This window comes from Sulfurimonas sp., from assembly GCF_041563035.1.
Classification (GTDB): Bacteria; Campylobacterota; Campylobacteria; order Campylobacterales; family Sulfurimonadaceae; genus Sulfurimonas.
The window spans coordinates 1-230,686 of the sequence record NZ_JBFFNS010000001.1 but is presented as its reverse complement, the minus strand read 5'-3'; the positions used below and the strand labels follow the sequence as shown (position 1 = coordinate 230,686).

Here is a 230,686-nt window from a genome sequence, read left to right as displayed (position 1 = left end):
TTTCCATATATTCAATCTTAAATACCATTGTCCTATTTTGAACTTCCGTGAACATTTTGTTTCAAAATATTCCATACGTTCAAGACAATGGCAAAATTTAAAGAGTGATGTAGTTACAAGGCGTGTTTGAGGAAGCGTACTAAAAGTACGTGACGAAAACAACAACGCAGTAAATGCGCTGCTATTTAAATTTTGTGAAGAAAAAAGCTTATTCTATACAGAACAAGCAGATACACCTGGAGGTGTTGTTGGCTGTACTGATTCGTTTGACGCACCACCAGCTGCATTAACAGACTCAATAGTAGCCCAAATAGACTCAGCAGCTGCCATATATCTTTTAGCACTTTCAGAAGTTGGATTAACAAAAGTAATTGGCTTACCTTCATCTCCACCAGTTCTGATACTTGGCTCGATTGGAATCTCAGCAATAATCTCAGTATCAAACTCTTTAGCCATTGGACCAGAAGTTCCTTTACCAAAGATATCATACTCAACACCAGTATCCGGTGCAATAAATCCACTCATATTTTCAACAATACCAGCGATTGGAATATTTAGTTTTCTAAACATATCTAATGAACGACGAGAATCATCGAGAGAAACTGACTGAGGAGTTGTTACAGTAAGACCTGCAGTAACCGGAACACTTTGAGCTAAAGTAAGCTGAGCATCACCTGTTCCCGGAGGCATATCGATAACTAAAACATCTAATTCAGACCATAAGATATCTCTTAAGAACTGCTCGATTGCTTTCATAATCATAGCGCCACGCCACATAAGTGATTGACCTTCTTCCATAAGTGAACCCATAGACATCATCTCAATACCATAAGCTTTAATAGGAAGGACTTTATTTCCGTTAACTTCTGGCTTAACATCTGATACACCCATCATACGAGGGATATTTGGACCATAGATATCAGCATCCAGAAGACCTACTTTCTTACCTTGAGCAGCAAGAGCAATAGCAATATTTACAGATGTAGTTGATTTACCAACCCCACCTTTACCAGAACTTACCATTAAAAAGTTTTTAACTTGTGGAGCAATATTTTTGCTTTTTGGTTGAGGAGCTTCCGGCATTTTTGGAGCGTTGATATTACACTTAACATTTGAAGCACCGACAGCTTTAAGCTCTGTTGTTGCGTCATCAATGATTTGTTGTGCTACTTCAGGAGCGCTTGAAGTAATCTCTACATTAAAACTTACATCATTTCCACTTATTTCTATGCTATTAACAAAACCAAAAGTTACAATATCCTTAGTAAAACCAGGATACATAACTTTTGATAGTGCTGAATTTACAATCTCATTAGTCATTAATTTATTCCTTTTTATTTATTATTTTGACACTCTACCATAAACAAGACAATTTTTGTCTTGTTTATGTCAATTTATATTTTAAGCTGTAGCTTTTGCTGCTTCAGCCGCTTCTCTCTCTTTGTTTTCTCTTGATATTTGTTCTATTGCTTCTGGATTATCCATAATATTTTGAGTTATTTTATAAGAACAAAACTTCGGTCCACACATAGAACAAAATTCTGCTTCTTTAAATACATCTTGAGGAAGAGTCTCATCGTGATACTCACGAGCTCTCTCACCATCAAGTGCTAATTCAAATTGTTTTTCCCAGTCAAAGCTATATCTAGCATCACTCATTGCGTCATCGATATCTCTTGCACCTTTACGCCCACGAGCTATATCAGCGGCATGAGCAGCAATTTTGTATGCAATTATACCTTCACGTACATCATCCGCGTTTGGAAGCCCTAGGTGTTCTTTAGGTGTTACATAACACAGCATACTAGCTCCATGCCATCCACCGACAGCTGCCCCTATAGCTGAAGAGATATGATCATATCCTGCAGCGATATCAGTAACTAATGGACCAAGTATATAAAAAGGTGCTTCATGACAAAGTTCACGTTGAAGTTTCATATTACGCTCAACTTGATTTAAAGGAACATGACCTGGTCCTTCGATCATTACTTGAACATTTTTCTCCCAAGCTCTTAGAGTTAATTCACCAAGAACCTTAAGCTCACCCAACTGTGCATCATCAGAAGCATCTGCTAAACAACCAGGGCGAAGTGAATCACCAAGACTAAGTGAAACATCATATTTTGCACAGATATCTAAGATATCATCAAACGCAGTATAAAATGGATTTTCTCTATGATAATGCATCATCCATGCAGCCATAAGTGAACCACCGCGGCTAACGATACCCATTTTTCTTTTTGCTATTTTAGGCATAGTCTCAAGTAAAAAACCAGCATGAATAGTAAAGTATGAAACACCTTGTTGCGCTTGACGCTCTAATACTTCCAGCATTACTTCTATACTAAGGTCTTCAATTTTATTACCGACATCATGAAGGATTTGATAAATTGGAACAGTTCCTATAGGAATCTTAGAAGCTCCAATAACAGCTCTACGAATCTCATCCAGATCTCCACCAGTTGATAAGTCCATTGCAGTATCAGCTTTGTAGTGCTGAGACACTTGCATCTTTTCTACTTCACCTTGAACATCAGAAGCTATTGCAGATGAACCGATATTAGCATTGATTTTACATTTAGATGCAATTCCAATAGCCATTGGCTCTAATGATGTGTGATTTACATTTGCAGGTATGATTAGTCTACCTCTTGCAATTTCACTTCTTACAAGTTCAGGAGATAAATCTTCTACTTTTGCAACGTACTCCATCTCTTCAGTTATTATGCCTTGTTTTGCATAATACATTTGAGTTCTAACAGTATCATTTTCACGTTTATTTACCCATGAAGTTCTCATATTTTCTCCTCTTATAGTGGAAACTGTTAATTAAGGAGCAAGCTTTCATTAATGAAAATTTAGCCCGATTAACAATAAGTTTCCTCTGCTTACTTATTTTATAGTATGTGGAAATATAATCAAATAAAGTTAAAGTAGCATTAAGTAGTTCAATAAAAAAGAATTTCAAAGATAATAAAGTACTATATTGACATAAACAAGAGAAAAAAAAGCTTTCTGAGTGTATAATTTCGTAACACTTTTCAAACACAGGAGTATATTTGGCTGACATAACACTTATATTACTTGCGGCTGGTAGTTCTAGTCGCTTTCTTTGCGATGTAAAGAAGCAGTGGTTAAGGATTGGACATGAGCCTTTATGGCAATATGTCGCCCGTAAGTGTGTAGAAACTAAACTCTTCAACAAAATCATTATCACTTCTTCAGGTGATGATATTGAGTTTATGAAGAGCTATGATTCTTTTACATTTGTAGAAGGTTCTACCACTAGACAAAGTTCTTTGAATAATGCTTTAAAAGAGGTTGATAGTGAGTATGTTCTTGTTAGTGATATAGCAAGATCTTGCATCAGCGAAGAGTTTTTGAAAAAAATTATCTCTAAAAAAGGTGAAGCTGATTGTATAGTTCCTTACTTAAAAGTTAGTGACACTGTTGTATATGAGAATGAAACTATAGATAGAGATAAAGTAAAGAGGGTTCAGACTCCTCAACTTTCTCGAACCTCCGTATTAAAAGATTCTTTAAATACAGACATAGAGTTTACCGATGAAAGTAGCGCCATTGTAGCAAATGGAGGTTCAAGAGAATTTATACTTGGTGAGAGTGAAGCAAATAAAATCACTTTTATACGAGATTTAAACACTCTTTCATGTTTATCTCAGCCATCAAGTGACATACTTAGTGGTACAGGCTTCGATGTTCATGCTTTTGATGACAATGAAGATATGTATTTAGGCGGCGTAAAAATAGATTCTAGCTTTGGCTTTAAAGCTCATAGCGATGGGGATGTTGCCATTCATGCTCTTATAGATGCTCTTTTAGGAGCTGCCGGCATGGGTGACATAGGGGAAATGTTTCCAGATAGTAGTGATGAGTTTAAAAATATAGACTCAAAAATTCTACTTCAAAGAGTTGTTAAAAAGATATACAACTTTGGTTTTGTTATTGTAAATGTTGATTTAACTATAGCAGCTCAAACGCCAAGGATTGGCAAGTACAAATTGCAAATGAGACAGACTATCGCAGAGGTTCTAAACTGTGAAAGTTCTCGAGTAAATATAAAAGCTACAACAACTGAAAAACTTGGCTTTATAGGTCGTAGTGAAGGTGTTGGAGTTATTGCGAATGCAAATTTAAAATATTTTGATTGGACAAAGATTTGAAAATACTAATTATAGAAAACGAAGTTTATTTAGCACAGAGTATAGCCACAAAGTTAGGTGAATTAGGTCATGTATGCGAAATGTGTACATCTACAAGAGATGCTATAAAAAGTAACAATTATGATGTTGTTTTACTTTCTACAAATATCAATGGTCAAGACTTTAATCCGGTTATAGAAACATTTAAAAGTGCTATCATTATCTTAATGGTTTCATATATCTCAAATGATACTGTTTCAAAACCACTTAGTGCAGGGGCAAAAGACTACATCCTAAAACCATTTATGATTGAAGAGCTTATTAGAAAGATAGACCACTATCAAGACTATGAGAAACTAAAAAAGAGAGATGCAGCTTATAAAAAATACTTGACTCACTCTTTTTCAACAGTAACACATGAGTATGAACATGATACAATAGAACTTCCAATTTTTATTTCATCTTCATTTCAGAAGTATTCAGACGCTTTTGCATTTGAACATGCATATGAAAAAGATCTACCAATACACTTTATAACACTTAGCGATCCTAAGGCTATGAGTGAGATAGAATCACTAAATCAAGACTCAATTCTATATATAATAGATTATCAAACTCTTAAAAAAGGTGATAGAAAAACTTTTTGTTCTCTTATAAGTAACAAAAAAGTAATTGTATCAAGTACAGATAAGATTGAAGATGTTGAGCACAGAGTTTTAGAGATAAAAAGTGAAAACAATATTTTCGATCAAGGTGACATACTACCGATAGAGGATTATGTTAAGTATATTGTACTTAACTATCAATATAAGTTTCCAGATATAGAACTATCTAAGAAACTAGGCATAAGCCGTAAAAGTTTATGGGAAAAACGAAAAAAATATGACATCATCAAGAAAAAATAAAACTCTTTTAATTGACAAAGAAGCAGCTTCTGCCTTAGAGTTACTAAAAGATGGTCTACTAGCACCAGCTACTTCTTTGATGAACTCTAAAGAGAGTCAGAGCGTTTTAAAAACAGGACTTATAAATGGAAAAACTTTTCCATTTCCTTTTATCCTAGCACCTTCTGGTAAAACTAATGCAGAAGTTCTAAAGAACCTAGAAGTTGGTGAAGAACTTACTATACTTTTTGATAAAAAGCCTTTTGCTACTCTCATAGTTGAAGAAATTTTTCATATTGAACCTAGTGATAGAATCAAACATATTTATGGAACGGATGACACAAGTCATCCTGGTGTTTTAGCTACAATGAATAGACTTGGTCCATTAGCAGTTTCTGGCGAATATAGACTTGTAAACAAGTCCAGTAACCAGAACAAAGAGCTAATTGAAGAAGCTAAAAAACGTGTAGATGCCAAACATACTACATCTCTTGTTATGGCTGCTAATCCTCTACACCGCGCTCATGAAAGACTTATCCGTCAAGCACTTGAAAACACTGATTTACTTGTAATATTTTTACTAAAATTCACCAATGAATCAAATCTAAACTATGAAACAAGAAAAGAATCTTTAGACTTTTTCATAAATAACTTTTTAACGAAGAATCATGTAGTTGTTATTCCTTTAGAAAATAGTTATATATTTGCAGGCTACAATGAAATAATTATTGATGCGATTGTTGCTAAAAACTACGGAACTGACAGATTAACAATTGGACGTAACCATGCCGGTCTTGGTATGTTTTATGATTGTAACTCAAATAAGTCTATTATAGATAGAGTTATAGGAATAGATATAGAGATAAAAGTAGCTAGTGAATATGTTTACTGTGATAAATGTACTACTCTTGTAAGTAAAAACACTTGCCCTCACGGTCAACATCATCAGATATCTTATCATGCAGACTCTATCTTGGAACTTTTAGAGCTTGGTCTACTGCCTCCGACTATGCTTATCAGAAAAGAGATCTCTGCACATATACTCTCAAAACTATTTCCAAACAGATTTAAAAACTTGGAAAAACTATACTACGATATCTTACCGGTTGAAGGTCTGCTAGAAGAACACACCGAAAAAGATTTCTATCTAGAGTTAATGAAACTCTATCAAACTACATCACTTACTTAGGAACACAATGAACTGGTTTTTTATAACGTTAGGCTACAGTGGCCTATTTCCTAAAGCTCCTGGTACTGCAGGAAGCTTTGTGGCACTTATACTAGGTATTTTAATACTTAGTTTTTTTCAAGTTGAGACACTTTTCTTAGCGACTATATTAATAACAATAATAGCAATTCGTGAGATTAACAAGTACGAAGAGAGAACAGGCATACATGATGACAAGCGCATAGTTATAGATGAACTTGCTGGAATGTGGTTTGCACTAAGCGTTGCACCTGCTATAAGCATTTCTATGGGTGATATGACAAACTTTGAGAATGGATTTTTAATCCAAGCTATTTTATCTTTTGCACTTTTTAGATACTTTGACATCAAAAAACCTTCGGTTATAGGAAGAATCGACAGAGAGGCTAAAGGTGGTATAGGTGTTATGGGTGATGATATAGTTGCTGGTTTTGCAGCCGGAATATCAAGTTCACTTATTTGGCAGGGCTGGTTACAGCTTCAAGGGATTCTTTAATATATGTTTGTATAAAACTAAAGTTTTATACAAACATTGGATCGCTAGTCGGTTCGATCTCTTCAAAGTCTTCAATAATCGTACTAAACATTCTCATAGTCTTCTCAGCTTTAGCGATATGTCCATCAAAAACACTCTTAGATGCTGGGAAAGCTTCACTTAGTTCTTTATATATTAATATACGTCCGTGGATATGTTTATCTATCTCAGCGAATGCATCTCTTAAATAATCCTTCTTAGTCGTGTGTCTAAATAGTGATTTCACCATTTTTACACGCTCTTTAATAGGGATAGACTCATCAATGGCTTCAGCAATTCTTTTGATGTCTAAACGAGAAAGATATACGCCACTATGTGCAGGCGCTAAAAGTCTAGAAGTCAAAGCATCTACAAACTGTGGTACAGGCTCTTCATCTTCTTTATCACCAACATCTCTATCTTGTTGCATACCCTCTTCTGGGTTTAGTGAACATTTATCACTAACAAATTTATCGAATTCTGCTCTTAAATCACTTAAATCATGTTCATTCATATTATTATCCTTTAGTTATTAATCTATATGCTTGTGCAGTTAGTTTATCGATCATATCATCATAACTGACATACTTCGTATTTAACTCTTGCGCTCTTTTTCTCAAGCATGAGAACTCTTTTGTATTTTTCATATCTATACTGTGAAGAGGTAGCTTTTCTATCATTTCTAAAGAGTCAAAATCTGAAAAATCAAGTACTACATCAAAGTTTGACATATCAAGGCTCATTCCAGTAGCTATACGATTTAGGTCAGCATCTCTTACTTCAACTTCTTGAGTAAAATTCATAAGCTCTTCAAGATTTTCATTAAAATAACTCACATTAAATCCGCAAGCTAAAAAAGAGAAAGCTTTGGCATGTGGGTTTACACCAATTATAGCTACCTTAGAAGCCCTTATATCTTTTAAATACTCAGTAAGCACTCTTGTAGTAAAGATATCGCCTCTAAGCTTCTCACCCTCTTTAAAGACTATGTCACACATCCCAGTTCGCTTAACCATACTACTTGCTTCATCAAGTATCTCTATAATATCATTTACATACTCGTTAGATATTACAGCACCGTTAACGTGTGATTTTTTCATGTTTGCTACTGTAAAGTAAAGATCATCTTCTCTGATGTTCATGGGAATCATCATCACGTCATCACTATTAGCTTTAAACATCTTGTTTATCACAGCACTAAATCTACTTACACCGGCCTCTGCACCTATATAGCCAAAGAGTTTTGTCTGGTGTGAGATTTCATTTGCATTATTCATCATAATTGCATCTTCCTATTTTACATATCATCTGTTATACCCCAAAGTTCACGTGCTTCTTCATCTTCTGCTTTACATCTGTAACACATTCTATCATCTGCATTTGTGCTGAAAATCACATTACACTCATCGCATCTTCTTACATTAAAAGAGATCAGGTTTTGAACTGTAGGCTCAAAAAACTCTTTTACATTGTATGAAGGTGAAAGTGTTATAGCATCTGGTTCACATACATCATGACAGATACTACACTTTATGCAAAGAAATGGATCAAAGTCTATCTTAGAGTTTTTAACATCTGATGTTAGGGCACCTGTAGGACAGATTCTGTAACACATTTGACAAGCTGTACAACTCTCTTCGTTTAGAAGTTTAGCAGATGTAAAAGTAACCTCATTAGCATCTACTACATGATAGGTAGAAGGCTTGGATACTCTTTTAATAGCTGTGAAAAAAAGCTTTCTTTTCTCTGGAACTCTTTTTTTCTTCAAAAGTGCAATATCTTCTTTTTTAAGAGTATGTTCAACCAGCTCATCTGTAGCTTTTTTAACTTCTGCTTCAAAAGCATGTTTACCTTTTGCAACATTTCCCAGAGTTATAGAGTTGAAAAAATCTCTTCTATTACTCTCTTTATTTTCTTGTGATTCTTCACTAACAAAGCAAACATTTTCAACTCTTATCTCAGCCTCATTCTCCATAGCATTTAGAAGGTAAGTTGCCTCTTCATAGTTTTTAAGAATTTGAGGTTTACATGTGTGAGCAATTGAACAACCCTCACAATGTCCCATATCAAGAACCATCTCTTTTTTCAAAATAGCTAAAGAGATAATATGCTCAACACTTAGAGCTGCTATACAAGGAACATTTTTGCGACAAGAGATAAGATTCTCTTTATCTTCTACAAACTCGAAGAAAAACTCTGTAGGTTTGAATGAATCAAGAGAGAGCGCCTCATTAGGGCATATTGCGTCACATGCACCACAACCAACACAAGATGAGAAGTTTATTGCCGGTAGAGGATTCTCTCCTACTACAATAGCATCTGTAGGACAGATAATTTCACACTTATTACATTCGCTCTCACGTGCAAGTGAGCGAACACATCTGCTGGCATTTAGTGATATTAATGACATTTAACTATTTTGATTCTTGTGAAAGATATTCGTTATCACTAAGTAAGAACTCTAAAGCCATTTCTGCTGCATCGTAATAAAGAGGTGTTCTTGCTTCAAACTTCATGTTGATAAGATATAAAGGAGCCCAGTTGATTAAGTGTTTATTTAAAAACTCACGTTGCACTTCTCTTATCTCTTTAACAGACTCTAAATCTTCATCTTCCATTGCTTTTAATTCAGCTTGACACAGGTGATGCATAAACTCAAACTCAACACCGATATGATCTGATGAAACAGTTCTAGATGCTTCATAGTCAACCATAAAGTTGTAAGCGCTGTACATATCAGTTACAGGGTTTGCTCCACCAGTCTCTACCATTTGATCTTCTCTAACATAAAAAGACTCATAAGGGATAAGATGAAGTATAGACAGGTTTACAAAATCAGGGTTGAAATACTCTTCTAAAAGTTTAGTATTATCAATCTCGTTTAACTGCTTCCACTCTTTTAAGGTTGGAAAAAAATCTAGAATGTTTTCATCTTCTTTTATCATCTTAAGTGTCTTAGCATCTAACTCTTGAAGTAAGATTCGAGACATAAGTGCGTAAATATTCACTCTTGCTTGTGTTTGTTGCATAGGTCATATACCTTTTTTTATTTGTTAAAATTATATAATTCTTATTTTTAAAGTGATGATTTTATCACAAAAGACTGAAAATATGATTAGCTTATCTGACTAGGCTCATTTTCCTTATAAATACTCACAGAAGGGAACGCAAACTCTAAAGAGTTTTTCTCTAAAATCTCCATTATCTTATACAAAATATCTTCTTTTGTATCTAACCATTCACTCCAATTTACACTTTTAGAAAAACAGTAGACAAGAATATTAATACTTGAACTCGAAAACTCATCCAAATATACAAGAAGAGTTCTTTTTACACCAAGTTCATCATCTTTTGAGACAAGTTTAGAGCGTTTTGAGTGTGAGTAATCATACTCTGTATTTTGGGTGGCAATTTTTGGATGCTTTTCTAGCATCTTATAAATCTCTTTTACGGCATTTTTAATGTCACTCGGTTTTGAATCGTATTTAACACCAATATTCATCTTTATTCTTCGTCCAAGTGAACGTTTGTTCCAGTTTTTAACACCCTTATTAGCCAAAATAGAGTTTGGAATAGCAATAATCGCATTATCAAAAGTTCTGAGTGTCGTGACTCTTAATCCTATCTCTACTACTGTGCCTTCTTCTCCATCTATAACTATCCAATCACCTTGGGAAAAGACATCACTTATCAAAATAGACAGTGTTCCAAAAAAATTGGCCAAAGAGTCTTTTGCAGCAAGAGCTACAGCAAAACCACCTATTCCTAAACCGGACAATACAGTAGTAAGATTTGCCCCTGCAAAATGTAAAACTACTAATAATCCAATAATCATAATAATAAAGTTAACTATCTTTATACCGACATTTATAACTTCACTTTTAACCTTTTTATCAACCGTATCAATCTCATGAATTTTTATACTTGATATTACATTTACAATTTTATAGATTATATATGTAAGTAATATAACATAACTTATAGTAAAAAACTTATCAAAAGTACCGACTCCTGCAAAATCATTATAAATATAAATAGTCACTTCAATATTGATTAAGATAATCATAAGTTCTATAGGCTTTCGAGCACTATTTAAGATATCTTTTGAATATTTTTTTAGAGATTTTATATCAAAAATATATGCTTCAAGTTCTTTATAAAGGTATTTACGGATTAAATATATAATTACATATACAAGTAATATAAAAATAATTTTTACTACATCAAAGCCATATGGACGAATAACAGAGTTTATCTGTTGTGCTATAGCAGTATTGTTTATGAAGATAACAGGATTTATCAGATTATAATTTGAGTACTTATTTAGCCTGTACATCTTCTTTTCAAACAAAGATAGATATTTAATGGTATCTCCATTTAATTCCAGTAATGCGTAGTAATCTTTAATATTTTCCTTAGCCTGATTTAGAGTTCTTGATGGTTCATCAATCTGTAAAACAGCTTCATAATCAACACTGGTTATCTTAGCGTTATCTTCTTGGTTTTTAACAAACATATCACTCATGTATAACTGAAACTCTTCAAAGCTCATGTTATTTAATGCTATAAGGATATTTTTAATCATTTTGTTTTGTGCATTTAAAAGTTTGTATGATTTTACTAAGACCTCATCTCTAATAGTTGCATATTTATTACCAAGACGTTTGTTTAGTTTTATGATTTTTTCTAGTGCAAAGATCTCAGAATCATAGATTCTGGATTTATCTATAAATCTGTTTTTGTTTTTTAGAATGTCATCTAATGCTTTAGAGTACAGAGCTTCTTGCTTTGTGGCTATCTGCATTATCTTCTCTTGCGTTACATTGTCATCATTCATCTGCTTTATCATTTCAAGCTGTTGAGTGATAAAAGGTGAATAGTCCGGACCAGACTTAGCCAGTAGTGGCAGAACTAATATTAAAATTATAAGTAACTTTTTGATGACAGACTCCTTCTTAATCTCTTAGATGCCTTCAGCAATCATAGCATCTGCAACTTTTTTAAACCCTGCTATGTTTGCTCCATCTACATAATTTCCTTCAACTCCATAATCTTTAGCAGTTAAAGCAACTCTTTTACAAATCTGTTGCATTACATTTTTTAATTTTTCATCTACTTCTTCAAAACTCCACTTGCTCATAGAAGCATTCTGAGCCATCTCAAACTCACTAACAGCAACACCCCCTGCATTTGCAGCTTTTGCAGGTCCAAAACATATTTTGTGAGACAGAAAATCATTTACAGCTTTTGGTGTTGAAGGCATATTCGCACCCTCACTTACACTGACACATCCATTTACAATCAAGTTTTGGGCATCTGTTCCATTTAGCTCATTTTGAGTTGCACATGGAAATGCTGCATAACATGGAATATCCCAAACAGCATGCCCATCCTCTGGATACTCTGAAACTGGAATATATTTAGCTTCAGGGTGGACTAGAATATATGCTTCTAAAGATTCTCTTTTTTCTAACTTCAACTCTTTAAGAAGTGCTAGGTCTACACCCCTTGGATCGTGAATAGTTCCTCTTGAATCACTGCATGTAATAGGGATAGCTCCTATATGGTAAAGCTTTTCTATTGCATGAAGCGCAACATTTCCTGCTCCACTTACAGTACATATCTTACCTTTTAGTGGCTCTTTTCCTTCTATCTCTAACATAGTCTCTGTAAAATAAACAGTACCGTATCCAGTAGCTTCCGGTCGCATGAGCGAACCGCCAAACATAAAAGGCTTACCTGTTAAAACACCCTCATATGATGAAGTTATCTTTTTATATTCACCAAAAAGATAACCTATTTCTCTGGCCCCTACACCGATATCTCCTGCAGGAATATCTATACGAGGTCCGATGTATTTATGAAGTTCAGTCATAAAAGCTGAACAAAACTTCATAACTTCAAAGTCACTTTTACCCTTAGGGTCAAAATCGCTTCCTCCTTTACCTCCACCGATTGGTAGACCGGTAAGTGCATTTTTAAGAATCTGCTCGAAACCTAAAAATTTAAGTATTCCCTCATTTACAGACGGGTGGAAACGAAGTCCGCCCTTGTATGGTCCAAGGGCATTGTTAAACTGAACTCTATAGCCTGTATTTACTTGAATATTCTGATTATCATCCATCCAAGTCACTTTAAATTTAAAAATCCTGTCTGGCACGACAAGTCTCTCTAAAATAGCATGTTTTTTATATCTGTCATCTGATTCCAATAGTGGTGCTATTGAATAAATTACCTCTTCCATTGCTTGATAAAAAACTTTATCCTGTTCACAATTCCCACTCTCAAATTTTTTAATTTTACTCTCTGCTGTCGTCATTAAAACTCCTATAGTTTTGTCTGTTTATATTTTATTTTATAACTTATGTTCTTAATTTTTCATTGATGTCTTAATCATCATTCTTCTTAAATATGCTATCTTACTTTGAAGTGGCAAGTCTTTTGGACAAACATCTTCGCAGCCAAGAAGAGTCATACATCCAAAAATACCGTCTTCATCACCTATAAGCTCATAATACTCTTCATCACTACGTTTATCCCTTGGATCTAAATGATAACGAGCTATCTTGTTAAGTCCTACAGCACCAGTAAATGAGGGTCGCATCTGAATAGTTCCACATCCGGCCACACAGCATCCACACTCAACACAACGGTCAAGTTCATAGATCTCATCTGCCAATGCCGGTTCCATTCTCTCTTCTAATTTATCAAATTTTATCTCTTTTTCTTTATCGTGTATCCAAGTCTCAAGATGCTCATTAAGATAACGCATCCATTTCCCTGTGTATATAGATAAGTCTCCTATTAACTCAAAAAGAGGAAGAGGTGCAAGAGTGATATGTTCACCAAGTTTAGAAGTAAGTGTTCTACATGCAAGCTTTGGTCTTCCATTTACAAGCATTGAACAGCTTCCACAGATACCTGCACGACAAACAAAGTCAAACTTCAAGGAATTATCATGGTGCTCTCTTATCTCATTTAAAACTATATATAGAGTCATGCCATCAGATTCTTCAACTTTAAATGTTTCCATATGTGGCACATCCTCTGGATCATGTGGATCAAACCTTAAAATACTTATTTTTAAAAGCCTCGGTTTTTTCTCATCTCTCATACATTTTCTCCTAGTCTTTCATTAATACCCTGATATTTTTTAGGTAGTTTATCCATAAACGGCATAAGAATATTTTGGATTTCAAATCTGTTTAAGCCATCTTCTTCTAGCTTTTTTCTTGTTGCATCTATACTATCTTGTTTCACTTTAGTCATAGGATGGTGATGAGTCATATCTTTTCCATAACCACGAAATCCTGGTGGCATCTCCATGCTTAAAACATTTATCTCTTCATAACTAACACTAGGCATTGTCTGCTCAGGATCTGGCCATGAAGTAATCGTCCTTTTTAACCAGTTTTCATCATCCCTTTGAGGGAAGTCTTCTCTTGAATGAGCACCTCTACTCTCTTGTCGTAGGTATGCTCCAAGTGCACATGTTAATGCTACTTTTATCATTCTTTGAGTTCTATATGCATTTACAAGCGCAGGATTCGCCGCACGAGATTTTGAACGAAAAACTTCTATATTTTTACTTCTTCTTAGTAACTCTTGTAATTCATCAACAGCTTCTTTTAGATCATCACCATTTCTAAAGATACCGACCTTATCCATCATAATCTCTTCCATTCGACGGCGAAGCACATAAGCATCTTCTCCATTTTCTTTTGTAAGAAGCGCTTCAAGTTTATCGTACTCTTGTTTTAAAAAGCACTCCACCTTAGCACTGTGAATCTGCATATCACTCTCTTTAGAATCTAAAAAGTCACTTATGTACTCAGCCACCAGCATCCCTGCCACAACTGTCTCACTTACAGAGTTTCCGCCAAGTCTGTTAAATCCATGCATATCCCAACAAGCCGCTTCACCACAAGAGTAAAGTCCTTTCATAGTCTGAGATTCGCCTGTATACTTAGTACGTATTCCACCCATTGAGTAGTGTTGAGTCGGTCTTACAGGTATCCAGTCAACTGCGGGGTCTATCCCCAAAAAGTTCTCACAGATCTCTTTTACTTCACGAAGATTTTTTTCAATATGCTCACGACCTAGAATAGTAATGTCAAGCCATAGGTGATCTCCATACTTAGACTTAACACCCTTGCCTTTTCTCATATGTTCAGTCATTCTACGGCTCACAACATCTCTAGATGCAAGCTCCTTTTTATCTGGCTCGTAGTCTGGCATAAATCTGTAACCATCTTTATCCAAAAGAAGTCCGCCATCACCGCGACAACCTTCAGTCGTAAGTATCCCAACAGGAACGATTGCAGTAGGATGGAACTGTATGGCTTCCATATTTCCTAATGTTGCTACACCACTTTCTAGCGCAATAGCCTGACCCATTCCTTGACATATAATGGCATTTGTAGAAACACTGTAGATACGTCCATATCCACCGGTTGCTATTGTAGTAGCCTTTGAAACATATGCTACCAACTCTCCACTCATAAGGTTTCTTGCAACTGCTCCGTAGCATCTGCCATCTTCATGGATAAGTGAAATTGCTTCGAGTCTCTCATGAATCTCAACTTTTTCTTCATGAGCCTTGTTGTCCATCGCGTAAAGCATAGAGTGTCCAGTTCCATCAGATGTATAACAAGTCCTCCATTTTTTAGTACCGCCAAAATCTCTGGCAGTTATAAGACCGTGAGCCTCATCTTTTTCAGTAATAGTTACTTTCTGGGCATTTATAATAGCTTCTCTATCACCCTTTTGCACTCTACTCCAAGGAACTCCCCAGTGAGCAAGTTCTCTAATCGCCTTTGGTGCACAGTGGGTAAACATACGGGCTACTTCTTGATCAGCTCCCCAGTCACTACCTTTGATAGTATCAGAGAAGTGTATATCTTCGTTATCTCCATCACCCATAGTTGAATTTGCAAGGCTGGCTTGCATCCCGCCTTGAGCAGCTGATGAGTGAGAACGTTTTGGAGGGACAAGACTAAGTACAACAGCATTGTGTCCTCTCTCTTTTATACCTGTTGCTACTCTTAGACCAGCTAGACCACCACCAATAATTAGAACATCTGTATAAATAACTTTCATTAGTGAGCCTTTAGATTTATAGTTGTTGATTTGTATCTTTCACCTGATTCACAATCAGTTGTGTATCCAATGTAGATATATTTCATAAGGCTTAGTGAACCGACTACGATATAGATTACTATCAAAGATTTCATCAATAATTTAAATCTTTTTCTAGACTCTTTTGTATTTTTTCCCTGCATAAAACCCCACTTCATAGCAAGACGATATAAACCTATAAAAGCGTGTGAAACTACAGATAAAAGCAGCAAAAAATAAAGAGGCCACATATGTTCATGCAGAACTCTGTGTGAAGATGCATATGGTCCGATATTTGACGGTTCAGCCATCATAGTGTATAGATGAACAGAACCGATAAAAAGCATGATAAAGCCTGTCATAATCTGAACAACCCACAAAGTAGTATCTTCATGTTTCATACCAAGAACATGGTTACGCATAACCTTGTGTTGTCTATAGTTATTTGGAAACTTTTTAAGTGCAACGCCGGCATGAAGAATAAATATAAGAGAAATAGCACCTGCTAAAAATGAAATAATTCCAGGATAAGTCTCACCAAAAAAATAATAACCTTCAAACATTATTGTTACTCTGTACATCATTTCATTACTAATTAAAATAGAAGACTCAAAAAGGATATGTCCCATTATGAACACTCCTAAAATAAGTCCTGTACTACTCTGAATAAAGTCTAATCTTGCTGGTGTTTTATCTATTTTTTTATTCTTCATCTACTCTCCGAAAATGTGATTAAATTTATCACGCAATTCTACTATAATTATCAATGGTTTGGCTTCCAACTTTTAAAGCTTATGTATTGAGGGAACGCTTCAGGTTTAAATATAGACTTACCAAGCAAAGTTCTTATACATTCTTGAATCCCTTCTGTCATACTTGGGTGAGGATGTACAGTTTTCATTATATCTCCAAGACGAACATTATGATCCATAAGAGTTGCTATATACATGATAGATGCTGCAGATTGTGGTCCAGCTGCTCTCATACCTAAAACTTTAGGATTCTCTTCATCAGTCACTATCATCTTAAAAAAGCCATCTGTGTCTCTCATTGCAATCGCACGGGAGACTAGTGCATGTTTGTAAAAAACCACCTTGTATGGAATCTCTGCTTTTTGACACTCTTTTTCATTTAGACCTACTGCTGATATCTCAGGATTAAAAAACATAATTGTTGACATATTTCTATAGCGCAGAGGAAATTTTATCTTAGACTCTATAGCTTTTGCAGCAAATCTTCCTTCCATCTCAGCAACATTTACAAGAGCATTATGTCCAGAGATATCACCTGCTGCATAGATATTATTATTAACCATACACTGCTCATTTGTACATATAAGCCCACGGTCAGTTAGTTCAATACCAACATTCTCCAATCCAAGCTTTTTAAAACTGGGAACACGCCCTATTGAGACCAAAATAGTTTCTACACTAATAACCTCAGTATGTCCATCTTTATAATCGAGGGTAACATCTATGTGAGTATCATGCTTTTTAATAGCTCTAAGAGATGCTGTATGGTAGATAGATACACCTATCTTCTCCAGCATCTGTGCAGCATAATCACTTACATCATCATCTTCAAAAGGTATTACTCTCTCTTGAGAATCAAGCAGATGTACCTTGGTTTGAGCAAATTCTGCAAATATAGTTGCAAACTCACATCCTACTACACCGGCACCAACAATTAATATCTCTCTTGGAAACTTTTTTAGTTTTAATATATGATCAGAAGTAATAATTCTTTTCCCATCTACTTCAAGAAGAGGATGCTTTCTTGGATGAGAACCACTTGCAATAATAAAATCATCTGCAATAATCTCTATAATTTCGCCGTCATGTTTAGTAACTATAATGCTTTTATCACTTGAAAAACTTCCCCAGCCTTCAATAAGTGTCAGACTCTTTGAACTATCCTCAGTTTTAGAAAATGTCTCAATTTGCGACCTGATCTGATACTCTTTTTCTCGAACAGCAGCGAAAACATTATCAAGGACTTTTTCATACTCTATACTAATATTTGAAGCGCGATAACCGCGATCTATTTTATTTGCAATAGAAAAATCTTTTGATAGTTCCCACATTGTTTTAGAACTTAAAGCACCATCTGCAATACCTGCTCCACCTATGTTGTTCCCCTCTATGATACAGACATGATTTCCAAAATCATATGATCTCATAGCAGCGGCAAATCCCGCTGGTCCACAACCTATAACACAAACATTATAATTTAATTTTTTCATAAGGTATTTTACAACAATTGATATAAAACAACCATTTCCTATTTATAATTATGTTAAAATCCAGTTATCTAAAGGAGATACTATCACTTATACAATCATTCATACTATTCATATTTTTTCAGTCTTTATTTACGGTGGTTTTTTATTCGTGGACGTGCTGTTTTTATCTAAAATGCCTAAGACTCTAGATGTTGAGGAGCATAAAAAAGCCAGAGAAGCTATTATGATGCATGTAAGAAAAGTAGTTCCAAAAGCTCTTATCGTAGCCGTAATTACAGGTATGTATCTTTTTTATCAAGTCTTTGGAGAGATTACTGAGAGTGGATTTACACATTTTCAGATGCTACTTAGTATAAAAGCTTTTCTAGGACTTTGGCTTGGTCTTAGAGGCATCAATCAAGTCTTCTTTGGTATTCAACCATGGGTTTTCAAAAGTCATTACTTTCCTTTTTCACTAGTTGTAATCATCATATTATTATCACAGCTAATGTATCTATAAAGTGGTAAAATAATCACATTTAATTGATATATCTATAAGTTATACCCTTTTTTTATAATTATTTCTTATTTCATGTGATAGAATGCAAGCACATTATTAAACAAAGGTAATTAAATGTTTGCAAATACCAGTATCCAAAAAAAGATGAACTTATTCATTTTAATGGTTACCATGTCAGTCCTCTCAGCGACTATATTCGTTTTTTGGGCTATGAGCCATATAGAGTCTAAGTACGACCACCTTCATAAAAATTCTATGCTAGGTGCACTTCAAACACTAGAGATAGAAAAAAATCTAAACTATGTAAGTAGAACAACAAGAGACATTATGCTTGGTGGAGACTACAGTAAAGATATGTCGAAGCTAAATGAGTCTATTGAGAGAATTGGAACTCTTTTTTCATCTTTAGAAAAGATGATGGCACATGACACTTCACTTGTTATGGTACAAGAAGCAAAAACATCAACAATGCTCTTTTTGAACAACTCATATAAAATGATGGAATCTTTAAGCAGTGATGATATTCTAAACGATAAAACAAAGGTCTACAAAAAGTATAAGAACGATCTGACACCATTTGCAAACAGTTCTAGGACTGCTTTTAAAAAACTTGTAAAACATAAGGGTGAAGAGCTAACAAACAATTCCCTATCTTTAGCTGATGATTTAAACTTTTACAAAATATTAGTCCTTGTTGCCGGATCTTTTGTTGCTATTGTAGTATTTATTTTAGCAAATGTTATTAGAAAATCTATTACAGGTGGTATAGGTTCATTCATTACACTTATCGGTCATGCGGCAAAAGGTGATTTTACACATAGAGAAGAGTGTCAGCACAATACAAAAACTGAGCTTGGAATACTTGGATGTGAACTATCAACGTTATTAGGGCATATAGAAAATCTTATCAATGAGATAAACACGACAATTACAGATGCTTCCAAGGGTGTATTCAGTCATCAAATCTCATCTGCAGGTATGGATGGTGAGTTTGTTGAAGCAATTAAAAGCGTTGATAAAAGTATCACGTTTATGAAAGAACAGCATCAAAAAGCTGCCAGAGATACTTTCAATTCTCAACTTAGTACAAAAAGTATCAACGTATCTGAATCACTTTCACTTATCATTGATAACCTGAGAGAGAATATCGGGAATCTAAAAGAAGTTACAAAAGCTACAAAATCTGCTTCTGACTTAGCGTCTGACTCTCGTAAAAATGTTAATGAAATCGTTAATGAACTAGGTAACTTAAGTGAGCAAGTAAGTACAAACAACCATAGTATCAGTGAACTTGCAAATCAGACTAATGATATCACTTCTGTTATAGAACTTATTACAGATATAGCAGATCAGACAAACCTACTAGCACTAAATGCAGCTATTGAAGCTGCGCGTGCAGGTGAACATGGTAGAGGTTTTGCTGTTGTTGCAGATGAAGTTAGAAAACTTGCAGAGAGAACTCATAAAGCTACTGGAGAGATCTCTGTATCTATAAAATCTCTACAACAAGATATGAATGAGATTCAAGAGAGTTCAACTACTATGAAAACTACTGTTGAGGGTTCAGCTAGCAAGATCAATGAGTTTGAAGGGACTCTGATTGAACTTAGTGACAACTCAAGTGAAATCGTAAACTATTCTTATGAGATGGAAAATTCTATATTTGTTGTTCTTGCCAAACTAGATCATATTCTTTACAAGTCTCGTGCATATAATTCAGTTATGTCTTTAGAAAAACTTCTAACTAACCAAACACCACATGAGTGTAGTTTAGGTACGTGGTATGATAATGAAGGTAAAAACAGATTTTCTGCTACTTCATCTTTTTCTAAAATCACAACTCCACATGCTATTGTTCACGATAGCGCTAATATTAACTTAACATATATTGACAACACTGCAATTACATCTACCCTTGATAATGCTGATGAGATTGTACGTAATTTTGATAAGATGGAAGATGCTTCAAACGAACTATTTGCACTACTAGATGCTATGCTAGTAGAATCTAAACAAAACTAAGAGAATTTCTTTCTCTTAGTTATTCCCACTCATCATATTTAGCATTTGTGTGTTTATCTTTTTTATATCTTCTTGCATTTTTACTCTTGTCTAACTGATTTGAGCTATACAAAATATCTTCTTTAATATCTTCAATACTTTTATCACTATCTTTAAATGCGATTATCTTCTTTACAAGCTTTTGCAAATCTTGTAATTCACCTTTATAAAGATCTATCTCTTCAATCCTATTTAGAACTTTAAGAGCATTATCAATTTTTTTACTATATCGATCCATTGAAAGTTCAGGAGTATTCATAAGATAAGATATTATACTTTTGTGAAATCGCTCCAGTGCTCTTATGTAACGGAGTCTATTTGAGTTTTCTATAGCTTTATTAGATGCTGACATGCTGTACCTATTGTTTAGTTATCGTTGCTATAATTATACACTTTAATTACTATATGGAGAGAACAACTTGATAAAAATATTACTATCATTTATGATTTTAAGCGCTACACTACTCGCATCTATGACAAATGAATATCCATCACAAAAAATTTTAGACTCTAAAATTCCTATTGTTGACATCAGAACACCCGGAGAATGGGTAGAGACCGGTATTGTTGAAAATTCTATTACCATTATGTTTTGGGATGAAAGAGGAGGCTATGACGTTAATGCTTTTTTAACTGAGCTAAATAAAAAAGTAGATACTAAAAAACCATTTGCCCTGATCTGCAGAACAGGAAGCAGAACAAGCATAGTTGCAGATTTTTTAGCTAAAAAACTACACTATGATGTTATCAATATTTTAGGCGGTATCGTCTATCTAAAAGCTGCGAAACTAAAAACAGTTCCATACGAAAAATAATGGGCTTTTTTAAATTTCTTTTTCATTTTACTATAAGAGTTACAGTTCTTTTTGGACTGATTGCTCTTATAGTTTTTCTGCTATGGGGTGCTCTGTATCTTGCTTTTTTGAAAGAGGCTTAATATCGTTTACCAAAGCATAGAGTGTCGGTAGATAAAGAAGATTTAAAAATGTCCCCCACACTAGACCAAAACTTAAAGATACTGCGATAGGCTGTAAAATAACAGCTTGCCCAGTAGCGTAAAATACAAGTGTAAAAAGTCCTAAAAATGTAGTTAGAGAAGTAATTACAATTGGACGAAGTCTAAGTTTAGCACGTTTGAAAAAATCCTCTGACTTATGAGTTCCATGTAAGAAATCAAGCATAATAATACCATCATTAATTACAACTCCGGCAAGCCCCAATATACCTATTACAGATGGCATACTTAGATTTATGCCCAAAAGTTTATGTCCTACCAACGCTCCTAAAACAGAAAGAGGGATTACACTCATTACCATCAAAACATATTTTATTTTAGAAAAAATAAGCAGTAATGTTAAAAAGATTAAAAAGATTGCCAACACTAAAGCATTTTTCATGTCATCTTTTAGTTGCTGTTTCTTCTCTTTCTCTCCAAGCAGATTTACTTCGATTCCGGAATTTGCGATATCTCCAAGAGTTGTTTGCAAACTATCCAATACTTCAGTAGGTGTGATAATACGCTTGTCAACACTTGCATACACAGTCTTAACGATGCTTCCGTTTAGTTTATCTATCTTCTCATAATCTTGCATCTGAGTAATTACTGCTACATCCGTCAGTTTTACATACCTGCCATCTTCAAGGGCTATGCTGAAGTCTAAAAGAGTAGTTGTATTATCTTTTGCACTGTCTCTTGTCTTGATCTCCATTACGCCGCGCTCATTAAAAGTTGTTGATTGCTTTTTCTCTAAAAAGTACGAGCTAAGAACTCTGGCTACAGATGCTTCACTAAGACCTAAACTCTCACCATAAGAGTTTATCTTTATCTTGTATTCCATCTTTCCATATCTGATATTATCACTAAAATTTTTTATACCTTTTAGTTTTGATATCTCTGATTCTAATCTTTTTACAGCTTCTTGAAGCTGAGCGTCATTACTACCGGAGAGGTTTATTTGAATATCACTTCTTATAAGTCCAGGCTTATCTTCCATAACTCCAAGCTCTACCATCTTGTACTTCTCTTTAAAAGGCATTACAAGTTCTCTTGCTCTAGGAGATAGCTCAAACGTTTGCTTTTGTCTGATCTTTTCAGGATTATTAAAATCAAAACTGAAGTTCAGCACGGGACTTACATATTTGTTTATCCAGCTTGTCTCTTCCCTGTCATAAAGCTCCATTGTTATAAAGAAAACACTGTTATTTCTCTGAGTATCACCGGAGAGGCTTCTCCTGTATCCACTAGTTGCAGAGATAGACTTCAGTGAAAACTCTTCTGAGTACTTCATCATCTCCGTCTGTATCTCGCCTGCTATTTTGAAAGTATCTTCCAAAGGAGTATTTATATCCATTTTTCCGGATATATAAAGATTATTACCATCAAAATTAGGAAAGAATTGAAACCTCATAGACTTAGCAGTCATAACTGTTGCAATAGGAATAATAATAAGAAATAGCATCAGAAACGTCTTTTTATACTCTATGAAGAAGGAGAGTGTCCTTCCGTATAGTTCTTGAAACGGTTTCCAGTCAACCATATTGTTACTTTTTTTAAGAAACTCAGATGCATGTAGCGGTAAAAATACAAAACTCTCCAGGAGCGAACCTAAAAGAATCATAACAACAACAATAGGAATAAGTATTAAAAATAGAGCTATCTCTCCACTTAACATAAACATAGGTAAAAAAGCAGCGACAGTAGACACTGTAGCAAGGGTAACAGGGAGCATCATCTCTTTTACACCAAGCAAAGCGGCTTCCGTATTTTCCATACCATCATCTATATGACGCTGTATATTTTCACTTACAACGATGGCATCATCAACAACTATACCAATAACTATGAGCGCTCCAAGCAAGGAAACAATGTTTATAGAATAGCCCATATAGTATATAAATAATAAGCCTATAATAAATGAGAACGGAATGCCTAAAGCAACTATAAGCGCTATTCTTAGATTAATCAGAACGTACATGGACAAAAACACCAGAATCAATCCAAACATTAGATTTGAGATAACAGTGTTTAATCTGTCTTCAACCGGTTTTGAGGTGTCTTGATAAAAGTCAAAAGTGACTTTCGGATAACTTTTTTGCAGTTTTTTTGCATATTTTTTAAGCTCAGCAGAGAGTGCAATAGAATCACCAAGTTCACCTTTTGATATGACAAGAGTAAGAGTCTGTTTATTGTTAAAAGATGCTAACGTGTCTGTTTGTGGATATTCTATTTTAACCTCGGCGATATCACCTAATTTGATATACTTACCATCTATATTAAGTATGCTTTCTTCCCACTCATGGACATCTTCCTTGCCGTTTGCAGTAGATAGATATATAAAACTACCTCTTTCTTCTATATCTCCAATCGGAAATATATATGAAAGATCTGATATAGCTTTTAAAACACTAGAATGCTTTAGCTCATACGCAAGAACTGCTTGTGAATCTACTCTAATAGACACTTCTTCTTTTGAGTCTCCACGTATTAGTATCTCACTAATATTTTTTATCCTAGAAATTTTTGTTTTAATCTCTTTGGCTATAGCAGTTAGTTCACCCTTTGTCATCTCATCTGAAGAGAGGGATAGTTTAATAAGCGACCTACTCTTATCTAAAATTCTTGCTACTGGTTCATTCATATCAGATGGAAGATATTGTCTAGTTAGTGCTATTGAGTCTTTTACACGAGATAGTAAGTTTACCTTATCTACACTTTCATTTAGCGTCAGAATTATAGCAAAAGCACCTGGGGTAATAGTTGTCTCAGTCTTATCTATACCGTTAATATTACTAAGTTCTTCTTCAATATCACGGACAGCCATCTTATCCATAACTGTTGCACTTGCACCACTGTAGGCACCGAGAACACTTATCTTGTCAAGTTCAACATCTGGGAAGATCTCTTTGGGAATATTTACGTAAGCATTAAAACCCATATATGCTAAAAAGACTAATAGCATATAGTTTAGGCGTTTGTTATTTAAAAAATACTTTATAAACCCTGTCATGTTTTATAGTAGTGACTTAATCACGTTACTTACACCTTGGTGCAGATTGTAGTGTGAGATAGGAAAGTCTAGTAGTTCATCTTCTAAATTTACATTATAATGGCTAAGATAATCGCCTAATATTTTTAAATCGATATCTGTTTTAGACTCATCTTCAAGTCTATTCGATCTTTGGATAGTAAAAGCCAATGATTTCAGACTTACAAAATCACTCCAGTTAAAAAATAGTTCTGGAGTTAGTTCATCTACTCTAACACCTTCTGGCGTAAATAAGCTATTTGAATCTCTTAGTGGAATCAATACACTTAAAATAGCTTCTGTAAAAGGAATAACTTTATCACCCCAAAAAGCCTGCTCATTTCTTAAGTTTAACTCTTTTGCTAAAACCTCAGTTATCTCATCTATGCCCGAACTTTTAAAAAGTTCATAACTCTCTTGTTTCATAGTTATCCTATATTTGCTATATTTGATATTTTAAGTATAATCTCGCTTTTAAACCAGGAGATTATATTGAAATTAAATAAAAGTTTTATTACCCATTTTATTGCCGTTATTTTAACAGCTTTATCATTTGTTATACCTAATGAACAGAGTTCTTTACTTCTTTTTGCAGGTCTATTCGCACTATCAGGTGCCCTTACTAATCATCTTGCAATTCATATGCTTTTTGAAAAGGTTCCTTTTCTTTATGGTTCAGGTGTTATTCCTTTAAGATTTGAAGCTTTTAAAGAGTCTATTAAAAATCTTATGATGAATGAGTTTTTCACAAAAGAACAACTAGATGATTTTTTCAAAAATGAAGAGAAAAAGATTAACTTAGAGCCTATCATCCAAGAAACAGACTTCACTCCTGCATTTGACGCACTAAGTAAAACAGTTATGGAGTCTTCATTTGGCGGGATGCTTGGTATGTTTGGTGGGGAGAGTGCTTTAGATGGACTTCGTGAACCATTTTCACTAAAAATGAAAGCGGCTGTAGTAAAAATAGTATCTTCAGATGCATTCAACCAAACACTTGAAAATCATATGCAAAACTCACCACTTAGTAATGATATGTTAGTTTCGATAGAGAGTGTGATAGATGCAAGACTAAATGAACTGACTCCACAAATCGTAAAAGAGATAGTTCAAAAATTAATTAAAGAGCACCTTGACTGGCTTGTCGTTTGGGGTGGAGTTTTTGGTGGGCTTATAGGCCTCGTTAGCTCTTCTGTGCTCTAACTCAATCTCTACCATTTTTAGTTTATCATCAAGCGGAAACGCACGTCTTGCTTGTTTGATAGCTTCTATTGCTCTGTTTAAATCCAAATCTATAGACTTAATATCTATCTTCAAAAACATATCTTGAAGAATCTTCAGCGGATTACCTAAAACAGCAACATACCATTTATTTTTGTAAAAAAGCTGTAGCATAACTCCATCATCACGAGTAAAATTATGAAAATCTATATAGTATGAGCTACTACTGTCTTTAGCTTTATCACTATACTCAGTCATAGTATAATTCGACTGAACTAAGCCAATAGTTGAAAGTCTGAAGTTTAGATGCCTATGGTTAAAAGCAACTTCTTCACCTTGTGCATGAAGTTCATCATTTCCACGATTTATATGAGCAATAGTCTTAAAAGTAGAAAAATCTATCTTTCCAGTCTCAAGAGAACTCATCTTAACTTTTTTATCTCCACTGACTATAAAAAAGTCACCAAAAAGGGTGCTCAATACTAGTAGTAAAAATAAAAGAACTTTCACTATTTCACTTCTATAGTAACTTCAGCAATTTCAATAATATCACCGGAAACAATTTTAGCTCTTTTGCGAAGCTCAACTTCCCCATTTCTTTTAGCATAACCATCAGCAATCAGTAGCTTAGCATGCGCTCCACTGTCCACTAGATCTAAAACCTTTAACAGTTTAAAAAGCTCTATATAATCATCTTGTAATTCAAATTTCATAATTTACCTATCTTTATTTAGTTATGGAATCATAGCCAAATTTAATTTATACAGATGTATAATTTGTATTATGGATATTGGATTAAGCACTTTATACGACATCGGTTCTAACTATTCTATAAAACTCAATGATAAAGAACGTCTTGTTTACGAAGATGATCCCCTTAGAAAACAGAAGACTCCTCAAGAAAAAAAGCTGGCAAAAGAAGAAGAAAAAAAAGCAGTAGAAAAATCAAAAGATACTAAAGAACTGAGCCAAGATGAAAAACGTTTGGTTTTGGATCTTCAATCCAGAGATGCAGAGGTTCGTGCTCACGAATCAGCACACCAGAGCGGTGGAGCTTCTACAGGTGCAGCAACTTATACATATCAGCAAGGTCCAGATGGTAAGATGTATGCTATAGGCGGGGAAGTTTCAGTCTCATTCCAATCTGGTTCAACACCACAAGAAACTATTGCGAATGCACAAGCAGTTATAGCTTCTGCTCTGGCACCGGCAGACCCTAGCGGACAAGATTTAGCTGTAGCATCAAGCGCTATGGTTATGATGATGAAAGCACAGCAACAAGTTGCTCGTGAAGCACAAGAAGCCGTAATGGGAAAAGAGACTTATAAAAACGAAGCAGACAACAACTCATCCATTTCTTCAACTGATCTGGATATTCCTGCCTAAACTATCAGCTAATATACGGACTTATAAAATACCCACCCACTAAAATAACAACAGATGCGTAAAAAAGTTGTATCTCCACTATTTCTATTAATATTTTTAACATATTTAACTCCTAAGCTTCTTTATTTATGATAGAAAAACCTAAATCGTGCATAGCTTTATCGACCATTTCTATCGCTTTTTTCATAGTGGTTTGAGATATTTCAGGAAGTTCTCCTCCCCAGATTGTTTCGGCTTCTTTAAAACCTTGTAACATACCCTCTCTACCTGCGCGAAGTCTATCTTCATCACCACCGGCACCATTGATAACAAAATTCGCTATACGCTCCGATGTCTGTGCAATTCCAAAAAAACCATCTTCACTTACAAGTTCAGTAGCTTCTTCTTTAGATAGCTCAGCTATTGGTTTACCCTCATATCCAATATCACTCAAGAAATCTTGAAAATCCTGATACTGAAGTGCAAACCTATCCTCACTACTCGTAAAGGTAGTCTGAACAGATGCTGAATTAAAAGCCATCGCATTAGCATTTTTTGACAACTGCTCTCTAATATCTTTCACTTCATCTTTTGAAATCTTTTCAGTATAAAGAGGTTTGATTACAGATGAGTTTTTTATAGAACCCATCACACTCATGTTAGATGATATTTGCATAGTAAATCCTCCATCTCTTGTTATACTATACATATCGACAAAATCACAAAAATGTGAAAGTTTTATATTTTTTGCATAATTTCAAAAAATATAAGATATAATACTTTTGATGAAAAGATGAGGCTCGAGTTCATCTTTAGTGTGTAATTTTGTACTATGCTCAATTGTGACCCTAAAGACTCTCCAATTTTTGACTCCACTTCTCTCACGAAGTGATATTTTAATACAGAGGTATTGCAATGGCAGAATTACTAGACGGTTCAGTTAAATGGTTTAATGAAGAAAAAGGTTATGGATTTATCCAACAAGACAATGGCGGAAAAGATGTATTTGTACACTTTCGTCAAGTAAACCACACAGGTGGTGGACGTGTTTCTCTTGCTGAAGGGCAAAAAGTTACATTTGAAGTAGGCGAAGGTCAAAAAGGCCCTCAAGCTGAAAACGTTACTCCTCTTTAGTAACATTTTTGCGGGCTTTTAGCCTGCAGTTCTACAACATCTTTTCAACTTTCACTTTTACACTTTTTTAACACTTTATTTTTGAATAATCACTTTATCAATTTAAAGGGTTACAAAATGAAAAAAAATCAAAATATTTTATCTTCAGTTTTACTAGCTTCTTCTTTAACACTTGCTCCGGTAATCACAACATCTTTAACTGCTAGCACGCAATTCAAAGTAAACTCTATTTCAAACTCAATTGCTAAAAATCTACACAGAAGAGGAATTGACGAAGATGCTTCTAAAAATATAGCTAATAATATATTTATGATTGATGAAGAACTGTTTGCTTTAATGCTTCAAAATCTTCAACATAGTTGTGATAAACTAAGCAGAAGTGAAATTATGGACTTTTTATCTACTCAAGCACTTATGAATAAAAGTGTAAATCTTGACTCATATTCATACTTAGTAAATATGGTTTATCAGATTAAACATCAAGCATTAACTCAAAAAGATTTAAAAAACTTAAATACTATCTCTACAAAAAATTCATTTTATGCACAAGGCTGGTTTTAAAAACTTAAACACTGCCTTGCAATCTCAAGCTCTTCATCTGTTTTTATTACAAAGACAGGTGTTTCCCCACCCAAGTCATTGTTCATTATTTTCTCTCTTATATATACGGAATTTTCACCTATTCCACCACTAAATACAATAGCATCTACTCTGCCTAGAAGTGCCATATATGAGCCTATATATTTTTTAACGCGTCTAACCATCATATCAATAGCCAACTTTGACTTGTCATCATCACGTTGAAGGATATCTCTTATATCACTACTATTACAGATTCCAAGCAGTCCGGACTTTTTATTTAGTACTTCATCTATTTTTTTAACACTAAAACCTAAATCTCTCTGCATATATAATACAATAGCGGGATCTATATCCCCACATCTTGAACCCATAACTAAACCTTCTAACGGTGTAAAGCCCATAGAAGTATCTATACTTACACCATTTTCTATAGCGCATGCACTTGCTCCATTACCTAGATGCAAAGTTATTATATTTAACTCTTTAGTCTCTTTTTTTAGAAGCAATGCACACTCTTTTAAAAGATATGAGTGCGATGTACCATGAAAGCCATAACGTCTTATCTTATGTTTTTCATACATCTCATATGGAAGAGCATAAAGATATGCAACTTGAGGCATCTTAGAGTGAAATGCTGTATCAAACACTGCAATTTGTGTCGTATTTGGAGCTTTTTGTTTTGAGACCAATATTCCTTCAAGGTTTGCAGGATTGTGTAGTGGCGCAAGATGAGTCAACTCTTCAATTTTGCGAATCACCTCATCATCTACTATCGTTGGTTCATTGAACTCTTCTCCACCATGAACTACTCTATGTCCTATAACATCTATAGAACTAAGATCTACATCTATACTCTCAAGTGCATCGTGATGTGTTTTCATAGGCGAATTTTTCTCACCTATATGTTCAACTAATACAGCATATAAAACTTCTCCGCTAGACATATCAAAGAGTTTAAACTTTAATGATGAACTCCCAGAGTTTATAACAGCGACTTTCATTAATCCTGCCCTGCCTGAATCGCTGTAATGGCAATAGTGTTTACGATATCTGTTACCAAGCATCCACGACTTAAATCATTTATAGGTTTATTGAGCCCTTGAAGCACCGGACCGATTGCTACTGCACCACTAGAACGCTGAACAGCTTTGTATGTGTTATTACCAGTATTTAAGTCTGGGAATATAAGTACATTTGCTTCTCCGGCTACTTTTGAATCAGGTAGTTTTTTACGAGCTACATTTTTATTAACAGCTGCATCGTACTGAATAGGTCCATCTATGAGAAGGTCACCATTTTTACTCTTTACTATTTTAGTAGCTTCTCTAACCTTATCAACATCAATACCACTGCCACTCTCGCCAGTTGAATATGAGAGCATTGCAATCTTTGCATCTATACCAAATGCCTCTGCTGTTTTTGCTGATGAGATAGCAATCTGTGCTAGAGTATCTGCATCCGGGTCTTGATTTACAGCACAATCCCCATATACTAGAACTTCTGACTTTAAACACATAAAAAATACACTAGATACTATAGAAGTATCAGCTTTTGTCTTGATTATTTGAAGTGCTGGTCTTATCGTCTCACCAGTAGAACTTATAGCCCCGCTAACCATTCCATCAACATATCCAAGGTACACCATCATAGTTGCAAAATAGTTTCCATGAGTCATTGCATCTTCAGCAGCTTGAAATGTTAATCCCTTCTCTTTTCTCATCTCATAAAAAGTCTTTGCAAACTCTTTTACAAGATTAGAACTGTGATGATCTATAATAGTCGCTTTGCTTAGATCCAGACCTAGACGCAAGTAATGTTCAGTAATGTCTTCACTATTACCAAGAAGAGTTATCTCAGCAACACCACGGCGTAAAATAATCTCTGCTGCTCTTAAAATTCGCTCATCACTACTCTCCGGTAAAACAATTCTTTTTTTGTTCAATCTTGCTATTTCAAATAATTTATACTCAAACATCATTGGAGTTAAAACTTTACTTTCTACTGTAGATATCTTCTTCTCAATAGCTTCAATATCCACACTTGAATTAAAAAGACCAAGTGCAAGTGCTATCTTTCTCTCACTGGTAACCCTCAACCTTGCTTGTGTAGTAGATAATTTTTTAGCTGTCGTATATGTATCATCATCTACAGATAAGACCGGAATACCAAAACTATCTAATCCATCGATAAGTTTTTTTATATTTGGATGTGCATTCATACCAAATGGAAAAATTATACCACTTATATTTGGATAGTTCTTTGAGTAAAGTGCTCCCATCAAACCTAAAATAATATCAGATCTGTCTGCTGGAACAACCACTAAATCATCTTCTTCAATATGATCCAAAAAATTGTTTAGTGTCAGACCTGCGACTTTTATACCTCTAACTATTCTTGTTGTATCTTTTGGTTCTAAAAGGATTGGTGTTACATCCAAAGAGTCTACTACATCTGCGATACTAAGCATACCAAGTTCTTTGATCTCTTTTAAGAAGTATGACTTTAATGGGTACTCTTTGAGTATTTTCTTCAAATCTTTTTCTTGCTTCTCATCGAGTCTATTTATAAAAGTAGCAAAATGAGTACACCCTTGAAATGTAGAGTTTTCATTTTCTATCAAGATATCGTCATGAATATCTGCAACCGCTTTGTTTTTTGCATTAACAATATTTATGGTTGGAGAACCAAAATTTTGGGCTATTTTTATATTTAAATCAAAATTAATTGTAGATGTTAAAAAGGAGTGTCTAATACCTTCTACAAGCACAAAATCATACTTATCTTCCAGTTTTTTAAACTTTGTTATCAATTCATTCATAAGCTGATTTGTTTTATTATTGGCAATCATATTCTCAACATACTCTATGTCAAAACCATAACAATCCTTATAATCCATCTCTAGATTATATCTATTAAGCATAAAGCTTATATCTCCATCTTCAGCATATCTAGAGTAGATAACTGGTCTAAAAAAAGCAACGTTTGGTATATTTCTTTTTAAAATTTCCATCATCCCCATAGAGATAAACAGGGTTCCGGCATTCTTTTCTTTGGCTGATATATATAATGATTTTATTTTCATATTTTATTATACCAAATAAAAATGCTACAATATTATTAACTAAATATAACAAGCAAGAGGAGCTTTACCATGGAAACTAAACTTTTTTATCCAAATAAAGAACTTTTCAGAGATGCTGCTATTAACAGCATGGATGAGTATAGTAGGTTACAAGACTTTGCAAAAAATAATTATGAAGACTTTTGGGATAGTTATGCAAAAGAAAAAATAGCTTGGCATAAACCATATACAAAAGTACTCGATGATTCCAATATGCCTTTTGTACGTTGGTTTGAAGATGGTGAACTCAATGTATCTCAACAGTGTATAGACCGTCACTTAAAAGATAAAGCTGATAAAACAGCTATTATTTTTCAAGGAGAACAAGGGGATATACAAAATATAACTTATAAGCAACTATCTCTAAATGTAAATAAGACTGCTAATCTTCTAAGGAATCATTTTGGCATTACAAAAGGTGACCGCGTCGTTATGTATATGCCGATGATTCCAGAAGCTGCATATATGATGCTTGCGTGTGTGCGAATAGGAGCTATTCATTCTATCGTATTTGGAGGTTTTTCTGCAGATGCCATTCATAGTCGTGTCTTAGATGCAAAAGCAAAACTCATTATTACAGCAGATGGAGCTTTTCGTCGCGGTAAAGCATACCTTCTAAAACCCACAGTAGATGCTGCACTGGCTAAAGGTGAATGTGATTTTGTCGAAAAAGTTTTAGTAGTTAAGAGAAACTACGAAGATATAAATATTGTAAAAGGTCGTGATGAAATTTATAATGACTTGATTGACACAATGAGTGATGAATGTGAAGCAGAAGTAATGCAGAGCGAAGATCCTCTTTTCTTACTATATACTTCAGGAAGTACAGGCAAACCAAAAGGTGTCCTACACTCTCAAGCAGGTTATATACTTTGGGCTCAGATGACTATGGAGTGGGTATTTGACATAAAAGATAGCGATATTTACTGGTGTACAGCTGACATAGGATGGATAACAGGACATACATATATAGTCTATGGACCATTAGCAGCAGGTGCTACAACGGTAATGTTTGAAGGCGTTCCTACTTATCCAGATGCAGGCCGTTGGTGGAAAACAGTACAAGACCTAAAAATCACTCAGTTTTATACATCTCCTACTGCTATTCGCATGCTTCATAAAGTCGGTGATAATGAACCTGCTAAATATGATTTGAGCTCACTCAGAATACTTGGTACGGTAGGTGAACCTATCAATCCTGAAGCATGGGAATGGTACTACACTAAAGTCGGTAGAGAAAATTGTCCTATTGTAGATACGTGGTGGCAGACGGAAACAGGAGGACATATGATATCCCCTCTCCCTGGAGCTACACCGATTAAAAAAAGCTGTGCAACACTGCCTATTCCTGGGATAATGGCAGAAGTTATAGATAAAGATGGAAATCCTACCCCTATAGGTGAAAAAGGACTTCTGTGCATCACACGTCCTTGGCCTTCAATGATTCGAGGGGTATGGGGAGATGATGACAGATTTAAAAAAGCATATTTTGGTGATTGTAAAAAGGATGGAAAACCTGTTTACTTCTCAGGTGATGGTGCTATGATAGATGAGAATGGCTATATAACGATAACCGGTCGTACAGATGATGTTATAAATGTATCTGGTCATCGTATAGGATCGGCTGAAATTGAAGCCAGTATCGGGAATGCCCCTATGGTAGCAGAGTCTGCTGTAGTTGGAGAGCCACACTCTATTAAAGGAGAGTCACTTTGTGCATTTATTATACTAAACCTCAAAGAGCATGAAAAGTATGAAGATATGGCTCAGGAGATTAACAATATAATCAAAAAAGAGATCGGAGCATTTGCTAAGTGTGATCGTTTTATCTTTGTACCTGGACTGCCAAAAACTCGCTCTGGAAAAATAATGCGTCGTATTCTAAGAAGTATATCAGTAGGCGAAAAGATTACACAAGATATTTCAACATTAGAAGACCCGTCTATAGTTGAAGAGATTATAAAAGCGACTAAGGAGCAAGAAGGAAAATGATGAACTGCGAAGAACTAATGAGAAGCAGATATGAAGCTTTTGTAAAAAAAGACTGGAATTACTTGACAGAGACATCTGTACATCAAACTGTAGAAGAGCTAAGTCATCCGACTTCTATAGAGTGGCTAAAACTAGATGTATTAAATGCCGATGAAGATACGGTTGAGTTTAAGGCTTACTACAGAGAAAACAATCAAGTAAATGTTCTGCACGAAAAAAGTAATTTTGTAATGCTAGATGGAGCATGGAAATATCTTGATGGAGAACTTTTCAACTCTAAGGTTGAGAGGAATGAGAGTTGCCCATGTGGAAGTGGTAAAAAATTTAAAAAATGTTGTGGAAAATAAATTTATACAGTATTAATACTCTTTAGCCTAAAATAAACAAAAAGAGGAGTTTCCTGTGTTATCTAAAAAAATACAAAAGGGTTTATCAGCTCAACTTAACCACGAGTTTTACTCAGCATATCTTTATCTTGCTATGTCAGCTTATTGTAATCATTCAGACTTTAACGGTGCTGCTAACTGGCTTAAGATGCAGTACGAAGAAGAGCATATGCACGCAACTAAAATATATAACTATTTAGTTGAACAAGGTGTACACATATCTCTAAAAGAAATCGCTAAACCACCTAAAAACTTTGGAACTCTTTTAAATGTTTTTCAGATGAGTTTAGAACACGAACAGATGATGACAGCTAGGTTAAATGATTTAAGTGATTTAGCACTCAAAGAGAAAGACCATGCTACATATAACCTCCTTCAGTGGTTCGTAAATGAACAAGTTGAAGAAGAATCTTCTGTAAATGAGATTATCTCTAAGATAAAACTTGTAAAAGGTGATGGGTACGGTCTACTAATGATAGACAACGAGCTCCACCAAAGAGCAACTCCGGCACCTATAAACTAAGAAGAAGCCTTATCGGCTTCTAGGTTTTTATATTAACTATGAAACCTTCTTTATAAAAATATAACTTTTCTTGTCAAAGCCACTCTTTTCATAAAACCTATGTGCATTTTCTCTCTCAAAGTTAGAAGATAAAACTATATTTTCACACATGCATGTCTTTGCATAATCTTCTAGATACTCAAGCATCACAGCTCCATATCCACCGCTTCTATATTTTTCATCACTTACAAGGTCAAAAACATAGAGATGCCTTTTATGGTAAAGGTTAGTCTGAACAGCTACTCCGGCATAGGTAATAAGCTCTTCACCGTCCATGATACCAAACATCTTATACTCCATATGTCTCATATCATATATCAAGTCTTCAAACTCTTTATAACTAAGTGCTGGTCTGAGCTGTTTTAACACATCGTAAGCTGTATATAATTCTTTTAAATCTAATTCTCTTATTTGCATGATGTATTTTACAGTTTATTTGTTACATTAGTACATAACTATGTAATTCGCTTTAGTCCAATGAAGGTACTTTTTCTAAAACTAGAACGTTACCATCATGCCCATTTTTTATATTTTATATAAACTATTGATTTGTCTCCTAAAGTTCTAGAAGTGTTTTATGTTCTAATGCATGATAGTAATATTTTAGATGATGTTATTAAGAATTTCTTATATAAGCTCCTGATATAAGAACTAAACTTTTTGCAAAAAAAGTTACATACTGTTAAAAATATTTCAAAGAAGCTGTGATAACTCTTTATTTACTATAAATAAAGAGTTATCACAGTATTATCACTAATGATGAAAAACAAAGGATACTATAATGAATATGAAAAGTATTAAATTTAAAGTTCTCGCATTAATGGCAGTTTCACTGCTTGTAATGACTGTAAGTATTATGTCAATATCTATTAGTAGAGCTTCAGACTCACTAGTAAAAAGCAATATGGCCCTACTAGATGCAGTAAAGGAATCTAAAAAAGAACATATTATGGACTTTTTTAGCTCAATCGAAAACCTATTGCTTTCTAGAACCGCCGACTCAGTTACAGTTCAAGCTATGTGGTCACTGGATGAGAGTTTTCAAGAGCTTGAAGAGATGGCGGATGTATCACAAGATGATATTAAAGCTGCACTTATCAAACACTACAATAATGAATACATCAATAAAATCAACTTTAATATAAAAGGTGCTAATCCTAAAAAGTCTACAGAGGACTATTTACCAAAAAGCTTCAGCGCTCAAATAGCTCAATACTTATATATTGTAGAAAATGAGAATAAGATTGGTGAAAAAGACAAACTTATAATGAGTAAAAAATTTAAAGAAGAATACTCTGCAAACCATGTTCAGATTCATCCAGTATATAAGCAGATATTAGATAACTACGGTCTATATGATATATTTATAATTAATGCAAGTGGTGATGTTGTTTACTCTGTTTATAAAGAGAAAGATTTTGGTACTAACTTACTTAAAGGTGTTTACTCTGACTCAGGACTTGCAGAAGCATTTAAAAAGGCTTCAAAAACTCCAAAAGGAAAAGTTGCATTTGCTGACTTTAGACCTTATGAACCAAGCTATAATCAGCCCTCTATATTTTTAGCATCTCCTCTTTACTTTGGAAAAGATTTTGAGGGAGCTGTGATTTTTCAACTTCCAAAAGACAAGCTCAACAGTGTAATGAACTTCAAAGGAGACTTTGAAAAAGCAGGTCTTGGAAAAACAGGTAAAGCCAATCTAATCTCTCTTGATGGAAATATGAAAAATGACAGTCGTTTTATAAAAGACATGGAAGACCCTGCAGTTAAAGTAGCAGGGACAACAGTATCTATTGTAAAGATTAACTCGAAGTCTGTTGACGCTATAAAGAAAGGAGAAAATGGTTCTTGGATTATTGAAGATCATAGAGGGATAAAAGTTCTAAGCTCATTTGCTCCTATAAAAATATTTGGAGAATCATGGGGTATTATAGTTGATATTGATGAATCGGAAGTACTTGAAAATGTAGAAGAGACAAGAAATGTAATCGTTGGAATCTCTCTTGCCATACTTGTTGTCTTACTACTTATTAGTATATTTTTAACTCAAAAAGCACTCATATCAAAACTAGACACACTTCAAGTTGCTTCATATAACCTAGCTAAAGGAGAAGGTGATTTAACAAGTCAAATTACTGTTCCAAAAGGTGATGAAGTCTCTGAAATAGCTCAAAATATCAATGCTTTTATAGACAAAGTTCGAGTTACAGTATCTGAAGCAAAAACTTCATCATCACAAAACACAGATATTTCCCAAACACTTTCGGACACTTCATCAAGCATGAAAGCAAAAGCACAAGAAGAAAGTGAACTTGTAAACAAGGTTTCTATTCAAGGAAAAGATCTTCAAAATATTCTTACTGCTTCAATTGAGCAAGCAAAAATAACTAAAGAAGATATCAATTCAGCCGGTAACATTCTAAAAGGTGCAAACCAACAGATAGTTCACTTAGCAACTGAGATTCAACAACGGGCTGAGGATGAGCTTGAACTATCTCATAAACTAGAACAACTAAGCGCAGATGCTACTCAAGTTAAAGATGTACTTGTGGTTATATCAGATATTGCAGATCAGACTAATCTTCTTGCTCTTAATGCCGCTATTGAAGCTGCTCGTGCCGGCGAGCATGGACGTGGTTTTGCTGTTGTTGCTGATGAAGTCCGTAAACTTGCAGAGAGAACTCAAAAATCATTATCTGAGATAAATGCAACTATTAGTGTAATTGTTCAATCAGTTATAGACGCCAGTGATAACATCTCTAGAAATGCTAAAGCGATAGAGAAACTTTCAGGAGATGCAAGTAATACCGAGAATGAGATCAATACAAGTATGGAATCAATTGAGCGTTCTATAGTTCAAGTTGATGAGACTGTAACAGGTTATATAAATAACTCTAAAACAGTTGAATCTATGATTATTAAAGTATCTGAGATTGAAGAAATATCAACTCAAAACAAAAAAAGCATGGATGACATTTCGAATGCTTCTTCAAAACTGACACAAATGACTATCAATCTAAACAATATGCTAAAAGGTTATAAAACTTAAAATAATCAACTTTTAAACAACTCTTAGATATAATCGCGAAAATTTATCTAAGAGAAATAATTATGGTAACAGTACAGAACTTAATAATGCGCTTTGGAAATAGAGTTCTATTTCAAGACATTAACCTCAAACTAGACCGTCACAAGAGATACGGTCTTATCGGTGCAAACGGCGCTGGTAAAACAACCTTCCTAAAAATTCTGAGTGGTCAGATTAATGAATATGAAGGTGAAATAATTATCCCTAAAGCTAACAAAGTTGGTGTTCTTGGGCAAAATCAATTTGCTTATGAAGACTATACAATCATGGATGCAGTTTTATGCGGAAATAAAAGACTCTACGACGCTATTAAAGAAAAAGAAGAGCTTTACATGACTGGAGACTTCGAAGATGACGCAGTAAATAATCGTCTTGCAGATTTAGAAGTTATCTGTGTGGAAGAAGATCCTACTTATGAGTACGATGTAAATATTGCTAAAATACTTGAAAATGTCGGTTTACCTGCAGAGTTGCATCAAAATCTTATGAGTACTCTTGACAGTGCTGATAAATTCAAAGTTCTTTTAGCACAAGTTTTATACCCTAAACCAGATGTATTATTTCTTGATGAGCCTACGAACAACCTTGACATTGAAACTATTAGCTGGTTAGAAAATGAGCTTAAACGTCATGAAGGTACTATGGTTGTTATCTCTCATGATAGACACTTCCTGAATGCTGTTGTTACAAACATACTTGATGTTGACTACCAAAAAATCCGTGAATTCACTGGTAACTTTGATGATTGGTATATCGCTGCAAACGTAATAGCAAAACAAAATGAACTTGATAATGCTAAAAAAGAGAAAGAGAAAGAACAACTAGAAGCTTTCGTTCGCCGTTTCTCTGCAAATGCTTCTAAAGCAAAACAAGCAACTTCCCGTCAAAAGCAACTAGACAAACTTGTTATTGAAGATATAAAACCATCTTCAAGAAGAGACCCAAGTATAGTTTTTAAAGCAAAAAGAGTTATGGGTGATGAAGCACTTAATATTATTGATGTTAACCACACTTATCCTGATGGCAATGAAGTTCTAAAAGATGTAAATCTTAAATTTGAACCAGATGAAAAAGTAGCTTTAATCGGGCCAAATGGTGCAGGTAAGACAACTCTATTAAAAATTATGATGGAAGAGATGAAACCAAGCTCTGGAGAAATCCATTGGGGTGCTACAATCGAAAACTCATACTTTCCACAAGACACTGCCGATACGATTAGTGGAGACGGAACTCTATATGACTGGTTAAGAGCATTTGATCCTAAGCGTGATATCGCTGAGATCAGAAACTGTCTTGGTCGTATGCTATTTAATGGTGAGCAACAAGAAAAATCTGTAGTTAGCATCTCTGGTGGGGAAAAACATAGAATGATGCTTTCTAAAATGATGTTAGAGGGTGGAAACTTTTTAGTTTTAGATGAGCCTTCAAATCACCTTGACCTTGAAGCGATTGTTGCACTTGGAGAAGCTCTTTTACAGTTTAAAGGAAATGTTATCTGTGTATCTCATGACCGTGAGCTTTTAGATGCTTTTGCTAGCCGTATTATAGAAATTCATGCTGATGGAAGTATAACTGACTTCAAAGGTAGCTACGAAGAATACGCTGAGGCTAAAGAAAATGGCAAAGTATAAAAAATTTATTGGTCTAGGAATAGCCGGTAACTTTGCACTTCACTTAGCGCAAGCTGGTGAACTTGAAGAGTTTAAAGATATCATCACTGCAGAAGAAGCCGCTCCCAAAGGGATGTTTCCTTTTTATCTTCCTCGTCCTACTGATTTGGACAGCGGATTAGTTTTACACGCAAAAGATACTTTACGTACTTACCCACTGTCAACTTCACACATCAGACTTCCAAAAGAAGATATGAATGTTCAAGCTGAACCTGAAGTAGGATTAATCTGTGATTTAGAGTACACAGCTGGAAGACTGAGTAAAATCATTCCTACTTACTTTGGTGCTTATAATGACTGTTCTATAAGAGTTGCAGGAGCTAGTAAAATAAGTGATAAGAAGAACTGGGGAGAAGACTCGAAGGGACTTAGTAACACTCTTATAAAGATAGATAAGTTTAAAGAAGGTGGTATTATGGATTCTTACTCTATATGCAGTTTCCTTCGTCGCGGCGGTGAACTACATGCCTATGGCGAAGATGTAGCATTAAATGGGTATAGCTATTTTTATGACAAACTTGTAGATTGGATGACTAACCAGATAAACACCCAAGAAAACTTCGGACCATTAGAACCCTTAAGCGAATATGTTGCTGCATGTTCTAACCCTAAAGAAGCGATCATTAGTATTGGTGCTACAAGATATACTGAATACGGTGAAAATACATTTTTAAAAAATGGCGATGAAGTAGTTATCGCACTATATAACAGAAATGACTTTTCAAAAGAAGAAGTCGTTCAAAATATTAAAAACAGTTCATATGACAATATGAGTGTACTGGCTCAAAAAGTAATATAACTACATGAGTAGAGGCAAAAAACTAGATATTTTCATTGGTGCAGATATTGATGATGGATGGGCAGAAATTCAATCTCCTCGCAAGGCTAAAGTATCAAATGAAATTCTAGAGCCTTCTAAACATTTTCTAATTTTCAAAAAAGAAAAAAGACGTGGTAAAACAGTAACTTTAGTCGGTGAGTTTCAGATGCCAAAAGAAGACACTACACTCACACTAAAACTACTAAAAAAGAAGCTTGGCTGTGGCGGAGCTTTTAAAGATGGTTGGATGGAGTTTCAAGGCGAACTAAAAGATAAACTCAGAGAATTTTTACTCAGTGAAGGCTTTAGATTTAAGCACGGTCACTAAGCACCTATTTTTCTGTACTCTGTGCTGTTGCATCGCTTACATTAGTAGTAATAATATAACCATTTCTACCACTCTCTTTAGCTTTATATAGCATCTCATCAGCACGACTTATGAGTATCTCTTCATTAAGAGCTTCATCAGCTACACAGCATACAACTCCTATAGAGATAGTAAGGAATTTATTGACTTTACTAGCTTCATGTTTAATCTCTCTTTCTCTCACTGCATCACAGATTTCACGTGCTAGTCTTGCACTATTTGACTCATCCGTATCTATAAGGATAACACCAAACTCTTCTCCACCTAATCTAAATACATAGTCGCTAGGTCTCTTAAGAAAGTCTTTTAAGACTTTGGCAACACTTTTTAGGGCAAAGTCACCTTCTATATGCCCATAAGTATCATTGTACTGTTTGAAGAAGTCTATGTCTAACATCATAAATGTAATATATGATTTAGTTCTTTTTGCACGTTTTAGTTCTCGGTCGTATACAAAGTTAAAATATCTTCTGTTGTGTAGGGATGTCAAAGCATCTGTATATGAAACATTTTCAAGCTTTTTGTTTGCACTTTTTAACTTTCTAGTAGTTATTTCTAGTCTTGTATGGTCATTTTGAATGCTTTTAAAAACGTAATATGAAATAATCAATACGCCCAAAATAATTAGTGTCAGAATCAATCCAACATTTTGAATTATGTCATCGTAAAGTTTTAAAAACTTTTTCCTCTCATATTTAGCCATCTCTACTTCATAATTTATCAATTTCTTTACTGTTGTATGAATATGCTCTACTCTTTTTTCAAAAATATCCATTGATATATTTTCTATTGTATGTCCTGATAAAGCACCATTAAGTATTTTTTTAAAGTAGTCATTTGTTGCCTTGATCTCCAAAGCAGTATATTGAACATATTGTAGTTCTTCATACCTTTTAAAGTGAGACTCATAATTTCGCCACTGCATCTCTATCTTTAGAAGAGCATTTTCCATTTCTGATGTAGTTTGTGATGAGCTTATTTCAGAATTTTTTGCTTTGTATATTGTGTTTGCTATTGAGCCGTGATATATCTGCAGTATTTCATTTAGTTCAGTTACCGGGACTAGTGAACCAAAGTAGAGTGAGTCTAGGTTTTTCTTCATAGAGTTAATATTTAAATAACCCATTACTCCAACCAAGATAAGCCCTATTGTAATTAGCATAAAAAGAAAAAATAGTTTGCTTCTTAACTTTAGTGCTTCAATAAACTGCATGTATCTCCTATCACAGACTTGTTATTGGTATAGACAGCAATTCTTATACCATTAATTTTATGATAGAATACAGATAATATTTTAAACTGGGTAATTTTTTAATGGCAAAAAGAGAATTTAAAAACAAACGAATTAAAGAAATAATTAAAAATATTGCTGATGATTTTAGATATTCCCAAGAAATGGACGAGTATGCACTTCTTTTCTATAAAGCAGATGGTGACGGCATGATCAGCGGTGGACAAATTGACAAAATGCTTGAGTATGTAACTACAGGTCTTGAAGAACTCTCCAAGAACATTGAGTGGCGTAAAGAATTTTTAAAAGATAATTCCGCCATTGATGAGATGAAAATGTTAGATAATATGAAAACGATAGAAGAAGAGTATACAGAGTTAAAAGAATTTCTGAAAAAGTAGAATATATATGATAGAAGAGAAACTGGGTTTAATAAAAAAGTTAAATTTCTTTAAATCTTTAGATAATGATCAATTACAAGAGATAAAAGATATTTCAAATATAGTTGAGTACCCAAAAGGTTCTATACTATATTATGAGAATGACACATACAACAAAATATTTTTTCTAGTCTCCGGTGTACTAAAAGTCTACAAAATAGATAAATTTGAAAATGAGATTTTTCTATATCACATTCACAAGAACTCTCTTATCTCAGAACTAACAAGTTTGGACAATGACTCTATTTACTGCTATTCAAATTCAGAATTTATTGAAGACAGTGTAATCCTCGAAGTCAATTTTATTGAATTCAAAAAAAGATTTTTAGCTAAAAATATACTTAACAATGAGTTCATCAATGAAATTCTACTAAAAACACATCAGCTTCACTGTGTTGTAAACAGAGAACTGGTTTTTGATGCTACAGCTAAAGTGGCTTTTATGCTTAGTGATGATTTAGAGATGTTTAATTCTTTAAAAAGACAAGATGTCTCTTTTATGCTACACATTCAACCTGAAACACTCTCTAGAGTTTTAAAGAAACTAAAAAGAAGTCATATAATAGAGGTTGAAAACTCAAATGTATCTATCTTAGACAAAGAAAGATTAAACACTATATTTAGAGGAGAGCAATTATGAAAAAAGCAACAAGCATAAGTACAAAAATTAAAATACTAGGTGCTCTTTTAATCGCTTTAATGCTTAGTGTTATTAGTACAACTATATATTTAAACCAGCAAAATGAAAAAGATGCTCTGGTAATAAATATCTCAGGTAAGCAAAGAATGCTAACTCAAAAGATGTCTAAAAATGTTTTTTACATACACTATAGTTCTAATAAAGATTTTTATGAATTAAATGCTGCCGTTGATGAATTTATAAAGGGACTAAATACACTAAGACATGGTGATTCAGATAAAAATATATCTCCAGTTCCTACATATCAGATATCACTTCAACAGATAGAAGTAAGTAAACTTTGGGAAAGTTTTTATGAAAACATTCAAAACTTCAAACTCTTTACAAACTCTGATATAGATAGAAAGGCAGAACTTGAAGAAATTGTCACTGCAATATATAGAGAGAACACTATACTGCTAGATAATGTGGACAAATTGGTTACAATGTATACTGACTATAGTGAAAACAAGACTGGTTTTATCAAAACATTTCAGTACACTTCCGGAATCATATTACTCATACTGTTTGTATACTCTCTTTTGCAACTGCGTTCTATTGAGTCACATGTAGACTCATTTATGCAATATTCCAGAATGCTTGTAAATAATGAAGATATTACAAATCTAAAACCACTAAAACTAGAAGCTGAAAGTGAGACTGAAATTGTCGAAGTAAGTGATACCATAAACTGTTTTATACAAAAGGTAAATACAGCGATGGAGTATTCTAATGAGGCATTACTACAGTCTGAGAGAGCTTCTTCAAAACTAGGTGAACTTACGGATGAATTTGATTCTATCATCGATGAGCTAAAAGACAAATCACTAGTTCACAAGCATCTAAATAACAGTGAGGACATTGTTATAGAGTCAACAGAAGAATTAATCAATTCTACAAAAAAATTATCTAACCTTAAGCTCGAATTAGAGAAGCTCACGAAAAGCTGCCAAGATACAAGAATATAATAGTTTTTCTAAGTGCTACTTATATTCCCTCTTTTCATTAATAAAACAAAACTTAATATATTTTTCTAACTTTTTGACATAAGTCAAAGATTTTTTTACCATCAAAGTGATAGTATTAAATCGTTAATGGACACCTTAACAAAAATTGGAATAAAGCAATTTTTGAATTTGCTTCGTTTCGGAAATTATCAAACAGGAGAAAATATGTCACTTTCAAGAAGAGAATTTCTTAAAAGTTCAGCGGCAGCATCTGCAGCAGCAGCAATTGGTATGAGTGTACCAGCAGAGCTACAAGCAGCGGCGAACAAAGCTGAAGGCGGCTGGAGATGGGACAAGGCAGCTTGTCGTTTCTGTGGTACTGGTTGTGGTATCATGATGGCTACTAAGAATGGTAAAATTGTTGCTGTTAAAGGGGACCCTGCGGCTCCAGTTAACAGAGGGCTGAACTGTATTAAAGGTTACTTTAATGCTAAAATTATGTATGGTGCGGACAGACTTACTCAACCATTATTAAGAATGGATGCTAACGGTAAATTTGACAAAAAAGGTAAATTTGCTCCAGTATCTTGGAAAGTAGCTTTCGATATAATGGAAGAAAAAGCTAAAGCAGCTTTCAATGAAAAAGGTCCTGAGGGTGTAGCAGTTTTCGCATCTGGTCAGTACACTGTAATGGAAGGTTATGCAGCTCAAAAAATGATGAAAGCTGGATTCCGTTCTAATGCAATTGATCCTAATGCTCGTCACTGTATGGCATCTGCGGTTGTTGGTTTCTACCAAACATTTGGTATTGATGAGCCATCAGGTTGTTATGATGACATCGAGCTTACTGATACAATCGTATCTTGGGGTTCAAACATGGCAGAAATGCACCCGATCTTATGGTCTCGTGTAACTGACAGAAAACTTTCAGACCCTGAAAGAGTAAAAGTTATCTCTATTCAAACTTATACTCACAGAACTTCAGATTTAGCTGATACAGAAATCATTTTCTCACCAAATACAGATACAGCTCTATGGAACTATATCGCTAGAGAAATCGTATTTAACCGTCCTGAATCAATAGACTGGGATTTCGTAAACAAACATATGGTATTTGCAGCAGCAAATCCAAATATTGGTTACGGTATGAGAAAATCTAATGAAAAATCAATCAAAGAGGGCAAATATACTGCGCTTGAGATGGAAACTATTTCTAAAGAGATGAAAACTATCGTTTCTGAAAAAGAAGCTCCAGCATTAGCACCATATGGTTATAAAGCCGGAGATGAGATGGTTCATAACAAACCTGGTCTTCCACATTGGTTGATTGAGTTTGAAGAATATAAAAGATCTTTAGAACCTTATACACTAGACTATACAGCTAAAATCGTAAAAGGTGATCCGGATGAAGATATTGAAGCTTTCAAAGCAAAACTTCAAGAACTAGCAGATCTATATATTGAAAAAGGTAGAAAAGTAGTATCTTTCTGGACTATGGGTATGAATCAACATACACGTGGTACTTGGACAAATACTCTTTCTTACAATGTTCACTTTTTACTAAACAAACAAGCTAAACCAGGTGATGGTGCGTTCAGTTTAACTGGTCAACCTTCTGCTTGTGGTACTGCTCGTGAAGTTGGTACATTTACACACAGACTACCTGCTGATATGATGGTTAAAAATCCTAAGCACCGTGCAATAGCTGAAAAAGCATGGCATGTACCTGCTGGAACTATCAATGGTCAAATGGGACAACATATTATGCGTATCCACCGTGACATCGAAGATGGTCATGTTAAATTTGCATGGGTAAATGTTTGTAATCCTTACCAAGATTCAGCTTCTGCTTCTCACTGGATTAAAGCGGCTCGTGAAATGGATAACTTCATCGTAACTTCTGACGGATACCCTGGTATTTCTGCAAAAGTTTCTGACCTTATCTTACCTTCTGCTATGATTTATGAAAAATGGGGTGCTTACGGTAATGCTGAGCGTCGTACACAACACTGGAGACAACAAGTTCTTCCTGTGGGTGATTCTATGTCTGACACATGGCAATGGGTTGAGTTCTCAAAGCGTTTTACAGTTAAAGATTTATGGATGAAAGACGTAAAAGTTGCTTGGGGCAAAAAAGATATGAAAGCTATTCCTTTAGATAAAATCAAAGCTATGGGATACAACGAAAATACAACTATGTATGAAATTTTATTTGCAAATGATAGAGCTAAATCATATAAAATTGATATGAACGATCCTATCCAAGCTGGATATGACAACTCTGAGTGTAGTGGCGATAGCCGTGGAGTTATTGGTTCAGATGGTAAAGAGTTCAAAGGTTACGGTTTCTTTATCCATAAATATCTTTTCGAAGAGTATGCATCATTTACTCGTGGTCACGGTCATGACCTTGCACCATTTGATGTTTATCATAAAGTTCGTGGTCTTAAATGGCCTGTTGTTGATGGTAAAGAGACTCAGTGGAGATTTAACGCTAAATACGATCCGTATGCAGCAAAAGAAACAAAAGAAACAGGTAATTCACATGCATTCTATGGCGGATTCTTAAAAACAATCCCTCAAGGTACACTGAATGGAGTTCAAAAAGATTTAAAACTTAGCTATGCTGATAAACCAGGTAAACATCACCTGAAAAACAAAGCTAAAATATTTGCTCGTCCGTACATGGATCCACCAGAAATGCCAGATGCTAACTATGATACATGGTTATGTACAGGTCGTGTACTTGAACACTGGCACTCAGGAACTATGACTATGCGTGTACCTGAACTATATCGTGCAGTTCCAGAAGCGTTATGTTATATGCACCCACAAGATGCCAAAGATAAAGACCTTAAACAAGGTGGTTTATGTTGGGTAGAATCTCGTCGTGGTAGAGTAAAAGCTAGAGTTGAAACTCGTGGTAGAAATAGACCAGCTCGTGGTCTTGTATTCGTGCCATGGTTTGATGAAAAAGTATTTATCAATAAAGTTTGTCTGGATGCGACTTGTCCATTATCAAAACAGACAGATTATAAAAAATGTGCTGTAAAAATTTACAAAGCATAGATAAATAAGATTAGATTTAGAGTAAGGAAAGATTCGTTTTGAGCGAAAACAGACCTAAAATAGAAAGAAAAGAACCATTGAGTGATAGAAGAAGATTTATCCTCACTATGGCACGCGGTGTTGGAGTTACAGCACTGGGTGGATTTGTTTGGAGTGCATTTATTGATGAAGTTACGGCTTCACAATTAATCCTTCGTCCACCGGGAGCTATAAAAGAGGATGATTTTTTGAAAACGTGTATTAAGTGTGGATTGTGTGTTGAAGCATGTCCATACGATACGCTGTTGCTCGCTAAACCAGGTGATAATAAGCCTCTAGGAACTCCATATTTTATTCCTAGGGATATTCCCTGTTATATGTGTCCAGATATTCCTTGTGTACCTGTTTGTCCGACAGGTGCGCTTGATGAGTCTAGCGTTACGACTAATGATAAACTTGATATAAATGTAGCCGACATGGGTCTTGCAGTTATTGATGATCAAAGTTGTATTGCTTTTTGGGGAATACAATGTGATGCATGTTATAGAGCTTGCCCATTATTAGGTGAAGCTATAACGGTAGTGTATGAAAAAAATGATAGGACTGGTAAACATGCCTTTATGAAACCGGTTGTTCACGCTGATGTCTGTACAGGATGTGGTCTGTGTGAAAAAGCTTGTGTTACAGAAAAAGCAGCTATATTTGTACTTCCTAGAGAAGTTGCAACGGGTAAAGCAGGAGACCACTATATCAAAGGTTGGGATAAAGAGGACGAAAAGCGTTTAGAAAATGCTAAAGAAATCCATACTCAAACTGAAATTAGTAAAGAAAGTGCTATAGACTCTTTAAATGATTCGGGGGATTTATACTAATGGCTACGCTATGGAATAATTACCGATATCTTTTTTTGAGAAGATTTGTCCAAATAGGTTTACTATTGTTGTATTTTGGAGCGAATCATTGGGGATGGACTATCCTTATGGGGAACCTTAGTTCATCTAGTTTTTTAGGTCTTGTACCTTTAAGTGATCCATATGCCGCATTACAAATGCTGGCTGCAGGTGCTGTTTTAGCAACTGATTTACTTATTGGTGTTGCAATAATCAGTGTATTTTATCTACTAATAGGCGGTCGCGTCTTTTGTAGTTGGGTTTGTCCCATAAATATGATAACAGATGCAGCAGGGTACTTAAGAGATGTATTAGATATTGATCGGAATCAAAAGAGACAACCAGCAACTCGATATATGAGATACTGGGTTTTAGTTTTAAGTTTAATTATCTCAGCAGTGATGGGCATCACAGCTTTTGAATTTATTAGTCCAATCTCTATGGTTCATAGAGGGATTATATTTGGTTTAGGATTTGGATGGGCAGCAATGCTCATTATTTTTCTTTTTGACCTATTTGTGCTTAAAAATGGCTGGTGTGGGCATCTATGTCCTCTAGGTGGTTTTTACTCACTACTGGGTAAATTTAGTCTGATTAGAGTAAAACATACTGTAGAAAATTGTACTGCATGTATGAAATGTAAAACAGTTTGTCCTGAGCGCCAAGTTTTACATATGATAGATAAAGAAAGCCTACCTGTACTTTCAGGTGAATGTACAAATTGTGCTAGATGTATTGAAGTGTGTGACGATAATGCACTTGGTTTCTCAATCAGGGAACTAGCAAAAAACAAAAAAACGGGAGAGTAACAATGAAAACAATGAGTAAGATAACGATTGGTTTAGTTGCTGCGGCACTTCTAATTGTAGGTTGTGGTGATAGCGGGAAAGCTTCTCCATCTGCAAACGCAAAAGTGGCACCAACTATTACTGAAGCATCTTTAGGTCTTAGAAAAACTGACCTATATAGTGAAGACAGTACTACAGCTTCAAAAACTGAGTACAGAACAGGTTCAGCTGGTTCAAATGTAAAAATCAAAAGAGCATTCCAAGATGCTCCACCGATGATTCCACATGATACAGATGGAATGTTACCAATCAAAATTGGTGATAACCAATGTGCTGGCTGTCATATGCCAGAAGTTGCAAGTTCAATGGGTGCTACACCGATTCCGGTTTCTCACTTTACAAACTTTAGACCAACACATAAATATGATGGCAAAGAATTTACTAAGAGTATTGATAATATGAAAAATGCAGTTGCTATTAAAGAGACAACTCATCTTCAAGGTGCAAGATTTAACTGTTCACAGTGTCACGCTCCACAATCTCAAGGTAACTTAGCTGTTGAAAATACTTTTGAAGCTACTTATACACGTGCTGATGGTGCTGATAAATCAGGTTGGAGCGGTAGTGCTTTAACTGATCAATTAGATACTGTCAAAGGTGATGCAGGCAAAGTAACAGCTGCAGATATTGCAAACGCAAACTCTGTTTCTGGTAGTTTAGGTCACTAATGGAAAGAAGAGAGCTTTTTAGCTCTCTGGCTTCCAAACTAAAAGGTGAAGACCTTAAAAAAGATAGTCCAGAGAGACACATAAGACCACCATACTATAGTGATGAATCTCTTTTTCTCAATGAGTGTAGTAAATGTGAAGCGAAATGCGCCACTGTTTGTGAAGAAGAAATTATAAAAATTGCAGATGACCAAACTCCATATTTGGATTTTTCTCATAGCGGTTGTACATTCTGTGATGAGTGTGCAAAAGCTTGCGAATTTGGAGTTCTTAGCGTTGAAGATAAAAAAAATATAAACGCTAAAGTAACTATTTCAAAAAATGAATGTCTAAGCTGGAATGCTGTTATGTGTTTTTCATGTAAAGATCCTTGTTTAGATAATGCAATTGATTTTCAGGCTATGTTTATGCCTGTGATAAATGACAAATGTACTTCATGTGGCTTTTGTCTAAGTAGATGTCCAGCTGCATCTATACACTACGAGGTAATATAAATGATTAGAATTCTACTTTTAACAGTTTTTATAACTTCTATAATATTTGCAGATATAAAAATGCCACTAAAACAATACACATCAACTGGACCAGTTACAGATATGGTAATAAGAGGCTCTAAACTCTACAGTGCAACTAATGCTAGTTGCGTGGATATTTTCGATCTTAAAAGTCAAAAAATAGTCCAAAAAATTGAAATTAGTAAGATTAAAGATTTTATGGGTGATGAAGTTGATTCAAAGATTTACTCTGTGGATGTTTTAGATAATCAGGTACTCATTCTATCTCAAGCTAAGAATGGATTTAGAAGAGTTCATATTTATAAAGATAATAAGCTTGAACTGATTATTCCATATACTAAAAGTCTAACAATAGCAAAGGCTAAGTTTTTAAACAAAGATACAATTCTACTGGGAATGTTAAGTAATGAACTTATATCTTTTAACTTAAAGACAAAAGCTTATAACTGGAGTATACAAGTTTCAGGAGCAAAATTTTCAGACTTTGCATTAAATGAAAATAAAGACGAAGCAATTGTTGCAGATGAGAGTGGAAGTCTAAAGATTCATAATATGAAAGATGGAAAACTGATTAATATTCTTGAAGGGCAAAACTTAGATAATGTCTTTCAAGTGGCTTATAAAAATGGAATCATAGCGACAGCAGGTCAAGACAGAAGAGTAGTAATCTACGCCTATAAATTTGACTCAGCCTACTATAAGTCATCGAGTTTTTTGATTTATAGTGTTGGTTTATCTCCAAGTGGTAAAAAAGTAGCTTATTCAAGTGATGAGAATAATAACATCACTGTATTTAATACTATTACAAAATCGACTTTGGGTAAATTTGGAGGCAACAAAATGACTCTTACAAATATACTCTTTTTAAATGAAAATGAGTTTTTAGTCGCAAGTGATGATAAAACTATTAATTTTTACAGTGTAAAATAACAAAAAGGATAATAATATGAATGTTTCAAGTATAGTAGTTCAAACAGTACCAAAGTTTTTAGAAGAGGTAGTTCAAAGTCTAAAAGACTGCGAAGTATGTGATTATCACATGCATGATGAAAAAGGCCGTGTAATTATTACTATCGAAGGCGACGGGGTTGAAGAAGAGCTTAAAAAACTAAGAGTTGTTGAAGCCATTCCTCATGTTATTACAGCTGATATGCAAATGGCATATAGTGAAGACGAACTAAATGAGCATATGGAAGTATTAGCGAATGCTGATCTTGTTCCTAAAATGTTAAATGATGAAGATCTAGACCCAAGAGACATAGTTTACAATGGTGACCTAAAGAAAAAAGACCTTGAGGGCTTTGCAAGACGTTTTGATGAAACAGGAAAAGATAAATAATGAGTTTAGTTTTTGAATCAGTAATAAAAGTAGATGAAAATAATGGGTGGTTTATTGAACTTACAGATACTTCTGATGGTAGAGTAGAAATTTGTAAGAACATGGACGAGTACAAAGAGAAGTTCGAAAAAATGGGCGAGGACTATGGTGGGAATGTAGATGAAGTAAGATGGAGCCAAGATGACAATGTTCCACCATATCATTTAGATGAAATTAGACAGGCTATGGCTGACTTGCAGGCTGAAGTTGAAGAAAAAATCGGTAGACCTCTAATAGAAGAGACTAAATAGTGGAAGCAAAAGCGATAGTTACGGATACATACTTAGACTCTACAGAGATAGATAAACATCTTGAAAATGTAGAGTACATAATTATGGCTTCAGATGCTCCAAAACACTTTAAAGACACTCCTATTCATTTTACAATCTTTTTAAATACAAGAGATAATCTTCCCAAAGATATTCAAGAAGCAGTTTTAGATAAATTTTTAGATGATAACGGCATTAGTAAACCTGCTGAACTGATGAGTCAAATAATGCCTGTAGGTTTTGGAATAAGCAAGCAAGACACACCAATGCCCCTGCTTCTTGTAAAACCGGAGGATCAAAGAACAATTGCTCATGCTGTTATGTTCGTTATGGATTTCTTAGCTGATTCTGAGAACTTTAATGAAGCAAAATATGACGCACTAACTGGTTGGTCTTATTCTTATAGTCGCGAATAAGCACCAAGAGTAAAACTATTTAAAAGAGATATTTTCTATCTCTTTAATAGTCTTAGCAATCTCACTTGATAGATTCTTATAAGATTTTTTAGTAACTAAAATATCATCTTCGATTCTTATTCCTATACCTCTAAATCTCTTTGGTACGTTCATATCATCTTTAGATATATAAATTCCGGGTTCTATGGTTAAGACCATACCTTTTTTTAGAACTATCTCTTTTTTATCTGCATCTAGGTAGGGAGCTTCATCATGAACGTCAAGACCCATCCAATGTCCTATGCCATGAGGATAGTACTTTTTGTGTTCTTGCCTCTTTATAAGCTTCTTGTAGGTACCTTTTAAAATACCAAGTCTTATCATACCTTTTGTAAGAAGTATCTCAGCCTCTTTTTGTAAGTCAGTTCTTAAAACTCCAGGCTTTATCATTTTAATGATTTTATATTGAGTATCTATGATCATATTGTATAGATCTTTTTGAGCCTTTGAGAACTTACCGTTTACAGGGATGGTTCTTGTTATATCACTTGCATAGTATTCATACTCGCATCCGGCATCTATTAAAATAAGCTCACCATCTACTAGAGGCTTGTCATTAGATATATAGTGTAGTGTATTAGCACTATCTCCACACGCGACGATGGAAGTATATGCATCGCTATATGCACCATACTTTTTAAAGTTATATTCTATAGATGCAAGGAGTTCATACTCATTCTTATGTTTTTTATTAAGAGAGATAGCTTCATGATGTGCTTCTTTTGTAATATTGATAGCTTTTTTAATTAGCTTTATTTCTGATTTTGATTTTACAAGTCTCATCTCGCCTATCAAAGAAGCAATATTTCTATGAGCTTTAAAACTTTTTTTTAGAAGTTTTTTAGCTTTTGAGAGTTTCTCACCAAAGTCATAATAGAGGTATTTCTTATCTTTACTAAGCTCTTTTATACTCTTTTTAAAATCTTTACTCACAACAACAGAGTCAACTGAAAATATCTTTTTTGCCTCAATCTCACCTAATCTTTTTCCATTCCATAGTTCGTAAACTTCATCTTTGTGTTGAACAAAAAGTATACTCTTTGTATCTTTTTTATTTTTTACAATAACCAAGCAGGAGTTATCTTCTTTAAAGCCTGTAAGATAATAGAAATTGCTATTTTGTCTATATGGATAATTAGTATCATTAGAACGAGTTTTATTATCTGTACTAAAGAGAACTGCTAATGAGTTCTTAGCCAACTTTTTTGCTAATAATTCTCTTCTCTTTTGATATTCGCTCTCTTTTATCACTTACAAACCTTATTTAAAAAATCCAATCCTTGCTCAAGTACATTAGTAAGTGCAGCGTCTAAGCCTTTCACTCCTCCTGATGCGTCTGGAGAACTAGTCTCTTTTTTTGCACTAAAAGTTTTTGTCGCTATCACTTCGCTGCTTATTGAATCAATCAATGTAAAGCTAATCTCTACACTTGCATCTGACTTATCTAGATCTTTACTATAGTACTGCATAAAGTCTTCTATATTTATCTCAAGAATCAAGTCACCCCTACTTCTTGACTTTGAGTTTTGAACGTTTTTAAATAGTTTAGAGTCTCTTAGTGCTTTAACCACTTGAGATGACACCTCTTGATTTGGAGAGTTATTCCATTGTGCTTGAGAAAAAGCATATATTTTATGACCATCTAATACATACTTCATCTGTAAAGACATTAGCGAGCTTGAACTGAATGCTTGTGAAACTTTTAGTGATTTATCTATACACCCTTTTGAATCAGTACTGTGTTTTAGTGTCTTTAGAGATAATTTATATTCTGTAACTGCAGGTTTTGTTGTTGAACAACCTGATAACAAGAACACAAGTACTACTGCAAAATAAACTCTTATCATTATTTCTCTCCTGGACCTTTTTTAATCTCTTCTTGTTTAAATAAAATATCACCAGGACTTCTTTCATACTGGTTTAATGCACCTTCTATTCTTATCATTAAATGTTGTAATTCAATAAGTGTATTATTCATTGTAGGAACGATGTCAGTAGATATCTCTTTTAAATTGAAATCTCCACTATCCACGGCTAATTTAAACCTGTCCATAGAAGCTTTAATCCCAAGATAACTGTTCATTATTGACGAGAATGTTTTTGCTATTTTATTTTCCCAAGCGACACTGTTATCTACAAAGTGTTCAATGCGAGGCATCATTATATCTATCTTTTTTGTAGCATTGTCAAAGTTTTTTATTGACGAGTGGAAGTTAGCTATTGCTTCATCACTCAGTAGCTTATCCATCTGAGTCATAAAAGATGCAGTTGATTTTAATAGTAGTGTTATATTTTCTTGATTATTTTCAGCTAGAAGCTTTTGTGTACCGCTTAGTGTTTTAGATAATTTAGTAGAAACATTTTCAAGTGATTTTTCAAATTGTTCAAAAAAAGAATCTTCCGTTTTTATAACAGGATATTCCTCACCCTCTTTAGCCACTAAGTTAGCAGCACCATTATCTCCCAAACTTAAGTTAATGTAACTAAGTCCTGTAATACCCTGAGCAGTCAGTTTTGCGACTGTAGTCTCTTTTATAGGTGTAGTTTTTAATATTGTAACTTGAACTTCTACCTGTTCTGAATTTTTTGGGTTAATTCTTAGTCTACTTACTTTACCTACGCTAATCCCTCTATACTTAACAGCTGCGTCAAGATTAAGACCAAGAACAGACTCGTCAAAAAGTATATTATACTTTTTAGTCTCTGTTTCTTCTGCTGGTTTCAATAGCCAATAAGTAAATGCCAACATTAAAGTAAGACCTAACAGGACCATAAACCCCACTACTGTATAGTTAACTTTATTATTCAAAATTACCCCTAAAAAATGTTTGTATGAATTCACTTTTAGTATTTTTAATATTACTCAAATCACCCTCATAAACTATTCTTTTATTGTCTATAATTGCAACTTTGTCAAGTGTATCATAAATTGATTGTAAATCGTGTGAAACCATTACTATAGTTAGTCCTAAAAGCTTTCTGAGCTTAAGTATCAATGCATCAAACTCTCTCGCTGAAATGGGGTCTAAGCCACTTGTAGGTTCATCTAAAAACAGAAGCTTTGGATCCATTGCAAGCGCACGAGCAAGAGCTGATTTTTTCTTCATTCCGCCACTTATTTGAGAAGGATAAAGAAGAGCATCTGCGGACTTTAATCCAACCAGATTTATTTTAAATTCAACTATTTCGTTTATCATTTTTTGAGATAGATCTGTATACTCTTTTAGCGGTAATGATATATTTTCTTTAATATTTAAAGAAGAAAAAAGTGCACCTGCCTGAAATAAAACACCCCACTCTCTTCTTAACTTTTGCGCTTCATCATGTTTAATATTACCAAGATCATGTCCTAAAACTTCTATAGACCCGCTAGAATAGTTTTGCAACATTACCATCTCTCGAAGAAGGGTTGTTTTTCCACATCCTGATGGGCCTATCAGTCCGTAGATTTCACCTTCATTTATACTAAGGTTAAGTCCATCATGGACTATTCTATCTTCAAAAATGGTCTTAACATTTTTAACTTCAATCATACTAGCCATTATATCCCCAGGTTTGTAAAAAGAATTGAAAATATTGCGTCACATATGATAACTGCAAATATAGATTCAACAACACTTTTTGTCGTGTTGAATCCTATACTTTGAGTATCATCCTTGACTTCTAAACCACGATATACCCCGATAGAAGCAATAATAAATGCAAAGAATGGACCTTTTCCAATCCCTATAAAGAAATGCTTAGCAGCTACAACATCATTAAACCTATCTATAAAAAGCTGAGGACTGATATCTAAATCTATAACTGCTACTAGTAATCCTCCAAAAACACTCATTATATCTGCAACAAAAATAAGAATTGGCATAGCGATCATTAGTGCTATGATTCTTGGAAGAACCAAGAATATATATGGATCAAAACCCATAGTCCGCATAGCGTCCAACTCTTCTGTTATCTTCATAGCACCTATTTGCGCTGTAAATGCGGAACCACTTCGTCCAGCTATTACAATAGCAGTCATCAATGGTGCCAGTTCTCTAAGCATAGAGATTCCCAGCATATCCACTATAAATATATTTGCTCCATATATCTTTAGTTGATATGCTGATTGATAAGCTACCACAAGACCTATTAAAAAACTAGTTAGTGAGATAATTCCCAAGGCTTTAATTGCACTCTCGTTTATCTCAAATGCTATCTCTTTAAATCTTATATTTTTAATGTTTCTTAGAGTGTTGATTTTTGTAGCGAAAAGCTTACCGATAAACGATATAAACGCTATAAAACCACTGTAATATAGATAGGTATTTTCACCTATTATATTTAGAAGATTCGGTGTAGTTTCTTCCGGTATCGCTTGTGAAGTTTTTTTTGATTTTGAAACTAATTCCAAAGTATCTAATATGTCTTTATTAGTAGTAACTATATTTGATGTTATATTTTTTTGAGCAAGCTTATGTATTAATGAGTTTATAAAGATAGATGCTGAAGTATCAAAATATACTACATCTTCTAAATCAAAATCAACTTTTCCAACTTTTAAAAAATCAATTTGGTCTATCTTCTTTTGGTAAGAGGTCACGGTATAAAGTGTAAACTCTCCTGAAAATTTCAAGGAGAGTTTATCATCTGATAATGAATAGTTAATTAAAAATCTCTCTCTAATAGCTTATTGACTTTTAGTATAGTTATAATTCTATCTTCTTGTTTACCAACACCGTCTATCATAGTGTCATCACCATTGATAGTATCTGGAGCAGGCCCAATATCAGTCTTTTTAATTCTAATTGCCATTGTTAATCTATCAATAACAAATCCGGCAACATCATCACCATCTTTCATAACAATAAATCGAGTCTCATCACTATGTTTTTTCTCAGAGATTCCAAACTTCAAACGAAGATCAATAAGAGGAATAACCGCACCACGAAGATTAAAAACACCCATCACATATTTTGGAACTTGAGGAACTCTAGTCCATGTAAACGGCTTTATAATCTCCTGAATAGATAATATAGGAATTGCATACTCTTCTTCACCAATAATAAATCCAACTAATTGAACTATATCATCTGTTTTATCCAGAGACTCACCTTGTTGCTCACCCTGTTTATTAATTATTTGTTTTAATTTATCACTCATGATAAGAACTCCGATTTAAAGTTGACATTTCTTTGAACTACACTAGATAGATAATCAGCAGAGTATGGTTTAGTAATATATTCAACCATTCCAGACTCTACACCTCTCATACGATCAGACTTACCTGTACGCGATGTAACAGCAATTAGAGGCATATTTTTATATCTGTTGTATTTCTTAATCTCAGTTGCTAATGTGTAACCATCCATTCTTGGCATCTCTATATCAATAAGCATAGCGTCAAAATTATGATCGCCCTGCTTTAAAATATTCAAGGCTTCTTGACCATCACCAGCTTCTACTAAAGTCATTCCAGTTGCCTCAAGTGACTTTCTCATAATCATTCTATCTGTTTTTGAATCATCTACAATCATAATAGTATAGTCACTAGCTTTTGCTTTCTCATGACTTACTGCGCCAGCCCCGCCTTGATCTGCGATCATTGCTGTTGCCTTTACACTTTTCGCCATATCCATGATTGCTACTACATCAACAATAAGTGTTACTCCACCATCTCCACGGATAGTCGCACCAGCAATACCTTCAATACCTTTTAAATACTCTCCAAGAGACTTAATAACGATTTCTTCTTGACCTACAAGTGTGTCAACTATCAGTCCAAGTTTTTGAGCACCTAATCCTAGAACAACAACATATGCATGTTCACTTGAGTCGAGGATTCTCTCAACTTCAAAGATGTCTCCAATATGAACTAAAGATAAAACTTCATCTCTTAGTCTCATAACTGAACGACCTTCAACCGTATATATCTCATCTTTTGATATTCTAACGGTCTCCAGTACTGACGATAATGGAATTGCATAATGTTCTTCTTGCACACCAACTAAAAGAGCTTGGATAATTGCAAGAGTTAAAGGAATCTTCAATCTTATAGAACTACCTTGACCCTTCTCACTTTCAATATCAATAATACCATTGACTTTCTCTATATTAGTCTTTACAACATCCATACCAACACCACGACCTGAAACATTTGTTACAGCTGCAGCAGTTGAGAAGCCTGGTTTCATAATAAGACCAAATGCTTCTTTATCACCCATATTATCAGCTTCTTTTTCACTGATAAGACCTTTTTCCAATGCTTTGTTTTTCAACATATCTGCATCTAGACCTTTACCGTCATCATCGATTTGAATAACGATTTGGTTACCTTCATTATATGCTGTTAAAGAGATAGTACCTGTTTCGTCTTTACCAGCTGCCAAACGAATATCCGGAGTCTCAATACCATGGTCACAAGAATTTCTAATAATGTGAACTAACGGATCACCAATCTCTTCAACGATTGATTTATCAAGCTCAGTCTCTTCACCATCTATTTCAAGTTCAATTTTCTTGTTTAGCTCTCTAGTTAAATCACGAATCATCCGAGGGAACTTATTAAACACTTTTCCAATAGGAAGCATTCTTGTCTTCATTACGGCAATTTGAAGGTCAGTAGTTACCAGAGAAACAATAGATACAACTTGATTTAACTCTTCTAAGAACTCTTCACCCTCATAACGCTCTTCAACATCATCATTGATCTTGATCAGTCTATTTTTAGCAAGTACAAGCTCACCAATAAGGTTCATAAGATGATCTAGTCTTTTTACATCAACACGAATAGTCTGCTCTACTGTAGCAGCTGCTCTTTTAGCAGGTGCTGCTGCTTTTGCTTCATCTTCCCTTGAAGCTTTTGCTTCTGGTGCAGCTGGTGCAGGTGCTGGAGTAACAGGCACTGGAGTGGCAGCAGGAGCTTCTGGTTCGCTAGCTTCTTCCTTAGCAACATCTTCAGGTGAAGGAGGAGGAGCTGGAACATCTTCCCCTGCTGCTATTTTTGCTTCTCTTTTAGCTTTATCCTCAGCTTGTCTTTCATTAAGAAGTCTCTGAATCTCAGCTTCAACATCATCATCAGACATATTTTCATAATCCGGTTCATCTGCCGCTGCTTCAACAGGTGCAACTTCCTCAAACTGGGCAGCTTCTTCAATAATCGGAGCAGACGCTTGAGGTGCTGGAACATCACCGTCCCCACCACTAACCTTATCAAGTCTTGCTACACATTCAGAAACATCGATACCAGCATCTGAGCTTGTATCTCGGATTATATATAAAAGTTGTTTCATTAAATCTATAGATTCAAGGACAACATCCATAATATTGGGAGTAATAATAAGCTCACCATGTCTTGCTTTATTTAAAACATCTTCCATATGGTGTGTCAAGTGAGTCAAAACATCAAAGTTAAGGAATGACGATGCACCTTTAACGGTATGTGCAACACGAAAAATTCCGTTTAAGAGCTCTAGATCTTCCGGTGTAGCTTCTAACTCAACTAAATCTTCATCTAATTTTTCAACAAGTTCAAAAGACTCAACTAAAAAATCCTGTAATATTTCCTGAAATTCATCCATTCTTATACTCCTACTTCATATGTGCACGAACAACTCGTGCGACTTCATCATAAAATGAGCTTGCTTCAAACTTAACTAAATAAGCTTCAGCACCTGCTTCTTTACCTCTAATTTCACTAAAATGATCACTAATCGATGAGTTAAATACAATAGGAATATTATTAAATCTCCCATCCTCTTTAACATTTGCAGCAAAATGAAAACCATCCATCTTTGGCATCTCAACATCAGAAATGATTATTTTTAGATGTTTAGCAATATCATCACCATACATTTTATGTAAATCATCTAGCTTATCTAATCCTTCTTGACCATCACCTGCCTCGATAACGTTAAATCCCATTTTCTGAACAGCTTCTTTAACTATTTTTCTGGCAGTTGAACTATCGTCTAAAACAAGAGCTAAACCTGTGAATGATTCCATATCATCTGGAACATGATCAATATCTGGCTCATAGAGACCCAGTTCTTGTATAACACTCTCTAAGTCAAGTATAAGAAGTACATTGTCACCTTCTATCTTAGTTACACCTGTGATTTTACTTCCATCAAGACTACCTGAACCACTTGCAAAGGAAGCCGGTTCTATATCGCCCCAGTTTATTCTTCTTATTCTTTTTGCTTCATGAACAACAAATCCTATAAGAACATTATTGAATTCGGTAATAATAACTCTTGAACTTGCTTCTACTGATTCAGGGGCTGTAATACCCATCCATTTAGCTAAGTTAACGACTGGGATTACGACACTCCTAAGATCAAAAATACCTTCTATATATCCAGGTGTTCCAGGTAATTCTGTAAGTTTTGGCATCTTAATGATTTCACGAACTTTTGAAACATTTATACCGTATATCCCCTCATAAACTTCGCCATCTTCTTCTTTTAAAATACGAAAGTCAACAAGCTCCATTTCATTAGAACCTACTTTCAGCGAATTCTCTACATGCATATTTTATATCTCCTGACTTTATAGTCTCATTTAGAAAAAATATTTTCTTCTAAGAATTCAACATCTTGTGAAGATTTTACAATAAAATATCTTTGATTGCAAGCAAAAGCCGCCAAATTAATATATGTATAATCTTCAAACTTTAGTGTTTTATTTTGATGAAAATGTCCTTCTACAAAATAGTTACATTCGTATTTATTTCCAAGCCTTTTCTCTATAAACCCTCTAAATCCAGTGAACTCTTTACAATCATCTTTTTTGCTCAAATACTCATCCAGTCTGTTTATAATAAAATGGTCTGAGATTGAATCTAAAATATTTAAAACACTAATTACAAATGGATTTCTAACAATTGAAGTATAGATGTTATAAAGTAGAGGACTCTCGATGTCACCATGGGCAAGCAATATATCTATATCACCATATGTAATTTTTACAGGCTGTTGTTTTATGCCAAACACTTTTGCATCAGGAAATACTTTTTTGAGATTGAAGTCATGATTACCTTCTAGATATACCACTTCTATCTCTTTAGATATTTCGTTTAGTATTTCTACAGCTAAAGAGTTTACTTCTTGAGTATAAGGAACATTTCCAAAAAGAGTATCAAAGATATCACCCATAAGTATGAGTTGCGTTGGTTGAAGTTGTTTTGTATTGATAGATTTTAGAAAGTCTAAAAGCTCTGGACGAATGTGTGAGTAGTGTGCATCTGATATAACAAATGCACCCTCTTTTAGCACAATGTTGCTATGGTACATAAGCTATAGTCGGTATTCCGGTTTTTTGACACAAGCCCATCATAATGTTTGCATTTACAACAGCTTGAGATGAAGCCCCTCTCATGAGGTTGTCTATTGCACTGGATATAAAAAGCATATTGCCTTTTTGTTTTACATAAATATCACAGAAGTTAGTCCCTGCTACATTTTTCATATCTACAGGGTTCTCGCTAATACGAACAAACGGTTCATCTTTATAAAACTCTTTTAACATGATAAAAGCGTCCATATCTTTTTGGACTTGAATATATATAGAAGATATCATTCCACGAGTTAAAGGGATGAGATGAGGAACAAAGTTCACTTCATCAAACGAAATACCAAGTTTCTGTGCAATCTCTGGAGCATGTCTGTGCATTAAAGGGTTGTAAGCAAACAAGTTGTCATTTACATTTACAAAGTGTGTTACATCACTAAGCTTTTTTCCTGCTCCGCTTACACCAGTTTTGGCATCTACGATAATAGGCGTATTTGGAACTCTTTTATCCATAAATGGAAGCAGACCTAAAATAGCAGATGTCGGAAAACAGCCAGGATTTGCCACAAGTTTGGCAGACTCCAACTCTTTTCTATACATCTCAGGTAGACCATAAACTACATGTTCTAGATTATCAGGATCAGTATGAGGTGTATAAAACTCTTCATAAATATCTATAGGCAGTCTGTAATCAGCTGAAAGATCAACTACTTTTACACCCTTGGCTATAAGCGGTTTCACGTAAGCCATAGCTGTTTTATGAGGAAGTGCTAAAAAAACAAGCTCACAACTAGAAGCTACTGCTTCTATGTCAGCTTTTTGAACTTCTAGTTCACATACACCTGCTAGTGACGGATGCAGCTTATCTATAGTCGTAGCACCCTCAGAATTTGCAACATATGCTAGAGTAAACTCAGGGTGATTTATAAGGATTTTTACAAGTTCTAAGCCCGTGTAGCCACTAGCTCCAATAACTCCTACATTAATGACACTCAAAAACAATCTCCTGATATCTTACTTCTTCTATCTCGTACTCTTTTACACCGTTTGGAAGATTGACTTTCACCTCATCACCCTCTTCACGTCCTAGAAGCTGTTTTGCTAGAGGTGAGCCAAAAGAGATAAGACCCATGTCAGGGTTACTTTCACAACCACCGACTATGGTATAAGTAAGCTCTTCGTCAGTTTCCATATCTGTCATAACAACTGTTGAACCAAAACTCACCTTTGCATGTTCAAGTTCAGACGGGTCTACTATGCGAGAATTACCTAAAATTTCTGCCAATTCTGCTAAACGATTATCTATGTTTTTTTGACCCTCTTTTGCTGCATGGTACTCAGCATTTTCTTTTAAATCACCATGCTCTAACGCATCTTCGATTGCTTTTACGATTTCAGGTCTTTTAACTTCTTTTAAATCTTTTACTTCAGCTTGTAGTTTTTCATAACCGAAAAGTGTCATTGGTTCAATTTTTTCCATAGTTGTTCTCTTTATATAATTTTTTATTTTAATAATTATAGCAAAGTTTAGTAGATTCTTGGCTTTGTAACCACTTTGATTGTAGCATATTCTTCAGTATCTATAAACTCTATAAGCTCATCAAAGTTTTTATACTTCTCTTCTTCTATCAACTCTTCATCAGCCTGAGCAAAACTGTCTAAGTGAATTTTTTTACTACTAAGAAGCAGTACATAAAGATCATAAGTCTCTATCCCTCTTTGCATAAGTCCAGCTTCTGGAATAGTCTCAAAATCTTTGTCTGGAATATTTTCTAACTTACCTTTTCTTAGAGGCACGTTTCTTACAAGTATAGATACAGTACCATTTTCATACACAGTAAGGATAGATGCATAAGCCTCTTTAGCAGACTTGACTTTGAAGAAAAATTTATCCTCGTTATACAAAATATTTTTGCGCTTGTTTGTGTTTATACTCATAAGTTTATTATCAACTGTACTAAAGAACTTAGCAAAGTCTTTCTTATCAAGGATTTGAAGTATATTTTTGTACTTAACAAACCAGTTTGCGTCTTTTCTGACTAAGCTAAAAGCTATATCTTTACTCAAAGCTTTTCTGAGTTTTTTTGCCATCGGAGTATTCTTTAAGTAACTATTTTGTTTTTCGTTTTTTAACTTGATGTTACTCTTTTTTATTTTGTTTATAAACTTATCTACTGATGGGATATTTTCATATTGCAGAGCTACAAAGTACTTGCCATCATAAAATTCAGACTTTAAAAGCTTGTAGTCATAAAGTGTTGCATTTGACTTTTGAGAAGAGCTGAACTCTTCAATACTTTTAAACTTACCATCTTTCATCTTCTGTTTTTGAGAAAATGATGTATTTACATTTACAGATATTTGAGATGTTATATCATTGAAAGCTTCTTGTTTAGCTTTTGCTTCGTCTGCTCCACTTCCATAACCGACATAAGAGTTTGCTTTTGTTTTTTGTACATTGTGGTACCACATAGGGTTTGCATATCCAGATGCAACAAATAAAAAAAGTAAAAGCAAATATCTCATTTATACTTTCCTCATCTCAGATAGATCAAATTCGACTCTTTCACTTTCACAGATTATAGTCACTATACAAGCCTTTTTAGAGATGCTAATAGGCTTCTCTATATCTTCTAGCAATACTCTACTGTTTTTTGTCATAGGATCATATGCTTTTAAAGTATTCTCTTTAACCATAAAGAGTCTTCCTCCTCCGCATCCGTCACCAATGATACCTTCACATATCAACGGGTCATTCAAATCAAAACCATGACTCATCTTGGCATCCTTCTTTAGTCTCTTTTAAAAACTCTTTGTACTCACTAGAGTTTTTATCTAGAGCTTTATAGTCATCATAGACATACTCTTTAAATATTGCTTCATCCACACACTTGCAAAGCTCACTATTGTTAGCATCTACACATGTAGATATCATCTCTTGCTTTTGTGCTTCATCCCAACCATAGTAACTTTTGTAGTATGGGTATAGTACCCAGATTGCAAAACCTATTGTTAGTACTATATTTACTATGTACTCTCTTTTTTTTGTCTCAAAATATTTCTTAATATCGTAAGATATAAGAATCAAAAAAACTATCTCTAAACCTATATTGAACCAGTCACTATCTAAAAAATCGAACAAATAAAACCTTTATATTTACCATTTAAAATTTGGACGCAAGATGAGTTGATGGTTATCTATACCCTCATCTTTCAGTGCTCCACTATATTTCTCTCCACTGTTATAGAGATAACCTATGCCAAGACCAAAACTAACCTTTTTACTCCAGCTTAGCGGCCACTTTTTTTCTAAGACTATTTCCGCTTCTGAGAGTTCAAAAGTTTTCGCACTCACCGCAAGCATTGTTGAAAATGCACTGTTATTTACAATAGACCAAACACTCTTTTTATAGTCTATACTGCTTCGTCTTGCACCTATATATATGTTGTTAACAAAGTCCGTGTTTTGATGTATTCTTGTCCCTACCCTAAAACTCCAGTCTAAGTCTCTATCCTCTTTATCTCGTGTACCTTTTAGCTTAAACTCCAGGTTGTACCACTTGTCATAATGAGCCAAGTTATCTTTGATAGAGTAATCACCGATTGTAAAAAGATAACCAATATAAGCTCTGTTATTTCCTATATGATCATCTTTTTGATTTTTAAAGACCATCATTCTTCCCACAAAAAATGATAAAGAGTACGGTTCTTCAAAACCTGCTGTTAAAGCTTTTACAAGATTGAAGTTTTGTATCTTAGACCTTTCATACATATCTTCATGATTTTGTCTAAAATAAAGCCCAGCTATACCCATAGGATGTACAGAAGCCTCTAGCAAAAATATATTTGGATTGAAAGTATTTCGGATAAGATTAGTATATATTTGTGTTTCTGTGTAGTGCGTGGCATCTGTTATGTTATTATCTTTATCTAAATCTATAAAAGCAGATACATTTGAGTAATAGGCATCAAGTTCGTAGTCATATTCTATAGGGTTATCAGCAAGGAGATTACTCCAGATGCCAACAAATAAAAATAGAGCTATAAAACTTTTCATACTACTTCTTTATAATTGTTCTTACTGCTTCTGAGCACATTGCAAGTCCAAAAGATGCAGTAACACCCATAAAGCTTCCCTTTGCTTTTACCCTCGCCTCTTCAGATGAAAAAACAACTCTATATTTTTTCTTAAAACCTCGTTTTTTAAGTTCATAACGAATTTTAGAACCGAACTTATCTCCATAAGTTTTCCAGATATCAGCTACTTCTATTTTTGTAGGATCAAGGCGTTTTGCACTTCCAAATGAAGAGATAAGTTTTTTGTAACACTTCTGTGCAAGTGCAAGTTTTGCTTTTGTGTCATCTATGGCATCTAAAACCAAGTCATACTCATCGAAGTCAAAATCCCAAACCCACTGCTCATCTATACGAACATTTATGATTTTTATATCCGGATAATGTTTCTTTAGAGCCTCTACTTTTGCTTCGCCTTCATGCATCTCTGACCACATTTGACGGTTTTGGTTTGTCTCATCATAAGTGTCAAAATCAACTATCGTTATATCTTCTATACCACTTCTTATCATACAATCAAGACAAAAACTACCGACTCCGCCAACACCTAAAAGTAATATTTTAGCGTTTTGTAGTTTTACAAAATCATCTTCAAGTAAAAGTTTTATGCGATTATGTTTCACCCTAATCTATCCACTCTTGAAGTTTACTCATACTTTTGTATGCACTAAGATCAAGTTGTATAGGTGTTATAGATATATTACCGGCTTGGATAGCTTCATAATCACTAATTCCACTAGCTCCCTCTCTTGGAGAGAAGTTTAACGGATGAAGACCTAACCAATAGTGTTCTTCTCCACGTGGGTTTCTATGAACATGTGAGTCATTTGCGTAAAATCTATAACCTGCATATGTTACTTGCATCTTAGCCTCAGTAACATCAGCTGGGATATTTACATTTAAAAACTCTCTGTGAGGTAGAGGAAAAGTTCCGTTTATTATCTTTAGAACAAGCTCTTTTATAGTCTTTTGTGCAAGAGTAAAGTCACCCTCAGGATTTGTAAAGTCCATCACCTGACTTATAGCAATAGAAGGAACATCATGTAAAACTCCCTCCATTGCACCAGCAGCTGTTCCACTATATGTTATATCTTCACCCATGTTTGAACCACGGTTTATCCCGCTTATAAGAAGATCCGGTTTTCTCTCTTCAAAGATAGTGCTTAAAGAGAGGTATACACAATCACTTGGAGTACCATCATCTAATTTGTAAAAATCATCATCAACACTTACAAAACGCAATGGTCTTACAAGTGTAAGAGAATGTCCACAAGCAGACTTCTCGTTTGCCGGCGCAACAACCGTCACTTTTACATCATCTAACTCTCTTAAAGCTTCTATTAAACAGAGTAAACCCTTTGCCTCGTAACCATCATCGTTTGTAACTAAAATTCTATATTTATTTTTCATAAAGACATTTTATACAAATGCAAATTAAACCTTTATGATTTACTTTTTTTTCCGATATATCTAGATACGGATACAAAGGAAAAATTATGACTTCTTACGGGCTTGACGCATACCGCGCACATGACTTAAACATACAGATGAAAACTTCTAGCGGAGATGTTATAAAGATGGATTTTGCAAATCATCAGTCGGCGTCTTTTAGCCACGAACAAAATGCAAACGGTTCTAAGACTTCAATGAGTTTCGCTTCGATGCAGTCGTTTCAGTTTTCAGTTCAAAGCAACGGAATAGATGCACAAGATCAAAAAGAGATAGATGCATTTATGAAAATAGCTCAACCATTTATTGACTCATTTTTAAAAGAACTTCAAGATGCAGCTCCAAAATCTCCAGTGACTCAACTTGCACACAAAATAGCAAGTATTTTTGAGCCAAGCAAAGAAAGAGATGAGAATGCCAAAAACAATGTTAAAACTAATATAGTAAAAATGTTTGATGATTCTATTAGTAAACTACAAGCTCCTGATAAAACAGAAAAACTAGATGCAGTAGACTCACTTGAAAAAATATTTGAAGATGCTAAGAAACTACTAGAGAAAACTCTTAAAGAGTTTGATGAGTTTAACAAAAATTTATATGCATAAAGAGTGCTAAACTCTTTGGCATGGAACATGCTTAAAACGAGCATGAAAAAACTTCTTTTAATACTTACTTTCACACTATCAGTTTTTGCTTCTTCCATAGAGCTAAACTACCAAGAACTAAACAACGAGATAGACAAAATCTCACTAGACCTTACTCCTGAAGAAAAAGTATCTCTTTACTTTCTTGTTCTCTCAACTCATGAAAATATCACAACTGCACTCTCACTGGATAAGACAAAAGTATCTTCACTTGAAACTTTGGAGAGTCGTACACTAAAAACTTTATCAGCTCTACATGAGAACAACTCAAACATAGATGCCAGCCGAATAAAAAAAATTAAAGAGTTATATACAAAGATTACTAAAGAGGGTCAAGAGCTTATAAAAAAGCATGCTGAAGAATCTAGCGAAAAAGTTATATATAAGGATAAAATAGTCTATCAAGACAAATTAGTTTACAAAGATAAAATTGTATATCAAGATAAAATAGTTGAAAAGTCATCTGCTGTGCTAAGTCTTGTACTAGGACTAGTTGGAACTATTTTAGGTCTTGCAATCGGCTTTTTTACTTTTAGAAAAACTGTTGTTAAAGAAATAGCACATACTCAAATCGTACGAGAAGAAAAGAGTGAAGATAGAGAACTTATAGAAAATCTGAAAGATATAAACAGTTCACTTGAAGCTGAAATAAAATCACTCAAATCTGACTCAACTGTAGTTACAAAAATACAAAGCGAAAATACTGCTCTTATAGAGAGACAAGCAGAACTGCAAAGATCACACGATACTCTACTTCAAGAGCTCAATATAAAAATTGAAATAATGAGTAAAGAAAAAGAAGTTCTACTAGAAAAAGCCATGATTCTAGAAGAGTGTCAAGATGCAAAAAATGAAAAAGAGCATGAGTTTAACGACAGATTAGACTCGCTACAACATCAATCACAAGATATCTTCAATGTACTAAATACTATCGCTGACATTGCAGACCAAACAAACTTACTAGCACTAAATGCAGCCATAGAAGCAGCTCGTGCTGGAGAGCATGGTCGAGGTTTCGCCGTTGTAGCAGATGAAGTAAGAAAACTAGCAGAGAGAACACAAAAAGCACTTAACGAAGCTAAGGTCAATATTTCCTCTGTCGTGGATGCTGTTTCAAGCTTAAAAAGCTAAGTAGATGAAACCAGTTTAAGACCTACTCCCAAACTATTCTTTGTAGAGTTTTATACGCTACAAAAAGATCATAATATGCATCGTTATTTGCATTTACAGCTTGTGTCAGATTTGACTGAGAAACTAACAGAGTAAGTGTATCTACATCACCTTGGCTATATCTATCAGCTGTTATACGGTAGTTCTCTTTTGCACTCTCTTTAGCACGAGATGCAACATATTTTGCACTCTTTGCAACTTTAAAACCTTCGTATGCTTGTCTTAGTTGATTTTTTAAATCCAGCTTTAGTTGATTTAGTTGAAAATTTTGTTGATTATTTTTCTCCAATAAAGCTTTTTTCATAGCTAAGTTTCTCATCCCTGAGTATAAACTCCAAGTAACATTTACTCCATAAGTTGTCTGGTCTTTTGGTTGGAATATAGATGTACCTGAGAGTCTCTCTTGATCATTTATCTGATGTGAAGCTTCCAGATTTACCTTTGGAAGGTAGTTTCCTGTTACTGCGTCTCTTTGGCTCTCAAGTGACTTGCTTTTAAAGATCATAGCTTTTATCTCACTACGGTTTTGCATCATCTGAAGCTCTAAAGAGAATACCTCTTCTATTTTGCTTACACTGGCGTCAAAGTCATCTATAGGTTCACTCTGCTCTAGAGTAACGGCTATAATATTTTCCAGATTGCTCTTAGCAACTATAAGGTCACTCTTGGCTTTTATAAGTGCCTGTTCAGCTTTTAGTTTTTCAACATCGATTAAAAGCAAATCATTTTTAGCAACTATCCCCTGCTCATATCTTACATTTGTATCATCATACTGTTTTGTAAGAGATGCCAACTGCTCCTCTTGAGATTTAATCAGCTTTCTTGCTTTTAAATAGTTAGTATATGCTACTACAACTGCCAACTTCAAGTCTGATACTACAGCCTTACGCTCAAGCTTTGCAGATTCAATTTCAGACTCTTTGGAGCTTACAGTAGAGTAATCAGAAAAACCGTTAAACAGGTTGTACTTTAAACTCAGATTATAGTTATGACTTGGACTAAATGCAAAGGCTGTAGGATTTTCCAGCTCTTGCCAAGCGAATCCAGCTTGTATTGTTGGATGGTAAGCGCCAGTAGCTTCATCTTTTATATGTTGAGTATACTTTACATTGCTATTTGATATTAAAACTTTAGGAGAATTACTTAGAGCTAAGTCAATTGATTCTGATAGTGTTAATCCAAATAGTGCCATATATGATGACACAAAAACTAAAATTATTCTCATTATATCTCCTTGTCTTTTTTACCGCTAAGACTTAGCATTAAGTACATAAGTGCCGGTGTTACTAAAATTGTGAACAACATTGAGAGAGCAAGTCCACCTGTAATAACAGAACCTAAACCTCTGTAAAACTCAGATCCTGGACCTGGAACTAATACCAAAGGCAGCATCCCAAACACAGAAGTCAAAGAACTCATAAAGATAGGTCTAAGACGTGAACGAGTAGCTTCAATAATCGCTTCTTTTGACTTCATAGCGTTATGGCGTATGTTATTTAAAGATTGATGAACTATCAAAATAGCATTGTTTACAACGATACCGATAAGGATTATGAATCCTAACATTGTAAGTACATCCAATGGTTGTGGTGCTACAAACATGTTTGTTAGTTTGAGACCGACAAAACCACCTGCTGTTGCCATCGGAACTGTAAATAAAATTACTAACGGATAGATAAAGTTTCCAAACAGAGCACTCATAAGTAGATATATAATTGCCAGTGCAAAAACTAAGTTCCACTTCATAGACTCAATAGTCTGAGCAAGCTTATCCGCTTTACCTGCCAGTTTTACCTCAGTTGAATCTTGTAACATAGCTGGAGGCACACTGTTTTTCACAATTACTTCTAATTTCTCAACACTCTCTTGGAGAGTCATTGTACTTGGCGGTGTAACTTGAAGTGTAATAGTTCTTTTGCCATCTACGTGACGGATTTTTGTGATGCTTGTAGTATGTTTCATTTGTGCAAGTTCAGACATAGGAACAAGACCAGCTTTTGGCGTTGTAACCTGAGTCAAATAAAGAGCTTCAGGCGAGTTAATCATACTGTCATGTGATTTTAATATCATATCTATAGATTTCTCCCCACCTTGAGTATACTCACTTATCTTACGACCATCCAGAAGTACATCTGCTGCAAATCCAAAACTTCTACTGCTCATACCGACATTTGCTAAAGAGTTACGATCAGGTATGATGAGAGCTTCAGGAAATAGAAGCTCAATAGAAGGAACAGGACGAACCTGAGCACCCTGTATTCCTCCAGAGATTGCGCCAAACAGCATCCCACCTATTTGAGTAAGTTTAGACATATCTTGACCACTGATATCAATGTCAATATTACGTCCTTCACCTATTCCCTGCTCAAATACACCACTCTGAAGTGAAATACCAAATACACCAGGAAAGCTGTTTACAACAGGCATCATAAATGGAATATACTCAGCTGCTCGACTCTCTTCTTTTGAAATCATCCCTTGAATAATTAGATCACCATATGAGACATAAAAACTATTTACGATAGGTGGTATACCATCAACTTCATCTTTGTAGTGAGGTTTCATGTGTTCATATATCTTGTGTCCAATATCTTTTTTCTCATTTTCAGATAGTCCAGGAGGTGGAATCAAGATGTTCATAATAAGGTTTTGATTTCCCTGAGGAAGGTACTCCATCTTCGGAAAGAGCATAACTATAGTAGCAACAGAGATGCTAGCCATAAGAACAATTGTTATAAACTGATTTAGTCTTCTTTTTAGACTCCACACAACTCCAGACATAAACAGTGCACCAATTTTTTTAGCCATACTAAATAAAAATGAGTCTGGTTTCTCTGCAACCTCATGCTCTTTATCATGATCTGTAGAGCTCATCTTTATAAGCTGTGTCCAAAACATCGGGATAACTGACACAGATACAAATAGAGAAAATGTAATAGCCGCTGTTACCGCAATAGCAATATCTTTAAAGAGCTGTCCTGCTTCTGATTCTAAGAATATTACAGGCAAGAAAACTGCTATTGTTGTCAGTGCAGATGCAACAAGTGCACCCCAAACCTCAACTGTACCATCATGTGCTGCGTCAAAGGGTTTTTTACCCATCTTTAGGTGTCTGTCGATATTTTCCAAAACGACAATGGCACTATCAAGTAGCATACCAACTGCAAATGAGATACCTGCAAGTGAGATAGTATTAAGACTTCTATCCATTATATTTAAAACAATAAATGTTGCGACAATACTAATAGGAATAGCCGCTGATACAACCGCAGTCGGTAAGAATGAGCGTAAGAAAAGCAAAAGAATAATAATCGCTAAAACTGCACCAACAGCAATATTTTGCTGAACTAAGTCAATCGCACCCTGAATATATCCTCTTTGATCATAGAACCACTCTAAGTGAATATTATGAGCTGGAAGTACATTTGCATTTAGATGCTCCATTACTTTTTCAACTCTGTTTGTAGTATCTACTACATTAGCTGATGGTTCCATTCTAACGCCATATATAAGTGCTTTATTTAGCTTGTCACCACTAGATTGTAAAATATTTGCTACAACTTTTTCATAACCTTTTGATATCTCAGCTACATCACCAAGACGGATGCTTTGTTGTCCGTCATTAAAGAGTACCATCTGCTCGAGATCTTCTATAGATGTAAATCTCGCAGATGTTCTTACACGGTAAGTACGTCTATCAATATCAACAGTCCCTGCTGCAGTATCTACATTTTCATTTTGGATTGCTGTTGCCACGTAGTCAATTGTAAGTCCGTGAGCCGCAAGTCTTTGTGGAAATAGTTTTATATGAAGCTGATCTTTTGTACCACCTGGGACAAAGATGCTTGCCACTCCTGATACACGTTCAAACTGCTCTTTTACTTCATTGTCCAAGTATGACAGATATGTATCAACATCTCTGTCATTACCCTCATTTACAACAAAACCCATCCAAATAGTAGGAGATGCATTTGATCCTGCAGATTGAATAATAGGTTTTTCAACATTCTCAGGATAACTATCAACCTGATTTAGTTTATTTGATACTTCAAGAAGCGCTTTGTTCATGTCAGTGCCGACTTCAAAAGTCAGAGTAATTTCTGAAAGATTATCAGATGCAGTCGCTTCATAGTTTACAAGTCCAGGAGTAGACTTTAACTGCTCCTCTTGTTTTTCAACTATGTCACGTTCTACTTCACTGGGAGTAGCCCCTGGCCATAGAGTCACTACCCCTATTTCAGGCTCGATTACATTTGGAGTTAGTTTATATGGTAACTGAGTCAGAGCTACCATACCAAACATCAGAATTAAGACTATACCAACAAAAACACTAACCGGTTTTTTTATAGATATATCAATGAGGTTCATTAATCTGCCTTCTCAACTACTGGCATATTTGGAAAGATTCTCTCATTCCCTTTTGTAACTACACTCATTCCTACTTTTAGTCCCTGCGCTAAAATAGCTGCTTGGCTTTGAGTATAGTTAATAACACTTACAGGAATCATCATAGCTTTGCCATCAGCAACGCTAAATACTACAAAACTTCCAAAGCGCTTGATAACAGCATCACGAGGAACAAGAAGAACTTTTTCTTTTTTAAGTGTAGGCACTTTCACATCTATTCTCATTCCTTGGATAAGGTTTTTATCAGACTTAAATGAAAGTTTTACAGGGAAGGTACGACTTGCTTTGTCAGCTAAAGGAACGATAGTCTTAACGATTACTTCCATATCTTTTTTCTCTATCATAGCTTGTAGTTTTTGCCCATTGTAAAGCGTATCTAAAAGCTTACTGGGAACATTTACTCTTGCCTCTATACTCTTTGGGTCTACTAAGTTAAAGACACTGCTGCCTACTGCAACCCACTCACCTATATCTACATCTCTTTTTACAACTACACCGTCAAAAGGTGCTCTAATACTCTTTTTTTGAAGTTCTATCTTCATAGAAAGAAGTTCAGCTTTATGTGAATCTATCTCTGAATTTAATGCTTCTAATGTGTAGTAAGTATTATCATAACTGCTCTGTGCAATACTTTTTTTGTTTATAAGAGCTTCTGCACGTTTAAGATCTTTTTGTTGTTTAGTCTGCTGTGCTAGAAAAGAGTCTAAAGTTGCTTGTTTTGCTTTTAATTTAGCTTCTAAGATAGAACTTTCTAACTTTAAAAGAATATCTCCTTGTTTTACTATTTGTCCCTCTTTTACATACAATTTACTCACAACACCTGAGCTATCAGAAGCAAGCTTTGAATTTCTATCGTAGTAAAGAGTACCTACATAATTTTGAAGAGAGTTTGCATAACCCTCTTTAACTTTTAGCGTTTTGACTAAAGATGGTGGTGGCTGAGCACCCTTAGTTTCATTTGCTTGTATATTTAAAAACAGTGCTATGCACAATAGTATAAATTTCATAATTTTTACACTTCCTTATTTATCTTGCTGGAAAGATAACATACTTTCTCTTAAATATATCTTTCCAGTAAGACATATTTACTTATGCAGATTATTTGACTATAATTCGTTTTATGAATGCTAACGAATTAAAATTACACCTTGACAACAAGGGTGAAGACCATATATGTAGTAATAGCGATATTGGTTATGTAACTCTACCTCTGCTAATGCTATCTCAAAAGCTTTTGACCAGGATAGGTGATCTTTTAGACAGAAAGTATAATATGTCAAACAGTGAGCTAGATGTACTTGCATCTCTTCACTCAGCTCATGATGAAAACCATACTCTAACACCTACAAAACTATATGAAAGACTATTTTTCTCCTCTGGTGGAATGACTAAAGTTTTAAAAAGATTAGAGCAAAAAGAGTTTATAAAAAGACTCAATAATGAAGAAGACAAAAGAAGTAAGCTTGTTCAGTTAACTCCAAGCGGTAAAGATATTTTAGAGAGATCTTTAGCTGATGTAATAGAAGTTGAAGAAGCAATCTTCGCTCACGTAAAGAGCGATGAGAGAAAAAGCTTGTCCGATTTACTCTTTAAAGCTCTTGATGGCGTTGAATAATAAGCATAAACTTGACTTTACATACCCTATTATTGTAAAATTACATCATTAAAACTTACAACCCTTCTTAATAAAAAAAATCCCAATGAAACTAAGGTACTAACTATATGAGTGAAAACACTTCACAAACACCTCGCAAAACCAATACAAGAAACAACTCAAAATCAAGAACACACAAGCCTGTAAAAGGCGCTAGCGTTGAAGATCTTCGTACAAAAACGACAGAAGAGTTAGTAATAATTGCCAACGAGTTAAATGTTGAACATCCAAATGAATTAAAAAGACAAGATATTATCTTTGAAATTCTAAAGGCTCAAACTGAGCAAGGTGGTTTCATACTATTTAGTGGTATTTTAGAGATTATGCAAGACGGTTATGGGTTTATCCGTTCTATAGATAAAAGTTTTAATGAAAGTATCAACGATGCTTACGTGTCAAATACACAAATAAAAAGATTTGCACTCAGAAACGGTGATGTTGTAACAGGTCAAGTTAGACCTCCAAAAGACCAAGAACGTTACTATGCACTTATCAAGATAGAAGCAGTAAACAGCTTGCCTCCTGAAGAGAGTAAAAAAAGACCACTGTTTGAAAATCTTACTCCACTATATCCACTAGATCAAATCAATCTAGAATATAGAGAGAAAGGTCTGACTGGTCGTATGATGGACCTTTTTTGTCCTATAGGTAAAGGTCAGCGTGGTCTAATCGTTGCACCTCCAAGAAGTGGTAAAACTGAACTTTTAAAAGAGATTGCTCATGGTATATCTACTAATCATGCAGAAATTGACCTAATTGTTTTACTTGTTGATGAGAGACCTGAGGAAGTAACAGATATGGAGAGAAGCGTTAAGGGTGAAGTTTATAGCTCTACTTTTGATATGCCTGCAAAAAACCATGTTAAAGTTGCTGAGATGGTAATTGAGAAAGCTAAACGTCGTGTTGAGTTAGGCAAAGATGTTGTAATCCTTCTTGACTCTATCACTCGTCTTGCTCGTGCTTACAATACCGTAACACCTTCAAGCGGTAAAGTACTATCCGGTGGTGTAGACGCAAATGCTCTACATAAACCAAAACGTTTCTTCGGTGCTGCTCGTAACATTGAAAACGGGGGAAGTCTTACTATCATCGCTACTGCACTGGTAGATACTGGTAGTAGAATGGATGAAGTTATCTTTGAAGAGTTTAAAGGTACTGGTAATATGGAAGTTGTTCTTGATAGAAAAATTGCTGATAGAAGAATATACCCTGCTATGGATATTCTTAAGTCTGGTACTCGTAAAGATGAACTTCTTATCGGTCCTGAAACTCTTCAAAAAGTATTTATTCTTCGCCAGATGCTACACAAACAAGATAATGAAGTTGAAGCTCTTAAATTTATCTACACAACTATGGGTAAAAAAGAGACTAATGCTGAATTCTTAGAAAGTATGAATACAGACAAATAATGAAAATAGGTGTATTTGATAGCGGAATTGGTGGGCTGACTGTAGTTAAATCTATGTTAGAACACGCTCTGTTTGAAGAGATCATCTACTTTGGCGATACTGCTCGCGTTCCTTACGGAGTCAAAGACAAAAACACAATCATCCGCTACGCAATAGAAGCCGTAGAATTTTTCAAAAACTTCGAAATAGACCTTATCATCGTGGCTTGTAATACAGTTAGTGCTTATGCACTTGATGAAATGCGTGAGAGTTCAACTTGCCCTGTAATCGGAGTTGTTGAAGCCGGTGTATTAGCCACTGCAAATGCACTTACAAACAAAAACTCAAACATTCTTATCCTTGGTACAAAAGCTACTGTAAACTCAAAAGCTTATGAAATTGGACTCAAAGAGAGAGGATATAACAACCTTCAAGCAAAAGCTACAGGCTTGTTTGTTCCACTGGTTGAAGAAGAAATATTTAGTGGTAAAATCTTAGATGCAACTCTCGAACACTACTTCAAAGATGTACAAAAGCCGGATGCAATTATTTTAGGCTGTACACACTTTCCACTTATCTCAGAGAGAATAGAAAATTACTTTTCAAAAGAGAGTATTATTATTCACTCTGGGGATGCTATTGTAGAGTATCTTGAAAATAAGTTTGAGTTTACTCATAAATATGATAAACCGACTCTGAAGTTTTTTGCATCTGAGAACCCGGATGCACTTAAGGCTGTTGCAGCAAAGTGGTTATCTCTTTAAACCTACTTTGTTATAAACATGTAAAACGGCTTACCCGCTAACTGCATATCTATCCAAACTCCATTATTCTCGCCAATGTAGCTTTGAGTCGCTTTTAAAGAGTTGTATGTCTTGGGCAAGTCAAATATTATCTTTATACCTTTATTGGCAAAGGATGTTTTCGTACTTCCGGTAATAATATTGCAAAACTCACCGACACCATCTTTTAAAGTCTCAACATCGCTCAATAATACTGTCTCGCCAAGAAGTGATTCAAGAGCTATTATTGCTATGTCCTCTGGGAAAACCAGAGTAAAAAACCCCTCTAAATCACCCTTAAAATGCATAACTGCACAGATATTATCTACATCCAGACTTGTATCAAAACCTTTGATGCTGTGTGCAGATTTCTCTGCTTTGAGTCCGGTGAAAGAGACTAAGGTCTCCACCGCCGTATCCATAAAAACTGGAAGATTACTTATAAGCATTTTTGATAGTCTAAGAGCATTTTTGGATGATTTTGAACTATTTAGTTTTTCATTAAGAGCACTCTGCGTGATAATAATATCATGAGCTTCTTCATGCATACGCTCTTGAAACTCTTTTGAATCTTTCGCCCTTATTACGGTATAGCCATACTTAGAGAGTTCAGAAGATAAATTTTTACTGTTTTGTTCATCATCGTCATATACCAAAACACACATACCTTCTTTGAATGCTTTAGGATCAAGAAAGAGGTTTGCAACATTAATATTTTTGAACAACCTTATTTTGGTGTTTTTAATCTCTTTTTTGAAAAGTCGATATAACTCCATACTATAGTCAATAAGGCTTATTGAAATCCCCATATTTTGGCTTAGGATATTTAACCGTTTGACCAGCATTTTTAGGATAACAGAATCACCTTCATATACTACGCCCTTTAAAGACACTAAGATACCTTTTATCTTCTTATCTTTAATCATATCTTTTTTTGAGATAATCGAGCTTTCTAATAATCTATTGCTGCGGTCTTGAATTACACCATTGTAACTAACCATTATCAAATCACTGTTTTTAGTATGCATCTGCTCTTTCTTTGATTTTCTTGTTAATAAAATATTAACATCGTATCAATTAAATTCTCCTATAACTATACTAATTGTTCACGTAAAATACCTTAGTAACCATTTCGAAATATTCAAAGACTAGAATTGTGACATGGAAAATCAATTACCCAAAGAGTGGTATGAAAACTTAAGCGTTTTAGATATTGCTTTTCAGCCAATACTCAACATTCATACAGGAAAAATATTTGCAGTAGAAGCGCTTCTTAGAAATCATAAAGAAGCAGGTTTTGAATCAATATTTGATATTTTTGATGAAGTATATAAAAAAAATATACTCTACTCATTTGACCTAGAACTTAGAAAAAAAACTATTAAAAAATTTACAGAAATAGCTATATATCAAGACCTAAAGCTATTTTACAATCTTGATAACCGTCTCTTTGAGATGCCAAACTTTGCTCAGGGAAATACCAAGAAAATTCTACTAGAACATAAGATAAAAAAAGACACTATCTGTTTTGAGATATCTGAGAGACATCAGATAGACGGCATACACGATATGCAAACAATCATGCAGCACTACAAAGACGACAACTACTGTATAGCAATTGATGACTTTGGTGTTGGTTACTCAGGATATAAACTTCTTCATGATGTGAAACCTGATATATTAAAGATAGACAGATTCTTCTTGCAAGACGTTCACAAGCATCCAAAGAAAAAAGTAATGCTCAAAAGTATTACTCATTTAGCTGTTCAACTTGGCATCCAAGTTGTCGCAGAAGGAGTAGAGACAATAGAAGAACTTCTAGTATGTAGAGATGTCGGATGCCACTTAGTTCAAGGATATTTTATTCAAAGACCAACTACTGATGTAACTCAAATAAAATCAAACTACACAGAAATATCTGATATTATAAATAAAGATCAGCGTTTTATGGATAAGGGATATGAAATACGCACTTATATCAAGAAGATTCCGACTCTATATATAAAAACAAAAATGGCTACAGTTATTGAGTACTTCAAAAAGCATCAAGAATCTACTATCATACCAATTGTAAATTCTCACTATGAACCGGTTGGTATTCTACAAGACGACCAGATCAAAGACTTCCTATACTCTCCCTATGGAAGGTCTCTACTGCTAAATGATGACTCAAAGAAATCAAAACTGAAAAATCTGATAAACCCTTGTGCCATAGCAGATATAAACAGTGAAATATCAACCATTATTGAGCTATTTTCTAATAACCCTGAGTCTATAGGAATTATTATCACCAAAGATTCTGAATACTATGGCTTTTTATCCGCAAGAGCCATTATAACTATCATGAACGAGCAAAACTTACTTTTTGCAAGAGAACAGAATCCACTCACAAAACTACCTGGAAACACTATGATAGAAAAGTATGTTTGGGATGCTTCAAAATCGAAAGAGACATATCTTCTTTGCTACTTTGATCTGGATAATTTTAAAGCTTTTAACGATGTTTACGGCTTTAGAAATGGTGATAGAGTAATACAACTCTTTGCTGACATACTTAGAAAAAACCTGCCTCAGGAGTTTTTCAAAGCTCACATAGGAGGAGATGATTTTTTTGTCGGAATAAAAAGTACACATGATGATAATGAAATATATATTACTGATGTAAAAAATATAGTTAAAAAGTTTACAGATGATGTTATAGAATTCTATTCTCAAGATGATAAAGCAAGAGGATATATACTTTCAAAAGATAGAGAAGGAAACAAAAAAGAATTCCCACTTTTAACGGTCAGTGCCTCAGTTTTACTTATTCATAAACGATCTGAAAAAAGATGCGTTACTAAGATAAACAACATCTTATCTGTGCAGAAAAAAGTTGCTAAACATGAACTCTCACACGTCTCACTAAGTTGTATGATATAAGTACAAACATATAAATAATATTTTAATTTTTAAATCATAGTTTAACTCTATAGATGCTAAAATCTTTACAATTTAATTTGGAGTTGCATGTGAAAGAGTCTTCTGAAGTATTAGCAAGAAAATATCGTCCCTCAAACTTTGATGAGCTTATCGGTCAAGAGACTATTGCTCAGACTTTATCACTTGCACTTGACTCAAACAGACTCTCTCACGCATACCTTTTTTCAGGTCTTAGAGGAAGTGGAAAAACTTCAACAGCTCGTATATTTGCTAAAGCTCTTATCTGTGAACAAGGTATGTCACACCAACCTTGCGGGATTTGTCAAAACTGTACTCTAGCAGTAGAAAACCGTCACATGGACATAGTAGAGATGGATGCTGCTTCTTCAAGAAAGATAGATGATATCAGAGATCTTATAGAGCAGACGAAGTATAAACCTGCATCTGCAAGATATAAGATATTTATAATCGATGAAGTTCACATGCTTACAAAAGAGGCTTTTAACGCTTTGCTTAAGACTCTTGAAGAGCCACCTTCGTATGTAAAGTTTATCTTGGCTACTACTGACCCTCTAAAACTTCCTGCAACGATTTTAAGCCGTACGCAGCACTTTAGATTTAAGTCTATTGCAACTAAAAAAGTCATAGACCATCTAGCTCATATCCTAAACCTTGAAGAGATACAGTATGAGGCAGATGCTTTAGAAATATTAGCAAGAAGTGGAAACGGAAGTTTAAGAGACACTCTTACTCTGCTTGATCAAGCCATTATTTACTCTAAAAATCATGTAGATGTCAATACGGTTACAGATATGTTGGGGCTTGTTGATCCTAAGTTCATCATGGATCTCTTTAGTGCAGTATTTGCAAAAGACTATGCCCGTCTTGTACAGTACACACAAATACTAGAAGACTATGAAGCTGAGATGGTTGTAGACGAACTTATAGCCTATCTTAAAGAGCGTATGTACAACCAAGATGCACTTTTCTCAACTCTTGTTTTAGATAGATTTTTTAGAATTTTAAGTGATTCTAAGTCACTCTTTAGCATCAATGCAGACGGCTCTTTTGTACTATCTCTTATCTTTTTCAAAATGGTTGAAGCTCTTCGTATAAAAGAAGTTGATCAAATGATCGAGTCTCTTCAAAAAGAGATAAAGAGACCTCAGATATCTAGTATAAACATAGAACCTGTACAATCTACTCCGGTTGAAGTTCAAGACCGTGTTCAAGAAAAGATTCCTCAGCAAGATTTTTTTCAAGATGAGATGCCACCTCTTGAAACACATATTCCAGAACCGGATACCGTACAACAAGTAGAAGCACCAGTAGAGATGCCAAATCTATCTCTAAAGATGTTCAATGAACTAGTTCATAGCATCAAAGACAGAAATACTGAACTAGGCAGATGTTTTGAGGAGTCTATCTCTTATATATCTTATGAAGATGAAATTCTCACTTGGGAAAGTTGTGCTAATGAAGAGTGTAAAAAGACTCTGACTCACGGTTACTCCGCTATAAAACAACTTGTACGAGAGACTTTTGGTTTTGAGACAAAAATCAAACATCAAGCATGCACAAAAGAAGTAGAAGAAAAAAAAAATGACATCCCTCTAGCTACTCCCTCGTCTCCAAAAATAGAACAACCTCAGATGCAACATGAACAGAGTATGTCTATGATTGAAGATGCTGAAATGGGTGGAAGTGCTAGTTGTGTAACTAACTGCTCCCCTGCCCAAAACGAAATAAAAGAAGTAAGTGGAACAAACATCAAGGATGAGCCTATGGTTCAAAAAGCCATAGAACTATTTGAAGCTACGAAGATAACGATACAGTCTAAGATTTAAATTCTACAAACTATTCGAAAAAGACATCACTACAGCAAAGATCTTCTTCTTTACAAAACTCTAAAACATTTTTATATGGAGTTGAGTTTCTTCGCTTAATGGTTGCAAAATTTGCCTGAGACATATTAAGCGCAACAGCTACATCTTTATCTAAAACTTTTTTATTTTTACCTACTGCCAGATAGAGTTTCAACTCTTCAATAACACCATGAAAATCTCTCATATATATTCCTACTAAATCAATAGTAGAAATATAGCGCAAGAAAAATGAAACCTACAGATATATGGCAATTTGCTATTTTTTTAGCATCTCTTTAATAGAAAAGCTAAAAACTGAACCCTCTGCGAACTTCGATTTTATCTCTAAGTTTGAATTATGCATTTTTAATATGTAACTAACCATAGCCAGCCCTATGCCCATAGAGTTGTCCCAAGTGTTTTTCTTTACTCTATAAAACTTAGCAGTGACCTTATCCAAATGCTCTTCTTGAATACCGATACCTTTATCAATAACTGAAAGTACATCATCTTTTAAAATTACTTTTACATCCATTTCAGAGTATTTAAGCGCATTATCTACTAGATTGATAAGAACTAGCTCTATCATAGTTTTATCAGCTTCTAGCATAGTATTTGACGCTTCTAAGATTATCTCTCTGTTTCTGTACTTTAAAGATAAGTTTGAAACTACTTCTTCACAAAGTGTTTTCATATTAAAACGTTTTGTTTCAAGTTTCAAGTCTTCATTTTCCAGTTTTACAGAAAGAGCTAAACGATCTAGCATCTGGGATATTTTATCTCCGTTTGAGCTTATTTTACTTAAGAACTTTTCACGTATCTTCGGACTTATATCAGGATCTTCTTGAAGTGTTTGTGCGTAACCGATTATAGATGCTACAGGATTTTTAAACTCATGAGAGATAGCGGATAATATATCATTTCTCTGTTTATTCATAAGCCTAAGTTTTGCAGTATATTTTCTCTTTTGCTTATCTCTAGAGCTCAGTTTTTTTACAAGATTTTTTAGCATCAAAGATATCTGCAGGAACTCGTAAAAATATTTTGTCTTTATTATCGCATTGTAATTTTTGTTTGATATTTCATCAAGAAAGACAGTTATCTGCTCAATATCATAGACTATTCTCGCACTCATCCTTTTAGAAATATAAAATGCTAAAACAACAACTATCAAGAAAACAAGAAATAGTTTTGACCATAAAGAGTAGAAGTCACTCATTACCTGAGCAAGACTCATAGAGAGTCTGATATAGATCTTTTTATCTTTATAAGAAAACTTCTTTGCTACATATAAAAAGTCTACTTTTAATGTTTTAGAGTATCTTGTTATATGAGAAAATTTATCTTTATTTGCCTGCATGATCTCATATCTTGAACCATGATTGTCCATTGTAGACTTTTCTGCACTTGACTCAGCGATGACAACACCATCATCATCTATAATAGTAACACGAAGCTCAGTACTTTTATTTACATTAGAAGCATAAGCGTCTAGGTCATCTACTTTTTCAAGATCAAGTTCCATCAGGATTATTGCATTTTCCAAGTGATTTTCATTGTGGTCTATGATGATTGATTTTAGTGCTATATAGCTAATAAGTGAAGTAACAAAAAGAGTTCCTACAAAAAGAACTAGAAACTTTATAATAAATATTTGATGTATTTTTAACACAGTTTGTATCCAACTCCCCGTACTGTTTGAATATAGTCTTTACTCTTATGAGGATCTATCTTCTCTTTTAGACGATTAATAGCAACATTTACAGTTTTATACTGATAAGCTTCACCGTCGCCCCATACATTTGTAAGAAGATAGTCACGATCTAAGACGCTGTTTTTGTTGATGATAAACTCATATAGAAGATCAAACTCTAACTTAGTTATTTCTACACCTTCTCCATCAACCGTTAACTCTCTTGTACTTTTATCTAGAAGCAGATCTCTATGAGATATTTGACCTTCATTGTACTTTTTGGTAGTTCGTCTTAGAATAGCTTTGACACGAAGTATAAGCTCTTTCATATTAAAAGGCTTTGTGATGTAATCATCTCCACCCCTTAAAAAACCCTCTTCTATATCTGAGTCTCTATTTTTAGCACTTAGATAAATAACCGGAGTTAAAACACCTTCATCACGAAGACTAGCTACAAACTCACTGCCCTCAACACCAGGAAGATTTCTATCCATGATAAGAAGATCTATATCTTCTTCTTCAAGTATTTGAGAGACTGTTTTTGTGTTTAAAAATCCTATGACTTCAAAACCCTCTTTCTCTAGACTATACTCAAGAAGTTCCAGTAAATCTTCTTCATCTTCAACTATAACAATTTTAGCGCTCATAAATTACCTTAGAGATTATCTTTTTATTATTGTAGCCAAATGTTGTTTTAGTTTGATTACAGTTTGATTACACTAAGTGTTATTATCAAATTTCTATTTTGTAGCCTGTTCCAAATACGTTTTTAATAGTGTCTTTTGGCAGTTTTTTTCTTAGATTTTTGATGATTGTCTTTAGAGCATCGAGTTTATCTCTATCGTAATCATCCTCATACCAAACATTAATGATAATATCATCATAAGAGAATGTTCTATTTACAGAAGAAAACAAAAATGCTAAAATAGATCTTTCTTTATTTGTAAGAACGGCGGACGAATTATTGTTTAAAAGTTCTTCTCTTTGTATATCCCAGTAAAAGCCTTCTTTTAAAACAATTGTTTTTTTAGATGTTGTTTCAAAATTAGAAAGCTCATCTATTACAAGGGTTAAAGCGTCTTTTAGCTCACTTCTACTAACAGGTTTTACAAGATACTTTGTAAGTTTAAGTTCTGTAGCTTCAAGCAGATACTTCGTCTCGGAATGAGCCGTTAGCATAATAACTTTTGTAGAGTGATTATTTTCTCTTATTCTTCTAACTAAATCAAGTCCATTTAGTTTTGGAAGGTTGATATCTACAATCATAATATCAGGTCTGTTTTTCTTATACTTCTCATAACCTTCTTCACCATCAGCAGCTTCATAAACTTTTTCAAAATGCCTAGTTAAATAGTTTACATAATTAGTTCTGATATCTTTTTCATCCTCTATATACAAAACAGTGTATGATTCTTGTATATTACTCATCAACTACCTTTAATTTGATCTCAAAACAGACACCCTTATTCTGGTTATTAACATTTAGTTCTCCATCCATACTCTCTTCAATGATTTTTTTAGACATATATAGTCCTAATCCGGTTCCTTTAGATTTATGTTTTGTTGTAAAATATGGCTCAAAAATTTTCTCTCTTATATTCTTTGTGATTCCCCCGGCATTATCACAGATTTTTATTATATAAAACTCATCTTCAAGCTCAATATAAATATTTATTATTGGGGTTTTTATACTTCTATTTACAAGTGCTTCTTTGGCATTGTTTAGTAATACCAATACAACTTGCTGTAGTTCACTCTCATACCCATAATATCTATAATCTTGTTCTATCTCAACGCTCACTTCTATGTTGTTTTCTTTAAGACTACCCTTTACTATATAAATAGATTTTTCTATCATCTCTCTTAGTAGAAAGTTATTTCTTTTCTTATTATGAGCAAAAAAATCCTTAAAATCATTGATAGTATTTGAAAGGTATTTAGTTAAAGACTCTATCTCTAAAAGTCTCTCTTCTACATCTATATTTCTAAAATTCTTTTCATGAAGTATGTCATCTATAAGAAGTACAGACGAGTTTATTTGAGAAAGTGGTTGTCTCCACTGATGAGCGATATTTTCGAGCATTTCACCCATAGCAGAAAGTTTATTTTGATGAAAGAGCATCTTATCTTTATCACTAGATTTTTTCAGTTCTGCTTCCATTTTTTCTTGAAGCGCTTCATTTAATTTTTTAATTTTTCTACTTCTGTAAAAGAATATTATGGCGATTATAAACATAGTTGCAAAGAGCTGATAAAAAAGAAAATAGTCAAACTTTTGTTCGTACTTGATTGTAAAATATTTTTTTAGAATATCGTGTTTGTCTTCTTCTGAAAGTTTTTGAACTAGTTTTTGTAAAATGTTATATAGATAAATATCATCTTCCCTGACACCAAAACCAAAAGAGAGCTTCTCATCAAAGTGAGCACTAATTTTAAAACTTGAATATTCTCCATGCTGAAAATTATATTCAATCGCCACAGAACTACCTGCAAAGCCAAAAACCTCTCCATCTTCAACTTTTCTCAATCCATCTTGTGTATTTTTAACCTCTACTACCTCTAAGTTTTTATACTTTTTCTTAATAATATCAACAAGTGCATAATCTTTAACTACTGCTATTTTTTCTTTTCCGATAGTGTGTATATCAATGACGCTAGCTTTATCAGTTTTTGTAACAATAACTGGTGGTACATCTAAATATGGGGTTGGAAAATTAAAATATTTTTCTCTTTCCTTAGTCTGCATAAATAAAGAAAGAACATCACATTTTTTCTCTTTTGCCAGTTTTATAGACTCACTCCAGCTATCTGTTTTTATAACTTTAATTGGGATTGGAAGTTCTTTTTGAAAGAGTTTTAAAAACTCTGAGTTTAATCCTTTATACTCTCCATTTACAAGTGCTTCAAATGGCATCCAATTCGGATCTACACACATTGTAATTTCTTTTTTCTTTTCTAAATACTCTTTTTCTTTTTGAGAAAAGCTTATGCTAAAAGCTGAACTGTCAAATATAAATGCTTCTATATCTCTATTTTTTATTTTCTTAACAAAGCCGGCTTGCATAAAGCTATCAGCTATAATCTTAACTCTATCCTTATCTATACTACCTACTTTATAGATATTTGAAAGCATCAACTGCTCTATCTGTTTTGCTTCAAATAATAGCGCTTCTTTTGATTTATTTTGCGTATTGTATTTTTGTAAAATAATCTCAACGATTTCTTCTTTATGCTTTAGTGCATACTCCCAACCTCTAATAGATGCTTCTTTAAACCTTTGTACTCTTTGTGGGTTTTGCAATATCTCTATTTTTGACGTAAATAAGTTTACATCATAGTATTTTGCACCATATACTACTGGATCAAAAATTGTATATTTAATACCTTTTTTGTTTAAATAATAAAGTTCATTTGTTGTGAATGCGCTCATAGCATCTATCTTTTTATTGATAAACTCATCAATCTTAAAACTTGCAGGAATATTTATAATATCTTTAGTTTTAAGACCAAACTTATCAAGCATAAGTAAAAGAGTAATATTATCTATAGAGTCAGAGACTCCCATGATTTTTTTGCCCTTTAGCTCCTTTGGCGATTCAATATTATCCTGTGCTATTAAGACTAATGGCGACTGCTTAAAGAAGTTTGCGACTAAGACAAGTGGCTTACCTTCTAAATACTCGGCTACAATCGATGAATAAGATAGACCGTATTCGGCTCTCCCTTCTAAGACTTCTTGTGAAATACTTTTTGCACTGTCGTATTCTAAAAACTCTACATCAAGTCCGACATTTTTGAAAAAACCCTTCTCTTTTGCCGCATAAAAACCTGCAAATTCAAATTGATGTTTCCATTGAAGTTGTAGAGACACTTTGTCTAATTTGTGTGCATATAGATTAGTTATAGATAATAGAAGTAGTATTTTTATAAAGTTATTGAAAAATTTCATCGCAGTATTTTAACTAAATTAATATTTAGTATGATATAAAGTTAATATAAAAGAAAGTAATAAGCTAAATTGCCTTATAATATTGGCAGATAGATATATAGGAGAATGTTATGTTTGTATCATCATATAATACTTACGTCAGTACAAACAACTCCGATAGAACTGCTAACCAACGTGTAGACAAATCAAAATCTTCGAACGGTTCATTTGAATCTAAGCTAGAACAGAGCAGTGTTTTAGAATCCAAGAACACTCAAAACTTACCAATTACTTACATCTCTAACTATAAAGCCTTTAGTAATAAACAAAAGTTAGAAGAACAATCTCAAAATAAAGATGAGATAAAGTACAATAAAATCAACGCTATGAAAAATGCACAAACAGCATACGAAGACAACTCAATAATGTTTTCACTATTTTTAGAACCACAAGCAACTCAAAGTCAAACACCTCAGATTGATCAAAAACTACCTTCTGAGCTTCAAAAAGCACAAGAACAAAATATGCGTCATACAATGGTAAATACTTATCTAGCAAATGATAAATACTACCAAATCACAGCCTAATCTTTTTCTATCCAAGCCTCAGTTTTTAATATACGTCCATCGCAAAAATATTTTAGTTTAAAAGCATTCGAGCATTTACCCTCACTAAAATCCATAATAGCTAGTTGAAGAATCTTTTTACACTTTTTTGGTATGTCAAAGTGTCCTTTCATTCCTGTCAAGAACTGCTTTAGAGGAATTTTTGAGTCCATCCCTATAACATTATCCCTACATCCAGTTAGACCTATGTCAGTTAGATATGCTGTACCGTTTGCTATTTGAAAGTCATCGGTAGAAACATGAGTATGTGTTCCGATGATTCCACAAACTTGACCTTGAAGTAGCATCATCATACCGCGCTTTTCACTTGTAGCTTCTGCATGAAAATCTATAAAAATATTTTCCACACCCTGCTCTTTTAACTCGGTCACTGTTTGTTTTGCTTTTCTAAAACCATTATCGGACATTGGCATTGAATAGTGCCCCATCAGATTTAAAACTCCAAGTTTCTCACCTGCGACTTCATAAACCTTGCATCCTGTTCCTTTGACTTCATCGGGATAGTTATGCGGACGAAGTATCTCATGAGTATCAAAGAGGGCTTCAACATCTTTTTTGTCCCAAGTATGGTTTCCACCTGTCATACAGTCAATTCCGTAAGAAACCAGCTCATTGGCATTTTTAATTGTCACACCAAAGCCATGAGAAGCATTTTCATAGTTTGCTATTACAAAATCTACTTTATGTTCTTCTCTTATTTTTTGAAGATGAGCTTTTAACATCTCTCTTCCCGGACGTCCTACTATATCACCTATAAACGCTACACGCATTACAATACCTTTGGTTTATTATTTCTAAGATAAAAAAGTACTGCTTTGATAATGTCATCATCATCTTTTGAAGCAGACTTAATAGTCTCTTTAGAGTCGTTAAAATATGAAACAGTAATATTTTGTCCATAGTTCATAATACTTCTTATTTTTTTCTCTAAGCTTAGAAGTTTGATTACCATCAGTTCAAAGAACTGTTTTGTAGGATTGTCCAACTCTCCAAACCTATCGATAATCTCTTCTTCTATCTCATATATCTCTATAGGCTCCTCGCATTGAGAAAGTCTTCTGTAGATATCTAAACGGAGTCTGTCTTCTTTTACAACCTCATCAGATATAAAGGCTGATATAGTTAGTTTTATATCAACTTTGGCTCTCTCGCTCTCCATAGTATTACTTAGCAGTTTTATGGCGTCCTCGAGCATTCTAAGGTACAGTGAATAACCTATATTTTTTATATGCCCACTCTGAGCATCTCCAACAAGATTTCCACCACCGCGTATCTCTAAGTCATGGTAAGCCAAAACTGAACCGCTTCCTAAGAATGAGTTAGACTCTAGAGCTAAAAGACGTTTCTTTGCCTCATCTGTAAGATTCTCTTTGTTTTGTACTATAAAGTAAGCGAAACCTTCAGTATGACCACGTCCAACACGACCTCGAAGCTGATGCAAGTCTGCTATACCAAACCTGTCTGCACCATCAACTATCATAGTATTTACATTTGGCATATGTATACCTGACTCGATAATAGAAGTAGCAATCATAAGATCATACTCTCCTGCCTCAAACTTCAATAACTCTTTTTCAGTCTGAACCGCTGATATCTTTGAGTGAAGCATTACAACACGAAGGTCTGGAAGTATTGCTTTTAACTCACCTAATTTTATAGGCATATGGTCTATAGAGTTATGTACGTAAAAGACTTGTCCACCACGACGAAGCTCACGTAAGATTACTTCTTTTATTAACTTCTCACTATACTCTTTTACAAATGTTCTCACACCTTGTCTCTCACTAGGTGGAGTTAAAAGTTGCGACATAGTTTTTATAGAACTAAGTGCTTGATTTAGTGAACGAGGAATCGGAGTAGCACTCATAGATAACAGATGCACGTTATGATAAAGCTCTTTTATCTTCTCTTTTTGCTTCACTCCAAACTTATGCTCTTCATCTATAATAACAACACCCAAGTTTTTAAATAATAATCCAAAGAGAGCATGAGTACCAACTACAACATCTATCTCTCCAGAAGCAAGTCCCTTAATGATATTGGTTTTGTCTTTTGTACTTACAAATCTATCTAGTTTTGCATACTTTATACCTAACTCTTCAAACCTCTCATCTAAAGAGCGAAAATGTTGAGCGGATAAAAGAGTAGTTGGAACAATAAGAGCAGACTGAAAACCTGACTTGTATGCTGCAAAAATAGTATTCATTGCAACTTCCGTTTTTCCAAAACCAACATCACCGCTAAGAAGTCTATCCATAATATGACCAGAACTCATCTGAGTAATTATCTCATCAACTGATTGGCTTTGATCATCAGTATAGTCAAACCCTGAAAGCTTTTGAAAATCCTGAAGTTCTTTTTTTGCAACACTCATTTTTGGAGCTTTTATTAGTTCGCGAGCAGCTGCAGTATTTACAATCTGACCTGCTATCTCCATAAGACGCTTTTTAACTTTCTCTTTTAACTTACCAAAGCTTCCCTTACCAAGTCTGTCAAGAACAGGCATAGAACCGCCAGATGCTATGTAACGGTCTATAAAATCAAGGTTTTCAACAGGTAGAAGAATTTTATCATCGCCAACGTACTTAATAACGATAAAGTCTTTAATCCCGCCAAGAATCTCAGTCTGCTCGATCTTCTCAAATATACCAACACCATAGTCCTCATGAACAACATAATCACCAGCTTTTAAGTCATCAAGCAAAATAGAGCTCTTTCTTCTACGTCTAATCTTATCCGGCTTATTTAGCGAGATAACAAGTTCATCTTTTGATACTACATTTAATATGTATGGAGCATAAACTTCTTTTATATTTGTAAGATTAAAAAGACCCGCTTGTTTCATCAGAGCTTCATTCGCAGCAATGATAGTTATTTTTTTATCTTTATGAACCTTTAGCAAGACATGTAAATCAGTAACTACTACTTCTTTGAAATCATCACTGTTTGGTAAAATCTCTAAGTTGAAATCTTCTCTGGATACTACGGGGTTATTAAGTGCATAAGCATCTACTAAAAGCGTATCTAAAGAAGTTGACAGTATTGTTTTTTTTTCATTTAAAAAGTTGGAAGCTTTATCTTCTAGGTACCAAAAACCAAGAGACGCTACATCTTTTACTAAAGAGTCAAATTCACTACTTTGCACTCTTTCATTAAGAATATCAAAACTATCTTCATCAAGAGAGTAAAATGCCGGCGTTACTTCTATGCTGTCAAGCTCTTCACCCTGCGTTCTTTGAGACTCTAATTCAAAGTATTTTATCTGCTCTATTGTCTCATCAAAAAGAGATATACGTACCGGCATCTTAGAAGCAGGTGCATATATATCTATGATATCTCCTCGAAAAGATATCTCACCCTCTACTTGAACCATATCTACAAAGTTATATCCCCAAAAGAGCATCTGTTCTTTAAATGCACTTAGATTAATACTTGAGCCGAACTCTATTGTATTAGATTCTAATAGTGAAGCTTGTGGCAAGTGAAATAAAAGAGTTTTTAGGGGAGATATAACTAAAGGCTTCTTTTTCTGAGAGTAGTATGTTTTTAACGCCCAAAAAAGTTGATGAAGCTCTTCTTTATAAACACGCAGATCATCTCCAAAACTAGCTCTAAAGTCTGGAAAAACCACTACTTCACGATTGAAAAACTTTGCAACACTCTCTAGAGATTTTGCTTCTTTAGAGTCTTCACATATCAACACTTCCAGGTCTTGATTTGGCTCGGTTTTAAAATATTGATATAGTGAACTTTGTGACATATTTTTCCTAATGAAGTTATATTATTGGAATTTTATCTAAGAGAGGCTAAAAAGGATTATAAAGTAAAAGAGAGACTCTTTTACTTTATGCTGTTTTTATCTGGAGTTTTTCAAGTGTTTCAGGAATTGGAACAGGTGATACATCTTTTACAACGCTATTACCTTCAAAGATACCTTTAGCTTCAATAATAAGTTCACTTGATTCTATTGTCCCATTAACTCGGCCTGCAGCTTTTATCTCGACCCTTTGAGCACTTACTGTACCTTCAATATAGCCTTGTACTACAAGTCTTTGAGTTGTAACATCACCTTTGATATGACCATTCTTACCAATGTTCACCTCTTTTTTAGAGTGGATTACGCCTTCAAATTCACCATCTACATATAAATTACATGAGAGATTCATCTCACCTTTGATCGTAGAGCCAGTTGTGATGATGGTAGTGTTTGTGTCGGGTTTGGTACCTTGATGTGTGCTGTCGCTGTTATTAAAGATTGCCATGGTATTTTTTTCTCCTTTTCAAATATGTCTTTATAGTTTTGTACATTCCATTTCACAAAATAAAAAGGATTAACTGCACGTTGAATAAATCTAAGTTCGTAGTGTAAATGCGGACCGCTACTCATTCCAGAGTTCCCTGTATAAGCGATTAAATCACCCTTCTTTACAAACCGGCCAGATTTTATCACAATCTTGTTTAAATGACCAAAATATGTTCTAAAACCATAGTTATGTTGCAAAATAACAAGTCTTCCGAATCCGCTTCTTTTATGAAACCCTGCATACTCAACAATACCGTCTGCTGTAGCATAAACAGGTGTTTTCATCGGAGCTTTCATATCAAGACCGCGATGAAACTCTTTTCTGTCAAGAGTCGGATGAATTCTATATCCAAATTTACTAGTAACACCCATATACTCAATAGGAGAGCCACTTGGGATAAACTGAAGAAGTGTAGCCATATGTTCGGAGTTTAATTTAGTTGCACTAACTCTCTCCTGCAAAGACATATCTTCAACAGGAGCCATACCAATCAGTGTTTCTATTTCTGAAAGAGAGTCTGAGACTTCATTTAGCTCTTTTTTCTTAGCCAATAGAGCCATCTGAGTGTCTCTCATGCTTTGGTCAAGTTCTGCATTCTTTTTTTTGATTGAATCGTAAGCTAGTTGCGTATTACCACGTTTTATCTCTATCTGATCAACTGAGTAGTTAAGGTAAAGAATTGTACCAACTGCAATCAAAGCTACAAAGCCTATAAACAGTACTATATACCAAATACCTTTTTTAACGATTTGGTGAAGATTAAATTGCTTTACGCCATGATCATCATTAATAGTAATAGTAAAATGATCATTCATATTCTAAAATTCCACTCTTATTATGCCTTTTTATAAAAGCTTCTACAACACTAAAAGATCCAAAGACAAGATACTTAATGTTTGGAGTAATACTTTTAAACGTGCTGTATTTTATCTCTAAATCATTTAAAGTTCTTTTAAGCCGATCCTCTGTCTCTGCTCTTTTATCGTTTATTGCTATTATTTCAACACTGTTTACTATAGGTTTTAGGATTTCAAGAATCTTTTTATAGTCTTTATCTTTATAACTGTTATATACAAGAACATATTTTTCATGCCTTAATGCTTCTCTTATAGCTTCGGCAGCAAGGGGGTTATGACCAACATCAACTATAATATTATCATTGATTGAAGTTAGCCTTCCAAAAAGTCTAGCATCTGTGAAATTATTATCACTATACTCTATATTTAAAAACTTCAAAGCTGAGATACTAAGTGAAAGATTTTGCACTAAATAACTCTCAAGTTTTAACTTTTTTGCTATTTTTATCATCTTTTGTTCATCATCTCTATCTAAAAAGTGAGATACTCTTTGTATATTTATAGAGTTTTTTTGAGCCATCGCTTTTGCAATATCATAAACTTCTGTCTCTTTTTGAGTTCCTAATATAGCAAACTTTTGAATTGCATTTAGTTTTGTAGTAGCTATACTTTCTATAGTATTTCCTAAAAAAGCCTCATGATCATATGCGATTGGAGTTACAAGAGTCAAAACTTTCTCAAAGACTGCAGTAGCATCATATTCTCCACCCAAACCAGCTTCCATAACTACATAGTCACACCCTTTATATATCAGTAAAGATAGCAGTGTTGTATATTCAAAGTAACTAAGTGCATCTGAGTCATCTTGGGATAAAATAGTCTGTAACTCAATATGAGCAACTTCTAGAGTCTCATTGTCTGCATCTTTGCCATTTATCCATACTCTTTCATTAAACTCAACAATGTGAGGGGATGTGTAGTGTCCTGTATTAAAGCCTAAAGAGTGTAGAGCAGTTGCTAAGAAACGGCCTGTTGTACCTTTTCCATTTGTGCCGACAAGATGAATAATCTTTGGAGTAGGGAGATAAGATTTTATACTCTCATAAATACGAGGCATACGAGTGTAGTCTATTTCGTCATAGTAGAGTGGTTTTGCGTTTAAAAAGTCTTGTAACACTATTTTTTCTTATACGCTACTTGATTACGACCATCTTTTTTAGCTTTATACAAGTACTCATCTGCAGAGTTTACAACACTTGACAAAGATGAGTGTAATTTTCTCTCACTAACACCACAACTCACCGTTACTTCGATTCTCTCGCCTTTGTACATAAAACGAGCCTTCTCAACATGTTTTCTTACTTTTTCTGCAAATATAGCTCCACCTTTTGAGTCTGTCTCACTTAAAAGTGCCATAAATTCTTCACCACCAAATCTACCAACTACATCAACACTTCTTGCTTCTTTTTTAAGTATTTTTGCAAAAGCACCAAGAACAGCATCTCCGGCTTCATGCCCATAATTATCATTCACTTCTTTAAAGTGGTCAAGGTCAAACATCACAACACTAAAATTATGACCATATCTTTCATACTCAGCCTCTTTTACACCCATGAAATCATCTAATGCACGTCTATTATAAAGTTTAGTTAAAAAGTCTTCTTTTGAAGCATTTTTAGCGTCTTCCAACTCTTTTTCAAGTTTGCGAACTTTTTTACTAAGAGCTGTAACTTCTGTACTATGATTTTTCAAGTCTCTACTTAAAAGTTGAGTATTTTCCTCTAGTGCTGTTGCTATTATAAATAATTTTTTATGTGCTATTTTAAAGTTAGTGCTTGTGTGTTCATTATAAGACTCTAGCTCAGACTTTATTTGTTGGATTTCTACAGTAGAGTCATCAGAACGTTCAATCATCTCTATTAGTCTTAAAGATAATTTATCCAGAACTCCATCAAGAGACTCAACCATCTCTTTTACACTCTCTTTATCAAGAGCAATTCTTAGTAAAATAATAGATCTGATTTCACTCTCAATACTAACACTATCTAAAAGTGAAGGGTTGTTTTTTATTTTTTCACTAAGACTAGCTATTTTATCATTTACACTAGATGCTATTGAAGGAACAAAAGATGAAACTAATAATGAAGCTATTCTAGATAATTCTGCAGTTGCACTTTTTGAATCCGTAGATGCTAGTGAAGTGTTTAATCCGTCAATTGTTTTTCTTAGATTGTTGCTGTCTACTGTTCCAAAAGGTCTTAATTTATTTAAAAACGTGTCATCATATGTTGTTATGAAATTTATCCAGTACTGTCTGAACTGTTCTAACTCACTTGTATTTGGGTTTGAACTTAAAAGTTTTATACTCTGCTTTGCAAGTTCGCTAGCTTCAGCATTATGAAGAACTTCTATAACTTGTAATATTCTTTTTGTTAAAGTACTTTGTGATTCAAGCAGTTCTGAGCATATAGTTGAGTTTGTTCTATTTAGTTTTGAGATTAAGAAGCGGGCTAATTCACCCATAGTTTTTATTCTATATTGAGATAATTCTTTTTGAATATCTTTGTTAAGTGTTTTTGAAAATTTATCTACTTGAGTACAATCTTCTGATTGCATCCCTGCTTTTTGAGCCTCTTTACAAAAGGCCTCTGCATAAAAATCAGGTGTTAAAAGTTTTCCTTCTAACTCAAGTCTTTTGACAGCTTTTTTAATAATACTTTGTATAGTCATAATTATTCCTTCTTCTTAGCTCTTGCACCCTCTGCTGAAACTTTCGCTACAAAGGAACGAATAGCCTTTGACGCACTAAATCTAATAGCTTCAAATCTCTCTTGATCAGTTACAACAGCATTTGGAGCTACTGTAAAGTCATGTGTTCCCGTAACTGAGTAACTTTTAGAAACTCCACTGTGAAGTCTAATTATACTCAAACTAACACTCATTCTATAACCGACAACAAAACCGTCACTGTCATATACAATAGGTGAATAAGAGGGGTTTGCAATACTCAGAGTAAGATGTGTATCAGAACTGGCTCTATCACGTAGAGATGCATGAAAGACTTCTATTATAGCTTCATCAACCGCATCTTTTATGATAACTGTATTTTCAGGATCTTGTGCAGATATAATAATACTTGTGCTAATCTTATCACCCATAACTTCACGAGAGAATTTTGAACTTGGTTTATACCCACAAGATGCAAAACCTAAAAGTATAAGAAGTGATAAAATAACTTTCACAATTAGCCTTTAATTACTATATTAACTAGTTTTTTAGGAACAACGATCTCTTTAACTATTGTCTTTCCTTCTAACCACTTAGCAGCAGCCTCTTTTGCCATATCTATAATATCTTCTTTTTTAGTCTCAACTGCTACTTCTATCTCAGTTCTTCTCTTACCGTTGATAGATACACCTAGTGTAACTGAGTCTTCTACAAAGACTTCATCTAAAACTACTTGCGGATTTAAGTTATTAAGTGAAAAATACTCACTGCTTATATCCCAGCAAACATGAGGAATTACAGGCTCCATAATAGAGCTTAATATCCAATAACCTTCACTCCATACATCAGAGTTGCTTTGTGCATTTAAAGCATTCATAGCTTCCATTGTACCAGCGATTAGAGTGTTAAATGTGTACTTTTCATTGTATACATCATTTGCACGAACTAAGGCTTCATAAACTTTCTTTCTTGCATACTTTTCATCTTTAGATAAGCTTGCATGATTAATAGTAGGCTTAGTGTCAGTTTTTACAATATTTGAACTTCTCTCATAAAATCTTTTTATAAACTTGTAAGCGCCCTCAACTGCATTATCGTTCCACTCTAACTCTTGAGTCGGAGGAGCAGCAAAAAGGATAAATAGTCTAGCTGTATCTGCCCCATACTTTTCAATAATAGCATCTGGGTCAACAGTATTGCCTTTAGACTTTGACATCTTAGCACCATCTTTAAGAACCATTCCCTGCGTTAGCAGATTGTCAAACGGCTCATCAAAGTCTAAGTAACCTAAATCACGGAAAACTTTTGTAAAAAATCTTGCATATAGAAGGTGTAAAATAGCGTGCTCAATCCCACCTATATATTGGTCAACACCCATCCAGTAACCAAGCTGCTCTTTTGAGAAAGCTTCATTTTCCCAGTTAGCGCCAGATGCACAAAAACGTAAAAAGTACCAAGAAGACTCTACAAAAGTATCCATAGTATCTGTTTCACGAACTGCATCTTTACCACAACTTGGACAAGAACAGTGCTTCCAAGTAGGATGATTATCAAGTGGGTTACCCTCACCTGTTATCTCTACATCTGCTGGAAGTGCGATAGGAAGATTCTCTTTTTTCTCCATAACAATACCACACGAGTCACAATGAACAAAAGGAATAGGAGCACCCCAATATCTTTGACGTGAAACACCCCAGTCTTTTAGTTTATAGTTTGTGGTCTTTTTACCAATCTTATTTTCTTCAAAGTGCTTGATGATGTTATACTGAGATTTTTTAGAGTTTAGTCCGTCAAATTCCCCAGAGTTAAACAGTTCACCAACTTCAGTAAAAGCACAATCTGAACTAAGTTCACCCTCGTAAGGTTTTATAACTGCATTTATAGGAAGATCATACTTTTGTGCAAAATCAAAGTCTCTGTCATCATGAGCAGGTACAGCCATAACTGCACCACTACCATAATCCATAAGAACGAAGTTAGCTATCCATACAGGTACTGTTTTACCAGTTAGTGGATGTATAACATCAAGACCAAGAGAGATACCAGCTTTTTCTTTTTGTCTATCAATAGATGAAGTGTTTTTCATATCTTTTATTTGATCAATAACTTCATCACTTAAAAGATTGTTATCAATCATGTAAGTAACTATTTTGTGCTCAGGGGCAAGTGCTGTATAACTTACACCGTAAATAGTATCAGGACGAGTTGTAAATACATCGAAAGACTCAAATGTATTGTTTAGTTTCTCTTTAGATGCTGAGTCAAAGAAAAGATCAAACTCTAAACCGTTTGACTTACCTATCCAGTTTTCCTGCATAGTAAGAACTTGCTTTGGCCAGCCACCCTCAAGTTTTTTTAATGAGTCTAAAAGTTCGTCAGCATACTGAGTGATTTTAAAATAGTACTGATTCATATCTTTTTTAACAATAGGAGTATCACATCTCCAACAACATCCATCAACAACCTGTTCATTTGCTAAAACAGTCTGATCATGTGGACACCAGTTAAGCAATCCTTTTTCACGGTAAAGAAGACCTTTTTCAAACATATCTATGATGAAGCCCTGCTCAAACTTTGTGTAAAGCTCATCCGATGTTGCAAGCTCTCTCTCTTTTGAGAAAGAAAAACCTAAAGACGCAAACTCACCTTTCATGTAGTCTATATTTTCATAAGTCCATTTTTTAGGGTCTGCTCCATTTTTTATAGCAGCATTCTCTGCAGGCATACCAAAACTGTCAAAACCTATAGGATGAAGTACATTAAAGTTTTGTTGTCTGTAATAACGTGCGAAAGCGTCACTAATAGAGTAGTTTCTAACATGACCCATATGGAGTCTTCCACTTGGGAATGGAAACATACTTAAAATATATTTTTTTTCTTTGTTAAAGTCTTCAGTAGGCTCAAAACTTCCATTTTCAGCCCAATATTCTTGCCATTTTCTTTCTATAATATTCGAGATGTATTCCAATGATATTCCTAATAGTCGTCGTGTGTTTTTGAACTTTCAATGTAGACAAGTCCTACAGAGAAAAGATTAGCGATAAGTGCACCAATAGTTAATGCAATTGCCCACTCTAAATTTCCAACAACTTCCAAATAGATAAATGCTGGAATTAGATGCAAGTCAGCAACTAAAGAAGATGCTAAAAGCTCAGCAGAAAGCAGGTTTCTAACACCAATTTTTAAAACTGTAGAAACTAAGTTTAAACTTGCCGCAACAAAAAGTGCAACTGCACTATGCTCGTACAAAAATCCCGCTATTGATGTTAGACTCATCAACGAGAAAAATACATATATTACCTTACCCCAATCCATAGCACTACCTTATTAATTAATTGTAGAGATTATACAAAAAATATCTTAATGAGCGACTGAATAGTAGTTTATACAGACATATTATGAAATAAAGCTAATTCTCTTCTAACTTTTTATAAGTAGATTTTTTCTCATAAAAATGTAAAATATAGCCAATACAGGTACAAATATAACACCTATAGTCCAAAAAACTTTCGCTTTTTTATCATTAAACTCATTACTTAGTATAGAACCGATAGCGTAAATCCAGATTCCCAAAAGTAGGAAAAGGACCGCAATTGTAATGTTGCTCATAACATCCTCCTTATATTCCATATTATAAGATTAGTTATGTTAAAAAGATAAAAAGAAATAAGATTAATATAAGTAGCATTTATCCATGCATAAGCATGGATAAAATTATAAGTAGTAAAGAGTTTTACATAACTCCAGATTCGTACTGGTCGCGCATTCTCTGTTTTTCAGCCTCTCTTTTTGCCTTGGCAGCAAGTTTAACATGGTAGCCTTTAACATCAAAGCCGAACCATAGAAGAATCGGTGAAGCAACAAAGATAGATGAGTATGTACCTACTACAACACCAACAAGAAGTGTAAATGCAAAGGCATGGATAATCTCACCACCGAACATAAACAGCGTAAATACAACAAAGAAAGTCGTAAGAGACGTCAGTGTTGTTCTCGCTAATGTTCTTGTAACAGACTCATTGATGATATCAGTCAAGTCAGTGTTTTTAGAATCAGTAACACCTTCACGAATACGGTCAAATACAATTATAGTATCATTGAGTGAGTAACCAAGTATCGTAAGAAGTGCGGCTAAAACATCTAAGTTTACATCTAGTCCTATAAGTGTTATAGCCCCAAGAGCGATAGAAACATCATGGATAAGTGCAACAATAGATGCTACAGCAAAACGCCACTCAAATCTAAATGCTACATATATTAAAATACCTATAATTGCTAAAACAAGGGACATAATCCCTTTCTCTTTTAGCTCGCTACCAACTTTAGGTCCTACGATATCAACACGACGAATCTCAAAATTACCTGTGCTTTTTAATGCCTCGCGGGTAATATCACCGATATCTACAGTAACACTGCCTGTAGTACTCTTCATACGAATAACTACTTCATCCACCGCACCAAACTCTGTAATAGAAGCACCGTCAAAAAGTTTATTACTTTTTAACTTCTCTCTCATATCATCAATCGGAGCTGGAGTATCATACTTAACTTGGACTATAGTACCACCGGCAAAATCAACACCGTAGTTTAGACCTTTTGTCATTAGCAGTGCATAAGATGCTAAAACAATTATGATTGAGAAAATCATAGCAGCCTTAGACTTGCCCATAAAATTAAAGGTTCTTGTATATCTGAAAAATTCCATAATTAACCCTTAATCCCAAACCAGAAACGGTTGTTTTTACTTTTTTGTATTCTACTCTCTAGCATCTCATATATTCCATGAGTACCAAGTATTGCTGTAAGCATAGATGCTAAAATACCAATACTGATAGTAATAGCAAAACCTTTAATGGCACCTGTTCCGTAAGCATAAAGGACAACTGCTGCAATAAGAGTCGTAATATTTGCATCTAAGATGGCACGCATTGCATTTGCGTAACCCTCTTCAATCGCCTTATGGATTGATTTACCTTGGTAGATAAGCTCTCTGATTCTCTCAGAGATAATTACATTGGCATCTACTGCCATACCGACTGTCAGGACTATACCTGCCATACCTGGAAGGGTCAAAGTAGCACCAAAGAGAGACATAACTGCCAGTATTATAAACAGGTTAGCTACAAGAGCGATATTAGCGATAACGCCGGCCGCTCTGTAATAAACCATCATAAAGATGATTACCAGTACAAAACCACCAATGAGTGCGATCATGCTTGCTTTAATACTGTCAGCACCAAGACTTGGTCCAACTGAACGTTTCTCCATCAAATAAATAGGAGCTAAAAGTGCACCTGAACGAAGAGCAATAGCTAAATCTTTTGCTTCTTCAACAGTGTAGTTACCAGAGATCTGTCCGGCACCGCCACCGATACGCTCGTTAATGTTTGGAGCAGAATAAACCTTTCCATCTAAAACAACTGCAAGTCTTTTACCAACACTTTTACCGGTGAAGTCACCAAATATTTCAGCACCCTCTGCATTTAACTTAAAGTTAATAAGAGGTCTGTTGTTTTGGTCAAATCCCATAGAAGCGTCTGTCAGCATTCCGCCATCAAGGATAGGAATCTCGCGAACAAGATATTTCATCTGAGGGTTTTTAACATCAGCTAAGATTACATCACCATAAGCTGCTGCATCTGATTCACTCATGCTGTTAACACGGGCATTTCTCTCTTCATCAACTGCCATAAGCTCAAGTTTAGCAGCACGAGAGATAAGCTCTCTTGCTCTTTGCTCATCTTCTTGAGTTTTGATTCCTGCTAATTGAACAAGAATTTTTTCCTCACCCTGACGAGCAACTACAGGTTCAGCTAAACCGAACTGATCAAGTCTATTTCTAATAGTCTCAATCGCTTGGTCAATAGCTTGCTTCTCTGTTTTTACAATCTCTTCAGGTGTTAGGCCAAGAGAAAAACTCTCACCATTAACAGATATATTTGCACCATCTATCTCGTCTAAAAACTCTTTTACTGCTTTAACATCATCTGTATCAAGTAGTGAAAAAGATATAGAAGATTCATCAAACTTTAACTCGTCAACTAAGATATCTCTTTTATCACTAAAGTGTTTAATACTAGCAGCAATTGATTTTATACGAGACTTTGTAGCTTCTTCAGTTTTTACACCAAGAAGCATATGCAAACCACCCTGAAGGTCAAGTCCTAGAGTAACCTTTTTACCGTCTTGCATCTGCAGTAGTGATGGTGCTGAGAAAAACAGACCAAAAACTATTGCAATAGCAAAAACGACTATGCGATAATTAAGCTTCATCCTCATACTTTCTTGCAATAGCGTCTTTTGCAATTTTAACAATTACATCATCATTCATTTTTACACTTAAAAACTTCTCTTCAACTTTGTGAATAACTACGATAAAGCCACCGTTTGTAACAACTTTGTCACCTTTTGCAAGAGCTTCTATCATCTCTTTTCTCGCTTTTGCCTCTTTTTGTTGAGGACGAATAATCACGAAATACATGATTGCTATTAAAAATATAAACGGTAGTAATTGACTGATAATTTCCATAGGTATGGGTTTCCTTTAATTAAATTGTGGCGATTATACAAAAAGAATATTAATAAGTGACTGAATATGTGTATAATTCTACATGCTAAAAAATATTGAAACGTTTAAAAACAATAAACCATTATTATTTGATTTACTCATTGGTCTCGTAACAGCACTTCTATTTAGTGCTTTTATATATTTGGAGCACTGGGGAATTACCATAAAACTTCTAAATACAATCTTTGGTGTTGCAGCTTTAGGACTCTTTCTATATATCCCTAAAAGAGCCATTTTAGTTGCTGGGTTTATCATCGGACTTTTATGGTTTTATTGGATAGGTTATAGTTTTAAATACAATGGTGTTGGATATTTAGCTCCTATTGTCACTCTCTCTTTTGCTGTTATCTATATGCTGTTTTTTGGTGTTTTAGCACTAACTGACAAAGTATATGTCAGAGCTGTTTTGCTCTTTGGTCTCAGTTTTTTTGAACCCTTTGACTGGAACTGGATGCAGATAGAGTTACTTTTTGTTGATAGTTACATTGGTGTATTTAAGTATCAACTATTTTTTGTTTTAGCTGCCCTTTCACTTCCAAACTATCTCAAGATTAGATACAAAGATGCTTCTATATTTTTACTTGTTCTTGCACTAAACTTTAACCCTAGTGTAGAAAAAGAGTCTCCACTAAAGATAAAACTTGTATCCACTAATATCCCTCAAGATAAAAAATGGTTAAAAGCTAGTTTAAACCCAACCGTTTATATGACTTATAAAGAGATTGAGAGTGCCATAAAAAAAGAGTATGAAGTAATAGTATTTCCAGAATCTGTCTTTCCGCTATTTATGAATAAAAACCAAAAGCTCATAGATGAGTTACTAGAGTATTCCCAAGATATAACTATTGTTGCGGGTTCTCTCTACAGAGATAAAGGTAATAATTACAACGTTACATATATATTTCAAGATGGCAAATATGAGATGGCAAAAAAATTGGTTTTAGTTCCATTTGGAGAGTATATCCCTCTTCCAAAATTTGCACAGAAAATTATAAATGATATGTTCTTTGCAGGGCAAGCAGATTTTGTAACAGCAGACAGACCAACTGACTTTATGATTAAAGGTGTAAAGTTTAGAAATGCTATCTGCTATGAGGCAACGTGCCAAGAGATTTATGAGGGTGATGTCAGCTTTGTAATTGCTATAAGTAACAACGCTTGGTTCGCTCCTTCAATAGAGCCTACTATTCAAAAACTACTTATGAGATATTATGCGCGTAAAAACGCTACAACTATATATCATTCAGCCAATTACAAGGGGACTGGCATAATAAAATAATAACATTTAGCTATAATAGGAAAAAATATTTTTCAGGCTACTATATGTTAAATCTTAAAAATCCAGACCTTTATAATAACCGTGAGATTTCATGGTTACAATTCAATACAAGAGTTTTAAAGCAGGCGCAAGATGAATCACTTCCACTACTAGAACGTCTTAAATTTTTAGCAATTTATGGAACAAACCTAGATGAATTTTATATGATCAGGGTTGCAGGGCTTAAAAAGCTTTTTGCAGCTGGGATCATTGTCTCTGGTGCAGACAAGCTAACACCAATGCAACAACTTCGTGAGATTAGAAAATATCTTCACCAAGAGCAACAAGTTATAGAACACTGTATGGGCGGTATCTTTAAAAAACTTGAGCCAGAAGGAATCTTTGTAAAGTCATACGATGAAGTAAACCAGCATGAGAAGCACACTCTAAACAGGTTTTTTAAAGAAAATATATATCCTGTTATCATTCCTATTGCCGTAGATGCGACTCACCCGTTTCCACACTTGAACAACCTTAGTTTTGGGCTGATTGTAAAACTGTCTGATTCAGATGATGAAACTATTGAGAGATTTGGAATCATTAGAGTTCCAAGAGTTTTAAGTAGATTTATTGAACTGAACAATGGAATATATGTTCCTATAGAATCATTAGTTGCTCAGCATATCGAAGATTTATTCCCTGGTTATACGCTTATAAAATATGCATCATTCAGAGTTACAAGAAATGCCGATATGGAAATCGAAGAAGAAGAAGCTGATGACTTTATGGAAATTCTTGAAGAAGGTTTAAAACTTCGCCGTAAAGGTGAGATGGTTAGACTCGAAGTTGGTAGTGATTCTGATGAGGAAATTATTAATTTCTTCAACCGTCATACAAATGTTTACAAAGATGATATCTATAAGTTTCATACGTTTTTAAATCAATCAAGTTTATGGCAGATTGTAGGAAATAAAAACTTTGCTCATCTTTTAGCAGAACCATTTAAGCCAAGGACTCTACCCCCATTTGACAGCAGTGAAAATATTTTTGCAACTTTAGAAAAAGAAGATATAATTATGTATCATCCTTATGCCAGCTTTGAACCTGTAATAAAACTAATTCAAAATGCTTCAAAAGATCCTGATACTGTATCAATAAAAATGACACTATATCGCTCCGGTACAAATTCCCCTATCGTTCAAGCACTTATGGCTGCTGCAGAGAGTGGTAAACAAGTAACAGTTATGGTTGAGTTAAAAGCAAGATTTGATGAAGAAAACAACCTTATCTGGGCAAAAGCACTTGAAAAGGCCGGAGCACATGTTATCTATGGTATTAGGGGTTTCAAGGTACATGCTAAAGCAGCTCTTGTTACTAGAAGAAAAAATGGAAAGCTAAAACAGTACGCACATATAGGTACAGGAAACTATAACCCTGCAACTGCAAAAATATATACTGATATAAGTTATATGACTTCTAAAGATGAAGTTACAAATGACCTTACAAGATTTTTCCACTTCCTGACAGGCTTTAGTAAAAAAGGTAAACTGGATGAGCTATATATGTCACCTGCCCAAATCAAACCAAAAATTCTTTCTCTAATTCACAATGAGACAAGAAAAGGTAAAGATGGACAGATCATTGCAAAAGTAAACTCGCTAGTTGATGAAGATGTAATCCGTGCACTATATAAAGCCAGCCAAGCCGGTGTAAAAGTAGACCTAATTGTTCGTGGAATCTGCTGTCTTAAAACTGGTATAGAAGGTGTTAGTGAGAACATTAGAGTTATCTCAATTTTAGGCAAGTATTTAGAACATCCAAGGGTATTTTACTTCAAAAACGATGCTGCCCAGGTTTATATATCTTCTGCTGACTGGATGCCAAGAAATCTTGTTAGAAGAATCGAGCTCTTAACGGCTATAAAAGATGAAGAAGCACAAACTCAGATTATCCAAATTTTAAAACTTCAATGTTCTGATAATGTTCTTGCACATGAACTTCAAAGTGATGGTTCATATATAAAAGTCAAAGCAGTTGAAGATGAGAAAAGTATAAATAACCATAAACTCCTAGAGGAATATGTAAATAAAATCTCAAAAGCAAGTAAAAAAGAGACTCAAAGAAGCGTAGCCCAAATAACTTCTCGTCTTTTTATGGAAAGTTAATATGACTTATCCTTTTAAAGGTGTAGAGCCTACGCTTGGAGAAAACACTTGGATTGCACCATCAGCAGATGTAGTTGGTGATGTAACTTGTGGAAGCGACTGTTCTATCTGGTTTGGTAGTGTAGTAAGAGGCGATGTACACTACATCAAAATTGGAGACAGAGTTAGCATCCAGGACCTTAGTATGGTTCATGTTACTCACTACAAAAAAGCTGATAAGAGCGATGGTAATCCAACTATAATCGGTGATGATGTAACAATCGGACATAGGGTTATGCTTCATGGATGCACGATAGAAGATGCTTGTCTAATCGGGATGAGTGCTACTATACTTGACGGTGCAGTAATCGGTAAAGAGAGTATCGTTGGAGCTAGTGCATTAGTTACAAAAAACAAAGTATTTCCTCCACGCTCACTAATCATGGGGAGTCCTGCTAAAGTCGTTAGAGAGTTAAACGATGCAGAGGTCAAAGAACTTTATGCATCTGCTTCAAGATATGTAGAGTTTAAAAACGAGTATCAAGAATAGGTCAAACAGATGCCAGAATTTTTTATAGTTGCGGACATCATAGGAATAATCGCTTTTAGCATCAGTGGTTTTCTTATTGCCATAAAAAATGACTTAGACATACTTGGTATTCTTATAGCTTCTGCACTTACTGCTCTTGGTGGTGGAATTATTAGAGATGCGATTCTTAGTTCAGCTCCTTTTGCGTTTACTTCACTCTACCCGGCAATGACGCTCATAACAACAATTTTAATTGCCTACATTTTTAAACTATATAAAAAAACATCAATTGAGAGAAAGTGGGTGTTTGTTGTAAGCGATACAATCGGTCTTGTTGCTTTTAGCATTACAGGTGCTCTTCTTGCCATAAATTCAGAGTTTAATTTTTTTGGTATTGTGATACTTAGCTTCATTACAGCAGTTGGTGGAGGTGTTACAAGAGATGTCATGATAAATCAAGTACCAACTGTTCTTATAAGTGATTTTTACGGTTCCATTGCGGTTATAGTTGCCCTACTTCTAGCAGGTTTAGAACTCATTGATAGTTTAAATGAAGTAACAATTGTGTCAGTAGCTGTTTTATCTATAATACTTAGACTTATTGCGTTTAAAAGAGAGTGGCATCTACCGAAGTTAAGTTAGTAACTAAATGAGAATAACTCATTTAGTCTTTTAAGTTCTATAATCCGCATTAATATTTACATACTCATGACCTAAATCACAGCCGTATGCTTTGAAGCTTCCTTCACCGACACCTAGGTCACAAGAGATAGTAAACTTTTTATGTCCCATAACAATGGCACATTTTTTCTCCATCTCTGCATCGAAGTTTAATGCTCCTCTGTCATAAACACATAGATTATCAAATGAAATTCTCAGCTTTTCTTCATAAGCTTCGACTCCGCTTGCTCCAACTGTAGAAGCTATTCTTCCCCAATTTGGATCTTCACCAAATAGTGCAGTTTTAACAAGAAGTGAGTCTGATAATGTTTTAGCAACAATTTCAGCTTCTCTATCACTTTTTGCACCAGTGATTTTATATGTTACAAGTTTAGTAGCACCTTCACCGTCTCTTACCATCTCAAGAGCTAAAAAGTGCATAACTTTAAATAGTGCTTCTTTAAATGCTTGAGCTTCATAAGCTCCACTTTTAGCATTGCTAAGAAGTAAAACAGTATCGTTTGTAGAAGTGTCACCGTCAACACTTATTGCATTAAATGTTGTTTTGGTTACTTCGTTTAAAATACCCTGCATCTCTTGCTTTGAAACGTCAGCATCTGTAGTTATAAAACATAGCATTGTTGCCATAGCCGGATTTATCATTCCGGCACCTTTAGCCATTGCTCCAATATTAAAGCTGCTGCCATCATCAAGTGTAACATTCAGGGCTATCTCTTTTGAGAATGCATCTGTTGTCATGATTGCTTTTGAAGCGTTAGCAGCTTCTCTTTTTGAAGTATCAAACTGCTTAAGACCATTAATCAGTTTTTCTTTTGGAAGTCTAACACCAATAACACCGGTTGAACTCATGATAGGATTTGTTACATTTTCTAAATTGCTTAAAATCTCATCTATATCATCCATTCCAGCTTGACCAGTCATAGCATTTGCATTTTTTGAGTTTATTAAAACAAAGTTTGTCTTAAACTCACCCTTTGCCCTAAAGTGTTTAATAGGAGCAGCAAACATCTTGTTAGTAGTAAAGACCGAAGCTATCTCGCACTCATTTTCACTGTAAATAAATGCCATGTCTAAAGCACCGTCTTTTTTAAGTCCTGCACTTATTCCATCAGCATAAAAACCCTCAGGTGCACATACTCCACCTGTAGTTTGAACTATTTTATACAAATCTTAGCTCCTTAGGCTTAGTTCTTTTTCTCAAAAGTTCTTTTGTAGTTTTAATATCTGTCTGTAAACCGATAATAAGAAGTTTACACTCACTTGTGATAAGTACATCACCCTTGGGCATAGATATAAATTTACCATCTTTTTTTGTTATACCAATAACTGAAGTATTAGTTATTTGACGCATATGTGTCTCTTTTAACTTTTTCAACACAGCCCAGCTATACTTTGGAACTTCTACTTCTTCCATATCTAGAGGATTATCACTTTTATAAAGAAACTCTTCTAAAAGATTTTCCATATCCGGTCTTGCAGCCATAGCACTAACTCTTTGAGCTGTTAGTTTTGTTGGAGATACAACTGTATCAGCACCAAGTTTTTTCAGCTTTTCAACATCACTCATAGATTCAGCTGCTGAGATTACATAGTACGGTCTTGGTAAAAAATGTTCCTTCTCAAACAATCTAACAGAAGCAATAAGAGCAATATTATCTGCAATAGAATCAGATAGTGTTATAAGACCCTTTGCAGATGCAAGATGGGCTTTTAACATAGAGAGTTCAGCGTGTGGTTCTGCTTTTAAATATGTTTGGTAGTTGTGTTCTATTGCCCATTCATGAATCTCTTCTCTTGGATCAACTACAACAAAAGGAATATGATTTTTTCTCAGCTGTTTTGTTACTTCAAGAGTATAGTCATTATGGTAACAGACCACAAAATGTTTTTTTAACCTTGCTATCTTATACAACATTCTTCGCTCCTTTAAAATCGTGATAATAGTACCTCTATTTAACTCTGCGATTAAAATACCGATTGCACTTGTAAAAGTTGCAAATCCGGCAATAATAAGAGTAATGGTAAATATTCTTCCTCCATCAGAAACTGGAGCTATTTCTCCAAATCCAACTGTAGTAAAGGTAATACCAGTTTGGTATACAGCGTCCATTAGCGTAAAATTGTCGATAAGTACATATCCGACAGTTCCTACTAACATAGTCATAACTGTTAAAATTAGGGGTAAACGAAATGCTTTGAGGTGAGGGTAAACTTCAGGAAGAAGTTTTACGTCAGGTTTGGGAGCAGACTCCCAGTGCAGGAATTTGCGAATCCTTTGTAAAAGATTCAACATATTTTCCTGTTCTCTTTACGAGTTTTTCTTAAGTGTGCGTAATTCTCTTGCAGAGATTTTTATCTTCTTCGTAGTACCATCTTCTAATGTGATACGCACTGTTCTTAGGTTTAATAAAAAACGACGCTTAGTTCTGTTTTTAGCATGAGAAACATTGTTCCCGCTCATAGGGCCTTTGCCACTAATAGCACATCTTCTTGCCATATTAGCTTCCTTGTTTAGGTTTTTAAAGTTGCGAATTGTACCAAGACGAAGCAAAACTTCAGCTTAAAGGTATATTTGCCTAGCTATAAATGCTTGATACAACAATTTTAATATTTGTTTTATTATTATACAGCTAAAATATAGACAAATCAACAACAAATGAAGCGCGGATGATAACAAAAGATAAAATTGATGAATATATTAACAAAATCCCACCTGCGCCTCAAGCGCTAAAAGAAACATTGACACTTCTTAATGCAGGTGAACTTATAAAGGCGTCCAAAGCTGCACAGACTGACTTGGCACTTTCAGCATATCTAAAAGAGTTGGTTAATAAACCTATATATGGCTTTGCAAATGAAGTCACTGATGTATCTCAAATCTTTGGGATATTGGGTGTATCTGGTTCACAGCAGACAGTTTACAACTACATGACAACTCTACTCAGTCCTGGTAAATGGGTTCTATTTAAATTAAACTCAAGATCATTCCATGAACTTCAGGCAAAACTATCAAAAAGATGGGAACAAATTTTACAACATCTGTCTATAGATGATAAAAATATTTCCAGTTCAATTGCTCTTCTTCCTGCTAGCATCATTGTATCTGAAGCACTATTTAACGAAAAAATAGATGATGTAAATCTTTTGAGAAGTGCTAAAAACCTTGATTACAATACTATACTAACTCGTCTTTGCGGAGTCGGTATTTTCGATATTTGTGAACAAATATCAGTTAAATGGGAAATGCCATCAGAAATTGCTCAAATCATTCAAGCTTCTTCTGGATTGAAACCATCTGAAGATGAAAAAATCAACACTCTTGGAAAATGGATGCACCTACTTCTTTTTTATGAGCTATCTCAGCCCATGTTCATAGAAGCCGGTTTAAATGATTTCATAGACTTTCAAGTAGACTATGTTGGTGATATTTATGAAGATTTTGCAACACTAATGGATATAGCATGAGACCGGTAGTTAAAAATGGAATAGGCATTTTTTCTCCTCAAGGCTTTTTAGACGGCAACAGTTGTAACTCATTTTTAAGCATGGATGATTTGGCTGCAACTTCTGCATTGAAAGTAGATATGATTTTAGTATCTCTAAAAAGAGTAGTGTTTTTCAACAAAAACGGTCTGGACGCTTTTATAAAACTTTTCGTAAAAGTTCGTCAAAGCAATCAAGCAACAGTCGGTTTTTGTGATTATGATACTAAAAAATATAATGCTATAAAAATATTTTACAAAGACGATATTCATTTTTCACTTTTTAAGACAATAGATATTGCATATCTTTTTTCATCAAGCTTTAAAAACCAAAATAAAAATGTTCTGCTCTACAGCGATGATAAATCTCAGCGTACTGCTATGGCGATTGAGTTACATGATAACGGTCATAATCCTGTTATAGCACAAACAGAAGAGGATTTTAAAGAAAAGGCTTCAAAGAAAGAGGCTTATGACTATGTAATTGATTCTACATTTTTGGGACAGATGGGACAGTCCATCGCTACTCGTGTAGCAGGGAATGCAATCATCTATTCTATTACATCTTTCTTAGATGCTGAGATAGGAAACAAGTTTAATATACAGTATCATAATAACTCTCTAAATGTTGGGTTTAGACTATTTATCTTTGATGCATATAAAGTTATAAGTATGAATATTCACGCTCTAAACTTTTTTTCAAAACTTGCAAGTTCAGCAGCAGAGTACAATGCGACTATCTGTTTTGTTGGAATGACTTTTGAGAAGACTCCGGAAGTTTTCAAAGAAAATCTTGAAGATTCTGGTATTATGTTTTTCGAACAAATGGATGACATACTTCAAAACAAAGATCTTTTAAAAGAGTTAGGTGCTAGTAGTGCGGCTAATGTTAAAAGTAAAAGAATGCTTAACAAACAAACTGTTACCGAGCTTCCAAGATTTATAGACGCAACTGTAGCGACTATAGAGATGATGACAAATTCTGAAGCTGTAAAACAGTCTGCCCAAGTTCAAAAAATTGCTATTACCGACAAAACAGACAGAATTGCAAGTTCGATTGGTTATTATGGAGATATAGATGGAATGGTAATTTTAGTTTTTCCAAAAGAGATTGCTAAAAAAGCTTGTGAACTTCTTATAGGTGAAGAAACTGACGACATGGAAATGATACTTGATACTCTGGCAGAGCTTGTAAATATTGTAGGAGGTAAAATCAAAACTCTTCTTTCAGATGAAAGAATTAGTGTAGATATTACTCTTCCAAGAACTTACCATGATGTAGACAGTCTTCTTGAAGTGATAGAAAATAGAAAAGGTGTTCAAGTAGACTTATCTTTTAATAATGATAAGTTTCTATTTTTCTTAACTAGATAAAAGTAACTTCATAGTAGAATTTCATAATTAAAAAAAAGAGGTGATATTGTGCAAGTAGCTCCGAGTGTACTTTCGGCAGATTTTGGTAATCTACAAAGAGATGTTGAGGCAATCTGTAATGCAGGTTGTGATTTAGTTCACGTAGATGTTATGGATGGGCACTTCGTGCCAAACCTCACAATCGGACCCGTTGTTATTTCGGCAATTGCTGCGTGTGCTACTAAACCTCTTGATATTCATCTAATGGTACAAAATAATACTTTTTTTGTTGAGCTTTTTGCACCTTTAAAGCCTGAATATATATCTTTTCATATTGAAGAAGAGAAACATCCACATAAACTTATTCAGAAGATTCGTTCTTTAGGTATAAAACCTGCAATTGTATTAAATCCTCATACACCACCGGAGTCAGTAGAGTATCTTCTTCAAGACCTGGACATGGTTCTGCTAATGAGTGTAAATCCTGGTTTTGGCGGACAGAGTTTTATAGATAGCGTAATTCCAAAAGCCTCAAAGCTTAATGAGATGAGAAAGAAAATAAACCCTAAATGTCTTATCCAAGTTGATGGTGGAGTTAGTGATAAAAACATTCAGAGCCTTAAAGAGGTAGGTGTTGATGTTGTGGTTGCCGGAAGTTATGTGTTTAAACATGCTTCAAAAGAAGAAGCTATTAAAAGCCTACAGATATAATGCGAACTAAAATATGTGGGATTACATCTTACTCAGATGCTATGGATGCAATAGATGCCGGTGTGGATGCACTTGGCTTTGTATTTTATGAAAAATCACCTAGATATATTACTCCATCAGATGCTAAAAAAATAATATCCAAGCTTCCTCCATTTGTAGAAAAAGTCGGTCTATTTGTGAATGTAGATGCACAAGTCATCAATTCTTATATTCAAGAGTCAGGATGTACTCTTGCCCAAATCCATTTTGAAGCTTCAGATGAACTTTATGAACAGCTTTTTATACCATATATCAAAGTCATAAGAGCAAAAGAAGCTAAGGATATTTTACAATACTCAGATGAGTATAGATTGGTAGACGCATACTGTGAAGCTTACGGCGGAGCTGGAAAAAGATTAAATATAGAGTGGTTTAAAGATATAGACTGCTCTAAAATAATACTAGCAGGCGGTCTAAATGCAAGCAATGTTGCATCACTAAAAGAGTATGGCTTTTATGGTGTTGATGTTAGCAGCGGTGTTGAGATCTCACATGGTGTTAAAGAAGTCTCCAAAGTTAAGGCTTTTATTGAAAATGCAAAGTAATAAACTCAGAAATTCAAAAGTTAAAGATTTTATAATAAATGCTAGCTAAAGATTTTATACTTGACTCTAAAAGCATCCATAAGCTGGCCTCCAAAGGTCTCTGCATTGACAATCTCAAACCACAGTTGAACGACGACTTAGACTTCTCTCTTGAACTTTGGCATTCACAAGGTTTAGAAATAGTTAAACAGCATGGTTATTTCTACTTTGCAACAAGATTTATGTCAATAGCTGATGCTGAGTTTTGTATTGTTGATATAGAAACAAATGGCTCTAAAATAGATAAACATCAAATAATAGAGTTAGCTGCCGTAAAAGTAAGAGATGGTGTTATTGTTGATGAATTCGAATCTCTTGTTTACTGTAGAGAGATAAATAAACATATTACAGAGATTACCGGTATATCTGTTGAAGATACAAAAAATGCGCCAAACCTAAAAAAAGTCCTTTACGATTTTAAAACATTTTTAGGAAATGCTATTTTTGTCGCTCATGATGTAAAATTTGACTATAGATTTATATCTCTTAGTATGCAAAAGATTGGGCTAGCCCCTCTTCTTAATCGTTCATTATGTTCACTTGCACTTGCAGAGAGAACAATAGTTTCTTACCGTTATGCACTCTCTTATCTAAATGAATCCCTACATCTTCATCCAGATGCAACTCATCATAGAGCAATGAGTGATGTCCTAACAACATATGAATTATTTAAAATATCTCTGGAAAATTTAAAAAATATAGATAAAAATGTTAAGACTGCTGAAGATCTTATAAAGTTTTCAAAAGAAGCAAAAAGGTTTAAGAGACCGAAGTTTGACCCGCTACTAGAGGGTCAAGAAGAAGAGAAAGAAAACGAATAACTCTAAATAGCAGCACTTACTCTGCGTAAGCACCAATACCTGTTAATTTATTATATCTAGCTTCCATACGTTCTTCTTTGCCCATCTCTCTAAGAGATTTCAAATTTTCTAAGAAGTAATCAGCTATTGCAGCAGCGGCTGTATCTTTATCTCTGTGTGCACCGATAAGAGGCTCATCAATAATATCATCGATAAGATTTAACTCTTTTAGGTCTCCACTTGTAATTTTCATAGCATTTGTCGCAGCTTCAGCTTTTTTAGGATCATTCCATAAAATCGCAGAACAACCTTCAGGTGATATAACACTAAATACTGAGTAACGCATCATTGCAAATTTATCAGCAACACCTATTGCAAGTGCTCCACCACTTCCACCCTCTCCAATAACTATAGAGATAGTTTGAGTATCTAGTTCTGCAAGTTCTAGAAGATTCCTAGCGATTGCTTCACTCTGGTTTCTCTCTTCTGCGCCAAGACCTGGATATGCACCCGGTGTGTCTATAAGCATCAAAAGAGGAATATTAAATTTTTCTGCCATTTTAGCAGCACGAAGAGCTTTTCTATAACCTTCTGGATGAGGCATTCCAAAGTTTCTTCTTATTTTATTTTTAGTACCGCGACCTTTTTGCTCACCGATAACCATAACTTTTTCTTCACCAATGTAACCTAAATAACATACGATAGCAGCATCATCACGGAAGTGTCTATCTCCATGGATTTCATACTTATCGCGCATGATTAAGTTGATATAGTCTAGAGCGTATGGTCTATCAATATGACGAGCAAGCTGAAGTTGCTGAAATGGAGATAGATTACTAAATATTTTTGATACTTCTTTATCTAAGTTTTCTTGAAGAGATTCTAAAGCACCTTCATCGTGACGAACGCGTGCAGAAATAATATCTTCTTGAATAAATTTAATTTTGTATTCAAAGTCTAAGTATGTTGCCAAATTAAATCCTTGTTAGATTTTTTTGAAAATTAGAACACCGTTAGTTCCACCAAAACCAAATGAGTTACTCATAACTACATTTAGTTCAGCTTTTCTAGAAGTATTAGGAACGATATCTAAATCACAGTTTTCATCAGGTGTAGTGTAGTTTATTGTTGGAGGGATGATTCCATCTCTCATTGCCATTAGACACGTAACAGCTTCAATACCACCAGCAGCACCAAGACAGTGACCGATTTGACCCTTGATTGAACTCATTGGAGGACAATTTTCTTTTCCACCAAGCAGGTCTTTAACAGCAGCAGTCTCATTTTTATCATTGATAGGTGTACTTGTTCCATGCGCATTTACATAGTCAAGTTTAGGCTCACCTGCCATTTTATATGCAGCTTTCATAGCACGAGCAGGACCGTCAAGGCTTGGAGTAGTAATATGGCTAGCGTCTCCACTTTCACCGAAACCAACGATTTCTCCATATATATTTGCACCACGAGCTATTGCAGTTTCATATTCTTCAAGAACTAGAGCTGCTGCTCCCTCACCCATAACAAAACCATCACGGTCTGCATCAAATGGACGAGAAGCACCTTTAGGATTTTCGTTGTTAGTTGATAATGCTTTCATCGCAGCAAATCCACCAACACCGGCACCAGTTACGGCACATTCAGCAGAAACTACTAACATTTTTTCAGCGCCGTTACACATAATTGTCTTTACAGCTTCACTGATTGCGTGAGTACCTGCAGCACATGCAGTTACACTTGAAAGATTTGGACCTTTTGTTCCGTGTTCTATTGAAACGAAACCACCAAGCATATTTACAAGTGCAGATGGGATGAAGAATGGAGATATACGACGTGGTCCACGAGTTTCTATGATTATTGAATTTTTTTCTATTGCAGGAAGACCACCGATTCCAGATCCAGCACTAATACCGAATCTTTCCATATCTGTATCTTCAGGAAGATTAGCATCTGCCATTGCTTCTTGAGCAGCTTTTAGTCCTAGGTGAATAAATCTGTCAGCTTTTTTAACTTCTTTTGGTGCCATAACAGTTGCCGGGTCAAAGTCTTTTACTTCACCAGCTATTTTAACAGCGTAGTCTGAAGGATCAAAAAGTGTAATTTCATCAATTCCACACTCTCCGTCACAAATCGCTTTGAATGCACTTTCTTTGTCATTACCAACTGCATTTATCATGCCCATACCAGTTACTACTACTCTTCTCATTTAAAAATCTCCATGATAAAATTATAAAATATTTTACAAAACCCAGCAAAGTCTATTAGAGACTATTCGCTGGGTTCAAAAAACACTTTAGTGTGAATTATTTGCTTTCGATATATGCAACTACATCTGCAACAGTTTGAATTTTCTCTGCTTCATCATCAGGGATTTCAATATCAAATTTCTCTTCAAGAGCCATTACTAATTCAACTACATCAAGGCTATCAGCACCTAAATCTTCAACAAATTTTGCGTCCTCTTTAACTTCATCCGGGTTAACGCTTAATTGCTCAACTACTACTTCTTTAATATCTTCTAAAAGTGCCATCATAGCTCCTATGTTTTTAGTATAAAATCGCGAAATTATAACATATATAGCTTAAATAAACTATTATGCCATATTCATCCCGCCATTAACTTTCAATGTCTCACCTGTAATATAACTTGAGTGGTCTGAAAGTAAGAATGCCGTAGCTTCTGCTACTTCTGTAGCATTTCCAAAACGTTTCATTGGGATTTTAGATGTGAAACTCTCTTTAATCTCATCACTCAGAGCATCTGTCATCTCAGTTGCAATAAAACCCGGTGTAATTGTGTTGAAACGAATACCGCTTGTAGCAGCTTCAATTGCAAAACTTTTGCTCATTGCGATTACTCCACCCTTAGATGCAGAGTAGTTTGTCTGACCAGCATTTCCAGTCTCACCAACAATAGAAGCTATATTAACAACTGAACCGAACTTTTTCTTTCTCATAACCTTCATAGACTCACGGCATCCAATAAAACATGAAGTTAAATTTGCATTGATTACACTCATGAAGTCTTCAGTCTTCATTCTAAGTGCTAGTTTATCATTTGTTATCCCTGCATTGTTTACAAGATACGAAAGTTCACCATCACTATCAACTATAGTTTTAATAGCATCTACAAATGCTGCTTCATCACTAACATCAAACCCGATAACAGCAGCATTTCCACCGGCAGCTTCGATTGTCTCTTTGATAGCATCAGCTTCTACAGCACCACTTCTATAGTTAATCCAAACTTTTAGACCAAAACCAGCTAAAGTTTTTGCAATCTCTGCACCAATACCACGACTTGAACCTGTAACTAAAACATTTTTTCCACTAAATTTCATATTGTATATTTCTCCATTTTTAAATTTATAAAGGAACTACTTCCTTTGCCGTACTATATTAAAGAGTGATCCATCTCAGATGGAATTTCTATATCCATAAGTTTTAAAACAGTCGGAGCTATATTGTTTAGTCCGCCTGATTCTACTTTTGTAACACCATCAGCCATAACAAAACACCACACTTTTCCAGTTGTGTGGTTTGTTAGAGTATTTCCATCTTCATCTTTCATCTCTTCACAGTTTCCATGATCAGATGTAATAACGACAGCATAATCATTCTCTTTTGCTTTTTTTATGATTTTTCCAAGTTGCTCATCTACAGTAGTAACTGCAACCATCGCCGCTTCTTCATCTCCTGTATGTCCTACCATGTCACCGTTTGCAAAGTTTACAACTACAAAGTCATAATTTTCATCCATAGCTTTTAATACTGTCTCACCAACTTCAGGTGCACTCATCTCCGGTTTCATATCATACGTCTTTACATCCGGAGAAGGTATTAGAACTCTTGTCTCATTCTCATACGGCTCATCTATACCACCATTTAAAAAGAATGTTACGTGAGCATATTTTTCAGTCTCAGCCGTATGCAATTGTCTTAATCCTTTAGATGAAATAAGTTCTGCAAGAGTATTTTTAGGTGCTGCTTTTGAAAACATAACTGGGTAAGAAAAAGATTTATCATACTCTGTCATCGTTGCAAGACTTACCATCTTATAGTTTCTTGAAAACTCATGAAAATCAGTAGATGCAAGAGCAGTAACCAATTCTCTCATTCTATCACTTCTAAAGTTTATAGTTAAAATACTGTCACCGTCTTTTACACCGTCGTAGCCCTCAAAAGCAGTTGGTTCAACAAACTCATCTGTCTCGCCAAGTGCATAGGATGATCCGATGTAACCTGCCGGTTCAAAGTCTGTTTTTGGTTTTGCGTCTACAATTGCTTCATAGGCTCTTTGGATTCTTCCCCAACGGTTATCTCTATCCATCGCGTAAAAACGTCCGGCCATAGTTGCTATTTGGATATTTTCATTCAAATGGCTTTCTACTATTTTAAGATACTTCTGTGCAGAAGTAGGAGAAACATCTCTACCATCAGTAATCAGATGCAGAAATACTTTTTTTCCATTTTTTGCCGCAATTTTTGCTACACCCATAAAGTGATCTATATGAGAGTGAACACCGCCATCACTCATAAGACCTATTAGATGCAGTCTGTCTGAAGTTTTAAAAAGGTTTTGCAATATGCTATTTTCTTCTAACGTGTTTTCAGAAAGTGCAAGCGAGATCTTTACAAGATCTTGATATAAAATTCTACCGCTTCCAATACTCATATGACCAACTTCAGAATTTCCCATCTGACCTTCTGGCAGTCCAACACTTAGACCTGAAGTGTCGATGAGAGAGTGCGGAGTCTCTTCAAATAACTTATCATAGTTTGGCTTAGTCGCATTGTGAAATGCATTATGCTCAGTCTTTGGACTAAAACCTATACCATCTGTAATAACCAGAACAGCTTTTTTTGACAAATTTGCTCCCTTATATAAAGTTTTATGCAATTATACTATAATGTCGTTTTTAAACTATTAAGGGATCAATTAATTTGCTATACGCACTTCATGAACTACTAAATATTAACATACTTGGATACATTACTATTAGGGCTGGTGTATCTTTTTTCTTGGCTCTATCTTTTACACTTTATTTAATGCCAAAATTTATAAGATGGGCACAAAGGACTTCAAGTGTTCAGCCTATTAATGAATGGGCACCTGAGAATCATCAACAAAAAGCAAAGACACCGACAATGGGTGGTATTGTTTTTATAGGTGCGACTATTTTAGCTTCAATGATGACTATAAAATTTTCAAACATGTATGCTGTAGGAGCAATTTTAACACTTGTACTTTTTGCACTTATCGGTTTTCAAGATGACTTTGCAAAAATCAAGAAAAGCGAAAACTTAGCCGGACTAAAACCTAAAGCAAAACTTGCACTTCAGATCATGGCTTCTTTAGTCGTTACATGTTTTTTATGTTTAATGGCAGATTTCAATACTGATCTTTATGTTCCATTTATCAAAACACCGGTTGTAGATATGGGAATCTACTCAATCATCTTTTGGTGTTTAGTAATTATCTCAACTTCAAATGCTGTAAACTTAACAGACGGTCTTGACGGTCTTGCGACTGTTCCATCTTTAGCTGCTCTTACTTCTTTTAGTATTATCATATATATCACAGGTAATGCAACTATCAGTTCTTACCTTTTGATGCCAAACTTTTACGTTGGGGAAGTTGCCATAGTTGCTGCTGCTCTTATGGGTGCTTTAACTGGTTTCTTATGGTTTAACTGCCACCCTGCAGAAGTTTTTATGGGTGATAGCGGTTCTTTAACTGTAGGTGCATTTCTAGGCTATTTGGCAATTATTTCTAAGAGTGAAATTTTACTTCTTCTTATCGGATCTATTTTTGTTATAGAAACTATATCTGTTATCCTTCAAGTAGGCAGTTATAGATTTCGCAAAAAAAGAGTATTCTTAATGGCTCCTATCCATCATCACTTTGAGATGAAAAAATGGGCTGAGAACAAGATTATCGTTAGGTTTTGGATAGTTGCTATTCTTTCAAACCTTGTCGCTCTAATAACTTTAAAGATTCGTTAGATGCAAAAATTATCTCTATTTGGTTATGGAAAGACTACAAAGGCTATCGCGAAGGTAGCTGGAAATGCTATTTTTTATGATGATAAATGTACAAAACCTTTTCGTGATGAAAATGGTTTTATGATTAAACCATCAAGTGAGTTTAATGCAAAGTACTCGCAAGTTGAGATTCCTTCGCCTGGAATCCCGCCATCAAATCCACTTATAGTAAAAGCGAACAATCTCATAAGCGAATATGATTATTTTGCAGATAGCTTACCCCTTAAGATCTGGATAAGCGGAACAAACGGTAAGACTACTACTACTCAAATGATGCAGCATCTACTTGAGCCAAAAGGTAGCGAGGCAGGTGGAAACATCGGCACTCCACTTGCAGAACTTAGTCAAGATGCAAAGATGTGGATTTTAGAGACTAGCTCTTTTACTATCCACTATACAAATATGGCCGCTCCAAACATATATGTTCTTCTTCCATTAAGTCCTGATCACCTTAGCTGGCACGGAAGTATGCAAGAGTATATAGATGCAAAACTAAAGCCTCTATCATCCATGCAAGAGGGAGAAGTAGCAATCATCCCGGATGCTTATAAAGATGTAGAGACAGACGCTCATCTTATCACTTATAAAGACGAAAGTTCTTTAGCTGAGCACTTCGGTATAGATGTAAACAAAGTAAACTTTAAAGGTGCATTCCTCGCAGATGCTCTTTTGGCTATCGCAGTTGATAAAATACTTTTTGACAAAATAGATTATGACAAAATCAACACTTTTGTTCTTGATCCACATAGACAAGAAGAACTCAGAGATGCAAAAGGTCGTCTATGGGTAAATGACACCAAAGCGACTAACATAGATGCAAGCATAGCAGCACTGAAAAGGTATAAAGACTCCTACATCCATCTTATACTTGGCGGTGATGATAAAGGTGTTGATTTAAATGAGCTGTTTGAGTATCTTCAAAACATAGATGTTATCATCTATAACATAGGATCTAACAAAGAGAAACTATCAAAACTGGCAAAAGAGTACAAGGTAAGCTTTGAACTATGTTTAAACTTAGCAGATGCTATCTCTAAAATAGATGAAAATCTAAAAGAAAATGAAGTTGCCCTGCTCTCTCCAGCAGCAGCCAGCCTTGACGAATTTAGCTCATATGCGCAAAGAGGCGATGAATTTAAAGAAGCCGTACGAAACATAAGCTAGCTTTCAGCGCACAGGGGCTATAATGTCGCTCTTTAAAAGATGGCCAATTAGCTCAGTCGGTAGAGCAACTGACTGAAAATCAGTGTGTCCTTGGTTCGATTCCGAGATTGGCCACCACCTTTTAAAGACTTTATAACCATTACCGTGGCCAATTAGCTCAGTCGGTAGAGCAACTGACTGAAAATCAGTGTGTCCTTGGTTCGATTCCGAGATTGGCCACCACCTTCAAAACATAACTTTTTTTGCCTATTCAACAACCAAGTGCAACACCTGATTAAACTGATACATAAAGTAAATAAGTATCAGATGATAGCTTTATTGCATGACAATCCAACTATAACCGATCTAAACAACTGTCAATATATAACTGATGAGCAAGAACATATACTAAGGTTTATACACTGGGTATATCATGATTGGTTAGTAGATAGCGAGTATGAGACAACAACAAAGCCTTCATTTATTATTTATTACAAGAACAATTATCTTAATAATGAAAATTTATTTGATATTAGCTATTACCTATCGATTAAATTTTAAATAATATTTATTCTTAGTGGTAATAACCTTTAACAAGCTTATTGTTCTTTATCATATTTAAAAATAGTACAGGTAATATAACAAGATCAACTACTAACGAAATAGTAACTAGTATAGAGCTGTAAACACCTATGTTTGACACAGTAGAATCCGGAACAAATATAAGTGCGGTAAATGTCAAAATCAATATAATATTTCCCATCCCCAACGGCGTTCCAACATACAAGAATGATGTTTCGATAGTTTTCTCAGAAGTTCTTGGTTTTAGACGGTTTCTGTAGTAGTAATCTATGAAGTGCATAGTAGCATCACTGGAGAGTGAAGCTGTTATAATCATGGAGACTAAAATTTCTGTCGATAACGGTATCTCTAAGAACATAACCGCAGCATAAAAGAGAGAGAGCGGAATCACATTTACAATCAAAGAGATAAACATAAACTGTGTTGTTTTAGTCATATAGTAGATTATACTCATTATCAAAAACAGCACGAAGAATACGACTCCAAAAAGAGTATTTATACTGTCGATCTTTGCCATATGGAGCAAACTTGAATGATCTTGAATCAGAATATTTTCATTTCGTATGAACTGTAAAACCTGAGTTTTCAAGTCTGCAGAGTCCAAATATATATTTATTATCGGATGCTCGTTTGTCATAATACTGTCTGTAACTCCATATAGTTCAAACATAAATATATATGACGCTATGTCAATATTGTCAACGTCAAATCTTGTTCCGGGATACTCTTGTGTATATAGTTTCTTTATCTCCGTATAAGCAGACTCGTATCTAAGATGTTCTTTAAAATTCTCTTTGAGAAGAGACTGAATATTTTGAATCTCTAGCAGAGAATCAGGAGTTATCCCTTTTTCACTTAAAGCTATTTGTATATGCGTATCTGACTTATCACTTGCAACATTCATAGGCTTGTTAATATATGCAAACAGCCCGTAAAGCAATATGAAAACATTCATAATCAAAAATACGTTTAGTACCCTTTTTTTATAATGACTCTCTTTGTTTGCAATATATTTTGAAGTATCTTTGGTAATTAATTGCGGATTTGCTTGTTCAAAAAAGTCCAACATAACAGGTAAGAGTGTAAAACTCAAAATAAATCCTACCAGTGATGATAAAACAACATTCAGCCCTATCGCGTTTAGGATTTGAGAGTCAACAAATACCAGAGAACCAATACCGATAATTGAGACTAATGTAGTCCATAGTATAGGTAAAAATATTCTAGCTATAACTCTATAAAGGACAAGTTCTTTACTCTTGTCTCTTTGAAGTACATGCCATTTATAATATATGTACACAAAGTCCATGACAGAGACTGTCACTGCGAGAAGAACTATAGAAATATGAATAACACTCGAGGGAGAGATGATCTGATAAAGGACTACGGTAAAAAGAGTAGATGTAAAGATGAAGACAACTCCAAGCAGAGTCGGTAAAAAACTTTTAAAGGCTATAGTAAATGATACCGCAATGATGACAAACAAAATAGAGAAGAGCAGGAAGTCTTTAAAATGGGAATTTTCATTTACTTGAAAATATTCAAACGGATATTTAATATCAAACTCGCTAAATGACAGTTCTGCATCTGAGACAAGATAAAATATGATTTTTTTCCCATCCATAAAGTTTGCATATGTTCTGGTATTTTCAAGCAGCTCATCAACTACATACTCATTTGTACTATCTAGCAGTGAAACTATCTCTGTCATAGACTGGGTTTCACTAACTTTGTTGTTAAAGATATGAGTCTGTTCAAACAGTGAGTTTACAGCATATACCCCTTTTTTATCGCTCAAATCTCTATGAATATCTTTTAAAATTTTTATAGATTCTCTCGTTATACCATCATCAGATATATCAACTTCAAATTTTTGTATATTGTGGGATGGATGTTTTAGTGTCAATAATTTACTATACTCTTTACTTCCATTTATCCAAAGTGATTTATCCGCGTAAGAGAATCCTTGTTTGTTGATACTGGCAAGGGATAGAATGAAGAGTACAATAAAAAATATCAGTACTTTAGCTCTGTGTATTTTTAAAAAAAGAATATATTTATAATAAGGTAGCATGATGCTAAAAAGATTTCGTTTAATCTTCATCTATTTGACCTTTCCATTTATGATTATATAGGGTCTTTTAAATACCCCTATCTTTTTAGCAGCATCTGAGATTACATCTATTATCTCACTAGCATCTGCTTCACCGTCTTCCTCAACACCATCGTGGTTTACCATCACAGACTTCAGTAAGTCTTCTTTATTATCTGATAATAGTATTGTAGAAATCATTTGTGATGAATCTTTGCCTTTTAGCTCTAAGAGATAAAAATATAGTTTGTACTTTTTAAACATTCTATCTTTCTTTTTAAACATGAAAGATATGTATCTTTGAGAGAGTTCGCAGTATGGATCTATAAAAGTGTGTATTTCATCTTTACCACTACCAAAGACAATAGCGTGTTCTTTTAATACTTCTAAGACTTCAAGTGTAGCTTCTGGAGATAAAAGTTGTTTTTTTTGTATAGCACTATCTGCCATTAGTAGATGCTGAAATAAAAAAAATATTAAAATAAATTTTTTCATGGTTATTATTTTACACTAATTTATTACATTATAGTGACGTATTTGTATAATCTTTTTTAATAAAAAATCAAATAGTTACATATGTGCAATTAAACTTTGCTATAATTACAACCATATGGGGCTGACCTGGTTTCGACGGGATCAAGTAGCTTCTGACTGCATGTCGGACTGAGCATTTCCGTTACACGGCTCAAAATTGCTTAAACGCAAACAATACAAATTATCGCCCAGCTTTAGCAGTAGCTTAAGTTTTTAACCCCTCCTCAGGAGGCGGGCTGCTCCACCTATGGACTCTAGATAGATAGGATTCGGAGTATAACCCTTATGTAGATATATTTTAAGTCTGTCTCAGCTTAAAACGAATCCCGAGGCTCGTCTTGTGTAGCTTTGCAAGTTGTGTGAAGCAAGATTAAACTTTAACAGCTTTTCTAAGCATGTAGACGTTAGGAGTAGCGTGGTTTCGGACTGGAGTTCGATTCTCCACAGCTCCACCATTAATTACTTTCTCACCCCCTAATAAACCCATAAAATAGGAAACTTTTAAAAAATATTTGTCCGTACAAGTCCATAGTTGTACATATAAATCTATACTTTTAAGTACAACTTTAAGTACTATTTTGTATACTTTTGCTAAATCAACAGGAGTTGTACAATGGCAAGAACCGTGAAACCATTAACAGAAACTCAAATTAAAAATGCAAAAGCTAAAGATAAAACATACACTTTGTCTGATGGTGGCGGCATGTACCTTGAAATAAATAAAAATGGTGGCAAGTGGTGGAGGTTTAGATACAACTACAATGACAAAATAAAAAAAGTCTCTCTTGGAATATACCCTGACACTACACTTGCAAATGCTCGTGCTAAAAGAAACGAAGCTAGAAATGTACTTGCAACTGAAAGCAGAGATCCTTTTATTAAAATAGTTGTACAACATAAAGAAGAAGTTGTACAAAAAACTTTTAAGGAATGGTCTGAGTGGTACATTATAGAAATCAGTTCAGAACTAAGTGATACTCATATAACAAGAACTATCAAAGGCTTTAAAAAAGATGTCTATCCAATAATAGGCAAAATGTATATGAATGATATTAAAGCAAAACATATCATCAAGATAATGCATGTAATTAAAAACAGGGGAGCGGTGGAAAGTGCACGTAAAGTTTTTAGCTCAATAAAAAGAGTGTTTGAGAAAGCAATTAGTAATTATCCTGATGAAATTGAAAGAAACCCAGCTTCTGATATAAAACTATCAGATGTAATAGGTGCAAAGAAAACAACAAACTATCCTATTATTACGGATCCAAAGGAATTAGGAACACTGCTTGTAGCGATACAAGAATATACAGGAAATACTTCAACTAAACTAGCATTAATAATGATTGCACATACTTTTGTAAGACCTGCTAATATTAGATTGGCTCAGTGGGATGAAATAGATTTCAAATCTAAACAATGGATTATTCCAGCGTCAAAAATGAAAACTAAAAAAGAATTGATAGTACCATTATCTGAACAAGTACTGGAACTACTTCAGGATGCAAAAAATGATAGCGCCCTACTCTTTCCATCAATAAGAAGTAAAACGTCACCTATGAGCGATAATGCACTTGTTGGAGCACTAAGAAGAATGGATTACACTAGAGATGAAATTGTAGCTCACTCTTTTAGAGGCATCTTCAGTACAATTGCACATGAGAAAGGTGTTTATGCACATGATGTTATAGAGACTCAACTTGCACACACTATAGGTTCAAGTGTATCTCAAGCATATAATCGAGCTAAATACCTTGAAGACAGAACATCGATGATGCAGTGGTGGAGTGATTACTTAACAAAAATTATAATTAATGCAAAGAAATAAACACTTTATTATTTTAGAAAGTGGCTTGACCAATAAATACTTTGACCTGCACTTTAACGAAGTAATGAATATTGAAGCTATTGGAATAAAATCTTTTACCCTACTTCGTTTAGTACAAAAGTAAGTAGACAGTAATTATTTAATATTTAGTTTGTCATTATGCTTTTGTGTAAACTCTTCAAAAGCTTCGGTAATTACTTCGTCAACCGTTTTATCTAGTTTTTTTGCCAAATCAACAGCTACTTGATAGTTTTCTCGAGATATTTCAAATTCTTCATCATTTTTATTGTTTAGACTTTTCAAAACTAACAGATCCATAGAGTTATATATAAACTTCATGCTCCAACCAACTAGTATTATGTAGACTACTGCGTTTTATTCATCATTGAAATTGTCTATTGTATACCCAGAGTATAAAAATAAAAGTAAAGCAATTATATGCACATATCCGATATTTTTTATATGCCTATTCTTATCTTCCTGTTTATATTTTTTATCTTCTGAAACTATCTTAACTTGTACATTCATTTTTTATCCTTTTCGTTTGCTTGTTTATTTAGCCTTTAATAAATCCACATTGTTTTATATTCTCGCAAAAAAGAAAAAAACTGTCAAGCGGTTATCATTTGATTTTTTAATTTTTGTAAGTTATACTTGGGAAAGGTTTTGTTTTTATGGAACAGCAAGAGCTGGTACTCTTACTATCCAAAGAAAGACTTCCTTTATCATGATTCTGCTCCTCCCTTAAAGCTATTAGCAAAAGTTTAACCGCTCGCCTCGTCAAAGGGAGGAGTAGGACATCCCCCTACAAAGTAGTGCCTTTAATTTTATGAACAATATAATAAAAAAATACAATCAAGTCTAATTTTTCTTCATAATACAAGTGAATAATGTAGAACATTTAAGTGGGAGAGATGTAAAAGTAATGTGCGAGTGCTGCAACAGCAATGTGAGCGTGGAGCAAAAGTCATGTGCGAGCACTTTAGTATTTTTGTGAACCCTATATATATACGCATTGGAAGAAGTTGTGTGTGTTTCCTTTGATTATTCACTCACTTTTTCTAAGTCTACTTTGTTTTTTATTCATTATTTCCAAGCTTGGCTTTAAAATTGTATATATTTTTGTGGTCTGCATTGCAAAAATCACTATTTTAATTGAAAGTACCATTCATAATTGCTGTAAATTAGTAATAATAGCTGTGCTTAATTTTAAACATACAGCTATAAAGGGCCTAAAACTAGGGCTTCAGCGAGTTATATTAGTTATTTTTTAGAATTTCAATAAAGATGATTACAAAGTGAAAAAGTGAAACAAAATGTTCGTCTCTTTACTAAAGTAAACACCGAGTAGTATTTTTTATATTATCAGCATATTAAAATTATGAATGATTAAACTTGCCTTGATTTTCAGGTCATTATAGTATTACTGATTTTAAGGGCTATGGAGACAGCAATTAGAATATACAAGGATTTACTCAAGAATATATTTGAAATTGCTAATAAGTAGTTTATATTTACTATTATAGCTATATCTACTATCTACTAATGAATGTATTTACGTTACCTTGAATCTTAGAGATTCTCTTGTTCCTCTCTATCTCCCATTTATCGGCTGGATACTGTTTATTCCAAGCCTTATACTTTTTCACCTCTTGCTTTGAGAGTTTCATTTTATACTGCTTGTTGAAATAAAGATAATCTCTAGCTATTACACCTCTTATCTCTTCTCTAACTTTAGCTCTCTTTTGTTTAAACAGTACGTTGAATTGACACTCACCATATTATTTTGGTTGTGCTAACTCAAAGTCAAATCTAAAGTTTTTTCTATCAGCATTAAGTTCACCTACTGCCGGAAATAGATTATGCATATCCGCTTGCATGATTTTATACTTCTTATTAACCTTCTCGCAGCACTTACGCCCTTTATATGCTTTACCCTTACTACTTACACACTTACTATTACCTTCTCTCCAACAAGAGAATTGACGACCAAAATTTTCAGCAGGTATTAGATGTTCCCACTCTATACGTCTAGCTCTTTGATTAACTTTACCTTTTTTAGTTCTTTCATTACGAGGTTTATATCCACATGACTCTCTGTCAATCATGTTTTTCTTATCTTTGTAGTTGTATTTACAATCACAGTAAATTGTTGTTTGATGATCTCTGTAGATTTTACGAAGTTGTTTTTTTGATTTGGAGAATGATGTGTTTGCTGAGAAAAGAAGTGTAGCTAATAGTAATAGAAGTAAAAGTTTTTTCATATAAGATTACTTGCCTTTGTAGGTATCTTTAAAGTACAAAAGAGCTTCATAAGTACTTTGGTGCTGCTTGTGTACTGAAGTGCTTGTATATCTCTTTAATATCTATCTGAGTAGCATCTTCTAAAACCTTTCCGTTAAAACAATTTCCATATTCACCGAAATCTCCGAATCCAATATATTTGTTGTCTTGTGCTTGTGGGTAAGGTGTCCATATCTTGTCATACTTGATACTAGATGCAGAACCATCCAATAATGGAATTGGTTTATCTTTTAAGTGTGCTAATGACATTAATGCAAATTTCTCATAAATATTTCTAAAATCATCCGCTTTATCTATGATCTTAACATCTGTTATAAAATCTATATCGTTATCTATATATGTCATCATATATGTTTCATAAACATCTTCCTTACCTGGACCATGAAAGATGGGTATTACATGAGATGGGGTACTCATATCTTGGATATGATGAATAATGCGACCTAATGTTTTGAATCGCTTTTTGTTACCTATTTTACTCTTTAATTTAGATATTAGCTTTTCAACTCTTTTCTCTGATGTCGTATAAGATTTTCCAAGCATATAAAACTCTTGTTCTTGGATGAAGTCATTAGCTTTATAAAAGTGCCAATTTCTAATTCTTTGTCTTGGTGACCACCAATCTTATAATGAACTTCCTCTTTGTATCCACTTAATTTCTCTAGGAGAAAAACCTAAATTTAATTTAGAAGATTTGAGTGTCTTTTCGGCTATGAGCTTATGGGCTTTTGGTTTCATTTGTTTACCCTAATGGAGCTGTAGGTACATAACAGGTACAACTAGGACTATAGGTACCATCATTACAAGTAACACGACCACTTGAACATCCACTGACTCCACCATGTCAGGAACAACAACCTCTTTTCTTGATTTCAAGACTTTTACTGTCTTTACAAATTTGTTTTGGAATTTGTATTTCATTATTCTTACTGCTATCATTTACGTTAGTTTGTGCTAGTAATGATGTAATAATAAATACTAGACTTATAAATAATTTTTTCATGGATTTCCTTTTTTAAATATTAAAATACTACTTATTTGCTTTCATTTACATCATCTCAAACATCTTTCTTGTGCTATACTCACGTTATACATGGTACTTTAAATGGTTCTCCAACTCTTGATTTTCGCATATTTATAACTCTGTTCTTTTTAACTAAAAAGAGCACTATAAGAGCTATTAAAATAAATTCTAAAAAAATAAAATAACCTTTAGGTATAAAAATATTACTAAAGAATTGAATCAAAATAATAACTACGAATGCAATTACAAATCTTCTTGCTAACATCCTAAATAATTTATATTTTTTTCTATTACGTCGTTTTTTGTTCAAGCAATCTACTCTATCTTTTACTGTTCGTTCATCTTGGCTTATATTTACTTTTTCTGCTATTATCATTTCTCTTCGATGATGTGTATATAAATTTAACATAATAACTAATGCAAATAAAGTAACCAACGCTGACATTGATATTGATACTATACTCTCGTTTGCATTTATATTTAGCGAATCCAAAACTTCATAAGCGACTAATAAGTCTTTTGAAAACTTATAGAATAATATTGGGATAGCTGTTCCCATGAATATTGCGATTGTTGGTAAACTATTAAACTTAGAAAAACTCATTTTTGAATTCTCCAATTGACATACTATATTGTGACAGTAAGCATTATCCATCATATCATTTGCTATTTTTCTTAAACTAACGATTTCTCGTCTGTATAATATACGTCTTTTTAAATTCTTTGAAATAGTATGAGCAGTATAGTATGTGGTAGCACTTGTAAATATAATAAAACATATACCCATATAAGCATAAATAAATTTATATTCTAAATCCTTCCCTTCATAAAAAACAATAAATGCGAAAAAAGCAGCCAGGGTTAAACCATAAAATTTCACTATTTGCGATATATTACTTTCTAAATGTTGTTTTAATACTATTAGATTAGAAATCTCATTACTGATAAACTCTAATTTTTCCATATTTTATTTTTCCTTAGATTATGATATTATTTTTACCATTATATAATTATTTATCATATACTATACTCGTATAAAGCTTTATAAAAAATTAATAGTAAGGGTATAAATGAAACGATTTTTGACATTTTTACTACTATTTTCAAGCATATATGCAAATGAACTAGCACATACAAAGCTTAACAAGAACAAAGTACTACAAGTAAAAATAACCACTATTGCTGATTCAAACAGCTATGGTAGTGCTGTAATAGTCTCTAACAATGGAGACTTAGTCACTGCTTATCATGTGATATATGATGCTAAAAATGTAACAGTTATTGATTCATCTGGTAAAAGTCACTCCGCGATAATTGGTAAAGTGTCAGTAGAAGATGATTTAGCATACTTACATGTAAAAGACTTCACTCAAGCTCCTGCACAACTATACAATAACACTTCTTGGTCTGAAGAGATTTATAGCTTATCTGGAGAGGGCTTGATATTAAAAGGAATCATCTCTAAGAAAAATAAAAACTCTATTGTTTTAAATTATAAAGTACCACATGGTAACTCAGGTGGTGGGGTGTTTAATAAAGATGGCAAGCTCATAGCCATAATATCTAGATCTAGTATAAATGAAGATATTACCTATGCGACTACAGTTGATAGGTTTAGCAAAATAACAGAAGATTTTAATTACCAGAAGGTAATAAACTTGAAATCAAATAATTACGATTATTCTTATTGTACAACTAAAGAAACTATAAATACTTGGACTAATCTAGCAAAATCTGATGATATCAAAATGCATACACTGCATGCTATCTTTTTAGGGCTATGTGAAAAAGTTAAAAGAAAAGATATGACTATGGAAGAGGCAGACTATGTCTTTCTTGAGAATAGAAAAAGATTATTTGATTTTTAAATTCTGATTTTAGTATTCTAAATAAACATTAATAATATAAAATCGAATTTTTACTTCAGCTTTTAACTTTATCTTTTATCGGAAGAAAATCAACAACTTCCATATCAAATGCTTCAGCTATTTTACAAAGATGTTGGATATTGTATGATACATCATGTTTTCTTGTCTCTATTTTAGCAATATAGTTTGGAGAGCTAAAGTCTAATAATTGTGCTAATTTTAGTTGACTTATTTTTCTTTTTTTTCGTTCAATTTTTACATTTTCAACAATTTTATCAAGAAAAATACTTGGTTCAGATTCAAACAACTATAAACACCTATGAGTTTTTGATATATTAACTTGATACAATTTCAATAACAAACACTTATAAGTTTCTATTAATCCACTTTACAATAAACTATCAAGACAATATTTTATTGTAAATGTTAAAAATTGTTTTAAATAAAAGTAAGAGGGTTGATTTATGAAGAAACTTATATTGTTGTCTTTGTTAGCTGCAGTAAGTATGGCTCAAGATTGGGAATATATGCTTTATGCCACAGGAGCAAAGTTTAAAGATAAAAAAATGATGTACTATTCTGTACTAAATGATGGTAAAAAAGGAAGCATTGCTTATGGAGAAAAACTATTAATTGCTAATGGTGGTGTATTGAAAAAATATCTCGCTAAATGGAAGCATAAAGAAGCTTATGAAATGGATGTACTTAGAATACTGGGCGATAACGGATGGGAGTTAATAACCATTAAAGGCGAAGTCAATAACTCTAATCAAAACTATTATTTTAAAAGGAAGAAATAAAAATGGATAAGTTACTACTTACACTATTTAGTCTTTTCATACTGTCTGGTTGTGGAACAATGTCTCTTGAGACAAGCGCTAAAAGCACAAGAACAATCATTCTAGATCACTCTCAAATAAAAGAGAAAACTATATATATACAGGTAACAAATACTGCTAATAGTGGTGGAGAGCTTATGGATTTATCAGGCAGCATTAAAAGAGGTTTGACAGAAAAAGGCTATAAAATTGTTGATAGTTCTAGTGATGCCTCATATGGGTTATTTGTAAATGTTTTATTTGCAAACAATTTGAAAGAAGCTAATGCAGTTAAAGCTGCATCTGGACTAGGACTTTCATCAGGAATCATTGCGATGGGTTCTGGTTCTGGAACTGCCGATTCTTTACTTATTGGAGCGACTGCTGCTTTGGCTGGTGCAGTTGGTGCAAAAGTTCTTGAAGACGATACTTTTAAAGCTGTTATTGATATAAATCTAAAAGGATTTATTGATAATACTGATGATAAAACAAGAGTGTTCGCAAGAGCTGTAAAGATGAATCTTGATCTAAAAGAAGCTATGCCAATTTTAGAAAAAGAATCAACTAGAACTATTGTTAATATATTTTAAATAAGAGGTATTATCATGGTAAAAAATATTTATATTTTATTCAGTCTTCTAGGTGTTGTTATATTTTCTGGATGTGCGAAAACAGTTGTTGTTACATCTCCATATCCAGAAAAACAAGAGCATGGTTATCAAACAATTGTTGGTGTTGATAACCATAGTGATTCCAACGTGCTTGGCGGAGTTCATACAAGAAGAAATAATGGTTCAAAGTTTTTGATTCAATCAAACGCAGAAACAACTATAAGAAAAGGATTTAAATATTTTAGAATTTTAGATCCTATTGATTCTTCTGCTGAAATGCTATCTTCTGCTGAAGAGATTAAAAGCAGATGTTATGATAATAATGTTGGAAGTACTTTTATTGGCGCTAACTGGTGCTACAAAGTAGTTGGAGGAATGTTTTCAAATAAGATAGCCTACTATAGAGAAAGACCAGCAAATTACTTGGTTTTTGATGCTCATGAGGTGCTAGACTTTATGAGGGCCGATGATACCATAGTGGATATGAAAGATGTAACTACCTATGAGTATAATGGATTAGATAAGGGTTTTAAGTTTGGAGACCCTAACGCCAAGTCAACAAGCAAGAAGATTTAATACTTTTTTCTTTTATGAATACTAAGAGTAGATGAAGAATCTGCTTTTGGTGCTAATAGTGGAGTAATGGAGAAAATTCTTTAACTTGCGGAAGTAAATTAATCTTATAATGTATGTTTGAAAAGTATTCAAATATTTCAATCGTTAATGTTTTTATAACTAAAACCATCTACCAAACTTATCTATTATGTAGTCAGTTAAATATTTATATTTTTCACTTCTTAAAACAATAAATAAAAATCCAAAGAATATAATTGCAAGCAATAGTACATTTATACATCCATCAGCTTTTGGTACTAAATCAAATTGACAGTAATAATCAAGAGATAAACTTATTGTTGTGTTTGTTTGCACTTTCATGAGTATTCTTTTTAATTTGTTTGTTATATTGATACTTGCCTATTGATAAAGCTATTCCAAAAAACAAGAAAAAAAAAGTTATTACTTCAATTGTATTGATACTTGAGTTCATTTTGATTCTCCACTGTCTATTTGTTTAATTCTTTCTAGACTTAATATTCCAGTAGATAGTCCGAATATAATTAACGATAAAATTAATACACCTATGTAGAATCCCATTTTCACTTGATCTGAATATATTCCATAAATTGAATATATAATTGACAATATAGACAGTACCGATAGTAATCTATGATAATTTAGCATATACAATCCTTTATTTTAAAAACTGAGATATTACAAACCATCTAAAGATGAATTGTGATTTTGATTTAGACTCAAAAAGCCAACTAAATATCGCTTTATATACTGGTATCAGTATAAAGTATACAATGACAATAAATATTACTAATTCTAAAATATCTTTTATCATCATAATCCTTTATACCAAGGCAGTAAAGTGATTAAAAAGATCAAAACTATAAGCAGTAATCTCTAAACTTGTTGCTAACATAAAAAATAACCTTTGCATTTTAAAATACTTCATCTTTGTTTCCTTATTTTGAAAGATACCCCTATCTTATTCAAAAATAAAAAAACAATCAAATGGATTTCATTAAGAAAATTTATGAAAAATTTGATTTATGAAAAAACATGGTATACTTCTTCATATTATTCTGTATTTTATATTACAATATGACTAGCATGTCAATTGTAAAGTCCACCTGTTGTTTTATACAACTACCTGAAGAATTTCTATTCAATAATTTAGAAGCAAAAGTTATGCTACATAATTGGCATCTGGATGCTTACGCTAACTTTTTCACTCCTCAATACCTCATGTTTGATTATAAATTTAAATTTTATTACTTCTGTATTCCTAATTTTATTTTTTATTATTTCTTCTATATAACCACCCACGGGACGTTCCTCACCACCATCGTCTTAATTATTTAAGGTATCTCCAACAGACCCAATATATGGGTTTACTTGCAGGAGTATAGAATGGAACATAAGAATACATCCAAACTTAAAAAAAACAAATGTCAAAATATAGATAAAGCAATGAGAATTCAAGAAGTCATTGAGCGTGTAGCAATTTCTAGGTCTAAGATTTATGATCTTTCTAACAAAAACCTGTTTCCTAAACCTTTTAAGGTTAAAGGCACCAAAATGGTCAGATGGCGTGAATCAGAAATACAGAACTGGTTGGAAGCACAGTATGATGAATAAAACTAATGAAATAACTAGGAATAGAAGTAATCTTCTGTTCCTACATAAATAAAATAAATATACATAAAAGGAACAACAATGATAGAAAAATCATTAAATATAAAAGAAATTTTTGCGAGTTTAGAACTGAATGAACTTCAGGTAAATTCATCTACACATACAGTCATAGGAAATGCCCCTGTGCTTCATAATGGGCTTAATTTATTATTTGCCCCACAGTGCTATAAAAAAAACTATACGGCTGTTTCAATCGCAATGGAAACAGAACTTTCATCGATTTATTTTGCTTTGGAATCAAATGGTAAAGTTTTTTTAGATCATTGCAAAAAACATAATGTAATATACAAATATATTGCTTTTGCAGATAGTCCTTTTGAATATATAAAAATGGTCTTAAAGGAAATAAAAAATGCTGGAGAAACTGTATTTGTTATTATTGATAATTATTTAGATTTATTTCTGCATGATAACATTACAGAAAGATCCGTTCAACTTGATATATTAAAGAAGTACTTTATTGAAGAGATAAAAATGCCAATACTACTTCTAGACCATGCAATAGAAATAGCAGATACAAAGAATGGAGGTTATAAAATTGAGTATGATAACCTTCAAAAGTATAAAAAATCTGTTACTGCTTTAAGTCTTCACAAAATTGACAACAATATCCAAAGTGGCACACTAGTAAAAGTAGAACATTCTCTTAACCCAGATCTATTACCAACAGGTCATACCAAGTTTTATAATAAAAGTCACTTTCTCGCATATACAATCAAATCCAATATTGACAAAGGTAATTTACCACAAGAGTTTACTCTAAAACGAGTTCAAAATATTTTGAGTTCTAACGACATGGAATTATGGAAAAAAATGAAAAATGATATAGCTATAAGTTTTGAGAGAGGCAAAACAACTTTTTGGCGATTAAGGTAGAGAAAACGACTCTAATTCGATATAGTCCGTTATAGTTAAACCTTATAACGGACTAGTTTAGACCGCTATTTAAAATATGTTTGGTAATATTTTTTATGTTTAAAGTTAAAGGAAAACGAACATTCCACACTTCACTTAATTTCATACTCAAATAAATAATTGATAAGATCAGCCTCATAAATTTTTTCTACATTTTCAAGCCAACTTATATAAGGAATGATAACAGCGTCATGTGAAATAAATATAGTATGCTTTTCATGTCTATCCATAAAATATTTTAAGCGCTGAGAAGCACTATTTAAGTCGTGGAATCCATTTAAGTTTTTCATAGATAATTGCATATTTATGATTTCTATTAAATTAAATTTTTCAAATATATTCATTGCTTCTATGTCATCACTGATATATACTCCAGGATCACCTAGTTCTTCAGCTTTGACTATAGTGACATCTTTATTAAGACCTTCAATAATTTTTTCAGCTGTTTGAACACACCTATCTATAGGGCTAGTTACAATCATTTCAATATTGACATTATTTTTTTGTAACTGTTTTCCATAGTTTAAAGAGTCAATCTTTCCCTGTTCACTTAATTTTGCATGAACACTTGAATCAGTTTTTTCAGCATGTCTTATAAGATATTTCATTTTTTTACTTTTAAAATAGATATTAAATTATCTTCTGCATATACGTTAATAATTTTAAGATTTGATTTCTCTAAAATACGTTCAAAATCAGCAAACGTCCTCTCATAACCACCCAAAAAACTTAATAAATGAAAAGAAAGTGTATGTCCTTTATCATTTAGTATTTGTTCTGGAATAATAGTATCAAAAATATACAATATGCTATCATTTGACATGTTATTTGCTACATTTTTTAAAATTATAATCGCATTTTCATCATTCCAATCATGTAATATTCTGCTTAAAAGAAATATATCACTATGCACACTAAATGGCTTAAAAAAATCTATTTTGTAAAATTTATGTTCAGTATTTTGATTAAATTTATCTAATAAAATTGTTGTTGTGTTTTTATTATATTTTTTAATTGCTGTAAGTAAAGCTCCATTACCACCACCAATATCACAAATTGTATCTTCACCAAACTCAAGTAAATTAACAAGTTCTTTATAATCTGTTGTATAGTATTCATGTACAGCACTAGTAATATTTTGTATGAATGTGTTATCTTGTAAATACTCAAAAAAAGGTTTTCCATACATATCGCTAAATACCTCATCACCTTTATGAAGAGATTCAACTAATCTAGAACTTACCTTAAAAGGTAAATCTTGCCAATAGAGGATTAAAGGCTTTAATTCACTTTCTATCAATTTTCCTTTTTTTGTCAAACAAGACTCTATATCTATTATCCCTTCCACCTTGAGCCATCTTATAATTAATTTCACTGAAATTTCAGGCAAGTCTATTGATTTATCATCTTGTATGCATTTCAAAACATCTAATTTGAGGATACTAAACAGTATTTGATATTTAAAATAACCAAATGATTCATTTAATATTTTTTCTTTATCTACCCGTTCTTGTGTAATAGCAAGCGGATTGACTTCAGTTTCTTCAATAATTACTTTCTGTCCACTAAAGTTTGTTGCTAAAGCTACTCCATTATAAAATGGTTCAAGTTTTTGATATCGGTCTTTATAAAGTTCATCTCCATTTTTATTTATATGAAAATAGCCTTTTGCGTCTTTTGCAACAGCATAACCCTTATGAAACAGATCTAATTCATCAAAATATTTTAAATGTAGCAGAGAACCATTATTACCAATATGAGTTGCTTTTCCTTCTTCATTAATAACTACAGCAATTCCATATTTAAAATCTCCTGTGTAACTGTAATTATCATTATAAAGCCTAGAACCATTTTTATTAATATGAAAATAGTTATTTTCACTATCTCTTACTACGCAAAGAGCTTCTTGAAAGTTACCTACCCACTGATATCTTTGAGCATATATATCCATACCATTAGAATCAATATGGAACCACCCTTGAGCATCATAAACTGCGGATACACCTTCATAAAAACCGTATGCTTTTTTAAATGTTCTATTAAAAAGTTTTTGATTGTCTCTATTTATAAAAAAAGATTCATTCTCAGTTTCTACAGGAGCTATATTATCATGAAAACTCATAACCCTTTTATATCTCGTTTCATATAATGGTTGTCCATTTTCAATATGGTGTGTTTCATTAAAAGATATATTCAACATTTACTACCTTAAAGAACATTCTTTGCATATACTATACTCTTTATAATTTTTTACTACATGTTCATATTCAAGTGAATTAAACATATTTTCTATAGATCTGTTTTTTATATTTCCCCACTCACCCAATGAAGTTCTTTTATTTGAGGGTGCACAACAAATATTGAAAGTTCCTTCATGATCTATCCACAGCTCTTCACCTAAAAATGGGCAATTATTTTTTAAATCTAAACCATCTTTCTCAATTAAAATCTTTTCAAAATTCACCAATTTGATTTTATCTTTATAATGTTCTATCTTATCAATAAATTGATTCCATACAATTATATTTGCTTCATTATTTTGTAAAGACTCTTTTTCAATTTCACTAAAGGTCACCCACAGTTGATGACCTTTCACTCTATCAATATTATGTTCAATTGCAAACTTTATAATATTTTCCAACTCATCTAGATTTGATTTTAAGAACGTCACTTGCATCGTTATCGACACATTGGGATATGAGTTATCTCTCAATAATACAAATTTTTTTATATTCTCTATTTTTTTTAAAGTGTCATCATTTGGCATAATTTTTTCATTGATATTGGGATTTAAAGAATTAATAGAAATTTTAATATCACTTAATATTGGAAGTAATTTTTCTGCCCATTTCTCAACCCCATAAATTGGAAATGTTCCATTTGTAGTAAGATTTAGCTTTATCTTAGAGTTTGCAATTTTCTCTATGAAAAGATCAAAATCATGATACATTAATGGTTCCCCCATAGTAGATGGGATAATCTCCTGCACTCCAATACTTAAAGCTTGATCAATAGACTTCGAAAGAAGATCTCTGTTCATTGCTCTTCTAGGTTGAGCATTACTACTACTATTATAAATACTATGAGTATCACACATAATGCAGTTTAGATTACACTGGTCAGGATTAGTATCAATTGTTATTCGCCAAGGTTTTCTCATACTAAACTTTTATAAACTTTAACAATACTTTTGACATCATCTTTTATATCTACTACGCTGTCTCTACACTGTTTAAGAGAATTCAATAGAGTAGGATTCTCTGATATCTTTCTTATTAAATTTCCAAGGCTCTGAGCGTTGCCTGCTTCGAATGTATATCCATTCACACCATCATCAACTAACTCTTTCATTCCGCCAATATTTGATGTTATTACAGGGATACCTGCTAAAAATGCTTCTTGAATCACTAAAGGTGCATTTTCATACCAAGTTGACGGTACAATCAGGACATCAATGTCATTTAAAACTTCATTTATTGTGTTATTGTTATAAGAACCTTTAAACACAATATTACTCGCTTCTAAAAATCGTTTTTGGACACCAATATTTCCATATATGCTTAGAGATTCATTAGGAAGTTCTTTAAAGGTATCTGTTAACACTTTTACACCCTTGGTAGGAATAACTCTTCCCATAAATCCAAAATTCAACTTGTCATTTTTTAAAAATATTTTTTTATTAAATTTTATTTTTTCATTATTAAAACCATATTTCATATACTTAATTCTATCACTGTCAACGCCCTGAGAAACAAAAAAATCTTTTAGGGTAATGGATGGTGAAACAAATACATCCACTGCGTTTACAACTTTATTCATATGATTAAGAACTTTTTTTACATCGTTTTCTTTGCAAACATATGGCGAACATTTTGTACAATTTTCAATAGAAGGCATTTGACAAATCGAACCGCTTTCATTCACCATCTGCCCTTTTACACAAAAAAGCCAAAAATCATGTATTGTATATACAATTGGTATTTTTAATTCTTTTGCAATTGCTATTAAATTTGTTGAAAGATGACTCAAATGACCAAAGTGCACAATATCTGGATTAACTTTTAAAAGATATTGTTTAAATAATTCATCCATTTTATCATCATAGAACTTGTCCGTATAAAGATAATCCCTTTGTGGTTTGTTTACTCGTTGAATATTAATGTTTTCAAAAGTTTCATTATAAACTCTATATGGCTCGTGAAACTCATTTTCAACTCGCGTAAACACATACGTTTCTATATTTTGATTAATAAGTTCTTTCACTAAATGATATGAATACACTTCACTTCCAGCCATATAATCTGGTGGAAAACCATGTATAACTTTTAGTACTCTCATTTTAATACCTCTAAATATTTTGGGATAGCTAGTTTTAGGCCCTCACTAAGACTCAAGAAACTTCTACTTCCTAGAACATTTTTTATTTTTGTTGGATTACCAATAAATTTTTCAACATCATAGTTTCTTTTTTTATTTACTTTTATTACTGCTTTTTTACCCAGATGACTCTCAATATACGTAATTGCATCATATAGACTCCATCCAATACCTGGTAGAATATGAAAATCATCTACTATTTGACTAGATGATTCTACATATTTTATTGTTTTTATGATTGTATCAACAGTATCATCTATATGAGTAAAATCTATTATTTGTTCTCCGCCTTCAATTGTTAATTCCTCTTCTTGAAAAATTGCTTTAATGAACCTAGGAATTACTCTATCGAGTAAATCAAATTGATTTCCATATACATTAGCAAATCGCAAAATTACGGCTGAAGAATTATGTATTTTTGCGAACTCATAAAACATGTTTTCACCTTGAATTTTCGAGTCGCCATAAATATTGACATACTTTTTTTCAAATGTTTCTGATACCGGTAATTGCTTTGGCTCTCCGTACACTTCTCTACTACTTCCAAAAATTAACCAAGGTATTTTTATTCCAGAAGCTTCATTTAAAGCTTCCAGGACTACTCTTGTTCCATTTACATTAGTTCGTATACATTCTTCATGGTTATTCTGAGCAACAACAACACGAGACACTGCTGCTAAATGTATAATTCCATCAAATTTATATTCTTCATATAAACTTATTAACTTCTTTTTATCATTTGTATCACCTTGAACAAATGATATATTTTTATAGTCTTCATAAAATTTATTATTATTTTTTATATCATAAAGAACAACATAACAATTCTGTTTTAAAAGTTTTATTGCTAATGTTGAACCTATAAAACCTGTCCCACCCGTAATTAATACTATTTTTTCTATTTTTTGCCCTTTGCATAATAATCATTTTTAAAAAAAATACTATATCACAAATAAACTAAATAGATATTAGATAAAAGAAAAAAATATTATTAAAATTCAGTAACTTCTAAACAGCTTAAGCTAAAAGTTTTTAGAGTACAAAATAGTCTATTTATGAAATCTGAAAAATCTAATAATGGTGGAACAAGGGGGGGGGATAGATCCAGCCATCAATTCCGTAATTTGTACGAATTATTTACAAAGTTGTACCTAAAAGAGCACTTATATAATAATATCGCACACTGTAATCAAGGAGTTATTTAATGAGCTTAGACAGACGATTTGAAGGAATCTGGATACCTAAAGAAATATGGCTTGCTAAAGATTTAACTACACAAGAAAAAATATTTTTTGTAGAGATTAAAAGTTTAGACAATGAGAGTGGGTGTTTTGCAAGTAATGGTTATTTTGCTGATTTTTTTAAAATCTCCAAAACAAGGGTGTCGTTAGTGATAAAAAGTTTAATTAAAAAACAGTATATACGATCTACGATTGTTTACAAAGAGGGTACTAAACAAATATTAAAGAGGATACTTAATGTTTGTTATATATCCTCTTCTATAAAACTTAAAGACCCTCTAAAACAAAAGTTAAAAGTTAACAATACACTTAATAATACATTTAACAATAAAACTACTCTTAATAAAGATGATTTTAAATCTTTTAAAATGAGATTTGTTAAAGAGAATTCAAAAAATAAATTTTATACTAAAGGGTTAGGCTGGAAAGAAGATACAGCATTTACTATAAATGAGCAACAATTAATATTTAATACAGTTAGCAAGAGTATTTTAAATAAAGATGAAGCTTATATTGTATGGAAGTATTTACATGAAATGACAATTAATGGTTAAGCTAATTTAAGCTAAAAGGTTACCCTATATTTGGAATACAACAAAAATTAATATAGAGTATACAAATTTAGTTATAATAATGCATTATTTGGATACATTAAATATACAAAACATAACATATGAAAGAATAAATGAAAAACTATGAAGATGTAACACCAAATCCCGAATACTTAATAAAGTCAATTGCTGAACAAGGCTATAGTTTAGAGTCAGCGTTAGCTGACTTAATTGACAACTCTATATCTGCAAATGCAAATCAAGTAGAAGTGCTTATAAAAACAGACAAAGAACCATTTATACTGTATTTAACAGATAATGGTGATGGCATGGATGAAGAAGCTTTAAAAGCAAGTATGCATTTTCCTAGTACGTCTCCAGACACTACTCGTAAATCAGATGATTTAGGTCGTTTTGGTTTAGGTATGAAAACAGCATCTTTTTCTCAAACAAGAAAATTCACAGTATTGGCAAAAAAAAAGGGTTCTAAAAAATATCATGCTAGAACTTGGGATCTAAATGCTTTAAAAGATAACAAATGGCAAATAATAGTCAATACTCAAGCTGAAATTGAACAAATTATAAATGAATATAAAGTACAAAGTGACGATAACTTCAGTCAATTTGATAACTATGAGCCTAATGTAATTATTGTATGGCACGGTCTCTACAAGTATGAAGAATACCTAGAAGAAGAAAATAGAAGAAAAGCCTTAAAAGATGAGATTAATGAGGTCACAACAGATCATTTGTCTTTAGTATTTCATCGTTTTATGGAGTCAAAAGAGCAACATCTACAGCTAAGAGTAAATAATATCCGGCTTCAAGCATTTAACCCTTTTCCTGAAAAAGATCTCCGTTCTGTAGAGTTCAAACAAAAAGGCTTTGGTAATGATTCCATAAAATTAGAAGGTTTTGTTTTACCATCTACTAGCATAGAAGAGACCAAGGAAAGTAATAATACTAAATGGACAACGAAGTACAGAAGTCTTCTAGATATGGAGGGCATTTATATCTATAGAGCAGATAGAATTATTTTATTCGGTGGCTGGAACGGTTTAATAAAAAAAGCTCCACGTTTACAACTAGCCCGCTTACGTGTTGAAATAGGAAATAAGGTTGACCATCTTTTACATTTAAATGTTGCAAAGTCACAAGTAATTATTCCACATGATTTAAAAGATGCATTCGAAGATTACATTAATGATCTAAAAGAAGAAGCAAAAAAAGAATTTTTCAACAGAGGTATAAAAAAGTTTCCTAAAAAATCAGAAAACAGTGAAAGCCTATTTGTTCGTAATCCATCAAACAAAGGTGTTTTATTAGAACTTAATCCAGAGTTTTCAATATTGAAACAGTTTAATGAAGAATTATCATCTTCGAACCAAGCAAAACTAAAAGTACTATTAAAAATGGTCAATACGCAAATAAGCAATATTAAGCAAACCCATGAAGATAAAGTATTTTTAGGCATTGAACAAGAGAACAACATCTCTACGGAAGAACTTTTACAAACAATAAAAGGCCTTATTCAAGCGGGAATAAATCCAAGTGTCATAAAAAAAGAAATCCTACCAAACCTTGGTTATAAAGTGGATACCTATCCAACAAAAATTTTAGAGGTACTAAATGGAAAATAGAGTTTATATTGATCTGATGAATACGTTTATCGATGCTAGTTTTAATAAAGAAAAAGAGGAAAAAGGCTTTGTAAACAGAGAGTTTTTTGAGTCTATATCTTTAAAACAACAAATCAAAGATGATTTAGACAAACTACCAAGTTATATTCCTTCATTAACTAAAGAGAAATTTGAAAAACTATATTCAATATCTATTAAAGAGTCAAGACATAGTAATCAGTCAGGTATGACACCTAGTATTTCCCTTTCTGGATCTGAATCAAGAAAAAAAATATGGTTGACTGATTCTAAGATAAATGAGCTTGGATGGGAACGTGATGAGACTAATACATATAGATCACGTTATATTCATTATCTAAGAAGTATTGGAAGACCCAAAGATTATATTGAAGAAACTAAACGGTCAAGTTTAGAAATTGTAAAAAAATTTGGAAATCCACAATCTGAAGAAGATTTTTTCACAAGAGGCCTTGTAGTTGGTAGTGTCCAATCAGGTAAAACAGCAAACTTCAATGCAGTTATCAATAGTTCGATAGATGTTGGATATAGTTTAATTATTGTTCTTTCAGGAATAATGGAAGATTTAAGAAAACAGACTCAAAAACGGATAGAAAAAGAAGTTGTAGGTGAAAGTAATGGTTTTATCGGTGTTGGAGAAATTGCTTCATTTGGAGAAATGGGAGAATATAAAGATGTAACTCAAATAATACTCCCAACTTCAGAAAAAACAGATTTTAAAAAGAGTATGAAAGAAGCGGACTTTTCATTAAACAATAAAAATATTTTAGTTTGTAAAAAGAATACAGGTGTTCTCAAAAATCTTATCCTATGGTTGGATAATTATCTTAATGAAAATAAAGACAAAATAGAAATTCCTTTTTTGATTATTGATGATGAAGCGGATAACGCTTCATTAAATAACATGGGCCATAAAGGAAAAGACTATGCTTCAACAATCAATGGTCACATAAGAGCTTTATTAGCCTTATTTAACAAGAAGACCTATTTAGGGTATACAGCGACCCCATTTGGTAATGTACTGCAAGATAGACATAAAAAGCCATCTGAGAAGTGGCCTATTAAAGATGCTGGTGAAACTAAAGAATTTGATTTAGAGGGCAGCTTATTCCCTCAAGACTTTATAGAACTTCTTTTTCCTCCTGTTAACTATATTGGTGCAAAACATTTTTTTGAAACTAGATTAGATGAAATAAAAAAGATTGATCCATTAGTCCCTCAAGCTATTGATGATTATCTTAATTCTTTTCCACATCAGTTAAACAAAGATGACTTGTCACCCGCAGAATTTAAGAATGCTGATACAAGAGCTGCAAGGAAAGAAGATCCTTTCCCTCCGACAAAAGGTGAAGATGGAATTATTCCAAAAGATGCTCTTCCCCCATCTCTAAAAGATGCAATTAAGTGTTTTGTTATTTCTACTGCTATACGCACAAGTAGAGAAAAAGAGATGTATCAATCTAAAATGTTTCAACCACACAATACAATGCTTGTCCATATTTCGAGATTTACTACTTGGCAAACTCGGACTAAAAATAATATACAAGATTATGTGAAGGAGCTAACTAGCTCTTTAAATAATGACTCTCCATCAGATAAAAAAGGAATTTATCCAGAATTTCAAATTATTTGGAATAAATATTATGCTTATATAATGGAAAGCATCGGGAACTATCTTCCTGATGATTATGAAGATGAATTTTTAATTTCAAAAACATATAGAGAAGTAGAAGAATTACTTTATAAAGCTATTAGTGATATAGAAGTAAAAGCTATAAATAGTGAAACAAAAGATTCTCTAGCTTATCCAGATGATAGTGCAAAAAAATACATTGCCGTTGGCGGGAATAGACTTTCAAGGGGATTTACTCTTGAAGGACTAACTATTAATTACTTCATTAGAAATACAAACTTTTCAGATACCTTACTACAAATGGGGCGTTGGTTTGGATATAGACCGGGGTATATAGATTGCTGCAAAGTATTTACTACTCAAGATGGCTTGGATAAGTTTGACCAAACTACAGCAACTATTGAAGATTTAGAAGAAAAATTTATTGAAATGAATAGAGACCCATCGAATACACCTGATAATTTTTCATTACGTGTTTTAAAACACCCTGGTGTACTAAAAATAACAAGAGCTTCTATATTAAAAAATACAAAAGAAGTAAATTGGTCTTATTCTGATCATTTAATTCAGACTACAAAATTTAAAATTGATAACAAGAAACTAAAGCAAGCTTGGTCCGCTCTAACTACGCATATGAAATCAAAAGATGTAAACTTTGAGATTAAAAATGATAAAAATGGCAAGCCAGACTATTTAGAGTATCAACCAGAAAATATCAATAGACTGTTCGACTTTTTCCACTTGCCTAATAGTTTTTATGATCCTCTTGATAAAGATGAGACAAACCATTTTGCTGGATTGGAAGAATATATCAAGCTATGTACACAGGAGAGTAAGCTTACAAAATGGTCTGTTATTATAAAAATTTCTGGAAATGGTTCGCCTATATCGATAGAAGAATCTAATCTGCCTATTCCAGTCAATAAGGCTATTAGAAGAAGTGCTACTTCTAAAAGATGGCAAGAACAACTACGTCACAATCATATTTTCGCAGCTGGTGGAGGTTCTTCAAATATATTAGGTGGTGGTAAAGACATGCAAGCACGCTTGGAACAGTCTCAAGTCGATACTATTACAAAAGATTTTAAAGAACAACTATATAAAAATTTAGAAATAAAATATCCTGATTCATCTAAAGAAGAGATTGAAAAAAGAGTTCATAAAACTGGTGCCCCTGAAAAAATATTCCGAAGAAATATGACGGATGAAGAAGGTGTGTTGGTTATATACCTAATGGATGTAAATACTATATTTACAGATAAAAAAGGGGATATATCGGGACTAGATGATTTGAAAAGCTCAATTGATACAAATGTCCCTTTAATTGGATATGCTATTGGTATTCCCGAAGTGGACAATGCTATCGGTGGAAACTATTTAGAAAGTACTTTTCATATTAATGAAGATAATACAGAAGAAGAGAATTTTGAAGATTACGCAGAGGTACTGGAAGAATGATTCAAACAGATAGATTACAAGAACTATGGAAAAATTTATCCTATTCAGGCAAGAGTGAGTTTGAGTTTACTAGAATTGATAGTGGAGAGGCAAAGCCGGAGATGAATATAGGCTTTAATTCAACCCTTAACAGATGTTTACTTTTGGAGCTACCCAAGGGACATGATATTGACTTTCAAAAATCTATTAAACAGAACCTATCATTAAGTTTCTTTGATGACACTGGGTATATTGTTCTAGAATTAACTGACCAAAGCTTTACAGATTTATTTAATGATTTGATTATTTCAATCTATCAACATATTTACCAAATGTCAGATGTAAAGGAATACTCACAAGTTTTCATTCAGATGTTCTATAAGTGGAGTGAATTTTTTGATGATAAAAAGTCAGAAAAATTATCTCAAGATATTATAAAAGGACTCTTTGGAGAATTGTTTGTTTTAAAAGAATTAATCAAAGATTCTCACTCTACTCATATAAATGATTTACTTAATTCATGGAAGGGACCATACGATAAAGGTCATGATTTTGAATTAGATCAAAAACATATAGAAGTCAAAACCAAAGAGATGACTAAAACATCTGTAAAAATATCTAGCGAACATCAACTCGAATCAGAAATGGACATCCCTTTAGAATTACTGGTATTATCTGTAGACACTCATTCAGCTAAAGGCCAGTCATTAAGTACTCTTGTTAGTGATATTAAAAATATTGTCATAAGTAAATTAGGAGATTTCTCAATAGTTTTAACTGCTTTAGCTCAAAAAAATATTACTGCTCGAAGTATCTATCAATATGACAACTTTAGATTTGAAGCTATTGAAGAGATTGTATATAATTGCACTCATACAGATTTTCCTAAACTTACAAAAACAAATACACCAAAGGCTATAGGAAGTGTTCAATATACTTTGCATCTAAACTACCTAACTGAGTATATTTCATCTAAAAAGACTTTTGATGACTGATATAGAAGAAAGAATAAGTTTCCGATCAGATTTATTAGATGACTCTAGGGATGAAGGTGGATTTCCAAATCAAACAAACTTATTATTGGAAGTCATGCCATCTTTATTGGACGCCAAGCTAATAGATTCAGAAGATTATGAAGAAGCATATATAGATAATAAGCACGATAACTTAAAACTTAATGCTTTTACCGTTAATGGCTCGGGAGAGCGTTTACAGCTCTTTATAGTTGATGAGAGCAGTATAGATGAGACAGCAAAGCAAGAGGACCTTTTAGTCTCGCAAAAAGCTGATTATGAAAGCCAATTTAAAAGAGTAGATAAAATAATAAAAAAAGCATTCAACGGACAGCTTTTTAATTCATTACAGGATTCAGATAAAGCAAAAGTATTGGCTTCTAAGTTAGAATCAAAAGAAAGCTTCCATGAGTATGATGTAATAGAGATTTTTTTAATTTCTTTAACAGCAACTTATTCAAATCAAGGAAACACTCCGCAATTAAGAAGTATCTATTTTAAGGAAAAAGAAGAAGTTAGAACTTATAGAGATAAAGAAGAAAATATAAACAAACCGATAACTATTCAGAAGAAGCTTATTGATCTGAATTTTTTATTTAACGTTATGGTATCCAAGGGACATCGAGAAGTACTGACTATAGATTTTGAAAAGACATTTAATTATAGTATTGAAGCTATTAAAGCAGCAGAAAATGAAAGCTTTGCTTCTTATCTATGTGTTCTTAAAGCTGATGTTTTGGCAGATTTATATAAACAGTATAGTAGCAGACTTCTTGAGAAAAATATTCGCTCATTTTTAGATTTTAGAGGTGTTAATAAAGGTATTAAAGACACCATACGCAAAGAACCAGAGAAATTTATTGCCTATAATAATGGTCTAACTATTACAGCAACAGAAGTAAAGACTTATGACAAAAAGAAAAAATTATATATTGAGTCATTGACTGATTTCCAAATTGTAAATGGTGGACAAACAACAGCAACAATTTATTTTTCAAAAAAAGATGGTTTAGATGTCAGTAAAGTTCAAGTTATGGCAAAAATTAATGTTGCTAAACAAACTAGTGAAAAAGATCTAGAAGAGCTTATTAATAATATCAGTGAATTTTCAAATGCTCAGTCAAGAGTATCAAAAGTTGATCTTCGTTCTCGTAATCCTCAACTTATTAAAATTAAAATATTAAGTGAAAGTGTACTTACTCCAAGCGGTTTTAATTGGTTCTTTGAGCGTTCCAAGGGTGAATTTAGTACTATGTTGAGAAAAGCAGGTAATAAAAAAGCAAAAATGAAAAAAGAATTTCCACCTGAACGAAAGTTTACCAAAGAACAGATGGCAAAATTCTACTCAGCATGGGGTGATGAACCATATATGGTTAAAAAAGGTGGAGAACGTATTTTTAGACATTTTATTGAACAACTTAGTCCAGATGAAGAAAGTGGTATTACTCCACCAACAGTAGATAGACTTTACTATGAAGATATAATTTCTAAAATAATTTTATTTAGAAGAATGGAAAAACTTCATGGTGCAGGTAAAAATGCTATTGGTCAAATAAGATCTGCCGTTATTCCATATTCTTTATCTGTTTTACACCAATACACAGATAAAGTAGATAAACCTTTTGATATGTCTAGAGTTTGGCGACAAGAGGGCTTAGAAGATGATTTAGGACAGTTTTTATATGATTTAATGTATCTGATGAATGACTTAATTAAACAATACTCTTTAAGTGATGATTATGGTGAGTATTCTAAAAAACCTGAACTTTGGAAAAGTATTAAAGACTGCAAAGAAATTGTAGCTTTTATGAGTAATACCAATAGCATGAAAATATTAAAAAAATATACTTATTAATAGGAAAACATATTGGATATAACAAAATTATCAGATTCAGACATTATTGAGCTATATAGCCAATCGATTAAAGAGTTAAAACGACGTGAAATAATTCGTACGAAGAATATTACTGGAGAACTTGGGGAATATATAGCAGTTCAGTATTATAAAAACAATCCTACACTGCCAAATTTACAATTTGCTCCACCAAGCACAGAGAATATAGATGCAATTAGTGCGAAAGGTGAAAGATACTCTATAAAGACCATAACAAATACTGGCTCAACAGGTGTATTCTATGGCATGCCTGCTCAAGGTTCAAGCGAGATTCCTATTCAAAAATTTGAATATGCTGTAATTGTTAAGTTAACTGATAATTTTGAATTGGAACAAATATTAGAATTATCATGGGATGAATTTTTAGAAAATAAAAAATGGCATAGCAGAATGCAGGCTTGGAACTTATCATATTCAAATAAGTTGATTAAATGTGTCAAAAATATATATTAAAGTGGAGATAAGATGTTAGAAGAGATCATAAAAACATTGATAAAAGATGCTGAGTCTGAATGGCTTGAATTTAAATCTTTTTGGTATTGGAATAATTCTGAAATAGCACTATCAAAGGGATGGGGAGAATTTTTAAAAGATTTTGTAGCATTATTTAATACAAATACAGAAAATGAAAAATATTTAATTCTAGGATTTGATGAGAAAACAAAAATATGTCAAAATTACTTTACAGACAAGAATGAAGAAAAATTGGAGTTATTTAATAATCTTAATGACTTTAAAGTAAAAATTGTAAGTAAGCTTAGAAAATCTTTTAAAAACATTCCTCAATATCGTGATTCACATGATTTGATCAGTATAGAAACATTTTTTGAAATTAAACAGATTACCATAGACGATAAACAATTACTTATATTTAAAATCATACATGCACCATATTTTTTGGAATTAAAAGCTGTATTAGATGGAAATGAGTCATTTAGAGAAGGGAATACGCTAATACGTAGATTGAAAAATGATGCTAGTCCGGAAAATTGTAATGCTTGCCATAAAGAAGTTCAAGACCTTTTAAATACTGCAATACAAAGACAAGAAAGTAGTTTTCCTCACAAAGATGCGAGTATAAATAAAATAGTTACATTATTTCAGAAAAAGCATGCTCCAAGTGCATCAATAAATAAGCTTACTGAAGAACATGTCCACACTATTGGTATTGATTATGAAATATTCAGCATTACAGGAGAATACTTCCCAACCATATTCTTTGTATATTTCACAAAGTACACATCACAGAATAAGACATATACTAAAATAATTGAAACTAATATATTAGATAATTCATCAAAGATAATTGTTTTAACAGATGAATTGAATAAGAAAAAGGGAAGAATAGATAAAAAACGTATTCATGACTTGTTTAGTAGTGATTTTAATAATCTATCAGTATCTTTTTTAGAGGAATTTGCCTTAAATGAATTATATGTAGACTTATTTGATCCGGATATATTTCATCAAGGGTCATTTAATATTAAAAATTTCATATCGCCATATTGTGTAGAGTCAGAAAATAAAACTGCGGATATTATATTAAGTGAATGGTATGAAGCTCAAAACAAACCATTAATAGTACTTAAGGGTGCTGGTGGAATTGGGAAAACAACGATAGTAAAATATTTTTTAGATAATTTATATAAAAAGAATAATAATAACAATACTATAAATATCCTTTTTATAAACTCACATGACATTATAAACGAAATTATGAGAAATTCAAAAGTAGAAGATATATTCGATTTTTATCGTATTGTTGCTGAAAAGCATAATATATCTAAACAATTTGATAAAAAACTGCTTGAAGTATCAATTGATAGTGGAAATTTAATTATTGCATTGGATGGTTTAGATGAAGTAATATCTAAAATGGGAAGCAAATTCAACTTACAATCATTTATAAAAGCAATATTTGAAGATTATTCTGAAAATCTAGAAAAGACAAAGATAATAATAACATGTCGTGATTATTTTTGGGATGAACAGACTATAAATTATCCTATAGAAACAATTGCATTAAAACCATTCAATAAAGTACTTGCTGAGAATTATTTCAAACAAAATTTTAAAGACGATACAGGAAGAATAAGGAAAGCTATGTCTCTAGCTAATGAATTTGCATTGGAGAGTAGAACATATATACCATACATACTAGATATGATAGTTGATAATTTATTAGAAACAACACACTCTTCGGTTTTAGATAGTGCTATGTTAATACCAAATATACTTTCACATGATTATTTAGTAGGCAAAGTTTGCGAAAGAGAAATTTTCAAACTTGATAATATGACAATTGACAAGCAATTAGAAGTATTAATATATATAGCTTTAAAATATAATGGAACAATACATGAAGACCAACTCAGTGATTTAAACCATATTTTTGGTGAAGTAAGCTCTTATTCATTTATTGAAAAATTCAAGGCACATCCTCTTCTAAGTTATTCTGCATTACAAAAAACAATTAAATTTAGATATGACTTCTTTAATGATTATTTTAAGAATATACACCTATCTGCATTTTTACAGAAAAAAGATATGAATGAATTGGATACTGAAATTATAAAGATTATTATTGAATACACGAGTTATGATAATAGTTTTACTAAATATTTAAAGAAGAGAATTTTCGATATTGACAAGGAATCTCTAAAAGAATCTATTTGGTTATTTTTAGAAGAAAACATAAATATTTTAAACATAAGTGATGAAAAGAAAGTAAGATTAAATTCTTCTCTTTTTATTTTATTATTGTCAATTTATGAATTTAATACTATTGAAGACAGAACAAATATGCTTAGAGAAATATATGAGAGAGGAGATAAAATTATAAAGAACTTATGTATTGTAAACTTACATGCAATTCATATGGATAAACTTATATTCGACTTTAGGGAATTAAAATTTGAAGATTGCCATTTTGAAAATTATGAATATTTTTCAGAATGTAAATTTAATTCAAACACATATATAAGTAAGTCTGTGTTTATAGCCCCTTTATCAAGAGAAAATGTCACTCCAAATATTTCTATTAAGAATATAGATAGTTCTAGCTGTGATGTTTCTGGAATTATTGAGCTGCTTGAAACAAAAGAAAAGAAAAGAAAAAGTAAGGAAACGAACATTAGAGACTCTGTAAAAAGAGTAATTAAGCATTTCTGGAGTGGTAGCTCATTTAGAGAAAAAACTGCAGATGATACACATAAAAAGCTGAGAGATGTGTCACAAATTTTAGAAAAACTTTTAAAGCAAAAAGTCTTAATTAAAACCAAAAAAACAACTAAGCAAAAACGGCTAAATGATATATATTATATAAATCCGGAATATAGTAATTTGAGAAAAATCATGGAAGAGAATGAAACGTGCAAAGAACTTGAAACAGTTGTAAATTTAGTTGATAACTCTAAATAATACTTGTTATCTTTTTAGCAATTTGTTCTGCCATTTTAGGTGGAACAGCATTTCCTATTTGCCTAAACTGGGCACTTCTTGAACCTTCAAAATAAAAATCATCTGGGAATGACTGTAATCTTGCAGCTTCTCTTACTGACAAAGATCTAAGCTGTTTAACATCTGGGTGAATATAATAGTGTCCATCCATTGCCATATGAGCAAGAACAGTATGAGATGCTGGAGTATCTGCTTTTATAACATTGAATCTATTTGTAAAAGAAGTTGTATTTTTATGATTTATCAATTCCGGTCTTCTGCTGGCTAGCTCTTTATAGCATAGGCGTTTTTTATTTTTGTTCCAAGTAGTTATAGCTTCTTTATAAATTTTAAGATCTGTTTCATTATGCATTCTGGTTTCATGCTGAGTAAGAATGTCGAAACCCTCTTCTCTGATATTTGAGTCAATAAGATATTGATTCGTATCAGTTCTGTATTTACCTTTCCCCTCAATCATTCTATCAGGCTTAGTTTTTGGCAGATCTTCTAATACGTCTTTAACTAAGTACTTTTTTTCAATTGTTTCAAACTCAGGATATTGATAATACTTTCGTCTCTTATTCTTCTTCCAGCCAACAATAATAATTCTTTTTCTATCCTGCAATACACCGTAGTCAGAAGCGATAAGCTCTTTAATTTCTATATGATAACCGGCGTCTTCAATAGCTATTTTAATATCATTAAAGTGTTTTCCGTTTGCTGCACTTAACATACCAGGTACATTTTCAAATATAAACATTTTTGGTTTAAATGTTTCCAAAAATCTTACATAGTATTTGTAAAGAAAGTTTCTGGGATCACATGTAACAGAATCTTGCATTCTTGCTCTACCAACTAATGAATAGGCCTGACAAGGTGGACCACCAATAATAAGGTCAACATTTTTTATATTTTTATCTTTCAGAGTTTGTCTTACTGTTTTTGTAATATCTTCAAAAGTATCATCACCAATGAATGAATTTATAACATCATTGGAGTTTTTAACATTAGCTTGATCCCAAAGTTCTTCTCTGGAAATCTTTTTTAAAAGGTAATTATAGTAAATATCAAGTTTATTCTCATTTTTTAAAGTCCAATAAGCTGTTCTGGTACGTAAAGTATTGCATGCATGTGAATCTGCTTCAACATGTCCAACAAACGTACTTCCAGTTCTAAAAAAGCCTTCCGATAGACCACCGGCGCCAGAGAATAAATCCAATACAACCAAATACAATCCAATTAACTATAATTTTAATGTGATTATACCAGGGTCGCTCTTAAAACGACCTGTAAGGAATGGTGTTTTTTAATAAAGTATTGACGCTTTTAATTATAGTATGAATATTACTATTTTCATTAGAGAGTGTTTAAAGTTTTTTCAATTATATTGGCACAATTAGATACATTTTTTTTGATATCTATTCCCCAAAAACGGAGTATTGTCCATCCCTCACTTTTCAATTTGTTGTTTACCTCTCTATCACGCTCAATATTCCGTGTAATTTTTTTTGTCCAAAATTCAGTATTAGTTTTAGGTATATATTTTCCCTCAAGAAGTTGCTTGCCATGCCAAAACTCAGAATCAGCAAAAACAGCAAGTTTCTTGCTCTTAAAAACTATATCAGGCTTTCCGAATATATCTTTTACATTTTTTCTGTAACGAAGACCTCTTTTCCATAGTTCTTTTCTTAGTATTATTTCAATACTTGTATCTTTAGATTTAATCCTTCGCATATTTTCTGAACGCGATATTGTTTTTTTAAGTTTTTTACCCATATTAAATCCAATATATATCTTATAAGATAGTATCAAAAAAAGTATTTAAAACTTTTGAGAATCAAACGCTAGCACATTTTTTTCATATGTACAGTTTTTAGTACAACTGTAATTTCCACTTTCACTAAAGCACTATATTAAGGTTTCTTTATGTTCTCCACAGCTCCACCATACCTTACAATCGAAAAAACAATTACTATTATTCAATTCATACTAAAAACCTCAAAACACAATACCTTTCGATACAATACACAAACGAAAAAACAATCTAGGATTAACAATGATTAAAATATTTATGAGCATAGGCTTACTATTTAGCATCAACTTATTTGCCAGTGCAGTTCATGAACACTCGCATAATGGACATTCACATCAAGGTACAAAAGAAGGCACACAAGAGAAGATAAAAGCTTATACTAAAGCATGTGATGATGGAGATATGAAGAGTTGTAACAATATGGCAGTTTTATATGATCTCGGTGAAGTTGTAAAACAAGATAAAAGTAAAGCATTCAACCTATACACTAAAGCTTGTAACGGCGGAAATAAATATAGTTGTAACACTCTGGGAAAGTTATACTCTAACGGTGACGGAGTCAAACTGAACAAAAGCAAAGCCATTGAGTTTTATACTAAAGCCTGTAATAATGATCATCATAATAGCTGTAATACTTTAGGCATAATGTACATCAAAGGTGATGGAGTAAAGCAAGATAAAAGTAAAGCAAAAGAGTTGTTTTTTAAGGCCTGTGATGGCGGAAGTATGAGTGCTTGTCAAAACTATGAAAGAGTAAAAAAAACAGGTATAAAGTAGCCAAATCATGAAAATATATATAGCTGGGCCTGATGTGTTTGAGATAGACTCTATAGAGATAGGACAGAGGTACTCTAAACTATGTGAGCTCTATGGTCATGAAGGATTATATCCTCTTGATAATGTTGTAGATTTTAAACAAGCAAAACAAAAAATAGCTCAAGATATATTTCATGCAAATGTAAAACTTATCAAAGATGCTGACATTGTTATTGCAAACCTAAATGCCTTTAGAGGCAAGGAAGCAGACAGCGGAACAGTTTGGGAGTGTGGTTTTGCCAGTGCTTTAGGCAAGAAAGTATATGGCTATATGCAAAACACCTCAGCTTACATAGACAGCTTTGATAAAGTGACTACATTAGCTGATGGACTTTACGCAGACAGTGAAGGTAAAATCATAGAAGATTTTGACTACCCAATAAACCTGATGATAGCATGTTCAGCCGAGATAGTTGACGGTGGGTTTGAAGATGTATTGAAACTGATCTCAAAAAAGTAAATCAGCTTTAAAAAACTTTCACAAAGTCTTCTATGATTTTACCATCTCCTGAAATGCCCGCTGTCTTTTTAGCATCTATCTTACTCATCGTAGCTGCATCGTCGAGTAAAGTTGCTATGTCATCAAATAGACTTAAATACAAAAATATAAAATTATGTGTATAATATTTGTATGAAAAATTATAAATTTAAAATCACCGGAAAAGTACAAGGTGTTTATTACAGAGCAAGTGTACAAAAAAAGGCACTAAATGCCGGATATAGCGGATATGTAAGGAACATGCCTGATGGCAGTGTAGAAGCCGGAGTCACATGCCACAGCTCAAAACTGGAATACTTCATAAACTTACTAAAGCAAGGTTCAGAGTATAGTGAAGTAGATGCTGTTGAGATGCAAGAAAGTGAAGAACTTTTTAGCGAAAAATTTGAAGTAAGATAGAAACAAATATTATTTGCTATAATAATTCTAGCTCTAAAGTTTCGATGGAAACCTTTAGCTTCTCTTTATTAGGAAGTAGTTTATGAAAAAAAGCCATCAAATTAAAAAAGAGATAAGTCTTCTTTTATTTGCTTTTATCGTTATCGCCATTTTGGCGATAGCTTCAAAGACTGTAGGTTTCTACCAGATAGAGACTATACACAAGACAGCTTCAGACCTTTACGAACATCCACTAAAAGTCTCAAACTCTGCACTCAAAGTAAAACTAGGTGTATACGAAATTCATAGAGACATGAAAGATGTTGTTTTATCCGCTTCTGATCAAGAACTCCTAAAGTTTATAAAAAAAGTAGACGAGAACGAAAAGCATGTATATGAAAACCTTAGTATTATTGAAAAAAAAATATTAGGAGCAGAAGGCTTAAAACTTCAACAAAATACAAAAAAACTTTTTACTGCTTGGAAACCAATACGCGACGAAGTTATAACTCTTACAAAAGATGGACACAGAAATGAAGCAATTGCGATTACCAAGGGAAAAGGTCATCAACATACTCTAAAACTAGAAGAAGCTTCACTGAAGCTATACACTTATGCACAGAATAAAGCTACTGAATTTAAAAATGAGTCTCACTCTAGTTTTGAAAAACTAAGATTTATAAATGTCGAAGTCAGCATCTTACTTTTATTACTCTTTATTTTAGTGGTCTACTTTACTATCAAAAGAACATCAAACTACTTTCACAAAAATGAGAATCTAACCGATATTCTTTCTCTAGTTAGAAATGTAAATCAACTAATAACCAGAGAAAAAGAGATTGAAACACTCCTGAAAAAGAGTTGTGACATCTTGGCTTCTAGCCATATATACGGACATGCCTGGATCATTACTTTTGATGATGCAAACAATATCAGCCAACTCGTAGGCTCAGATGATTCTGAAAACTTCATCTCATTTAAAAAAAAGGTAGAATCAAACTGGACTCCTCACTGCGTCAAAAAGACAGAAGAAACAGATGAGTTCTACTCCTCGATAGAAGATATACTAAACAACTGTCCAAACTGTCCACTAATGAACTTGTACAATGGAAAGAGCGCTTTTAATATCGAACTTAAATATGAAAAAAAACTTTATGGATACTTGAATATATCTATACATAAAGAGCACCTCAACAACATAGATGAAATCTCTCTTTTAAATGAACTTGCGAGTGATATAGCATATGCTATTAATAATATAAAAACTGAAGAGATTCTATCTCAAAGTAATGAGAGATACAGAACACTTTTTAAAGGTAACAAAGCTACTGAACTTATTATAGATGCCAATAGTGGAAAGATAGTAGACTGTAATGAAAAAGCTCTCCAGTTCTACGGATATAGCTACGAGCAGATAACTTCTATGCACATAAGTGAGATAAATATTTTAACTGCAGAAGAAGTGGCTTTTGAGATAAAACAAGCTAGAGAAGAACATCACGATAAGTTTAACTTTAGACATAGACTTGCAAACGGCGAGATTAGAGATGTAGAAGTCTACTCAGGTCCAATTGAGTTTAACAATGAGACTCTACTCTACTCGATAATATTTGATGTAACTGAACATCGTCAACTAGAGGAATACAAAAAAAAGACTCAGGAACAACTAAAACTTGTACTTGAAGGAAGTAGAGATGGCATCTGGGATTGGGATTTAGCAACTGATGAAGTTTACTTTTCTCCTAGATTCAAGGAGATGCTCGGCTATAGCGACGAAGAGATGGAGAATTCATTTGAAGCATGGGCTAGTATTTTGCATCCAGATGATAAAGAACAGGCATTTTCAAATATTCACATGTCTCATGATGGGAAAACAGACAATTATAGAAATATTCACAGACTAAAACATAAAGATGGTCACTGGGTATGGGTAGATTCTCGCGGTCAAACAATATTTGATGAGAACAACAAAGCAATACGTATGATAGGTTCCCATACAGATATTACAAAAGAAAAAGAGTATGAGAGTACCATAGTACAGATCAAGGAACTATACGGAAATATCATTAATAGTGTGGATAACCTGATCTTTGTAAAAGATACTAATCTCACTTACATAGCTTGTAACAGCGCTTTTGAAAAGTTTATGGGAAAATCAAAAGATGAACTTATAGGAAAAAATGATTATGATTTTTTTGAAAAAGAGGTTGCTGACCTCTTCCGTGGATATGATAAAAAAATGCTCGATGCTAATAAAGCAAAGTCTAACTTTGAATGGGTTACTTACCCAGATGGAAGTCAAGTATATCTCTTAACTACAAAATCTCCTTTAGTGGACTCTAATGGAAATATATCAGGTTTAGTTGGAAACTCTGTGGATATAACACAGCAAAAAAGAGTGGAGGAAGAACTTCTAAAAAGTGAAACAAAATTTCGTAGTATATTTAGTCAAACGTTTCAGTTTGCAGGCATCGTATCGCTAGACGGTATTTTATTGTCAGCTAATAATGTTTCACTTGAATTCATAGGTGCAAAAGAATCTGATGTAGTTGGAAAACCTTTTATAGACACTCCTTGGTGGAAATACAATAAAGATTTAAAAGAGTGGCTCACGAAGAGTATAGTAAAAGCTTCTCAAGGTGAGACTATTCAAGGAGAAGTTACACACTATTCAAAAGATGGGGAACTTCACTATTTTGACTTTTCCTTAAAACCTGTTGTTAATGAAGATGGGGTAGTTCAGTATCTTGTAGCAGAAAGTAGAGATATTACAGATAAAATAATAGTAGAAAAGACTTTAGCAGAGAGTAACAGACAACTTACGGCATTTATGGACAATCTACCTGGAATGGCATACAGATGCAAGAACAATCACTTATGGACTATGGAGTTTGTTAGTGAAAGGTGCCTGGAGCTTACCGGATATAGACCTATTGACATTATAGATAATAAAAAAATAAGTTTTATGGACATTATCTACCCTGATGATAGAGAAAAGGTTTGGGATGATGTACAAAATGGACTTAGAGCCAAAGGAAGTTTTGAATCTGAGTATCGTTTGCTTACAGAAAATGGTGAGATTAAGTGGGTATGGGAACATGGTTTAGGAATCTATGATGAAGATAACAATGTTATAGCGATAGAGGGTGTAATCATAGATAATGAAGCTCGAAAACAAGCCGAACAAGAGCTAATAGTTTCTAATGACAAATTTGAAAAAGCATTTAATAAAACACCGAATCTGATTATTATAAGCAGTCTTGAGACAGGTATTATTTATGATGTCAATGAAACATACGAAAAGATATTAGGTTACAAAAGAGAAGATATAATTGGTAAAAGCAGCGTTGATTTGAATATGTGGCATAAAAAGGAAGACAGAGATAAGTTTGTAGAGAACTTCAAAAGAAATGGTTCGGTAAATGGAGAGACATATGACTTCAACACTAAAGATGGAGATATAAAGACTATAAAAATGTACTCTAATATAGTTACAATAGATACTAAAACATATATCTTAAGTGTCGCAGAAGATATTACAGAAAAACTATCTTTAGAAACTGAAAATAAAAAACTCATCCATGTTCTTGATCAAAATGTCAATGAAGTTCATGTTTTTAATCTCGATGATTACCACTATAGTTATGTAAACCATGCCGGCTTATCTGCACTTGGGTACACAATGAAAGAGATGCAAGAATTAACCCCGGTTAACATAGCAGATGCTGTTGATTCTATAGAAAAACTTAAAGTTGTTCTAGATCCTCTTTTAAATAAACATGAAAAGCAATTATATATTGAAACCACTCATAGCAGAAAAGATGGCTCAAAATATCATGTTCAAACTATCTTCCAAGTAATAACCTTTAATAATGTAAAACAAGTCGTAGCTACTGTTCTTGATGTAAGCGAACGCATTAAAATGCAGGCTGCCCTAAATGAAAGTGAAGAAAAATTCAGACTTATGATGCAGCAGTCACCTTCTGCAATAGAGTTATACGATTTAAATGGTATGCAAATTGATGTTAATCATTCATACGAAATACTTTGGGGGTTCTCTGCCAGTCATACTCTTAATAAATTTAATATTTTTACAAGTGAAGAAGTTAAAAGAACAGGCTTAATTGACTACATAAACCAAGCTTATACGGGCGAACATGTCAATGTTCCTGCATATGAGTTTGATTCTACTGGGGAGACTGAAGGAAATGGTAAAGGAAGAAAACGTTGGCTTAGCACAACAATATACCCTCTAAAAGACAGTAATAATGTAGTAAAAAATATTGTTATAACACATCAAGACATTACAGATAGACAAGATAACTTAAAAGAGTTAGAAGAAAAAACAAAGGAACTTGAAACTATTTTTAACGATGCACCAGACCCGATGGCTATACATGATGAAAATGGAAATATCTTAATGATAAACAAAGCTTGGGAAGAAAAAACTGGTTATAAACATAAAGAGATAAACACCATTGATAAGTGGACTGAAAAGGTTGCTCCAACTACTTCTGGAGATAGAAAAGAACACATTAAAAACCTCTACGCAATTACAGAGAAAATAGATGAAGGTGAGTTTGAGATAACTACCAAAAGTGGTGAAAAACTTATCTGGTCATTTAGTTCAGGTCCTTTAAAAACTACTAATGAGGGTACTCGTATATTAATATCTTCAGCAAAAGATGTCACAGAATTAAAACATAAAGATGATCTCATAATGATGCAGTCTCGTCATGCGGCTATGGGTGAGATGATAGGGATGATAGCTCACCAATGGCGCCAACCTATAAGTATAATTGCTATGGCTGCGAATAATGTACTATTGGATATTGCTTTAGATAGTTTTGATGCTACAGAAGCTGAAAAGTTTTCTCAAAGTATTCTCAATCAGACTTCACATCTATCAAAAACCATAGATGACTTTAGAAACTTTTTTAAACCTGATAAAGAAGTCACTAAGGTTAAACTTCAATATATTATAGAAGAGACTATTAGCATAGTTAACAATAGCCTTGTAAATAATTCTATAGAGCTTCAAACCTCTTTCAAATCAGACTCTGAAGTAGATGCATATCAAAGAGAGCTTATGCAGGTTTTTGTAAATATTATAAATAATGCAAAAGATTCCATGTTATCAAGCGGCATAGAAAAGCCTACAATAGTAATTAAAGTTTATGACGATGACAAATATGTCAATACAGAGATTTGTGACAATGGAAATGGTATAGACCTAGCTGTACTGCCAAAGATTTTTGACCCTTACTTCACAACAAAAGATGAAAAAACAGGAACAGGGTTAGGACTATATATGAGTAAGATGATTATTGAAGATCATCTAAAAGGCGTAATTGAAGCTAAAAACAAGGAACATGGCACCTGCTTTAGAGTCAGACTGCTTAAATAATAATTTCTGCGTTATTTATTATATTCGATGAATATAAGTTATGATAATATAATCATAATTAACTAAATATAAGAGGAGATTAGTCTTATGCAAGATAAGCTAAAAACAAAAATAGCTTCCCTTAAAGAAAAAGCAGGACATTTTTCTATATTATATGTTGAAGATGAACAAGTATTGCGTGATGGTATCACCACTTTTCTAAATAAAATCTTCACAAATATTGACACAGCTGTAGATGGGGAAGAGGGTCTTAAAAAATATACTCAAAACCAATATGACATAGTGATTACAGATATTCAGATGCCAAAAATGGATGGTCTGGAGATGATAAGTAAAATCAAAGAGATTAATGAAAAACAAGAGATTATTGTTGTTTCTGCATACACTGATTCAGAATTTTTAACAAACTCCATTCAACTTGGAGTTACTGGGTACATAGTTAAACCTATAGACTTTTCTCAAATACTAAAAATGCTAAATCAATCAGTTGATAAACTATCGGCATTTCACGAAAATGAAATGTATAAATCTGATCTAGAAGCGATGGTTGAAGAGAGAACACAGACTATTTTAAACCTTCAACATGAACAAGTACAAAACTATCAGCACGCCATTCATTCTCTTGTAAAAATGATAGAAGCAAGAGATACTTATACAGGCGGTCATAGTGAACGCGTTGCTGCGTACTCAAAAGATATTGCCGAAGAGATGGGGCTATCACCAGAAGAGTGTATCATGATTTATGAATCAGGAATCCTGCATGACATTGGTAAAATCATAACACCGGATGCAATCTTACTAAAGCCAAATCAGTTGACAGATAATGAATACTCGTTGATAAAAGACCATGTAACAGCAGGATATAATATACTTCATGAAATCCCAATGTACCATGAGCTTGCAGGAATCGTACATGCCCATCATGAGCACTGTGATGGAAGTGGTTATCCTAAAGGATTAAAAGGTGATGAGATTCCATTAGCTTCAAGAATTATGGCTGTAGCAGATGCATTTGATGCAATGACTACCAGAAGAGTATATAAAGCGAAGAAGAGCGTTGCTCAAGCTATAGAAGAGCTGGAAAAATATAGTGATATTTGGTACGATCCAAAAGTAATTGAAAGTGCTAAAAAGATTTTCAAATCTGTTGACCTTAAAAATAATGCAGAACAACTTCCCAATACTTTTATAGATGATGAGCGTTTTGCATACTTTTATAAAGATCCATTGACGCATCTTTATAACAACTACTACCTTGATTTTATTTTACAATCCAACAGAGATTCAAAAAAAGATCTTTACCTAAACATACTTTATATGAAAGACTTTTCTAAATATAACAAAGAGTATGGTTGGAATGAGGGTGATGCAGTTCTCCGCAGCTTTAGTGAGTATCTTAGAGTAGAATATCCACACCATCAACTCTTTCGTATCTTTGGAGACGACTTTGTTCTTTTAAGCGAAAAAGATTTTAAAGTTGATTTAGATAAAATTAATTCTATCCCTCTATTTAACACAAACGGTCTCTCTTGTAATAGCAAATATTACAACCTTCAAAATATGAGTGTTCACAGTTTTAAAGATTTACAAGACTAATTTTGTGAACACTTTTTGCTTGATACTAATTGGATTTACACAATTTGTCTTTGTTGCTTTGCCTAAGCGTTAAAACGCTTTACAACTAAGGATATGTAATGTTAAATGGTTTAATTAGTGTCGATATCAATAGCACCCATTCACCCAAGGTTGATCAAAATAAACGTTTTTCTAAAATGGTGAGAATAATCATAATGTTTAACGATGGAGGAGGCTGATCCTCCCGTCTATTTTATTAAGTTTGTATCAATATTATGTTACCATTTGTTGATACAAAGGACCAAAATGTCAATGAAAAAACTACTTATATTCTCTCTTTTACTCTCTAATCTTGTCGCATTTTCTACTACCAATATCCAATTACTTCGTGGAACTTTTGATGGTAATAGTTACGTTTATGATACCAAGAATGGTGGGAAGACAACTGTTACTCTTGAGCACTACAGCTCATTTGAGTATGGTGATATCTATGGTTTTATTGATCATAGTGTTGCAGATGACAACTTTAAGTACCATGATGATAAAACAGATACTTATGGAGAGTTTGCTCCCAGACTTAACCTTAGTAAACTAACTTCGCATGATCTACGTTTTTCATTTGTCAAACAAGTCTATCTTGCATATCAGTACAACGCTAGCAATACTTATAATGCAAATTTAATAGGTCTTGGAAGTGATCTATCTGTTTACGGATTTGATGTGTTTGGTATTAATTTTTATAAGAAATATCAAAATATTGGTAAAGACACTTATCAGCTATCTCCATATTATAAAACTAAAACTTTGGGAAACATTTTTCATATAGCTGGATTTATTGACTGGACAGAGTATGATTTCTTGTCTCAAAATCAATTTTTATTTGATATGAAAAGACTGCTAAAGGTAGATAATCTTTTCATAGGGGCTGAGTGGCACTACTATAAGCAAAAGCCACTAAACCTAAACTTCAATTCAAAAGTAGAATCAAACACTCTTCAAGCAATGATTAAATACTATTGGTAACTACTTCTTAGAGTTTAATCTTGACTGATACTCTTGAGGGTGTTTACAAACAGGACATGTTTTTGGAGCTTTTTTACCTCTATGAATATGTCCACACACTTCACAGATCCACTCTTCTTCCTCATCTTCACTAACGTGCTCAGCTTCCGCTTCAAGTCTGTCTAATAACATCTTAAACATATTCTCATGTTCAATTTCAACACTGCCGATATCGCTAAATAATTTTGCAGCTTCTTTATATCCCTCTTCTTTTGCAATATCTGCAAAGTCAGGATACATAGTTACGTTTTCATAGTGCTCACCATCAATAGCCATTTGAAGATTTGCTTTTGTATCTCCAAAACTATCTTCAGTTCCGCTTGTCATTCTATTTGCTAATGCAAGTTCCATCTTAGCGTGTTGCTTTTCATTGTTTGCAGCTCTTTGAAAATGTTCTGCTATATCTCTATAACCCTCTTTTTGTGCTACTTTAGCAAAATATTCATACTTGTTTCTTGCTTGTGATTCACCTGCAAATGCTTTTAGTAAATTTACTAGAGTCAGATTCTCAGTAATCATTTCCATAGCTTGTCCACAACAGTGAAGCTCACCGCCACCAACATGTCCTACTTCTACAATATTTCCACATTTATCACATCTATACGATTCATACTGTCTCATCTTCTAATCTCCTAAATTTATCTAAAGGATAATTTTTATCCTTTGTAACATTATATTACTATTAAACTTAAAATATAATTTTTCTCCTTTAAACTACTATATTGTATAATATCATTATGATTAACTATACAGATGAACTCAGACGTCATAATTTAAAAGCTACACCGCAAAGACTTGCAATCAGTAATACATTGCATTCTTATGGACACATAAACGTAGATACTCTTTATGAATTAATGCTTAAAAAATTCAAATCTATTTCTCTGGCAACTATATACAAAAATATTAACTTAATGCTTGAAAACTCCTATATACAAGAGGTCAAGATTCCTCAAAGTAAGTCGGTTTATGAGCTTACAAAGAATTATCATTCTCATCTGGTGTGTACTAAATGTGGAAAAGTTGAAGATATTAAACTCAATATGAATCCTATTTTAAGTGAAGTTAATTCTAACTGCAATTTTGAAATATCTAAAACAGATATAGTTTTATCTGGAATATGTAAAGAGTGTCAATAAAATTTTCTTCTAATTTGTATTACTTTTAACAACTCCTCAGCACTACTATTATATAATCGCGTTATCAATTTTTCCAAGAAGGAATCCCATGCGTGGTTATAAAATTTTTGCCGGTTCTGCAAGTATTGAATTTGCAAAAGAAATTTGTCAAGTTCTAGATGTTCCATTAGCTAATGCTGATACAAAAAGATTTAGTGACGGTGAAATCTCTGTTCAAATTGCTGAGAGTGTTCGTGGTCGTGATGTATTTATAGTTCAAAGTACAGGTGCTCCATCAAACGATAACCTTATGGAACTACTCATTATGACAGATGCTCTTCGCCGTTCATCTGCTCAAAGTATTACTGCTGTCGTTCCTTACTACGGATATGCAAGACAAGATAGAAAAGCTGCTCCTCGTGTTCCAATCACAGCAAGACTTGTTGCAGATATGTATGAAACTGCAGGAATCGACAGGGTTGTAACAATTGATCTTCATGCTGGTCAGATTCAAGGGTTTTTCAATATCCCAGTTGATAATCTTTACGGGTCTATTACATTTGAGACATATATCAAAAGCAAAAACCTTAAAAACCCAATCATTGCTTCTCCGGATATAGGTGGCGTTGCTCGTGCTAGATACTTTGCAAAAAGAATGGGTCTAGAGATGGTTATCGTTGATAAACGTCGTGAAAAAGCTAACGAGAGTGAAGTTATGAATATCATAGGTGATGTTAAAGGTCACGATGTAATTATGATTGATGATATGGTAGATACTGCCGGAACTATGGTTAAAGCTGCTACTGCACTTAAAAATAATGGTGCTACTTCAGTTATGGCATGTGCTACACACGCTGTTCTTAGCGGAAAAGCTTATGAGAACCTGGATCACGGTGAGCTTGATGAACTAATAGTTACAAATACTTTAGAATCAGCACCGCATAAAAAAATAAAGGTATTAACAGTTGCTCCTCTTTTTGCAGAAGTAATTCGTCGTGTTTACCACAACGAAAGCGTTAATGGCCTTTTTGAATAATTAGGAAGTATTAATTGAAGAATATTAGAAACTTTTCTATCATCGCTCATATCGACCACGGTAAAAGTACTTTAGCAGACCGTATCATTCAAGAGTGTGGCTCAGTTACTGAACGTGAAATGAGCACTCAGATGATGGATACTATGGATATTGAGCAAGAGCGTGGTATTACAATCAAAGCTCAGAGTGTTAGACTTGACTACGTAAAAGACGGAGCACACTATATCCTAAACCTTATCGACACTCCGGGCCATGTTGATTTTTCTTATGAAGTTAGTAAATCGCTTGCTTCTAGTGACGGTGCTTTACTTATCGTAGATGCTGCTCAAGGTGTTGAAGCTCAAACTATTGCAAATGTATACTTGGCACTTGATAATAACCTTGAACTTATTCCTGTAATTAATAAGATAGATCTTCCTGCCGCAGATCCAATGAAAGTAGCCGAAGAGATAGAGACAAGTATAGGTATAGATGCTACAGATGCTTGTTTGGTTTCTGCAAAAACCGGTGTTGGTATTCGTGAACTTATAGATGCTATTGTCGATCGCGTACCAGCTCCGGTCGGTGACCCTGAAGCTACTACCAAAGCTATTATTTATGATTCATGGTTTGATCAGTATTTGGGTGCGCTTGCTCTTGTGCGTGTTTTTGACGGTCAAGTAAAAAAAGGACAAAACATTAAGCTTATGAGTAATGGTGAAGAGCATCAGATACTAGACTTAATGTACCCTCACCCCATGAAAAAAATAAAAACCAATACTATAGAGTGTGGTGAAATCGGTGTTGTTGTTTTAGGTCTTAAAGAAGTTAGTGTTGTAAATGTTGGTGATACTATTACTGATGCTAAAGATCCGACTGCAGAGCCTGTTGGAACATATGAACCTGCAAAACCATTTGTGTTTGCCGGAATATATCCAATAGACACTGACAAATTTGAAGACCTTAGAGATGCTCTTGACAAACTAAAACTAAATGACAGCTCACTGAGTTATGAGCCTGAGACATCCGTAGCTCTTGGTTTTGGTTTCCGTGTTGGTTTTCTTGGTATGCTGCACATGGAAGTTATTAAAGAGAGGCTTGAACGTGAGTTTAATCTTGATCTTATTGCTTCTGCACCATCTGTTGTATACAAAGTTCATCTTACAAATGGAACTATGATTGATGTTCAAAACCCATCACAACTGCCAGATGTTCAAAAGATAGACCATATAGAAGAACCTTATGTAAGAGCAACTGTAATCACTCCTAGTGAATATCTTGGAAATATTATAACTCTACTTATCAACAAACGTGGTACTCAGACAAAGATGACCTACTTGAATGAAGATAGAGTAATGTTAGAGTATGAGATACCTATGAATGAAATAGTTATGGACTTTTATGACACACTAAAGTCTATCTCAAAAGGTTATGCTTCATTTGATTATGACCCAATAGAGTTCAAAACTGGTGACCTTGTAAAACTTGATATAAAAGTAGCCGGAGAGGCTGTAGATGCACTAAGTGTTGTTGTCCCTCGTACTCAAGCACTTGCTCGTGGTCGCGTTTTGGTTAAAAATATGAAAGAGCAGATTCCCAGACAGCTTTTTGAAGTAGCTGTTCAAGCTTCTTTAGGTTCTCAGATCATTGCTCGTGAAACTGTAAAATCTATGGGTAAAAATGTTACTGCTAAATGTTATGGTGGTGATATTACTCGTAAAAGAAAACTACTGGAAAAACAAAAAGCCGGTAAGAAAAGAATGAAGTCTATCGGGAAGGTTCAACTTCCTCAAGAGGCATTCATGTCTGTTCTAAAGATGGACTAAGTAGTTTCAATATGAAATGCATGTTGTGTGAGAGTCTTTCACTCACACACATCTGCTCCACTTGTCAAGAAACATTTTTAACTCCTAGCATCTATAAGCGAAAAATCCTAAATAATATAGAAGTTATCTCTTTTTATAAATACAACGATATAAAAGACCTTCTTCATACAAAACACACCGACATAGGCTATTACGTATACTCTATTCTCGCAAACAACTCCTTGAAACTATTTGCTGAAAACTTTGAATATTCAAGCCTTCTCAGTTCAATAGCGATTGATGACAATGTAAATAGCGGATACTCTCATACTGCAATATTGAACAAAGCTCTTAAAAGCAGATACATAAAACCTGAGTTTAATAGACTAAGAGCAAAAAATCCTGTCTCCTACTCTGGCAAAAGTAGAGAGTTTAGACTAATGAACCCAAGAGATTTCACATTTAAGCACAGCTCAACTAAGGAAATAATACTTGTAGATGACATTATTACAACAGGCTTAACGCTCACACAAGCCATAAATACTGTGCATAAAAATAATTTAAACGCCTTATTTTGCCTAACTCTAGCAGATGCAAGTATCAAATAGCTAAGCACAGTGTAAGGACACTTAAACTAGAATGTAAAATTATTATTTTAGGTCAACTTATGAAAACCATTTTTTTATTACTTTTTTTATCAACTTTTTTATTCTCAAAAGATGTACTTCTTGATGACCTTCTTGCCCAATATGAAAAATCAGAATCTCTTTATCATAAAACAAAAAAAGAGAGTGCCGGACATCTAATACTTTTCTCACGTGAAGATCTTGATCAGATGCAGGCATATACGCTTAATGATGTACTTAAAACTATTCGTATGTATAATATTGAAGCCACAAGAACAGGTATGACTACCCTTGTAAAAAGCGGTAGTAGCCAAGTTTCACCAAATCCGGTAAAGATATTTATAAATTCTCATGAGTTAAATTCAGCAACTCTTGGAAATGCACTGACTCAGTATGGAAAAATGGGTCTATACTTTATAGACCATATAGAAGTTTATCAAGCCGGTAACTCAGTAACATTTGGTAATGAACCTGGAAGTATGATAATAAAACTATATACAAAAGAGCCATCTCGTGAAAATTCCACATCTGCTCAAATCTCTATTGATACAAGAGGAAGTTTGAATTTAAGAGCTGTAGATGCAAAAGAGATTGGGGAGTATTCGTACTTAGCAAATATTGATGTAAGTAAAAACAACTATGAGACATACAATGCAAATGGATACGAACTCTCTCGTGATGGACAAAGAGGTCAAATATATGCGAAATTTTCAAAAAAAGAGAGTTACGATATAGAGATCGGTGCTTCAAAAGAGAAGTATGACTCATTTAGCGGTTTAGCCAATGCTCCGGTTGATGGTTATATTAATGCAAAGAACTTTTATCTTCAAGCTACAAAACACTTTGATAAAGAACTAAATATAATACTAAGTCTATCTCATGAAGAGTTGGATGTTTTAAATCAAGATGCAGTAGCTATACCTATAGCAGATGGTGCTATGCCTAAGCAGCTTGATGTAAATATTGGCAGTAATGTCTATAGTGCCATTATAGAGAAAAGATTTCTTCATGGAGCAAATGACCTCTTTTTAGGCGCACATATCAAACATCAAAAATTCGACATTAATGAGTACAAGAGAGATGGTGTACCTACATCTAAAGTTTGGGGACCCCAAAAGAGAAATATCTATATGGCGTACCTGGAAAATCTTTATAATATTAATGAAAACAATCTTATCGCTTTTAGTGCAAAACTGGATCGTTATGAAAATGAACTATCAAAATCATCTACAGAACATATACTAAGACTAGGTTATGTAGCCCTGCTTGATGAAAGTTGGACATTTAAGTTTTTTGCGATGAAGAGTTATGTCTACCCTACTTTCAGACAGACAACTTTCTCACCAAATCTAAATATTAATCCAGATCTTGAGAGTATTAAAAATAGAATTATCAGTGCTGAGATTATTTATAAAAAATATAAAACAACTCTTACCCTTAGTGGTGGGAACGGTGAGGCAAAAAACTCTATTATCTTTAGTCCAACGCTTAAAAAATATGTTAATAAGGATGGAGTAAGCAGTTTTCAAAGAGGGTTTGTAAGAGTTGACCATATATTTGATGTTAATAACAAAATTACTCTAGAGGGCTTTAAAATGTTTAATGACACTTATGTAAGCCCAGGTGATGGCGGACTTATTCAGCTCTTCAACAAGATCGGTAAGTTTGATATTTACAATGAACTCGTATACAGATCGGACTACAGATCTTCGGATGGTATAAGTATGCCTGCTGGATATGACTACTCACTTGGAGTAATATATCCCGTGTCCAAAAAGCTAGAAGTAAAACTAAAAGGTGAGAACCTCTTAGACCAAGCTCATGAAACTCCTATAAATGGAGTCAATGTTCCTGTTATGGAACGCCGAGGCTTATTAACAATGGAGTACACTTTTTAAATGAAACTCTTAGCGACACTTATTATTTTTGCAACTGTTATATTTGCTCATGATAATTCAGATAATCTAAAAGTTAAGATTTTAGAAAAAATCATTACTGAGATATCAGTAGATAAAAAAGTAGTTGTCTGGAGTGATAATAAAGAAATTCTAACACATATACAAGAACACCATAAACTCAACACTACATACAGCTGTGAAGAATCTACAATTATAATACTTCAAGATGCAGACAGTCTTACTAAAAAGTGTGAGAAAAAGCATATCTTTGTACTAAACTACGAACTATTATCTGAATTCCCTCAAAGTTTTGGAGCACTTTTTTGGAAAAAAGGCAGACCTAACATCGTTATAATAAAGTCAAGAATAAAAGCTCAATCTATTCAAGTATCCAATGATTTAAAGCCTTATTTAGAGGAAAAAGTATGGTAAAGAAAAAGGAGCTGTTCTTATTTTTACTTCTTCTTCTTTTGGGTCTATTTTTTATCTACATTTATATCTATATAAAACAGGCTGAAGATGATATATTTAAAAGAATAGAGAGCAACAGGATAAACAATGTTTCAAGTGTTCTAAGAAATATTGAATATGATCTCATAAATAACAACTCTATAAAAAATGAGAATGACCTTGTTTCTTTACTCTCTAACAATAAGACAAGGGAACTCTTTGAAGATAAAATATCTCTTTTTTTGACACCAAGTGTAAAATATATCTACCTGCTTTACAAAGATGAAGAAGGTAGGTTTAGATTTCTACTAGATGCCTCTAAAGAGGACAAAGCGAACTTCTACCAAAAGTTTGATGTCTTTGATGAAGCCTATATGAAAGTTTATAAAGAGTCAAAACCACAAATCATAAAACAACATGACATGGAAAACCTATATCTGACTTATCTCTACCCAGTGAGAACATCCGGTAAAGCAGTCGGCATACTAAGTGTAGATATTACGACCAAGATTCAAAAAACGATTTTACAACTTATAAAACCTCTTGAGACATTTTTTATAGTTTTAATCATCTTTATATTCCTACTTATGCTTATGACAGTTGTCCAAGTTTTTCACTACTTTATAACCAGAAAAAAAATATTTACAGATCCCCTTACTCAAATATACAACAGAAACTATCTTCTAGAGATATCACCAAAACTTAACTTAAATCATTACAGTGTAGCTATGCTTGATCTTGACAGGTTTAAAGTCATAAATGATATATATGGGCACAAAGCCGGTGACATGATACTCTCACAGAGCAGTATGATTATTAAAAGTTCTATTCGTGATAATGATATATTGATTCGTTATGGTGGAGAAGAATTTTTGCTACTAATGTACAATAGAGATCTAGCAGACAACTCTTCATATATTTGTGAAAGAATCAGAGAAAATATACATACACATATTTTTACATATGAGACGCATAAAATAGAGATGCAAGTATCAATCGGTGTTCATGAGAATCCGGCTTCAGAAAAGAGTCTAAATGAAGCAATAAAAGTAGCTGACAAAATGCTATATATTGCAAAAAAAGAGGGTAGAAATAGAGTTGTCTACTACAATGACAAATCAGAAAGCATGATTCTCTCAAAGGCCAAAGATATAGACTTTGTAAAGCAAGCTATAGAAGAAAATCGCGTTATCTGTTATTACCAACCTATATATAACCAACTCACCAATGAGATACTAAAGTATGAAGCACTTGTTAGAATCATAGATAAGAAAGGGGAAATAATTGCTCCTATATTTTTCCTTCCAGGACTTAAACATACAAATATTCACTATAAGCTTACGCAGAGAATTCTCTCTATTGTGTTTGAAGAGTTTAAGAACCTAAAAGAGTCCGTAAGTATAAACATAAACTTTTATGACCTTATGAACGCAGATATAGAAAAAACTATTACTGATACATTTATAGCAAACCCAGACTTAGCTTCAAGAGTTACCTTTGAGATACTAGAGAGTGATGAAATAGAAAATATAACTCTGTTTAAAGAGAAAATCGATTTACTCCATAAATATAATGCTAAAGTCTCTATAGATGATTTTGGAAGCGGTTACTCTAACTTTAAAACTATTTTAGACATCGAAGCAAACTTCTTAAAAATAGACGGCTCTTTAGTAAAAAATATAGATATCAGTGAAAAAGATTTTAAAGTAGTAAAAAGCATCATACACTTTGCCAAAGAAGCGAACATGAAAACTATTGCTGAGTTTGTTCACTCTAAAGAAGTTTATGATAAACTCGAAGAATTAGGTGTTGACTATATGCAAGGTTATTTTATTGCCCAGCCTTCAAAGGTACTACTCAACAAAAACGAACTATTTAAAGGATAATCTTGAAGATTATATTTTTAATACTTTCTTTAGCCTTGTTTCTAAATGCTCAGATGCTCCAAGTTGGAGACAGCATAATTCCAATAAAACTGAAATCTCAACATGATAAAGAGTACACCTTAGTAAAGGATGGAATCTGGATCATAACTTGGGATAAAGCTACAACAAGAGTTGCTAACCAGTATTTTGATGAGCATAAGATACCAAATAATCTAAACCTCATAGTAGACACTTCTCAAATTCCATCCGGAATCTTTTCTCTTTTTGTAAAACCAAGAATGGAGAGTTACAAACACCCTATTCTACTAAGCTTTGATGAGAAGTATAATCTCACTCTGCCTTTTAAAGAAGATATGCTTACTCTTCTTTATATAAAAGATTCAAAAGTTAAAAGAATAATCTACATCAAAGATATAGATGAGTTAGAAAAAACCTTTAAGTAGTTTTCCTACTTCTTTTTCTATTGCCTTTCCAGCCTCTTTTTTAATTAGATCTTCCACATCTAAACTAACTTTAGGAGAGGATGTCTTTCCTTTTAGTATAACTGAGACCGGATTGTTGTTTGCAACTACATCTATCCTAGAATCAATCATTTTTGTTTTTGTATTTAACTTTGTATTTTTAGTCTTGATAGATGAAGTGTTAGATACAAGATCCATAGATGCTACTATTTTCTCTTTATTTATATCAGCGTTAACATCACCTTTAAATGTCTCCACATACATATCAACTTTTGCATACTGCTTTATAAGAGAGAACATCTGGTTTTTAGTAAACTTACCATCTATTAGATGACCTTTGAATTTACCCTTTTTAGATGCAAGGTTGTAGTCAAGCTTAGCATCTAGCGACGCTTTGAAAATCTCAGGGTATATCAACATATGAAGTGTGTCTAGTGTTTGAACACCTAGTATATCTGCATGGAAATCATCATTGTGGAGTTTAGCATCTATCTTACCGCCTGCTACATTAGATAGTATTGTTAAATCAAGATCATTGCCTTTATTTAACTCCCCATGAACAGTAATACCACCTTTCATATGCTGCTCGGTAGCAAAGTACAACTTATCAAGGTTTGGAACTGTTGCTCTATAGTCACTATTGATTACATTACTTTTTAAATTCACTCTAGCTCTTTTTATATCAAAGTTTGCAAGTGTAGAGTCCAAGTTTACTTTAGAGTCGACAATATCTCCATTTAAAGTTGTTGTTGTAGTCATTTGAAATGCAGTTTGTGGCATTGGTGTTTTAAACTTGTATACTTTTGTCATATACTTTACGTCAAATAGACCTTTTTTCACACTTGATACTACCTTGCCATTTAACTTACCACTTCTGGCATCTGGGATATCTACATCTAAAGAAAAGATTCCATCTGCATAATGAGGCTGCTTAAGCATATATAAGACTCTATCTAGTTTTAGGTTTTTCATACTTGCTTTTATACTGGCTGGAGCAAACTCTTTGAGTACAGCTTCAAAGCTTGTATTTGATGCTGCCACATCACTTCTACCATCTACTACAAGTTTAGCCTTAGTACCTTTAACTGTACCATTAAGTCTAAAAGAGCCTCTTACATCTGCTCCCGTAACCGGCTTTAGCAGTGCTAACTCTTTTATATCAAGAGCATACTTTATATCTGTTTTTAATGGGGTCGGTATTACTTTACCAGAAGAAGTGATTTTAAAGAGATTTGACATTAGCTTATAAGTATAATCAACATCATCACCTTTTAACTTGGCATCTAGATTCATTGCAAAGTCTGTACTTGGTATAGTGATGTTAAAATCTTTCTTCATAACTTTTGTATTTATCTTCCCATCTTCTGTACGAAGTACAATATCTCCATCTAAGGCATGTGCTTTAATATTTTTGAAATCAACATCTAAGTTTACATCTGCACTTGCGTAAGGTTTTTGAGCACCTATTTCTAAAAGTTCTACCAGCTTTAGATTTTTAACTTTAGCTATTATAGAAGTTGGATTAAACTCTGTTAGTTCTACATGGTAAGTCGTATCACTAGATGCTATATCACTAATACCGTCTACAGTTATAAAAGCCATATCGCCTTTTACTTTACCGTTTGTATGAAATACTTTATGAAGTTCTACTCCACTGAGTGATTTGAGTGAATTTAAATCATCAAACTTCACTTTATAGTTAATGTCAAATGATTGTGAGAAAAGAGAATACTCTCCTTTTATAGTTATTACATTATCGCAATTTATCTCTAATGCTATATCGAGTTCACTCATACTCAAAGAAAAAACGCTAAGCTTACTGTCTAATAAAGTCTGCTCTTTTATCTTTTCTTCTATAACAGGCTGTAATATTGAATTTCCAAAAGGTGTAAATGCAATAACATATATACCTATTATGACCGTTGCAAGTAATCCACCAAACCATGCTAAATATTTCATATAAACTCCCAGATGCTAGAATTTTCGTATAATCTAAATACATATAATAATACTCAATTTAACTTTAAACTCCCATTTTTACAACTTGATACTACAAGACTAAACTTATCTTACAAATAAAACTAAAGTATTACTTGACATTGTTACACTCAATATGTATAATAGTGCTATCTTTTTAAAATTAAGGAGTGATTTAACAGCTATGTCAAAACAAACAGATGAAGAATTACAAACTGAACCTCTAGAAAACGAAGAGGAAAATTCAGAACTAAACAATGATGAAGCTGAAGCTGAAGCTGAAGCGGTAGAGAACGAGTTTGATCTTCTTCAAGAAGAGTTATTAGCTCTAAAAGACAAGTATGCAAGAGTTCATGCTGATTTTGATAATATCAAAAAAAGATTAGAAAGAGAAAAATATACTGCGGTTGAATACTCAAACGAGAAATTTGCCAAAGATATGATTCCAGTAATGGATGCTCTTCAAATGGCATTGGCTTCTACAGAAAATACAGTAGATGCTCAAGAACATTTTGAAAAATTAAAAGAGGGAATTGAGTTAACAATTAAGCAATTCACTACTTCTTTAGAAAAACACGGTGTAACAATGGTCTCTCACGATGAGCCGTTTGATCCAAATATTCACAATGCTGTACAAAGCGTTGACAGTGAAGATGTTGAGTCTGGACAGATTGTTCAAACTTTTCAAACTGGATATAAGTATAAAAACAGACCACTGCGTGAAGCAATGGTTATAGTAGCGAATTAATTCGCAAATAATATATTTTAAATTAAAGACAAAGGAAATAATATGTCAAAAGTAATAGGTATAGATTTAGGAACAACAAATTCATGTGTAGCAGTTTACGAGGGTGGTGAAGCAAAAATTATCCCAAATGCAGAGGGTAAAAATACAACTCCATCAGTAGTTGCTTTCACAGATAAAGGTGATGTACTAGTTGGTGATCCGGCTAAACGTCAAGCTATTACAAACCCAGAGAAAACAATCTCTTCAATCAAGAGAATTATGGGTCTTATGATGAATGAGGAAAATGCTAAAGAAGCACACGATAAAGTAACTTACAACATCGTTGATAAAGACGGTTCAGCTGCTGTTGATGTTGCAGGTAAGATTTATACTCCTCAAGAAATTTCAGCTAAGATTCTTACAAAACTAAAAGAAGATGCTGAAGCTTATTTAGGTTCAAAAGTAACTGACGCTGTTATTACAGTTCCAGCATATTTCAATGATGCACAAAGAAAAGCAACTAAAGATGCTGGTACAATCGCCGGTCTTAACGTTCTTCGTATTATCAATGAGCCAACTGCTTCTGCACTTGCTTATGGTTTAGAGAGCAAAGCCGAAGAGAATGTACTTGTTTATGACCTTGGTGGTGGAACATTTGATGTTACTGTTTTGGAAATCTCTGACGGTACTTTTGAAGTTCTTTCAACTGATGGTAATGCATTTTTAGGTGGTGATGACTTTGATAATAAAATCGTTGATTTCTTAAATGCAGAGTTCAAAAACTCTCACGGTATTGAGCTTAAAAATGACAAAATGGCTCTTCAACGTCTAAAAGATGCTGCTGAAAATGCTAAAAAAGAGCTTTCAAGTTCAACTGAGACTGAAATCAACTTACCGTTTATCACTATGACAGAAGCTGGACCACAACACTTAGTTGTAAAATTAACTCGTGCTAAATTTGAAGGTATGATTACTGATTTAATAGCTGAGACTATTGACCATATTAAAGTAGCTATGAAAGAAGCTGATTTAGACAACAATGAGATCAAAGAGATTATTATGGTTGGTGGTTCTACTCGTGTACCAGCTGCACAAGAAGCAGTTTCTAAATTCTTCGGTGGTAAAGCTTTAAATAAAGGTGTTAACCCTGACGAAGTTGTTGCTGCAGGTGCTGCTATTCAAGGTGGTGTTTTAAGAGGAGATGTTAAAGATGTTCTTCTTCTAGACGTTACTCCATTATCACTAGGTATTGAGACTTTAGGTGGTGTTGCTACTAAGATTATTGAAAAAGGTACAACAATCCCAGTTAAAAAATCTCAAGTATTCTCAACTGCAGAAGACAACCAACCGGCTGTTAGCATCTCAGTTGTACAAGGTGAGAGAGAGTTCGCTAAGGATAACAAATCTTTAGGTCTGTTTGAACTAGGTGATATTCCAGCAGCACCTCGTGGTGTACCTCAAATCGAAGTTACATTTGACATCGATGCAAATGGTATCTTAACTGTTAGTTCAACTGACAAAGGTACTGGTAAGTCTCAGTCAATCACAATCTCTGGTTCATCTGGATTAAGTGAAGAAGAGATCAATAAAATGGTTCAAGATGCAGAAGCTCATAAAGCTGAAGATGAGACAAGAAAAGCAATGGTTGATTTAAGAAACCAAGCTGATGCACTTATCGCTCAAACTGAAAAATCAGTTACAGAGATGGGAGATAAACTAGAAGCAGAAGAAAAAGCTAAAATCGAAGCTGCAATAACTGACCTTAAAGAGATTCTAAAAGATGAGTCTGCTACTAAAGAGCAAATCGAAGAGAAAGTAAAAGTACTTACTGAAGCTTCTCACAAAATGGCTGAGCAGATGTACAAACAAGAACAAGATCCAGCTGCTGCCCAAGCTGATCAGAAGAAAAAGAAAGATGACGAAGATGTTATCGACGCTGAGATAGAGTAAACTCTATCTCATTGCAAGCTATCATTTTGATAGCTTGTATATACTATTTAAAATCTTCTTTAGCTTTTGCTAATGCTCCACTAAAATCCACTATTTCTCCACCATATTTTGCTTGAAACTTTTTAGCCATAGCTTCATCTAAAAAAGCATACTTACTTACTCTAGTCATTGTACCTCTTTTTTCACTTCCTACAACGTAGTGAGCACTCCCTACAGGGATAAGCTTAAGTGATTCAACATCTACTACTTTTGGATTTTTTAGAGTTACACCTTCACCAAGATGGTCTTCTAAACAGTGAATAGAACAGTATTGGTAATGCTTTCCTTCATGTTCTGCCGCATGACTTGTTTTGTAAAACATAACTAAGTTCATTCCACATCTTACACATGAACCTTTATCTTTTCCACTCTGAACCAGTATAGCTTCCTGTGGACTTACTGATTGGTACATACTAGATTTAACGTGTGGTTCTCTGTCAGGTCCACAACCAACCAGTAGTAAAGTTGCTATTATTGCTATATATGTTTTCATCATTTCTTTTCCCTTAATTCTTTATTATGTGGTAATATTACCACTTAACTATTACATAAGTGTTAAGAGTGACAAAATCATGACAAAAAGTTCATTAATGAAAGACAAAATCAAAAAATACCTCAAAGAGATAGTTACATTTTTTATATTCATAACAATCTTAGCTAATATAATCAGCATCTATAAAAGTAGAGATTTAAATAAAGAATCACTTCAAAATATAAACATTACTCTAATAGATGCTAAGAGATATACATATCCAAAAGATACACCTGTTCTTATACATTTTTGGGCTACTTGGTGTCCAACATGTAAACTTGAAGCTTCAAATATTCAAACTATTTCGGAGAACTTTGAAGTACTAACTATAGCTGTAAGTTCCGGTGACGACAATGATCTTAAAAAGTATATGTATGAAAATGGGCTTAACTACAAAGTTTACAACGATGCTAATGGTTTTTTTGCAAAAGAGTTTAAAATAGCAGCATATCCAACTACTTTTATTTATGACAAGAATAAAGAGTTAGTCTTTAGTGAAGTAGGATTTACAAGTACTTGGGGATTATGGCTTAGAATGTGGTGGGCAGGTTTATAATCAAAGGGTTTAAACCCTTTGATTTAAAAGCTTATATTTTTAGCTTTTAATCTCAACAGCATAAGCTTTATCCGAAAGTGGAACCCACGGACGTTTGATGTGTTGAGGACGACGAAGTTTATCGTCAGAATTTAACTCACGAGTTAAATCATCTCTCCATCCTTGATAAATTTTGAAATTGTTATCATAATTTACATAGATGTCACCTATCTTATCACCAGCCTGAGCAGGCTCTAAGATAACTTTCTGGTGCCAACAATGCATACCAGAAATTGGATCCGGATGAGCTGCAGCTACAGCATTTTGCCATGAACCACTTAGACCATCCCACCAGATGTTACCGCTATCACGGTTGTATTCAGCAAATCTATCAGCATGAAAAGGTTTAATACCCTCAACATACTTCATTTTACCTTCTTTACCATCCATCTGAAGTTCAGCAGTTGGAACACCATAGCTATTCATACCGCTTGTACCGTCATAATCTTCGATTTTAATTTGTGCACCCTCTTTACCTGCATTTTCAGGTGAATGAGCCATAAATTTAGGATCGTTCATATTTCTAGCAACCGGCTGAGAATCAACTTTACCATCACTAACACCATTTGGTATAGTAACAGAGTTTACAAGTTTCCATCTACCACCATGGTGAGAACATGCTAATGTACCTGGAAGCACACCCTCAGTAGGTACAGCCATAGCTACAAAGTAACCAGACTCTAAACCAGTAACACTATCAGTAATTCTTACACGAATAGCATCACCACGTTTGAAACCTTGACGCTTAGCATCTGGAGTTGAAATCCAGATAGGGTCATGATTTTGTGAGATTTCCATAAGGTGCTTAGAGTTTGCAGAACGCGTATGAATATTATACGGCAGACGGAAAACTGTGTTAAGCGCATATGAGTTTTTCTCAGTCATATAAGAGTGATCAACATGAGATACGATATGAAGCATTTCTTTCTTCTCTTTTGGAGTTCTAGGGTAGAAAGGAATAGCATATTCTGGCCATTTCCAATCATCAGCTAACCACTCACAGAAGAAGTCAAGTTTCTTATCTAAAGTAGCGAAACCTTCCATCATTTTACCATCAATCTCAATAGCAACTGGTTTTTTACCATCTTTGTACTTAGTACTTCCATGATGATCTTTTGCATAGATAACACCAGTTTTTCTATCAATAGTAAGATCTCTTTTATCATACTTGTGACCGTGTGAAGTAAGTGTCTGACCATCATACTTAACTGGTTTTTCTTGCGCAGAATAGATTTTATTTTCTTCCATCCATGCACCATGATCTCTCATATACTCATATACTGGGAATTCAGCATTTTTGTATCTAGAGTCTGCAGTTGCAGTAGCTTTAAGATTTGGTAAGTTGTCACCAAATGCAGCATCATACCACTCAGCAATAGTTACTGGAGTACCAGGAGTCTTTTTAGATTCCCACATAGATCTGATTGATTTAGTTTTAGCATCATCAATGAAGATTTTACCGTCTGGATCAATATAGTTAACACACATGTCAAACCAGAACTCATTCTCTTCCCAAACTTCACCAAGACCAGCTTTAATGTGAGCTTCAAGTGTAGCACGAGCCGGATTTTTAGGCTTCCAACCAGATTTTTCAAGAGCAACTCTCATAACAGGCTGACGGAAAGAAGTCCATCTTGCAGGCATTGTAGCTTCTGAATGTTGATCGTGTCTCTCACCAGCTAAACCAACAGGTAAAATATAATCAACATACCAGTTAGTCTCAGACCATACAGGAGATAGATTAAACGTAAGTTCCATTTTCTTTTCATCTTTAATCGTCTCAATCCATCTGAAGCCATCCGGATTAATCCAAACTGGGTTGTACATACGAGGAATCCAAACAGAAAGTTTCTGAGGAACATTAAGACCTTTGTCTATCCATTTTTGTTGCCATTTAGTATCTGCAAGTAGGTGAGGCAATAGGAATGACATCTCATAAGTCGATAATGGCCACTCTGGTGGGAAACTAAGTTCATTATATACATCAACTTTAGGAATGTTTGAACCACGCTTACCTTGACCAACAGTTGAACTACCACCTTTACCAGCTACAGAAATAACATGAAAGTGGTGGAAGAATGTACCACCCTCAGGACCGATAGCACCACGAAGAGCAATTGGTAAGAAACCTGTACGACCACTCATCCAACCACCACGGTTACCGGCAGCAGTTGCTCTCCAGAAGTATGAAGAAACTGAAGTACCAGCCCAGATGAACATATCATATAGCTTTTCAAGTCTATCTGCAGGAACATGTGTCTCTTTAGCTACATGATCTAAAGTATATGGTGTATAAAGCTCTTGTAAAGTGTCTAAGAATGTATCAAAGTCAACTTTTGTAGGTGCTTTAGAGATATACCCTTTTTCTACCATAAAGTCTAAGTACTTTCTATTACTTAAGAATACTTCCCAGTTCATCCATTTCTTTACGAAATCTCTATCAACTTTACCTTCATTCAGAATTCTCTGAGTTAAGTAAAGATAAATTAGAGGTTCAGTACCAGGCCATGCAGCTATCCATAAATCAGCCATACCAGCCGAATTAGACATACGAGGATCCATAACTACAAGTTTAGCACCCTTCGCTCTAGCATCTGCTATAAACGAAGCTGATTGTTGGAAATAGTGACCAGCATCTGCAGCGTGAGATGAGTTAAGGAAGATTAACTTCGCATTAGCCCAATCCGGAGAACTTCTATCATCATTTGCCCATTGGATAGTCGGAGTACGACCACCTGAAGAACAGATGTTTGTGTGTGAGTTAAATGCGTCACAACCAAGTGTGTGCCATACTTTACCAGTAAATCCATTCTCATTTGGACGACCAACATGGAACATTACTGTTTTCTTAGATAACTCATCACCTTTAGCTAATGTATCTCCCATCTTTTTACCGATAGCAGTCATAGCCTCATCCCAAGTTGTACGAATCCATTTACCTTCACCACGAGCAGAACCTGGAGCTCTTTTTAGTGGGAATGCAATACGATCCGGATCATACATCTGTGATTGTGTAGCATAACCTTTTGCACAGTTACGACCACGAGAAGCCGGGTGTAATGGATTACCCATATACTTTTTAACTGTAAAAGTTTTTTTATCGATCCACGCAGTCAGACCACAAGAAGCCTCACAGTTTGAACATGCAGTTGGAACGATCATATAATCATTAACTTCGATACCTTTTGGATTAGCTTCACTTCTAACACCGTGACGATCAATACCGCCTCTTTTCCAGTCATCTCCATCTAACTCTTTAAAGTCAGCCCACTCCTCCATCGGAGGGTAGAATGATAATGAGTCTGGAGTGTTTGTAAATTTGCTCTCAGCAACAGATTCTGCCATAGCATCTGTTGTAAATACACCTTTAGCAATTGCAGCACCGGCAACCGTGAATGCAGCACCTTTTAAAAATGTTCTTCTACTTTGTAAATACATTTATTTTTCTCCCTAACTCATTGGTAATAATTGTGGTATGTTTAGCCAAACATGTTTAACTAAAAATAGACCCACTAGTGCTAAAATTGCAGCAAGTTTTAAAATGCTTTCACTTTTGCTTGAACGACTTAATACAATTAACAGCATTGGTAATAAATAAGTCATCCATTGACCTAACCAGAACATAACTGTATATGGTCCGTCACCTTTGATATACTCTAAAGTAAATGCAATTTCTTCAGCTTTCATTGGTCCAAATATATACTCTGACATATAGATAATAAATGACATTAATGCACTAAGCCCTAAAACCACACCTAACGTCTTTTTGGCTTCATAAGATAGTTTAGAACCACCTAGAAGAATCATTGCAGCTGAACCAGCGAGAAGTGCAGCTAAAATCATTTGAGCTGATTCTGCCGGCATTTGCCATAATTCACGAGCTGTACACTGAGACATAAGAGCTGCAGTATAAAGTGTTACTGGAATTGCTAATATAGTTGTCCATAAAAGTATCTTGTCATAATTAGTATTACACTCATCTTTAGTTCTTGCTCTCCATGCTACTAACACTAAAAGAGTCAGTAAACCTAAGAAAGCTGATGCCATAAATGTACCCCATGCAATTGCAGATGAAAAACTAGGGTGAACAAGGATATGCCAAAATCTAAACGGCTGGTGTAAGTCTGCTAATGTAAACAATAGGAATATATTAATAAATATAAACGCAACTATTGAAGTTTGCAGTCTTAATTTATTACCAGATTCTGGATGCATTCTAAGAAGTAAGAAAAGCATAAAAATTACACCAGTACCAATGCTTTTTGCCCACATATTTACTGTAACCAGCCAAGGCCAAACTATACCTGGAATAGCTACATCTAAAGTTACTACAGCGTTTGTTGCTGCTAAAATTTCATGTGCTGCCATTAGTGGTGTCCTCCTACTGGAAGTGTTGTAATATTGTTAAATAATGAGTGACCGTCTACTCTATGAGATGCAAGAGGGTTAAGGTTAACGTTACCTGCATTTGTATAGAAATGGTGAGGGTTTGTACCCTTCTCTGGCTTACGCACTTGAACATTCCCTTGATTTACTTGAATATATTTGGAAATATTTGAAGTTGGATCATCTAAATCACCAAAAATATTCGCTTGAACCGGACAAGCAACAACACAAGCTGGCATCATTGAAGACGCTACACGGTGTGCACAGTAAGTACACTTATCTGCTGTTTGTGTTTGTGGGTCAATATAAATTGCTCCATATGGACAAGCCATAACACAACCAGCACAACCAATACAGCGTTCTTTATCGATATTAACAATTCCATTATCTAAATAATGTAATGCGCTAACCGGACAGATTCTCTCACATGGAGCATTCTGACAGTGATTACATCTAAGAGGTGTAAATGTTCTTTTTGTATCTGGGAAAGTCCCCACATCCACATACTTAACACGGAGTCTCCATGTACTAAGTGGAACTTCATTCTCCACTTTACATGCGATCTCACATCCTTTACATCCCATACACAAATGTAAATCAACTAGGAAACCTAATTGCATATATTCTCCTTCAGCCTTTTATTAACGGCAAATTTAAGATTTATAACTTTATCTAATACATTTAAAAAGAAGCCATTATAGTGGTAAACTAGGCTCTTTTACTAACAAAAATAGTATCTAACTAATCTTAAATTAGTTATAAACACGTGATAATTTTTTGATAACTTTTTATAGTTGTGTAGTTTTGTTAATAAGTAAAGTCTATTCATCAATTAAAGATTTTGTTAGAATTATTTGAGTACAATTTATATCGACATAACTATATATAATGGATAATAATGACGAAAAAGCACAATATACTTATAGTCGATGACAATGCAAAGAATATACAGCTGGCTGCGAATGTTCTAAAGTCAACAGACTTATATAATATATTTTTTTCAACAAGTGGCGAAAAAGCCATAGAACAACTTAAACTACGAAGATACTCTCTTATATTATTAGATATAAATATGCCCGGATTAAATGGCTATGAAACTGCTTCTATAATTAAAAAAGATGCGAATACAACAAATATACCAATAATCTTTCTTAGCGCTAATGCAAACAAAGACAGCATTAGAAAAGGTTTTGAGCATGGCGCTGAAGACTACATAACAAAGCCTTTTGATGAACTTGAACTTATTCATCGTGTTAAAACACATGTTGACCTCTTCAATGCACAAGAGCAACTGCTTCAAGAGGTTAACGAGACAAGGACTCTGCTTGAGCAGTATAAGATTGCCGTTGATGCAGCTGCTTCAGTCTCTAAAGCAGACTTAGATGGAAATATAACATATGTCAATGATAAATTTTGTGCACTGACTAAGTACCCAAGAGAAGAGCTTATTGGTAAAAATCACAGAATTTTTAGAAGTCCTGATATCAGTAATGAGATTTATAAAGATATGTGGGAGACTATTACCAATAAAAAAACATGGAATGGTCTAGTTAAAAATATTGCTAAAGATGGAAGTAACTACTATTTTGAGTCTACTATTATTCCAATAGTAAACTATAACAATGAAATTGTTGAGTACATAAGTATAAGAACCGACATTACAAAAGAGATGGAACTTCAAAATGACATTATTGCCACTCAAGAAGAGGTTCTGCATACACTCGGAGAACTTGGTGAGTGGAGATCAAAAGAGACTGGTGACCACGTAAACAGGGTATCTTTGATATCTGAACTTTTAGCAAGAGCCTATGGGTGCACAGACGAGAATATAGTACTTTTAAAAATGGCATCTCCCATGCATGATATAGGAAAAGTTGTTATACCGGATGCCATTCTCTTAAAACCAGCGAAGCTGACAGATGAAGAGTTTGAGATTATGAAAAACCATACTACTTTTGGATGGGAAATTTTCAATAAATCAAAACACCAACTACTACAAGCTGCAGCTCTTATTTCATACGAGCATCATGAAAAATGGGATGGAACGGGCTATCCTAGAGGTCTTAGCGGAGAGGAGATTCATGTGTTTGGCAGAATCACAGCCATCGCAGACGTATTTGATGCTCTTACTAACGATAGAGTATATAAAAAGGCTTGGAGCGTTGAAGACACTACTAAATATATCATATCTCAAAAAGGTATAGCCTTTGAACCCAAACTGGTTGACTTACTAATAAAAAATTTAGATAAAGTACTAAAAATAAAACAAAAATATAACAAATAATGCAAAAAAAAACATCTGCTGCAATTATGATTCTACTTGTCATAGTTGTATCTGTCCTTATAATGATAATACCTACTTTCCTTACAAAAGGTATATCAAGAACCTCTATTCATAAAGAGTTTGAACTTCCACTTGTTTTAAACGATGACAAAGATATAAAACTTCTATTTTTTGGCTACTCAGGATGCGCAGACATTTGTACACCAAGGATGCAAGATATTAGTACTCTTTACAAATCACTAAGTTATGAAACCGCTAAAAGAGTAGGTATAGAGTTTTTAGATATATCTACTCCTGATGATAAAACTCTTCCAAATAGATTTGCTCACTTTTTCAATGAAGACTTCAAAGGAATATATCTAGATAAAAATATTTTAAGAGAATATACAAAAGTCTTTAGTGTATATTTTTCAAAATCTCTTATGGATAAAACAGAGTATGATCATACAGCAAACTTATACCTTACAAAGAGAAGCAAAAACAAAAAAGAGATAAGATATATATACAATTCTTATCCTTATGATTTCAATCAAATAAAGTTAGATATAGAGGAGTTACTCCATGAATAGTTTATTGAAGGTCTTTTTTTTAGACACCACTTTTTCTTCTGATATGAACAAAGAGTATGCACGTGCTGATGGGTTTATGCTAAAACTAGTATTTGTACACTGGATTATTGTATCTACAATTACTGCATATCTGTTTGATGCTTACTTTCTTGGGTTTATCGGTGGAGGAATTCTTTTTGGAATTACTTACTTTTCATACAAATCATTTGCAGGAACTCAAACATATAGATATGTACTAGCTTTAGTTCTTCTTACTTTCTCTATTATAATGATACAACAGAGTCTAGGTAGAATTGAGATGCACTTTCATATCTTTGGAGCTCTCTCATTTTTAGTAATATACAGAGACCATAAGATCATTACACTGGCATCTGTATTTACGATACTCCACCACCTGATATTTAACTATCTACAGCAATACAATATTACAGTCTTTGATACACCGATTGTAGTTTTCAACTATGGCTGTGGGTTTGACATTGTTTTACTTCATGGAGCATTTGTTATATTTGAGTGGTTTGTCGTAGCAAATATTGTTTTTTATATGGATAAAACACATCAAGAACTTCACAGGACAAAAGAAGCATTAGAGTCAGTGAATAAAAACCTTGAGAGTATGGTTGAGATTAGAACTCTGGAGTTAAAACAGGCAAAAGAAGAAGCGGACTCTGCAAATAATATGAAGTCAGAGTTTCTAGCTAATATGTCCCATGAGATTAGAACACCGATGAATGCAATCATCGGTTTTACAGACCTTCTTGAAAAAAGTGTAAAAGACACTACAAATCAAAACTATGTAAAATCAGTACAAGACAGTTCTAGAATACTGCTTGCTATTATTAATGATATATTAGATCTTTCAAAAGTTGAAGCAGGAAGACTGGAAATACAAAATATAGCTACAGATATAAGGGCTATTGGAGATGAGATTAAAAATGTGTTTTATCACAAGGCAAAATCCAAAGCACTGGAGCTAAACGTAAAAGTAGATGATGGTGTCCCAACAAATTTAATGCTTGATGAAGTGAGAGTAAGACAAATACTACTTAATTTAATAAGTAATGCTATTAAATTTACACATGAGGGCTATGTTAATCTTAATATATTTGCTTCAACAAATAAAGACAACAATCAAGTCAATCTAGTTTTTGAAGTCCAGGATAGTGGAATTGGTATGGACGCAACTGAGCAAGAAAAAATGTTTGAAGCATTTGCACAACACACAAATCAGAGTAATAAAGAGTATGGTGGCACAGGTCTTGGATTGGCAATAACAAAACAATTAGTGAATTTAATGGGCGGAGATATAGTTGTTAAGAGCACAAAGGATAGTGGTTCTACTTTTAGAATCACCCTGTTCAATATTGACATTGCTACAACTAACCCAGCTGCCAAGTTAAGACTAAATCAAAAAGTTATATTTGAGAAAGCTACAGTACTTGTTGCAGATGATATTAAACTAAATAGAAAACTTATCATCGAATATTTAAAAGACACTCCACTTACAATCATAGAGGCGGTTAATGGTCAAGAGGCAATAGACCTGGTAAAAGAGCGTCATATAGACCTAATACTCATGGATATAAAGATGCCAAAGAAAAATGGGGTTGAAGCTACAAATGAGATTAAAAAGTTTAAAAACATTCCAATCATAGCAATTACTGCATCTGTAATCTTCAATAAACATAATAAAGAGCATGATATATTTGATAACTTTTTGCATAAACCATTGAAAAAAGATAGTCTACTGATTGCTATGTCAGATTACTTAAAATCTGAAATTCAGGTCATACAAAATGATATCATAACAACTTATACACATACAACTGATATCTCTCTAGATAACTATCCAGCTTTAAAAGAGCTCCTGTTAGAAGCAAAGATAGCTGGAGATATAGAGCTAATACAAAAATTTGCAGATCAACTATACGTATTTGCTAAAAAAGACAATCTGGAGAGTTTTATAAATATTTCAAATAAACTATCTGCTGCTGTGGAGAGTTTTGATATTGGAGAGTGTGAAGTTTTGCTAAATATGTTTAAGAATTAAAATTATTTTCTAAATGTATCAATGTTACATCATCACTAAATTCATAATTATTTAGTGCACTAGATGTGTAATCAATTAATGATGGATCATCAATAAGTCGACTTGGTAAAAAATGTTCTTCATCTTTTTTTGCATGTTCTACAAGTCCATCACTATAGAGCATTACGGATTTCCATCCTGATATATCTATCTTTGTAACTTCCGGAATATCAGAAAAATCCATAAATGGCAAGTTGTTCGCTTTTATTCTAAAGATATCTTTTTTATTTTTTAATTTAAAAGGGTACATTCCACCAGAAGCATATGATAGTTTATTTCCTTTTGGATTTATCATGACCATAGTATAAGAAAGTTGTTCCAGTTCTCCTAAAAATGTTCTAATTGTAGGAAATAGTTTTTTACATATTTTTTTTAGACCGCCCTTACCTTTGATTAGTTCTTTTATAGTTGCAGATGCAGCAAAAACCGTTAAAGCAGGAGAAACACCATGTCCTTGACCATCTAATATATATATAAATATTGAACCGTCATCACGTTGAAATAGTGAGTAAAAATCACCACAAAGTATATCTGAGGGATGATATATCACCTTACAATTTTTTTTGTCCAACTCGTTAACAATACCTGCTTCAAGCTTTTCTCTTGCAATATTTTGTTGTGAAACATCATACTCTCGCAACATCTCATTTTTAAAATTCAACTCTTTGAGCTCTGTAATATCATGACGTATAGATATATATTCCAGAATATTACCATCACAATTTATAATAGGATAGATTGAAGCTTCAACTGTATACTTTGAACCATCTTTTTTTATATTTTCTACTATACCTCTCCAAACTTTTTTAGCTTGAATGGTATCCCATAGTTCTTTAAAGACTTCGCTTGGAGTATCTGGATTTCTTAAGATAGAGTGAGGCTGACCTAGAAGTTCCTCAGCAGAGTAGCCGGTGATTTCTAGGAATTTGTTATTTATATAAGTTATTGTTCCCAACAAGTCTGATTTAGAAACCATACTTGTCTCATCAACAATATATCTATACTGTTCTAATATATTCGATTCACAATCTCTCATTAGTTAATCTTCTTATTTATATAAGTATAATTTTATTATTAAAGATTATAACTAATAAAAATTCCAAAGTCAAATTATATTATTTATTCTTATTCTGTTCTAACTCTTAATCGTCTGCTTCATCCTCTGCTGCTTCTGCCAAGCAGTCCATACCGTCTGAGTGGTCTTTTACATGTGCACCATAAGTATATGTTAGATCTCCACCCATTTTACCTTGGTATAAAGTACCACCTGCAATAATAGCAACTAAGACTATTGCAAAAATTTCTGCTTTAAAAACTTGCTTATAACATCCGTAAAACTTAATAACTGCTGCTATACCCATTGCTATTGCTAAGTAGAGTCCTAATTGCTTATGTTGCAATAACAGTTGTTTACCCTCTCCAGATAGTAGTATATAAACTTCTCCACCATCATGTTTTCCTGTAAAGAAGGCAGCTATGATAAAGATGGCTGCAAAAACCATAAAACGGGAAGAAACTTTTGACATAAGTTCACTTGGCTTATATAGATAAGCTAGACCTAATACTAGAGAGATAATTGGAAGTGCTACTGCGAAATGAGCGGCTGCTGGATGTAACATGTGATACCCTTACTTTAAATTTATAAGGGTATTGTACAGTTTATTTTATAGTTTTTTCTTATGAAATAGAATTACTTAGTGAGTCTTACTCGTACAGATTGTTCATGAGCTGTTAGACCTTCAGTATTTGCGATAAGAGCACATTCCTCGCCTATCTCATTAATAGCTTTATGAGAAAAAGAGATGATAGAAGTCTTTTTCATAAAGTTTTCAACTCCAAGAGGAGAATAAAACTTTGCTGTTCCACCAGTAGGTAGAGTATGGTTTGGACCAGCTACATAATCACCGATTGCTTCAGGAGTATTATGACCTAAAAATACTGCCCCTGCATGTTTTATAAATGGTAAAAGTTCAAAAGAGTTATCAGTCGCTACTTCTAAGTGTTCAGGAGCTATATCATTCATAAGCTTTATTGCCTCATCCATATCACGAGTTACAATAATTGCACCACGCTCTTCTATAGACTTTCTAGCTATCTCTTCACGTGGAAGTTTTTTAAGCCAGATTTCTATCTCAACTTTTACTTCATCAGCAAGTTTTTGTGATGGAGTAATCAGGATAGAACTTGCCATTTCGTCGTGCTCAGCCTGAGATAACATATCAACTGCTAAGTGATTAGCATTAGCACTATCATCAGCAAGGATTCCAATCTCACTAGGTCCTGCTATCATATCAATATTTACATCACCAAAAACCATTTTTTTAGCAGTTGCAACAAAAATATTTCCAGGTCCTGTAATAACATCAACTTTAGGAATATTCTCAGTTCCATAAGCCATAGCAGCGATTGCACTCGCACCTCCGACTTTGTAAACTTCACTTACACCACAAAGATGACAAGCAGCGAGAAGAAGTTCATTTGGCTCATTATCAGGTGTCGGTGTACATACAACTATCTTTTGGACCCCTGCAACCTGTGCCGGAATAACATTCATAAGAAGTGAAGATGGATAAGCTGCTTTACCGCCTGGGATATAAAGACCTGCACTATCTACTGCAGTTACTTTTTGACCTAAAATAGTTCCATTATCTTCTGTGTCAAACCAAGATTTAGGTTTTTGCTTTTCATGGTAAACTTTGATTCTGTCATATGCCAGATGTAAAGCATTTTTTAGTTTTGCATCTAAGTTATCGTAAGCCTTACTCATAGATTCTGTTGATATTTTTAGATCTTCATCACTAACTGGAGTCCAGTTGTCAAACTTAGATATATGCTGTTTTAGAGCACTGTTTTTGTCTTCTCTTATTTCATTTATAATATTTCCAACAATAGCACTCACATGTGCTATATCCATTTTTCCTCTTTCTAATAGTTCATTAAAACTATCAGCGAAATCTGGACTGTTTGTATCTGTAAAAATCATTCTTATTTTCCTGTCTTCTTGAAGTTGTCAAACTCCGTTTTAACTATTGCTAATGCGTTTAAAAAGTTTTCTGCATCTACTGCACCCATTATAGGTTGAAACATAGGCTCTCCGCTTGGAAGTAAAAACCAAATAGCCGGTGTACCGGGCTGCCAAAGTTCTTTTGGCATATAGTCATTCTCATCACTATATGATATGATAGAAACATAATCTCTGTTTAGAGCCTCCACAACTCTTTTATCTTTTAAAGTACCATTGTCTAAAATCACACAAAACTTACAGGTATGTCTTGATGAGATAAAAAGAACAGGCTTAACAAATCTAGTTGCTTCTTTTATACCAGCATGATAATCTTTAGCCCATTTAATCTCAGATGCCATTATTGTAGTAGCAAAGAGAAGTGTTAAGTATATTAATATTTTACGCATATTTTTTCACCTTTTTAAGAAGTTCATTTGAGCACTCTAGTGCACTTTTTTTTGTAACATCGATAACTATATCAGCCAGTGCCAAATACTCTGGACGACGCTCATCATAAAGTTGTTGTGCTTTTTTCAAATCAGCTAACAGTGGTCTTTTTTTTAATTTTTTCGATGCATTTGGATGATTTTTTATTCGCTTTATTATCTTATCAAATGGAGAGTCCAAAAGAACTATTGTACCTATTTTTTTGAGGTTTTTTTGCTTATAAAAACCTCCCCCTGTTGAAATAAGAGTATTTTTAACACTTGACTCAAGCCATAAAGCTACATCTAGCTCTAACTTTCTAAAGTAGTCCTCACCATCTTCTTCAAAAATATTTTTAATTCTTCTATTTTCCATACTCTCAATCAAGTCGTCAGTATCTATAGCAATATAATCAGAATGTTTAATGACTTCACGAGCTACACTGCCCTTTCCAACTCCCATAAATCCTATTAATATGATATTTTTCATTTCAATCCTAGTTTATTGTAAAAGCACTCATGTCAAAATCTGGTTTAGTTTTTCTAACTTTTTTATATATCAAAACAGGTGCTATAACATTATATTGTAAAATTACCATACTTACTATAAAACTAAGTGCAGAAATTTTTAGTAATATTGGAATATAAAATGCAAATACAAAACCAATTAGAGAAGCAATAAAAAGAGCAAACTGTATTCTTGCTAGGTTTTTATTTATCATCTCATTCATCGTTGGTATAGTCATATAACCCATAGCATTAAGATGGAACCAAACAAGAAATGGAATTATTTTATAAAGCATCCCAATCATGATAGATAGTATAAACCCACCGCCAAGCAGAATCCCAACCATTACTACATACTCATTTTTAAAGTATTCATCAAAGATCCAAAGAAAAGCACCAAGCGTTAAAGATATACTTGCAACTCTCCAATACCACACAGTAACATCACTGATAGGACGACGACGAGCACTCAGTTTTCTCCATACAGTAGTAGCAAACGCCCAGAAAAAAAGTGCAATCCATGACTTTCCAATAATCGAATATGACTCTGCGAATATACTTGTAAACAACCATATAATCAAACCTATACTAAGAAGTAAAACTACTCTTTGTTTACAAAATTGCTTAAATCTAGGTGCAACGTAAAACATAGGTAAAACTTGAAAGGTAACACCTATAATCAAAATTCCCCCAAAACCAAAGACACCCCATACACTATGAACATTTGCAATAATATTTCTATATATTGCATAATCACTATTCACATAAGTAAAAAGTAAAAAGAGTCCCATTATAACTGTAAAAGCTGCAAAGACAAGGCTTACGCTCATCGCTTTTACGGTAGGGTTAAAGTTTTTCACCTTTGTAATTGCCATTGCTATAACTACTATCATCATTGTAAAACCAAGACATAGTAAAATTAAAGCAGCTGTGTCAAAGAATACAGATTCAGACATAATACCAAGTAACATTGACAGAGTACCTAGTACTAAAAATATATGAGAAGTTTTAGAGACTAAATTTACTCTTGGAATCTGGACCCCAGCTAATACTGGCAACATTTGAGTCAATGAACCAAGCATGATAAAACCCAAAAAACCTATTGTTAAAGCATGTGTTATTACAATAGAGTCGGTCGAATATCTACTCATCAAGACAGAGGCATCACTAAAAAGGATTAAAAAGCCCGCCAGTATTGCAAATAGTGGTGCGGTTAGATAAAACCTAAGCGGCGCAAATATTGGAGGAGCTTGATCTATTGATAAACCATTAAGCTCCATAGTTAACTCCGATAAAACTATTCAACAATCATAGACTCCATCATGTCAACTATTCTTGGTGATTCTGCACTTAGGTGTTGCTGAGCCATAGTATATAGCATCTGTTCTTCTTTCATATTGTGCTGTTGCATTAAAATCATTAGAGTCTCTGATAGACCAAAGAACTTATCTTTGTTTCCGTCATCTAAAGCTTCACCCATCTGCTTTACAAGACTTCTCATCTGAGCATGCTCGTGTCTCATCATTGCAGTTGGGCCTTCTGTCATACCAGTCTTTGTCTCAAACTCTAAAAACATAACTCTTTCTTCCATTTGGAAGTGTCTCTCAGTTGCGTTAGCAAACTCTTCAAAATCACCTTTAGCGTCTGCTAAAGAGCCACTAGCCTTTGCTTCCATAGATGCAAAAAACTCATCGCATCTACTATGATCTGCTGTTAAATATTCTTTGATTGTGCTCATTAATGTATACCTTGATTAAATAATTTTTGTATTATATTCAAAAATTATAAAATTGGGATTATCACAAATCAAGCAAATGCTAATGAAAGTAAAATAGCTATTTGTCACCATGATTTATATCATGGTAACTAACACAGAAATTTATATTATGAAAATAAAAATCTTGTTAAAAACGCAAGTCCTGAAGCTCCAATATGTGGCACTCCATAAAGAAAAGTTGCGAAAACTGTAATCAATAAACTTTTTTTAAACTTCAATACAAAAATAATTGAAGATCCAATAAATGTTGTTAAGAAGATATATAACAATGCTTCTACAAGACCATATTGTGGACTATATCCAGCAATTGCTATTGCAAGAGATATAACATAACTAGAAACAAAAAAGTAAGCTACATTTCTTGATGTATCATATCTGATAAAACTTTCACCAAGGTCACAATCCTTTACAACAATTTCCCCACTCAAAACACTCTGTTTCTTCGCTTTAATTGCCAGACTTTCAAAAAACAAAAAAGCACTTAGCGATAAAACTACACCTACTATGATTAATAATGGTAATGATTCCATTTTGTCCTCCAAATAACTTTAAACTAACTAAATTGTAACGTCATATTCACACTTGTATATTAATTATATCTATTAAGTTGTTTTATGAATATAGGTTTAATAATATTTTCTTATCTTTAACTTGATTAAAATTCCTTGTCTATCTTTCATTTGTTATTTAAACAGCTTTTTACTATAATATCTCTCTTTAAAAATAATAGGAATAAATATGAAAAACAAAAAATATATAACTCTAGGTTTTGTCTCTGTAACTATTGCAATCTCTATACTTTTTTCTGCAAATCTTTTTGCAAAAACTACAGATAACACAAAAAAGGAAGCTTCCAGACTTCAAGCTCTAGCTAAATTTACAAAAGTCATTAGTATTGTTGAACAATATAATGTGGATGATGTAACAATTGAAGAGCTAATGGACAAAGCACTTCAAGGTATGATGAATAACCTTGATGCTCATTCAAACTTTCTGACTCAAAAAGACTATAAAAAACTGAAAGTTCAGACAGATGGTGAGTTTGGCGGACTAGGGATTACTGTTGGAATTAGAGACGGGGCACTAACAGTTATAGCTCCTATTGAAGGAACTCCTGCAGATAAAGCTGGTTTAAAAGCCGGTGATATCATCTTAAAAATCAATGAAGAATCAACTCTAAACATGACGATAGACGAAGCCGTTGCTATTATGAGAGGAAAAGTCGGTGATCCTATTGAAATCACAATCGTTCGTAAGGGAGAGGCTAAACCAATCCCTATAAATATTGTCAGAGGTGTTATAACTATCGAATCTGTCTACACAAAAACTATAGGCAAAGATATTCTTTATGTTCGTGTAACAAGCTTTGATAAAAAAGTTGTTGAAGATGTTATGAAAGCTATCAATAAGAAAAAAGCTATGACAAAAGGTATTATTCTTGATTTAAGAAATAACCCTGGAGGTTTATTAGATCAAGCGGTTGGGCTTGTTGATTTGTTTGTAGATGAGGGTGATATTGTTTCTCAAAAAGGTCGTAAAACATCAGATGACCAAGTATATAGCGCTAAGAAAACTAATACAGTTACAAATGTACCTCTAGTTGTTTTAGTTAACGGAGGGAGTGCTTCTGCATCTGAAATTGTTAGTGGAGCGCTTCAAGATCATAAACGTGGTGTAATCCTTGGTGAAAATACTTTTGGAAAAGGTAGCGTGCAAGTTGTACTTCCAATCACAGAGAAAGAGGCTATCAAGCTTACAATCGCTAGATATTACCTTCCAAGCGGAAGAACCATTCAAGCTGTCGGTGTTAAACCAGACATCGAAGTTCAACCGGGTGAAGTTGCAAAAAAAGAGAATGGTTTCTCAATAAAAGAAGCTGATCTTAAGAAACATCTTGAAGAAGAGTTAGACAAAGCTAACGGTCATGACAAAAATAAAGAAAAAATCTCTAAAAAAGCTGAAGAAGATAAGGCTAAAAAAGATATAATCACGCAAGAACAATTATACAAAGATATTCAACTAAAAGAATCAGTTGATATCATGAAAGCATTAATAATCGTAAAAGGATAAAAACTAGAATGGAAAAAAGAGAACTACTGTACGAAGGCAAAGCGAAAAGACTATTTTTAACTGATGATGAGAACTTAGTAATCTCAGAGTTTAAAGATGATTTAACGGCGTTTAATGGCGAAAAAAAATCTAGTGAAGCTGGAAAAGGTGCACTTAACAACAAGATTTCTACTGAGCTGTTTAAGCTTTTAGAAAACAATGGTATTAAGACTCACTTTGTAAAGATGCTAGATGACAATCACATGCTTCATACTAAAGTTGATGTAATTTTAATAGAAGTTATTGTTAGAAATATTGCAACTGGTAGTCTTACTCGTAATCTTGGTATAGAAGATGGAAAAGTACTTCCATTCACTTTAGTTGAATTTGATTATAAAGATGACGCATTAGGTGATCCCAAACTAAATGATCAACATGCGCTGATTCTTGGATTGGTTGATTATCAAGATGAACTAGACAAACTTCGTCGTATGGCTAGACAGATCAATGATATACTTAAGCCGTATTTTGCAGAAAAAGGTCTTAATCTTGTAGATTTCAAATTAGAGTTTGGAAAAGATAAAGATGGAAATATAATCTTAGTAGATGAAATATCACCTGATAACTGTCGTTTCTGGGATATGGAAAGTGGTGAAAAAATGGATAAAGATAGATTTCGTCAAGGTCTTGGCGGTTTAACAGTAGCATACGAACAAGTATTAAATAGAATATTAGGAAAATAATAAATGAAAGCAATAATAAATGTATCTTTAAAAGCAGGTGTTTTAGATTCTCAAGGTAAGGCTGTTCACCACGCTTTAGACTCTCTACACTTCAATGGGGTAAGTGATGTTCGTGTTGGCAAACAGATTGTTCTTGAACTAGATGAGAGTGATAAAACAAAAGCTATGGCTGATGTAACAAAGATGTGCGAAGAGCTTCTTGCAAACACAGTAATTGAAGATTACGAGATAGAGCTAGTTTAATGAAAGTATCTATCCTTCAATTTCCGGGAACGAACTGTGAATATGACACGCAACATGCATTTGAAGCATTGGGTGCTAAAACAGAAATTATTTGGCATAAATCTGAGTCAATTCCAAGTGATACCAACCTTTTGGTAGTTGCCGGTGGATTCTCATATGGTGATTACTTAAGAAGCGGTGCAATTGCAAAATTTTCTCCTGTTATGAAAGCAGTAGAGACCTATGCTAATAATGGTGGTAAAGTTCTTGGAATCTGCAACGGTTTTCAAGTATTGACTGAAGCTGGACTACTTCCAGGTGCTCTAAAAAGAAATGAAAGTCTTCACTTTCTATCTAAGCATCATCATCTAAAAGTTATTAACAATGATAATGTCTTCTTAGAAAAATTAAACAACAATGATGTTGTAAATATTCCTATCGCTCATCACGATGGAAACTATTTCATAGATGCTGATGGCCTAAAAGAGTTAGAAGCTAACAATCAAATACTTTTAAAATATACAGATGCTAATGGCGAGATCAAAAACCCAAATGGGAGTGTTGAGTCTATTGCAGGTATATGTAATAAAGAGAAGAATGTATTTGGTCTTATGCCTCACCCGGAGCGTGCAATGGAGACAATTCTTGGAAGTGATGATGGTGTTAAAATGCTTCAAGGATTTTTAGAAGCGTGATTCGTCTACTTCTTTTAGGGTTGTTATACATAACAACTCTAAACTCAAACGAAACTACTATTATTGATGATAACAATGTATCCTATAATACACTTGAGACAAATCAAACTATTTCTACTACTGCTTCTTTACAAAAAGTCTTATATCTTAATTTTGAGAAAACTCCAGATAGAGTTATAAAAGGGGAAATATTTCCCATAACTATTAAAACACTCTCAACCGTACCAAGTTTTATAGACATCACTTATGAACTTACAAACTATCAAGGTTTAAAAGTTTTAAATGAGATTCCTTATAGAGAAGAAGATTCTAAATACTACCATGATACTTTTTACTTTTTAACAACTTCAAGCAATGCAATATTACCGGACTTTACAGCAACTCTACATGACTATAATAATACTATCCATAAAGAGACTACACTTGTAGGTAAAGAACTAAATGTAGTAACACTAAATCCTAAAAAGAACTTTGCAAATATAGTTGCAGACTCTTTTGAACTACTGGAATATAAAACTTCTTCTTACGATGACCAGCACAATATTGTAGTCTTTGTAGCAACTGCAACTAACTGTGATATTAGTGCATTTAAACTTCAGAATGTTTATAAACAAGGTGCTGAGTCAATAATTGAGTCTCACTTTGATTCAAAAATTGTTTACTATGCAGTTATTAACAAAGAGATTGAGAACTTCTCTTTCTCCTACTTTAACTTAGAAAAAAATGGATTTATACGTCTAAACATACCTATCATTGTAATTGATGACAGTGTGACAACACAGACTGATCTTAAACCAAAAGATCAGTCTCGTGAGAGGCTAAAGATGATGATAGCAGGTGTTGTCGCACTTGTAGCTTTCATCTTTATCCTATGGAGAAGAAAGTACATATATTTAGTGTTTATCATCATTCCACTAGCATATATTGCTTATTTAGCTATTCCTTCAAAAGAAGTTTGTATAAAAATTGGATCTGAGATATATCTTCTTCCAGTTCATAATGGAACTATATTTGAAAGGGCCAGTAGTGTATACCACTTACAAAAAGAGGGAAGTGTGAAAGATTTTGTAAAAGTAAAACTAAAAAATGAAAAAATAGGTTGGGTAAAAAATGAAGATATTTGCACGAATTAGTTGGCTCTTTGCAACTATAATTATTTTTTCTTCTTTAGCACTAATGATAGTTCTTTACTATCTTGTTCCAAGACCATATTCTAGAAAAATATCAGCTTGGCTAATCAGACTCTCAACTTTTTACAGTGTAGATATAGAAGGCAAAGAAGACCCTGAAGCCCAAATGTTTTTGCTAAATCATCAAAGTGATTTAGACATAGGAATAATGGAGACTATCACAAGTAGAGATCTAGCATGGGTTGCGAAAAAAGAACTATTTGACATTCCTTTCTTCGGACTTGCTCTAAAACTCCCCCAAGATATTGCTGTGACTAGAGAGAGCAAGACTTCTCTTCTTAAACTTCTAAAAGATGCTAAAAACAGACTTGATAAAGGCAGAGTCATTACTATGTTTCCTGAAGGAACTCGCTCTTCAAAAGGAAAGATGCTACCCTTTAAGTCCGGTGCAAAGATAGTTGCGGACAAACATAAACTAAAAGTTCAGCCGATAGTAATGCTGCAAACTGCAAAGTACTACAATGTTAAAGAGTTTTACTACAAACCTGGTCGCATAAAAGTGATATATATGGATTCGTTTGTGGCTGACAGAGCTAATCCGAATTGGTTAAATGACTTAAGAGTTAAAATGCAAAAGGTGTATGACGATGAGTTGGCAAACAATCCTAGCCATAGGTAGCGGCGGTTTTATTGGTGCAGTTCTTAGAGCTTACTTTAACGGTCTAATATCTCATAGGCTACCTCACGACCTTCCTTTTGGGACTCTTGGAGTAAATTTAGTAGGAAGCTTCATAATGGGCTTATTAGTAGCTTACTTTATGTATACAACTTTATTTTCTCTTCATGCCAAATCATTTCTTTCTACGGGTATTTTAGGAGCACTTACTACTTACTCAACATTTGCTATTGAGAGCTTCTTACTCTTAGAGGGTGGGCATATATTTTTAGCACTGGCAAATGTATCACTAAATGCTTTTGGTACTATTTTTATGGCTGGCGGTGGATTTTATATCGCTAAGTATTTTTTGAAATAGGTTCAACAACTTCTAAATCATAATAATCTCATCAGCACACCACTTTGCAAGTTCCAAGTCGTGTGTGATAAGAAGCATTCCCATCTCACCAAGAGAGTTCACAAGCATATTCATAACTTCAAGCTGTATAACATTATCAAGTGCGGATGTTGGCTCATCAAGCAGTAAAATATCCGGTTTCATCAGCATAGCTCTAAGGATGGAAGCACGCTGAAGTTGTCCACCTGAGAGTTCATGAGGAAGCTTTAAAAGCAAATCATAGTCAAGGTCTAAACTATTTAAGTAACTCTCAATATCGTCTGTAGATGCTACATCTTCTATCTGGTTTAGTAGTGAGTAACTTGGATGAAAGGAACTGTAAGGGTCTTGATATACTTCAGAGGCAGAGGCACATTCTATAGTTCCGCTTAGTGGCTTAAGGTTTTTTAGTATCAATTCAAAAAGTGTACTTTTACCGGCTCCACTAGCTCCTACTATAGCTTTTATCTCACCTTTTTTTAGAGTAACAGAGAGATCATTAAAAAGTAAAAAATCTTTTTTGTATCCAAAAGATAAATTTTTAACTTCTAATATATTATTCAATAATTAACTCTTAGTAAGTGCTAAATATAATTTAGTTAATTCTTTATATAGGACATCTGGTTTAATGTCACTGTTTTTTTCCCATATATTCTTCATAATAATGTTGTCTTCTACACCGTCCCACTCTTTGATATATGAACCATCTTTATAACCGTTATCTTGACGGAACTGGTTTAGGATGTTTTTACCTACATATAGACGATAGAGAGTCTCTAGGTCAAGACCGCTCATAAGAGTTAGATCAAAGAAGTCTGTTATTAAAGTTTCAAGGTCTAAATCACCTCTGCCAAGAGATGCAAGCATAATACTCTCGACTTTTTCTATTACTTCAGCCTGAGATCCAAAACTCTCATTCTTGGTGTCTACTCTAGAGAAGCTTTCAAGGTTTGAGATATTAATGGCTAAATCTTCTATCCCGCCTCTTAGAGTTTGTGAATAGTTCTCAATAGCTAAACTCATAATAAAGTGCCATACATCAACAACTTCTATCTGTAAGTTTTCCCAATCAGGATCTTGATTTATATTTTTCCAGTGTTTCCATGAAAAACTGTCAATCATCTCCGCACATTCCATATATATGCATCTCTTCCAGTTTATCTCTTTTCCATTCTTTGTAACACCCTTAGTCCATTTATCTCCATTTGTTGCATCATTTAATTGTGCTTGAAGTTGTAACATAAGTAAAATTTTATCCATCAGCTCTTCTCTTTATGTAAATTAATTCACTTATTTTATCTAATATGCTAGAATTCCCTACTTAAAGAGAGAAAGATTTATGAAAAGAATTAACTGTAGAAAATGCCAATTTTATTTTGTGACATGGCAAAAGAATCAACCCCATGGTTGCAAGGCCTATGGCTTTAAATCACCACAAATTCCATCTCTGGTTGTTTTTCAAAGTAGTGGTATGGATTGTTCAATGTTTAAAGAAAAGGAGCCTGCAAAATAATCTTTTTTCCAAATCCAAGATTATTGTCTGTCATTTTGAAATAATCTATTTTTATCTGCCAGAGTTTTGGACTCATAGCGATTGCGTATGGGAATGTCTTAAGGTATAACTTTTTAAGAGACTCATCATTTGCTTCTAAAAATTTACCTTTAAACTGCAAACCTTGAATCTTACCGATAGTTTTTGTCTCTAAAACAATACTGCCAGCAATATTTGGATTTTTTAAAATATTTTGTATATGTGTGGTATCATCACTACTCGCAACGACAAAGGAGATCTCTTTTCCATCAAATGCATAAAAAAGGTTACAAACACTAAGCTCTGAGTCTGCGGAAGTTGCAAGACTCATAACATGATGTTTACTTATAAAGTTTACGATTTTTTCTAAATCACTACTCATACTGTTACTGAAACATAAAGTTTTCTAGACCTTCTGCATCTGTAATCTCTCTTTTGTCTAACATCATTTGACCAATGTCATCTTCTCTTAGCATCTCATATAACTCTCTTGGACTGCTCATATTATAGTAACTTCTCATAAAATCTATAGCCACCTGAAGCTTATCCTCTTTACCGCTAAATTTTTTGAACTCTTTGTATTCATCCCAATCAAATGCTGCCAATGTATTTCCTAGTATTATAATTATTTGCGATATTTTAGCGAAAGTGCTTTGTCTAATCGCTTAATCACTTCTAACATTTTTGTAGTAGAGACTGCAAAATTAAGTCTCATAAAGCCATCACCCTCTCTACCAAAACTAAGACCGGCATTGAGCCCAAGCTTGGCTTCTTCTATGAAAAACTTCCTAAGTGCCTTATTGCTGAGCCCCATCCCTTTACAATCCAACCAAGCTAAATATGTCGCTTCTATTGGTATGACTTTTATTTTATCGCTATATTTCTCACACACTTCTAACAACATTTGATAGTTATTCCATAGATGTGACTTTAAATCTTCAAGCCACTCTTTCCCATCTCTATATGCAGCTTCAAAAGCTACATGACTCAAAACCGAGCCTTGTGCAAAATGAACTTTCTTATAAGACTTTAGGAACTTCTCTCTTAACCCTCTATTTGGTATAGCCACACTGCTCATAGCAAAACCTGCCATGTTAAATGTTTTACCGACTCCAATGGCTGTCACTGTTATATCTCTGGCTTGAGGAGTTAAAGAAGCAAAAGGTATGTGCTTGTTAGGCGCATAGACTAAATCTGAGTGAATCTCATCGCTAAATACGACTATATTGTGTTCTAAACATATCTCTAAAATCTCTTCAAGCTCTTCTCTTTTCCATACTCTCCCAACAGGGTTATGAGGTGAACATAGTAGCAGAAGTCTAGTCTTATCATCAATCTTCGACTTTAAATCTTCTATATCAAAAATATACTTTCCCTCTTCATTTTGCTTAAGAGGATTTTTTAATAGTTCTCTATCATGTTCCATTACACTGTGAAAAAATGGAGGATAAACCGGTGTTTGCACTATAACCTTATCACCAACATCACTAAAAGCTTCTATAGCCAAACTCATAGATGCTACTACAGAGTGCGAGTAAAGCATATCTTCGAGCTCAAACTTTACACCATGTTCATTTTTCATCCACTCAAGCTGAGCTTCAAAGGCACTAATGGGAAACTCTTCATAACCAACTATTGAGTGTTCCAACCTTTTTTTCACAGCCTCTAGAACAAAATCAGGTGTATCTATATCCATATCTGCCACCCAGACAGGCATTACATCTTCCGTACCAAACAACTCTTCCCTTAAAGTATATTTTTCTGCATTTGTATCTTTTCTGCAAGCAGACTCTGAAAAACTATACTTCAACGCTTCTTCCAAACACTAACTTGTGAGATTGTATGCTGATACTTTCTAGCAGTTTCTTTAATAACAAAATCCAAATCTTGAACATGAAGAAGTTCAAACTTCTCTCCTAAAACAACTTTTAGAGAGTCAATAGTTTTAACCTCCTTACCATCAGCATCTACAAAACCACCAAGCCATAACTCTTTAGCAGTTGAGCTCTCTTGCCATGTGTATGGTGAAGTAAGTATGAGAACTCCATTATCATTTAGTCTCTCATCTATCGTGTCTAAAAATAGTCTGGGATTGTAAAGTCTGTCTATTAGATTAGTCGCAATAATTAGGTCATAAGAGTTAAAATTCGGTTTTAGGTTACAAGCATCTCCTTGCCAAAAAGAGACTTTATCTTTTAAGTTCTCATAGCCCAACTCTTCTATCGTGACTTTTTTATTAATTACTAGTTCACCCTCTTCTCTTGAATGAAATGCTACAAAACCCTCATCTTTTAATTTCGCTCCTACTTGAACAAATCTTACAGAGAAGTCTATTCCTTCAACCTCATCAAACTCTTTTGCAAGCTCATAAGTTGCACGTCCTGTTGCACAGCCTAAATCAAGTGCTTTGCCTTTTTTAATTGCAAACTTAGAAGCTATTTTTGCACACTCTATTGCAAAGTTATTAACTCCAAAGTGCGTATCTCCATACTGAAACTCGCAGTACTGAGAAACTAATTCATCACTCTCATAAATATCTATTTCTTCATCGTTTGAATTTTCTGAAATCACATATCTAAATCCTGCATTCTGCGGGAAATGTTTTCTAAAAGCATAACGGGAATGTTTCATAATCAAGTTTCCACTACTAGCCCAAGATGAACCAAGTATAAGAGCGTGCTTATCATCAAAAGTCGGAACTGAGAAATCATCATAAGCTGGATGCACTTCAAAGCCTTCAAAGGCTCGTATCGGAGTCCTGCTCCACTGCCAGACATTTCCAACCACATCAAAAATGCCATTAAAACTAAACTCATTTACAGGGCACGCACTTGCAAAGTGATAAAAGTTTAGATTTGCCCTACTCTCATGAAAGTTCGGTAGATCTTCTAATCTAGATTGATTATAAATAGCTCTGTACTCAGCTTCACTTGGAAGAGAGTATGTCACACCATCTTTTTGACTTTTGTATCTACAAAATGCCTCAGCTTCGAGTGCATTTACATCAACGGGCCAGTCAAGAGGCATCTCTATGATCTTGCTCAGAGTTCTATATTTATATGTTGAATCTTGTAAAACCCAAAAAGCAGGATATGAAGCTCCGGAGTTTTCTAAAAACTCTTTTCCTTCATCATCCCAAAATTCTTTAGTTGTATAACCACCATTTTCAACAAACTCCATAAACTCGCTATTACTAACAAGGTACTTTGATGTTTTAAACTCCTTTACATCTTCTTCATAAGTACCGTACTCATTATCCCAGCCATAAAGATGATGTTGCTTATCTTTACCCAGTTCAATATGTTGTGACTTTATACTTATCATTTCATTTGTAGGAGCATCTGAGCTGTGAGAACACGGTCTCAACTCACTAACTTCTTTTACAAACTCTATTGGCATCTGACGATGAAGTACAAGTGAAGTCTCTACATGAATTCTCTCATGCTCAATCCCCATAATTATTACCCACATATCAGAGTCTTGAGATATTGGAAGAGTTAGAGGCAGAGTCATTATCAACTCATCAACCATCTCTCTAACCTTTACTCTATACTCCCTAACCTCATTAACTGCTGGCCAAGCGTAGTTTTTAGAATCTACATCATCCCAAGACATCTCATCTACACCTACAGCAAAGATAGACTCAAAGTTTGCATCTACTCTTTCGCTTATGATTTTCATATTTATTAATTTATTTACAAAAAAAGTTGCCGTATGTCCAAAATAAAATATCATAGGATGACGAGTCAATTCCGACTTTTTATAAAATACATCATCATTTTTCAGTAATTCGAATACTTTTTCATAGAGAGTAAACGTATTGTGAAAATAGTCTCTTATCTCTTGTCTCTTATTTTGTATGTCGTTTCCATCAAGTGTTACTGGATACATGCTAATGTTACTCAAATGAAGCCTTTAAATTTTGTTATAATCATTATATGAAAATTTATCAAAGTCCTATATTAAATAATTTCTCAAACTTAACTCATGCGTTCACCACTAAGGATGGAGGAGTAAGTAATTCTCCATATACTTCTTTAAACCTTGCCTTTCATGTCCAAGATAATACTTTGGATGTTACAAAGAATCATGAGAAACTGGCATCTGAACTAAACTACGATACAAGAACGCTTGTTCACATGAAGCAAGTTCACTCAAATTTAGTCCATGTTGTTGGGAATAAAGACAACTTTGAGAATCCACCTACGTGTGATGCACTTATAACGGATAGGAAAAATATTCCACTTATGGTAATGGTTGCTGACTGTAGCCCAATCCTCTTTTACGATGCTAAAAAAGAAGTCATAGCAGTTGCACATGCAGGACGACAAGGTGCTTTTAAAAATATTGTTCAAAATGTTATTTACACTTTTACCAACATTTATGACTCTCATGCACAAAATATATCTGTAACTATTGGTGCTGATATTGGTGTATGCTGTTATGAAGTTGGAGTGGAGATTTATGAAGAAGCTAAAAAACTAAATCTTGATTATGCTATAGAAAAAAGAGATAATTCTTTTTATCTAGATGTAAATAAAATCTTAATGACTCAACTACTAACCTCTGATATAAAAAAAGAAAATATTGAAATCTTAAATGAATGTACTTGTTGCAGAAGTGACAAATATTTCTCATATAGAGCCGATAGAACAACCGGAAGGTTTGCCGGTATACTGATGATTAAAGAGTAAAAAATGGATATATTTTTAGAAGAAGCAATCAAAGAAGCAAAAAAAGGTTTGGCTGAGGGTGGAATTCCTATCGGTTCAGTGCTAGTGATTGACGATAAAATAGTTGGACGAGGTCATAATAGACGTGTTCAAAACTCCAGCGCAATTTTACATGCTGAGATGGATTGTTTAGAAAATGCAGGACGACTTAAAGCAAATGATTATAAAAAAGCAACTATATATTCAACTCTATCCCCGTGTGACATGTGTAGCGGTGCCATACTTTTGTATGGAATAAAAAGAGTCATCATCGGAGAAAACACAACATTTAAAGGTCCAGAAGAGTATGTTAAGTCAAGAGGCATAGAAGTAGTAGTTGTTGATAATAAAGAGTGCTGTAATCTAATGGAATCTTTTATTAAAGAATTACCAGAGTTATGGAATGAAGATATTGGGGAATAAAAATATATTTTCCAGCTAAGAGAGTGCTTCTACTTTCTTAGCTAACTGCGCAGGAAGAAGTCCTAGTGACTCTTCTACTAGTTTTGTATTTCCATGAGTTATAAACTCATCTTCGTACTCAAAACTCTCTACTGCGACATCTAAAATCTTATCAGATGCCAAGAACTCTAAGATAGCAGAACCAACACCACCCATTTTAGAACTATCACTAAATACAAACCACTTTTTATGTTTAGTAGCCATATCACGAAGCATATCTTCATCCAATGGTTTTACAAATCTAAGGTCTAATATACTTACATCTGCATCTAATATCTCAGCCGTCTCATATGCACGACCAACACCATTCCCATAACCTATGAAAAGTATGTCGCTGTCACTTGAGCGAAGTAGCTGTGACTTAGCAAGTTCAAACGGAGTTGACTCAGGAAGGTCTGTCTCTGTGAAAGAACCTCTAGGATATCTCACTGAACATGGATGCTGATACTCTGCTGCAAACCCAAGTGCTTGATGAAATGATTTTTCATCTCTTGGAGCAAAAAGTGTCATATTAGGTACAGCTCTTAAAAAACTTATATCAAAAACACCTTGATGAGTCTCACCATCTTCTCCAACTATCCCCGCACGATCAAGTGCAAATACAACAGGAAGATCCATAAGACAAGTGTCATGTATTACCTGATCATATCCACGTTGCAAGAATGTCGAGTAGATTGTGCAAAATGGCTTAAAACCCTCTTTTGCTAAAGCTGCCATTGAAGTTACAGCGTGTTGCTCTGCAATTGCTACATCCCAAAATCTATCAGGATAAGTCTCCATAAGCTCACTTAGTCCTGTTCCGCTTGGCATAGCTGCTGTAGCACCAACAATCTTCTCATCGTTTTTTGCCAGATGCATAAGAACTTCTGTGTATATCTGAGTAGCACTTTTAGCAGAAGATTTCTTTGAACTGTGTCCATTGCTTAGATCAAAAGGACCAACACCGTGCCATTTCTCTTCTTTACCTTCTGCAATATCATAACCCTTACCCTTAACAGTTTGAGCATGAATAATTACAGGTTGATTAAGTTTTTTAGCTGTCTGCATAATCTCTATAAGCTGAGAAAGATTATGTCCATCAACAGGCCCAATATAGTTAATACCCATCTCTTCAAAAAGCATACCCGGAGTAATAAGTTTTAAACTTTCTTCCATTCTCTTAGCAATATAATGGGCACCTTCGCCAAAATTATCTACAAAGTTTTCTGTATGTTTTTTAAACTTTTGGTAAAACGGAGATGCCATTGCAGAACTTAACATTCTACTCACAGCACCTATTGGTTTTGCAATACTCATCTCATTATCATTGAGTATGATAACCAGCGGATATTTTCTATCACCGAGTTCATTTAGTGCTTCATAAACCATACCAGCAGTCATAGACCCATCACCTATCATAACAACAGGTATTCTGCTATCCTGCTCATTTTTAAGAGCAATTGCTTTAGCAGCACCAACTCCTAAAGATATAGATGTTGAGCTGTGTCCTGCTACAAAATAATCATGTTTAGATTCACTTGGCTTTGTGTAACCACATGTTCCGCCAAACTGACGTAGTGTATCGAACTCTTCCCATCTGTCTGTAAGAAGTTTATGTGCATATGATTGATGCGAAACATCAAAAATAAAAGGATCTTTATTTGAGTCAAATACTTTATGCATTGCTACTATTAGCTCTGTTGCACCAAGTGTTGAACTTAAATGCCCGCCATTCTTACTGACAACTCTTAAAATTTCTTCTCTTATATCTTGGCAAAGAACCTCGAGTTCTTTTATACTTTTTTGTTTAATATTCATATTATTTTATTCACTTAAGGCTGCTCTTTTTACTCTCTCAAATCTTTTTGAGATCTGCGCATCTATATTTCCTGCATCACTGATGGCAATAACGCCACCTTCACTTACAGCACTATCTGAGATAATATTTACATGATCCAGTAAACCAATGCTTTGAGATATCTCACCATGGTTTTTAGGGTTTACTTTTAGTGTTATTTTTGAAGCGCTCTGCAACTCTTTTATAAGTTCATTTGATAGAACTTCAGCTATAGCAGTTGAACTCTCATTTAATTCAATATTTATAACCTCTTTCGAAATATCAAGAGCCGCACTGATTAACTCACTTTTGATACCTTCTAAAGCTCTTTCGTAATCGTGTGCACTTTTTTCCAATGTTGCTACAGAAGCAGAAAACTGAGCTAAACCTTTTGACATGTTAGTTTCTTCATCTTTAGCAGCTTGTTCTTTTCCTGCTAATATACCTTCATTAAAAGATTCCGTCTTTACTTTTTCAAGTTCTGCCGTATGTTCTTCACTCATAGATTCTAACTTCATCTGAAGTTTTATAAAATTTGATGACATCTCATCAGTCTTTTTCATCAACGATTCAATAAGTGAATCTTTTGAGCTTTGACTCATAGAGCTAGAGTCTATATCACTCTCTCTAATACCTGGATTATTATCTTTTGTAAGAGTAGGTTTCTCTGTTTCTTCTTCATGTCCTGTACCACCCATAGGTAAAACTTTGAAGGTATACTTATCTACGGTATGTTTTGTTAGTCTATCGTTTGAGATTACAGTTGCCATAACAATTACCTACTCTACCATCTCGTCAGTTGAACCCATTTGTATTGTTCCTGCTTCAGCAAGTCCGTTAACAATTTCAACAATTTTTCTCTGAGAATTCTCAACATCTTTCATTTTAACAGCACCAAGGAATTGCATCTCTTCATCAAATGCTTCTCTAGCTCTCTCAGACATTGCAGAGAAGAACTTCTCTTTAAGTTCTTCAGGTGCACTTTTAAGACCAAGCATTAACTCTTTTTTATCTACAGTTTTTAAAATCTCTGTAATAGCATTCTTATCTAAAGTTACAATATCCTCAAATGTAAACATCATCTCTTTAATCAGAGTTGCAAGCTCTTCATCGACCTGCTCAACTTGAGAAAGCGTAGCTTTTGCCGACTTAGCACCAAGACGGTTAAAGATATCTGCAACTGCTCTCGGTCCACCAACTTCAACTTTGTATGAAGCAAGTGATTCAAGTTTAGACTCTAAGACTGCAGAGACTCTTTTAATAACTGAAGGAGAAATATCTCCAAGTTTTGCCATTCTCATAGCAACTTCAGAACGCAGATCATCCGGGAAGTATTGCAGAGTGTCTGCCGCTTCTGTAGCATCCATGTGAGCTAATATAAGAGCAATCGTTTGAGGATGCTCGTTAACAATAAAGTCTGATAACTGCTGAGGCTTGATTTTTGAAAGGTATGAGAAATTTTGAGTATTTTGCATACTTTTTGATAACTTTTCTAAAACTTTTTTTGCCTCTTCAGGTCCAAGAGTTCTATAAAGAAGTTCCCTTGCATACTCCATACCACCAGTAGTAAGAAACTGTCCTGATTGAAAGATTGCATGAAACTCTTCAAGTATAGCAGTAGCAACAGCTTTTTCAACTGACCTGTTACCTGCAATAAATTTTGATACTTCAGTAATTGCATCTACGGTCATGTTGGAGAAGATTGCTGCTGTTGACTCTTCCCCAAGTTGCATTAGTAAAATAGCGATTTTTTCCGCCATACTCATTTCATCAAAAGCTGCTTGTTGCGTTGGGCTTAAATTCATTATCTAACTATCCTCTCTCTAGAACTGTCTTCTTCTTCTGTTAAGAGTGATTGAAGTAAAGACGCTATCTCTTCTGGTGCATCTTCTGCCATATTTCTAACTTTTTCAAGAAGCACTTCATGCTTAAGTTCATCTTCGTTAAAGCCTTCACCTACACCAAGCTGACTTTCAACTTTCTTACGCATCTGTTGAACTTTTTCTACTAAGTCTTCCTCTTCATCATCATCTATATCAAGCATTGGACGGTCAAACTCCTCATCCTCTTTAGACACCTCAAGCATTCTAAGAGCAAATGGAGAGATAACTTTTTTGTACAGAATAAGAAGTAAAATAAGAACAAATAGATATTTAAACACTCCAGAGAATGGTGCTAAATAAGTTTGACTAAATGTTACAGCCTGAGATACACCATCAACTTCAATATGAGAATCACTTCTTTTAAACTGCAAGTTTTTAACGCTTATTTCATCCCCTCGAGCTTCATTAATACCTATTGAACGTCCAACCAATGATGATAATGCGTCTAAGTCACTCTCTTGAAGCGGCTCATACTCAAGAACATCAGTTGCTTTACCCTCTTCATCTGTTTTAAACTTATACTTTCCATCTACAATAACTGCTGCGCTGATTCTTTTTATACGAGCAAACTGAGACTTCGTAGTTGATACAGTCTTACCAACTTCATAGTTAGTTGTACCACTGTTTTTTTCGTATTTCTCACTAGTCTGATTACTTTTAAGTCCTTGAACAGGTCCAATGTTACTGACAGTACCTGGTACACCGCCTATTTCAGCAGGAGCACCGCCTTCTCTCTTCTCTTCACTAACCTGCTCGCTTCTCACAACATTTTCAGGATCAAATGTTTCAGACGTAGAGTTTTGAATAGAAAAATCGAACTCTATAGTTACCTGAGCAACTACTTTTTCATTTCCACCGACAAACGGAGAAACTACCTGCATGATCTTTCTTTGTCGCTTCTTTTCTTCTTTTGTTTTAAACTTTTGCTGAACAGCTGATAACTCACCCATTTGAGCCATTTCATCTTCATCACCTAAAGTTTCACCTTCAGAATTAATTAGCATTACATTTTCTGACTTCATCTTTGGCACTGCAGAAGCAACAAGGTTTTTAATACCGCGTATCTGCTTAGGAGAAAGTCTTTGACCTTCTACAAGTTGAACCATGACTGAAGCACTCGGATCAACTTGTTTTGCAATAAAAAGAGTATCTTTGGGAATAGCTAGACTTACACTTGCAGATTCAATAGGGATAAGAGCATTGATAGTACGTGAGAGTTCACCCTCTAATGCACGAAGGTATTTAACATTTTGATCAAAACTTGTAGCACCAAACTCTTGTGTGTCAAAAAGTTCAAATCCAACACCACTGTTTTTAGGAATACCCATAGAAGCAATTGTAATACGCTCTTTGTAAACAATATCTTTGGGAACTTTGATAATGTTGTTATCTTCTAGTTTATATTTTATTCCATCTTTTTCTAATTGATCAACAATCTTAGCTGCATCTTCAGAACTTAGGGAATTAAAAAGGATTTCATATGAATCATCTGTAGTTTTCTTAGCCGTATAAACAACCATGAAAATAAGAAATGAGACTATACCGATAATGGCAGCAGCAATGATAATTCTTTGCTGTTTAGTTAGCTTTGAATAGAGAACAACTAACTGAGAAAAAAGTATCTTAAAATCCATTAACTTCCCATTTTATAATTACAAAATTTCTGATGTTAGTTCAAAAAAGCGAGTGTTCTGCTCTTGTGTTCCAACCGTTACTCTAATAGCGTTCATACCATATCCGCTAAGATCTCTAACTATCATCCCACGTTTTAAAAGAAGGTCTGCAACTAAAGAAGATTTTTGGTTCGGATTTAGACATAAAGTAACAAAATTTGTATAGCTGTTTATTATATCTATTTTTTGCTCTTTTGCAAACTCTTCATAGCGTTTCATCTCATTAAAGTTATCAACTACACTTTTGTTTACAAATTCTTCATCTTCTAGGGCAACAGTTGCAGCCTCTAAAGATAGTGTAGTGATGTTAAAAGGAGGTCTGAGCTTATAAAGCTCTTTTATGATCTTAGCATCTGCTATACCGTAACCAACACGCATACCGCCAAGTCCATAAGCTTTTGAGAAAGTTCCAAGATAAATCACATTATCAAACTGCTCAGCTAAATCTTTAGGCTTCACCTCTTTAGAACTGTCTTTAACTAAAGCATACTCCATATAAGCCCCATCTACAACTACAAGAGTGTCACTGTCTATCTTTTTTACAAAATCAAATAGTTTACCTGCGTCTATAGCATCTCCAGTCGGATTGTTTGGAGTACACAGAAAAATTATAGAAGGTTTTTCTTGCTTATATATCTCATAAAACTCATCTAAATCATGCTCTTGCGTAGCAGTTCTTAATATCTCTGCTCCTACGTGCTTTGCATAGATTTCGTACATTGCAAATGTAACAGAGTTCATAAGTATTTTAGACTCTGAGTTAGCTTTTGCATGAATTAAAAACTCAATCACCTGATCACTTCCCGAGCCAATGATTACATTCTCATTCTCTACATCAAATCTCTTGCTAAGTGCACTCTTTAGAGCTATCATGGAGTCATCAGGATATAGAGCCATTTTTGCAACTATCTTTGATACAGCTTCTTGAACCTTTGTCGAACAACCGTTAGGATTTTCATTAGAAGCCAATTTAATAATATCTTTCGGTTCAATACCAAACTCTCTTACAACTAACTCTATAGGCTTTCCAGCTTCATAGTTTTTAATATCTTTCATCTTAGAATTAAAGTTCATCTTCACCCTTTACATAACTTCCAAGCCAAGTCACTTCTGCATCGTGCTTAGATAGTACCTTTTGAATATGGGGTTCATCTATATGCCCATAAAAATCTATATAAAACCAATAACCAAAACCTGACTGATCTTTTGATGGACGGGATTCTATTTTTGATAGGTTTATCTTTTCATCATCAAAATCTTTTAAGAAATGAACAAGAGAACCGGCTTCTTTTGCATCTTCAAGTTTTACAAGTATTGATGTCTTATCATGCTCACTTATAGCATTTTTAAAGTCACTCAGGATAACAAAACGAGTAGAGCTGTCATGCTCATCTTCTATGTTTTCATACATCGTAGGAACCTTATAAAGCTTAGCTGCGATATGAGAACAGATTGCAGCAGAATTTGAATCTTCAGATGCAAGAATTGCTGCTTTTGCTGTTGATTCTACTGGTATATGCTCTATATTTATAAGACCATGCTCAGATAAAAACTCTCTACACTGACCAAATCCCTTATCTTTTGAGTAGATTCTTTTTATATCTGATATCTTCGTTGCATGAGTTACAAACGACATATGAATCGGCATATATAGTTCTGCTACAATTTTCACAGAACTCTTAGCAAGTAGATCTAGTGTCTCTCCAACAATACCGTCTTTAGAGTTTTCAATTGGCACAACACCGAACTTTGCTCTTTTTGACTCCAAGGTCTTAAACACAGAGTGAATTGAACTAACAGAGATATAATCACTCATAGCCCCAAAACGGCTCTCTGCAGCTTGATGAGTAAATGTGCCTTCAGGTCCTAAGTAAGCTATTTTTTCCGGACGTTCCAAGTTTCTTGAGACTGCAAATATTTCTAAAAATATCGCTTCAATAGCGCTTTTGTTTAGAGCTCCACCACTGGCTTTACTCTGTGCTTCAAGTCTTTCAATAATAGCTTTTTCTCTTTCTGGTCTGTATATCGCACCGCCAGATTCGTTCTTTATTTCACCAACTCTCTCAACAACTTTCATTCTTTTATTAAGAAGTTCCAGCATCTCATTATCAATAGCATCTATCGCATTTCTACAATCATCTAAAGTTTTCATATCGCCTCCAAAATATTCTGCATATCACCATAAACTGAATCAGGTCTAAGTTCAGGCTTTAGGAATGGAACTATTTCATCTTCTGTTTTATACTTACCGCTAGTTACAAAAACTGTCTTCATTCCCATCTCTTTTGCTCCGCCTAAATCGCCTTTAACATCATCACTGATCATAGTCACATTACTAAACTCAGCGCTGCTGTCTTGTTCTCTTAACTTAGCTAGAGATTCGTTGTAAAAAGCCTCACTTGGTTTTCCAACAACTTCATAAGTAACTGACGTTGCAAATTCAAGCATCTTTAAAACAGCTCCAACTCCAGGATATCTCTTAGAGTTTTTAGCGTATATCGATGTCTCATGCATTCCGACGAGTTTTGCACCAGAGAGTAAAAAGTCTATCATCTGAGCATATTCGTTCGCATCAAAATCTTCTTTTATTGCTACTAAAACTGTCTGCGGGTTTTCATAATTAAGAGTGTAGCCCATAGAGACAAGAGTCTTTAAAAACTCATCTGCACCATAAGCTGCAACTGACTCTTTAGAAACACGAGACTCCAGAAGCATTAGAGGATCAAGATACTTAGAAAAATCAAATTCAAAACCAATAGAACGAAGATAATCATAAAAATCTCTTGATGCTTTTTTGGTGTTATTTGTAATAATCATGTATGGAATGTTTTTCTCATTACACATCTGAATAAACTCTAAGCTTCCACGAATCGGAGATTTATCACTGTCGCTGATTAGAGTGCCCTGCACATCGATGAAGTACATATTTAGTTTTCCAAAAACTCTTTCTCTAAAGCGATTAAATCTTCAAAGTTTTCTCTTCTTCTAATAAGTCTTGCTTTACCGTTTTGCACTGCTACTTCAGCACTTCTACCACGCGTATTATAATTGCTTCCCATACCAAAACCATAAGCTCCTGCACTGTGAACTACAAGAAGGTCATTATGATTTAACTCAGGTAGTGGATAGTTTTTTGCAAAGAAGTCACCACTTTCACAAACAGGACCTACTATATCAACGTTTCTTACTTCAGATGCAGAGTCCGTAATAGCTTCTATCTTATGATAAGCACTGTAAAGGCTTGGACGAAGAAGATCATTCATCGCTCCATCAACAACTACAAACTTTTTAGCTCCATTTTGTTTCTCATAAAGAACTTTAGTCAAGAAGTAACCTGCATTAGCAGTTAAAAATCTTCCAGGTTCACAGATAACTGTCAGATCAAGACCCTTTAGAGTTCCTAATATTGCCTGTGCATAATCATATGGTTTGATTGTAACTTCATCATCGTAAGTAATTCCAAGTCCACCACCGATATCAAAAAACTTCAACTCAATATCAATAGCTTCAAGTGAACGAACCATGTCAGCTACTATCACAGCTGATTCATAGATTGGTTCTAGGTGTGTTAGCTGTGAACCAATATGAAAGTGAACACCGACAGGGTCAAGAGCCTCTGAGTTCTTTGCAAATATGTACATTCTTTTAGCTGTATTGATATCTACACCAAACTTGTTGTCATGTAGTCCCGTAGAGATGTATGGGTGAGTTTTCGGGTCGATATTTGGATTAACGCGAATACTGATGCGAGAAGTTTTATTTAACTCTTTTGCGATTGACTCAACACGAAATAGTTCTGCTTCACTTTCAACATTGATATAAAGGATATCTTTGTCTATTGCTTCACGTATTTCATCATCACTCTTACCAACACCTGAAAAAATAATTTTGTATGCCGGAATTCCAGCTAAAAATGCACGGCGTACTTCACCGATAGATACACAATCCGCTCCACTTCCTAAATCAGCAAAATGCTTAACTACACTAAGATTTGAGTTTGCTTTTACAGCATAAGCTAAGATAGATTTTCTACCTCTAAAAGCCTCTTTTAACTCTTGATATTGTTCACTCATATAGTCTAAGTTATAAACGTACAGAGGTGTTTTATACTCAGATGCCAGTTCTTTAAAGTTCATTGTAAAATTTCCAAATATTTTTTAAGTGATTTTATCCAAAAAGTGCTTATATTTTTGTTATAAAAGAGGGGATGACTATCTTCTCTCGGCAAAGACGAAGTCTTTGCATGTAATGGTTAAGCGGCTAAGCGGTATTTTCGCCACTGTCTAAGAGCTATAAAGAAGAGAATAATTACCGGAGCAACTACACCTGCTTCACTTGAAATAGTCTTATTATTTGAAAGTTCTATGAGCATAAACAAGATTCCCCAGATTAAAAGTGTTGCAAGAATGGCTCCAAAACTAAAGAGAGAAACATTTAAAAATCTTGCACTAATCGGGACAAAAAAGAAGATAATCACTACCAGACAAGGTACAAAAAACGGGTAAATAAATATCTTGTAAAGTGCACCTTTTATGCTGCTGGTATTTATATTTTGATCTTTGAGTAAGAATAATGCATCTATCGCATCTTTGATAGTAAAATTCACCTTACCTTCATATACCTGATCAAGCATTTTTGGACGAAAACCGTGTAGAATACTCAGACCTTTTTCATGGTCAACTTTTATACCTTTTGATTCAAAGCTCATATTGTCAGGTTTTGTGATTATATCTGCTTCTGCAATATGCCAAGACTCATCTCTGTATGTAGCCTCTTTTGCTACAACTACTTCTTTAAGTGAGTTTTCTTTAATACTAAAGACTCTAATACCCTCTGCTTTTTCCTGAAGAGGAAGCATCTGAGAGAAGTAAATATACTTATCTTTATATGTAAAGAAGAGGTCTTTTGTAGGACTTAGATAAGCTGCATTTTTACGAATATTGTTTGAAAACTCATCCGCACGGGAAAAACTCGGAAGTGCATGAAGAGATATGAAAATCACTACTATTGTGCTTGAGACAACTACAAAGGGCTTTAATACATCTACTTTTGAATAACCCAGTGAATAAAAAGAAACCAGAGCATTCGAGCGAATAAGAAATATTTTTGTCGATATCATAGCAAATATTAAAGATAACGGAAGAAGCATATCAATCGCGAAAAATGCTTTATATACAAGATAAATCAAAACCAAGTTTGCGGATGAAGATAGTGAGTCAGCATTTTCCATATAGTCAAATCCAACAAGGAACATAACTAAAGCAATTAGGATGACTGAGAAATATTTTAAATAATGAAAAGCGATATATCTAAATGCTAGCAAATTATTCCTTCTCATAAAATCTGAATAAGTCCAGTTTATATTCAATCACTTCGTCCTCGCCTCTAGGCAAGAAAACTTCTTCGAATAGTAAATGTTATTTTAGCTGAAATTTTTTAATCGTATATTTTGAACTCACATCTTCTAATGAATTTTCAAGCAGACTCTCTACGGCCTCACATGTATGTGTGATCCAACCCTCAAGATGCTCAGTCTCCGCTGAGGAAAAATCACTTAAAACATAAGAAGAAACTTCGCCTTTATGTTCAGGCTTTCCAATTCCAAGTCTCACTCTTGCATAATCACGTCCTATCATCTGATCCGCAGATTTAAGTCCATTATGCCCACCATGACCGCCACCATATTTAAAACGCAGAGTTCCAAAAGGAAGGTCTAAATCATCATGTATTACAACAACTTCATCTATTTTATAAAACTTTTTAACAGCTAGAATCGAGTTACCTGATAAGTTCATATAAGTAAGTGGTTTTAATAAAAAATGATTTGAAAATTTGAAAAGGTCACCGTTAAATGATGAAGATGAAAGTTTTTGAGCAGAGTTTCTGCGAACTAGCTCATCTATGACCATAAAACCTATATTATGGCGATTTTTTGCATATGCCGGGCCAGGATTACCCAGTCCGACTATTAGCATGATTATTTAGCTTTAATAATACTTACAACAGCTACACGATCTGCATCTAGCATAGTAACATTAGGGATAGCAACTAGATCACGAACTAGTTTAGAATCACCAGTATCCATTTCAGTAACATCAATTTCAAAAGTATTTGGTACATTCTCAATAGCACCTTTTACAGTTAAACGAGGTTTAGCTTTATGAACAAGACCTTTATTTTTAAGACCTTTTGCTTCACCAACTGGTACAACCGGTACATTATAAGTAGTTACAACACCTGGTTGTGCTACCATTAAATCAACGTGTAAAAGATTACCAGTTACTGCGTGAGCTTCATATGATTGAACAACAAGATTCATCTCTTTTCCCTCTATACTTACTGGGAATGCTAAAGTTTCTTTCTTGCGAACAGTACGGATATATTCATTCATTTTGAATGCAGCATTGATATTCTCAAAGCCTTTTCCATAGATGTTAGCAATTAGATAACCATCGCGACGTAGTGTTTTTGTGCTTTGTTTGTCAGTACTCTTTCTAATTATGCCTTCTAACATATTAAATCCTTAATAAAAAATGTTCGGAATTATACACATACAAGCTTTAAAATCTACTTTAAGTCAAAGATATCATCACTTTTATCGATTTTAATCTCTTTTTCTCCACTTGCAGATGGATTTTTAGCAGTTTTAGATGAGCTTAACCCACTCATTCTTAACTCTAGATCAGATGCACTCGTAGCATAATCTTTCGCTTTTTCTTTTGTAATGATTCCTTCATTATAGAGTTCTAAAATATGTTGATCAAAGCTTTGAGACTTATAATGGTCTCTACCTTTCTCGACAGCATCTCTAATCTCATAATCACGATTTTCCATAATCAGTTTCTCAATAGTCGGTGTACGGACAAGGACTTCCATAGCTGCACGTCTTCCACCATCTATTGTAGGGATAAGCCTTTGTGAGACAATACCTTGAATAACTCCGGCTAGAGACATTCTTACACGATTTTGCTCATCAGTAGGAAAAGTTGCAATAATACGATTAATGGTCTCTTTTGCATCTATAGTGTGAAGAGTAGAAAAAACCAAATGTCCTGTATCTGCAGCATGAAGGGCAAGATTTATCGTCTCTCTATCTCTCATCTCTCCAACCAAGATAATATCCGGATCCTCACGAAGAGAAGCACGAAGAGCTGTACCAAAAGAGAGTGTATCTTGACCAACTGAACGCTGGTTAATAATACATCCCTTATCTTTATGAACAAATTCAATAGGATCTTCAATAGTAATAATATGCTTTCTCTTTCTAATATTTATCTCATTAATAAGAGCTGCAAGAGTTGTTGACTTACCACTACCGGTAACACCTGTTACTAGGACAAGACCTCTCTCTTTTTCAGTGAAATCCTTTAAAATATCAGGAAAATGAAGTTCTTCTATTGATGGGATTTTTACAGGAATAACACGGAAGACTGCTGATACACCATCCATCTGAAAGAAAATATTTACACGAAAACGATTTCTTTCATCAAAAGGATAAACTAAATCTATCTCTTTCTTTTCAATGAATTCTCCGAACCTTCCTTTTAGTAACTCTTTTGCAAAAGTAAGTGCATCTTCTTTAGCAAAAATATCACCGGCAAACTGAACGATGTTCCCATTGATCCTAGCTCTGATAACTGAGTTTGCTTTTACGTGAAGGTCACTGCCTCCAAGTTCAATCATCTTTTTAAGATATATTCTAATCTTGTTTAATTGGGCAAAGGTTAACTTACTTACATCTACTTCATTACTCATAAGGACTCCAATATATCGTTAAATGCGTCTTTAAATGATTCTAATCCATCAGCTATCTGCTTATCAAGAACAGCATCAAAATCAACACCTGCATTTTTTACTTTAAAAAAATGCTCTTTTATAACTTCCTCAGAAATAGGAAGGGCCTTTCTCTTTTTTCCGCCTTTATGAAAAGCGTCTATAGTCTCAATAGGTGCAGTATTTACACTATTATATGCTAAAAGATTATCAACATAATAGTACGCAGGCAGTGAGTCATCTTTTACACCAGTACTTGCAAAGAGTGCTCTGCATCCGCTAATATTCATCTCTTGTATAGCATTATAGATATCGGCTGTATTATAGATGCCGCTAAGAGCTACCTCAACACCGTTTGCACTGAGTGTTGCATCTAGAGCACGGTCAACTCTACTTACAAAGATACTGATTACAGTATCAACACTTTTACCACTTCTCTCGCATCCACGTTCAAAAGCTTTAGCACAAGATATAGCCTGATCTTTTTTAAAGATAAGTGTCGCATTTACAGGGATTCCAGATGCGCTTAACTCTTCCATCGCCTTATATCCGGCTGTTGTTGCAGGAACTTTAATCATTACATTTTCACGACCGATTTCAGCAAAAAGTCTTTTACCCTCATCGATAGTAGCATCTGCCTCATCACAAAGAAAAGGGTCGACTTCAATACTTACATATCCATCATCACCTGCGTCATAAAGTGGTTTTAAAATATCTGCCGCTTTTTTAATATCATATATAGCAACAGCTTCGTACTTTTCTTTAGCACTTAGACCATTAAGAGAAGCAAGTTGCTCTTTGTATGCAGGTGAATTTAAAATTGCATTTTTAAAAATAGCTGGATTTGAAGTAGCTCCATTAATGATTCCATTAGTAATCAACTCTTTAAACTCTTTATCTAAATAATCTCTCTCAATAAAATCTGCCCATAGTGAAAACTTCAAATCTTCTATATACATATAATTAAATCCTAAATAATTTTTTATCTATTATAGCCCAAAAATTCTCAAACCTTTTTAAATTAATTAAAACTATCAGATGAAGTGTAATTAATACATACTTTACTTCACTATTTACAAATATGCTATATTTTACAGCATCAAAATAGAGATATAGTTCAAATACATATTCATCGTAAAGATTCAAATTTACCAAAATCAATACTAAGATTAAAAGAAGTAAAAAAACTCTATACGAGAAGTAACTGTAAAAGCTATGCAGTAGATATGAGATGCCGATTAAAGCTATGAAATAAAAAGTGTAAAAACCTGAAGCAAAGAGATAAACTAACATAATATGAAAAGAAAGTGCACTAAGAAAAAATATAGTTCTTTGTGCAAATCTCATTTATGAAACTGATCTTGGAATCTCAACAGTAAATGTTGATCCACTGCTTGAAGTATCAACTTCTATCTTAGTCCCAAACTGTTTTTGCATAATCATCTGACTCATGTAAAGACCAAGTCCGGTACCATTTTTTCCTTTTGTGCTAAAGTATGGCTCAAAAAGATGTAGTAGATTTTCATCTTTTATACCATTGGCATTATCTTTAATCCTAACAAAAATACTTTTTTTACCATTTACCAAAGAGACAATTATCTTCGGTTTTTCTCTTTTAGCCTCATTTAAAGCGTCTATTGAATTGTTTAAGATATTTAATAAAACTTGAATTATCTCATTTATGTATATACTGATAATAGCCTTATCTGTTTTTTCCAATAAAATTTCAATACCATTTTCTTTGACTCTTGGTAGCGTAAAGTTTATTGCTCTTTGTACTAACTCGTGTACTTCTACTCTTGATATCTCTTTATTAGGATGAAAATATGTTTGAAAATCATCAACAGTATCTGAGAGATAAAGAATGGTATCACTAATGCCGCTTAGTGTTTTATCAAGCTCCTCTTCATCAACCTTTTTTCCAAGTGCTTTTTTTATATGTAGGTTTGATATTTGAAGAGTTATTGTAGAGAGAGGCTGTCGCCATTGATGCGCTATCATGCTTATCATCTCCCCCATAACTGCTTGTTTTGACTGCGCAGTTAAAAGCTGATCTTGAAGTTTTAACTCTTTTACCTGTTCTTCAAGTTCTAGATTGAAATTTCTAAGCATTTTTTGTTGTTCTAAAATCAAATTTCTAGCTTCATCCATTTTAACCTGATAAAAATAGATGATTATACTTACTATCATTAAGACAAATGAAATATATGTCACTTGAAAAAGGGAATATTGAACTTCAATAAAATTTTGCAATGGGGCTATAACAAGCATACTAATAGTAAAAATCAGCCAATATATCCCATTATTAGTTTTTTGAAAATATAAAAGGATGATTGGATATGTAAATAACCATACATGCTTTAAAGCACCGGGCTCACTTATATAAATAAGGAAAAGGAACAAAATTGTAAACTGAGCCGTCATTATCATAGCGACAATTTCAAAGGATTTTTTATAAGACCTAAGAACAAAGAAAAGTATTATATTCATACAAATTAAAAAGATTTCTATTGGAACAAGTTCCCATGCATCTCTTATAATGTTACCAAGTACGCCATATAAAAGTGATACTGATGATAGCAATAAACCGATATTAACCATCTGATATCTACTTTTTACATCACTATTGTATTCATCACAGATCCAGCCACTTGTGAAAAAATTATCTAATATTGACTTTTTCATCTCTTGTCAATCCAAATCATGGTAAATATACCTTATCTAGTAATTCATTATATTCTAACTTGACGTCACTATCTAAAGTTATTCCTCCACCACTTTTGTATATATATCCATCTTCTGTTTTTTCAACATAGCGAATCATTACACCGCTGTCAAAGCACTCACCATCATAGATGCCAAAGACACCGCTAAAGAAACCTCTCTCATATCCTTCAACATTTTTGATAATCTCCAAAGTGCTCTTTTTTGGTGTCCCACTTATACTTCCTGCAGGAAGTAGTGCACTCAGTATATCCCCGATTCTCTCTTGCCAGTCATCACCTACACTACCGCTTATATGTGAACTTACTTGCAGTAATTCTTTCTCACCTGAGTCTATTTTTTGTACATATCTAAACTCTTCTACTTTTACATCAGATGCAACTATAGAGAGATCATTCCGAAGCAGATCAACAACCATAGTATGTTCTGCCATCTCTTTTTCATCATGAAGTATTTTATTTTTAGCATCTGCTATAGAAGCGTCTATTGTACCTTTCATGGGAAAAGTATGTATCTTTGATTCTTTTATACGAATAAATTTCTCAGGAGAAAAACAGACAAACTCATCTTTGTATCTTAGTTTATAGTGTGCATTCGCATAGTTATATATCTCTTTTAAAGTTAAATCAGAATGGATCTTTGTAGGTGCAGTAAGATTTAAAAGATAGGTGTCACCAGATTTTATATGCTCTATTATCTTATCAAACTTTTTTTTATAACTTTCATATCCAATAACATCTTTTTTAAAAAAATTCTTATGTTTTTTATGAGCATAATCTTCATTGATGCAAAATTCTATATCGTGTGAGCTTAACTCATCTAAGGGTATTACTTCTATTTTTTGTGCTAAAAAATCGCTTATAAATAAAAAAGGAACTCTCTCTATGCCAAGAGAGTTTATCTGTTTAAATGTCATGTATAAGTTTTTTTAGTACCGCCATTCTTATAGATACACCATTTGTTACTTGCTCTAGAACCTTGCATCTATCATCTGCTAAAAGTGCGTCACAAATATCAATATTTCTATGAACAGGACCAGGGTGTAAAAGTATAATATCTCTATCACCAACTAACTCTGTTGTTATACAAAAATCACTCGCATAATCTTTAAGTGAAGCATAGCTTTGTGAAGAGTGTCTCTCAGTCTGAGTTCTAAGGCTCATGATTACATCAACTTCATCGATGATCTCATTTAAAAAGTGTGTAGTTCTAAGAGTAGTCTTTGGTAAAAAGTGTGGAGGGGCTACGAGTATTACTTCCATGCCAAACCTTGTTAGTAGTTCTATGTTTGAGTTGGCTACCCTAGAATTTTTAATATCTCCGACTATAGCTATTTTTTTACCCTTTACATCACCAAAATGCTCTTTTAGCGTAAATAGGTCAAGCAGTGCTTGAGTAGGATGTGCATGAGCACCGTCACCTGCATTGATTATTGCAGATTTTGTATGGTTGGAGAGGATTTGCGGAACACCTGAGTTTTGGTGACGTACTATTATTGCATGTGGGTTCATAGCATCTAAGTTCATTGCAGTATCTACTAAAGTCTCACCTTTTTTTGTAGAACTCTTTGCAGCATCCAGGTGTACAATCTCGGCGCCAAGTCTTTTTGCAGCTATTTCAAATGAGCTTTTAGTTCTTGTGGAGTTTTCAAAAAACAGTGTGATTACTATTTTATCTTGCAAGATTCTATCGAATGCTCCATCGCCAAACTTTCTTGCATCTGCAAAAATACCTTCTATCTCTTCTACTGTAAAATCATCTGTGCGAATTAAGTGTTGCATGCTCATCTTTTTAAATTAATTTATAGATTATACAAGACATCGCAAATAGTGTCAATATTTTGGCTAACTTTCAGTACCTCAAATCCTGTTTTTAAAAAATAAGGCTCTGAGACAGTTGCAAAATTATCATCATCACGACAATTAAAAGCTACAAGATGCTCTATATTTTTATCTTCGAGTGCTTTTTTACTAAGAAGGGTATCATTTATACATCCTAGTGAGCAGTGTGTAACCAGCAGTGCATGAGCATTAAAGTGCTTTATTAAATCAAGCATCATAGTATTTTCATCAACTGGGACATAAAGTCCGCCAGCGCCCTCTATGATTAGCAAATCACAAAGCTTTTCCAGTTTTTCTACCGCTTTATCTAACAACTCTAAATCTAGTTTCAAATTATTTGATGAGACAAATGGAGCAGCAGGAAGCTCATAAGTAATCGGTACTATATCTGATAAAAAGACATCTTCAAACTCACTATTTAGCTCTTTTACAGTTATCAGAAGTTCATTTCCATCTGGGGCATGACCATCTACTACACCTGTCTCTATAGGTTTTATAACACCTACTCTTAAACCACGAGATGCAAACTCGCGTAAAAGAAGTTTTGTTGTGTAAGTCTTACCAATATCTGTGTTTGTCGCTGTAATAAAAATTCTTTTTTTCATATTTATCTCTACTTTGGTATAATCACTTATAATTTAAAGGCATATATTAATGAATAATTTTGAAGAGTATTGTACCAAATTTGTCCAGTCAGTTGGAAACAAAGAAGGAGCGGTTAGTCCGGCTGTGATTAATTCTGCTTCTTTTGCTTATGGCACACCAGAAATTGCAGAAGGAATTTTTGAAGGAAGTGTCAAAAAACCGCTCTACTCTCGTATGGGAAACCCAACAACAGCAAAACTAGAATCTATTATGGCAGAGATGGATGGAGGAGTTGCGGCTGTAGCTACTAGCTCTGGTATGGGAGCGACAACTCTCGCATGTATGTCACTTCTTGCATCCGGAGATGAGATTATATCTATCGGCGGTCTTTTTGGTGGGACTTATGCACTTTTTTCTGAAACTCTAACTCGCTTTGGAGTAAAGACTAACTTCTTTGATGTAGATGATTTTAATGAGATAGAAGATTCAATAAATGAAAACACAAAAATCATCTTTTTAGAGAGTGTTGGAAATCCAAATATGAAACTTCCTGATATTAAACGTATTGCTCAAATTGCGAATGAAGCAGGAATCATTTTAATATTGGATAACACTATAACGCCACTTTGTATTTCTCCTTTGTCTCTGGGTGCAGATATAAGTGTTTACTCAACTACTAAAATCATCTCTGGAAACTCTTCAGCTCTCGGTGGTTGTGCAGTTTTTAGAGCTGTTAATGACGGAGATGATAAATTGAAGTCTCCGAGATATAGCTTCATGTCAAAGTTTATAAAAGGTGCCGGTAAAATGGCACTCTTTGCAAATGCTAAAAAAAGAGCTCTTAGAGACTTTGGTATGAGCGCAAATGCAAATGCCAGCTACCAGACTATGTTAGGGTTGGAGACACTTCCGCTAAGACTATCTAGGATAACGGACAGTGTAGAAACAATAGCTTTAGCACTTGATGAAGCAGGTTTAAACATCAACCACCCATGTTTAAAATCACATCCGCATAATGAGAGATATTTAAATGATTTTAAGAATGGATGTGGAACACTCTTTACTATAGATATGGAAAGTAAAGAGAAAGCATTTGAATTTTTAAACAATACAAAACTTGCTACACTTACAGCAAATATTGGAGATAATAGAACATTGGCTCTTCACATGGCGTCTACAATTTACAGAGATTTTGATGAAGATATAAGAAAATTTCTCGGTATTAGTGATGGATTGATACGCGTTTCTATAGGGCTTGAAAACCCAAAAGATATTATTAACGATTTTATTCAAGCTTCAAAGTAGGAAATAATGGCTATTAATACAGATTTACAACTTTATGATGAAGTTAAAATAAAACATCCAAAGAAATACAAAGTTTTTCTTTTAAATGATGACTATACCTCAATGGATTTTGTAATCGATATACTGATTACTATTTTTCATAAAAGTTATACCCAAGCAGAACAAATCATGCTTGATATTCATAAGAAAGAGCGTGGATTGTGTGGTGTTTATACTCATGAGATTGCAGAGACGAAAGTAATGCAAGTACGAAAAAAAGCTAAAGATAATGGTTTTCCACTAAGAGCTATAATGGAGGAAGAGTAAGAATGATAAGCACAAATTTAAATGATATATTTCAAAAATCTATTCTCTATGCAAAAGAGTTAAGACATGAATACCTAACAATCGAACATGTTTTTTACCTACTACTAAACTCCAAAGATGGAGCAGAAATTATCCAAACTTGCGGTGGTGATGTAGAAAAAATGAAAGAGTCTCTTAATGACTATATTTTAAAAAATATTGACACACTTCCTGATAACATAAAACAAGATCCATATGAGAGTGTAGCACTCTCTAGGCTAATTGATAATATGATAAAACATATACAGAGCGCTCAACAATCAAGTGCTGACGTAGGTGACTTGCTAGCTGCCCTATATGATGAAGAGCATAGCTTTAGTTACGTTCTTTTAAATGAGTATCAAATATCAAGACTTGATATTTTAGAACTAATCTCTCACCGTGAACCAAGCTCTGCATCTAATGAAAGAGAATCTTTTTTAGATAAATATTGTATTAATCTTTTAGATAAAGCTAAAGATGGAAAAATCGATCCTGTTATTGGAAGAGATAGTGAAATAAAAAGAGTTGTTCAGATTTTATGTAGACGCAAAAAGAACAACCCTATTTTAGTGGGTGAGGCCGGTGTTGGGAAGACTGCCATTGCTGAAGGTTTAGCACTAAACATTTCAAGTGGTAATGTTCCAGATATTATAAAAAAAGCAGAACTATTTGGACTTGATCTAAGTGCTCTTCTTGCTGGCACTAAATATAGAGGAGACTTTGAAAAGCGCCTAAAAGGTGTAATGGATGAGTTGAAATCACATCCAAATGCTATTCTTTTCATAGATGAAATACACACTTTAATAGGTGCTGGGGCTACAAGCGGTACTATGGATGCGGCAAATCAGCTCAAGCCTGCATTGGCATCCGGTGAGTTAAAGTGTATGGGTGCGACAACATTTGCAGAGTATAGAAATGGCTTTGAAAAAGACAAAGCACTTAGTAGAAGATTTTCTAAAGTCGATGTGGATGAACCATCAGTAAAAACAAGCTATAAAATTTTAAAAGGTTTAAAAAGTAGATACGAAAAGCACCATAATGTTACATACACGAATGAAGCATTAAAAAGTGCTGTTGAACTATCAAAAAGATATATTACTGACAGATTCCTACCGGATAAAGCTATTGATATTATAGATGAGACAGCTGCATCATTTCATCTGAAAAATCCTAAAAAAAGAAAAGTTACTGCTTATGATATAGAAAAGACCATTTCTGGAATTATTGGCATCTCTGGTTCAAAAGTCACAAAAGATGAGACAAGTGCACTAATGAATCTAGAGAGTGATTTAAAACAAAAAGTGATAGGTCAAGATGCTGCTGTTATGGAAGTATCAAAAGCTATTAAGATTTCTAAGGCAGGACTAACCCCGCAAAATAAACCTATCGCTTCATTTCTGTTTTCAGGTCCTACCGGTGTAGGAAAGACAGAACTTGCTATATCTCTCAGCCAAATCCTAGGTGTTAATTTTGAGAGATTTGATATGAGTGAATATATGGAGAAACACGCACTATCTCGCTTAGTTGGAGCACCTCCAGGGTATGTTGGCTATGAACAGGGTGGACTACTGACTGAAGCTATAAAAAAACATCCTTATACAGTTTTACTTCTTGATGAAATAGAAAAAGCTCATCCTGATTTAGTAAATATTCTTCTGCAGATTATGGATAGTGCTACTTTAACTGATAATAATGGATATAAAGCAAACTTCCAAAACGTTATACTTATTATGACTTCAAATATTGGAGCAAGTGCCAGAAGTGTTATGGGATTCAACAAAGATGATTCTATTTCGCAAAATGAAGAGTTAAAATCATTCTTTACTCCTGAATTTAGAAATAGGCTAGATGCAATTGTAGAATTTGGACAACTAAGTCTTGAAACTGTTAAAGATATTGCAATTAAATTTATTAATGAGTTAAATATTGAACTTAAAAAGAAAAAAATCACTGTAACTATGTCTCCAAAAGCTAAAGAGTATATTGCTGAGAGTGGATATTCAAAAGAGATGGGCGCTAGACCACTTAAAAGATTTATTCAAGACAATATCACTAATAAACTTAGTGATGAGATATTATTTGGAAAGTTAAAAAATGGTGGTAAAGTAGAAGTTGGATTTAACAAAAAACTAATTCTAAAATTTAAACAATTAGATGATTCCGCAGTTAAATAAATATGAACTAAAGTTTCCGGATGCGTCCCAAGCAAATGAAGATGGAATACTAGCTTGGGGAGGGGACTTAACTCCTTCTAGACTTATTCGTGCATATCAAAACGGTATATTCCCATGGTATAGTAGTGGAGACCCTATTATATGGTGGTCACCAAATCCTAGACTTATAATGGAACTAGATGATTTTAAAATAAGTAAATCACTGAAAAAAAATATAAAAAAATTTGAATATAAATTTGACAGTAACTTTGAAGAAGTGATGTATAGATGCTCTACAGTGCCAAGAAATGATCAAGCAGGTACTTGGATTAGTGAAGAGATTATAGAAGCATATACAACATTACACGGCATGGGAATAGCACACTCTATAGAAAGTTATCTAAATGGTCAACTTGTAGGTGGGTTATATGGCATTGTAGTTGGAAAAGTATTTTGTGGTGAATCAATGTTTGCTCATGTAAGTAACGCTTCAAAATCAGCATATGCAGTTTTAATAAAACATTTAAAAGAGTGGGGATATGACTTTATAGATTGTCAAGTACCAACAAATCATTTAAAGAGCTTAGGTGCTAAAGAAGTAGCAAGAGAGTATTTTTTAGATAGATTATTAAAAGTCAATATGGATAAAGTAGATAATCTATGGATAATCAATAAAGATTTAATAGAGACATAATAAATAATATAGTTAAGTAAAATAAGTAATTAATAAAAAGGAGTTTGATAAAATAAGTTGAGAGATAAGTAAATTGATCAACTAGGCAGCGACCTACGTTTCCAACCCTGCAAGGGCAAGTATTATCAGCGATGAGAGGCTTAGCTT

General features: G+C 33.8%; 219 protein-coding genes, 2 tRNA genes, 1 other RNA gene and 1 pseudogene. 99 read left to right on the top strand and 124 right to left on the bottom strand.

What is annotated here, in order from left to right; all coding sequences use genetic code 11:
• Positions 1-213 precede the first annotated feature (213 nt).
• Together ABZC13_RS01115 and thiC are read right to left on the bottom strand one after the other, a co-directional pair.
• Positions 214-1,320 carry a P-loop NTPase gene (locus ABZC13_RS01115; RefSeq protein WP_372998727.1) on the bottom strand — a complete coding sequence of 369 codons (1,107 nt, stop codon included), beginning with the start codon at positions 1,318-1,320 and terminating at the stop codon, positions 214-216.
• Between the two features lie 81 nt (positions 1,321-1,401).
• Positions 1,402-2,799: a phosphomethylpyrimidine synthase ThiC gene (thiC, locus tag ABZC13_RS01110; RefSeq protein WP_372998723.1), complete on the bottom strand. Its 1,398-nt coding sequence runs from the start codon at positions 2,797-2,799 to the stop codon at positions 1,402-1,404.
• Positions 2,800-3,059: 260 nt separating this feature from the next.
• Between thiC and ABZC13_RS01105 the strand changes: the two genes are divergently transcribed.
• From ABZC13_RS01105 to ABZC13_RS01090, 4 genes are read left to right on the top strand one after another with little or no spacing between them, the layout of a single operon-like run.
• Positions 3,060-4,181: a bifunctional 2-C-methyl-D-erythritol 4-phosphate cytidylyltransferase/2-C-methyl-D-erythritol 2,4-cyclodiphosphate synthase gene (locus ABZC13_RS01105; protein WP_372998720.1), complete on the top strand. Its 1,122-nt coding sequence runs from the start codon at positions 3,060-3,062 to the stop codon at positions 4,179-4,181.
• Entirely contained in the window at positions 4,178-5,065 is an 888-nt protein-coding gene (locus ABZC13_RS01100; protein ID WP_372998716.1) for a response regulator, read from the top strand. The genes ABZC13_RS01105 and ABZC13_RS01100 overlap by 4 nt, the downstream gene beginning before the upstream one ends.
• A complete protein-coding gene (locus ABZC13_RS01095; RefSeq protein WP_372998713.1) occupies positions 5,043-6,233 on the top strand; it encodes a sulfate adenylyltransferase in 1,191 nt (396 codons plus the stop codon). Before ABZC13_RS01100 ends, ABZC13_RS01095 begins: the two co-directional genes overlap by 23 nt.
• A gap of 7 nt (positions 6,234-6,240) precedes the next feature.
• Positions 6,241-6,747: a phosphatidylglycerophosphatase A gene (locus tag ABZC13_RS01090; protein WP_372998710.1), complete on the top strand. Its 507-nt coding sequence runs from the start codon at positions 6,241-6,243 to the stop codon at positions 6,745-6,747.
• A gap of 25 nt (positions 6,748-6,772) precedes the next feature.
• Here ABZC13_RS01090 and ABZC13_RS01085 read toward each other — a convergent pair whose 3' ends face one another.
• From ABZC13_RS01085 to ABZC13_RS01040, 10 genes are all read right to left on the bottom strand, one after another.
• A complete protein-coding gene (locus ABZC13_RS01085; RefSeq protein ID WP_372998707.1) occupies positions 6,773-7,279 on the bottom strand; it encodes a hypothetical protein in 507 nt (168 codons plus the stop codon).
• Positions 7,280-7,283: 4 nt separating this feature from the next.
• Positions 7,284-8,045 carry a hypothetical protein gene (locus tag ABZC13_RS01080; protein ID WP_372998704.1) on the bottom strand — a complete coding sequence of 254 codons (762 nt, stop codon included), beginning with the start codon at positions 8,043-8,045 and terminating at the stop codon, positions 7,284-7,286.
• Between the two features lie 17 nt (positions 8,046-8,062).
• Positions 8,063-9,175: a 4Fe-4S binding protein gene (locus tag ABZC13_RS01075; RefSeq protein ID WP_372998701.1), complete on the bottom strand. Its 1,113-nt coding sequence runs from the start codon at positions 9,173-9,175 to the stop codon at positions 8,063-8,065.
• A 4-nt stretch (positions 9,176-9,179) separates the two neighbouring features.
• Positions 9,180-9,794: a molecular chaperone gene (locus ABZC13_RS01070; RefSeq protein WP_372998698.1), complete on the bottom strand. Its 615-nt coding sequence runs from the start codon at positions 9,792-9,794 to the stop codon at positions 9,180-9,182.
• Positions 9,795-9,880: 86 nt separating this feature from the next.
• A complete protein-coding gene (locus ABZC13_RS01065; RefSeq protein ID WP_372998694.1) occupies positions 9,881-11,602 on the bottom strand; it encodes a mechanosensitive ion channel family protein in 1,722 nt (573 codons plus the stop codon).
• A gap of 126 nt (positions 11,603-11,728) precedes the next feature.
• Positions 11,729-13,084, bottom strand: coding sequence for an NADP-specific glutamate dehydrogenase (gdhA, locus tag ABZC13_RS01060; protein ID WP_372998691.1), 1,356 nt, complete (start codon positions 13,082-13,084; stop codon positions 11,729-11,731).
• 51 nt (positions 13,085-13,135) lie between these two features.
• Positions 13,136-13,879 carry a fumarate reductase iron-sulfur subunit gene (locus ABZC13_RS01055; protein WP_372998688.1) on the bottom strand — a complete coding sequence of 248 codons (744 nt, stop codon included), beginning with the start codon at positions 13,877-13,879 and terminating at the stop codon, positions 13,136-13,138.
• The gene (locus tag ABZC13_RS01050) at positions 13,876-15,864 is read right to left on the bottom strand and encodes a fumarate reductase flavoprotein subunit (protein WP_372998685.1); all 1,989 of its coding nucleotides are present in this window, start codon (positions 15,862-15,864) and stop codon (positions 13,876-13,878) included. The genes ABZC13_RS01055 and ABZC13_RS01050 overlap by 4 nt, the downstream gene beginning before the upstream one ends.
• Positions 15,864-16,595 carry a fumarate reductase cytochrome b subunit gene (locus ABZC13_RS01045; RefSeq protein WP_372998682.1) on the bottom strand — a complete coding sequence of 244 codons (732 nt, stop codon included), beginning with the start codon at positions 16,593-16,595 and terminating at the stop codon, positions 15,864-15,866. The genes ABZC13_RS01050 and ABZC13_RS01045 overlap by 1 nt, the downstream gene beginning before the upstream one ends.
• A gap of 50 nt (positions 16,596-16,645) precedes the next feature.
• On the bottom strand, positions 16,646-18,124 hold the full coding sequence (locus ABZC13_RS01040) for an NAD(P)/FAD-dependent oxidoreductase (RefSeq protein WP_372998679.1): 1,479 nt from the start codon (positions 18,122-18,124) through the stop codon (positions 16,646-16,648).
• A gap of 148 nt (positions 18,125-18,272) precedes the next feature.
• On the opposite strand from ABZC13_RS01040, the gene ABZC13_RS01035 reads away from it, so the two are divergent.
• Positions 18,273-18,623, top strand: coding sequence for a hypothetical protein (locus ABZC13_RS01035; protein WP_372998676.1), 351 nt, complete (start codon positions 18,273-18,275; stop codon positions 18,621-18,623).
• A 210-nt stretch (positions 18,624-18,833) separates the two neighbouring features.
• Positions 18,834-20,645: a methyl-accepting chemotaxis protein gene (locus ABZC13_RS01030; RefSeq protein WP_372999431.1), complete on the top strand. Its 1,812-nt coding sequence runs from the start codon at positions 18,834-18,836 to the stop codon at positions 20,643-20,645.
• Between the two features lie 19 nt (positions 20,646-20,664).
• On the opposite strand, the gene ABZC13_RS01025 is transcribed toward ABZC13_RS01030, so the two are convergent.
• Positions 20,665-21,036, bottom strand: coding sequence for a hypothetical protein (locus ABZC13_RS01025; protein ID WP_372998673.1), 372 nt, complete (start codon positions 21,034-21,036; stop codon positions 20,665-20,667).
• 67 nt (positions 21,037-21,103) lie between these two features.
• On the opposite strand from ABZC13_RS01025, the gene ABZC13_RS01020 reads away from it, so the two are divergent.
• A complete protein-coding gene (locus tag ABZC13_RS01020; RefSeq protein ID WP_372998670.1) occupies positions 21,104-21,499 on the top strand; it encodes a rhodanese-like domain-containing protein in 396 nt (131 codons plus the stop codon).
• A 66-nt stretch (positions 21,500-21,565) separates the two neighbouring features.
• Here the strand turns inward: ABZC13_RS01020 and ABZC13_RS01015 are convergent, their stop codons facing one another.
• Complete coding sequence (locus ABZC13_RS01015; RefSeq protein WP_372998667.1) at positions 21,566-24,691, bottom strand: efflux RND transporter permease subunit; 3,126 nt, start codon at positions 24,689-24,691, stop codon at positions 21,566-21,568.
• 3 nt (positions 24,692-24,694) lie between these two features.
• On the bottom strand, positions 24,695-25,135 hold the full coding sequence (locus tag ABZC13_RS01010; RefSeq protein ID WP_372998663.1) for a hypothetical protein: 441 nt from the start codon (positions 25,133-25,135) through the stop codon (positions 24,695-24,697).
• Positions 25,136-25,201: 66 nt separating this feature from the next.
• On the opposite strand from ABZC13_RS01010, the gene ABZC13_RS01005 reads away from it, so the two are divergent.
• Positions 25,202-25,912, top strand: a complete 711-nt coding sequence (locus ABZC13_RS01005) for a DUF445 domain-containing protein (protein WP_372998660.1) — start codon at positions 25,202-25,204, stop codon at positions 25,910-25,912.
• Here ABZC13_RS01005 and ABZC13_RS01000 read toward each other — a convergent pair.
• Together ABZC13_RS01000 and ABZC13_RS00995 are read right to left on the bottom strand one after the other, a co-directional pair.
• Positions 25,826-26,440 carry a hypothetical protein gene (locus ABZC13_RS01000; protein WP_372998658.1) on the bottom strand — a complete coding sequence of 205 codons (615 nt, stop codon included), beginning with the start codon at positions 26,438-26,440 and terminating at the stop codon, positions 25,826-25,828. The two genes, ABZC13_RS01005 and ABZC13_RS01000, sit on opposite strands and share 87 nt — an antisense overlap.
• Positions 26,440-26,643 carry an RNA-binding S4 domain-containing protein gene (locus tag ABZC13_RS00995; protein WP_372998655.1) on the bottom strand — a complete coding sequence of 68 codons (204 nt, stop codon included), beginning with the start codon at positions 26,641-26,643 and terminating at the stop codon, positions 26,440-26,442. Before ABZC13_RS00995 ends, ABZC13_RS01000 begins: the two co-directional genes overlap by 1 nt.
• Before the next feature lie 70 nt (positions 26,644-26,713).
• Here ABZC13_RS00995 and ABZC13_RS00990 point away from each other — a divergent pair, with 70 nt between their 5' ends.
• A complete protein-coding gene (locus ABZC13_RS00990) occupies positions 26,714-27,316 on the top strand; it encodes a putative metalloprotease CJM1_0395 family protein (RefSeq protein WP_372998652.1) in 603 nt (200 codons plus the stop codon).
• A gap of 112 nt (positions 27,317-27,428) precedes the next feature.
• Here the strand turns inward: ABZC13_RS00990 and ABZC13_RS00985 are convergent, their stop codons facing one another.
• Positions 27,429-27,971, bottom strand: a complete 543-nt coding sequence (locus ABZC13_RS00985; RefSeq protein ID WP_372998649.1) for a hypothetical protein — start codon at positions 27,969-27,971, stop codon at positions 27,429-27,431.
• Between the two features lie 239 nt (positions 27,972-28,210).
• Between ABZC13_RS00985 and ABZC13_RS00980 the strand changes: the two genes are divergently transcribed.
• Complete coding sequence (locus ABZC13_RS00980; RefSeq protein WP_321268031.1) at positions 28,211-28,429, top strand: cold-shock protein; 219 nt, start codon at positions 28,211-28,213, stop codon at positions 28,427-28,429.
• 117 nt (positions 28,430-28,546) lie between these two features.
• Positions 28,547-28,990, top strand: a complete 444-nt coding sequence (locus ABZC13_RS00975) for a hypothetical protein (protein ID WP_372998645.1) — start codon at positions 28,547-28,549, stop codon at positions 28,988-28,990.
• On the opposite strand, the gene ABZC13_RS00970 is transcribed toward ABZC13_RS00975, so the two are convergent.
• Both ABZC13_RS00970 and pta read right to left on the bottom strand, forming a co-directional pair.
• Positions 28,987-30,012 carry an acetate/propionate family kinase gene (locus ABZC13_RS00970; RefSeq protein WP_372998641.1) on the bottom strand — a complete coding sequence of 342 codons (1,026 nt, stop codon included), beginning with the start codon at positions 30,010-30,012 and terminating at the stop codon, positions 28,987-28,989. The genes ABZC13_RS00975 and ABZC13_RS00970 overlap by 4 nt on opposite strands.
• Positions 30,012-32,093 (bottom strand): phosphate acetyltransferase, encoded by a 2,082-nt coding sequence (gene pta, locus ABZC13_RS00965; RefSeq protein WP_372998638.1) that lies wholly within the window; start codon positions 32,091-32,093, stop codon positions 30,012-30,014. Before pta ends, ABZC13_RS00970 begins: the two co-directional genes overlap by 1 nt.
• Positions 32,094-32,162: 69 nt before the next feature.
• On the opposite strand from pta, the gene acs reads away from it, so the two are divergent.
• Genes acs through ABZC13_RS00950 form a run of 3 tightly spaced genes read left to right on the top strand, consistent with a single transcriptional unit; the run spans position 32,163 to position 35,033 of the window.
• On the top strand, positions 32,163-34,124 hold the full coding sequence (acs, locus tag ABZC13_RS00960) for an acetate--CoA ligase (protein WP_372998635.1): 1,962 nt from the start codon (positions 32,163-32,165) through the stop codon (positions 34,122-34,124).
• Positions 34,124-34,471, top strand: coding sequence for a YchJ family protein (locus ABZC13_RS00955; RefSeq protein WP_372998632.1), 348 nt, complete (start codon positions 34,124-34,126; stop codon positions 34,469-34,471). Before acs ends, ABZC13_RS00955 begins: the two co-directional genes overlap by 1 nt.
• Positions 34,472-34,526: 55 nt before the next feature.
• Entirely contained in the window at positions 34,527-35,033 is a 507-nt protein-coding gene (locus ABZC13_RS00950; RefSeq protein ID WP_372998629.1) for a ferritin, read from the top strand.
• A gap of 36 nt (positions 35,034-35,069) precedes the next feature.
• Here the strand turns inward: ABZC13_RS00950 and ABZC13_RS00945 are convergent, their stop codons facing one another.
• On the bottom strand, positions 35,070-35,489 hold the full coding sequence (locus ABZC13_RS00945; RefSeq protein ID WP_372998626.1) for a GNAT family N-acetyltransferase: 420 nt from the start codon (positions 35,487-35,489) through the stop codon (positions 35,070-35,072).
• 364 nt (positions 35,490-35,853) lie between these two features.
• On the opposite strand from ABZC13_RS00945, the gene ABZC13_RS00940 reads away from it, so the two are divergent.
• From ABZC13_RS00940 to ABZC13_RS00925, 4 genes are all read left to right on the top strand, one after another.
• Complete coding sequence (locus tag ABZC13_RS00940) at positions 35,854-38,121, top strand: methyl-accepting chemotaxis protein (RefSeq protein ID WP_372998622.1); 2,268 nt, start codon at positions 35,854-35,856, stop codon at positions 38,119-38,121.
• A gap of 62 nt (positions 38,122-38,183) precedes the next feature.
• A complete protein-coding gene (locus tag ABZC13_RS00935; RefSeq protein ID WP_372998619.1) occupies positions 38,184-39,791 on the top strand; it encodes an ABC-F family ATP-binding cassette domain-containing protein in 1,608 nt (535 codons plus the stop codon).
• A complete protein-coding gene (locus ABZC13_RS00930) occupies positions 39,778-40,629 on the top strand; it encodes a DUF5718 family protein (RefSeq protein WP_372998616.1) in 852 nt (283 codons plus the stop codon). Before ABZC13_RS00935 ends, ABZC13_RS00930 begins: the two co-directional genes overlap by 14 nt.
• Positions 40,630-40,633: 4 nt before the next feature.
• Positions 40,634-40,978, top strand: coding sequence for a translation initiation factor (locus tag ABZC13_RS00925; RefSeq protein WP_372998613.1), 345 nt, complete (start codon positions 40,634-40,636; stop codon positions 40,976-40,978).
• Positions 40,979-40,982: 4 nt separating this feature from the next.
• Here the strand turns inward: ABZC13_RS00925 and ABZC13_RS00920 are convergent, their stop codons facing one another.
• Positions 40,983-42,230: a diguanylate cyclase gene (locus ABZC13_RS00920; protein WP_372998610.1), complete on the bottom strand. Its 1,248-nt coding sequence runs from the start codon at positions 42,228-42,230 to the stop codon at positions 40,983-40,985.
• Between the two features lie 101 nt (positions 42,231-42,331).
• On the opposite strand from ABZC13_RS00920, the gene ABZC13_RS00915 reads away from it, so the two are divergent.
• From ABZC13_RS00915 to ABZC13_RS00860, 12 genes are all read left to right on the top strand, one after another.
• The gene (locus tag ABZC13_RS00915) at positions 42,332-42,649 is read left to right on the top strand and encodes a hypothetical protein (protein WP_372998607.1); all 318 of its coding nucleotides are present in this window, start codon (positions 42,332-42,334) and stop codon (positions 42,647-42,649) included.
• Between the two features lie 7 nt (positions 42,650-42,656).
• Positions 42,657-43,328, top strand: coding sequence for a Crp/Fnr family transcriptional regulator (locus ABZC13_RS00910; protein ID WP_372998604.1), 672 nt, complete (start codon positions 42,657-42,659; stop codon positions 43,326-43,328).
• Positions 43,325-44,335 carry a type IV pili methyl-accepting chemotaxis transducer N-terminal domain-containing protein gene (locus tag ABZC13_RS00905; protein WP_372998601.1) on the top strand — a complete coding sequence of 337 codons (1,011 nt, stop codon included), beginning with the start codon at positions 43,325-43,327 and terminating at the stop codon, positions 44,333-44,335. Before ABZC13_RS00910 ends, ABZC13_RS00905 begins: the two co-directional genes overlap by 4 nt.
• Before the next feature lie 204 nt (positions 44,336-44,539).
• The gene (gene napA, locus ABZC13_RS00900; protein ID WP_372998598.1) at positions 44,540-47,383 is read left to right on the top strand and encodes a nitrate reductase catalytic subunit NapA; all 2,844 of its coding nucleotides are present in this window, start codon (positions 44,540-44,542) and stop codon (positions 47,381-47,383) included.
• Between the two features lie 38 nt (positions 47,384-47,421).
• Complete coding sequence (napG, locus tag ABZC13_RS00895) at positions 47,422-48,234, top strand: ferredoxin-type protein NapG (RefSeq protein ID WP_372998595.1); 813 nt, start codon at positions 47,422-47,424, stop codon at positions 48,232-48,234.
• Positions 48,234-49,061, top strand: coding sequence for a quinol dehydrogenase ferredoxin subunit NapH (gene napH / locus ABZC13_RS00890; RefSeq protein ID WP_372998592.1), 828 nt, complete (start codon positions 48,234-48,236; stop codon positions 49,059-49,061). The genes napG and napH overlap by 1 nt, the downstream gene beginning before the upstream one ends.
• A gap of 2 nt (positions 49,062-49,063) precedes the next feature.
• Positions 49,064-49,768 (top strand): nitrate reductase cytochrome c-type subunit, encoded by a 705-nt coding sequence (locus ABZC13_RS00885; RefSeq protein WP_372998588.1) that lies wholly within the window; start codon positions 49,064-49,066, stop codon positions 49,766-49,768.
• Positions 49,768-50,262, top strand: a complete 495-nt coding sequence (locus ABZC13_RS00880) for a ferredoxin-type protein NapF (RefSeq protein WP_372998586.1) — start codon at positions 49,768-49,770, stop codon at positions 50,260-50,262. The genes ABZC13_RS00885 and ABZC13_RS00880 overlap by 1 nt, the downstream gene beginning before the upstream one ends.
• Positions 50,263-51,213 carry a WD40 repeat domain-containing protein gene (locus ABZC13_RS00875; protein WP_372998583.1) on the top strand — a complete coding sequence of 317 codons (951 nt, stop codon included), beginning with the start codon at positions 50,263-50,265 and terminating at the stop codon, positions 51,211-51,213.
• 16 nt (positions 51,214-51,229) lie between these two features.
• The gene (locus ABZC13_RS00870) at positions 51,230-51,622 is read left to right on the top strand and encodes a chaperone NapD (protein WP_372998581.1); all 393 of its coding nucleotides are present in this window, start codon (positions 51,230-51,232) and stop codon (positions 51,620-51,622) included.
• Positions 51,622-51,912: a hypothetical protein gene (locus tag ABZC13_RS00865; RefSeq protein ID WP_372998578.1), complete on the top strand. Its 291-nt coding sequence runs from the start codon at positions 51,622-51,624 to the stop codon at positions 51,910-51,912. The genes ABZC13_RS00870 and ABZC13_RS00865 overlap by 1 nt, the downstream gene beginning before the upstream one ends.
• Positions 51,912-52,346, top strand: coding sequence for a hypothetical protein (locus tag ABZC13_RS00860; protein WP_372998575.1), 435 nt, complete (start codon positions 51,912-51,914; stop codon positions 52,344-52,346). The genes ABZC13_RS00865 and ABZC13_RS00860 overlap by 1 nt, the downstream gene beginning before the upstream one ends.
• A 15-nt stretch (positions 52,347-52,361) precedes the next feature.
• On the opposite strand, the gene ABZC13_RS00855 is transcribed toward ABZC13_RS00860, so the two are convergent.
• From ABZC13_RS00855 to surE, 17 genes are read right to left on the bottom strand one after another with little or no spacing between them, the layout of a single operon-like run.
• Positions 52,362-53,636 carry an aminopeptidase P N-terminal domain-containing protein gene (locus ABZC13_RS00855; RefSeq protein WP_372998572.1) on the bottom strand — a complete coding sequence of 425 codons (1,275 nt, stop codon included), beginning with the start codon at positions 53,634-53,636 and terminating at the stop codon, positions 52,362-52,364.
• Positions 53,633-54,232 carry an ABC-type transport auxiliary lipoprotein family protein gene (locus ABZC13_RS00850; RefSeq protein WP_372998570.1) on the bottom strand — a complete coding sequence of 200 codons (600 nt, stop codon included), beginning with the start codon at positions 54,230-54,232 and terminating at the stop codon, positions 53,633-53,635. The genes ABZC13_RS00855 and ABZC13_RS00850 overlap by 4 nt, the downstream gene beginning before the upstream one ends.
• Positions 54,232-55,194 carry an MlaD family protein gene (locus ABZC13_RS00845; RefSeq protein ID WP_372998567.1) on the bottom strand — a complete coding sequence of 321 codons (963 nt, stop codon included), beginning with the start codon at positions 55,192-55,194 and terminating at the stop codon, positions 54,232-54,234. The genes ABZC13_RS00850 and ABZC13_RS00845 overlap by 1 nt, the downstream gene beginning before the upstream one ends.
• Positions 55,187-55,927, bottom strand: a complete 741-nt coding sequence (locus ABZC13_RS00840) for an ABC transporter ATP-binding protein (RefSeq protein WP_372998563.1) — start codon at positions 55,925-55,927, stop codon at positions 55,187-55,189. The genes ABZC13_RS00845 and ABZC13_RS00840 overlap by 8 nt, the downstream gene beginning before the upstream one ends.
• Positions 55,927-57,000, bottom strand: a complete 1,074-nt coding sequence (locus ABZC13_RS00835) for an ABC transporter permease (RefSeq protein WP_372998560.1) — start codon at positions 56,998-57,000, stop codon at positions 55,927-55,929. The genes ABZC13_RS00840 and ABZC13_RS00835 overlap by 1 nt, the downstream gene beginning before the upstream one ends.
• A gap of 32 nt (positions 57,001-57,032) precedes the next feature.
• Positions 57,033-57,527 carry a chemotaxis protein CheW gene (locus tag ABZC13_RS00830; RefSeq protein ID WP_372998558.1) on the bottom strand — a complete coding sequence of 165 codons (495 nt, stop codon included), beginning with the start codon at positions 57,525-57,527 and terminating at the stop codon, positions 57,033-57,035.
• Positions 57,524-59,944 carry a chemotaxis protein CheW gene (locus tag ABZC13_RS00825; RefSeq protein ID WP_372998555.1) on the bottom strand — a complete coding sequence of 807 codons (2,421 nt, stop codon included), beginning with the start codon at positions 59,942-59,944 and terminating at the stop codon, positions 57,524-57,526. The genes ABZC13_RS00830 and ABZC13_RS00825 overlap by 4 nt, the downstream gene beginning before the upstream one ends.
• 10 nt (positions 59,945-59,954) lie before the next feature.
• Positions 59,955-60,896: a chemotaxis protein CheV gene (locus tag ABZC13_RS00820; RefSeq protein ID WP_372998552.1), complete on the bottom strand. Its 942-nt coding sequence runs from the start codon at positions 60,894-60,896 to the stop codon at positions 59,955-59,957.
• A 26-nt stretch (positions 60,897-60,922) separates the two neighbouring features.
• The gene (locus tag ABZC13_RS00815) at positions 60,923-61,639 is read right to left on the bottom strand and encodes a UDP-2,3-diacylglucosamine diphosphatase (protein ID WP_372998549.1); all 717 of its coding nucleotides are present in this window, start codon (positions 61,637-61,639) and stop codon (positions 60,923-60,925) included.
• Between the two features lie 7 nt (positions 61,640-61,646).
• The gene (argC, locus tag ABZC13_RS00810; protein ID WP_372998546.1) at positions 61,647-62,651 is read right to left on the bottom strand and encodes an N-acetyl-gamma-glutamyl-phosphate reductase; all 1,005 of its coding nucleotides are present in this window, start codon (positions 62,649-62,651) and stop codon (positions 61,647-61,649) included.
• Entirely contained in the window at positions 62,638-63,135 is a 498-nt protein-coding gene (greA, locus tag ABZC13_RS00805) for a transcription elongation factor GreA (RefSeq protein WP_372998544.1), read from the bottom strand. The genes argC and greA overlap by 14 nt, the downstream gene beginning before the upstream one ends.
• 47 nt (positions 63,136-63,182) lie before the next feature.
• Positions 63,183-64,181: an LPP20 family lipoprotein gene (locus ABZC13_RS00800; RefSeq protein ID WP_372998541.1), complete on the bottom strand. Its 999-nt coding sequence runs from the start codon at positions 64,179-64,181 to the stop codon at positions 63,183-63,185.
• Positions 64,182-64,433 carry a thiamine biosynthesis protein ThiF gene (locus tag ABZC13_RS00795; RefSeq protein WP_372998538.1) on the bottom strand — a complete coding sequence of 84 codons (252 nt, stop codon included), beginning with the start codon at positions 64,431-64,433 and terminating at the stop codon, positions 64,182-64,184.
• Positions 64,417-64,797 (bottom strand): hypothetical protein, encoded by a 381-nt coding sequence (locus ABZC13_RS00790; RefSeq protein ID WP_372998535.1) that lies wholly within the window; start codon positions 64,795-64,797, stop codon positions 64,417-64,419. The genes ABZC13_RS00795 and ABZC13_RS00790 overlap by 17 nt, the downstream gene beginning before the upstream one ends.
• Before the next feature lie 15 nt (positions 64,798-64,812).
• Entirely contained in the window at positions 64,813-65,712 is a 900-nt protein-coding gene (locus ABZC13_RS00785) for a hypothetical protein (RefSeq protein ID WP_372998532.1), read from the bottom strand.
• A gap of 1 nt (position 65,713) precedes the next feature.
• Entirely contained in the window at positions 65,714-66,352 is a 639-nt protein-coding gene (locus tag ABZC13_RS00780; RefSeq protein ID WP_372998530.1) for a ThiF family adenylyltransferase, read from the bottom strand.
• A 1-nt stretch (position 66,353) separates the two neighbouring features.
• On the bottom strand, positions 66,354-67,139 hold the full coding sequence (gene surE, locus ABZC13_RS00775) for a 5'/3'-nucleotidase SurE (protein ID WP_372998528.1): 786 nt from the start codon (positions 67,137-67,139) through the stop codon (positions 66,354-66,356).
• An 86-nt stretch (positions 67,140-67,225) separates the two neighbouring features.
• Here surE and ABZC13_RS00770 point away from each other — a divergent pair, with 86 nt between their 5' ends.
• Both ABZC13_RS00770 and ABZC13_RS00765 read left to right on the top strand, forming a co-directional pair.
• Positions 67,226-67,783, top strand: a complete 558-nt coding sequence (locus ABZC13_RS00770; RefSeq protein WP_372998525.1) for a hypothetical protein — start codon at positions 67,226-67,228, stop codon at positions 67,781-67,783.
• Positions 67,784-67,810: 27 nt separating this feature from the next.
• Positions 67,811-68,953 (top strand): methyl-accepting chemotaxis protein, encoded by a 1,143-nt coding sequence (locus ABZC13_RS00765; RefSeq protein WP_372998522.1) that lies wholly within the window; start codon positions 67,811-67,813, stop codon positions 68,951-68,953.
• 22 nt (positions 68,954-68,975) lie between these two features.
• Here ABZC13_RS00765 and ABZC13_RS00760 read toward each other — a convergent pair whose 3' ends face one another.
• Genes ABZC13_RS00760 through ABZC13_RS00750 form a run of 3 tightly spaced genes read right to left on the bottom strand, consistent with a single transcriptional unit; the run spans position 68,976 to position 74,406 of the window.
• Positions 68,976-70,217, bottom strand: a complete 1,242-nt coding sequence (locus ABZC13_RS00760) for a TolC family protein (protein WP_372998519.1) — start codon at positions 70,215-70,217, stop codon at positions 68,976-68,978.
• Positions 70,217-73,360 (bottom strand): efflux RND transporter permease subunit, encoded by a 3,144-nt coding sequence (locus ABZC13_RS00755; protein WP_372998517.1) that lies wholly within the window; start codon positions 73,358-73,360, stop codon positions 70,217-70,219. Before ABZC13_RS00755 ends, ABZC13_RS00760 begins: the two co-directional genes overlap by 1 nt.
• Complete coding sequence (locus ABZC13_RS00750; protein WP_372998514.1) at positions 73,360-74,406, bottom strand: efflux RND transporter periplasmic adaptor subunit; 1,047 nt, start codon at positions 74,404-74,406, stop codon at positions 73,360-73,362. Before ABZC13_RS00750 ends, ABZC13_RS00755 begins: the two co-directional genes overlap by 1 nt.
• Before the next feature lie 95 nt (positions 74,407-74,501).
• Between ABZC13_RS00750 and ABZC13_RS00745 the strand changes: the two genes are divergently transcribed.
• The 3 genes from ABZC13_RS00745 (at position 74,502) to murI (ending at position 77,205) form a co-directional block, all read left to right on the top strand.
• The gene (locus ABZC13_RS00745) at positions 74,502-75,014 is read left to right on the top strand and encodes a MarR family winged helix-turn-helix transcriptional regulator (protein ID WP_372998511.1); all 513 of its coding nucleotides are present in this window, start codon (positions 74,502-74,504) and stop codon (positions 75,012-75,014) included.
• Between the two features lie 107 nt (positions 75,015-75,121).
• Positions 75,122-76,462, top strand: a complete 1,341-nt coding sequence (rho, locus tag ABZC13_RS00740) for a transcription termination factor Rho (protein ID WP_372998508.1) — start codon at positions 75,122-75,124, stop codon at positions 76,460-76,462.
• On the top strand, positions 76,462-77,205 hold the full coding sequence (murI, locus tag ABZC13_RS00735) for a glutamate racemase (RefSeq protein WP_372998504.1): 744 nt from the start codon (positions 76,462-76,464) through the stop codon (positions 77,203-77,205). The genes rho and murI overlap by 1 nt, the downstream gene beginning before the upstream one ends.
• 2 nt (positions 77,206-77,207) lie before the next feature.
• Here the strand turns inward: murI and ABZC13_RS00730 are convergent, their stop codons facing one another.
• Positions 77,208-78,251 carry a chemotaxis protein CheX gene (locus tag ABZC13_RS00730; RefSeq protein WP_372998501.1) on the bottom strand — a complete coding sequence of 348 codons (1,044 nt, stop codon included), beginning with the start codon at positions 78,249-78,251 and terminating at the stop codon, positions 77,208-77,210.
• A gap of 133 nt (positions 78,252-78,384) precedes the next feature.
• Between ABZC13_RS00730 and ABZC13_RS00725 the strand changes: the two genes are divergently transcribed.
• Positions 78,385-80,145 (top strand): GGDEF domain-containing protein, encoded by a 1,761-nt coding sequence (locus ABZC13_RS00725; protein WP_372998497.1) that lies wholly within the window; start codon positions 78,385-78,387, stop codon positions 80,143-80,145.
• Between the two features lie 89 nt (positions 80,146-80,234).
• Entirely contained in the window at positions 80,235-81,992 is a 1,758-nt protein-coding gene (locus tag ABZC13_RS00720; protein WP_372998494.1) for a DNA polymerase III subunit gamma/tau, read from the top strand.
• A 10-nt stretch (positions 81,993-82,002) separates the two neighbouring features.
• Here ABZC13_RS00720 and ABZC13_RS00715 read toward each other — a convergent pair whose 3' ends face one another.
• The 5 genes from ABZC13_RS00715 to ABZC13_RS00695 all read right to left on the bottom strand — a co-directional run bounded on the left by ABZC13_RS00715 (position 82,003) and on the right by ABZC13_RS00695 (position 87,652).
• Entirely contained in the window at positions 82,003-82,215 is a 213-nt protein-coding gene (locus ABZC13_RS00715; RefSeq protein WP_372998491.1) for a hypothetical protein, read from the bottom strand.
• A gap of 72 nt (positions 82,216-82,287) precedes the next feature.
• Entirely contained in the window at positions 82,288-83,682 is a 1,395-nt protein-coding gene (locus ABZC13_RS00710; protein WP_372998488.1) for a sensor histidine kinase, read from the bottom strand.
• Positions 83,676-84,350, bottom strand: a complete 675-nt coding sequence (locus ABZC13_RS00705; protein ID WP_372998485.1) for a response regulator transcription factor — start codon at positions 84,348-84,350, stop codon at positions 83,676-83,678. The genes ABZC13_RS00710 and ABZC13_RS00705 overlap by 7 nt, the downstream gene beginning before the upstream one ends.
• Positions 84,351-84,435: 85 nt before the next feature.
• Positions 84,436-85,131 carry a response regulator transcription factor gene (locus ABZC13_RS00700; RefSeq protein ID WP_372998482.1) on the bottom strand — a complete coding sequence of 232 codons (696 nt, stop codon included), beginning with the start codon at positions 85,129-85,131 and terminating at the stop codon, positions 84,436-84,438.
• Entirely contained in the window at positions 85,124-87,652 is a 2,529-nt protein-coding gene (locus ABZC13_RS00695; RefSeq protein ID WP_372998479.1) for an ABC transporter substrate-binding protein, read from the bottom strand. Before ABZC13_RS00695 ends, ABZC13_RS00700 begins: the two co-directional genes overlap by 8 nt.
• 110 nt (positions 87,653-87,762) lie before the next feature.
• On the opposite strand from ABZC13_RS00695, the gene ABZC13_RS00690 reads away from it, so the two are divergent.
• Complete coding sequence (locus ABZC13_RS00690; RefSeq protein ID WP_372998476.1) at positions 87,763-88,218, top strand: hypothetical protein; 456 nt, start codon at positions 87,763-87,765, stop codon at positions 88,216-88,218.
• Here the strand turns inward: ABZC13_RS00690 and ABZC13_RS00685 are convergent.
• From ABZC13_RS00685 to yajC, 13 genes are all read right to left on the bottom strand, one after another.
• Complete coding sequence (locus ABZC13_RS00685; protein ID WP_372998473.1) at positions 88,215-89,027, bottom strand: YmdB family metallophosphoesterase; 813 nt, start codon at positions 89,025-89,027, stop codon at positions 88,215-88,217. The genes ABZC13_RS00690 and ABZC13_RS00685 overlap by 4 nt on opposite strands.
• Positions 89,027-92,017, bottom strand: a complete 2,991-nt coding sequence (locus tag ABZC13_RS00680) for a DEAD/DEAH box helicase (RefSeq protein ID WP_372998469.1) — start codon at positions 92,015-92,017, stop codon at positions 89,027-89,029. The genes ABZC13_RS00685 and ABZC13_RS00680 overlap by 1 nt, the downstream gene beginning before the upstream one ends.
• Before the next feature lie 85 nt (positions 92,018-92,102).
• The gene (locus ABZC13_RS00675) at positions 92,103-92,423 is read right to left on the bottom strand and encodes a polymer-forming cytoskeletal protein (RefSeq protein WP_372998466.1); all 321 of its coding nucleotides are present in this window, start codon (positions 92,421-92,423) and stop codon (positions 92,103-92,105) included.
• On the bottom strand, positions 92,420-93,376 hold the full coding sequence (locus tag ABZC13_RS00670; protein ID WP_372998463.1) for a M23 family metallopeptidase: 957 nt from the start codon (positions 93,374-93,376) through the stop codon (positions 92,420-92,422). Before ABZC13_RS00670 ends, ABZC13_RS00675 begins: the two co-directional genes overlap by 4 nt.
• A complete protein-coding gene (locus ABZC13_RS00665) occupies positions 93,369-94,535 on the bottom strand; it encodes a folylpolyglutamate synthase/dihydrofolate synthase family protein (protein ID WP_372998460.1) in 1,167 nt (388 codons plus the stop codon). The genes ABZC13_RS00670 and ABZC13_RS00665 overlap by 8 nt, the downstream gene beginning before the upstream one ends.
• Positions 94,535-96,088 (bottom strand): GGDEF domain-containing protein, encoded by a 1,554-nt coding sequence (locus ABZC13_RS00660; RefSeq protein WP_372998457.1) that lies wholly within the window; start codon positions 96,086-96,088, stop codon positions 94,535-94,537. The genes ABZC13_RS00665 and ABZC13_RS00660 overlap by 1 nt, the downstream gene beginning before the upstream one ends.
• A 2-nt stretch (positions 96,089-96,090) precedes the next feature.
• Positions 96,091-96,600: an LPS assembly lipoprotein LptE gene (gene lptE / locus ABZC13_RS00655; RefSeq protein WP_372998453.1), complete on the bottom strand. Its 510-nt coding sequence runs from the start codon at positions 96,598-96,600 to the stop codon at positions 96,091-96,093.
• Positions 96,601-96,602: 2 nt separating this feature from the next.
• The gene (leuS, locus tag ABZC13_RS00650; RefSeq protein ID WP_372998450.1) at positions 96,603-99,053 is read right to left on the bottom strand and encodes a leucine--tRNA ligase; all 2,451 of its coding nucleotides are present in this window, start codon (positions 99,051-99,053) and stop codon (positions 96,603-96,605) included.
• A gap of 8 nt (positions 99,054-99,061) precedes the next feature.
• A complete protein-coding gene (locus ABZC13_RS00645) occupies positions 99,062-99,400 on the bottom strand; it encodes a DUF6394 family protein (protein ID WP_372998447.1) in 339 nt (112 codons plus the stop codon).
• Positions 99,401-99,505: 105 nt separating this feature from the next.
• Positions 99,506-99,694: a hypothetical protein gene (locus ABZC13_RS00640; RefSeq protein WP_372998444.1), complete on the bottom strand. Its 189-nt coding sequence runs from the start codon at positions 99,692-99,694 to the stop codon at positions 99,506-99,508.
• Between the two features lie 124 nt (positions 99,695-99,818).
• The gene (secF, locus tag ABZC13_RS00635; protein WP_372998441.1) at positions 99,819-100,790 is read right to left on the bottom strand and encodes a protein translocase subunit SecF; all 972 of its coding nucleotides are present in this window, start codon (positions 100,788-100,790) and stop codon (positions 99,819-99,821) included.
• Positions 100,791-100,792: 2 nt separating this feature from the next.
• Entirely contained in the window at positions 100,793-102,358 is a 1,566-nt protein-coding gene (gene secD / locus ABZC13_RS00630) for a protein translocase subunit SecD (RefSeq protein ID WP_372998437.1), read from the bottom strand.
• Positions 102,348-102,614: a preprotein translocase subunit YajC gene (gene yajC / locus ABZC13_RS00625; protein ID WP_372998434.1), complete on the bottom strand. Its 267-nt coding sequence runs from the start codon at positions 102,612-102,614 to the stop codon at positions 102,348-102,350. Before yajC ends, secD begins: the two co-directional genes overlap by 11 nt.
• A gap of 82 nt (positions 102,615-102,696) precedes the next feature.
• Here yajC and ABZC13_RS00620 point away from each other — a divergent pair, with 82 nt between their 5' ends.
• Genes ABZC13_RS00620 through ABZC13_RS00605 form a run of 4 tightly spaced genes read left to right on the top strand, consistent with a single transcriptional unit; the run spans position 102,697 to position 107,226 of the window.
• Positions 102,697-103,932, top strand: a complete 1,236-nt coding sequence (locus ABZC13_RS00620) for an apolipoprotein N-acyltransferase (RefSeq protein WP_372998431.1) — start codon at positions 102,697-102,699, stop codon at positions 103,930-103,932.
• A gap of 44 nt (positions 103,933-103,976) precedes the next feature.
• On the top strand, positions 103,977-106,076 hold the full coding sequence (locus ABZC13_RS00615; protein WP_372998428.1) for an RNA degradosome polyphosphate kinase: 2,100 nt from the start codon (positions 103,977-103,979) through the stop codon (positions 106,074-106,076).
• A 1-nt stretch (position 106,077) separates the two neighbouring features.
• Complete coding sequence (locus tag ABZC13_RS00610) at positions 106,078-106,605, top strand: gamma carbonic anhydrase family protein (RefSeq protein WP_372998425.1); 528 nt, start codon at positions 106,078-106,080, stop codon at positions 106,603-106,605.
• A gap of 9 nt (positions 106,606-106,614) precedes the next feature.
• On the top strand, positions 106,615-107,226 hold the full coding sequence (locus tag ABZC13_RS00605; RefSeq protein ID WP_372998422.1) for a trimeric intracellular cation channel family protein: 612 nt from the start codon (positions 106,615-106,617) through the stop codon (positions 107,224-107,226).
• A gap of 30 nt (positions 107,227-107,256) precedes the next feature.
• On the opposite strand, the gene argJ is transcribed toward ABZC13_RS00605, so the two are convergent.
• Genes argJ through rpmB form a run of 3 tightly spaced genes read right to left on the bottom strand, consistent with a single transcriptional unit; the run spans position 107,257 to position 109,762 of the window.
• Positions 107,257-108,432 carry a bifunctional glutamate N-acetyltransferase/amino-acid acetyltransferase ArgJ gene (argJ, locus tag ABZC13_RS00600; RefSeq protein ID WP_372998420.1) on the bottom strand — a complete coding sequence of 392 codons (1,176 nt, stop codon included), beginning with the start codon at positions 108,430-108,432 and terminating at the stop codon, positions 107,257-107,259.
• Positions 108,425-109,555, bottom strand: coding sequence for a TrkA family potassium uptake protein (locus ABZC13_RS00595; RefSeq protein ID WP_372999429.1), 1,131 nt, complete (start codon positions 109,553-109,555; stop codon positions 108,425-108,427). Before ABZC13_RS00595 ends, argJ begins: the two co-directional genes overlap by 8 nt.
• An 18-nt stretch (positions 109,556-109,573) precedes the next feature.
• Complete coding sequence (gene rpmB, locus ABZC13_RS00590; protein WP_013326380.1) at positions 109,574-109,762, bottom strand: 50S ribosomal protein L28; 189 nt, start codon at positions 109,760-109,762, stop codon at positions 109,574-109,576.
• 170 nt (positions 109,763-109,932) lie between these two features.
• Between rpmB and ABZC13_RS00585 the strand changes: the two genes are divergently transcribed.
• Genes ABZC13_RS00585 through ABZC13_RS00565 form a run of 5 tightly spaced genes read left to right on the top strand, consistent with a single transcriptional unit; the run spans position 109,933 to position 114,255 of the window.
• Positions 109,933-110,730 carry an HDOD domain-containing protein gene (locus ABZC13_RS00585; protein ID WP_372998417.1) on the top strand — a complete coding sequence of 266 codons (798 nt, stop codon included), beginning with the start codon at positions 109,933-109,935 and terminating at the stop codon, positions 110,728-110,730.
• Positions 110,727-112,121, top strand: a complete 1,395-nt coding sequence (locus tag ABZC13_RS00580) for a chemotaxis protein CheX (protein ID WP_372998415.1) — start codon at positions 110,727-110,729, stop codon at positions 112,119-112,121. Before ABZC13_RS00585 ends, ABZC13_RS00580 begins: the two co-directional genes overlap by 4 nt.
• A gap of 48 nt (positions 112,122-112,169) precedes the next feature.
• Positions 112,170-112,811 (top strand): ribulose-phosphate 3-epimerase, encoded by a 642-nt coding sequence (gene rpe, locus ABZC13_RS00575; protein ID WP_372998412.1) that lies wholly within the window; start codon positions 112,170-112,172, stop codon positions 112,809-112,811.
• Positions 112,811-113,395 (top strand): phosphoribosylanthranilate isomerase, encoded by a 585-nt coding sequence (locus ABZC13_RS00570; RefSeq protein WP_372998409.1) that lies wholly within the window; start codon positions 112,811-112,813, stop codon positions 113,393-113,395. Before rpe ends, ABZC13_RS00570 begins: the two co-directional genes overlap by 1 nt.
• Positions 113,396-113,433: 38 nt before the next feature.
• Positions 113,434-114,255, top strand: a complete 822-nt coding sequence (locus tag ABZC13_RS00565) for a 3'-5' exonuclease (RefSeq protein ID WP_372998406.1) — start codon at positions 113,434-113,436, stop codon at positions 114,253-114,255.
• A gap of 16 nt (positions 114,256-114,271) precedes the next feature.
• On the opposite strand, the gene accA is transcribed toward ABZC13_RS00565, so the two are convergent.
• The 5 genes from accA to gpmI form a co-directional block, all read right to left on the bottom strand.
• On the bottom strand, positions 114,272-115,207 hold the full coding sequence (accA, locus tag ABZC13_RS00560; RefSeq protein ID WP_372998403.1) for an acetyl-CoA carboxylase carboxyl transferase subunit alpha: 936 nt from the start codon (positions 115,205-115,207) through the stop codon (positions 114,272-114,274).
• Positions 115,208-115,219: 12 nt separating this feature from the next.
• Positions 115,220-116,437 carry a beta-ketoacyl-ACP synthase II gene (locus ABZC13_RS00555; protein WP_372998400.1) on the bottom strand — a complete coding sequence of 406 codons (1,218 nt, stop codon included), beginning with the start codon at positions 116,435-116,437 and terminating at the stop codon, positions 115,220-115,222.
• Positions 116,438-116,534: 97 nt separating this feature from the next.
• The gene (acpP, locus tag ABZC13_RS00550) at positions 116,535-116,762 is read right to left on the bottom strand and encodes an acyl carrier protein (protein ID WP_372998397.1); all 228 of its coding nucleotides are present in this window, start codon (positions 116,760-116,762) and stop codon (positions 116,535-116,537) included.
• Positions 116,763-116,825: 63 nt separating this feature from the next.
• Positions 116,826-117,572 (bottom strand): 3-oxoacyl-ACP reductase FabG, encoded by a 747-nt coding sequence (gene fabG, locus ABZC13_RS00545; protein ID WP_372998394.1) that lies wholly within the window; start codon positions 117,570-117,572, stop codon positions 116,826-116,828.
• A gap of 53 nt (positions 117,573-117,625) precedes the next feature.
• Positions 117,626-119,101 carry a 2,3-bisphosphoglycerate-independent phosphoglycerate mutase gene (gene gpmI, locus ABZC13_RS00540; RefSeq protein ID WP_372998391.1) on the bottom strand — a complete coding sequence of 492 codons (1,476 nt, stop codon included), beginning with the start codon at positions 119,099-119,101 and terminating at the stop codon, positions 117,626-117,628.
• Between the two features lie 74 nt (positions 119,102-119,175).
• On the opposite strand from gpmI, the gene mraY reads away from it, so the two are divergent.
• The 4 genes from mraY (at position 119,176) to ABZC13_RS00520 (ending at position 121,662) form a co-directional block, all read left to right on the top strand.
• Entirely contained in the window at positions 119,176-120,237 is a 1,062-nt protein-coding gene (gene mraY, locus ABZC13_RS00535; RefSeq protein WP_372998388.1) for a phospho-N-acetylmuramoyl-pentapeptide-transferase, read from the top strand.
• Positions 120,238-121,440 (top strand): UDP-N-acetylmuramoyl-L-alanine--D-glutamate ligase, encoded by a 1,203-nt coding sequence (gene murD / locus ABZC13_RS00530; RefSeq protein ID WP_372998385.1) that lies wholly within the window; start codon positions 120,238-120,240, stop codon positions 121,438-121,440.
• Positions 121,441-121,481: 41 nt separating this feature from the next.
• Positions 121,482-121,557, top strand: a tRNA-Phe gene (locus tag ABZC13_RS00525).
• A gap of 29 nt (positions 121,558-121,586) precedes the next feature.
• Positions 121,587-121,662 (top strand) — tRNA-Phe (locus tag ABZC13_RS00520).
• 331 nt (positions 121,663-121,993) lie between these two features.
• On the opposite strand, the gene ABZC13_RS00515 is transcribed toward ABZC13_RS00520, so the two are convergent.
• The gene (locus tag ABZC13_RS00515; protein ID WP_372998382.1) at positions 121,994-124,105 is read right to left on the bottom strand and encodes a hypothetical protein; all 2,112 of its coding nucleotides are present in this window, start codon (positions 124,103-124,105) and stop codon (positions 121,994-121,996) included.
• A complete protein-coding gene (locus ABZC13_RS00510; protein WP_372998379.1) occupies positions 124,106-124,543 on the bottom strand; it encodes a hypothetical protein in 438 nt (145 codons plus the stop codon). It abuts the gene before it with no gap.
• 162 nt (positions 124,544-124,705) lie between these two features.
• On the opposite strand from ABZC13_RS00510, the gene ssrA reads away from it, so the two are divergent.
• Both ssrA and ABZC13_RS00500 read left to right on the top strand, forming a co-directional pair.
• Positions 124,706-125,082: a transfer-messenger RNA gene (ssrA, locus tag ABZC13_RS00505) on the top strand.
• Positions 125,083-125,240: 158 nt separating this feature from the next.
• Positions 125,241-126,452: a tyrosine-type recombinase/integrase gene (locus ABZC13_RS00500; RefSeq protein WP_372998376.1), complete on the top strand. Its 1,212-nt coding sequence runs from the start codon at positions 125,241-125,243 to the stop codon at positions 126,450-126,452.
• Between the two features lie 135 nt (positions 126,453-126,587).
• Here the strand turns inward: ABZC13_RS00500 and ABZC13_RS00495 are convergent, their stop codons facing one another.
• From ABZC13_RS00495 to ABZC13_RS00470, 6 genes and pseudogenes are all read right to left on the bottom strand, one after another.
• A complete protein-coding gene (locus tag ABZC13_RS00495; RefSeq protein ID WP_372998373.1) occupies positions 126,588-126,791 on the bottom strand; it encodes a hypothetical protein in 204 nt (67 codons plus the stop codon).
• A 36-nt stretch (positions 126,792-126,827) separates the two neighbouring features.
• Entirely contained in the window at positions 126,828-126,980 is a 153-nt protein-coding gene (locus ABZC13_RS00490) for a hypothetical protein (RefSeq protein WP_372998370.1), read from the bottom strand.
• A gap of 1,007 nt (positions 126,981-127,987) precedes the next feature.
• Positions 127,988-128,716 (bottom strand): annotated as a pseudogene (locus ABZC13_RS00485) (endonuclease).
• A gap of 46 nt (positions 128,717-128,762) precedes the next feature.
• Positions 128,763-129,299, bottom strand: a complete 537-nt coding sequence (locus ABZC13_RS00480) for a hypothetical protein (RefSeq protein ID WP_372998367.1) — start codon at positions 129,297-129,299, stop codon at positions 128,763-128,765.
• Positions 129,300-129,503: 204 nt separating this feature from the next.
• Positions 129,504-129,677 (bottom strand): hypothetical protein, encoded by a 174-nt coding sequence (locus tag ABZC13_RS00475; RefSeq protein WP_372998364.1) that lies wholly within the window; start codon positions 129,675-129,677, stop codon positions 129,504-129,506.
• A 161-nt stretch (positions 129,678-129,838) separates the two neighbouring features.
• On the bottom strand, positions 129,839-130,744 hold the full coding sequence (locus ABZC13_RS00470; protein ID WP_372998361.1) for a hypothetical protein: 906 nt from the start codon (positions 130,742-130,744) through the stop codon (positions 129,839-129,841).
• A 106-nt stretch (positions 130,745-130,850) separates the two neighbouring features.
• On the opposite strand from ABZC13_RS00470, the gene ABZC13_RS00465 reads away from it, so the two are divergent.
• A complete protein-coding gene (locus ABZC13_RS00465; protein WP_372998357.1) occupies positions 130,851-131,648 on the top strand; it encodes a serine protease in 798 nt (265 codons plus the stop codon).
• 55 nt (positions 131,649-131,703) lie between these two features.
• On the opposite strand, the gene ABZC13_RS00460 is transcribed toward ABZC13_RS00465, so the two are convergent.
• A complete protein-coding gene (locus ABZC13_RS00460) occupies positions 131,704-131,955 on the bottom strand; it encodes a helix-turn-helix domain-containing protein (RefSeq protein ID WP_372998354.1) in 252 nt (83 codons plus the stop codon).
• A gap of 157 nt (positions 131,956-132,112) precedes the next feature.
• Here ABZC13_RS00460 and ABZC13_RS00455 point away from each other — a divergent pair, with 157 nt between their 5' ends.
• From ABZC13_RS00455 to ABZC13_RS00445, 3 genes are read left to right on the top strand one after another with little or no spacing between them, the layout of a single operon-like run.
• Positions 132,113-132,448: a hypothetical protein gene (locus ABZC13_RS00455; protein ID WP_372998350.1), complete on the top strand. Its 336-nt coding sequence runs from the start codon at positions 132,113-132,115 to the stop codon at positions 132,446-132,448.
• 2 nt (positions 132,449-132,450) lie between these two features.
• Positions 132,451-133,056: a complement resistance protein TraT gene (gene traT / locus ABZC13_RS00450; protein WP_372998347.1), complete on the top strand. Its 606-nt coding sequence runs from the start codon at positions 132,451-132,453 to the stop codon at positions 133,054-133,056.
• 15 nt (positions 133,057-133,071) lie between these two features.
• Complete coding sequence (locus ABZC13_RS00445) at positions 133,072-133,653, top strand: hypothetical protein (RefSeq protein WP_372998344.1); 582 nt, start codon at positions 133,072-133,074, stop codon at positions 133,651-133,653.
• Positions 133,654-133,812: 159 nt separating this feature from the next.
• Here the strand turns inward: ABZC13_RS00445 and ABZC13_RS00440 are convergent, their stop codons facing one another.
• Positions 133,813-134,013 carry a hypothetical protein gene (locus ABZC13_RS00440; protein ID WP_372998340.1) on the bottom strand — a complete coding sequence of 67 codons (201 nt, stop codon included), beginning with the start codon at positions 134,011-134,013 and terminating at the stop codon, positions 133,813-133,815.
• 1,044 nt (positions 134,014-135,057) lie between these two features.
• Here ABZC13_RS00440 and ABZC13_RS00435 point away from each other — a divergent pair.
• Together ABZC13_RS00435 and ABZC13_RS00430 are read left to right on the top strand one after the other, a co-directional pair.
• Positions 135,058-135,285, top strand: coding sequence for a helix-turn-helix transcriptional regulator (locus ABZC13_RS00435; protein ID WP_372998337.1), 228 nt, complete (start codon positions 135,058-135,060; stop codon positions 135,283-135,285).
• Between the two features lie 78 nt (positions 135,286-135,363).
• Positions 135,364-136,218, top strand: a complete 855-nt coding sequence (locus ABZC13_RS00430; RefSeq protein ID WP_372998334.1) for a hypothetical protein — start codon at positions 135,364-135,366, stop codon at positions 136,216-136,218.
• Between the two features lie 131 nt (positions 136,219-136,349).
• Here ABZC13_RS00430 and ABZC13_RS00425 read toward each other — a convergent pair whose 3' ends face one another.
• The 5 genes from ABZC13_RS00425 to ABZC13_RS00405 are packed head-to-tail and all read right to left on the bottom strand — an operon-like array spanning position 136,350 to position 141,518.
• Complete coding sequence (locus tag ABZC13_RS00425; RefSeq protein ID WP_372998331.1) at positions 136,350-136,865, bottom strand: histidine phosphatase family protein; 516 nt, start codon at positions 136,863-136,865, stop codon at positions 136,350-136,352.
• Positions 136,862-138,457 (bottom strand): methyltransferase, encoded by a 1,596-nt coding sequence (locus ABZC13_RS00420; protein ID WP_372998328.1) that lies wholly within the window; start codon positions 138,455-138,457, stop codon positions 136,862-136,864. Before ABZC13_RS00420 ends, ABZC13_RS00425 begins: the two co-directional genes overlap by 4 nt.
• Before the next feature lie 3 nt (positions 138,458-138,460).
• Entirely contained in the window at positions 138,461-139,417 is a 957-nt protein-coding gene (locus ABZC13_RS00415; protein WP_372998325.1) for a radical SAM/SPASM domain-containing protein, read from the bottom strand.
• Entirely contained in the window at positions 139,414-140,595 is a 1,182-nt protein-coding gene (locus ABZC13_RS00410; RefSeq protein WP_372998322.1) for a glycosyltransferase family 4 protein, read from the bottom strand. Before ABZC13_RS00410 ends, ABZC13_RS00415 begins: the two co-directional genes overlap by 4 nt.
• Positions 140,592-141,518, bottom strand: a complete 927-nt coding sequence (locus tag ABZC13_RS00405) for an NAD-dependent epimerase/dehydratase family protein (RefSeq protein ID WP_372999426.1) — start codon at positions 141,516-141,518, stop codon at positions 140,592-140,594. Before ABZC13_RS00405 ends, ABZC13_RS00410 begins: the two co-directional genes overlap by 4 nt.
• A gap of 320 nt (positions 141,519-141,838) precedes the next feature.
• Between ABZC13_RS00405 and ABZC13_RS00400 the strand changes: the two genes are divergently transcribed.
• The 7 genes from ABZC13_RS00400 (at position 141,839) to ABZC13_RS00370 (ending at position 153,481) form a co-directional block, all read left to right on the top strand.
• Positions 141,839-142,429: a helix-turn-helix domain-containing protein gene (locus ABZC13_RS00400; RefSeq protein ID WP_372998319.1), complete on the top strand. Its 591-nt coding sequence runs from the start codon at positions 141,839-141,841 to the stop codon at positions 142,427-142,429.
• A 131-nt stretch (positions 142,430-142,560) separates the two neighbouring features.
• Positions 142,561-144,066, top strand: a complete 1,506-nt coding sequence (locus ABZC13_RS00395; RefSeq protein ID WP_372998315.1) for an ATP-binding protein — start codon at positions 142,561-142,563, stop codon at positions 144,064-144,066.
• Positions 144,056-147,175: a Z1 domain-containing protein gene (locus ABZC13_RS00390; RefSeq protein WP_372998312.1), complete on the top strand. Its 3,120-nt coding sequence runs from the start codon at positions 144,056-144,058 to the stop codon at positions 147,173-147,175. Before ABZC13_RS00395 ends, ABZC13_RS00390 begins: the two co-directional genes overlap by 11 nt.
• Positions 147,172-148,149 carry a PD-(D/E)XK motif protein gene (locus tag ABZC13_RS00385; RefSeq protein ID WP_372998309.1) on the top strand — a complete coding sequence of 326 codons (978 nt, stop codon included), beginning with the start codon at positions 147,172-147,174 and terminating at the stop codon, positions 148,147-148,149. The genes ABZC13_RS00390 and ABZC13_RS00385 overlap by 4 nt, the downstream gene beginning before the upstream one ends.
• On the top strand, positions 148,142-150,022 hold the full coding sequence (locus ABZC13_RS00380) for an AIPR family protein (protein WP_372998306.1): 1,881 nt from the start codon (positions 148,142-148,144) through the stop codon (positions 150,020-150,022). The genes ABZC13_RS00385 and ABZC13_RS00380 overlap by 8 nt, the downstream gene beginning before the upstream one ends.
• 12 nt (positions 150,023-150,034) lie before the next feature.
• Complete coding sequence (locus ABZC13_RS00375; protein WP_372998304.1) at positions 150,035-150,514, top strand: hypothetical protein; 480 nt, start codon at positions 150,035-150,037, stop codon at positions 150,512-150,514.
• A 12-nt stretch (positions 150,515-150,526) separates the two neighbouring features.
• Positions 150,527-153,481 carry an NACHT domain-containing protein gene (locus tag ABZC13_RS00370; RefSeq protein ID WP_372998301.1) on the top strand — a complete coding sequence of 985 codons (2,955 nt, stop codon included), beginning with the start codon at positions 150,527-150,529 and terminating at the stop codon, positions 153,479-153,481.
• On the opposite strand, the gene ABZC13_RS00365 is transcribed toward ABZC13_RS00370, so the two are convergent.
• On the bottom strand, positions 153,474-154,727 hold the full coding sequence (locus ABZC13_RS00365; protein ID WP_372998297.1) for a DNA cytosine methyltransferase: 1,254 nt from the start codon (positions 154,725-154,727) through the stop codon (positions 153,474-153,476). The two genes, ABZC13_RS00370 and ABZC13_RS00365, sit on opposite strands and share 8 nt — an antisense overlap.
• Positions 154,728-154,855: 128 nt before the next feature.
• Positions 154,856-155,275 carry a very short patch repair endonuclease gene (locus ABZC13_RS00360; protein ID WP_372998294.1) on the bottom strand — a complete coding sequence of 140 codons (420 nt, stop codon included), beginning with the start codon at positions 155,273-155,275 and terminating at the stop codon, positions 154,856-154,858.
• A 280-nt stretch (positions 155,276-155,555) separates the two neighbouring features.
• On the opposite strand from ABZC13_RS00360, the gene ABZC13_RS00355 reads away from it, so the two are divergent.
• Together ABZC13_RS00355 and ABZC13_RS00350 are read left to right on the top strand one after the other, a co-directional pair.
• A complete protein-coding gene (locus tag ABZC13_RS00355) occupies positions 155,556-156,089 on the top strand; it encodes a tetratricopeptide repeat protein (RefSeq protein WP_372998291.1) in 534 nt (177 codons plus the stop codon).
• A gap of 7 nt (positions 156,090-156,096) precedes the next feature.
• The gene (locus ABZC13_RS00350; RefSeq protein WP_372998288.1) at positions 156,097-156,588 is read left to right on the top strand and encodes a nucleoside 2-deoxyribosyltransferase; all 492 of its coding nucleotides are present in this window, start codon (positions 156,097-156,099) and stop codon (positions 156,586-156,588) included.
• Between the two features lie 7 nt (positions 156,589-156,595).
• Here the strand turns inward: ABZC13_RS00350 and ABZC13_RS00345 are convergent, their stop codons facing one another.
• Positions 156,596-156,730, bottom strand: coding sequence for a hypothetical protein (locus ABZC13_RS00345; protein WP_372998286.1), 135 nt, complete (start codon positions 156,728-156,730; stop codon positions 156,596-156,598).
• A 29-nt stretch (positions 156,731-156,759) separates the two neighbouring features.
• Here ABZC13_RS00345 and ABZC13_RS00340 point away from each other — a divergent pair, with 29 nt between their 5' ends.
• The 4 genes from ABZC13_RS00340 (at position 156,760) to ABZC13_RS00325 (ending at position 165,010) form a co-directional block, all read left to right on the top strand.
• Entirely contained in the window at positions 156,760-157,026 is a 267-nt protein-coding gene (locus ABZC13_RS00340; protein ID WP_372998283.1) for an acylphosphatase, read from the top strand.
• A gap of 82 nt (positions 157,027-157,108) precedes the next feature.
• Positions 157,109-162,412, top strand: coding sequence for a PAS domain S-box protein (locus ABZC13_RS00335; RefSeq protein WP_372998280.1), 5,304 nt, complete (start codon positions 157,109-157,111; stop codon positions 162,410-162,412).
• Positions 162,413-162,499: 87 nt separating this feature from the next.
• Entirely contained in the window at positions 162,500-164,008 is a 1,509-nt protein-coding gene (locus ABZC13_RS00330) for an HD domain-containing phosphohydrolase (protein ID WP_372998277.1), read from the top strand.
• Between the two features lie 291 nt (positions 164,009-164,299).
• Positions 164,300-165,010, top strand: a complete 711-nt coding sequence (locus ABZC13_RS00325; protein WP_372998274.1) for an outer membrane protein OmpK — start codon at positions 164,300-164,302, stop codon at positions 165,008-165,010.
• On the opposite strand, the gene ABZC13_RS00320 is transcribed toward ABZC13_RS00325, so the two are convergent.
• Positions 165,011-165,670 (bottom strand): ferritin family protein, encoded by a 660-nt coding sequence (locus ABZC13_RS00320; RefSeq protein WP_372998271.1) that lies wholly within the window; start codon positions 165,668-165,670, stop codon positions 165,011-165,013.
• Positions 165,671-165,786: 116 nt separating this feature from the next.
• Between ABZC13_RS00320 and ABZC13_RS00315 the strand changes: the two genes are divergently transcribed.
• From ABZC13_RS00315 to ABZC13_RS00280, 8 genes are all read left to right on the top strand, one after another.
• Positions 165,787-166,188: a Fur family transcriptional regulator gene (locus ABZC13_RS00315; RefSeq protein WP_372998268.1), complete on the top strand. Its 402-nt coding sequence runs from the start codon at positions 165,787-165,789 to the stop codon at positions 166,186-166,188.
• A gap of 88 nt (positions 166,189-166,276) precedes the next feature.
• A complete protein-coding gene (locus ABZC13_RS00310; RefSeq protein WP_372998265.1) occupies positions 166,277-167,203 on the top strand; it encodes a ribose-phosphate pyrophosphokinase in 927 nt (308 codons plus the stop codon).
• Positions 167,204-167,217: 14 nt separating this feature from the next.
• Positions 167,218-169,008: a translation elongation factor 4 gene (lepA, locus tag ABZC13_RS00305; RefSeq protein ID WP_372998262.1), complete on the top strand. Its 1,791-nt coding sequence runs from the start codon at positions 167,218-167,220 to the stop codon at positions 169,006-169,008.
• A gap of 11 nt (positions 169,009-169,019) precedes the next feature.
• On the top strand, positions 169,020-169,595 hold the full coding sequence (locus ABZC13_RS00300; RefSeq protein WP_372998259.1) for a ComF family protein: 576 nt from the start codon (positions 169,020-169,022) through the stop codon (positions 169,593-169,595).
• A 59-nt stretch (positions 169,596-169,654) separates the two neighbouring features.
• A complete protein-coding gene (locus ABZC13_RS00295) occupies positions 169,655-171,511 on the top strand; it encodes a TonB-dependent receptor plug domain-containing protein (protein WP_372998256.1) in 1,857 nt (618 codons plus the stop codon).
• A complete protein-coding gene (locus ABZC13_RS00290; RefSeq protein WP_372998253.1) occupies positions 171,512-171,943 on the top strand; it encodes a hypothetical protein in 432 nt (143 codons plus the stop codon).
• The gene (locus ABZC13_RS00285) at positions 171,937-173,847 is read left to right on the top strand and encodes an EAL domain-containing protein (protein WP_372998250.1); all 1,911 of its coding nucleotides are present in this window, start codon (positions 171,937-171,939) and stop codon (positions 173,845-173,847) included. Before ABZC13_RS00290 ends, ABZC13_RS00285 begins: the two co-directional genes overlap by 7 nt.
• 2 nt (positions 173,848-173,849) lie before the next feature.
• Entirely contained in the window at positions 173,850-174,290 is a 441-nt protein-coding gene (locus ABZC13_RS00280) for a hypothetical protein (RefSeq protein ID WP_372998247.1), read from the top strand.
• Here the strand turns inward: ABZC13_RS00280 and ABZC13_RS00275 are convergent.
• The gene (locus tag ABZC13_RS00275; protein WP_372998244.1) at positions 174,270-176,267 is read right to left on the bottom strand and encodes a hypothetical protein; all 1,998 of its coding nucleotides are present in this window, start codon (positions 176,265-176,267) and stop codon (positions 174,270-174,272) included. The two genes, ABZC13_RS00280 and ABZC13_RS00275, sit on opposite strands and share 21 nt — an antisense overlap.
• 202 nt (positions 176,268-176,469) lie before the next feature.
• Between ABZC13_RS00275 and grpE the strand changes: the two genes are divergently transcribed.
• Together grpE and dnaK are read left to right on the top strand one after the other, a co-directional pair.
• Positions 176,470-177,033 (top strand): nucleotide exchange factor GrpE, encoded by a 564-nt coding sequence (gene grpE / locus ABZC13_RS00270; protein ID WP_372998241.1) that lies wholly within the window; start codon positions 176,470-176,472, stop codon positions 177,031-177,033.
• A 42-nt stretch (positions 177,034-177,075) separates the two neighbouring features.
• The gene (gene dnaK, locus ABZC13_RS00265; RefSeq protein ID WP_372998238.1) at positions 177,076-178,962 is read left to right on the top strand and encodes a molecular chaperone DnaK; all 1,887 of its coding nucleotides are present in this window, start codon (positions 177,076-177,078) and stop codon (positions 178,960-178,962) included.
• 43 nt (positions 178,963-179,005) lie between these two features.
• On the opposite strand, the gene ABZC13_RS00260 is transcribed toward dnaK, so the two are convergent.
• Positions 179,006-179,497, bottom strand: a complete 492-nt coding sequence (locus ABZC13_RS00260; RefSeq protein ID WP_372998235.1) for a nitrous oxide reductase accessory protein NosL — start codon at positions 179,495-179,497, stop codon at positions 179,006-179,008.
• Positions 179,498-179,591: 94 nt separating this feature from the next.
• Here ABZC13_RS00260 and ABZC13_RS00255 point away from each other — a divergent pair, with 94 nt between their 5' ends.
• Positions 179,592-180,089, top strand: coding sequence for a redoxin domain-containing protein (locus tag ABZC13_RS00255; RefSeq protein ID WP_372998232.1), 498 nt, complete (start codon positions 179,592-179,594; stop codon positions 180,087-180,089).
• A 39-nt stretch (positions 180,090-180,128) separates the two neighbouring features.
• Here ABZC13_RS00255 and ABZC13_RS00250 read toward each other — a convergent pair whose 3' ends face one another.
• The 3 genes from ABZC13_RS00250 to ABZC13_RS00240 are packed head-to-tail and all read right to left on the bottom strand — an operon-like array spanning position 180,129 to position 185,134.
• Complete coding sequence (locus tag ABZC13_RS00250) at positions 180,129-183,566, bottom strand: molybdopterin-dependent oxidoreductase (protein ID WP_372998229.1); 3,438 nt, start codon at positions 183,564-183,566, stop codon at positions 180,129-180,131.
• Positions 183,567-183,578: 12 nt separating this feature from the next.
• A complete protein-coding gene (nrfD, locus tag ABZC13_RS00245; protein WP_008338788.1) occupies positions 183,579-184,496 on the bottom strand; it encodes an NrfD/PsrC family molybdoenzyme membrane anchor subunit in 918 nt (305 codons plus the stop codon).
• Positions 184,496-185,134, bottom strand: coding sequence for a 4Fe-4S dicluster domain-containing protein (locus ABZC13_RS00240; RefSeq protein WP_372998226.1), 639 nt, complete (start codon positions 185,132-185,134; stop codon positions 184,496-184,498). Before ABZC13_RS00240 ends, nrfD begins: the two co-directional genes overlap by 1 nt.
• 278 nt (positions 185,135-185,412) lie before the next feature.
• Here ABZC13_RS00240 and ABZC13_RS00235 point away from each other — a divergent pair, with 278 nt between their 5' ends.
• From ABZC13_RS00235 to ABZC13_RS00225, 3 genes are read left to right on the top strand one after another with little or no spacing between them, the layout of a single operon-like run.
• Positions 185,413-186,798, top strand: coding sequence for an HD domain-containing phosphohydrolase (locus ABZC13_RS00235; protein ID WP_372998223.1), 1,386 nt, complete (start codon positions 185,413-185,415; stop codon positions 186,796-186,798).
• On the top strand, positions 186,798-187,367 hold the full coding sequence (locus ABZC13_RS00230; RefSeq protein WP_372998219.1) for an SCO family protein: 570 nt from the start codon (positions 186,798-186,800) through the stop codon (positions 187,365-187,367). The genes ABZC13_RS00235 and ABZC13_RS00230 overlap by 1 nt, the downstream gene beginning before the upstream one ends.
• On the top strand, positions 187,360-189,417 hold the full coding sequence (locus ABZC13_RS00225; protein WP_372998216.1) for an ATP-binding protein: 2,058 nt from the start codon (positions 187,360-187,362) through the stop codon (positions 189,415-189,417). The genes ABZC13_RS00230 and ABZC13_RS00225 overlap by 8 nt, the downstream gene beginning before the upstream one ends.
• Here the strand turns inward: ABZC13_RS00225 and ABZC13_RS00220 are convergent.
• The 8 genes from ABZC13_RS00220 to ABZC13_RS00185 form a co-directional block, all read right to left on the bottom strand.
• Complete coding sequence (locus tag ABZC13_RS00220) at positions 189,407-190,492, bottom strand: PAS domain S-box protein (RefSeq protein ID WP_372998213.1); 1,086 nt, start codon at positions 190,490-190,492, stop codon at positions 189,407-189,409. The two genes, ABZC13_RS00225 and ABZC13_RS00220, sit on opposite strands and share 11 nt — an antisense overlap.
• A gap of 106 nt (positions 190,493-190,598) precedes the next feature.
• Positions 190,599-191,075 (bottom strand): DUF2231 domain-containing protein, encoded by a 477-nt coding sequence (locus ABZC13_RS00215; protein ID WP_372998210.1) that lies wholly within the window; start codon positions 191,073-191,075, stop codon positions 190,599-190,601.
• Positions 191,076-191,146: 71 nt separating this feature from the next.
• Entirely contained in the window at positions 191,147-192,439 is a 1,293-nt protein-coding gene (hisD, locus tag ABZC13_RS00210; RefSeq protein ID WP_372998207.1) for a histidinol dehydrogenase, read from the bottom strand.
• A gap of 2 nt (positions 192,440-192,441) precedes the next feature.
• Positions 192,442-192,867 carry a thioredoxin gene (locus ABZC13_RS00205; protein WP_372998205.1) on the bottom strand — a complete coding sequence of 142 codons (426 nt, stop codon included), beginning with the start codon at positions 192,865-192,867 and terminating at the stop codon, positions 192,442-192,444.
• Positions 192,860-193,375: a shikimate kinase gene (locus ABZC13_RS00200; protein WP_372998202.1), complete on the bottom strand. Its 516-nt coding sequence runs from the start codon at positions 193,373-193,375 to the stop codon at positions 192,860-192,862. Before ABZC13_RS00200 ends, ABZC13_RS00205 begins: the two co-directional genes overlap by 8 nt.
• Positions 193,376-193,382: 7 nt before the next feature.
• Complete coding sequence (locus ABZC13_RS00195; RefSeq protein WP_372998199.1) at positions 193,383-194,672, bottom strand: hypothetical protein; 1,290 nt, start codon at positions 194,670-194,672, stop codon at positions 193,383-193,385.
• Between the two features lie 17 nt (positions 194,673-194,689).
• Complete coding sequence (locus ABZC13_RS00190) at positions 194,690-195,130, bottom strand: hemerythrin domain-containing protein (protein WP_372998196.1); 441 nt, start codon at positions 195,128-195,130, stop codon at positions 194,690-194,692.
• A gap of 146 nt (positions 195,131-195,276) precedes the next feature.
• On the bottom strand, positions 195,277-195,699 hold the full coding sequence (locus ABZC13_RS00185) for a hypothetical protein (protein ID WP_372998193.1): 423 nt from the start codon (positions 195,697-195,699) through the stop codon (positions 195,277-195,279).
• A gap of 208 nt (positions 195,700-195,907) precedes the next feature.
• On the opposite strand from ABZC13_RS00185, the gene ABZC13_RS00180 reads away from it, so the two are divergent.
• Genes ABZC13_RS00180 through crcB form a run of 7 tightly spaced genes read left to right on the top strand, consistent with a single transcriptional unit; the run spans position 195,908 to position 201,042 of the window.
• Positions 195,908-197,239 carry a S41 family peptidase gene (locus ABZC13_RS00180; RefSeq protein WP_372998190.1) on the top strand — a complete coding sequence of 444 codons (1,332 nt, stop codon included), beginning with the start codon at positions 195,908-195,910 and terminating at the stop codon, positions 197,237-197,239.
• An 8-nt stretch (positions 197,240-197,247) separates the two neighbouring features.
• Positions 197,248-197,961 carry a phosphoribosylaminoimidazolesuccinocarboxamide synthase gene (gene purC, locus ABZC13_RS00175; RefSeq protein WP_372998187.1) on the top strand — a complete coding sequence of 238 codons (714 nt, stop codon included), beginning with the start codon at positions 197,248-197,250 and terminating at the stop codon, positions 197,959-197,961.
• 3 nt (positions 197,962-197,964) lie between these two features.
• Positions 197,965-198,204 (top strand): phosphoribosylformylglycinamidine synthase subunit PurS, encoded by a 240-nt coding sequence (gene purS, locus ABZC13_RS00170; RefSeq protein WP_372998184.1) that lies wholly within the window; start codon positions 197,965-197,967, stop codon positions 198,202-198,204.
• Positions 198,204-198,878 (top strand): phosphoribosylformylglycinamidine synthase subunit PurQ, encoded by a 675-nt coding sequence (gene purQ / locus ABZC13_RS00165; protein ID WP_372998181.1) that lies wholly within the window; start codon positions 198,204-198,206, stop codon positions 198,876-198,878. The genes purS and purQ overlap by 1 nt, the downstream gene beginning before the upstream one ends.
• Entirely contained in the window at positions 198,875-200,011 is a 1,137-nt protein-coding gene (locus tag ABZC13_RS00160; protein ID WP_372998179.1) for a hypothetical protein, read from the top strand. Before purQ ends, ABZC13_RS00160 begins: the two co-directional genes overlap by 4 nt.
• Positions 199,989-200,687, top strand: a complete 699-nt coding sequence (locus tag ABZC13_RS00155) for a lysophospholipid acyltransferase family protein (protein ID WP_372998176.1) — start codon at positions 199,989-199,991, stop codon at positions 200,685-200,687. The genes ABZC13_RS00160 and ABZC13_RS00155 overlap by 23 nt, the downstream gene beginning before the upstream one ends.
• Positions 200,656-201,042, top strand: a complete 387-nt coding sequence (crcB, locus tag ABZC13_RS00150) for a fluoride efflux transporter CrcB (protein WP_372998173.1) — start codon at positions 200,656-200,658, stop codon at positions 201,040-201,042. Before ABZC13_RS00155 ends, crcB begins: the two co-directional genes overlap by 32 nt.
• A gap of 12 nt (positions 201,043-201,054) precedes the next feature.
• On the opposite strand, the gene ABZC13_RS00145 is transcribed toward crcB, so the two are convergent.
• The 6 genes from ABZC13_RS00145 to ovoA all read right to left on the bottom strand — a co-directional run bounded on the left by ABZC13_RS00145 (position 201,055) and on the right by ovoA (position 206,497).
• On the bottom strand, positions 201,055-201,624 hold the full coding sequence (locus ABZC13_RS00145; RefSeq protein WP_372998169.1) for an ATP-binding cassette domain-containing protein: 570 nt from the start codon (positions 201,622-201,624) through the stop codon (positions 201,055-201,057).
• Between the two features lie 3 nt (positions 201,625-201,627).
• Entirely contained in the window at positions 201,628-202,320 is a 693-nt protein-coding gene (locus ABZC13_RS00140) for a dUTP diphosphatase (protein ID WP_372998166.1), read from the bottom strand.
• A 227-nt stretch (positions 202,321-202,547) separates the two neighbouring features.
• Complete coding sequence (locus ABZC13_RS00135; protein WP_372998163.1) at positions 202,548-202,973, bottom strand: pyridoxamine 5'-phosphate oxidase family protein; 426 nt, start codon at positions 202,971-202,973, stop codon at positions 202,548-202,550.
• A gap of 4 nt (positions 202,974-202,977) precedes the next feature.
• Entirely contained in the window at positions 202,978-203,196 is a 219-nt protein-coding gene (locus tag ABZC13_RS00130) for a hypothetical protein (protein ID WP_372998159.1), read from the bottom strand.
• A gap of 20 nt (positions 203,197-203,216) precedes the next feature.
• Positions 203,217-204,401: a PatB family C-S lyase gene (locus ABZC13_RS00125; RefSeq protein ID WP_372998156.1), complete on the bottom strand. Its 1,185-nt coding sequence runs from the start codon at positions 204,399-204,401 to the stop codon at positions 203,217-203,219.
• On the bottom strand, positions 204,398-206,497 hold the full coding sequence (gene ovoA, locus ABZC13_RS00120) for a 5-histidylcysteine sulfoxide synthase (RefSeq protein WP_372998153.1): 2,100 nt from the start codon (positions 206,495-206,497) through the stop codon (positions 204,398-204,400). The genes ABZC13_RS00125 and ovoA overlap by 4 nt, the downstream gene beginning before the upstream one ends.
• A 32-nt stretch (positions 206,498-206,529) precedes the next feature.
• On the opposite strand from ovoA, the gene pgeF reads away from it, so the two are divergent.
• Both pgeF and ABZC13_RS00110 read left to right on the top strand, forming a co-directional pair.
• Positions 206,530-207,285 (top strand): peptidoglycan editing factor PgeF, encoded by a 756-nt coding sequence (gene pgeF / locus ABZC13_RS00115; RefSeq protein ID WP_372998150.1) that lies wholly within the window; start codon positions 206,530-206,532, stop codon positions 207,283-207,285.
• 3 nt (positions 207,286-207,288) lie between these two features.
• Positions 207,289-207,726, top strand: coding sequence for a nucleoside deaminase (locus tag ABZC13_RS00110; RefSeq protein WP_372998147.1), 438 nt, complete (start codon positions 207,289-207,291; stop codon positions 207,724-207,726).
• Between the two features lie 15 nt (positions 207,727-207,741).
• On the opposite strand, the gene dxs is transcribed toward ABZC13_RS00110, so the two are convergent.
• From dxs to bioD, 17 genes are all read right to left on the bottom strand, one after another.
• Positions 207,742-209,562, bottom strand: coding sequence for a 1-deoxy-D-xylulose-5-phosphate synthase (dxs, locus tag ABZC13_RS00105; protein ID WP_372998144.1), 1,821 nt, complete (start codon positions 209,560-209,562; stop codon positions 207,742-207,744).
• 6 nt (positions 209,563-209,568) lie between these two features.
• On the bottom strand, positions 209,569-210,351 hold the full coding sequence (fliH, locus tag ABZC13_RS00100; RefSeq protein WP_372998141.1) for a flagellar assembly protein FliH: 783 nt from the start codon (positions 210,349-210,351) through the stop codon (positions 209,569-209,571).
• 9 nt (positions 210,352-210,360) lie between these two features.
• Entirely contained in the window at positions 210,361-211,386 is a 1,026-nt protein-coding gene (gene fliG, locus ABZC13_RS00095; RefSeq protein ID WP_372998138.1) for a flagellar motor switch protein FliG, read from the bottom strand.
• Positions 211,386-213,098 (bottom strand): flagellar basal-body MS-ring/collar protein FliF, encoded by a 1,713-nt coding sequence (gene fliF, locus ABZC13_RS00090; RefSeq protein WP_372998135.1) that lies wholly within the window; start codon positions 213,096-213,098, stop codon positions 211,386-211,388. The genes fliG and fliF overlap by 1 nt, the downstream gene beginning before the upstream one ends.
• An 18-nt stretch (positions 213,099-213,116) precedes the next feature.
• A complete protein-coding gene (gene hisC, locus ABZC13_RS00085) occupies positions 213,117-214,211 on the bottom strand; it encodes a histidinol-phosphate transaminase (protein ID WP_372998133.1) in 1,095 nt (364 codons plus the stop codon).
• On the bottom strand, positions 214,201-215,289 hold the full coding sequence (pheA, locus tag ABZC13_RS00080) for a prephenate dehydratase (RefSeq protein ID WP_372998130.1): 1,089 nt from the start codon (positions 215,287-215,289) through the stop codon (positions 214,201-214,203). The genes hisC and pheA overlap by 11 nt, the downstream gene beginning before the upstream one ends.
• Positions 215,286-216,062, bottom strand: coding sequence for an HAD-IIA family hydrolase (locus tag ABZC13_RS00075; protein ID WP_372998127.1), 777 nt, complete (start codon positions 216,060-216,062; stop codon positions 215,286-215,288). The genes pheA and ABZC13_RS00075 overlap by 4 nt, the downstream gene beginning before the upstream one ends.
• 2 nt (positions 216,063-216,064) lie before the next feature.
• Entirely contained in the window at positions 216,065-217,273 is a 1,209-nt protein-coding gene (gene lysA / locus ABZC13_RS00070) for a diaminopimelate decarboxylase (protein WP_372998124.1), read from the bottom strand.
• A 116-nt stretch (positions 217,274-217,389) separates the two neighbouring features.
• On the bottom strand, positions 217,390-218,460 hold the full coding sequence (locus ABZC13_RS00065; RefSeq protein ID WP_372998121.1) for an LptF/LptG family permease: 1,071 nt from the start codon (positions 218,458-218,460) through the stop codon (positions 217,390-217,392).
• Positions 218,461-218,554: 94 nt separating this feature from the next.
• Positions 218,555-219,112 carry an aminoacyl-tRNA hydrolase gene (pth, locus tag ABZC13_RS00060; protein ID WP_372998118.1) on the bottom strand — a complete coding sequence of 186 codons (558 nt, stop codon included), beginning with the start codon at positions 219,110-219,112 and terminating at the stop codon, positions 218,555-218,557.
• A 2-nt stretch (positions 219,113-219,114) separates the two neighbouring features.
• The gene (locus ABZC13_RS00055; protein ID WP_372998115.1) at positions 219,115-219,651 is read right to left on the bottom strand and encodes a 50S ribosomal protein L25/general stress protein Ctc; all 537 of its coding nucleotides are present in this window, start codon (positions 219,649-219,651) and stop codon (positions 219,115-219,117) included.
• A gap of 53 nt (positions 219,652-219,704) precedes the next feature.
• Positions 219,705-220,892: a type IV pilus twitching motility protein PilT gene (locus tag ABZC13_RS00050; RefSeq protein ID WP_372998112.1), complete on the bottom strand. Its 1,188-nt coding sequence runs from the start codon at positions 220,890-220,892 to the stop codon at positions 219,705-219,707.
• The gene (locus ABZC13_RS00045; protein ID WP_372998109.1) at positions 220,889-221,869 is read right to left on the bottom strand and encodes a transaldolase; all 981 of its coding nucleotides are present in this window, start codon (positions 221,867-221,869) and stop codon (positions 220,889-220,891) included. The genes ABZC13_RS00050 and ABZC13_RS00045 overlap by 4 nt, the downstream gene beginning before the upstream one ends.
• Before the next feature lie 388 nt (positions 221,870-222,257).
• Positions 222,258-223,595 (bottom strand): sensor histidine kinase, encoded by a 1,338-nt coding sequence (locus ABZC13_RS00040; protein WP_372998106.1) that lies wholly within the window; start codon positions 223,593-223,595, stop codon positions 222,258-222,260.
• Positions 223,596-223,611: 16 nt separating this feature from the next.
• On the bottom strand, positions 223,612-224,550 hold the full coding sequence (locus ABZC13_RS00035) for an aminodeoxychorismate synthase component I (protein ID WP_372998103.1): 939 nt from the start codon (positions 224,548-224,550) through the stop codon (positions 223,612-223,614).
• Positions 224,540-225,415 (bottom strand): aspartate carbamoyltransferase catalytic subunit, encoded by an 876-nt coding sequence (locus ABZC13_RS00030; RefSeq protein ID WP_372998101.1) that lies wholly within the window; start codon positions 225,413-225,415, stop codon positions 224,540-224,542. The genes ABZC13_RS00035 and ABZC13_RS00030 overlap by 11 nt, the downstream gene beginning before the upstream one ends.
• A gap of 20 nt (positions 225,416-225,435) precedes the next feature.
• The gene (bioD, locus tag ABZC13_RS00025; protein WP_372998098.1) at positions 225,436-226,080 is read right to left on the bottom strand and encodes a dethiobiotin synthase; all 645 of its coding nucleotides are present in this window, start codon (positions 226,078-226,080) and stop codon (positions 225,436-225,438) included.
• Between the two features lie 49 nt (positions 226,081-226,129).
• Here bioD and ABZC13_RS00020 point away from each other — a divergent pair, with 49 nt between their 5' ends.
• From ABZC13_RS00020 to aat, 4 genes are read left to right on the top strand one after another with little or no spacing between them, the layout of a single operon-like run.
• Positions 226,130-227,365 (top strand): PLP-dependent aspartate aminotransferase family protein, encoded by a 1,236-nt coding sequence (locus ABZC13_RS00020; RefSeq protein ID WP_372998095.1) that lies wholly within the window; start codon positions 226,130-226,132, stop codon positions 227,363-227,365.
• 6 nt (positions 227,366-227,371) lie between these two features.
• Positions 227,372-227,671, top strand: a complete 300-nt coding sequence (locus ABZC13_RS00015) for an ATP-dependent Clp protease adaptor ClpS (RefSeq protein WP_372998092.1) — start codon at positions 227,372-227,374, stop codon at positions 227,669-227,671.
• Positions 227,672-227,673: 2 nt separating this feature from the next.
• A complete protein-coding gene (clpA, locus tag ABZC13_RS00010) occupies positions 227,674-229,866 on the top strand; it encodes an ATP-dependent Clp protease ATP-binding subunit ClpA (RefSeq protein ID WP_372998089.1) in 2,193 nt (730 codons plus the stop codon).
• On the top strand, positions 229,847-230,539 hold the full coding sequence (gene aat / locus ABZC13_RS00005; RefSeq protein ID WP_372998086.1) for a leucyl/phenylalanyl-tRNA--protein transferase: 693 nt from the start codon (positions 229,847-229,849) through the stop codon (positions 230,537-230,539). Before clpA ends, aat begins: the two co-directional genes overlap by 20 nt.
• The last annotated feature ends 147 nt before the right edge of the window (positions 230,540-230,686 follow it).

Coding starts and splice junctions, on each gene's coding strand:
- ABZC13_RS01115 (WP_372998727.1), bottom strand. CDS start 1,320: ATGACTAATGAGATTGTAAATTCAGCACTATCAAAAGTTATGTATCCT.
- thiC (WP_372998723.1), bottom strand. CDS start 2,799: ATGAGAACTTCATGGGTAAATAAACGTGAAAATGATACTGTTAGAACT.
- ABZC13_RS01095 (WP_372998713.1), top strand. CDS start 5,043: ATGACATCATCAAGAAAAAATAAAACTCTTTTAATTGACAAAGAAGCA.
- ABZC13_RS01090 (WP_372998710.1), top strand. CDS start 6,241: ATGAACTGGTTTTTTATAACGTTAGGCTACAGTGGCCTATTTCCTAAA.
- ABZC13_RS01085 (WP_372998707.1), bottom strand. CDS start 7,279: ATGAATGAACATGATTTAAGTGATTTAAGAGCAGAATTCGATAAATTT.
- ABZC13_RS01080 (WP_372998704.1), bottom strand. CDS start 8,045: ATGATGAATAATGCAAATGAAATCTCACACCAGACAAAACTCTTTGGC.
- ABZC13_RS01075 (WP_372998701.1), bottom strand. CDS start 9,175: ATGTCATTAATATCACTAAATGCCAGCAGATGTGTTCGCTCACTTGCA.
- ABZC13_RS01070 (WP_372998698.1), bottom strand. CDS start 9,794: ATGCAACAAACACAAGCAAGAGTGAATATTTACGCACTTATGTCTCGA.
- ABZC13_RS01065 (WP_372998694.1), bottom strand. CDS start 11,602: ATGAATGATGACAATGTAACGCAAGAGAAGATAATGCAGATAGCCACA.
- gdhA (WP_372998691.1), bottom strand. CDS start 13,084: ATGACGACAGCAGAGAGTAAAATTAAAAAATTTGAGAGTGGGAATTGT.
- ABZC13_RS01055 (WP_372998688.1), bottom strand. CDS start 13,879: ATGAGAGATGAGAAAAAACCGAGGCTTTTAAAAATAAGTATTTTAAGG.
- ABZC13_RS01050 (WP_372998685.1), bottom strand. CDS start 15,864: ATGAAAGTTATTTATACAGATGTTCTAATTATTGGTGGTGGTCTAGCT.
- ABZC13_RS01045 (WP_372998682.1), bottom strand. CDS start 16,595: ATGAAGAATAAAAAAATAGATAAAACACCAGCAAGATTAGACTTTATT.
- ABZC13_RS01040 (WP_372998679.1), bottom strand. CDS start 18,124: ATGAAAAAATTAAATTATAATGTTTGTGTTATAGGTTGTGGACCAGCG.
- ABZC13_RS01030 (WP_372999431.1), top strand. CDS start 18,834: ATGAGCCATATAGAGTCTAAGTACGACCACCTTCATAAAAATTCTATG.
- ABZC13_RS01025 (WP_372998673.1), bottom strand. CDS start 21,036: ATGTCAGCATCTAATAAAGCTATAGAAAACTCAAATAGACTCCGTTAC.
- ABZC13_RS01015 (WP_372998667.1), bottom strand. CDS start 24,691: ATGACAGGGTTTATAAAGTATTTTTTAAATAACAAACGCCTAAACTAT.
- ABZC13_RS01010 (WP_372998663.1), bottom strand. CDS start 25,135: ATGAAACAAGAGAGTTATGAACTTTTTAAAAGTTCGGGCATAGATGAG.
- ABZC13_RS00995 (WP_372998655.1), bottom strand. CDS start 26,643: ATGAAATTTGAATTACAAGATGATTATATAGAGCTTTTTAAACTGTTA.
- ABZC13_RS00990 (WP_372998652.1), top strand. CDS start 26,714: ATGGATATTGGATTAAGCACTTTATACGACATCGGTTCTAACTATTCT.
- ABZC13_RS00985 (WP_372998649.1), bottom strand. CDS start 27,971: ATGCAAATATCATCTAACATGAGTGTGATGGGTTCTATAAAAAACTCA.
- ABZC13_RS00980 (WP_321268031.1), top strand. CDS start 28,211: ATGGCAGAATTACTAGACGGTTCAGTTAAATGGTTTAATGAAGAAAAA.
- ABZC13_RS00975 (WP_372998645.1), top strand. CDS start 28,547: ATGAAAAAAAATCAAAATATTTTATCTTCAGTTTTACTAGCTTCTTCT.
- ABZC13_RS00970 (WP_372998641.1), bottom strand. CDS start 30,012: ATGAAAGTCGCTGTTATAAACTCTGGGAGTTCATCATTAAAGTTTAAA.
- pta (WP_372998638.1), bottom strand. CDS start 32,093: ATGAAAATAAAATCATTATATATATCAGCCAAAGAAAAGAATGCCGGA.
- acs (WP_372998635.1), top strand. CDS start 32,163: ATGGAAACTAAACTTTTTTATCCAAATAAAGAACTTTTCAGAGATGCT.
- ABZC13_RS00955 (WP_372998632.1), top strand. CDS start 34,124: ATGAACTGCGAAGAACTAATGAGAAGCAGATATGAAGCTTTTGTAAAA.
- ABZC13_RS00945 (WP_372998626.1), bottom strand. CDS start 35,489: ATGCAAATAAGAGAATTAGATTTAAAAGAATTATATACAGCTTACGAT.
- ABZC13_RS00940 (WP_372998622.1), top strand. CDS start 35,854: ATGAATATGAAAAGTATTAAATTTAAAGTTCTCGCATTAATGGCAGTT.
- ABZC13_RS00935 (WP_372998619.1), top strand. CDS start 38,184: ATGGTAACAGTACAGAACTTAATAATGCGCTTTGGAAATAGAGTTCTA.
- ABZC13_RS00930 (WP_372998616.1), top strand. CDS start 39,778: ATGGCAAAGTATAAAAAATTTATTGGTCTAGGAATAGCCGGTAACTTT.
- ABZC13_RS00925 (WP_372998613.1), top strand. CDS start 40,634: ATGAGTAGAGGCAAAAAACTAGATATTTTCATTGGTGCAGATATTGAT.
- ABZC13_RS00920 (WP_372998610.1), bottom strand. CDS start 42,230: ATGCAGTTTATTGAAGCACTAAAGTTAAGAAGCAAACTATTTTTTCTT.
- ABZC13_RS00915 (WP_372998607.1), top strand. CDS start 42,332: ATGGCAAAAAGAGAATTTAAAAACAAACGAATTAAAGAAATAATTAAA.
- ABZC13_RS00910 (WP_372998604.1), top strand. CDS start 42,657: ATGATAGAAGAGAAACTGGGTTTAATAAAAAAGTTAAATTTCTTTAAA.
- ABZC13_RS00905 (WP_372998601.1), top strand. CDS start 43,325: ATGAAAAAAGCAACAAGCATAAGTACAAAAATTAAAATACTAGGTGCT.
- napA (WP_372998598.1), top strand. CDS start 44,540: ATGTCACTTTCAAGAAGAGAATTTCTTAAAAGTTCAGCGGCAGCATCT.
- napH (WP_372998592.1), top strand. CDS start 48,234: ATGGCTACGCTATGGAATAATTACCGATATCTTTTTTTGAGAAGATTT.
- ABZC13_RS00885 (WP_372998588.1), top strand. CDS start 49,064: ATGAAAACAATGAGTAAGATAACGATTGGTTTAGTTGCTGCGGCACTT.
- ABZC13_RS00880 (WP_372998586.1), top strand. CDS start 49,768: ATGGAAAGAAGAGAGCTTTTTAGCTCTCTGGCTTCCAAACTAAAAGGT.
- ABZC13_RS00875 (WP_372998583.1), top strand. CDS start 50,263: ATGATTAGAATTCTACTTTTAACAGTTTTTATAACTTCTATAATATTT.
- ABZC13_RS00870 (WP_372998581.1), top strand. CDS start 51,230: ATGAATGTTTCAAGTATAGTAGTTCAAACAGTACCAAAGTTTTTAGAA.
- ABZC13_RS00865 (WP_372998578.1), top strand. CDS start 51,622: ATGAGTTTAGTTTTTGAATCAGTAATAAAAGTAGATGAAAATAATGGG.
- ABZC13_RS00850 (WP_372998570.1), bottom strand. CDS start 54,232: ATGATAAGAGTTTATTTTGCAGTAGTACTTGTGTTCTTGTTATCAGGT.
- ABZC13_RS00840 (WP_372998563.1), bottom strand. CDS start 55,927: ATGGCTAGTATGATTGAAGTTAAAAATGTTAAGACCATTTTTGAAGAT.
- ABZC13_RS00830 (WP_372998558.1), bottom strand. CDS start 57,527: ATGAGTGATAAATTAAAACAAATAATTAATAAACAGGGTGAGCAACAA.
- ABZC13_RS00825 (WP_372998555.1), bottom strand. CDS start 59,944: ATGGATGAATTTCAGGAAATATTACAGGATTTTTTAGTTGAGTCTTTT.
- ABZC13_RS00820 (WP_372998552.1), bottom strand. CDS start 60,896: ATGCATGTAGAGAATTCGCTGAAAGTAGGTTCTAATGAAATGGAGCTT.
- greA (WP_372998544.1), bottom strand. CDS start 63,135: ATGGAAAAAATTGAACCAATGACACTTTTCGGTTATGAAAAACTACAA.
- ABZC13_RS00800 (WP_372998541.1), bottom strand. CDS start 64,181: ATGAGATATTTGCTTTTACTTTTTTTATTTGTTGCATCTGGATATGCA.
- ABZC13_RS00795 (WP_372998538.1), bottom strand. CDS start 64,433: ATGAGTCATGGTTTTGATTTGAATGACCCGTTGATATGTGAAGGTATC.
- ABZC13_RS00785 (WP_372998532.1), bottom strand. CDS start 65,712: ATGAAAAGTTTTATAGCTCTATTTTTATTTGTTGGCATCTGGAGTAAT.
- surE (WP_372998528.1), bottom strand. CDS start 67,139: ATGAAAAATAAATATAGAATTTTAGTTACAAACGATGATGGTTACGAG.
- ABZC13_RS00770 (WP_372998525.1), top strand. CDS start 67,226: ATGACTTCTTACGGGCTTGACGCATACCGCGCACATGACTTAAACATA.
- ABZC13_RS00765 (WP_372998522.1), top strand. CDS start 67,811: ATGCTTAAAACGAGCATGAAAAAACTTCTTTTAATACTTACTTTCACA.
- ABZC13_RS00760 (WP_372998519.1), bottom strand. CDS start 70,217: ATGAGAATAATTTTAGTTTTTGTGTCATCATATATGGCACTATTTGGA.
- ABZC13_RS00755 (WP_372998517.1), bottom strand. CDS start 73,360: ATGAACCTCATTGATATATCTATAAAAAAACCGGTTAGTGTTTTTGTT.
- ABZC13_RS00750 (WP_372998514.1), bottom strand. CDS start 74,406: ATGAAATTTATACTATTGTGCATAGCACTGTTTTTAAATATACAAGCA.
- rho (WP_372998508.1), top strand. CDS start 75,122: ATGAGTGAAAACACTTCACAAACACCTCGCAAAACCAATACAAGAAAC.
- murI (WP_372998504.1), top strand. CDS start 76,462: ATGAAAATAGGTGTATTTGATAGCGGAATTGGTGGGCTGACTGTAGTT.
- ABZC13_RS00730 (WP_372998501.1), bottom strand. CDS start 78,251: ATGCATACTAAAAACAGTGATTTGATAATGGTTAGTTACAATGGTGTA.
- ABZC13_RS00725 (WP_372998497.1), top strand. CDS start 78,385: ATGGAAAATCAATTACCCAAAGAGTGGTATGAAAACTTAAGCGTTTTA.
- ABZC13_RS00715 (WP_372998491.1), bottom strand. CDS start 82,215: ATGAGAGATTTTCATGGTGTTATTGAAGAGTTGAAACTCTATCTGGCA.
- ABZC13_RS00705 (WP_372998485.1), bottom strand. CDS start 84,350: ATGAGCGCTAAAATTGTTATAGTTGAAGATGAAGAAGATTTACTGGAA.
- ABZC13_RS00700 (WP_372998482.1), bottom strand. CDS start 85,131: ATGAGTAATATACAAGAATCATACACTGTTTTGTATATAGAGGATGAA.
- ABZC13_RS00695 (WP_372998479.1), bottom strand. CDS start 87,652: ATGAAATTTTTCAATAACTTTATAAAAATACTACTTCTATTATCTATA.
- ABZC13_RS00690 (WP_372998476.1), top strand. CDS start 87,763: ATGTTTGTATCATCATATAATACTTACGTCAGTACAAACAACTCCGAT.
- ABZC13_RS00685 (WP_372998473.1), bottom strand. CDS start 89,027: ATGCGTGTAGCGTTTATAGGTGATATAGTAGGACGTCCGGGAAGAGAG.
- ABZC13_RS00680 (WP_372998469.1), bottom strand. CDS start 92,017: ATGTCACAAAGTTCACTATATCAATATTTTAAAACCGAGCCAAATCAA.
- ABZC13_RS00675 (WP_372998466.1), bottom strand. CDS start 92,423: ATGAATCTCTCATGTAATTTATATGTAGATGGTGAATTTGAAGGCGTA.
- ABZC13_RS00670 (WP_372998463.1), bottom strand. CDS start 93,376: ATGAATGATCATTTTACTATTACTATTAATGATGATCATGGCGTAAAG.
- ABZC13_RS00660 (WP_372998457.1), bottom strand. CDS start 96,088: ATGACTATACAAAGTATTATTAAAAAAGCTGTCAAAAGACTTGAGTTA.
- ABZC13_RS00645 (WP_372998447.1), bottom strand. CDS start 99,400: ATGGATTGGGGTAAGGTAATATATGTATTTTTCTCGTTGATGAGTCTA.
- ABZC13_RS00640 (WP_372998444.1), bottom strand. CDS start 99,694: ATGAGCAACATTACAATTGCGGTCCTTTTCCTACTTTTGGGAATCTGG.
- secF (WP_372998441.1), bottom strand. CDS start 100,790: ATGGAATTTTTCAGATATACAAGAACCTTTAATTTTATGGGCAAGTCT.
- secD (WP_372998437.1), bottom strand. CDS start 102,358: ATGAAGCTTAATTATCGCATAGTCGTTTTTGCTATTGCAATAGTTTTT.
- yajC (WP_372998434.1), bottom strand. CDS start 102,614: ATGGAAATTATCAGTCAATTACTACCGTTTATATTTTTAATAGCAATC.
- ABZC13_RS00620 (WP_372998431.1), top strand. CDS start 102,697: ATGCTAAAAAATATTGAAACGTTTAAAAACAATAAACCATTATTATTT.
- ABZC13_RS00615 (WP_372998428.1), top strand. CDS start 103,977: ATGTTAAATCTTAAAAATCCAGACCTTTATAATAACCGTGAGATTTCA.
- ABZC13_RS00610 (WP_372998425.1), top strand. CDS start 106,078: ATGACTTATCCTTTTAAAGGTGTAGAGCCTACGCTTGGAGAAAACACT.
- ABZC13_RS00605 (WP_372998422.1), top strand. CDS start 106,615: ATGCCAGAATTTTTTATAGTTGCGGACATCATAGGAATAATCGCTTTT.
- rpmB (WP_013326380.1), bottom strand. CDS start 109,762: ATGGCAAGAAGATGTGCTATTAGTGGCAAAGGCCCTATGAGCGGGAAC.
- ABZC13_RS00585 (WP_372998417.1), top strand. CDS start 109,933: ATGATAACAAAAGATAAAATTGATGAATATATTAACAAAATCCCACCT.
- ABZC13_RS00580 (WP_372998415.1), top strand. CDS start 110,727: ATGAGACCGGTAGTTAAAAATGGAATAGGCATTTTTTCTCCTCAAGGC.
- ABZC13_RS00570 (WP_372998409.1), top strand. CDS start 112,811: ATGCGAACTAAAATATGTGGGATTACATCTTACTCAGATGCTATGGAT.
- ABZC13_RS00565 (WP_372998406.1), top strand. CDS start 113,434: ATGCTAGCTAAAGATTTTATACTTGACTCTAAAAGCATCCATAAGCTG.
- ABZC13_RS00555 (WP_372998400.1), bottom strand. CDS start 116,437: ATGAGAAGAGTAGTAGTAACTGGTATGGGCATGATAAATGCAGTTGGT.
- acpP (WP_372998397.1), bottom strand. CDS start 116,762: ATGGCACTTTTAGAAGATATTAAAGAAGTAGTAGTTGAGCAATTAAGC.
- fabG (WP_372998394.1), bottom strand. CDS start 117,572: ATGAAATTTAGTGGAAAAAATGTTTTAGTTACAGGTTCAAGTCGTGGT.
- murD (WP_372998385.1), top strand. CDS start 120,238: ATGCAAAAATTATCTCTATTTGGTTATGGAAAGACTACAAAGGCTATC.
- ABZC13_RS00515 (WP_372998382.1), bottom strand. CDS start 124,105: ATGAAGATTAAACGAAATCTTTTTAGCATCATGCTACCTTATTATAAA.
- ABZC13_RS00510 (WP_372998379.1), bottom strand. CDS start 124,543: ATGGCAGATAGTGCTATACAAAAAAAACAACTTTTATCTCCAGAAGCT.
- ABZC13_RS00500 (WP_372998376.1), top strand. CDS start 125,241: ATGGCAAGAACCGTGAAACCATTAACAGAAACTCAAATTAAAAATGCA.
- ABZC13_RS00495 (WP_372998373.1), bottom strand. CDS start 126,791: ATGAAGTTTATATATAACTCTATGGATCTGTTAGTTTTGAAAAGTCTA.
- ABZC13_RS00490 (WP_372998370.1), bottom strand. CDS start 126,980: ATGAATGTACAAGTTAAGATAGTTTCAGAAGATAAAAAATATAAACAG.
- ABZC13_RS00480 (WP_372998367.1), bottom strand. CDS start 129,299: ATGCTTGGAAAATCTTATACGACATCAGAGAAAAGAGTTGAAAAGCTA.
- ABZC13_RS00475 (WP_372998364.1), bottom strand. CDS start 129,677: ATGAAATACAAATTCCAAAACAAATTTGTAAAGACAGTAAAAGTCTTG.
- ABZC13_RS00470 (WP_372998361.1), bottom strand. CDS start 130,744: ATGGAAAAATTAGAGTTTATCAGTAATGAGATTTCTAATCTAATAGTA.
- ABZC13_RS00465 (WP_372998357.1), top strand. CDS start 130,851: ATGAAACGATTTTTGACATTTTTACTACTATTTTCAAGCATATATGCA.
- ABZC13_RS00455 (WP_372998350.1), top strand. CDS start 132,113: ATGAAGAAACTTATATTGTTGTCTTTGTTAGCTGCAGTAAGTATGGCT.
- traT (WP_372998347.1), top strand. CDS start 132,451: ATGGATAAGTTACTACTTACACTATTTAGTCTTTTCATACTGTCTGGT.
- ABZC13_RS00445 (WP_372998344.1), top strand. CDS start 133,072: ATGGTAAAAAATATTTATATTTTATTCAGTCTTCTAGGTGTTGTTATA.
- ABZC13_RS00440 (WP_372998340.1), bottom strand. CDS start 134,013: ATGAAAGTGCAAACAAACACAACAATAAGTTTATCTCTTGATTATTAC.
- ABZC13_RS00435 (WP_372998337.1), top strand. CDS start 135,058: ATGGAACATAAGAATACATCCAAACTTAAAAAAAACAAATGTCAAAAT.
- ABZC13_RS00430 (WP_372998334.1), top strand. CDS start 135,364: ATGATAGAAAAATCATTAAATATAAAAGAAATTTTTGCGAGTTTAGAA.
- ABZC13_RS00425 (WP_372998331.1), bottom strand. CDS start 136,865: ATGAAATATCTTATAAGACATGCTGAAAAAACTGATTCAAGTGTTCAT.
- ABZC13_RS00420 (WP_372998328.1), bottom strand. CDS start 138,457: ATGTTGAATATATCTTTTAATGAAACACACCATATTGAAAATGGACAA.
- ABZC13_RS00415 (WP_372998325.1), bottom strand. CDS start 139,417: ATGAGAAAACCTTGGCGAATAACAATTGATACTAATCCTGACCAGTGT.
- ABZC13_RS00410 (WP_372998322.1), bottom strand. CDS start 140,595: ATGAGAGTACTAAAAGTTATACATGGTTTTCCACCAGATTATATGGCT.
- ABZC13_RS00400 (WP_372998319.1), top strand. CDS start 141,839: ATGAGCTTAGACAGACGATTTGAAGGAATCTGGATACCTAAAGAAATA.
- ABZC13_RS00395 (WP_372998315.1), top strand. CDS start 142,561: ATGAAAAACTATGAAGATGTAACACCAAATCCCGAATACTTAATAAAG.
- ABZC13_RS00390 (WP_372998312.1), top strand. CDS start 144,056: ATGGAAAATAGAGTTTATATTGATCTGATGAATACGTTTATCGATGCT.
- ABZC13_RS00385 (WP_372998309.1), top strand. CDS start 147,172: ATGATTCAAACAGATAGATTACAAGAACTATGGAAAAATTTATCCTAT.
- ABZC13_RS00380 (WP_372998306.1), top strand. CDS start 148,142: ATGACTGATATAGAAGAAAGAATAAGTTTCCGATCAGATTTATTAGAT.
- ABZC13_RS00370 (WP_372998301.1), top strand. CDS start 150,527: ATGTTAGAAGAGATCATAAAAACATTGATAAAAGATGCTGAGTCTGAA.
- ABZC13_RS00360 (WP_372998294.1), bottom strand. CDS start 155,275: ATGGGTAAAAAACTTAAAAAAACAATATCGCGTTCAGAAAATATGCGA.
- ABZC13_RS00355 (WP_372998291.1), top strand. CDS start 155,556: ATGATTAAAATATTTATGAGCATAGGCTTACTATTTAGCATCAACTTA.
- ABZC13_RS00350 (WP_372998288.1), top strand. CDS start 156,097: ATGAAAATATATATAGCTGGGCCTGATGTGTTTGAGATAGACTCTATA.
- ABZC13_RS00340 (WP_372998283.1), top strand. CDS start 156,760: ATGAAAAATTATAAATTTAAAATCACCGGAAAAGTACAAGGTGTTTAT.
- ABZC13_RS00335 (WP_372998280.1), top strand. CDS start 157,109: ATGAAAAAAAGCCATCAAATTAAAAAAGAGATAAGTCTTCTTTTATTT.
- ABZC13_RS00330 (WP_372998277.1), top strand. CDS start 162,500: ATGCAAGATAAGCTAAAAACAAAAATAGCTTCCCTTAAAGAAAAAGCA.
- ABZC13_RS00325 (WP_372998274.1), top strand. CDS start 164,300: ATGAAAAAACTACTTATATTCTCTCTTTTACTCTCTAATCTTGTCGCA.
- ABZC13_RS00320 (WP_372998271.1), bottom strand. CDS start 165,670: ATGAGACAGTATGAATCGTATAGATGTGATAAATGTGGAAATATTGTA.
- ABZC13_RS00315 (WP_372998268.1), top strand. CDS start 165,787: ATGATTAACTATACAGATGAACTCAGACGTCATAATTTAAAAGCTACA.
- ABZC13_RS00310 (WP_372998265.1), top strand. CDS start 166,277: ATGCGTGGTTATAAAATTTTTGCCGGTTCTGCAAGTATTGAATTTGCA.
- ABZC13_RS00300 (WP_372998259.1), top strand. CDS start 169,020: ATGAAATGCATGTTGTGTGAGAGTCTTTCACTCACACACATCTGCTCC.
- ABZC13_RS00295 (WP_372998256.1), top strand. CDS start 169,655: ATGAAAACCATTTTTTTATTACTTTTTTTATCAACTTTTTTATTCTCA.
- ABZC13_RS00290 (WP_372998253.1), top strand. CDS start 171,512: ATGAAACTCTTAGCGACACTTATTATTTTTGCAACTGTTATATTTGCT.
- ABZC13_RS00285 (WP_372998250.1), top strand. CDS start 171,937: ATGGTAAAGAAAAAGGAGCTGTTCTTATTTTTACTTCTTCTTCTTTTG.
- ABZC13_RS00275 (WP_372998244.1), bottom strand. CDS start 176,267: ATGAAATATTTAGCATGGTTTGGTGGATTACTTGCAACGGTCATAATA.
- grpE (WP_372998241.1), top strand. CDS start 176,470: ATGTCAAAACAAACAGATGAAGAATTACAAACTGAACCTCTAGAAAAC.
- dnaK (WP_372998238.1), top strand. CDS start 177,076: ATGTCAAAAGTAATAGGTATAGATTTAGGAACAACAAATTCATGTGTA.
- ABZC13_RS00260 (WP_372998235.1), bottom strand. CDS start 179,497: ATGATGAAAACATATATAGCAATAATAGCAACTTTACTACTGGTTGGT.
- ABZC13_RS00255 (WP_372998232.1), top strand. CDS start 179,592: ATGAAAGACAAAATCAAAAAATACCTCAAAGAGATAGTTACATTTTTT.
- ABZC13_RS00250 (WP_372998229.1), bottom strand. CDS start 183,566: ATGTATTTACAAAGTAGAAGAACATTTTTAAAAGGTGCTGCATTCACG.
- nrfD (WP_008338788.1), bottom strand. CDS start 184,496: ATGGCAGCACATGAAATTTTAGCAGCAACAAACGCTGTAGTAACTTTA.
- ABZC13_RS00240 (WP_372998226.1), bottom strand. CDS start 185,134: ATGCAATTAGGTTTCCTAGTTGATTTACATTTGTGTATGGGATGTAAA.
- ABZC13_RS00235 (WP_372998223.1), top strand. CDS start 185,413: ATGACGAAAAAGCACAATATACTTATAGTCGATGACAATGCAAAGAAT.
- ABZC13_RS00230 (WP_372998219.1), top strand. CDS start 186,798: ATGCAAAAAAAAACATCTGCTGCAATTATGATTCTACTTGTCATAGTT.
- ABZC13_RS00225 (WP_372998216.1), top strand. CDS start 187,360: ATGAATAGTTTATTGAAGGTCTTTTTTTTAGACACCACTTTTTCTTCT.
- ABZC13_RS00220 (WP_372998213.1), bottom strand. CDS start 190,492: ATGAGAGATTGTGAATCGAATATATTAGAACAGTATAGATATATTGTT.
- ABZC13_RS00215 (WP_372998210.1), bottom strand. CDS start 191,075: ATGTTACATCCAGCAGCCGCTCATTTCGCAGTAGCACTTCCAATTATC.
- hisD (WP_372998207.1), bottom strand. CDS start 192,439: ATGATTTTTACAGATACAAACAGTCCAGATTTCGCTGATAGTTTTAAT.
- ABZC13_RS00205 (WP_372998205.1), bottom strand. CDS start 192,867: ATGCGTAAAATATTAATATACTTAACACTTCTCTTTGCTACTACAATA.
- ABZC13_RS00200 (WP_372998202.1), bottom strand. CDS start 193,375: ATGAAAAATATCATATTAATAGGATTTATGGGAGTTGGAAAGGGCAGT.
- ABZC13_RS00195 (WP_372998199.1), bottom strand. CDS start 194,672: ATGGAGCTTAATGGTTTATCAATAGATCAAGCTCCTCCAATATTTGCG.
- ABZC13_RS00190 (WP_372998196.1), bottom strand. CDS start 195,130: ATGAGCACAATCAAAGAATATTTAACAGCAGATCATAGTAGATGCGAT.
- ABZC13_RS00185 (WP_372998193.1), bottom strand. CDS start 195,699: ATGGAATCATTACCATTATTAATCATAGTAGGTGTAGTTTTATCGCTA.
- ABZC13_RS00180 (WP_372998190.1), top strand. CDS start 195,908: ATGAAAAACAAAAAATATATAACTCTAGGTTTTGTCTCTGTAACTATT.
- purC (WP_372998187.1), top strand. CDS start 197,248: ATGGAAAAAAGAGAACTACTGTACGAAGGCAAAGCGAAAAGACTATTT.
- purS (WP_372998184.1), top strand. CDS start 197,965: ATGAAAGCAATAATAAATGTATCTTTAAAAGCAGGTGTTTTAGATTCT.
- purQ (WP_372998181.1), top strand. CDS start 198,204: ATGAAAGTATCTATCCTTCAATTTCCGGGAACGAACTGTGAATATGAC.
- ABZC13_RS00155 (WP_372998176.1), top strand. CDS start 199,989: ATGAAGATATTTGCACGAATTAGTTGGCTCTTTGCAACTATAATTATT.
- crcB (WP_372998173.1), top strand. CDS start 200,656: ATGAGTTGGCAAACAATCCTAGCCATAGGTAGCGGCGGTTTTATTGGT.
- ABZC13_RS00140 (WP_372998166.1), bottom strand. CDS start 202,320: ATGGATAAAATTTTACTTATGTTACAACTTCAAGCACAATTAAATGAT.
- ABZC13_RS00135 (WP_372998163.1), bottom strand. CDS start 202,973: ATGAGTAGTGATTTAGAAAAAATCGTAAACTTTATAAGTAAACATCAT.
- pgeF (WP_372998150.1), top strand. CDS start 206,530: ATGAAAATTTATCAAAGTCCTATATTAAATAATTTCTCAAACTTAACT.
- ABZC13_RS00110 (WP_372998147.1), top strand. CDS start 207,289: ATGGATATATTTTTAGAAGAAGCAATCAAAGAAGCAAAAAAAGGTTTG.
- dxs (WP_372998144.1), bottom strand. CDS start 209,562: ATGAATATTAAACAAAAAAGTATAAAAGAACTCGAGGTTCTTTGCCAA.
- fliH (WP_372998141.1), bottom strand. CDS start 210,351: ATGGCAACTGTAATCTCAAACGATAGACTAACAAAACATACCGTAGAT.
- fliG (WP_372998138.1), bottom strand. CDS start 211,386: ATGAATTTAAGCCCAACGCAACAAGCAGCTTTTGATGAAATGAGTATG.
- fliF (WP_372998135.1), bottom strand. CDS start 213,098: ATGGATTTTAAGATACTTTTTTCTCAGTTAGTTGTTCTCTATTCAAAG.
- hisC (WP_372998133.1), bottom strand. CDS start 214,211: ATGAACTTTAATTCTAAGATGAAAGATATTAAAAACTATGAAGCTGGA.
- pheA (WP_372998130.1), bottom strand. CDS start 215,289: ATGAAAACTTTAGATGATTGTAGAAATGCGATAGATGCTATTGATAAT.
- ABZC13_RS00075 (WP_372998127.1), bottom strand. CDS start 216,062: ATGTACTTCATCGATGTGCAGGGCACTCTAATCAGCGACAGTGATAAA.
- lysA (WP_372998124.1), bottom strand. CDS start 217,273: ATGAACTTTAAAGAACTGGCATCTGAGTATAAAACACCTCTGTACGTT.
- pth (WP_372998118.1), bottom strand. CDS start 219,112: ATGCTAATAGTCGGACTGGGTAATCCTGGCCCGGCATATGCAAAAAAT.
- ABZC13_RS00055 (WP_372998115.1), bottom strand. CDS start 219,651: ATGTTAGAAGGCATAATTAGAAAGAGTACTGACAAACAAAGCACAAAA.
- ABZC13_RS00050 (WP_372998112.1), bottom strand. CDS start 220,892: ATGAGTAATGAAGTAGATGTAAGTAAGTTAACCTTTGCCCAATTAAAC.
- ABZC13_RS00045 (WP_372998109.1), bottom strand. CDS start 221,869: ATGTATATAGAAGATTTGAAGTTTTCACTATGGGCAGATTTTATTGAG.
- ABZC13_RS00040 (WP_372998106.1), bottom strand. CDS start 223,595: ATGAAAAAGTCAATATTAGATAATTTTTTCACAAGTGGCTGGATCTGT.
- ABZC13_RS00035 (WP_372998103.1), bottom strand. CDS start 224,550: ATGACATTTAAACAGATAAACTCTCTTGGCATAGAGAGAGTTCCTTTT.
- ABZC13_RS00030 (WP_372998101.1), bottom strand. CDS start 225,415: ATGCAACACTTAATTCGCACAGATGATTTTACAGTAGAAGAGATAGAA.
- bioD (WP_372998098.1), bottom strand. CDS start 226,080: ATGAAAAAAAGAATTTTTATTACAGCGACAAACACAGATATTGGTAAG.
- ABZC13_RS00020 (WP_372998095.1), top strand. CDS start 226,130: ATGAATAATTTTGAAGAGTATTGTACCAAATTTGTCCAGTCAGTTGGA.
- ABZC13_RS00015 (WP_372998092.1), top strand. CDS start 227,372: ATGGCTATTAATACAGATTTACAACTTTATGATGAAGTTAAAATAAAA.
- clpA (WP_372998089.1), top strand. CDS start 227,674: ATGATAAGCACAAATTTAAATGATATATTTCAAAAATCTATTCTCTAT.
- aat (WP_372998086.1), top strand. CDS start 229,847: ATGATTCCGCAGTTAAATAAATATGAACTAAAGTTTCCGGATGCGTCC.